The organism is Nocardia sp. NPDC127579, assembly GCF_042672005.1.
In the GTDB taxonomy this organism is placed as follows: domain Bacteria; phylum Actinomycetota; class Actinomycetes; order Mycobacteriales; family Mycobacteriaceae; genus Nocardia.
The window spans coordinates 111,260-341,945 of sequence record NZ_JBHXVZ010000002.1 but is presented as its reverse complement, the minus strand read 5'-3'; the positions used below and the strand labels follow the sequence as shown (position 1 = coordinate 341,945).

At 68.3% G+C, this 230,686-nt stretch carries 209 protein-coding genes, 2 tRNA genes, 2 pseudogenes and 1 riboswitch (2 of these 214 cut by a window edge); of the genes and pseudogenes, 113 read left to right on the top strand and 100 right to left on the bottom strand.

Features of this window, described 5'->3' with window-relative positions:
• Positions 1-1,072, top strand: partial view of a lipase family protein gene (locus ACFVMC_RS09140; protein WP_379208415.1) — the 3' portion only. Its footprint begins 260 nt before the window's first position; the window shows 1,072 of its 1,332 coding nt (coding positions 261-1,332); its start codon lies off the left edge, out of view; its stop codon occupies positions 1,070-1,072.
• 59 nt (positions 1,073-1,131) lie between these two features.
• Here the strand turns inward: ACFVMC_RS09140 and ACFVMC_RS09135 are convergent, their stop codons facing one another.
• The gene (locus ACFVMC_RS09135) at positions 1,132-2,316 is read right to left on the bottom strand and encodes an MFS transporter (RefSeq protein WP_379208413.1); all 1,185 of its coding nucleotides are present in this window, start codon (positions 2,314-2,316) and stop codon (positions 1,132-1,134) included.
• A 109-nt stretch (positions 2,317-2,425) separates the two neighbouring features.
• On the opposite strand from ACFVMC_RS09135, the gene ACFVMC_RS09130 reads away from it, so the two are divergent.
• Positions 2,426-2,884, top strand: coding sequence for a MarR family winged helix-turn-helix transcriptional regulator (locus tag ACFVMC_RS09130; protein ID WP_379208411.1), 459 nt, complete (start codon positions 2,426-2,428; stop codon positions 2,882-2,884).
• Between the two features lie 42 nt (positions 2,885-2,926).
• On the opposite strand, the gene ACFVMC_RS09125 is transcribed toward ACFVMC_RS09130, so the two are convergent.
• The 5 genes from ACFVMC_RS09125 to ACFVMC_RS09105 form a co-directional block, all read right to left on the bottom strand.
• Positions 2,927-4,027 (bottom strand): hypothetical protein, encoded by a 1,101-nt coding sequence (locus tag ACFVMC_RS09125; protein ID WP_379208409.1) that lies wholly within the window; start codon positions 4,025-4,027, stop codon positions 2,927-2,929.
• A 495-nt stretch (positions 4,028-4,522) separates the two neighbouring features.
• Complete coding sequence (locus tag ACFVMC_RS09120; RefSeq protein WP_379208407.1) at positions 4,523-5,293, bottom strand: hypothetical protein; 771 nt, start codon at positions 5,291-5,293, stop codon at positions 4,523-4,525.
• A 16-nt stretch (positions 5,294-5,309) separates the two neighbouring features.
• Positions 5,310-6,041, bottom strand: coding sequence for a hypothetical protein (locus tag ACFVMC_RS09115; RefSeq protein WP_379208405.1), 732 nt, complete (start codon positions 6,039-6,041; stop codon positions 5,310-5,312).
• 351 nt (positions 6,042-6,392) lie between these two features.
• Positions 6,393-7,472, bottom strand: a complete 1,080-nt coding sequence (ychF, locus tag ACFVMC_RS09110; protein WP_379208403.1) for a redox-regulated ATPase YchF — start codon at positions 7,470-7,472, stop codon at positions 6,393-6,395.
• A gap of 21 nt (positions 7,473-7,493) precedes the next feature.
• Positions 7,494-8,414 (bottom strand): zinc-binding alcohol dehydrogenase family protein, encoded by a 921-nt coding sequence (locus ACFVMC_RS09105; protein ID WP_379208401.1) that lies wholly within the window; start codon positions 8,412-8,414, stop codon positions 7,494-7,496.
• 165 nt (positions 8,415-8,579) lie between these two features.
• Between ACFVMC_RS09105 and ACFVMC_RS09100 the strand changes: the two genes are divergently transcribed.
• Together ACFVMC_RS09100 and ACFVMC_RS09095 are read left to right on the top strand one after the other, a co-directional pair.
• Positions 8,580-9,416, top strand: coding sequence for a helix-turn-helix domain-containing protein (locus tag ACFVMC_RS09100; protein ID WP_379208399.1), 837 nt, complete (start codon positions 8,580-8,582; stop codon positions 9,414-9,416).
• 54 nt (positions 9,417-9,470) lie between these two features.
• Positions 9,471-9,884 (top strand): VOC family protein, encoded by a 414-nt coding sequence (locus ACFVMC_RS09095; RefSeq protein WP_379208397.1) that lies wholly within the window; start codon positions 9,471-9,473, stop codon positions 9,882-9,884.
• Here ACFVMC_RS09095 and ACFVMC_RS09090 read toward each other — a convergent pair whose 3' ends face one another.
• The 4 genes from ACFVMC_RS09090 to ACFVMC_RS09075 form a co-directional block, all read right to left on the bottom strand.
• The gene (locus tag ACFVMC_RS09090; RefSeq protein ID WP_379208395.1) at positions 9,885-11,375 is read right to left on the bottom strand and encodes a serine/threonine-protein kinase; all 1,491 of its coding nucleotides are present in this window, start codon (positions 11,373-11,375) and stop codon (positions 9,885-9,887) included.
• Positions 11,376-11,495: 120 nt separating this feature from the next.
• Complete coding sequence (locus tag ACFVMC_RS09085) at positions 11,496-12,332, bottom strand: carbohydrate ABC transporter permease (RefSeq protein ID WP_379208393.1); 837 nt, start codon at positions 12,330-12,332, stop codon at positions 11,496-11,498.
• The gene (locus tag ACFVMC_RS09080) at positions 12,329-13,207 is read right to left on the bottom strand and encodes a carbohydrate ABC transporter permease (protein ID WP_379209474.1); all 879 of its coding nucleotides are present in this window, start codon (positions 13,205-13,207) and stop codon (positions 12,329-12,331) included. Before ACFVMC_RS09080 ends, ACFVMC_RS09085 begins: the two co-directional genes overlap by 4 nt.
• 130 nt (positions 13,208-13,337) lie before the next feature.
• On the bottom strand, positions 13,338-14,627 hold the full coding sequence (locus ACFVMC_RS09075) for an ABC transporter substrate-binding protein (protein ID WP_379209473.1): 1,290 nt from the start codon (positions 14,625-14,627) through the stop codon (positions 13,338-13,340).
• Between the two features lie 382 nt (positions 14,628-15,009).
• On the opposite strand from ACFVMC_RS09075, the gene ACFVMC_RS09070 reads away from it, so the two are divergent.
• The 4 genes from ACFVMC_RS09070 (at position 15,010) to ACFVMC_RS09055 (ending at position 19,702) form a co-directional block, all read left to right on the top strand.
• Positions 15,010-17,289 carry a carbon starvation CstA family protein gene (locus ACFVMC_RS09070; protein WP_379208391.1) on the top strand — a complete coding sequence of 760 codons (2,280 nt, stop codon included), beginning with the start codon at positions 15,010-15,012 and terminating at the stop codon, positions 17,287-17,289.
• Between the two features lie 92 nt (positions 17,290-17,381).
• On the top strand, positions 17,382-17,561 hold the full coding sequence (locus ACFVMC_RS09065) for a YbdD/YjiX family protein (RefSeq protein ID WP_379209472.1): 180 nt from the start codon (positions 17,382-17,384) through the stop codon (positions 17,559-17,561).
• 120 nt (positions 17,562-17,681) lie between these two features.
• Entirely contained in the window at positions 17,682-19,199 is a 1,518-nt protein-coding gene (locus tag ACFVMC_RS09060) for an Ada metal-binding domain-containing protein (protein WP_379208389.1), read from the top strand.
• Positions 19,196-19,702, top strand: a complete 507-nt coding sequence (locus ACFVMC_RS09055; RefSeq protein WP_379208387.1) for a methylated-DNA--[protein]-cysteine S-methyltransferase — start codon at positions 19,196-19,198, stop codon at positions 19,700-19,702. Before ACFVMC_RS09060 ends, ACFVMC_RS09055 begins: the two co-directional genes overlap by 4 nt.
• Positions 19,703-19,749: 47 nt before the next feature.
• Here ACFVMC_RS09055 and ACFVMC_RS09050 read toward each other — a convergent pair whose 3' ends face one another.
• Both ACFVMC_RS09050 and ACFVMC_RS09045 read right to left on the bottom strand, forming a co-directional pair.
• The gene (locus tag ACFVMC_RS09050) at positions 19,750-22,827 is read right to left on the bottom strand and encodes an AAA family ATPase (RefSeq protein WP_379208386.1); all 3,078 of its coding nucleotides are present in this window, start codon (positions 22,825-22,827) and stop codon (positions 19,750-19,752) included.
• Positions 22,824-23,999, bottom strand: a complete 1,176-nt coding sequence (locus tag ACFVMC_RS09045) for an exonuclease SbcCD subunit D (RefSeq protein ID WP_379208384.1) — start codon at positions 23,997-23,999, stop codon at positions 22,824-22,826. Before ACFVMC_RS09045 ends, ACFVMC_RS09050 begins: the two co-directional genes overlap by 4 nt.
• 288 nt (positions 24,000-24,287) lie before the next feature.
• Here ACFVMC_RS09045 and ACFVMC_RS09040 point away from each other — a divergent pair, with 288 nt between their 5' ends.
• Both ACFVMC_RS09040 and ACFVMC_RS09035 read left to right on the top strand, forming a co-directional pair.
• Positions 24,288-25,445, top strand: a complete 1,158-nt coding sequence (locus tag ACFVMC_RS09040) for a DNA recombination protein RmuC (protein ID WP_379208382.1) — start codon at positions 24,288-24,290, stop codon at positions 25,443-25,445.
• 64 nt (positions 25,446-25,509) lie between these two features.
• On the top strand, positions 25,510-26,349 hold the full coding sequence (locus ACFVMC_RS09035; protein WP_379208381.1) for a DUF6542 domain-containing protein: 840 nt from the start codon (positions 25,510-25,512) through the stop codon (positions 26,347-26,349).
• A 1-nt stretch (position 26,350) separates the two neighbouring features.
• Here the strand turns inward: ACFVMC_RS09035 and ACFVMC_RS09030 are convergent, their stop codons facing one another.
• Positions 26,351-27,361: a 4-hydroxy-3-methylbut-2-enyl diphosphate reductase gene (locus ACFVMC_RS09030; RefSeq protein WP_379208379.1), complete on the bottom strand. Its 1,011-nt coding sequence runs from the start codon at positions 27,359-27,361 to the stop codon at positions 26,351-26,353.
• Positions 27,362-27,484: 123 nt separating this feature from the next.
• On the opposite strand from ACFVMC_RS09030, the gene ACFVMC_RS09025 reads away from it, so the two are divergent.
• The 3 genes from ACFVMC_RS09025 (at position 27,485) to ACFVMC_RS09015 (ending at position 30,217) form a co-directional block, all read left to right on the top strand.
• Entirely contained in the window at positions 27,485-28,096 is a 612-nt protein-coding gene (locus ACFVMC_RS09025) for a lipid droplet-associated protein (protein WP_379208377.1), read from the top strand.
• 604 nt (positions 28,097-28,700) lie between these two features.
• Entirely contained in the window at positions 28,701-29,975 is a 1,275-nt protein-coding gene (gene xseA, locus ACFVMC_RS09020; RefSeq protein ID WP_379208375.1) for an exodeoxyribonuclease VII large subunit, read from the top strand.
• Positions 29,972-30,217: an exodeoxyribonuclease VII small subunit gene (locus tag ACFVMC_RS09015; protein WP_379208373.1), complete on the top strand. Its 246-nt coding sequence runs from the start codon at positions 29,972-29,974 to the stop codon at positions 30,215-30,217. The genes xseA and ACFVMC_RS09015 overlap by 4 nt, the downstream gene beginning before the upstream one ends.
• Positions 30,218-30,242: 25 nt before the next feature.
• Here ACFVMC_RS09015 and ACFVMC_RS09010 read toward each other — a convergent pair whose 3' ends face one another.
• On the bottom strand, positions 30,243-30,809 hold the full coding sequence (locus ACFVMC_RS09010; protein ID WP_379208371.1) for a DUF4245 domain-containing protein: 567 nt from the start codon (positions 30,807-30,809) through the stop codon (positions 30,243-30,245).
• 110 nt (positions 30,810-30,919) lie between these two features.
• Between ACFVMC_RS09010 and glpX the strand changes: the two genes are divergently transcribed.
• The 4 genes from glpX to ACFVMC_RS08990 all read left to right on the top strand — a co-directional run bounded on the left by glpX (position 30,920) and on the right by ACFVMC_RS08990 (position 34,970).
• Positions 30,920-31,960 carry a class II fructose-bisphosphatase gene (glpX, locus tag ACFVMC_RS09005; RefSeq protein ID WP_379208369.1) on the top strand — a complete coding sequence of 347 codons (1,041 nt, stop codon included), beginning with the start codon at positions 30,920-30,922 and terminating at the stop codon, positions 31,958-31,960.
• Positions 31,961-32,214: 254 nt separating this feature from the next.
• Positions 32,215-33,192 (top strand): phosphotransferase family protein, encoded by a 978-nt coding sequence (locus ACFVMC_RS09000; RefSeq protein WP_379208367.1) that lies wholly within the window; start codon positions 32,215-32,217, stop codon positions 33,190-33,192.
• Positions 33,193-33,222: 30 nt separating this feature from the next.
• The gene (locus ACFVMC_RS08995; RefSeq protein ID WP_379208365.1) at positions 33,223-33,492 is read left to right on the top strand and encodes a zf-TFIIB domain-containing protein; all 270 of its coding nucleotides are present in this window, start codon (positions 33,223-33,225) and stop codon (positions 33,490-33,492) included.
• Between the two features lie 80 nt (positions 33,493-33,572).
• Positions 33,573-34,970 carry a class II fumarate hydratase gene (locus ACFVMC_RS08990; RefSeq protein ID WP_379208364.1) on the top strand — a complete coding sequence of 466 codons (1,398 nt, stop codon included), beginning with the start codon at positions 33,573-33,575 and terminating at the stop codon, positions 34,968-34,970.
• 254 nt (positions 34,971-35,224) lie between these two features.
• Here the strand turns inward: ACFVMC_RS08990 and ACFVMC_RS08985 are convergent, their stop codons facing one another.
• The gene (locus ACFVMC_RS08985) at positions 35,225-36,094 is read right to left on the bottom strand and encodes an acyl-ACP desaturase (protein ID WP_379208362.1); all 870 of its coding nucleotides are present in this window, start codon (positions 36,092-36,094) and stop codon (positions 35,225-35,227) included.
• 118 nt (positions 36,095-36,212) lie between these two features.
• A complete protein-coding gene (locus ACFVMC_RS08980) occupies positions 36,213-37,487 on the bottom strand; it encodes a PhoH family protein (RefSeq protein ID WP_379209471.1) in 1,275 nt (424 codons plus the stop codon).
• A gap of 407 nt (positions 37,488-37,894) precedes the next feature.
• Between ACFVMC_RS08980 and ACFVMC_RS08975 the strand changes: the two genes are divergently transcribed.
• Positions 37,895-38,167, top strand: coding sequence for a hypothetical protein (locus ACFVMC_RS08975; protein WP_379208360.1), 273 nt, complete (start codon positions 37,895-37,897; stop codon positions 38,165-38,167).
• Between the two features lie 12 nt (positions 38,168-38,179).
• Here ACFVMC_RS08975 and ACFVMC_RS08970 read toward each other — a convergent pair whose 3' ends face one another.
• Positions 38,180-38,932, bottom strand: coding sequence for a TetR/AcrR family transcriptional regulator (locus tag ACFVMC_RS08970; protein ID WP_379208358.1), 753 nt, complete (start codon positions 38,930-38,932; stop codon positions 38,180-38,182).
• Positions 38,933-39,043: 111 nt separating this feature from the next.
• On the opposite strand from ACFVMC_RS08970, the gene ACFVMC_RS08965 reads away from it, so the two are divergent.
• The 3 genes from ACFVMC_RS08965 to ACFVMC_RS08955 all read left to right on the top strand — a co-directional run bounded on the left by ACFVMC_RS08965 (position 39,044) and on the right by ACFVMC_RS08955 (position 42,310).
• Positions 39,044-40,219 (top strand): FAD-dependent monooxygenase, encoded by a 1,176-nt coding sequence (locus ACFVMC_RS08965; RefSeq protein WP_379208356.1) that lies wholly within the window; start codon positions 39,044-39,046, stop codon positions 40,217-40,219.
• Positions 40,220-40,340: 121 nt separating this feature from the next.
• Entirely contained in the window at positions 40,341-41,582 is a 1,242-nt protein-coding gene (locus ACFVMC_RS08960; protein ID WP_379208354.1) for a hypothetical protein, read from the top strand.
• Positions 41,582-42,310 carry an ESX secretion-associated protein EspG gene (locus ACFVMC_RS08955; RefSeq protein ID WP_379208352.1) on the top strand — a complete coding sequence of 243 codons (729 nt, stop codon included), beginning with the start codon at positions 41,582-41,584 and terminating at the stop codon, positions 42,308-42,310. The genes ACFVMC_RS08960 and ACFVMC_RS08955 overlap by 1 nt, the downstream gene beginning before the upstream one ends.
• A gap of 56 nt (positions 42,311-42,366) precedes the next feature.
• Here the strand turns inward: ACFVMC_RS08955 and glyA are convergent, their stop codons facing one another.
• Positions 42,367-43,662, bottom strand: a complete 1,296-nt coding sequence (gene glyA, locus ACFVMC_RS08950; protein WP_379208350.1) for a serine hydroxymethyltransferase — start codon at positions 43,660-43,662, stop codon at positions 42,367-42,369.
• 383 nt (positions 43,663-44,045) lie between these two features.
• The gene (locus ACFVMC_RS08945) at positions 44,046-45,242 is read right to left on the bottom strand and encodes a DUF885 domain-containing protein (protein WP_379208348.1); all 1,197 of its coding nucleotides are present in this window, start codon (positions 45,240-45,242) and stop codon (positions 44,046-44,048) included.
• Between the two features lie 180 nt (positions 45,243-45,422).
• Between ACFVMC_RS08945 and coaA the strand changes: the two genes are divergently transcribed.
• On the top strand, positions 45,423-46,355 hold the full coding sequence (gene coaA / locus ACFVMC_RS08940) for a type I pantothenate kinase (RefSeq protein ID WP_379208346.1): 933 nt from the start codon (positions 45,423-45,425) through the stop codon (positions 46,353-46,355).
• A gap of 12 nt (positions 46,356-46,367) precedes the next feature.
• Here the strand turns inward: coaA and ACFVMC_RS08935 are convergent, their stop codons facing one another.
• Positions 46,368-47,156, bottom strand: coding sequence for an isoprenyl transferase (locus ACFVMC_RS08935; RefSeq protein ID WP_379208345.1), 789 nt, complete (start codon positions 47,154-47,156; stop codon positions 46,368-46,370).
• A gap of 104 nt (positions 47,157-47,260) precedes the next feature.
• Between ACFVMC_RS08935 and ACFVMC_RS08930 the strand changes: the two genes are divergently transcribed.
• Complete coding sequence (locus ACFVMC_RS08930) at positions 47,261-47,932, top strand: hemolysin III family protein (protein WP_379208343.1); 672 nt, start codon at positions 47,261-47,263, stop codon at positions 47,930-47,932.
• A 78-nt stretch (positions 47,933-48,010) separates the two neighbouring features.
• The gene (locus ACFVMC_RS08925; RefSeq protein ID WP_379208341.1) at positions 48,011-49,591 is read left to right on the top strand and encodes an adenylate/guanylate cyclase domain-containing protein; all 1,581 of its coding nucleotides are present in this window, start codon (positions 48,011-48,013) and stop codon (positions 49,589-49,591) included.
• Here the strand turns inward: ACFVMC_RS08925 and ACFVMC_RS08920 are convergent.
• Together ACFVMC_RS08920 and ACFVMC_RS08915 are read right to left on the bottom strand one after the other, a co-directional pair.
• On the bottom strand, positions 49,588-50,079 hold the full coding sequence (locus tag ACFVMC_RS08920) for an NUDIX hydrolase (RefSeq protein WP_379208340.1): 492 nt from the start codon (positions 50,077-50,079) through the stop codon (positions 49,588-49,590). The two genes, ACFVMC_RS08925 and ACFVMC_RS08920, sit on opposite strands and share 4 nt — an antisense overlap.
• Before the next feature lie 709 nt (positions 50,080-50,788).
• The gene (locus tag ACFVMC_RS08915) at positions 50,789-52,825 is read right to left on the bottom strand and encodes a thioredoxin domain-containing protein (protein WP_379208339.1); all 2,037 of its coding nucleotides are present in this window, start codon (positions 52,823-52,825) and stop codon (positions 50,789-50,791) included.
• Positions 52,826-52,970: 145 nt separating this feature from the next.
• On the opposite strand from ACFVMC_RS08915, the gene ACFVMC_RS08910 reads away from it, so the two are divergent.
• From ACFVMC_RS08910 to ACFVMC_RS08895, 4 genes are all read left to right on the top strand, one after another.
• The gene (locus ACFVMC_RS08910) at positions 52,971-53,849 is read left to right on the top strand and encodes an alpha/beta fold hydrolase (protein ID WP_379208338.1); all 879 of its coding nucleotides are present in this window, start codon (positions 52,971-52,973) and stop codon (positions 53,847-53,849) included.
• A gap of 38 nt (positions 53,850-53,887) precedes the next feature.
• Entirely contained in the window at positions 53,888-57,019 is a 3,132-nt protein-coding gene (locus ACFVMC_RS08905; RefSeq protein ID WP_379208337.1) for a BTAD domain-containing putative transcriptional regulator, read from the top strand.
• A gap of 99 nt (positions 57,020-57,118) precedes the next feature.
• Positions 57,119-58,744, top strand: coding sequence for a tannase/feruloyl esterase family alpha/beta hydrolase (locus ACFVMC_RS08900; RefSeq protein ID WP_379208336.1), 1,626 nt, complete (start codon positions 57,119-57,121; stop codon positions 58,742-58,744).
• Between the two features lie 214 nt (positions 58,745-58,958).
• Complete coding sequence (locus tag ACFVMC_RS08895) at positions 58,959-59,723, top strand: CPBP family intramembrane glutamic endopeptidase (RefSeq protein ID WP_379208335.1); 765 nt, start codon at positions 58,959-58,961, stop codon at positions 59,721-59,723.
• Positions 59,724-59,756: 33 nt separating this feature from the next.
• Here ACFVMC_RS08895 and ACFVMC_RS08890 read toward each other — a convergent pair.
• The 3 genes and pseudogenes from ACFVMC_RS08890 to ACFVMC_RS08880 all read right to left on the bottom strand — a co-directional run.
• Positions 59,757-60,509 (bottom strand): annotated as a pseudogene (locus ACFVMC_RS08890) (alpha/beta fold hydrolase); the annotation flags it as partial.
• A gap of 89 nt (positions 60,510-60,598) precedes the next feature.
• Positions 60,599-61,783: an NAD(P)/FAD-dependent oxidoreductase gene (locus ACFVMC_RS08885; protein ID WP_379208334.1), complete on the bottom strand. Its 1,185-nt coding sequence runs from the start codon at positions 61,781-61,783 to the stop codon at positions 60,599-60,601.
• Positions 61,784-61,871: 88 nt separating this feature from the next.
• A complete protein-coding gene (locus tag ACFVMC_RS08880; RefSeq protein WP_379208333.1) occupies positions 61,872-64,994 on the bottom strand; it encodes a BTAD domain-containing putative transcriptional regulator in 3,123 nt (1,040 codons plus the stop codon).
• Positions 64,995-65,141: 147 nt separating this feature from the next.
• Here ACFVMC_RS08880 and ACFVMC_RS08875 point away from each other — a divergent pair, with 147 nt between their 5' ends.
• From ACFVMC_RS08875 to ACFVMC_RS08860, 4 genes are all read left to right on the top strand, one after another.
• A complete protein-coding gene (locus ACFVMC_RS08875; protein ID WP_379208332.1) occupies positions 65,142-65,618 on the top strand; it encodes a DUF1772 domain-containing protein in 477 nt (158 codons plus the stop codon).
• A gap of 25 nt (positions 65,619-65,643) precedes the next feature.
• Positions 65,644-66,042, top strand: a complete 399-nt coding sequence (locus tag ACFVMC_RS08870; RefSeq protein ID WP_379208330.1) for a PPOX class F420-dependent oxidoreductase — start codon at positions 65,644-65,646, stop codon at positions 66,040-66,042.
• Between the two features lie 137 nt (positions 66,043-66,179).
• On the top strand, positions 66,180-67,382 hold the full coding sequence (locus ACFVMC_RS08865) for a family 2 encapsulin nanocompartment cargo protein terpene cyclase (RefSeq protein ID WP_379208328.1): 1,203 nt from the start codon (positions 66,180-66,182) through the stop codon (positions 67,380-67,382).
• 105 nt (positions 67,383-67,487) lie between these two features.
• A complete protein-coding gene (locus tag ACFVMC_RS08860; protein ID WP_379208326.1) occupies positions 67,488-68,408 on the top strand; it encodes an esterase/lipase family protein in 921 nt (306 codons plus the stop codon).
• A 12-nt stretch (positions 68,409-68,420) separates the two neighbouring features.
• Here the strand turns inward: ACFVMC_RS08860 and ACFVMC_RS08855 are convergent, their stop codons facing one another.
• Positions 68,421-68,690: a hypothetical protein gene (locus ACFVMC_RS08855; RefSeq protein WP_379208325.1), complete on the bottom strand. Its 270-nt coding sequence runs from the start codon at positions 68,688-68,690 to the stop codon at positions 68,421-68,423.
• Between the two features lie 100 nt (positions 68,691-68,790).
• Between ACFVMC_RS08855 and ACFVMC_RS08850 the strand changes: the two genes are divergently transcribed.
• The 7 genes from ACFVMC_RS08850 to ACFVMC_RS08820 all read left to right on the top strand — a co-directional run bounded on the left by ACFVMC_RS08850 (position 68,791) and on the right by ACFVMC_RS08820 (position 77,205).
• Positions 68,791-70,161 carry a DoxX family protein gene (locus ACFVMC_RS08850; RefSeq protein WP_379208323.1) on the top strand — a complete coding sequence of 457 codons (1,371 nt, stop codon included), beginning with the start codon at positions 68,791-68,793 and terminating at the stop codon, positions 70,159-70,161.
• 104 nt (positions 70,162-70,265) lie between these two features.
• Positions 70,266-70,916 carry an ABC transporter permease gene (locus ACFVMC_RS08845; protein ID WP_379209469.1) on the top strand — a complete coding sequence of 217 codons (651 nt, stop codon included), beginning with the start codon at positions 70,266-70,268 and terminating at the stop codon, positions 70,914-70,916.
• The gene (locus ACFVMC_RS08840; protein ID WP_379208321.1) at positions 70,909-72,075 is read left to right on the top strand and encodes an ABC transporter ATP-binding protein; all 1,167 of its coding nucleotides are present in this window, start codon (positions 70,909-70,911) and stop codon (positions 72,073-72,075) included. Before ACFVMC_RS08845 ends, ACFVMC_RS08840 begins: the two co-directional genes overlap by 8 nt.
• A complete protein-coding gene (locus ACFVMC_RS08835; protein WP_379208320.1) occupies positions 72,072-72,821 on the top strand; it encodes an ABC transporter permease in 750 nt (249 codons plus the stop codon). The genes ACFVMC_RS08840 and ACFVMC_RS08835 overlap by 4 nt, the downstream gene beginning before the upstream one ends.
• On the top strand, positions 72,818-73,804 hold the full coding sequence (locus ACFVMC_RS08830) for a glycine betaine ABC transporter substrate-binding protein (RefSeq protein WP_379208318.1): 987 nt from the start codon (positions 72,818-72,820) through the stop codon (positions 73,802-73,804). The genes ACFVMC_RS08835 and ACFVMC_RS08830 overlap by 4 nt, the downstream gene beginning before the upstream one ends.
• Before the next feature lie 136 nt (positions 73,805-73,940).
• Positions 73,941-75,572 carry a pyridoxal-dependent decarboxylase gene (locus ACFVMC_RS08825; RefSeq protein ID WP_379208317.1) on the top strand — a complete coding sequence of 544 codons (1,632 nt, stop codon included), beginning with the start codon at positions 73,941-73,943 and terminating at the stop codon, positions 75,570-75,572.
• Positions 75,559-77,205, top strand: coding sequence for an MBL fold metallo-hydrolase (locus ACFVMC_RS08820; protein WP_379208315.1), 1,647 nt, complete (start codon positions 75,559-75,561; stop codon positions 77,203-77,205). The genes ACFVMC_RS08825 and ACFVMC_RS08820 overlap by 14 nt, the downstream gene beginning before the upstream one ends.
• A 162-nt stretch (positions 77,206-77,367) precedes the next feature.
• Here ACFVMC_RS08820 and ACFVMC_RS08815 read toward each other — a convergent pair whose 3' ends face one another.
• Together ACFVMC_RS08815 and ACFVMC_RS08810 are read right to left on the bottom strand one after the other, a co-directional pair.
• Positions 77,368-78,543 (bottom strand): NADH:flavin oxidoreductase, encoded by a 1,176-nt coding sequence (locus tag ACFVMC_RS08815; protein ID WP_379208313.1) that lies wholly within the window; start codon positions 78,541-78,543, stop codon positions 77,368-77,370.
• Positions 78,540-79,115, bottom strand: a complete 576-nt coding sequence (locus tag ACFVMC_RS08810; protein ID WP_379208311.1) for a TetR family transcriptional regulator — start codon at positions 79,113-79,115, stop codon at positions 78,540-78,542. The genes ACFVMC_RS08815 and ACFVMC_RS08810 overlap by 4 nt, the downstream gene beginning before the upstream one ends.
• A gap of 99 nt (positions 79,116-79,214) precedes the next feature.
• Here ACFVMC_RS08810 and ACFVMC_RS08805 point away from each other — a divergent pair, with 99 nt between their 5' ends.
• A complete protein-coding gene (locus ACFVMC_RS08805) occupies positions 79,215-79,562 on the top strand; it encodes a DUF6766 family protein (RefSeq protein WP_379208310.1) in 348 nt (115 codons plus the stop codon).
• A 209-nt stretch (positions 79,563-79,771) separates the two neighbouring features.
• Here ACFVMC_RS08805 and ACFVMC_RS08800 read toward each other — a convergent pair whose 3' ends face one another.
• Positions 79,772-80,479: a HemK2/MTQ2 family protein methyltransferase gene (locus ACFVMC_RS08800; RefSeq protein ID WP_379208308.1), complete on the bottom strand. Its 708-nt coding sequence runs from the start codon at positions 80,477-80,479 to the stop codon at positions 79,772-79,774.
• A 107-nt stretch (positions 80,480-80,586) separates the two neighbouring features.
• Between ACFVMC_RS08800 and ACFVMC_RS08795 the strand changes: the two genes are divergently transcribed.
• Positions 80,587-80,802 carry a CDGSH iron-sulfur domain-containing protein gene (locus ACFVMC_RS08795; RefSeq protein WP_379208307.1) on the top strand — a complete coding sequence of 72 codons (216 nt, stop codon included), beginning with the start codon at positions 80,587-80,589 and terminating at the stop codon, positions 80,800-80,802.
• Here ACFVMC_RS08795 and ACFVMC_RS08790 read toward each other — a convergent pair.
• The 9 genes from ACFVMC_RS08790 to ACFVMC_RS08750 form a co-directional block, all read right to left on the bottom strand.
• Positions 80,793-81,776 (bottom strand): iron-containing redox enzyme family protein, encoded by a 984-nt coding sequence (locus ACFVMC_RS08790; protein WP_379208305.1) that lies wholly within the window; start codon positions 81,774-81,776, stop codon positions 80,793-80,795. The two genes, ACFVMC_RS08795 and ACFVMC_RS08790, sit on opposite strands and share 10 nt — an antisense overlap.
• A gap of 37 nt (positions 81,777-81,813) precedes the next feature.
• On the bottom strand, positions 81,814-82,425 hold the full coding sequence (locus ACFVMC_RS08785; RefSeq protein ID WP_379208303.1) for a flavodoxin family protein: 612 nt from the start codon (positions 82,423-82,425) through the stop codon (positions 81,814-81,816).
• 10 nt (positions 82,426-82,435) lie between these two features.
• Entirely contained in the window at positions 82,436-84,226 is a 1,791-nt protein-coding gene (locus ACFVMC_RS08780; RefSeq protein WP_379208302.1) for a thiamine pyrophosphate-requiring protein, read from the bottom strand.
• 13 nt (positions 84,227-84,239) lie between these two features.
• Entirely contained in the window at positions 84,240-85,079 is an 840-nt protein-coding gene (locus tag ACFVMC_RS08775) for a glucose 1-dehydrogenase (RefSeq protein ID WP_379208300.1), read from the bottom strand.
• Between the two features lie 316 nt (positions 85,080-85,395).
• Positions 85,396-86,427, bottom strand: coding sequence for a hypothetical protein (locus ACFVMC_RS08770; protein ID WP_379208298.1), 1,032 nt, complete (start codon positions 86,425-86,427; stop codon positions 85,396-85,398).
• A gap of 45 nt (positions 86,428-86,472) precedes the next feature.
• Positions 86,473-86,976, bottom strand: a complete 504-nt coding sequence (locus tag ACFVMC_RS08765) for a hypothetical protein (RefSeq protein ID WP_379208297.1) — start codon at positions 86,974-86,976, stop codon at positions 86,473-86,475.
• A 181-nt stretch (positions 86,977-87,157) separates the two neighbouring features.
• Positions 87,158-87,583, bottom strand: coding sequence for a hypothetical protein (locus ACFVMC_RS08760; protein ID WP_379208295.1), 426 nt, complete (start codon positions 87,581-87,583; stop codon positions 87,158-87,160).
• A complete protein-coding gene (locus ACFVMC_RS08755) occupies positions 87,580-88,047 on the bottom strand; it encodes a hypothetical protein (RefSeq protein WP_379208294.1) in 468 nt (155 codons plus the stop codon). The genes ACFVMC_RS08760 and ACFVMC_RS08755 overlap by 4 nt, the downstream gene beginning before the upstream one ends.
• Positions 88,044-88,493: a hypothetical protein gene (locus ACFVMC_RS08750; protein ID WP_379208292.1), complete on the bottom strand. Its 450-nt coding sequence runs from the start codon at positions 88,491-88,493 to the stop codon at positions 88,044-88,046. Before ACFVMC_RS08750 ends, ACFVMC_RS08755 begins: the two co-directional genes overlap by 4 nt.
• Before the next feature lie 204 nt (positions 88,494-88,697).
• Between ACFVMC_RS08750 and ACFVMC_RS08745 the strand changes: the two genes are divergently transcribed.
• On the top strand, positions 88,698-89,984 hold the full coding sequence (locus ACFVMC_RS08745) for a hypothetical protein (protein WP_379208291.1): 1,287 nt from the start codon (positions 88,698-88,700) through the stop codon (positions 89,982-89,984).
• A complete protein-coding gene (locus ACFVMC_RS08740) occupies positions 89,981-90,574 on the top strand; it encodes a GNAT family N-acetyltransferase (RefSeq protein ID WP_379208289.1) in 594 nt (197 codons plus the stop codon). The genes ACFVMC_RS08745 and ACFVMC_RS08740 overlap by 4 nt, the downstream gene beginning before the upstream one ends.
• Before the next feature lie 87 nt (positions 90,575-90,661).
• Here ACFVMC_RS08740 and ACFVMC_RS08735 read toward each other — a convergent pair whose 3' ends face one another.
• From ACFVMC_RS08735 to sigJ, 3 genes are all read right to left on the bottom strand, one after another.
• Positions 90,662-91,600, bottom strand: coding sequence for a sigma-70 family RNA polymerase sigma factor (locus ACFVMC_RS08735; protein WP_379208288.1), 939 nt, complete (start codon positions 91,598-91,600; stop codon positions 90,662-90,664).
• Positions 91,601-91,610: 10 nt separating this feature from the next.
• On the bottom strand, positions 91,611-92,795 hold the full coding sequence (locus ACFVMC_RS08730; RefSeq protein WP_379208286.1) for an NAD(P)/FAD-dependent oxidoreductase: 1,185 nt from the start codon (positions 92,793-92,795) through the stop codon (positions 91,611-91,613).
• A 141-nt stretch (positions 92,796-92,936) separates the two neighbouring features.
• Positions 92,937-93,827, bottom strand: coding sequence for an RNA polymerase sigma factor SigJ (gene sigJ / locus ACFVMC_RS08725; RefSeq protein WP_379208285.1), 891 nt, complete (start codon positions 93,825-93,827; stop codon positions 92,937-92,939).
• A gap of 126 nt (positions 93,828-93,953) precedes the next feature.
• On the opposite strand from sigJ, the gene ACFVMC_RS08720 reads away from it, so the two are divergent.
• From ACFVMC_RS08720 to ACFVMC_RS08710, 3 genes are all read left to right on the top strand, one after another.
• Positions 93,954-94,532 (top strand): NADPH-dependent FMN reductase, encoded by a 579-nt coding sequence (locus ACFVMC_RS08720; RefSeq protein ID WP_379208284.1) that lies wholly within the window; start codon positions 93,954-93,956, stop codon positions 94,530-94,532.
• 9 nt (positions 94,533-94,541) lie between these two features.
• Positions 94,542-94,964 (top strand): YybH family protein, encoded by a 423-nt coding sequence (locus ACFVMC_RS08715; protein ID WP_379208282.1) that lies wholly within the window; start codon positions 94,542-94,544, stop codon positions 94,962-94,964.
• A gap of 111 nt (positions 94,965-95,075) precedes the next feature.
• Entirely contained in the window at positions 95,076-95,840 is a 765-nt protein-coding gene (locus ACFVMC_RS08710) for an alpha/beta hydrolase (protein ID WP_379208280.1), read from the top strand.
• A 4-nt stretch (positions 95,841-95,844) separates the two neighbouring features.
• Here the strand turns inward: ACFVMC_RS08710 and ACFVMC_RS08705 are convergent, their stop codons facing one another.
• The 3 genes from ACFVMC_RS08705 to ACFVMC_RS08695 are packed head-to-tail and all read right to left on the bottom strand — an operon-like array spanning position 95,845 to position 98,585.
• Complete coding sequence (locus tag ACFVMC_RS08705; protein WP_379208278.1) at positions 95,845-96,450, bottom strand: response regulator; 606 nt, start codon at positions 96,448-96,450, stop codon at positions 95,845-95,847.
• Complete coding sequence (locus ACFVMC_RS08700; RefSeq protein ID WP_379208276.1) at positions 96,447-97,556, bottom strand: sensor histidine kinase; 1,110 nt, start codon at positions 97,554-97,556, stop codon at positions 96,447-96,449. The genes ACFVMC_RS08705 and ACFVMC_RS08700 overlap by 4 nt, the downstream gene beginning before the upstream one ends.
• A gap of 6 nt (positions 97,557-97,562) precedes the next feature.
• Positions 97,563-98,585, bottom strand: coding sequence for a hypothetical protein (locus ACFVMC_RS08695; protein ID WP_379208275.1), 1,023 nt, complete (start codon positions 98,583-98,585; stop codon positions 97,563-97,565).
• A 176-nt stretch (positions 98,586-98,761) separates the two neighbouring features.
• Here ACFVMC_RS08695 and ACFVMC_RS08690 point away from each other — a divergent pair, with 176 nt between their 5' ends.
• The 8 genes from ACFVMC_RS08690 (at position 98,762) to ACFVMC_RS08655 (ending at position 109,873) form a co-directional block, all read left to right on the top strand.
• Positions 98,762-99,949 carry an MFS transporter gene (locus ACFVMC_RS08690; protein WP_379208273.1) on the top strand — a complete coding sequence of 396 codons (1,188 nt, stop codon included), beginning with the start codon at positions 98,762-98,764 and terminating at the stop codon, positions 99,947-99,949.
• Between the two features lie 5 nt (positions 99,950-99,954).
• Positions 99,955-101,190, top strand: coding sequence for an aminotransferase class I/II-fold pyridoxal phosphate-dependent enzyme (locus ACFVMC_RS08685; protein WP_379208271.1), 1,236 nt, complete (start codon positions 99,955-99,957; stop codon positions 101,188-101,190).
• A complete protein-coding gene (locus ACFVMC_RS08680) occupies positions 101,187-102,752 on the top strand; it encodes an acyl-CoA carboxylase subunit beta (protein ID WP_379208269.1) in 1,566 nt (521 codons plus the stop codon). Before ACFVMC_RS08685 ends, ACFVMC_RS08680 begins: the two co-directional genes overlap by 4 nt.
• Entirely contained in the window at positions 102,749-104,683 is a 1,935-nt protein-coding gene (locus tag ACFVMC_RS08675) for a biotin carboxylase N-terminal domain-containing protein (protein WP_379208267.1), read from the top strand. Before ACFVMC_RS08680 ends, ACFVMC_RS08675 begins: the two co-directional genes overlap by 4 nt.
• A 29-nt stretch (positions 104,684-104,712) precedes the next feature.
• Positions 104,713-106,314 (top strand): ABC transporter substrate-binding protein, encoded by a 1,602-nt coding sequence (locus tag ACFVMC_RS08670; RefSeq protein WP_379208265.1) that lies wholly within the window; start codon positions 104,713-104,715, stop codon positions 106,312-106,314.
• A 33-nt stretch (positions 106,315-106,347) separates the two neighbouring features.
• A complete protein-coding gene (locus ACFVMC_RS08665) occupies positions 106,348-107,337 on the top strand; it encodes an ABC transporter permease (protein ID WP_379208263.1) in 990 nt (329 codons plus the stop codon).
• An 89-nt stretch (positions 107,338-107,426) separates the two neighbouring features.
• Positions 107,427-108,203, top strand: coding sequence for an ABC transporter permease (locus ACFVMC_RS08660; RefSeq protein WP_379208262.1), 777 nt, complete (start codon positions 107,427-107,429; stop codon positions 108,201-108,203).
• Complete coding sequence (locus ACFVMC_RS08655) at positions 108,200-109,873, top strand: ATP-binding cassette domain-containing protein (protein ID WP_379208260.1); 1,674 nt, start codon at positions 108,200-108,202, stop codon at positions 109,871-109,873. Before ACFVMC_RS08660 ends, ACFVMC_RS08655 begins: the two co-directional genes overlap by 4 nt.
• 65 nt (positions 109,874-109,938) lie before the next feature.
• On the opposite strand, the gene ACFVMC_RS08650 is transcribed toward ACFVMC_RS08655, so the two are convergent.
• From ACFVMC_RS08650 to mca, 4 genes are all read right to left on the bottom strand, one after another.
• On the bottom strand, positions 109,939-110,523 hold the full coding sequence (locus ACFVMC_RS08650; protein ID WP_379208258.1) for a TIGR03086 family metal-binding protein: 585 nt from the start codon (positions 110,521-110,523) through the stop codon (positions 109,939-109,941).
• 113 nt (positions 110,524-110,636) lie between these two features.
• On the bottom strand, positions 110,637-111,947 hold the full coding sequence (locus tag ACFVMC_RS08645; RefSeq protein ID WP_379208256.1) for an FAD-binding oxidoreductase: 1,311 nt from the start codon (positions 111,945-111,947) through the stop codon (positions 110,637-110,639).
• 98 nt (positions 111,948-112,045) lie between these two features.
• A complete protein-coding gene (locus ACFVMC_RS08640; protein ID WP_379208254.1) occupies positions 112,046-112,315 on the bottom strand; it encodes a hypothetical protein in 270 nt (89 codons plus the stop codon).
• On the bottom strand, positions 112,315-113,208 hold the full coding sequence (mca, locus tag ACFVMC_RS08635; protein WP_379208253.1) for a mycothiol conjugate amidase Mca: 894 nt from the start codon (positions 113,206-113,208) through the stop codon (positions 112,315-112,317). The genes ACFVMC_RS08640 and mca overlap by 1 nt, the downstream gene beginning before the upstream one ends.
• 103 nt (positions 113,209-113,311) lie before the next feature.
• Between mca and ACFVMC_RS08630 the strand changes: the two genes are divergently transcribed.
• Together ACFVMC_RS08630 and greA are read left to right on the top strand one after the other, a co-directional pair.
• Positions 113,312-113,749 (top strand): DUF4307 domain-containing protein, encoded by a 438-nt coding sequence (locus ACFVMC_RS08630; protein WP_379208251.1) that lies wholly within the window; start codon positions 113,312-113,314, stop codon positions 113,747-113,749.
• Between the two features lie 315 nt (positions 113,750-114,064).
• Positions 114,065-114,559: a transcription elongation factor GreA gene (greA, locus tag ACFVMC_RS08625; RefSeq protein ID WP_379208249.1), complete on the top strand. Its 495-nt coding sequence runs from the start codon at positions 114,065-114,067 to the stop codon at positions 114,557-114,559.
• A 126-nt stretch (positions 114,560-114,685) separates the two neighbouring features.
• Here the strand turns inward: greA and ACFVMC_RS08620 are convergent, their stop codons facing one another.
• Positions 114,686-115,837, bottom strand: coding sequence for a cystathionine gamma-synthase (locus ACFVMC_RS08620; protein ID WP_379208247.1), 1,152 nt, complete (start codon positions 115,835-115,837; stop codon positions 114,686-114,688).
• 47 nt (positions 115,838-115,884) lie between these two features.
• On the opposite strand from ACFVMC_RS08620, the gene ACFVMC_RS08615 reads away from it, so the two are divergent.
• On the top strand, positions 115,885-117,090 hold the full coding sequence (locus ACFVMC_RS08615) for an acyl-CoA dehydrogenase family protein (protein WP_379208245.1): 1,206 nt from the start codon (positions 115,885-115,887) through the stop codon (positions 117,088-117,090).
• 78 nt (positions 117,091-117,168) lie between these two features.
• A complete protein-coding gene (locus ACFVMC_RS08610; protein WP_379208244.1) occupies positions 117,169-117,555 on the top strand; it encodes a DUF6401 family natural product biosynthesis protein in 387 nt (128 codons plus the stop codon).
• 59 nt (positions 117,556-117,614) lie between these two features.
• Here ACFVMC_RS08610 and ACFVMC_RS08605 read toward each other — a convergent pair whose 3' ends face one another.
• On the bottom strand, positions 117,615-118,424 hold the full coding sequence (locus ACFVMC_RS08605) for a hypothetical protein (RefSeq protein WP_379208242.1): 810 nt from the start codon (positions 118,422-118,424) through the stop codon (positions 117,615-117,617).
• Between the two features lie 180 nt (positions 118,425-118,604).
• Entirely contained in the window at positions 118,605-119,996 is a 1,392-nt protein-coding gene (locus ACFVMC_RS08600) for a cystathionine beta-synthase (RefSeq protein WP_379208240.1), read from the bottom strand.
• 105 nt (positions 119,997-120,101) lie between these two features.
• Between ACFVMC_RS08600 and ACFVMC_RS08595 the strand changes: the two genes are divergently transcribed.
• Positions 120,102-120,602: a hypothetical protein gene (locus ACFVMC_RS08595; RefSeq protein ID WP_379208238.1), complete on the top strand. Its 501-nt coding sequence runs from the start codon at positions 120,102-120,104 to the stop codon at positions 120,600-120,602.
• An 82-nt stretch (positions 120,603-120,684) separates the two neighbouring features.
• A complete protein-coding gene (locus ACFVMC_RS08590; RefSeq protein WP_379208237.1) occupies positions 120,685-121,902 on the top strand; it encodes an acetyl-CoA C-acetyltransferase in 1,218 nt (405 codons plus the stop codon).
• Between the two features lie 61 nt (positions 121,903-121,963).
• Here the strand turns inward: ACFVMC_RS08590 and ACFVMC_RS08585 are convergent, their stop codons facing one another.
• Positions 121,964-122,833 carry a Bax inhibitor-1/YccA family protein gene (locus ACFVMC_RS08585; protein WP_379208235.1) on the bottom strand — a complete coding sequence of 290 codons (870 nt, stop codon included), beginning with the start codon at positions 122,831-122,833 and terminating at the stop codon, positions 121,964-121,966.
• A 135-nt stretch (positions 122,834-122,968) separates the two neighbouring features.
• Positions 122,969-124,120 (bottom strand): class I SAM-dependent methyltransferase, encoded by a 1,152-nt coding sequence (locus ACFVMC_RS08580; protein WP_379208233.1) that lies wholly within the window; start codon positions 124,118-124,120, stop codon positions 122,969-122,971.
• A gap of 203 nt (positions 124,121-124,323) precedes the next feature.
• Between ACFVMC_RS08580 and ACFVMC_RS08575 the strand changes: the two genes are divergently transcribed.
• From ACFVMC_RS08575 to ACFVMC_RS08565, 3 genes are read left to right on the top strand one after another with little or no spacing between them, the layout of a single operon-like run.
• Entirely contained in the window at positions 124,324-124,893 is a 570-nt protein-coding gene (locus ACFVMC_RS08575) for a hypothetical protein (RefSeq protein ID WP_379208231.1), read from the top strand.
• Between the two features lie 41 nt (positions 124,894-124,934).
• Positions 124,935-125,378 carry a DUF6153 family protein gene (locus tag ACFVMC_RS08570; protein ID WP_379208230.1) on the top strand — a complete coding sequence of 148 codons (444 nt, stop codon included), beginning with the start codon at positions 124,935-124,937 and terminating at the stop codon, positions 125,376-125,378.
• Between the two features lie 52 nt (positions 125,379-125,430).
• On the top strand, positions 125,431-126,060 hold the full coding sequence (locus ACFVMC_RS08565) for a DUF305 domain-containing protein (protein ID WP_379208228.1): 630 nt from the start codon (positions 125,431-125,433) through the stop codon (positions 126,058-126,060).
• A gap of 120 nt (positions 126,061-126,180) precedes the next feature.
• Here the strand turns inward: ACFVMC_RS08565 and ACFVMC_RS08560 are convergent, their stop codons facing one another.
• Positions 126,181-126,771 (bottom strand): rRNA adenine N-6-methyltransferase family protein, encoded by a 591-nt coding sequence (locus ACFVMC_RS08560; protein WP_379208226.1) that lies wholly within the window; start codon positions 126,769-126,771, stop codon positions 126,181-126,183.
• A 498-nt stretch (positions 126,772-127,269) separates the two neighbouring features.
• Between ACFVMC_RS08560 and ACFVMC_RS08555 the strand changes: the two genes are divergently transcribed.
• Positions 127,270-127,815 carry a hypothetical protein gene (locus ACFVMC_RS08555; RefSeq protein ID WP_379208224.1) on the top strand — a complete coding sequence of 182 codons (546 nt, stop codon included), beginning with the start codon at positions 127,270-127,272 and terminating at the stop codon, positions 127,813-127,815.
• Positions 127,816-127,824: 9 nt separating this feature from the next.
• Here ACFVMC_RS08555 and ACFVMC_RS08550 read toward each other — a convergent pair whose 3' ends face one another.
• Positions 127,825-128,652, bottom strand: coding sequence for a metallophosphoesterase (locus tag ACFVMC_RS08550; RefSeq protein ID WP_379208222.1), 828 nt, complete (start codon positions 128,650-128,652; stop codon positions 127,825-127,827).
• 192 nt (positions 128,653-128,844) lie between these two features.
• Positions 128,845-128,960: riboswitch (TPP riboswitch) on the top strand.
• Here ACFVMC_RS08550 and ACFVMC_RS08545 point away from each other — a divergent pair.
• The 3 genes from ACFVMC_RS08545 (at position 128,956) to ACFVMC_RS08535 (ending at position 132,576) form a co-directional block, all read left to right on the top strand.
• On the top strand, positions 128,956-130,308 hold the full coding sequence (locus ACFVMC_RS08545) for a purine-cytosine permease family protein (protein ID WP_379208220.1): 1,353 nt from the start codon (positions 128,956-128,958) through the stop codon (positions 130,306-130,308). (Overlaps the previous riboswitch by 5 nt.)
• A 100-nt stretch (positions 130,309-130,408) precedes the next feature.
• A complete protein-coding gene (locus tag ACFVMC_RS08540) occupies positions 130,409-130,708 on the top strand; it encodes a hypothetical protein (RefSeq protein WP_379208218.1) in 300 nt (99 codons plus the stop codon).
• On the top strand, positions 130,708-132,576 hold the full coding sequence (locus ACFVMC_RS08535) for an alpha/beta hydrolase (protein ID WP_379208217.1): 1,869 nt from the start codon (positions 130,708-130,710) through the stop codon (positions 132,574-132,576). Before ACFVMC_RS08540 ends, ACFVMC_RS08535 begins: the two co-directional genes overlap by 1 nt.
• A gap of 14 nt (positions 132,577-132,590) precedes the next feature.
• Here ACFVMC_RS08535 and ACFVMC_RS08530 read toward each other — a convergent pair whose 3' ends face one another.
• Positions 132,591-134,189, bottom strand: coding sequence for an ABC transporter substrate-binding protein (locus tag ACFVMC_RS08530; protein ID WP_379208215.1), 1,599 nt, complete (start codon positions 134,187-134,189; stop codon positions 132,591-132,593).
• A 465-nt stretch (positions 134,190-134,654) separates the two neighbouring features.
• Between ACFVMC_RS08530 and ACFVMC_RS08525 the strand changes: the two genes are divergently transcribed.
• Together ACFVMC_RS08525 and ACFVMC_RS08520 are read left to right on the top strand one after the other, a co-directional pair.
• Positions 134,655-136,355, top strand: coding sequence for a hydrogenase maturation protein (locus tag ACFVMC_RS08525; protein ID WP_379208213.1), 1,701 nt, complete (start codon positions 134,655-134,657; stop codon positions 136,353-136,355).
• Positions 136,356-136,370: 15 nt separating this feature from the next.
• Positions 136,371-137,258 (top strand): MHYT domain-containing protein, encoded by an 888-nt coding sequence (locus ACFVMC_RS08520; RefSeq protein ID WP_379208212.1) that lies wholly within the window; start codon positions 136,371-136,373, stop codon positions 137,256-137,258.
• Between the two features lie 111 nt (positions 137,259-137,369).
• Here the strand turns inward: ACFVMC_RS08520 and ACFVMC_RS08515 are convergent, their stop codons facing one another.
• The 3 genes from ACFVMC_RS08515 to ACFVMC_RS08505 all read right to left on the bottom strand — a co-directional run bounded on the left by ACFVMC_RS08515 (position 137,370) and on the right by ACFVMC_RS08505 (position 138,781).
• Complete coding sequence (locus ACFVMC_RS08515; protein WP_379208211.1) at positions 137,370-137,813, bottom strand: hypothetical protein; 444 nt, start codon at positions 137,811-137,813, stop codon at positions 137,370-137,372.
• Positions 137,764-138,048 (bottom strand): hypothetical protein, encoded by a 285-nt coding sequence (locus ACFVMC_RS08510; RefSeq protein WP_379208209.1) that lies wholly within the window; start codon positions 138,046-138,048, stop codon positions 137,764-137,766. The genes ACFVMC_RS08515 and ACFVMC_RS08510 overlap by 50 nt, the downstream gene beginning before the upstream one ends.
• Positions 138,049-138,217: 169 nt before the next feature.
• The gene (locus ACFVMC_RS08505) at positions 138,218-138,781 is read right to left on the bottom strand and encodes a TetR/AcrR family transcriptional regulator (protein ID WP_379208208.1); all 564 of its coding nucleotides are present in this window, start codon (positions 138,779-138,781) and stop codon (positions 138,218-138,220) included.
• A gap of 297 nt (positions 138,782-139,078) precedes the next feature.
• Between ACFVMC_RS08505 and ACFVMC_RS08500 the strand changes: the two genes are divergently transcribed.
• Together ACFVMC_RS08500 and ACFVMC_RS08495 are read left to right on the top strand one after the other, a co-directional pair.
• Positions 139,079-140,344 (top strand): cytochrome P450, encoded by a 1,266-nt coding sequence (locus ACFVMC_RS08500; RefSeq protein ID WP_379208206.1) that lies wholly within the window; start codon positions 139,079-139,081, stop codon positions 140,342-140,344.
• A 146-nt stretch (positions 140,345-140,490) separates the two neighbouring features.
• Positions 140,491-141,741 carry an alpha/beta hydrolase family protein gene (locus ACFVMC_RS08495; RefSeq protein ID WP_379208204.1) on the top strand — a complete coding sequence of 417 codons (1,251 nt, stop codon included), beginning with the start codon at positions 140,491-140,493 and terminating at the stop codon, positions 141,739-141,741.
• Between the two features lie 59 nt (positions 141,742-141,800).
• On the opposite strand, the gene ACFVMC_RS08490 is transcribed toward ACFVMC_RS08495, so the two are convergent.
• Complete coding sequence (locus tag ACFVMC_RS08490; protein ID WP_379208203.1) at positions 141,801-142,415, bottom strand: hypothetical protein; 615 nt, start codon at positions 142,413-142,415, stop codon at positions 141,801-141,803.
• A gap of 159 nt (positions 142,416-142,574) precedes the next feature.
• On the opposite strand from ACFVMC_RS08490, the gene ACFVMC_RS08485 reads away from it, so the two are divergent.
• A complete protein-coding gene (locus tag ACFVMC_RS08485; RefSeq protein ID WP_379208201.1) occupies positions 142,575-143,477 on the top strand; it encodes an RNA polymerase sigma-70 factor in 903 nt (300 codons plus the stop codon).
• Positions 143,478-143,549: 72 nt separating this feature from the next.
• Positions 143,550-143,996: an SRPBCC family protein gene (locus ACFVMC_RS08480; RefSeq protein WP_379208199.1), complete on the top strand. Its 447-nt coding sequence runs from the start codon at positions 143,550-143,552 to the stop codon at positions 143,994-143,996.
• Positions 143,997-144,002: 6 nt separating this feature from the next.
• Here the strand turns inward: ACFVMC_RS08480 and ACFVMC_RS08475 are convergent, their stop codons facing one another.
• The 9 genes from ACFVMC_RS08475 to ACFVMC_RS08435 form a co-directional block, all read right to left on the bottom strand.
• On the bottom strand, positions 144,003-145,553 hold the full coding sequence (locus tag ACFVMC_RS08475; protein WP_379208197.1) for a dolichyl-phosphate-mannose--protein mannosyltransferase: 1,551 nt from the start codon (positions 145,551-145,553) through the stop codon (positions 144,003-144,005).
• Positions 145,554-145,683: 130 nt separating this feature from the next.
• Positions 145,684-145,757: transfer RNA gene (locus ACFVMC_RS08470), tRNA-Leu, on the bottom strand.
• Between the two features lie 401 nt (positions 145,758-146,158).
• Positions 146,159-147,655 (bottom strand): amino acid permease, encoded by a 1,497-nt coding sequence (locus tag ACFVMC_RS08465; protein WP_379208195.1) that lies wholly within the window; start codon positions 147,653-147,655, stop codon positions 146,159-146,161.
• Between the two features lie 49 nt (positions 147,656-147,704).
• Positions 147,705-149,171 carry a peptide MFS transporter gene (locus ACFVMC_RS08460; protein ID WP_379208193.1) on the bottom strand — a complete coding sequence of 489 codons (1,467 nt, stop codon included), beginning with the start codon at positions 149,169-149,171 and terminating at the stop codon, positions 147,705-147,707.
• Positions 149,172-149,439: 268 nt separating this feature from the next.
• Positions 149,440-150,384, bottom strand: coding sequence for an exopolyphosphatase (locus ACFVMC_RS08455; RefSeq protein WP_379208192.1), 945 nt, complete (start codon positions 150,382-150,384; stop codon positions 149,440-149,442).
• Positions 150,385-150,389: 5 nt separating this feature from the next.
• Positions 150,390-150,899 carry a DUF501 domain-containing protein gene (locus ACFVMC_RS08450; protein ID WP_379208190.1) on the bottom strand — a complete coding sequence of 170 codons (510 nt, stop codon included), beginning with the start codon at positions 150,897-150,899 and terminating at the stop codon, positions 150,390-150,392.
• 46 nt (positions 150,900-150,945) lie between these two features.
• Entirely contained in the window at positions 150,946-151,545 is a 600-nt protein-coding gene (locus ACFVMC_RS08445) for a septum formation initiator family protein (RefSeq protein WP_379208188.1), read from the bottom strand.
• An 85-nt stretch (positions 151,546-151,630) separates the two neighbouring features.
• The gene (eno, locus tag ACFVMC_RS08440) at positions 151,631-152,917 is read right to left on the bottom strand and encodes a phosphopyruvate hydratase (protein ID WP_379208186.1); all 1,287 of its coding nucleotides are present in this window, start codon (positions 152,915-152,917) and stop codon (positions 151,631-151,633) included.
• Between the two features lie 134 nt (positions 152,918-153,051).
• Positions 153,052-153,738, bottom strand: a complete 687-nt coding sequence (locus ACFVMC_RS08435) for a lytic transglycosylase domain-containing protein (protein ID WP_379209467.1) — start codon at positions 153,736-153,738, stop codon at positions 153,052-153,054.
• A 272-nt stretch (positions 153,739-154,010) separates the two neighbouring features.
• On the opposite strand from ACFVMC_RS08435, the gene ACFVMC_RS08430 reads away from it, so the two are divergent.
• From ACFVMC_RS08430 to ACFVMC_RS08420, 3 genes and pseudogenes are all read left to right on the top strand, one after another.
• The gene (locus tag ACFVMC_RS08430) at positions 154,011-155,516 is read left to right on the top strand and encodes an ABC transporter substrate-binding protein (protein ID WP_379208184.1); all 1,506 of its coding nucleotides are present in this window, start codon (positions 154,011-154,013) and stop codon (positions 155,514-155,516) included.
• The gene (locus tag ACFVMC_RS08425) at positions 155,513-156,478 is read left to right on the top strand and encodes an ABC transporter permease (protein WP_379208183.1); all 966 of its coding nucleotides are present in this window, start codon (positions 155,513-155,515) and stop codon (positions 156,476-156,478) included. Before ACFVMC_RS08430 ends, ACFVMC_RS08425 begins: the two co-directional genes overlap by 4 nt.
• A pseudogene (locus tag ACFVMC_RS08420) lies at positions 156,475-157,950 on the top strand (ATP-binding cassette domain-containing protein); the annotation flags it as partial. The gene ACFVMC_RS08425 and the pseudogene ACFVMC_RS08420, both read left to right, overlap by 4 nt.
• Positions 157,951-158,004: 54 nt before the next feature.
• Here ACFVMC_RS08420 and ACFVMC_RS08415 read toward each other — a convergent pair.
• Positions 158,005-158,418: a DUF3224 domain-containing protein gene (locus ACFVMC_RS08415; protein ID WP_379209465.1), complete on the bottom strand. Its 414-nt coding sequence runs from the start codon at positions 158,416-158,418 to the stop codon at positions 158,005-158,007.
• Here ACFVMC_RS08415 and ACFVMC_RS08410 point away from each other — a divergent pair, their 5' ends adjacent.
• The 6 genes from ACFVMC_RS08410 (at position 158,419) to ACFVMC_RS08385 (ending at position 167,306) form a co-directional block, all read left to right on the top strand.
• Positions 158,419-159,183, top strand: coding sequence for an ATP-binding cassette domain-containing protein (locus tag ACFVMC_RS08410; RefSeq protein WP_379209463.1), 765 nt, complete (start codon positions 158,419-158,421; stop codon positions 159,181-159,183). It begins immediately after the preceding gene.
• 236 nt (positions 159,184-159,419) lie between these two features.
• The gene (locus ACFVMC_RS08405; protein ID WP_379208181.1) at positions 159,420-160,529 is read left to right on the top strand and encodes a TauD/TfdA family dioxygenase; all 1,110 of its coding nucleotides are present in this window, start codon (positions 159,420-159,422) and stop codon (positions 160,527-160,529) included.
• The gene (locus ACFVMC_RS08400; RefSeq protein ID WP_379208179.1) at positions 160,501-161,511 is read left to right on the top strand and encodes an ornithine cyclodeaminase family protein; all 1,011 of its coding nucleotides are present in this window, start codon (positions 160,501-160,503) and stop codon (positions 161,509-161,511) included. The genes ACFVMC_RS08405 and ACFVMC_RS08400 overlap by 29 nt, the downstream gene beginning before the upstream one ends.
• On the top strand, positions 161,502-164,825 hold the full coding sequence (locus ACFVMC_RS08395; protein WP_379208178.1) for a hypothetical protein: 3,324 nt from the start codon (positions 161,502-161,504) through the stop codon (positions 164,823-164,825). Before ACFVMC_RS08400 ends, ACFVMC_RS08395 begins: the two co-directional genes overlap by 10 nt.
• Before the next feature lie 35 nt (positions 164,826-164,860).
• Complete coding sequence (locus ACFVMC_RS08390) at positions 164,861-165,883, top strand: PLP-dependent cysteine synthase family protein (RefSeq protein WP_379208176.1); 1,023 nt, start codon at positions 164,861-164,863, stop codon at positions 165,881-165,883.
• 19 nt (positions 165,884-165,902) lie between these two features.
• Positions 165,903-167,306 (top strand): MATE family efflux transporter, encoded by a 1,404-nt coding sequence (locus ACFVMC_RS08385; protein ID WP_379209461.1) that lies wholly within the window; start codon positions 165,903-165,905, stop codon positions 167,304-167,306.
• 1 nt (position 167,307) lies between these two features.
• On the opposite strand, the gene ACFVMC_RS08380 is transcribed toward ACFVMC_RS08385, so the two are convergent.
• The 3 genes from ACFVMC_RS08380 to ACFVMC_RS08370 all read right to left on the bottom strand — a co-directional run bounded on the left by ACFVMC_RS08380 (position 167,308) and on the right by ACFVMC_RS08370 (position 169,143).
• The gene (locus ACFVMC_RS08380) at positions 167,308-167,583 is read right to left on the bottom strand and encodes a hypothetical protein (RefSeq protein ID WP_379208175.1); all 276 of its coding nucleotides are present in this window, start codon (positions 167,581-167,583) and stop codon (positions 167,308-167,310) included.
• A gap of 378 nt (positions 167,584-167,961) precedes the next feature.
• Positions 167,962-168,537: a TerD family protein gene (locus ACFVMC_RS08375; protein WP_379208173.1), complete on the bottom strand. Its 576-nt coding sequence runs from the start codon at positions 168,535-168,537 to the stop codon at positions 167,962-167,964.
• 72 nt (positions 168,538-168,609) lie between these two features.
• On the bottom strand, positions 168,610-169,143 hold the full coding sequence (locus ACFVMC_RS08370) for a hypothetical protein (protein ID WP_379208171.1): 534 nt from the start codon (positions 169,141-169,143) through the stop codon (positions 168,610-168,612).
• Positions 169,144-169,409: 266 nt separating this feature from the next.
• Here ACFVMC_RS08370 and ACFVMC_RS08365 point away from each other — a divergent pair, with 266 nt between their 5' ends.
• Positions 169,410-170,876 (top strand): stealth family protein, encoded by a 1,467-nt coding sequence (locus tag ACFVMC_RS08365; protein WP_379208170.1) that lies wholly within the window; start codon positions 169,410-169,412, stop codon positions 170,874-170,876.
• Here ACFVMC_RS08365 and ACFVMC_RS08360 read toward each other — a convergent pair.
• Positions 170,824-171,777 carry a phosphodiesterase gene (locus tag ACFVMC_RS08360; RefSeq protein WP_379208168.1) on the bottom strand — a complete coding sequence of 318 codons (954 nt, stop codon included), beginning with the start codon at positions 171,775-171,777 and terminating at the stop codon, positions 170,824-170,826. The genes ACFVMC_RS08365 and ACFVMC_RS08360 overlap by 53 nt on opposite strands.
• A 157-nt stretch (positions 171,778-171,934) precedes the next feature.
• Between ACFVMC_RS08360 and ACFVMC_RS08355 the strand changes: the two genes are divergently transcribed.
• Together ACFVMC_RS08355 and ACFVMC_RS08350 are read left to right on the top strand one after the other, a co-directional pair.
• Positions 171,935-172,660 (top strand): hypothetical protein, encoded by a 726-nt coding sequence (locus ACFVMC_RS08355; RefSeq protein ID WP_379208166.1) that lies wholly within the window; start codon positions 171,935-171,937, stop codon positions 172,658-172,660.
• A gap of 9 nt (positions 172,661-172,669) precedes the next feature.
• Positions 172,670-173,476, top strand: a complete 807-nt coding sequence (locus tag ACFVMC_RS08350) for an MOSC domain-containing protein (protein ID WP_379208164.1) — start codon at positions 172,670-172,672, stop codon at positions 173,474-173,476.
• Between the two features lie 122 nt (positions 173,477-173,598).
• Here the strand turns inward: ACFVMC_RS08350 and ACFVMC_RS08345 are convergent, their stop codons facing one another.
• The 4 genes from ACFVMC_RS08345 to ACFVMC_RS08330 all read right to left on the bottom strand — a co-directional run bounded on the left by ACFVMC_RS08345 (position 173,599) and on the right by ACFVMC_RS08330 (position 179,724).
• Positions 173,599-174,321: a MazG family protein gene (locus ACFVMC_RS08345; protein WP_379208163.1), complete on the bottom strand. Its 723-nt coding sequence runs from the start codon at positions 174,319-174,321 to the stop codon at positions 173,599-173,601.
• On the bottom strand, positions 174,318-177,938 hold the full coding sequence (mfd, locus tag ACFVMC_RS08340) for a transcription-repair coupling factor (RefSeq protein WP_379208161.1): 3,621 nt from the start codon (positions 177,936-177,938) through the stop codon (positions 174,318-174,320). Before mfd ends, ACFVMC_RS08345 begins: the two co-directional genes overlap by 4 nt.
• A 273-nt stretch (positions 177,939-178,211) precedes the next feature.
• Positions 178,212-178,859, bottom strand: coding sequence for a TetR family transcriptional regulator (locus ACFVMC_RS08335; RefSeq protein WP_379208159.1), 648 nt, complete (start codon positions 178,857-178,859; stop codon positions 178,212-178,214).
• A 232-nt stretch (positions 178,860-179,091) separates the two neighbouring features.
• Complete coding sequence (locus ACFVMC_RS08330; RefSeq protein ID WP_379208157.1) at positions 179,092-179,724, bottom strand: TetR/AcrR family transcriptional regulator; 633 nt, start codon at positions 179,722-179,724, stop codon at positions 179,092-179,094.
• A gap of 212 nt (positions 179,725-179,936) precedes the next feature.
• Here ACFVMC_RS08330 and ACFVMC_RS08325 point away from each other — a divergent pair.
• The 7 genes from ACFVMC_RS08325 to ACFVMC_RS08295 all read left to right on the top strand — a co-directional run bounded on the left by ACFVMC_RS08325 (position 179,937) and on the right by ACFVMC_RS08295 (position 185,294).
• Positions 179,937-180,007, top strand: a tRNA-Gln gene (locus tag ACFVMC_RS08325).
• 73 nt (positions 180,008-180,080) lie between these two features.
• Positions 180,081-181,550, top strand: coding sequence for a bifunctional UDP-N-acetylglucosamine diphosphorylase/glucosamine-1-phosphate N-acetyltransferase GlmU (gene glmU / locus ACFVMC_RS08320; RefSeq protein ID WP_379208156.1), 1,470 nt, complete (start codon positions 180,081-180,083; stop codon positions 181,548-181,550).
• Positions 181,551-181,571: 21 nt separating this feature from the next.
• Complete coding sequence (locus tag ACFVMC_RS08315) at positions 181,572-182,552, top strand: ribose-phosphate diphosphokinase (RefSeq protein WP_379208154.1); 981 nt, start codon at positions 181,572-181,574, stop codon at positions 182,550-182,552.
• 110 nt (positions 182,553-182,662) lie between these two features.
• Entirely contained in the window at positions 182,663-183,247 is a 585-nt protein-coding gene (locus ACFVMC_RS08310; RefSeq protein ID WP_379208152.1) for a hypothetical protein, read from the top strand.
• Positions 183,248-183,318: 71 nt separating this feature from the next.
• A complete protein-coding gene (locus ACFVMC_RS08305; protein ID WP_379208150.1) occupies positions 183,319-183,579 on the top strand; it encodes a hypothetical protein in 261 nt (86 codons plus the stop codon).
• Positions 183,580-183,687: 108 nt separating this feature from the next.
• On the top strand, positions 183,688-184,614 hold the full coding sequence (locus ACFVMC_RS08300; RefSeq protein ID WP_379208148.1) for a hypothetical protein: 927 nt from the start codon (positions 183,688-183,690) through the stop codon (positions 184,612-184,614).
• Positions 184,615-184,661: 47 nt separating this feature from the next.
• A complete protein-coding gene (locus tag ACFVMC_RS08295; RefSeq protein WP_379208147.1) occupies positions 184,662-185,294 on the top strand; it encodes a Uma2 family endonuclease in 633 nt (210 codons plus the stop codon).
• Between the two features lie 11 nt (positions 185,295-185,305).
• On the opposite strand, the gene ACFVMC_RS08290 is transcribed toward ACFVMC_RS08295, so the two are convergent.
• Together ACFVMC_RS08290 and ACFVMC_RS08285 are read right to left on the bottom strand one after the other, a co-directional pair.
• Complete coding sequence (locus tag ACFVMC_RS08290; RefSeq protein ID WP_379208145.1) at positions 185,306-186,952, bottom strand: fatty acyl-AMP ligase; 1,647 nt, start codon at positions 186,950-186,952, stop codon at positions 185,306-185,308.
• A gap of 106 nt (positions 186,953-187,058) precedes the next feature.
• On the bottom strand, positions 187,059-187,718 hold the full coding sequence (locus ACFVMC_RS08285; RefSeq protein ID WP_379208143.1) for a lysophospholipid acyltransferase family protein: 660 nt from the start codon (positions 187,716-187,718) through the stop codon (positions 187,059-187,061).
• Between the two features lie 104 nt (positions 187,719-187,822).
• Between ACFVMC_RS08285 and ACFVMC_RS08280 the strand changes: the two genes are divergently transcribed.
• On the top strand, positions 187,823-188,392 hold the full coding sequence (locus ACFVMC_RS08280) for a TetR/AcrR family transcriptional regulator (RefSeq protein ID WP_379208142.1): 570 nt from the start codon (positions 187,823-187,825) through the stop codon (positions 188,390-188,392).
• Here ACFVMC_RS08280 and ACFVMC_RS08275 read toward each other — a convergent pair whose 3' ends face one another.
• Both ACFVMC_RS08275 and ACFVMC_RS08270 read right to left on the bottom strand, forming a co-directional pair.
• Positions 188,393-189,310, bottom strand: coding sequence for a ribonuclease Z (locus tag ACFVMC_RS08275; RefSeq protein WP_379208140.1), 918 nt, complete (start codon positions 189,308-189,310; stop codon positions 188,393-188,395). It abuts the gene before it with no gap.
• A 5-nt stretch (positions 189,311-189,315) separates the two neighbouring features.
• Positions 189,316-190,494: an aminotransferase class V-fold PLP-dependent enzyme gene (locus ACFVMC_RS08270; protein WP_379208138.1), complete on the bottom strand. Its 1,179-nt coding sequence runs from the start codon at positions 190,492-190,494 to the stop codon at positions 189,316-189,318.
• Positions 190,495-190,691: 197 nt separating this feature from the next.
• On the opposite strand from ACFVMC_RS08270, the gene ACFVMC_RS08265 reads away from it, so the two are divergent.
• The 4 genes from ACFVMC_RS08265 to egtD all read left to right on the top strand — a co-directional run bounded on the left by ACFVMC_RS08265 (position 190,692) and on the right by egtD (position 195,934).
• The gene (locus ACFVMC_RS08265; RefSeq protein WP_379208136.1) at positions 190,692-192,353 is read left to right on the top strand and encodes a glutamate-cysteine ligase family protein; all 1,662 of its coding nucleotides are present in this window, start codon (positions 190,692-190,694) and stop codon (positions 192,351-192,353) included.
• 322 nt (positions 192,354-192,675) lie between these two features.
• Positions 192,676-194,004, top strand: a complete 1,329-nt coding sequence (gene egtB, locus ACFVMC_RS08260) for an ergothioneine biosynthesis protein EgtB (protein WP_379209459.1) — start codon at positions 192,676-192,678, stop codon at positions 194,002-194,004.
• 114 nt (positions 194,005-194,118) lie between these two features.
• Positions 194,119-194,937: an ergothioneine biosynthesis protein EgtC gene (gene egtC, locus ACFVMC_RS08255; RefSeq protein WP_379208134.1), complete on the top strand. Its 819-nt coding sequence runs from the start codon at positions 194,119-194,121 to the stop codon at positions 194,935-194,937.
• Positions 194,938-194,962: 25 nt separating this feature from the next.
• Positions 194,963-195,934, top strand: coding sequence for an L-histidine N(alpha)-methyltransferase (gene egtD / locus ACFVMC_RS08250; RefSeq protein WP_379208132.1), 972 nt, complete (start codon positions 194,963-194,965; stop codon positions 195,932-195,934).
• A 6-nt stretch (positions 195,935-195,940) separates the two neighbouring features.
• On the opposite strand, the gene pth is transcribed toward egtD, so the two are convergent.
• A complete protein-coding gene (gene pth, locus ACFVMC_RS08245; protein WP_379208130.1) occupies positions 195,941-196,516 on the bottom strand; it encodes an aminoacyl-tRNA hydrolase in 576 nt (191 codons plus the stop codon).
• A gap of 17 nt (positions 196,517-196,533) precedes the next feature.
• On the bottom strand, positions 196,534-197,145 hold the full coding sequence (locus ACFVMC_RS08240) for a 50S ribosomal protein L25/general stress protein Ctc (protein WP_379208128.1): 612 nt from the start codon (positions 197,143-197,145) through the stop codon (positions 196,534-196,536).
• 329 nt (positions 197,146-197,474) lie between these two features.
• Here ACFVMC_RS08240 and ACFVMC_RS08235 point away from each other — a divergent pair, with 329 nt between their 5' ends.
• Positions 197,475-199,115 carry a peptide chain release factor 3 gene (locus tag ACFVMC_RS08235; protein WP_379208126.1) on the top strand — a complete coding sequence of 547 codons (1,641 nt, stop codon included), beginning with the start codon at positions 197,475-197,477 and terminating at the stop codon, positions 199,113-199,115.
• On the opposite strand, the gene ACFVMC_RS08230 is transcribed toward ACFVMC_RS08235, so the two are convergent.
• Together ACFVMC_RS08230 and ACFVMC_RS08225 are read right to left on the bottom strand one after the other, a co-directional pair.
• On the bottom strand, positions 199,112-199,654 hold the full coding sequence (locus tag ACFVMC_RS08230; protein ID WP_379208124.1) for a nuclear transport factor 2 family protein: 543 nt from the start codon (positions 199,652-199,654) through the stop codon (positions 199,112-199,114). The two genes, ACFVMC_RS08235 and ACFVMC_RS08230, sit on opposite strands and share 4 nt — an antisense overlap.
• Positions 199,655-199,724: 70 nt before the next feature.
• Positions 199,725-200,672 (bottom strand): Abi-alpha family protein, encoded by a 948-nt coding sequence (locus tag ACFVMC_RS08225; protein WP_379208122.1) that lies wholly within the window; start codon positions 200,670-200,672, stop codon positions 199,725-199,727.
• 304 nt (positions 200,673-200,976) lie between these two features.
• Here ACFVMC_RS08225 and ACFVMC_RS08220 point away from each other — a divergent pair, with 304 nt between their 5' ends.
• From ACFVMC_RS08220 to ACFVMC_RS08200, 5 genes are all read left to right on the top strand, one after another.
• Complete coding sequence (locus ACFVMC_RS08220) at positions 200,977-202,299, top strand: hypothetical protein (RefSeq protein ID WP_379208120.1); 1,323 nt, start codon at positions 200,977-200,979, stop codon at positions 202,297-202,299.
• A complete protein-coding gene (locus ACFVMC_RS08215; protein WP_379208118.1) occupies positions 202,290-203,144 on the top strand; it encodes an Abi-alpha family protein in 855 nt (284 codons plus the stop codon). The genes ACFVMC_RS08220 and ACFVMC_RS08215 overlap by 10 nt, the downstream gene beginning before the upstream one ends.
• A gap of 111 nt (positions 203,145-203,255) precedes the next feature.
• Positions 203,256-204,869, top strand: coding sequence for a DUF4331 domain-containing protein (locus ACFVMC_RS08210; RefSeq protein WP_379208117.1), 1,614 nt, complete (start codon positions 203,256-203,258; stop codon positions 204,867-204,869).
• Between the two features lie 74 nt (positions 204,870-204,943).
• Positions 204,944-206,251, top strand: coding sequence for a tetratricopeptide repeat protein (locus ACFVMC_RS08205; RefSeq protein ID WP_379208115.1), 1,308 nt, complete (start codon positions 204,944-204,946; stop codon positions 206,249-206,251).
• Between the two features lie 74 nt (positions 206,252-206,325).
• Entirely contained in the window at positions 206,326-207,864 is a 1,539-nt protein-coding gene (locus ACFVMC_RS08200) for an HD domain-containing phosphohydrolase (RefSeq protein WP_379208113.1), read from the top strand.
• A gap of 133 nt (positions 207,865-207,997) precedes the next feature.
• Here ACFVMC_RS08200 and ACFVMC_RS08195 read toward each other — a convergent pair whose 3' ends face one another.
• From ACFVMC_RS08195 to ACFVMC_RS08185, 3 genes are all read right to left on the bottom strand, one after another.
• Positions 207,998-209,785, bottom strand: a complete 1,788-nt coding sequence (locus tag ACFVMC_RS08195) for an ABC-F family ATP-binding cassette domain-containing protein (RefSeq protein WP_379208111.1) — start codon at positions 209,783-209,785, stop codon at positions 207,998-208,000.
• 94 nt (positions 209,786-209,879) lie between these two features.
• Positions 209,880-210,815: a 4-(cytidine 5'-diphospho)-2-C-methyl-D-erythritol kinase gene (locus ACFVMC_RS08190; RefSeq protein WP_379208110.1), complete on the bottom strand. Its 936-nt coding sequence runs from the start codon at positions 210,813-210,815 to the stop codon at positions 209,880-209,882.
• A gap of 76 nt (positions 210,816-210,891) precedes the next feature.
• Complete coding sequence (locus ACFVMC_RS08185; protein WP_379208108.1) at positions 210,892-211,644, bottom strand: SDR family oxidoreductase; 753 nt, start codon at positions 211,642-211,644, stop codon at positions 210,892-210,894.
• 79 nt (positions 211,645-211,723) lie between these two features.
• Here ACFVMC_RS08185 and ACFVMC_RS08180 point away from each other — a divergent pair, with 79 nt between their 5' ends.
• Together ACFVMC_RS08180 and ACFVMC_RS08175 are read left to right on the top strand one after the other, a co-directional pair.
• A complete protein-coding gene (locus ACFVMC_RS08180; RefSeq protein WP_379208106.1) occupies positions 211,724-212,332 on the top strand; it encodes a TetR/AcrR family transcriptional regulator in 609 nt (202 codons plus the stop codon).
• A gap of 76 nt (positions 212,333-212,408) precedes the next feature.
• Positions 212,409-212,615: a heavy-metal-associated domain-containing protein gene (locus ACFVMC_RS08175; RefSeq protein WP_379208104.1), complete on the top strand. Its 207-nt coding sequence runs from the start codon at positions 212,409-212,411 to the stop codon at positions 212,613-212,615.
• A 25-nt stretch (positions 212,616-212,640) separates the two neighbouring features.
• Here ACFVMC_RS08175 and rsmA read toward each other — a convergent pair whose 3' ends face one another.
• The 4 genes from rsmA to ACFVMC_RS08155 form a co-directional block, all read right to left on the bottom strand.
• Entirely contained in the window at positions 212,641-213,522 is an 882-nt protein-coding gene (gene rsmA / locus ACFVMC_RS08170; RefSeq protein WP_379208103.1) for a 16S rRNA (adenine(1518)-N(6)/adenine(1519)-N(6))-dimethyltransferase RsmA, read from the bottom strand.
• Between the two features lie 77 nt (positions 213,523-213,599).
• Positions 213,600-214,754 (bottom strand): alpha/beta fold hydrolase, encoded by a 1,155-nt coding sequence (locus ACFVMC_RS08165; protein WP_379208101.1) that lies wholly within the window; start codon positions 214,752-214,754, stop codon positions 213,600-213,602.
• 111 nt (positions 214,755-214,865) lie between these two features.
• Positions 214,866-215,990: a transglycosylase family protein gene (locus ACFVMC_RS08160; RefSeq protein WP_379208099.1), complete on the bottom strand. Its 1,125-nt coding sequence runs from the start codon at positions 215,988-215,990 to the stop codon at positions 214,866-214,868.
• 188 nt (positions 215,991-216,178) lie between these two features.
• Positions 216,179-217,006: a TatD family hydrolase gene (locus ACFVMC_RS08155; protein ID WP_379208097.1), complete on the bottom strand. Its 828-nt coding sequence runs from the start codon at positions 217,004-217,006 to the stop codon at positions 216,179-216,181.
• Between the two features lie 148 nt (positions 217,007-217,154).
• Between ACFVMC_RS08155 and metG the strand changes: the two genes are divergently transcribed.
• Positions 217,155-218,714 (top strand): methionine--tRNA ligase, encoded by a 1,560-nt coding sequence (metG, locus tag ACFVMC_RS08150; RefSeq protein ID WP_379208096.1) that lies wholly within the window; start codon positions 217,155-217,157, stop codon positions 218,712-218,714.
• Positions 218,715-218,722: 8 nt separating this feature from the next.
• Positions 218,723-218,911, top strand: a complete 189-nt coding sequence (locus ACFVMC_RS08145; protein ID WP_379208094.1) for a hypothetical protein — start codon at positions 218,723-218,725, stop codon at positions 218,909-218,911.
• A gap of 28 nt (positions 218,912-218,939) precedes the next feature.
• Here the strand turns inward: ACFVMC_RS08145 and ACFVMC_RS08140 are convergent, their stop codons facing one another.
• Positions 218,940-219,692, bottom strand: coding sequence for an isocitrate lyase/phosphoenolpyruvate mutase family protein (locus ACFVMC_RS08140; RefSeq protein WP_379208092.1), 753 nt, complete (start codon positions 219,690-219,692; stop codon positions 218,940-218,942).
• Positions 219,693-219,796: 104 nt separating this feature from the next.
• Entirely contained in the window at positions 219,797-220,657 is an 861-nt protein-coding gene (rsmI, locus tag ACFVMC_RS08135; protein ID WP_379208091.1) for a 16S rRNA (cytidine(1402)-2'-O)-methyltransferase, read from the bottom strand.
• Positions 220,658-220,720: 63 nt separating this feature from the next.
• On the opposite strand from rsmI, the gene ACFVMC_RS08130 reads away from it, so the two are divergent.
• Positions 220,721-222,370, top strand: coding sequence for a dolichyl-phosphate-mannose--protein mannosyltransferase (locus tag ACFVMC_RS08130; RefSeq protein WP_379208089.1), 1,650 nt, complete (start codon positions 220,721-220,723; stop codon positions 222,368-222,370).
• On the opposite strand, the gene ACFVMC_RS08125 is transcribed toward ACFVMC_RS08130, so the two are convergent.
• Both ACFVMC_RS08125 and arcA read right to left on the bottom strand, forming a co-directional pair.
• The gene (locus tag ACFVMC_RS08125) at positions 222,367-222,726 is read right to left on the bottom strand and encodes a GntR family transcriptional regulator (protein ID WP_379209457.1); all 360 of its coding nucleotides are present in this window, start codon (positions 222,724-222,726) and stop codon (positions 222,367-222,369) included. The two genes, ACFVMC_RS08130 and ACFVMC_RS08125, sit on opposite strands and share 4 nt — an antisense overlap.
• Before the next feature lie 7 nt (positions 222,727-222,733).
• On the bottom strand, positions 222,734-223,969 hold the full coding sequence (arcA, locus tag ACFVMC_RS08120; protein WP_379208087.1) for an arginine deiminase: 1,236 nt from the start codon (positions 223,967-223,969) through the stop codon (positions 222,734-222,736).
• Positions 223,970-224,104: 135 nt separating this feature from the next.
• Here arcA and soxR point away from each other — a divergent pair, with 135 nt between their 5' ends.
• Positions 224,105-224,602: a redox-sensitive transcriptional activator SoxR gene (soxR, locus tag ACFVMC_RS08115; protein ID WP_379208085.1), complete on the top strand. Its 498-nt coding sequence runs from the start codon at positions 224,105-224,107 to the stop codon at positions 224,600-224,602.
• 1 nt (position 224,603) lies between these two features.
• Here soxR and ACFVMC_RS08110 read toward each other — a convergent pair whose 3' ends face one another.
• Entirely contained in the window at positions 224,604-225,731 is a 1,128-nt protein-coding gene (locus ACFVMC_RS08110; RefSeq protein WP_379209455.1) for a glycosyltransferase, read from the bottom strand.
• Between the two features lie 177 nt (positions 225,732-225,908).
• On the opposite strand from ACFVMC_RS08110, the gene ACFVMC_RS08105 reads away from it, so the two are divergent.
• Positions 225,909-226,496: a hypothetical protein gene (locus ACFVMC_RS08105; RefSeq protein ID WP_379208084.1), complete on the top strand. Its 588-nt coding sequence runs from the start codon at positions 225,909-225,911 to the stop codon at positions 226,494-226,496.
• On the opposite strand, the gene ACFVMC_RS08100 is transcribed toward ACFVMC_RS08105, so the two are convergent.
• Positions 226,479-227,999 (bottom strand): FAD-dependent monooxygenase, encoded by a 1,521-nt coding sequence (locus ACFVMC_RS08100; protein WP_379208082.1) that lies wholly within the window; start codon positions 227,997-227,999, stop codon positions 226,479-226,481. The two genes, ACFVMC_RS08105 and ACFVMC_RS08100, sit on opposite strands and share 18 nt — an antisense overlap.
• A 132-nt stretch (positions 228,000-228,131) precedes the next feature.
• A complete protein-coding gene (locus ACFVMC_RS08095; RefSeq protein WP_379208080.1) occupies positions 228,132-229,700 on the bottom strand; it encodes an alkaline phosphatase D family protein in 1,569 nt (522 codons plus the stop codon).
• A 94-nt stretch (positions 229,701-229,794) separates the two neighbouring features.
• On the opposite strand from ACFVMC_RS08095, the gene ACFVMC_RS08090 reads away from it, so the two are divergent.
• The 3 genes from ACFVMC_RS08090 to ACFVMC_RS08080 all read left to right on the top strand — a co-directional run.
• On the top strand, positions 229,795-230,106 hold the full coding sequence (locus tag ACFVMC_RS08090) for a pyrimidine/purine nucleoside phosphorylase (RefSeq protein WP_379208078.1): 312 nt from the start codon (positions 229,795-229,797) through the stop codon (positions 230,104-230,106).
• Positions 230,107-230,160: 54 nt separating this feature from the next.
• Complete coding sequence (locus ACFVMC_RS08085) at positions 230,161-230,310, top strand: hypothetical protein (protein ID WP_379208077.1); 150 nt, start codon at positions 230,161-230,163, stop codon at positions 230,308-230,310.
• 266 nt (positions 230,311-230,576) lie between these two features.
• A protein-coding gene (locus tag ACFVMC_RS08080) for a GyrI-like domain-containing protein (RefSeq protein ID WP_379208075.1) crosses the window boundary here: on the top strand, positions 230,577-230,686 show its 5' end (the start). The gene runs 334 nt beyond the window's last position; the window shows 110 of its 444 coding nt (coding positions 1-110); it begins with the start codon at positions 230,577-230,579; the stop codon falls past the right edge of the window.

Genomic DNA, 230,686 nt, shown 5'->3' with positions numbered 1-230,686 from the left:
CCGGCTGCTCGGAATTCCGTTCCCGGTATACACCAAGCAATTGCTGTTCCGCTCCAACGACGTCCACGACAATCCGATCGTCACCGCGACGACGGTGATCGTGCCCGGGATCCCGTGGCAGGGCAGCCCGCGCCCGGTGGTGTCGTTCCAGGAAGCGATCGACTCCACCAATTCGGCCTGCAATCCCTCCTACACCTTGCAGACCGGCACCATGAAAGAAGCCGCGCTGGCGGTGTATTGGCTGATGCAGGGTTTCGCCATCAACGTCCCGGACTTCGACGGCAAATTCAATACCTTCAACACCTACGCCGAGGGCAAAATGGTGCTGGACAGCCTGCGCGCCATGAAAAGCGATGCGGGCCTCGGCCTCACCGACTCCGGCATCGCCCTCTACGGCTATTCCGGCGGTGGTTCGGGTTCGCTGCGGGCCGCCGAATTGCGGCAGAGCTACGCCCCCGATGTCCGGCTGCTCGGCACCAGCATCGGCGGGACGCCCGGAAACCTGGTCGAACAGGCGCGATTCGCCACCGAACAGCAGCCCGGGCTCACCGGCATCAGCAACTTCACCATGTGGCTGGGCTTCGCGTCGCTGTCTCGTGAATATCCCGAGGCGTTCGACGCCCAGGAACTGCTGACCCCCGAGGGCCGGCAGATCCTCGCCGATTTCCAGAGCCGCTGCTATGCCACCATCGCCGCCACCGGCATGTATCGCCCGATCAGCGATTATTTCCAACCCGGCAAATCCCTGGAGGGCACACCGGAGGTCATGCGCGCGCTCGAGGACAACAGCCTCGGCAAACACATCCCCGATACCCCGGTGCTGTGGTGGCACGGCGTCTGGGACGAGCTCATTCCGCCCAGCCGGGTCGTGCTGCCCACCGCGCAGAGCTACTGGGATCGCGGCGCCGACCTGCGTTTCTACACCGTCCCCGTCCCCGAGCACGTGGTCAACGCCGTCACCGGCTGGCCCCCGGCGGTCGCCTGGACCAGCGCGCTGCTGCGCGGGCTGGCGCCCGGGCCGAAGTTCATGGCCGCCTTCGCCCCGCTGCCCGAAGGTTTCCCCGGCAGCTGAGGGGCACAGGCGAGGCGGACCAGGACCTGGTTCAGCGCCGACTCCGCGTGCCGCCGCGCTCACCCCACACCGACGAATTCTTCGGTCCGTTCCGGAGCCGGGGCCCCGCGCTCCAGCCGCCCGGAGACCATGGCCAGACCGAGGGCGGTCACCACCAGTCCGACGCCGACCCAGTTGGGTGCGGTGTAGCCGAATCCGGCGGCGATGACGGCGCCACCGAGCCATGCGGCGATGGCATTGCCGAGGTTGAACGCGCCGATGTTCACCGCGGAGGCCAGGGTGGGCGCGGCGGTGGCGTGGTCCAGGACGCGCTTCTGCAACGGCGGGACGGTGGCGAATCCGAGCGCACCGATGAGCACGACGGTGATCGCGGCCGCGACCTTGTTGTGCGCGGTCACCGTGAACAGCGCGAGCACCAGGGCTAGTCCACCGAGGGTGGTGTAGAGCATCGGCATGAGGTGACGGTCGGCGAACTTGCCGCCGATCAGATTGCCGAGGAAGAAACCGAACCCGAACAGGACGAGCAGCCAGGTGACCGAACTCTCCGCGAACCCGGCGACCTCGGTCATCATCGGCGCGAGATAGGTGATCGCGGCGAACACGCCACCGAATCCGAGCACGGTCATGGCCATCGCCAGCAGCACCTGCGGGTTACGCAGGACGGCCAGTTCACTGCGCAACCGGGCATCGCGGGGCGCCGGCTGTTCCGGGACCAGCGCGGCGATGCCGATCAGCCCGATCATCCCGATCAGCGCGACGAACAGGAAGGTCAGCCGCCACCCGAAGGCCTGTCCGAGCAGCGTGCCCAGCGGTACGCCGACCATGGTGGCGACGGTGAGCCCGGTGAACATGATCGCGATCGCTCCGGCCCGCCGATCGGCGCTCACCAGCGAGCCCGCGACCACGGCACCGATGCCGAAGAACGCGCCGTGCGCCAGCGAGGCCACGACACGGCCGGTCAGCATGAGTTCGAACGTCGGCGCGAGCGCGGAGACCACATTGCCCGCGACCAGTAGCACCAGCATGCCGAGCAACATGCGTTTGCGGGATATCCGGGTGCCGAGCCCGGTCATCAGCGGTGCACCGGCGACCACGCCGAGCGCGTACCCGGTGACCAGCAGTCCGGCGGTCGGAATGGACACCGCGTAGGTGTCGGCGATGTCGGGCAGCAGCCCGACGACCACGAACTCGGTGGTCCCGATCCCGAACGCCCCGAGAGTCAGGGCTAGCAGGGCGAGTGGCATGTGCGCAGCCTCCGGTCTATTGCGCGTGACTTTTACAAGCGCCAACAATAATTGCAGACACATTTAATTGCAAACGCGGGCTATTGCAGACGTCGTCTATCCTGGAGGCATGACCGCAGATACCGCGCTGACCGGCCTGGCCGATGGCTGGTACGCCCTGTCCCTGCTGCACGACCGGATCGAGGCGCAGATCGAACGCGCCCTGCAATCCGGCCACCAGCTGAGCGTGCGCGAATACTCACTCCTGGTCGTACTCAGCCGCCAGCACGACGGCCCCGGCGGGCACCTGCGGATGAATCAGGTCGCCGAGGCCGTCGTCCTCAGCCAGAGCGCCGCCACCCGGCTCGTCACCCGGCTCGAAGACCGCGGCCTGCTCCAGCGCTATCTCTGCCCCGACGACCGCCGCGGCATCTACACCGACGTCACCCCGTCCGGCATGGACCTGCTCGAACAGGCCCGCCCCACCCACGACACCGCGCTGTCCACCGCCCTCGGCCAGGCCGCCGCCGATCCCGAACTCGCGCCGCTGGTCACCGCCGTCGAAGCGCTCAACCGCCCGCGAAGCTGACGTTTCGCCGACGGCCACTTCGCCCCGGTGGATCGGGCCTGATCAGATCAGCTCCATCGTCGGCCCGCGGTGCAGGACGCGATAGATCCGATTGCGGATCGCGTTGGCCTCCGACGCGGACAGGGTGCGATCGATCGGCCGAAGGATCAGGCGGACAAGCAGATTCGCCTGGCCCGGGTGGATGCCGAGACGATCACGCGCGGCCGGCGGCAGCTCCGCGTAGTCCGTGCGGGCGCGAACCTCGACCGATTCGATCACGTCGAGCACATCCGGGAGACTCGCACGGACCCGGTCGCCCAGCGTTTCCTCGTCCTCGTCCTGATCGACCACGATGGAGATGTCGCGGCGCGCCGCCGGCAGCGGCGACACCTGTTGCCACGGGTCCAGAGTGAGCATCTGCGCGGCGTGCGCCCGCAAGTACCGGATATCGGGAATCGCCTTGCGCAACATGAGCGCTCGATCGAGTCCCAGGCCGAGCGCCAGACCGGACCACTGCCGCGGATCCAGACCGGAACCGCGCAGCACCTCCGGGTGGATCCGGCCGCATTCGGCGAGTTCGAGCCATTCGCCGGCCCAGCGCACATCGATCTGACGGCCGCCGACCGTGTACGGATGCACCGCGTCGGTGGCCCGCCAGGGTGCACCGGGCAGCACCGTGCCGACGACCCGGGCGATCAGATCGAGCAGGTCGTCATCGGAGGTGTGCGGGGAGCTGCGCAGGCGCCACAGATCGACCTGATGGGGTTCGCCGACATGCTGCCGATCCACTGCGTCGCGCCGGTAGACCAGACCCGGCACCACCAGCAGCTCATCGACATCCGAACGCCCGCAGTAGGTTTCGAGTATCGCGGGGATCTCCGCGCTGGTGTGGCTGCGCAGCATCACCGTCGGGCTGAGATAGCGGGTGTAGCGCTCGGCGCGGGTCACGTCACCGCGCGCGTAGCCGAGCCGATCGTAGTTGTCGCGCACCGCGACGATCGGCGGGTTACGCACATAGCGCGGGCTCGTGCCCCACGCCCGCGACAGCGCGTCGACCAGCGCGGCGAGCAGCGCCTGAATCGCGTGCGGACCGTGCGCGGGATCGGTCAGATCACGCACCTCGAGCGCGCGACGCAACTGTTCGACAGTCAAATAGTTGTGCATGGGAAGTCTCCTCGACGAAGGGCAGGGACGGCTGGACCCCCCGACCGTGCCTGCGGAGACTCGACGAGCTACTGGCGCGCGCGAGCAACCCCGCGGCCGATTCCCGGCCGGGGGTGCGTAAATCGCTGCTGGCGCATACGAAAATCATAGATTGCCGGTCGCCCAGCCATCTACTTCGAGGGATCCACGAGTCCGACGGAGTGTGGGAGAGCTACTGGGGGTCATGGCTTCCTGCGGCGCGCCCGGTTGACCCGCACCGCGTCCTGGATCAGCGCTCGGAAAGCCTCGGGGTCGAGTTCGTCGTCCACGGACAGATCGATCGACCGCCCCACTGGAGTGTGGAAACGTCGGGTTCCGCCTGCTTGATCAGCAACCGAATCTCATCGACCCGATCGATGTGCCAATCCGATGCCATGGCCTCGATATTAGAGGCCGATACCTGATCAGACGTCGAAGCGGAACATGACGACGTCGCGCAACCGACCAACGTGTGCTTCAGTTGAGCGTGACGAGGTTACGAACCAAAGCACCGAAACGTGCGGGGCTCGAGACGAATAGCTTTCGATCGACAGTTCCACGTTCTACGCGGGAAACCAGTTGGGCTAATGCTGCGGCAGCGTCACGTCGCGTGCCGGTCAGCGCAGCCTCTCGGAGCCGCCATGCCTTGATGCTGGCACCGTGGTGATGAGCTATTTCGAAGAGCGAGGAAAGATCGGCGACGTCCTTTCCCGCACATCGGCTTTTCCAGGCCAGGGCCTTCAAGATAACGGCCGCCTCGACGTCCGGGATCAGCACCGTGAAGCGGATTCGATCGCCATTGCGCAGAAGCACCTCAGCAGTGACCGCGAGCGGCGGTGACTGGATCGCCATACTCAATCCGGGTGCCGTGTCGAAACCACGGCCCTCTATCACGCTGGTCTTCCCTGTGTCGCCGAACGGCACCAACAAGTCCACAGCCATACGCCCCTCGGTGCTGTTCTTGCCGTACCGATTTCCCTTCTCGGCCGCATAGCCGAGCTCTTGAAGTCGCCGATGCAGGCTCTGGCCGGCGGCGACCGGGCGGCTGACGCCCGCGTCGGCGTCGGCGGTCCCGCGGATCTGTAACGACGGTGTCGGATAGGCGTGTATCAGCAGCTGCACCATGTGGCCACCAATGACACGGTATCCACCATCCTCATCGATATTGATACCGGCGGCTGCGTGCGCTAGATCCGCGAGGGCAAGAAATCCGAGGTCGGAAGCGTTCGACGTGGATATGATCTGCACCTGGACGGATCTCGGGTCAGCCACTGAATCCTCCGCCCGCTATCCGTGCCTTCAGACGTCCGGCTGCCTCATCGGCGGCAGGCCCTGTGCTTGTGTTTATCAGATCCCAGAGCGCGATTGCGGGATCGGCGATCCGATGCCGACGGCCCGCATTCATATGGGCCGCGACTTGGATAATTGTCGGGTCGTTCGGGACCACCACCTGCATGGTGGCGTCGAGACGATCGGAAGGAGTCAGCCCGACGGGGGTGAAATCAACCAACTCTGGAATGTAAAGCAGCGCAGTAGAGGGAACTTGCCACGGCGCATATTCGTCCGCCGCGAGATCTCCGGACGTCACCGACGGCAGCTCTAATTCTTCCAGCAGCTCACGCGCGGTCACAGCCTGCCTCGAAACATCGTCGAGCCCGTACCAGTAGGTCACCGTTCCCTTCGGGCCCGGATATTCGCTCAACCATGCTTCCAGCGCCTCGACAGACGCAGTCCAGCCATCTGGACCACGACTGACGTGCGGAATCAGCCGCAGCGCTTGCGATACCGCTTGTTGACTGATGCCCGTCAAGTCGGCCAGCATCGGCTGAGTCAACGGCCTTCCTGCCACGGCAAGGACTCGCTGGACGGCCCATCGACCCCATGCCGCACGACCGGTATTGTCGGATCCACCGTGTGTACCTGCTTCCGCCAGCACCTCACCATTGATCACCACGAAGTGCGGGTCGTCGGTGACCAAGTCGAATGCTCCCGACATGGCAGCCCTCGAAACTGCCGCGCCAGCGCTTGGCGCAACGTGCAAGGTTCGACCTGTCGAGTTCGATGAGCCGCTGTGCAGCAGGCTCATAGTCAGTCGTCGTGGCCATACTCGCAACGCCAACTCGACAAGGATTTCACTTCGCGGATCCCTGATAGCCAGGCTGCCTGGCGTACCGCCTACTACCTGAACACCGGCACGGCGAAGCAGACCCACTAGGTCTCGCTGTGGACTCATGTCACACCCCGTGCGGCCTACTCCAATGGATAAAACTTGTCAAACAAGCTTACAGCAACAAATTCAACGAAGCTTGTTTGACAAGTCAAAAGAAGTGCGCTATATGGCGGTATCTTACACGTTGAAGCGGAACTCGACGACGTCGCCGTCGACCATGACGTAGTCCTTGCCTTCCATTCGGACCTTTCCGGCGGACTTGGCGGCGGACATGGAGCCGGCGGTGATGAGGTCGTCGAAAGCGACGATTTCGGCTTTGATGAAGCCGCGTTCGAAGTCGGTGTGGATGACGCCGGCAGCTTTGGGGGCGGTGTCGCCCTGGTGGATGGTCCAGGCGCGGGCCTCTTTGGGGCCTGCCGTGAGGTAGGTCTGCAGGCCGAGGGTGTGGAAGCCGGCGCGGGCCAGGGCGTGCAGGCCGGGTTCGGTCTGGCCGATGGATTCCAGGAGTTCCAGGGCGGATTCGTCGTCGAGTTCGAGCAGTTCGGCTTCGACCTTGGCGTCGAGGAAGACGGCGTCGGCGGGGGCGACGGCGGCCTTCAACTCGGCGACCTTCGCGGCGTCGGTGAGCACCGATTCGTCGGCGTTGAAGACGTAGAGGAACGGCTTGGTGGTGAGCAGCGAGAGCTCTTTGAGCAACTCGGTGTCGACCTTGGAACCGGCCGCGAACAACGTGGTGCCCTCGTTGAGCACCTCCTGCGCCAGCTTGGCGGCGTCGGCGATCGGCTTGCGATCCTTCTTGATCTTGGCTTCCTTCTCGAAGCGCGGAACCGCCTTCTCCAAGGTCTGCAGGTCGGCGAGGATCAGCTCGGTCTCGATGACCTCGATGTCGGCCATCGGATCGACCTTGCCGTCGACGTGGATCACATCGTCGTCGGCGAACACCCGCACCACCTGGCAGATGGCGTCGGCCTCACGGATATTCGCGAGGAACTTGTTGCCGAGCCCGGCGCCTTCGGAGGCGCCCTTCACGATGCCCGCGATATCGACGAAGGACACCACGGCCGGGACGGTGCGCTCGGAGCCGAAGACCTCGGCGAGCCGGTCCAGCCGCGGATCGGGCAGCGGCACCACCCCGACGTTCGGCTCGATGGTCGCGAACGGGTAGTTCGCGGCCAGCACGTCGTTCTTGGTCAGCGCGTTGAAGAGCGTCGACTTTCCGACGTTGGGCAGGCCGACGATTCCGAGGGTGAGACTCACGAGTAGGAGAGTCTACCCACCTCAGGGAATGAGAACGACTTTGCCCAGGTTGGCGCGGGCTTCGACGAGCGCGTGGGCCGCGGCGGCGTCGGTGAGCGCGAACTCGGTGTGCACGGGCCGCACCTGGCCGGAGGCGAAATACTGCCAGAGTTCGTCGCGCCAGTGGCGATAGATCTCGGGCGTGGTTTCGGCGACGCGGCGGATCTGGAATCCGATGACCGCCTTGGCTTCCGCCAGCAGATCGTAGGCCTGGATGGTGCCGCCACCGGAGCTGTAGGCGACCAGGCGACCGCCCGGAGCCACCGCGGCGAGCGCCGGACCGAGCAGTTCGCCGCCGACGGCGTCGACCGCGTAGTCGGCGGGTGCGCCCCAGGCCGCGGCGTCGTAGGTGACGACCTCGTCGGCGCCGAGTTCGCGCACGAAATCGGCTTTGGCGAGATCGGAGACCGCGCCGACCACGTGCGACGCACCCCGTACCCGCGCCAGCTGCACCGCCAGGTGCCCGACCCCGCTGGCCGCCGCGGTGATCAGCGCGGTCTCGCCGGCTTCGGGCCGCGCGGCATCGATCGCGCCGAGAGCTACCAGTCCGCTACGCACCAGTGCGACGGCGTCGACAGCGGAGGCCCCATCCGGAATCGGGGAGGCCATGCGCGCGGCGACGATGGCATAGTCGGCATAACCGTGCCCGAAGCACAGACCGACGACCCGATAGCCGGGCGTATAGCCCGTCACGCCGTCACCGACCGCGACGACCTCACCCGCGATCTCTCCGCCGAGCGGGATCGGATCGGCTGACTCGCGCACCTTCCGGACGACGGGCAGGGTCACGCCGATGGCCTGCACTTTGACCAGCAGCTCGCCGGGCCCGGGTGTCGGCACCTCGGCCGAGAACAGCTCGAGCACGTCCGGACCACCGCTGCGCTCGTACCCGACCCGCCGCATCACACCTCCACATAACCGTCAGAACGCGTAACGGTAACTGGGCAGCAACTGGATCCGGCACACCGTGACCCGGACATGTGCGACATCTCACCGCCGCGTCGACGGCGGTGTGCGGCGGTCGGCGGCGGGGTTGCGCGCACGGCACGGCGGCGTAGCGTGACCGTCATGGAGCCGACCACGGAGGTGGTGACGGCACGGCCCGCCCCCGCGCTGGCCGGGTTCATCGACCACTATCTGGGTTACCGGATGACCGGGTACGCGCCCGGCGTCCATCGGGGCCTGCCCTCGCGTCATCTGACCTTCATCGTCGCCATCGGGCCGACCATCGACGTTGTCGCCCAGACCGATCCGGGCCAGCGTCCACAGGACTACCGCTGCGTCGTCAGCGGTTTGCAGGCGAGCGCGGCGACCATCGCGCACCGCGGGGACCAGGAGGGGGTGGCGATCGCGCTGACCCCGCTCGGTGCCCGCACGCTGTTCGGGCTGCCCGCGGGTGAGCTGTGGAATCTGTCCCTGGAGTTCGCGGATGTGGCCGGTCCGATCGGCGACGAACTGTGGGAACGTCTCCAAGGCCCGGCGCCCTGGCCGCGCCGCTTCGCGGTGTGCGACCAGATGCTCACGGCGCTCGCCCGCCCCGGCCGCCTCGTCACCCCCGAATTGACCTGGGCCTGGCGCAAGGTCGTGGATTCCGGCGGCACCGTCGGCATCGGCGCGCTGGCCGCCGACATCGGCTGGTCCCGGCAGCATCTCGCGCGCCGCTTCGGCACCGAGTTCGGGTTGAGCCCGAAGCTCGCGGCGCGCGTCACCCGGTTCGAACGGGCCCGGCGGATGATCGCGCACACCCCGTCGTTCGTCACGATCGCCCAGGTCGCGGCGACCTGTGGCTACTACGACCAGGCGCATCTCGATCGCGATTTCGCCGAGCTGGCCGGATGCAGTCCGACGACCTGGCTGGCCGAGGAGGTGCCCACCCGTGACCCGAATACCGCCCTTATCGAATGACGCCGGTTCCAATCGTCCAAGCCGAAGAAGGTCGCTCCGGACGACCCTGGATCCATGACTGATCCAGCATCGACCGACATCGCCTGCATCTGGCCCTGCCTCGCGCTGACCGACGCGCGCGGCACCACCGCGTTTCTGGTGAAAGCGTTCGGTTTCGTGGAGACCGCGATGTATGCCCGCGCGGACGACCCGGCCGTCGTCGAACACGGCGAACTGCGGTGGCCGCTCGGCGGGGGCATCATGATCGGCTCCACCGGACGCGACGATTCCCCGTTCGGCACGCGGCCGCCGGGCACCTACAACCTCTACGTCGTCTGTGCGGACCCCGACGAATTGTTCGAACGCGCCACCGCCGCGGGCGCGGAGGTCGTGCGCGGCCTGAAAGACGAGGATTACGGCTCGCGTGGTTTCACGGTCAGCGATCCGGAGGGCAATCTCTGGAGTTTCGGCACCTACCGCGGCGCATAGCTAGTCCAGGGTGGTCGACTTCCACCAGCCGACCACGTCCTGCCGCTCGCTGGAGCTTCTGGGGCGCGAGTACATCAGGAACGGCGCTCGATCCGAAGTGTCCAGGAAGACCGTCACGATAGCCTCGCCCCAGTACGATTTGACCCGGTAGTTGGTGTAGGACCGGCCGTTGTTGTCCGCGGTGAACTTGTTCTTCGGGTCGAGCAGGGCCACCACCGCCTGCACGTCGGCGGCGGATTTGTAGGCGTAGATCCGGAAGGTCGGGTCCTTGTAGTCACCGCCGGACTCGCATTCCCAACCCGCTGTCCAGCGACCGAAATCCAGGCCGTCGTCCTCACGGTCGACGCCCTTGCCGTCCTTGCTGCTCTTACAACTGGCGCCGCGATAGCCCTCTTTGCGCGCCGTATCGACCGGCACCATCTTGGGGAAGGCTGTCCAGATGGCGGCGTGATCGCCGGACGAGACCTGCGTCGACGATTCCGAATTGCCGTACGCGGCGAAGAGCGCGGCGGCCAGGCCGAGGACGACGACCAGCGCACCCGCGCCGAGCGCGGCCAGCAGCCGGGTGCGCCGACGAGGCGCCGGCACCGGATGCGCCTGCGTGGTCGGGTCCACCGGCCGCAGCGGCCGGGTCGCATCGGCGATCACGGTCGGCTCGGTCGAGACGCCGAGCGCGCGCCGGACCGCGGTCGCGAATTCGGTGCAACTGGTGAACCGCTGTTCCGGCCGCTTGGCCAGCGCCCGAGCCAGGACCGCGTCGAGCGCCGGAGGGAGGTCGGGCCGCATCGCACTCAACACCGGGATTGCGTCGTAGAGGTGCCCCTGCATCACCACCGCCGGATGCTCCGCGGTGTAGGGCGGGGTGCCGGTGAGCAACCGGAACAGCGTGCAGGCCAGGGAATACTGATCGACCCGCGCGTCGAGTTCGGTTCCGGAGAGCTGTTCGGGTGCGGCGTAGGCGAGGGTGGCGGTGAAGCTGCCGGTGCGGGTCAGGTGACCGCCGTCGTCGCGCAGGCGCGCGATGCCGAAGTCGCCCAGCAGAACTCGCTCGGGGCGGCCGTCGGCGGGGTGCTCCAGCAGGATGTTGGCGGGCTTCACGTCGCGGTGCAGCACCCCCTTGCTGTGCGCGTGGTCCAGGGCCTCGGCGACCTGGCCGATGATGTGCACGGCGCGTTCCGCGGGCATCGGCGCCGGGATGGCCGACGCGTCCGCGCCCTCGACGTACTGCATGGCGATCCATAGCTGTTCGCCGACCGCGCCTCGGTCGTACACCGAGACGATGTTCGGATGTTCCAGCCGCGCGGCCAGTTCCGCTTCGCGCTCGAACCGGCCGCGGCTCTCCGCGTCGGAGAACAGTTCGGGGTTCAGCACTTTCAGGACGGTCCGCCGGGGCAGCCGGGGATGGCGCGCCAGATAGACGGTCCCCATTCCGCCGCGACCCAACTCTCGTTCGATCACATAGTCGGCGAACACCTCACCGTTGCGTAACATCTCGAGCTCCAACCCGTGGACAGCAAGCTTCCCCTCGACCCGCCGGGCCGGCATCGACAGCCATCGTCACCTATCGGGGCATGCTCTGCCAACTCGGTATTCGCCCTGAGTTCCAGGGGCTCAGCGACCGCCCATCCCGGACATCGCGATGCCGCGGACGAACGCGCGCTGCGCGATCGCGTAGAGCACGAGCAGCGGCAGCATGATGACGATTGCGGTGGCCATGAGCAGGGGCCACTGGGTGTGGTACTGCCCCTGCAGGCGTACCAGCCCGAGGGTGGCGGTGGCGATCTCGTTGCGCTGGATCATGATCAGCGGCCAGAGGAAATCGTTCCAGACCGTGATCCAGGTCAGCACCGCCAGCACCATCAGGGCGGGGCGGGTGTGCGGCAGCAGGACCCGCCAGTACACCTGCCAGGTACTGCATCCGTCGAGGATGGCGGCTTCCTCCAATTCCGCTGGGAGCGTGCGGAAGAACTGGCGCATGAGATACGTGCCGAAGGCGCTGCCGAACAAGCCGGGGACGATCATCGACCACGGGGTGTCCACCCAGCCCAGCGCACGCATGAGCAGGAACTGCGGTATCACCGTGACGGTCAGCGGCACCATGAGTGTGGCGAGGTAGGCCACGAACAGCACCTCCCGGCCCCGGAAACGCAAGCGCGCGAACGCGTATCCGGCCAGCGAGCAGAAGAACACCTGCCCGGCGGTTACGCACAGCGCGTACACCGTGGTGTTGAGCAGCATTCGGCCCAGCGGCAGCAACTCGAAGACCTCGCCGTAGTTGGCCCACCGCGGGCGCTCGGGCAGCAGTGCGGCGTCGGCGATCTCACCGTCACGTTTCAGCGAACCGGACAGCGCCCACAGGATCGGCAGCAAAGCGCACCAGGCGATCGCGGTGAGCGCGAGGTAGGCGAGCACACCGCCGCACAGCCGCCGCAGGATCCTGGCGTTCACAGCTCGACCTCCGAACGGCGCGCGAAGCGCAGCTGCAGCAGGGTCGCGATCAGCAGGATCGCGAAGATCACCCAGGCCAGCGCCGCCGCGTATCCCACCTCGTAGAACCCGAAGGCGTGCTGGAACAACATGATTCCGAGCAGGTAGGTGCCGGTCTCCGGTCCGCCGCCGCTGCCGGTCAGGGCGTACGCCTGATCGAAGGCCTGCACCGAGTTGATCACCGTGATGACGAAGACGAACGACAGCGGCCCCCGGATCAGCGGCACCGTCACCGACCGGAAGCGGCGCAGCGCACCCGCACCGTCGATCTCGGCCGCCTCGTACAGCTGCTCCGGCACTCCTTGCAACGCGGCCAGCAGAATGACCGTCGCGAAAGGGACGCTCTTCCAGACGGTCACGATGCTCAGCGCCACCAGCGCCCAGTTCGGATCGGTCAGCCACGGCACCGGATCGACGCCGATCCCGCCGAGCAGCAGGTTCAGCAGACCGTCATCGGTGGTGAACATGAACCGCCACACCACCGCCATGGCGACCGTGGAGGCGACCAGCGGCAGGAACGCGATAGTGCGAAACAGGGCTATCCCCCGCAGTTTTCGATTCAACACCGCCGCCACCGCCAGGCCGATCGCGACGGTCGGTACCAGGGTCAGCACGGTGAACAGCGCCGTATTGCGCAGGGCGATCAAGAACAGCGGATCCGAACCGAACAGACGCCGGTAGTTCGCGACGCCGACGAAGCGTGGCGGACCGAACAGATCCCAGGAATGAAAGCTCAGATACAGCGAGAACCCGAGCGGGAACACCAGAAAGACCAGCACCGCGGCGAGATTCGGCGCGATGAACACCCATCCGGCCCGCTCGCGCCGCTGCGCCAGGCGATCACGCGTCGCGCGAGCTCGGGATTCGGCAGGGCGTCCGGTGTGCGCGGGCCGGTGCTCGATGCGGCCGGGCGCCCACTGTTCGGCGGACGACTTCGCGCCGGCCGCCGGATCCTGCCGCCTCAGTTCAAGCATGCGACTCCAGAAGCGCGTCGATATCGGAAGTGACAGTGCCGCCCAGTGATTCGGCGGTGGCCGCGCCGCGCAGCACCCGATTGCCGCTGCGTTCCAGCAGCGCCGACACCTTCCCCCAGGTCGGTGTCACCGGCAGCGGACGGGAGGCCGCGGGCCCGCCGGTCATCACCTCGAGGTTGCCGATCGCCCGGTGCGCGGCGGCGAATCCGGGTGCGACCATCACCGATTCCAGTACCGGGACGAACAGCCCGGAGGCGGCGACGATCGCCTGCCCGACCGGCCCCGTCGCGAATTTCACGAACTCCCAGGCCTGGTCGATCCGCGGACTGTCGGCGGCGATCGAGAGTCCGGTGCACCCGACATCGGTGATCGCGCCCGGCCCACCCGCCGGCCCGCGCGGCAGCACCGTCAGATCGATATCGAGATCGTCGTGCCCGGCGAACTCCGAATACAGCCAGTGCCCGCCCAGCGCCAGGGCGGCCCGGCCCCGGCGGAACAGATCCGGTGCCGAAACTGACTGCTGGTCAGCAACTTTCGGTGCAACGCGGTGTCGAACCGCCAGATCCGCGTAGAACTGGAATCCGGCCGCGAACCGCGGATCACCGAGATTCGTCCGGGTCGGGTTCACGGCGGGAGTGAACCACTCGGCGCCGTTGTTCATCCCGAAGCAGGCGGCCGAGAAGTACGGCACCCAGGCATCGGCGAAACCCCATTGCCGAGTGCGGTCACCGGTTCGTCGCGTGAGTTCCTTTGTTGCGGAAAGGAATTCGTCGAAGCTCCAGGCATCGCCCCAGCGCGCGGGCGGCACGATCCCCGCCTCGGCACACAGCCGCCGGTTGTAATAGAGGAACACGCCGGACCACTGCTCCGGCAGGGCATATTGACCACCGCCGTAGCTGAAGGTGTCGTACAGCGTCGGGAAGCTGTCCCGGCGCAGCTGGGCGGCATAGCCGGGTTCGCGATCGAGCAGGGTCCGCAGGTCCAGCAGGACGCCCCGGTCGGCCAGCCCGGCGTACAGCAACTCCCAGGCCATCATCACGTCCGGGCATTTGCCGCCCGCGCAGTAGGTGAGCATCTGCTGGAGCGGATCCGGGCCGGACATAATGGTGCGGACCTTGATCTCGGGGTGCCGCGCGCGGAACTCCTCGATGATCCGCAGCCGCACCCGGGCCTCCTCCGGCCGGGCCTGGAAGAAGAAGGTCAGCGCGTCGTCGTCGGCGCCACACCCGCCCACCGCCCACGGCGCGGCCAGGGCGGCCCCGAGCAGCGTTCGCCGCCGCAGCGCGGTCACGAGGCGAGCGTCATCGTCAGGATCTACCGTTCTTCGAGCGTCGAAGTGGACTGTCATTGACGGGCAGCAGCATACTTACGGCAAAAGACGCGGCGACCGCCGGGCGCGGGACGGCGACCGCTCGTCGCATCAGATCGACCGTTCATCCGATCCGAATGTTCAGAGCTGCTTAAGCCTCTCCGAAGCCGCTGGCGTGAGGTGAGGCGGCGTGGCAGCATACGCACGGCTAGAACGCAGGTGACGGCGGACACACTCGACCGAAACCGGACACGAGCGGCCGACGGCGCAATTCCACTCGGCGCGGGTGCTCGATCGGTTACGGTTTTTTCTGGTTTCTGCTGGATCCTGCGCTTTTTCAGGAGATGAGGGCTCGATGGCGACAATCGAATATCTGCGGACAGACCCAGATCTACCCCCGGTCGGCGTAGTCGACAAGCGGCCGATCACAGCGAAGATGAAGGCGATCTTCGCCGCGATCGCGCTACTCGGCGCCGGTGCCTGGGCGTATATCGCCGTCGCACGCGGTGAGTCGGTCAATTCGGTGTGGATCGTCGTCGCGGCGGTGTGTACCTACGTCACCGCGTACCGCTTCTACGCCAAGTTCATCGAGTGGAAGATCACCAAGCCCCGCGACGACCTGGCTACCCCTGCCGAGATCCTGGAGAACGGCAAGGACTACATGCCGATGGACCGGCGGGTCCTCTACGGCCACCACTTCGCCGCCATCGCCGGCGCCGGACCGCTGGTCGGTCCCGTGCTCGCCGCGCAGATGGGCTATCTGCCGGGCACCATCTGGATCGTCGTCGGCGTGGTCTTCGCGGGCGCGGTGCAGGACTACCTGGTGCTGTGGGCCTCCACCAAGCGGCGCGGGCGCAGCCTCGGGCAGATGGCCCGCGACGAACTCGGCGCGATCGGCGGCGTGGCCGCCATCGTCGGCATCCTCGTGATCATGATGATCCTGCTGGCGGTGCTGGCCCTGGTCGTCGTGAACGCCTTGGCCGAGAGCCCGTGGGGCGTCTTCTCCATCGGCATGACCATCCCGATCGCGCTGTTCATGGGCGTCTACCTGCGGTTCCTGCGGCCGGGCGCGGTCGGCGAGGTCTCCGCGATCGGCATCGTGCTGCTGCTGCTGGCCATCGTCTCCGGCGGCTGGGTCTCCGAAACCGCCTGGGGCGAGGACTGGTTCACCCTGTCCAAGGTCACCATCGCCTGGCTGCTGATCGCCTACGGCTTCTTCGCCTCGGTGCTGCCGGTGTGGCTGCTGCTCGCCCCGCGCGACTACCTGTCGACCTTCATGAAGATCGGCACCATCGGCCTGCTGGCCATCGGCATCCTGATCACCATGCCGGTGCTGAAGGCCCCCGCGGTGTCGGAGTTCGCCTTCGACAAGACCGGTCCGGCCTTCGCAGGCAGCCTGTTCCCGTTCCTGTTCATCACCATCGCCTGCGGCGCGCTGTCCGGTTTCCACGCTCTGGTGTCCTCGGGCACCACGCCGAAGCTGCTGGCCAAGGAATCGCATGCGCGGATGATCGGCTACGGCGGCATGCTGATGGAGTCGTTCGTCGCGGTCATGGCGATCATCACGGCCACGATCATCGACCAGCACCTGTACTTCGGTATGAACGCGGCGGCCGGTCTCACCGGCGGCACGCCGGAAAAGGCCGCGGCCTACACCAATTCGCTCGGTCTGTCCGGTCCGCCCGCCACCCCCGAGACCTTCAGCAACGCCGCCTCGGAACTCGGCGAGAAGTCGATCGTCTCGCGCACCGGTGGCGCGCCCACGCTGGCCGTCGGCATCTCCGAGGTGTTCAGCAAGTTCCTCGGCGGCTCCGGCATGAAGTCGTTCTGGTACCACTTCGCGATCATGTTCGAGGCGCTGTTCATCCTCACCACGATCGACGCGGGCACCCGTGTCGCGCGCTTCATGGTGTCCGACGCGCTCGGTAACTTCAGCGGCCCGCTGCGCAAGTTCAAGGATCCGTCGTGGCGGGTCGGCGCCTGGGTGTGCTCGCTGCTCGTGGTGATCGGCTGGGGTTCCATTCTGCTGATGGGCGTCAACGATCCGCTCGGCGGCATCAACGCGCTGTACCCACTGTTCGGCATCGCCAACCAGCTGCTGGCGGCGATCGCGCTGACCGTCGTGATGACCATCATCGTGAAGAAGGGCTACGCGAAATGGGCCTGGATTCCAGGCATTCCGCTGGTCTGGGATCTGCTCGTCACGATGACCGCGTCCTGGCAGAAGATCTTCTCCGCCGACCCGAAGGTCGGCTACTGGAAGCAGAACAGCCTCTGTGAGCAGGCCCAGGCCGCCGGGAAGCTGTGCTTGACGGCCAAGACCCCGGAGCAGGTCGACATCGTCGTCCGCAACACCTTCATCCAGGGCACGCTGTCCATCGTGTTCGCGGCCATGGTGCTGATCGTCGCCGTCGTCGGCGTGCTGGTCTGCTACCGGGCCTGGCGCAAGGGCGGCTCGGAAACCACCGAGACGCCGGACGTGCCGTCCAAGATCTTCGAGCCGACCGGGTTCTTCCCGACGGCCGAGGAGAAGGAAGTGCAGAAGCAGTGGGACGAGCTGGTCGCCGCGGGAAAGATTGCCCCGCGCGGTTCCGCGCACGGAGCCGAGAGCCCGGACGTCAGTCTGAGCAAGTGACGAAACCCGCTGTGCCGCAGGGCGGTCGGTCCACCGGACCGGCCGCGCTGCACTCACCCACCCCGCCGGCTGCCAGCCCCGGACGGCGTCTGCTGAACGGGCTGCGCAGCCTGCTGCGGTGGTACAACGCGATCATCGGCGGGCAGGACTACCAGCGCTACGTCGCGCATCTGCGACGCGAACACCCCGGCTGTCCCGTCCCGACCGAGCGGCAGTACTGGCGCGATCGGTACGACGAAGCCGAGAAGAAGCCGCAGAACCGCTGCTGCTGAAGCACACCACAGCGCCCCGGTCACCGTGTAGGTGATCGGGGCGCAGGTGTATTCGGTGCCCGAGGCCCTCGCGCCGCCGTGTCTGATTTCCGCTAGCACGGGCCGCGGAGAGCTGACATTGTGGAATGCGTGACGATCACGGCGTTGGATTTCGAACGGTGCTATCGAGCGGTCTCGACCCGGGACTCCCGCTTCGACGGGCAGTTCTTCACGGCGGTGCGCACCACCGGCATCTACTGCCGGCCATCGTGCCCGGCGATCACCCCCAAACCCGCCAACGTCAGCTTCCTGCCCACCGCGGCGGCCGCCCAGCAGGCCGGGTATCGGGCCTGCCGTCGCTGCCTGCCCGACGCCGCGCCCGGATCACCGCTCTGGAACACACGAGCCGACCTGGCCGCGCGCGCCATGCGGCTGATCGGCGACGGCGTGATCGAGCGTGGCGGCGTACCCGCGCTGGCGGCCACCCTGGGCTACTCGCAGCGACAGCTGACCCGGGTGCTGACCACCGAACTCGGCGCCGGGCCGCTGGCACTGGCCCGAGCCCATCGCGCGCACACGGCGCGGCTGCTGATCCAGACCACCGAGATGCCGATGTCGGACATCGCGTTCGCGGCCGGATTCGCCAGTATCCGGCAGTTCAACGACACGGTCCGCGAGGTGTTCGCGGTCAGCCCGACCGTCATGCGCACCGAGGCGCGCCAGCGAGCCCGGCGGGACGCGGCGCCCACCACCAACGGCGCGCTCACCCTGCGGCTCCCCTTCCGGGAGCCGCTCGATCGGGCCTGGCTGGAATGGTTCCTCGCGGCGCACGTGACGCCCGGTATGGAGCTGTGGGAAGACCGGGTCTACACCCGTGCCCTGCGTACACCGCACGGGCACGCCATCGCGCGGCTCAGCATCCAGAGCGACCATGTACGAGCCGAATTGGCGCTGCACGACATGCGCGATCTCGCCCCCACCGTGGGGCGACTACGGCACCTGCTGGACCTGGACGCCGATCCGATCGGGATCGACGAGGTGCTCGGGGTGCGGGCGGGTGACGGTGGGGAGCGGGAGCCGCGTCGGCCGACGTTCACACCCGGTATCCGGGTGCCCGGTTGCCTGGACGGACCGGAACTGTTGCTGCGCACCATGATCGGGCAGCAGATCTCGGTGTCGGCGGCGGCCACGCACACCGCGCGGCTGGTGGAGACGCTCGGCGAGCCGATCGCCGGGCCGCTGCCGTCCGCACACTCCCCCGCGCGGCTGTTCCCCACCCCGACGGTGATCGCCGAACACGGCGCCGAGGTATTGACCGGCCCCGCCAGACGAATCCGGGCCATTGTCGGCGCGGCCGCCGCACTGACCTCGGGAGAACTGGAGCTACACCAGGGCCGTACCGCCGCCGAACTGCGCCGCGACCTCTTGACCCTCGACGGCGTCGGCCCCTGGACCGCCGACTACGTGACCATGCGCCTGCTCGCCGACCCCGACATCCTGCTCGACACCGACCTGGTGGTGCGGCAGGGGGCGACGCTGCTCGGCCTCGACCTCACCGACACCGCGGGCTACGGCCCGTGGCGTTCCTACCTCAGCATGCACCTGTGGAAAGCGGCGCTCGCCGAGCGAACCCCGCGCTCCCCCAAGCAGAACGGATGACTCGCATGACCACCGCCGACTTCACCACCGTCGACACCCCCATCGGCCCCTTCACCGCCATCGCCGATGCCGACGGCGCCGTCCTCGCCTCCGGCTGGACCGCCGACGCCGAGGGACTGCGCCTGCTCATCCACACCGGTCTGCGACCGGTGGCCGTGCGCGAACGCGATTCGCTCGGCGCGGTGAGCGAGGCCGTAATCGCTTACCACGCAGGCGATCTCACCGCCATCGACGCGATCCCGGTCCGCCAGCGCTCCGGCGAATTCCTCACCCACGCCTGGGAGGTCCTCCGCAAGATCCCTGCGGGCGAGCCGGTTACCTACACCGAATACGCCGCCCTCTCGGGCCGCCCCGCCGCCACCCGGGCCGCTGCCAACGCCTGCGCCCGTAACGCCGCCGCCCTCTTCGTCCCCTGCCACCGCGTCCTGCGCATCGGCGGCGCGCTCGGCGGCTTCCGCTGGGGACTGGAGGCCAAGCGCTGGCTGCTCGACCACGAAGCCTGAACCCTGCGGGCCCGGCTCAGCATTCACCTAGCGCTCGGGTCGCCAGGTCAGGCAACGACGGTTTGCAGGTGGGAGCCGGTGGGAGTGCGTCGCACGTGGAGGCGGCTGGGGATGCGCTGACGCATTTCGTCGACGTGGCTGACCACGCCGACGACGCGGCCGTTGGAGCGGAGTTCGTCGAGGACGCCCATCACGGCGTCCAGGGTGTCGGCATCCAGGCCGCCGAAACCCTCGTCGATGAACAGGGTGTCCAGGACGATTCCGCCGGATTCGGCGGCCACCGTGTCGGCCAGGCCGAGCGCCAAAGACAGTGACGCCATGAAGGTTTCGCCACCCGAGAGGGTTTTCGCAGGGCGGATCGCACCCGTGTAGTCGTCGCGGATATCGAGTCCGAGACCGCCGCGCCGACCACGCGGGCCCGCCTTGTCGGTGTGCACGAATTCGTAACGCCCACCGGACATGCGACGCAGCCGCACCGAACCGGCCAGCGCCACCTCCTCCAACCGGGCCGCGAGCACATAGGAGCGCAGCGACATCCGCCGATTGTTCTCCCCGCGCCCCGCGACCACCTCGGCCAGCCGCGCCAGCTCCTCGTGCGCCTGCTGCCGGGGCGCGATCCGATCGACCTCCGTCCACAACTGAGCACCCAGCTCCTCGAGCGACTGCACCCGCCGCCCGGCCTCCGCGTGCGCCGCCGCCGCCGCATTCGACTCACGCTGCGCCTGCGCCACCGCCGACTCCACCTCCCCCAGGTCGCGGATCTCCGCCACCGCGGCCCCCTGTACCTCGGGTTCGGCCAGTACCGCCTCCGCATGCGCCCGCACCCGATCGGCCGCCACCAACTCGGCATCGATCTCGTTCTGCCACTGCACAGTTCGCGACGCCGCCTTCACCACCGTGGCGTACGCGGTCAGCAGCGCGACATCATCTCGAGGCGCACCAGCAGTCGTCCCCAGCGCCGCGGCGCCGTCCGGGTCGAGGGTGAAACCCGCGGCGTGGGCGAGGGATTCGACACGGGTGGCGATGGTGGTGACGGCTTGGCGGGCGGTGGCGGCGTGGGTGCGGGCTTCGCGGAAGGCGGTAGCGAGCGTGATGAGGGTGTCGATGCGGGTGCGGCGGCGATCGATGGTTTCGTCGGAGCCGGCGGCGGCGCGCAGGCGGGCGGTGAGTTCGGTAAGTCGCGCGGTGGCGGTGGCGATGTGGCTGGTGATGGCGCCGCGGCGGGTTTCGGCGGCCCGGAGCTGGTCGTGCAGGCTGGATTCCTCCGCCCGGACCTGGGTCAATTCGGCAGTGGACCGGTCGGCGAGCGTCGCGGATTCGGCGGCGTCCTCGTAGCGGGCGGTGGCCGAGCGCAGCGCCGCGGCGAGTTCGACGCGGTCGGTGTCGCCGCCCCGGGCGATCAGGCCCTCGATCGCACGTTCCAGCTCGGTGATTCGCGCCAGGACACGATCACGCGCCTCCTCGGCGGTGCGGGCCGTCGCGGCGGCTGCCTCCTCGGCCTCCTTGGAGACCGCGTCCGAGGTCGGCTGAGCGGGTTCGGGGTGCTCGGCCGAACCGCACACGGTGCACGGCAGCCCCTCGCTCAACTGTCCCGCCAGTTCGGCGGCCATGCCGAGCAACCGCCGCTCCCGCAACTCCAGCACACGCTCCCTGGCATCATTGTGCGCGGCCCGGGCCGTTTCGAACTCGATCCGAGCGCGATCCAGATGCTGGCGCCGCCCGGCCAATTCGACGGCGGCCGTAGCCGCGGATTGGAGCCGCTCGCAGTCGGCGGTGAGCGCGGGCAACAGCGCCACCGCCTCGGTGGCTTCCCGCACCCGCTGCTCCAGACCGGCGATCGCCGCGGGCAGTTCGTCCCGCCGCCGGATGAGCGCGCCGATCCGGTCGACGAGTTTCGCGTCTTCGGCACGCAACCCCGCCGTTTCGGCGTTCAGCTCCCCGGCGACAGCGGCGTCGGCGTCGATCTCCTCGAGCGCACCGAGCTGACCGCTCCACCGCCGCACCGCCGCATCGATATCCGCGTCGGGACGTATCTCGGTGTCGGCGAGTAGGTCGGCCGCGCCGACCTCGGCGGCGGCGGGTTCGGTCAGGGCGGACACGAATGCGGTGGCCGCGGAACGCAATTCGGTGTCACAGCGGCGGCCGGCCATGACCGCCTCGCGGGCCTCGGCGATCGCGTCGGCGACCGGTTGGGCGCGGCGTGCGGCCTCCAGTTCGGCCTGGGAGGTCGCGCGCTGTTGCGCCTGTGCCCGGTAGTCGTCGAGTTGACGGCGCGCGGCGGTCATGCGGCGGCGCAGCTCGTGCAGCCGCCGCTGTTCTTCCGCGAGTTTGCCGACCCGTGTCGATTCCTGACGACAGCGTTCGGTTGCCCCGGTCGCGGCGGCCAGGTCGGCGCGGGCGGTGGCGAGCAGATCCTGCGACCAGCCCACCGATTCCAGCAGGCCGACCGACTCGGTGACGCTCAATCCCGCCGCACCGCGAATCTGGGCGATCAACCGCTCGATCCCTTCGCGGCGCTGGTCCAGATCGGCGGCCGAGGCGCGCCGCTTATCCAGGAGCCAGTGCTCGGCGGAGCCGAAACGTTCTGTGTCGAAGAGCTTTTCGAGCAGCTTCTCGCGATCTTCGTTGTCGGCGCGCAGGAATCGCGCGAAGTCGCCCTGCGGCAGCAGCACCACCTGGAAGAACTGATCCGCGCTCATGCCGAGCAACCGAACGATCTCGTCACCGATATCGACGATCCGGGAGAGGTTCTCGCCCTGCCCGTCCAACCAGGCCAGTGTGGCCTTGGCCGGTTCGGTCCGCATACCGGTACCGCGCAGCTTGGGCCGCTCGAATTCGGGGGTTCGGGTGAGCCGCACCCGCCGACCGCCGAGCGTGGCCTCGAGCACCACGTGCGGCGGGGTCTGGTCCGGCGCGTGATCGGAATGCAGGCGTTTGCTCTCCCCGCGCGCGCCGGGCACCCGCCCGTACAGCGCGAACGCGATCGCGTCCAGCACGGTGGTCTTACCCGCGCCGGTCTGCCCGTGCAGCAGGAACAGGCCGTCCGCACCCAGCGCGTCGAAATCCACCACGGTGGCCGCGGCGAACGGGCCGAAGGCTGTCATCTCCAGCCGGTGCAGCCTCATGCGGACAGTTCCCCGAGCAGGGTCGGCTGCGCCGCCCGCTCCGGTTCGGCCACCGCGGCCGCCAGCGCTCGCTCCAACCAGGTCATCTCGCCGTCCGACGGCGCACCGCGGACATCGGTCAGGAAGCTGTGCGCTACATCGGTATCGCGGCGGCCGTGCACCCGCTCACGGTAGCGCAGCTCCGGATTACCTTCCGGCCGTGACCATTCCACGTGCACGGCGTGCGGAAAACGTGTACGCAATGTGCGCAGCGCGTCCACCGGGCGGGCGTGATCGGTCAGCGTGGCCGACACGTAGTGCTCGACCGCATCGGAATACGTGGCGTCGGACAGTAATTCGTCCAGGGTGCCGGTGAGCCGGCTGAGCCCGCGCACCACGGGTAGATCGCGGCGCTGTACCGCGCACAGCCCCGCGTCGTCCAGGTCGACGAGCCACACCGCCTTGCGGTGCGAGTTCTCCGCGAACGAGTAGGGCAGCGGCGAGCCGGAATACCGGACCGACTCCGACAGCGTCTGCGGCGAGTGCAGGTGCCCGAGCGCCACGTAGTCGATGCCGTCGAAGGCGGACATCGGCACGGTCTCCACTCCGCCGACCGAGATGGACCGCTCCGACCCGGTGGCCTCTCCGCCGACGACGAAGGCATGCGCGAGCACCACCGTGCGGATACCGCCGCGCTCGGCGATATCGGCCCGGATCCGGCCCATGGCGGCGTCCAGGATCTCGGCGTGCGAACGCGCCTGCGGCACTCCGAGTTCGGCGCGGGTGATCTCGGGTTCGAGATAGGGGATGCCGTAGCAGGCGAGGTCGCCGTGCGCGTCGGCGAGCATGATCGGCCGATCGACCGCGGCGACGGTGGTGCGCAGATGGAGTCCACCGGCCGCGGCGAAACTGGCGCCCGCGCCGAGCCGGGCCGGGGAATCGTGATTGCCGGAGGTCGCGATGATCTGCGCGCCCGCGGCCCGGATCGCCTCGAAGCCGCGGATGCAGACCGCGATCGCGTCGGCGCTGGGGATGGAGCGGTCGTAGACATCCCCCGGCACGACCACGACGTCCACCGATTCGGCGGCGACCAACTCGGCAATGGCATTCAGCGAACGTGCTTGATCGGCAAGCAGATCGACACCGTGGAAGGTGCGCCCGATATGCCAGTCCGAGGTGTGCAGCAGCCGCATGGCGAAAAACGTAGGCGCACCCACCGACACAATTCAATTGCCGGAGCCCTGATGTCGGATTTGCCGGAGTTTCGATTCGGCGTGTTCCCGGTCGACACGCAGTTCGGGCGTGCCGAAACTCACGACCGCGACGCATATGCCATCAGCGCCCATCCGGGCATTTGCTGCGACACGCCGATCCGTTCACAGTCATTGACATCGAAGCGGTTCAGTCGGTTTGCCGACACCCGCGCTGTGAAGTTGCCAGGGGCCGGAACTTGTCGGTGGCGTGCGGCACTATCTGCTCCCATGACCGCATCGATGCTGATCGCACTGTTGCTGGTATTCACCGCCGGAGCCGGCCTCGGCTGGCTCGGCCACACCGCCCATGCCGGGCAGCGGGCGGCCGCCGCCGAAGCCCGGCTGGCCGCCGCGACCGACAACGAGCGGCTGCTGCGCCAATCCCTGACCGCCGCGAACGAGGATGCGGCGCGCCGCCATTCACACGCGATCGGCGCGCTGGTGGAGCCGCTGCGGGAGGCGGTCGGAGCCCTGGAACAACACATACAGCAGGTCGAGCACAGCCGCATCAACGCCTATTCCGGCCTGCGCGAACAGGTCGCGGGCATGCAGCGCACCTCGCATCAGCTCACCAGCCAGACCGGCCAGCTGGTGGCCGCGCTGCGGGCGCCGCAGGTGCGGGGCCGCTGGGGTGAGATCCAGTTGGAACGCGTGGTCGAACTGGCCGGAATGACCCGGCACTGCGATTTCGACACCCAGGTGAGCCGAGCCGCGCGCGGTGACGGCAGCGCCGACCGCACCGGTACGGTCCGGCCGGATCTGGTGGTGCGGCTCGCGGGCGGGCGGCACATCGTGGTCGACGCCAAGGTGCCGTTCACCGCCTATCTGGACGCCAGCGCGGTCGACGATCCGGACGAGCGCGCCGAGCACCTGCTCCGGCACGCCAAACACCTGCGCGCCCATGTCGATCAACTGGCCGACAAGGCCTACTGGGCGGCCTTCGATCCGTCCCCGGAATTCGTGGTGCTGTTCGTGCCCGGCGATCCGTTCCTCGATGCCGCGCTCACCACCGATTCGAGCCTGTTGGAATACGCGTTCGGCCGCAACGTCATTCTGGCAACCCCGACGACGCTGATCGCGCTGCTGCGCACGGTGGCGTTCAGCTGGCGGCAGGAGGCACTGTCTCGGGATATGGCAAAGATCCAGCAATTGGGCCGGGAGCTCTACTCCCGGCTCGGCATGACCGGCAGGCACCTGGACCGGCTCGGCGCCCAGCTCGGCAAAGCCGTCGACGCGTTCAACTACACGGTGGCATCGGTCGAATCACGCGTGATGGTGACGGCCCGCAAGCTGCACGAGATGGAGATCGCCGAGCAGGAGGTTCCGGCCATCGCACGAGTGGAGGCCTGGCCCCGGGCCGTGGGCTTCGCCGACGCTGACGGTTAGCTCGCTACCGCGGTCGCGTCGTGCCATAACACCGTACGGCGCGACGGCGGTTAGGGTTCATGGTGTGGCTGCTTCCCAACGTGTGCGATCCCGGGTGCCCGCGCCGCAACGGTCGATCCTGCCTTCGGTGCCGGGGATCCCGGTCGGCGCGGCCGTCCTGATCGCGGTTGCCTGCACGTTCCTCGGATTCCTGATCGATGCCAACGGCGATCAGACCGAGCTGACCGGGTCCTTCGCCGCGCTCTATGTGCTGGGCTGCGTGGTCGCGGTGCTCGTCGTTCGCTACCGCGGCCTGTTCGGCACCATGGTGCTGCCGCCGCTGCTGATGTTCTTCGCGGTGCCGCTGGCGTATCAGCAGCTGTCCGGCGGTTCCTCGGCAGGCAAAAAGGATCTGCTGCTGAATCTGGCGATACCGCTGGTGTATCGCTTCCCGACCATGCTACTGGCCACGGCCCTGGTGCTGATCATCGGCGGCCTCCGGATCTACCTGTACCGGCGCGAACAGTCCGCCGAGGACGCGGCCGAAGCCCGCCGCGGTTCGAGCTGGGGCCGCAGCGCCACGACCGGGCGGTCACGGTCGAGCCGCGCCGCCGCGGGCGATCGCGCCGAGCGCCGGACGCGGCGCAACCGACCAGAACCCGACGGCGATCTGGACGACGAGGATCTGCTGCACCAGAAAACCGACAAGTACCCGCCGCCGCGGCTGGGCAAGCGCGGCGCCACACCGGTCGCCGACAGCCCGCCACGAACCGGCAAGTCCGGCCGATCCCGGGAGGGACGCTCGAGCCGGGGCGGCCGCTCGGCCACCCCGCGCAGCGACAATCCGCCGCTGCCCCGCCCGAATGTGCGCTACCGGGAACGGGATCCGGGCAACCCCGAACGCCGCAAACCGGAGAACCTGTAGCTCAGGCGCGGGCAGCGCGCAGCTCGCGCGGCAGCGCGAAGACCAAGGTCTCGTTCGCCGTCGTCACCGGCTGCACCTCGCCGAAACCGTGCCCGGCCAGCATCTCCAGCACGCCCTGCACCAGAATCTCCGGTACCGACGCACCCGAGGTGATGCCGATCGTGCGGACATCGGCCAGCCAGGCCGGATCCACCTCCTTGGCGTAATCCACCAGGTAGGCGGCATTCGCACCGGCATTGAGCGCGACCTCGACCAGCCGCACCGAATTCGAGGAGTTGCGCGAGCCGACCACGATCACCAGATCGCATTCGGGCGCCATGGCTTTCACCGCGACCTGACGATTCTGCGTCGCGTAGCAGATGTCGTCGCTCGGCGGATCCTGCAATCCGGGGAAACGTTCACGCAGCCGCTGCACCGTCTCCATGGTCTCGTCGACGCTGAGCGTGGTCTGCGACAGCCAGATCACCTTCGACTCGTCACGCACGGTGACCTTGTCCACCGCATCCGGGCCGTCCACCAGCTGGACGTGATCGGGGGCCTCACCGGCAGTGCCCTCGACCTCCTCGTGGCCCTCGTGCCCGATCAGCAGAATGTCGAAATCGTCGCGGGCGAAACGCTTGGCTTCCTGATGCACCTTGGTGACCAGCGGACAGGTGGCGTCGATGGTGTGCAGCTTCCGCTCCGCGGCCGTCTCGTGCACCATCGGCGAGACGCCATGTGCGGAGAACACCACCACCTGGCCCTCGGGCACCTCGTCGGTCTCGTCGACGAAGATCACTCCGCGATCGCGCAGCGTCTCCACCACGTGCCGGTTGTGCACGATCTCCTTGCGCACATAGATGGGGGCGCCGTGCTTCTCCAGCGCCTTCTCCACCGTCTCCACGGCGCGGTCCACACCCGCGCAGTAGCCGCGCGGCTCCGCGAGTAGGACGCGTTTCCCGCCATCGGCATCGGTTGATCCGGCACCCGCCGAGCGGGCGATTCCGACGTTCAAAGGTATGGCCGAGGACATGACTCCTAGCTTACTGGCGCACACCGACCGGGACCCGGCCGGATGAGCGGGCGTGACGAGCGGCACGATGTGTCTGTGACAGTAAGTCTTTGCATAGCCGAGCGGATCGGGCAGGCTAGGACCATGTTCCGACCTCCGTTCCTGGCCCGGGTCGCCGCCGGCGCCGCCGTATACGCCCTCGAAGAGACCCGCCGGTTACCCACGGCGGCAATGAATTTCCCGATCACCGCGATCAGTCAGCTGCTGCAGACCACGATGCACGTCCAGCAGTTCGTGACCAGCCTCGCGCTCAAGGGTGACGCCGTGTTCGACCGGCTCGGCAACACCCCGGTCGAACAACCCGAATGGGCCACCTTCGACGAGGATCTGCCCGCCGAGCAACCCGCCGGCTTCGCCGCCAGCCGTTTCGACCTCTACACCGACGGCGAAGCGCCCGGCGCGAGCAACGGCCACGCCGCCGCCGTGACGACCATCACCGTGCCGGAAACCAGCCGGCCCGAGCCCGAACCGGAACCCGTCGCCGCGGCCGAACCGGAACCCGAGGAGATCGCCGAGCCCGAGGTCGCCACCCGCTACGACTACGCGAATATGACCCTCGCCCAGCTGCGCGCCCGCCTGCGCATGCTGACCCTCGACGACCTCGCCGCCCTGCTGACCTACGAACAGCAGACCCGCGCCCGCGCCCCGTTCGTCACCATGCTCACCAACCGCATCGCGACCGTCCGAGCGCAGTAATTTGGCGGCGCGGGCGCCGCGGGTTTGCGGCCCCGTATGTCTCGCATCCGAGCAGCCGAGACTCGCGCTGCGCGCATGCGCTTCGGCTGCTCGGATGCGAGACGGCCGCAAACGGTCGGTCGTAAGACTCCCTCCGGACGGGGCCGGGACGGTTGCGAGCCCCGGGCAGAGCCAGTCGGTCGCAAGACTCCCCCCGGCAGGGCGAGTCGGTCACAAGACACCCTCCGGACGGATCCGGGTGGGCTGTAAGACTTCCTCCGGACAAAGCCGGATCGGTCGCAAGACTCCCTCCGGACAAAGCCGGATCGGCCGCAAGACTCCCTCCGGACGGAGCTGGGCCGATCGGAAGACTTCACACAGACAGAGCGCGTCGGTCGTAAGGCTTTCCACGGACAGAGCGCGTCGGTCGTAAGGCTTTCCACGGACAGAGCGCGTCGGTCGGACGGCTCCCTCCGAACAGGGCTGGGTCTCGGTAGGACTCCCTGGGACAGGGCCGGGCCGATCGGAAGACTTCCTCGGGGCGGGCGCGTCGGGCAGGCGCTAAAGAGGCGTCGCGCCTGCCCGGCGCGCGAGTTGGTCGGGGGCGCCGCGTATATCTAGCTGTATGACTTCCGCCGATCCGCCCGCGAATTCCGCTGAGGCGCCGTGGCCGGTGCGCTCGGTGTCGATGAAGGTGTCGCAGTGGATCGATCGGCTGGGCAGCATCTGGGTCGAGGGGCAGATCACCCAGATCAATCTGCGGCCCGGCACCCGCACCGCGTTCCTGGTGCTGCGCGACCCGTCGGTCGACATGTCCCTGTCGGTGACCTGCGATCCCGAACTCATCCGGAAATCGCCTGTGCCGCTACAGGAGGGCACGCGGGTCGTGGTCTACGGCAAGCTTTCCTTCTTCACCGGCCGGGGCACCATCTCGTTGCGGGTACTCGAGATTCGCCCGGTCGGAGTCGGTGAACTGCTGGCCCGGATCGAACGGTTGAAGGCCCTGCTGTCGGCGGAGGGCCTGTTCGATCCGCGCCTCAAACGTCCGCTGCCCTTTCTGCCCAAGACCGTCGGCCTGATCACCGGCCGGGCCAGCGCGGCCGAGCGAGATGTGCTGACGGTCGCGCAAAATCGGTGGCCCGCAGTACATTTCGATATCCGCAATACGGCGACCCAAGGTCCGCTCGCGGTGCCGCAGATACTCACCGCCCTGGCCGAACTCGATCGCGACCCGGCGGTCGAGGTGATCGTGCTGGCCCGCGGCGGCGGCAGTGTCGAGGATCTGCTCGCCTACTCCGACGAGGCGCTGTGCCGCGCCATCGTCGCCGCCACCACCCCGATCGTCAGCGCCATCGGGCACGAACCGGACAACCCGCTCAGCGATTACGTCGCCGACGTGCGCGCCGCGACGCCGACCGACGCCGCCAAGCGCGTGGTGCCCGACGCGGCGGCCGAGACCGCGGGCGTGCGCGAGCTGCGCGCCCGCTCGGCCGCGGCGTTGCGCGGCTGGGTGGAGCGCGAGGCCCGCGCACTGGCGCAGCTGCGCACCCGCCCGGTGCTGGCCGCGCCGCTGCGTGAAATCGACCGGCGCACAGAGGAAGTCGAACGGCTGCGGGTCTCCGCGCGGCGCAGCGCGGAACAGTTGCTCCGCACCGAGTCCACCGCCGCCCGGCACCTGCGCGAGAAACTCACCGCGGTGGGCCCGGCCGCGACCCTGTCGCGTGGCTACGCTGTCGTCCAGCGGGTGACCGGCTCCGAACGCCATGTCGTCCGCAGCATCGAGGACGCGCCCGCGGGCAGTCAGCTGCGTGTCCGGGTCGCCGACGGCGCCGTGACCGCGGCCGCGCTCGGCGCCCAGGCGCTGGGCGCCCGCACGACCGATACGAGGGAGAGGGAATGACCGTGGCCGACAGCGGCACCGACGCCAATGCCGAGATCGCGAGCTTCGGCTACGAGCGCGCCCGCGACGAACTGGTCAATGTCGTGAAGATGCTGGAACAGGGCGGCCTGGACCTCGACGAGTCACTGACCCTGTGGGAGCGCGGCGAAGCGCTGGCGAATCGCTGCGAAGAACACCTGGCAGGCGCCCGCCGCCGCGTCGAAAACGCGATCTCCCGTTCGGAAGCCGCCGAAGAGGCCTGATCGCCCCGGTGCCCGATCGACACCGTCAGCGGGTAAGCGGCTGGGCCGCGCCGACGGCTTCGGCGAGCGTCTTGAACGCGCCTTCGTTGCCCGCGCCCTTGATCAGGATCCGGACCCCGTCGAGGTCGGCGATCCAGGCGGTTTCCTCGGTGGGCTCGGCGTAGACGGTCCAGCTCTGCCGGCCGATCTGCTGGGTGCCGCTGGCGTAGCGGGAGCCGAGCACGAAGCGGGCCAGGGCCTCCTCGGAGGCGTCGGTCTGGGTCAGCTGCATGTAGGTGCCCTGATGGGTGATATAGCCCACGGTGCTGACCGCGCCCCCGCCCGCGCCCGCGATGGCGGCGCGGCTGCCCGAGTTCGGGGTCCAGTCGGCGGGTACGGCCGGCTTGCGGATCGGGAACTGGAGGGTCTTCGCGTCGGCGGCGAGGGCCGCGTCGATGTCGAAATGCGGGATGGCGCCCTGCGTCGGGCCGTTGGCCGCGAAACTGCACTGGCTGGCCAGTCCGGCAAAAACCACGGCGATCAGCACCAACGGGATCAGGGAGAGGAACAGATCCTTGTAGTTGAGCAGAATGCGTGGCTTTTGGTAGGACACGTCCCCAGTATCCACGCCGGTACGCCCACTGCCGAGCAGGGGTGGCACGAGGCCCGCCCACGTAATGAGACAATCGTCCGGTACGCACTACCCGAGGGAGGCACCCCGCCATGACGGCATCTTCGCCCACCAGCCGCCGCGAGGCACCGGACCGCAACCTTGCGCTCGAACTGGTCCGAGTGACCGAGGCGGGGGCGATGGCCGCGGGCCGCTGGGTCGGCCGCGGCGACAAGGAGGGTGGCGACGGCGCCGCCGTGGACGCGATGCGCCAGCTGGTCGCGACCGTCTCCATGCGCGGCATCGTGGTGATCGGTGAGGGCGAGAAGGACGAAGCGCCCATGCTCTACAACGGCGAGCTGGTCGGCGACGGCACCGGGCCGGAGCTGGACTTCGCGGTCGACCCGATCGACGGCACCACCCTGATGTCCAAGGGTTCGCCGGGCGCCATCGCCGTGCTGGCGGTCGCCGAGCGCGGCGCCATGTTCGACCCGTCGGCCGTGTTCTACATGGAGAAGATCGCGGTCGGCCCGGACGCCGCCGAGGTGATCGATCTGTCGGCCCCGATCGCGGAGAACCTGCGCCGCGTGGCCAAGGCCAAGGGCTCCTCGGTGTCCGATCTCACGGTGTGTGTGCTGGATCGGCCGCGGCACGAGCGCCACATCCGCGAGGTCCGCGAGGCAGGCGCGCGCATCCGCCTCATCTCCGACGGTGACGTGGCCGGCGCCATCGCCACCGCCCGCCCCGATTCCGGTGTCGACATGCTGATCGGTATCGGCGGCACGCCCGAGGGCATCATCGCCGCGGCCGCCATGCGCTGCATGGGCGGCGCGCTGCAGGCCCGCCTCGCGCCCAAGGACGACGCCGAGCGCGAGAAGGCCCTGGCGGCCGGCCACGACCTGGACCGCATTCTGTCCACCGAGGATCTGGTGTCGGGCGAGAACGTCTTCTTCTGCGCCACCGGTGTCACCGACGGTGACCTGCTGCGCGGTGTCCGCTACTTCGGCGGCGGCGCGTCCACCCAGTCCATCGTCATGCGCTCCAAGTCGGGCACGGTCCGCATGATCGACTCGTACCACCGCCTGACCAAGCTGCGTGAGTACAGCTCGGTCGATTTCGACGGCGACGAGGACGCGGCTCCGCCGATGCCCTGACCGACTGCGAACAGAGGCGCGCAGGCAACCGGCCTGCGCGCCTTTTCGTTGCCCGCACCGGGCCAACCTGAACCGCGCAGCGCGCGATGGTGCGGGCCACCGATTTCGGACGTCGGCATTCGACCTGGCGCGGGTAGCTGGATCGGGGATGCGCTCCAAGCTCCGGTAGGGCCGGCAACCCGCCGTTGAGCGATACTCGGCGTGTGGAGTCGATGGGGTTACGGTACGGCGATTCCGCGTTGGTTGCGGAGTTGGTGGCAGCGGCAGGCGGGGCCGGCGCGCCGCAACTGCTGGCGGACCGCGCGGACGCGACGGTGGTCCGGGTCGGAAACCGTGTGGCCAAGGCGCATTCGCCCGAGACCGTCGAGGCCGCACTACTGGTCCGGCTGCGCTTCACCTGTCATCCGTGGCTGCGTCCGATTCTCGCGGAACCACATACCGGAGCAACCGTGCGCCGTCACCGCGATCGCTTGATCACCGTGTGGCCGTTCGGTGACACGGTCGACCCGGATGACCCGAACGCGGCACCCTGGGCGGAAGCCGCCACCTTGCTCGCACGCCTGCACGCGCTGCCGATCCCGCCCCCGCACCGATTCAATTGTGCTGTGCGGCAGCTGGATCCGTTGCCATCCGCCGGCGGTCCGGCCCGAGTGCGGCGCGCGATGCACCGACTCGTGGCCGCGGGCGACAGCGTGGACGGCGCGGCCGCCGCCGCCGTGCGGCACGCGCACGCCGGACTCTGCGCGGAGCTACCGGAGATCGCCACGGCGCCTTCCGAACTCGCCTCGCGCCGGTCGGCAGCGACAGCTTCGGGAGAAGTCGCGGCACCGTCCGCCCGACGTCGATTGGTGCACGGCGATTTCCATCTCGGTCAGCTCATCCGTCTGCCGGATCGAACCGGAAACCCCTGGCGTCTGGTCGACATCGATGATGTCGGCGTCGGAGATCCGGCCTGGGATCTGTCCCGTCCAGCCGCCTTCTACGCGGCCGGGATACTGGAACCCATTGCGTGGGAACGTTTTCTGAACGCCTACCGGATTGCGGACGGCCCGGCGGTGCCCGCCGCCGGTGACCCGTGGCCCGCCTTGGATCTGCCCGCTCGGGCCGTGGTGATCCAGGCCGCCGCCTTGGCGATCGTCGCGGCCGGCGCGGCCGGTCGCCCGCTCGACGACATCGACAAAGCCTTGGTGGACACCTGTTCTCGGATCTCCGCGTGGCCGATGACATCGTGATCCGCGCATGCTTCCGGTACCGTCGCCGGTATGCAGTGTCCGAAATGCCATGGTCTGATGCAGACCTACAATCGCAGCGGTGTTCATATCGAACAGTGCGGTAACTGCCGGGGGATCTTCCTGGACTACGGCGAGCTGGAGAACCTGACCCGGCTCGAATCCGGTTACGCGGCCCCGCCGCCCCCGCCGCCGCACGGCGGCGCTCCGGGCTGGGGCGCGCCCGCGCCGCACCACGGTGGGTACGGCCACGGCCATCACGGCCGCCACAAGGCCTTCGGGAAGATGCTCTTCTCCTCCTGAGGTTATTCCCCGCGCCGGATGTGCGAATGACCTCAGGCGTGGCAGCCCACAGGGCCTCGCTCGCGGCCTATGGTCGAGCCATGACCGAGGAAAAGTTTCGCATCGAGCACGACACGATGGGGGAAGTCCAGGTCCCCGTGCACGCCCTGTGGCGGGCGCAGACCCAGCGGGCCGTGGACAACTTCCCGATCAGCGGCCGCGGGTTGGAGCGTGCGCAGATCCGGGCGCTCGGGCTGCTGAAGGCCGCGTGTGCCACGGTGAACCGGGATCTGGGCCTGCTCGACCCGGCCAAGGCCGCCGCGATCGTGGCGGCCGCCGAGCAGATCGCGGCCGGCGCGCACGACGACCAGTTCCCGATCGATGTGTTCCAGACCGGTTCCGGCACCAGCTCGAACATGAACGCGAACGAGGTGATCGCCTCCCTCGCCGAAGCGGCCGGGGTGCGGGTGCATCCGAACGACGACGTGAATATGTCGCAGTCGTCGAACGACACCTTCCCCACCGCGACGCATCTGGCGGCGACGGAGGCGGTGATCACCGATCTCGTTCCGGCGCTGGAGCATCTGCGGTTGGCGCTGCTGGACAAGTCCGAGCTGTGGCGCACCGTGGTGAAGTCGGGTCGCACGCATCTGATGGACGCGGTGCCGGTCACGCTCGGTCAGGAGTTCGGCGGCTATACCCGTCAGGTCGCGGCCGGGATGGAGCGGCTGATGGCCACCCTGCCCCGGCTGGGCGAGCTGCCGATCGGCGGCACGGCGGTCGGGACCGGTTTGAACGCGCCCGCCGGTTTCGGCGCGAAAGTGGTCGCGGAGCTGGTGCGTTCGACCGGCATCGACGCGTTGACCGAGGCGCAGGATCATTTCGAGGCACAGGCCGCCCGCGATGGCCTGGTGGAGTTGTCCGGTGCGCTGCGCACCATCGCGGTCAGTCTCACCAAGATCGCCAACGATATCCGCTGGATGGGTTCCGGCCCGCTCACCGGCCTGGGCGAATTGCAGCTGCCGGATCTGCAGCCGGGCAGTTCGATCATGCCGGGCAAGGTGAATCCGGTATTGCCCGAGGCGGTGACGCAGGTGGCCGCGCAGGTGATCGGCAATGACGCGGCGGTGGCGTTCTCCGGCGCGAGCGGCGCGTTCGAGCTGAATGTCTATATTCCGGTGATGGCGCGCAATGTGCTGGAGTCGATCCGGCTACTGGCCAATGTGTCACGGCTGTTCGCCGACAAGTGTGTGCGCGGGCTGGTCGCGAACGAGGAGCGGCTGCGCACGCTGGCCGAGTCGTCGCCGTCCATCGTCACTCCCCTGAACTCGGCGATCGGGTACGAGGAGGCGGCGGCGGTGGCCAAACAGGCACTGAAGGAGCAGAAGACGATCCGGCAGACGGTGATCGATCGCGGCCTGATCGGCGAGAAGCTCAGCGAACAAGAGCTGGATCGCCGCCTGGACGTATTGTCCATGGCGCGGGTCGACGATAAATAATCAATTCACACAATCGAATTCCCCCGGCGGCTACTGCCGTCGGGGGAATTCGAATGCCCGATACTCAGACACCGAACAGATCTCGCGCCCAACCAAAAACGTCGACACCATGATCGAGGAACCAGCTAACAATATCGAGCACCATGGTCTTCACCTTTCTTGGGGTCCGCTGCGGTTTGCAACGTTATTGAGCTAATCGGCAGCAACTCCGGCTGCGTTTCACCCAATCCACAAAAAAGTCGAAAATAGCCTTTCTAGGCGGCCGCTTCGGCGCGCAGGGATTCCAGCTCGGCCCGCGCCTGCTCGCCCGCTTCGCCCAGATCGGTCCGCTCGAAGACATTCCACCGCCGCAGCAGCGGCCCGAACACCAGCTCGGGCTGCCGGGCCGGATCGTAGATACCGGCCTCGGCCAGCAGCTCGTCACTGGTCCGGCCGTCCGGCAGGGTCACCCTGGGCACCTCGAACGCCGCCACCCGGTCGGCGATGGCGCGCATCGCCTGATCGGGCGCGTGCGCGAACGCGGCGTCCACCAGGTGCGCGAAGAATTCCGCCTGCAATTCGTCATCGATCGCGATCCGCTCGGCCATCGCGGTAACCATCGGATTCTCCTGAAGCGCCGCGATATTGCGATGCCGCACGGCCGACGCCGCTTCCTCGAATGCGCAAGTAGCCAGCACATCGAGCAAATGCAATGCGGGACGCCGGAATCCATTCGTCATATGCGCCATACGCTGACGTTCCAGATCGACCGGATCCACTGCCCGAGTCACCATCAGGTAATTACGCAGCATGATTTCATGCCGGTTCTCCTCGGCGGTCCACCGGCCGACCCACCGCCACCACGCACCGGTGCGCAGGTACTTACCGATCTCGCGGTGATACGAGGGCAGATTGTCGGCGATGAGCACGCTCACCGTCAGGGCCAGCTTGGCGATCTCACTGAGCTCGGATTGCTCCGGCTCCCAATCGCTTCCGCCCAGAAAGCCGAAGTTGCGGCCATCGTCGAACGGCACGTAGTCGTGCGGCTGCCAGCCATCGGCACGTTCGATATGCCGGTGAAGCTCGAGTTCCACCTCGCCAGCCAGGGCTTCGAGCAACTCGCGGTCGGTCAAGTGATTCTGCACCAGCACAACCTAGCCGCTGAACGCCGCCGGTGGGCGGGGACCTCCGAAGACCGTGCCGCCGAACGGCAACGATCCGGCGAATCCGCGCTGGACCCGCCGGATCGTGCCGGATTACGAGCTACGCGCTCGGACCGTATTCCTCCAGCATCTCGGTGACGAGCGCCGCGATCGGCGAGCGCTCACTGCGGGTCAGGGTGACGTGCGCGAACAGCGGATGCCCCTTGAGCTTCTCGATCACCGCCGCGACGCCGTCGTGCCGGCCCACCCGCAGATTGTCGCGCTGGGCCACATCGTGGGTGAGCACCACCCGCGACCCCGTTCCCAGCCGGCTCAGCACCGTGAGCAGCACATTGCGCTCCAGGGACTGCGCCTCGTCCACGATCACGAAGGAGTCGTGCAGCGAGCGACCGCGGATGTGGGTGAGCGGCAAGACCTCCAGCATGTCGCGGGAGAGCACCTCCTCGAGCACCTCACGGCTGGCCAGTCCGTCGAGCGTGTCGAAAACCGCCTGCGCCCAGGGCCCCATCTTCTCGCTCTCGGATCCGGGCAGGTAGCCCAGATCCTGGCCGCCGACCGCATACAGCGGACGGAAGACCACCACCTTGCGCTGGGTGCGGCGCTCCAGCACCGCCTCCAGGCCCGCCGTCAGCGCCAGCGCCGACTTACCGGTACCGGCCCGGCCGCCCAGCGAGACGATGCCGACGCTCTCGTCCAGCAGCAGATCCAGGGCGATCCGCTGTTCGGCGGAGCGGCCGTGCAAGCCGAACGCCTCCCGATCGCGGACCAGCTGCACGCGCTTGTCCGGGGTGACCCGGCCCAGCGCGCTCGAGCTCGTCCCGAGCAGCCGGATGCCGGTGTGGCAGGGCAGCTCCCGGGCCTCGTCCAGATCGAGCACGGCCTCGGCGTAGAGCTGGTCGACCTGCTCCTTGGCCACGTCGATCTCGACCATGCCGGACCAGCCGGAGGTCACCACATCCTGGGCGTGGTATTCGTCGGCGTGCAAGCCCACCGCGCTGGCTTTGACGCGCAACGGAATGTCCTTGGACACCAGCACCACCGTGCGGCCCTCGGAGGCGAGATTGAGCGCGCAGGCCAGGATGCGGGAATCATTGGTGTCGGTGCGGAATCCGACGGGCAGTACCGCGGGGTCGGTGTGGTTGAGTTCCACCTGCAGCGTTCCGCCCTCGGTGCCGATCGGCACCTGCTGATCCAGCCGGCCGTGGCGCAGCCGCAGATCATCCAGGTTGCGCAGGGCTTCCCGCGCGAACCAGCCCAGTTCGTGGTGGTGGCGTTTGCCTTCGAGTTCGCTGATCACAACCAGCGGGAGCACCACGTCGTTGTCGCCGAACCTGGTGAACGCCCAGGGATCCGACAGCAGGACCGAGGTGTCGATGACAAAGGTTTTCTGGGAGAGCGAAGCCCCCTTGGTGTCTGAAGGGACAGCGGCGGCATTCCCGGATGAATTCGGCCCGGAGGGATTCGACGCCGAGGGAGCGGAAACGGAGCGTGCAGCAGTCACGGTGGGCTCCTTTGTGTCCGTGCGGCACCCGCGCGCGGACGATCTCGCTGGACCGGCCGGTCCTGATGGCGTTCGACTTTCGTCAACTGCCACGAGGGCCGGGCGCCGGCCCTCTCGCACTGAATTGCTCAGTCACGGTCAGGACCTCCCGTACGAACCACACCGACGCGGCCCGCACCATCGACGCTACCGCCGACCACCCGGTCTGCGCTCGGGGAAGTGAAGGCGTGTCCGTGAATCTTTCGTTAACCGAGACCGGATCCCGGGCTAGAGTCGCTGGTATGGCCGGTAACGAGGAATTCGAGAACCTGTCGTCGAAGGAGCTGCACGACGCGGCGGTCAAGCTCGCGGTGCGCCACGGAGATGTGAAATTCCTGTGGCAGCTGCTCACCCGGATTCCGGCCGCCGCGGCCGAGGCGGGCGAGCAGGGCGAGGCCGAGGTCGATGTCAACAACACCGCCGCGCTGCTGCACGACTACGTGCACGCGGGCGAGGGCGATCTGGCCGAGCAGCTGCGGCCGTTCTATCTCGAGTACCTGTCCCGGCACTCCTGAATCCGGGCCCGGCTATTCGCCGGTGATCGCGTCGCCGCGCTCGGCGACGAGCACGGCGACGCCGTCCAGAATCCGCTCGATGCCGAATTCCAATGCGTCACCGCGGTTGTCGGTGAACGGTGAGCCGTCGCCGGTCGCGGCGGCCTCCTCGGCGAAGGCCGCCCGCACCGCCGGATAGCCATCGCCAGCGGCCGTCATCATCAGGGTGAACTGTTCGGCGACCTGCGCCGCCAGCTCGCCGCCGGTGCCGGTCTGCTGGGCCAGGCCGCGCGCGTGGCCGTTGAGCAGGACGACGGTGTCGAGTCGTTCCGGTCCGGTCAGCCCGGTGCCGTCCAGTGCGACCAGCGCGACCTCCAGCCAGCCCAGCTCGTTCGGCCCCATCGGCCGCACCCCGGCGACGAGTTCCAGCGTCCACGGGTGTGCGCGGTAGCGCTGATAGATGGTCATGGCCCAGTGCCGCAGGGCGTTTCGCCAGGCCGGAGCCGAACCCGGCTGCGACCCGCGCGGTTCCGGCGGCGCGCCGATGGCGGTGTCGAGCATGAGCGCGGTCAGCTGTTCCTTGCCGGGCACGTACCGGTACAGCGACATCTTCGTGTAGCCGAGCCGTTCGGCCAGCCGCTGCATGGACAGGTTGGCGAGTCCTTCGGCGTCGGCCAGGGCGATCGCCTCGGCGACGATGCCGGTCAATGTGAGCGCCGGTTTGGGTCCGCGCCTGGGCCGCTGCGGCATCCCCCACAGCAGTTCGACGGTGGTCGGTGCGGGCATGTGCCGATCCTTTCGGTAACCGTCTTGACGGACAACTGTGTCTACCATACTCTAATTCGTGTCCATCGGAAACAGATTCCATCGGACACTATTCTTGTGCGAGGAGAAACCATGCGTAACCAGTCCGTTCTCATCTCCGGCGCCTCCATCGCGGGGCCCGCCCTGGCCTACTGGCTCACCCACTACGGCTTCGACGTCACCGTCGTCGAACGCGCGCCGGAGCTGCGGCCAGGCGGCCAGGCGGTCGACTTCAAAGGCGCCACGCACCGCACCGTGCTCGAGCGCATGGGCATCTGGGAAGCGATCCAGGAACGTCGCACCGGCACTACCGACACCGTGTTCGTCGACACCGACGGCAAGCGCATCGGATTCATCTCCGGCGACTTCACCGGCGGCGACGTGGAGATCCTGCGCGGCGACCTGGCCCGGATCCTCTACGACCGCACCAGCACCACCTGCGACTACCGCTTCGGCGACGCCATCGCCGCGCTCACCGAGACCACGGACGGCGTGCAGGTGGAATTCGAGCACGGCGCACCCCGCACCTTCGACCTGGTCATCGGCGCCGACGGAATCCATTCGCGGGTACGGCGACTGGCGTTCGGACCGGAAGCCGACTACGTCCGGCACCTGGGCCACTACTACTGCGTGGCGGGCGCGAGCCCGTGGCAGGATGGGCCGCGCGAACGCCGCACCTCGCATGGATTCAACGCACCGGGGCGGCTCGCGATCAGCGGCGGCGCCAAAGCACAGCAGATGTACATGTTCTCCGCGCCGGAACTCGACTACGACCGTGGCGATCTCGACGCGCAGCGCCGCATCGTCGCCGAGCGGTTCGCCGGACTGGGCTGGGAAGTACCGCGCATGCTGGCCGAGCTGCCCGGATTCGAGGACTTCTACCTCGATTCGCTGAGTCAGGTGCGGATGCGCGGCTACACCAAGGGGCGGGTCGCGCTGGTCGGCGACTCGGCCTACGGCAACACCCTGGGCGGTTTCGGCACCGGACTGGCTGTGGTCGGCGCGTATGTTCTGGCCGGCGAGCTGGCCCTGGCCGACAGCGACCATGCCGTGGCCTACGCGCGATACGACGAGATCATGCGCCGCTACGCCAAGATCGCGGGCAACGCCAACGCGGGGAAATTACTCGCCCCGCGCACCGCTCGCGGCATCCGGATGCGCAACTGGTTCGTCAGCGGCCGGCTGTTCGCGCTCATGGCCAAGATCGGCGACAACGCCGCCAACGACATCGATCTGCGCGACTATCCGGAGCTAACCCGGACCCGATGATCGGAACGCAGCTCTGGTCCGGGGCGATCGGCTGTGTTTCGATGGAACCGACAGGGGGTGGCGTGCGTCTATATGGTCGAACGGCTCACATCCGCCACCGGGCACCACCAGGGAGCGATCCATGAGACCTACCGACGGCAGGGCGATCACCAATCCCGAGAACGCGCAGAACTTTTCGCACGCCGAGATCAAACAGGCCGCCGATCGGATGAATCCGGGCGGGCTCGAAGCCGCGTTCACGGCCTGGGCGGCCATCGCCGCCGCGGTGACCACGGCGGGCGACGCGTTCGAGACCGCCTTACAACAGGCCATCGACCAGCGGTGGGAAGGCGCGGCGGCGACTGCCGCGGTGCGCGGTATCCGCGAATTCACCACGCGGGTAGGTGAACTCGGGGAAGCGCTGGCCCAGCAGTCCGGCCCGCTGTCCGCGGCGGCCGGTGCGGCGACGAAGTTCCAGGCGGCGATCCCCGCGGTGACCGATTCGTCGTCGAGCTCCACCGAGCCCGCGGCCCGCAACTCCCAGGAGGAGCAGGCCCGCGACGATATGTACACCTACTACATCCAGCCCTACGGGGCGACAGCGCCGCAGATCCCGACGCTTCCAGCGCCGATCGATCCGGCTGCGAACACCGGACCGGTACCGGATTCACCTGTGGTGCAACCGAATACGGACAACCTCATCTCCAACGGAGCGAAACCGTCCGACACCGACCCCGCCGAATCCGGGAAACCCGCCGAGGACGCACAGCCCAGCGACCAGGGGCAACCGGAGGAGCCGGCCCCGGCGGCAGCGGCCGCTCCGACGCCTCCCACAGCGCCCACGGCTCCCACCGGGGAGAGCCCGAACCCGACCGACGGCGAACCGGAAAGCACCACACCGCAATCCCTTTCGCAGAATCCGGTCGGCACCATTCCGGCGTCGGTCTACGCGCCGACCACCGTCATCGCGCCGCAGTCCAGCCCGATCCCGGCTCCGGCGGTGATCCCGGATCCCTCCGCCCCGGGCCCTTCGGCTCCTGGCCCGTCGGCACCGGGCACGTCGGCACCCCAACCCGGCGGCAGCTCGAATCCACCGGTCTCGAACAACCCCGGCCCACCGCCGAACGGAGCGAATCCGCCGCGCCAGGGCACACCCGTGCCGCTGCAACCGGTGCCCCAGAACGCCCCGGCCACAGCGGCTCCCGTGGCCGCCAAGGTCGCGGCGCCCGGCGCCGCGGGCTTCGCGGGCGTGGTCGCACGGGCCCGGGTCCGGCGCGAGGAAGACGGCGAGCACCGCGCCAAGAGCAAGCGTTCCCAGGAACACACCAAAAAGCTGATCGGCGACACCGAGAAGCCCGTCCCGCCCGTACACGGGACCGACTGATGGCGCCGATCCCGCAGTGGACGCTCACCGCCGAACAGTTCGCCGCCGCCTGGTTCGGCACCGGCCTGGACCGGCTGCCCTTCCCGTTCCGGTTCACCAGCCGCTTCCCGGGTATGCACGAATACCAGGAATACCAGCGGCGTTTCCGGCGCGAACTGGACGCGGACGAGCACCTGCACCTCAAACGTGCACTGCGCGTCCTCGGCCGCCCCGATTGGCGCATCGAACTGTTCGGGCTCGACCATCGACACGGCGCCGCCGTGGAGATGCGTGCCATCGGCTGCGCCAGCCGCAGCGGGACCGGCGTCATCGCCATGCAGAACCCGGCGCCCGACGGCGGCAAGGTCCGGTTACGCCGCTGCCGAAGTGACCATCTGGCGACCGAGCTGATCCGGCTGCTGCCCGATCCCCCGGCGGGCACCGCACCCGAGAAGAGTTATCTGCTGGGCGATCTCACGCCCGATCCGGACGGGCCGGTCGACACCCGCGAGAGCTATCGCCGGTTCTGGCGGCAGCGCTGCACGACCCGGGGCACGGTGGTCGTGCTGCTCGGTCCGCGCAATGCCGAACCGTTGCGCACCGGAAAACTGCGCTGGATCGATACCGCCGAGGGGCGCTACGGCGAGACACCGGCCAACGGCGCGCTGATGATCCGCCCGTCCACCAGCGCCGGGATCACCCGCTATCTGGACGAGGCCATCATTCGCGCCCGCGCGCACATGGAGTGAAAACGACGGCGTCCCCGCCCTTTTCAGGTGCCGGGGACGCCGAGATACCGGGCAACTCAGCCGAGCAGGCGCCAGTCCTCCAGGCCCTGGTAGAGCGGAACGCTCTGGGCCAGCTTGGTGACTCGGCCGCGCAGGGTCTCGAGATCCGAGCCGCCCGCCAGCGCGGTGGCGATGATATCGGCGACCTCGGTGAACTCGGTATCACCGAAACCACGGGTGGCCAGCGCGGCGGTGCCGATCCGCAGACCGGAGGTGACCATCGGAGGCCGCGGGTCGAACGGAACGGCGTTGCGGTTCACCGTGATTCCGACCTCGTGCAGCAGATCCTCGCCCTGCTGGCCGTCGAGCTGCGAATTGCGCAGGTCGACCAGGACCAGGTGGACGTCGGTGCCGCCGGTGAGCACGGTGATGCCCTTGTCCTTGACGTCGGCGCCGGTCAGCCGCTCGGCCAGGATCTTGGCGCCGGACAGCGTGCGCTGCTGGCGGTCCTGGAACTCCGCGCCCGCGGCGATCTTGAACGCGACGGCCTTGGCGGCGATGGCGTGCATGAGCGGGCCGCCCTGCTGGCCCGGGAACACCGCGCTGTTCAGCTTCTTCGCGAATTCCTGCTTGGCCAGGATCAGGCCGGAGCGCGGGCCGCCCAGCGTCTTGTGCACGGTGGAGGAGACCACGTCGGCGTAGGGCACCGGCGACGGGTGCAGACCCGCGGCGACCAGACCGGCGAAGTGCGCCATGTCCACCCACAGGTAGGCGCCGACCTCGTCGGCGATCTCGCGGAACGCGGCGAAATCCTGGTGCCGCGGGTAGGCCGACCAGCCGGCCACGATCACCTTCGGACGCGACTCGCGAGCGATCTTGCGCACCTCGTCCATGTCGACGCGGTGGTCTTCCTTGCTCACCCCGTAGGAGTGCACCTCGTACAGCTTGCCGGAGAAGTTCAGGCGCATGCCGTGGGTCAGGTGCCCGCCGTGCGCGAGATCCAGGCCGAGCAGCCGCTCGCCGGGGCTCATCAGCGCCATCAGCACCGCGGCGTTGGCCTGCGCGCCCGAGTGCGGCTGAACATTGGCGAACTCGGCCCCGAAGAGTTCCTTGGCCCGGTCGCGGGCCAAGGTCTCGACGACATCGACGTGCTCGCAGCCGCCGTAGTAGCGGCGGCCCGGGTAGCCCTCGGCGTACTTGTTGGTGAGCACACTGCCCTGCGCCTGCAGCACCGCGCGCGGCACGAAGTTCTCCGAGGCGATCATCTCGAGCGTGTCGCGCTCGCGGGCGAGCTCGCCCGCCATGGCGGCGGCGAGCTCCGGATCGAGCTCACCGAGAGACTGGGTATTGACAGAGGCGGTCGACTGCGTCACGCCGCCGAGTGTATTGGCCTGGTCCGCATCGACTGGAACGGGGTTCTGTTGCATGGCGACCTCCAAGGTGGCCCGGCACCCAGGCGCGCGGTGCGGGCGATGGGGCTTCCCGGTGGTTACTTCCACCTCGAGTGCGCCAGTCGCGGTCCGTTCAGCCTATCCGGAGACCCCTGCCCCGCGTTTTGGGGGCGGTGCGGCGCGTAACGAACCGAGGTGTGACGAGCGGTGCACCGGGTAGCTAGTTGTCCTGTTCCACGACGAAGGAAGAACCATGTTGCACCTGGTCTCCGTGCCCACCAACCCGATCGACGGCCTGCTCCGGGTGATCTCGCAGCTGCTGTGCTCGATCTCCTCCGGCGGGAACTGCGCCGTCATCATGTGATTCACATGCGCCGGATCGCACCCGGTGTCAGCGGCTCATCCAGCAGACGCCGGAAGCGATCCGCGCGATCCTCGGCGTCGGGCGCCTGATCCAGCCAGCCGCCGAGCAGTTTGTAGCCCTCCACGTAGGTGCTGATGTAGGCCCGCCACAGCGGCGAGGACAGGAAGCGCAGCGACTGCCGCGCGCGTTCCGGTGTCGTCAGCGACCAGCGCTGCAAGAACTCCGCCACCTCGGTGTCGTCCCGGCGCCGATCGTGCAGCAGCAGGGCCGCGTCCTGGCGCACGCCCAGCAGCTTGCCCGACGCGACGGACAGGCGTTCGGCGCGGTCACCGTCGAAGCGCAGACCCAGATCGGCGTAGATCTCCTGCGCCCACTTGCCCCAGCCCGGTCCGACGATCGAGCGCAGGGCCAGGTCGGCCAGGCCCTCGGCCATCAGGCACTGCGGGGTGTTGACCAGGAACAGCGTCTGCTCGGCCTGGCCCGCCGCCACCAGTCCGGCCTCCTTGCGGCAGTGCTCGGTGTGATGACCCGGGTACGCCTCGTGCGCGATCAGCGCCGGCAGGTGCGCCATGTGCTGCTCGAGATCGGAGTTGATCGCGACCCGCGAATGGTAGTTGCCCAGGTAGTAGTTGAATCCGGACCACGGCTTGTCGCCGACCACCTCGTAGGTGACGTGCTCGTGGTCGGGCAGCGGGTAGCGATCGCGGACCAGTTCGCGCAGTGCCGAGGAGAACGCGTCCACGCAGACCTGGAGGCGGGCGGGCGGGATCGCGTCGGCACGGCGATGGTGCAGCATTCGCTCGGCCAACGGGCCGTCGCCGGGCAGCACCTCGTCCATCAGGCGGTGCGCTTCGCGGTAGTCGTCGGTGTCGCCCGGGGCGATCTCCACGTCGAAGTAGTCGCGGACCTCGTCGACGAAGCCGATGTCGTCGCCGGCGAACTTGCGACCCGAGGTCTCCAGCGCGCGCAGGTGCACATCCAGGAATTCGGTGCGTTCGGGTGCCAGGCCCGCGTCGGGCAGTTCGGCGCGCAGCGCGGCCGCGCGCCGGGCCAGCGCACGTGGTTCCGGCGCGGGGGCGTTCTGGACTTCGCGGCGCAGTTCCGGGTCACCGGTGTAGGCGTCGACGAAGCCGTCCTCGAGCCGATCGAAGGCCAGGCCGAGCCGCAGATATTCGGTGACAAGGGGATGCGCGTCCATGGCCGTCCACCCTAATGGCTGACGGCCGCGACCACCCGATGTTACCGGCCAGTAGCCACACCCCCCGTTTCACACTCTCGTGCGGCAGAGCACAATTCGTCCATGCGGCGACAGCTAGACCGGACCTCACAGAAGTGTCCCGACGCCAGTGCGTGTTACTCGACCGAGGGCGTCGAGTAAATGGCGAGGATGAGTGAGCCGAGCCCCTACGTGGAATTCGATCGCAAGCAGTGGCGAACACTGCGCAAATCGACTCCGCTGGTGCTCACCGAGGAAGAACTGATCGGGCTGCGCGGCCTGGGCGAACAAATCGACCTCGAGGAGGTCGCGGAGGTCTACCTCCCCCTCGCTCGACTCATCCACCTCCAGGTGGCCGCCCGCCAGCGCCTGTTCGCCGCGACCGCCACCTTTCTCGGCGAAAAACACCCCGATCAGCAGGTTCCATTCGTCATCGGCGTCGCGGGCAGCGTCGCCGTCGGCAAGTCGACCACCGCGCGCGTCCTGCAAGCGCTACTGGCCCGCTGGGAGCACCACCCGCGGGTCGACCTGGTCACCACCGACGGATTCCTCTATCCCACCGAGGAATTGACCCGCCGCGGCATCATGCATCGCAAAGGTTTCCCGGAAAGCTACGACCGCCGCAAACTGCTGCGTTTCGTCACCGAGGTGAAATCCGGTGCGGCCGAGGTGTGCGCGCCCATGTATTCGCACATCTCCTACAACATCGTGCCCGACAAATTCCATTGTGTGCACCAGCCCGACATCCTCATCGTCGAGGGCCTCAATGTGCTGCAAACCGGTCCGCGCCTGATGGTTTCGGATCTGTTCGACTTCTCCATCTACGTCGACGCACGTATCGAGGACATCGAGAATTGGTATGTCCAAAGGTTTCTCGCACTGCGCGAAACCGGATTCGCCGATCCCAAGGCACACTTCCACCACTACGCGAATTTCACCGACGAGCAGGCCACCGCCGCCGCCAAGGAGATCTGGAACTCCACCAACCGCCCCAACCTGGTCGAGAACATCCTGCCCACCCGCCCCCGGGCCACTCTGGTCCTGCGCAAGGACGCCGACCACACCATCAACCGCATCCGCCTGCGGAAGCTCTGAGCCGGCCGTGGCTCAGGTGCCGAAGCGGCGGTGTCGCGCCGCGAAATCGCGCAGCGCGCGCAGGAAGTCGACCCGGCGGAACTCCGGCCAGTAGGCCTCGGTGAACCAGATCTCGGAGTACGCGCTCTGCCAGAGCAGGAACCCGGACAATCTCTGCTCACCCGAGGTCCGGATGACCAGATCCGGATCCGGCTGCCCGGAGGTGTAGAGGTGCTGGCCGATGGCGTTCACCGTGATCGACTGGACCAGATCCTCGCCGTGCTCCCCCGCCGCGATCTCCTGGCGCACCAGCTTGCGCACCGCGTCGGTGATCTCCTGCCGGCCGCCGTATCCGACGGCCACATTGACATGCACCCCGTCGCGCCCGTCGGTGCGTTCGGCCGCCGTGCGCAGCCGCTTGGCGATCAGCTCCGGGAATCCCTCGAGGCTGCCGACGATGCGGACGCTCCAATTCTGTTCCGGCGCAGACAGTTCCTCGACGACGTCGGTGATCACCTCGAACAGCGTTTCCAGCTCCTCGGGGTCGCGTTGCAGATTCTCGGTGGAGAGCAGGTAGACGGTCACCATCTCGATGCCGACCTCGGCGCACCAGCCGACCAGTTCGGCGATCTTGAGTGCGCCGACCCGATGGCCGTGGCTCACATCGGTGAAACCGTTCTCCCGGGCCCAGCGGCGGTTACCGTCGCACATGACCGCGACATGGCGGGGATGTTGTTTACCGGCCAGCTGCTTGGACAGCCGCGCCTCGTAGATGCGGTAGGGCAGGCCACGCACCCGACTGGGAAACTCCACGGCGACCAACCCTACGCCTCACCGGCGCGATCCCGGCAACGACGGCGGGCACTGGCACCACCACCAAACCTACGGTACCGTAGGTTACTCACCAGTCCCTTAGGAGATCGCTCGTGACCGAAGTAGGGAGCGCCGTCGGCGCGGCGCTGGTCAAACCGCGCATGCGGGGCTGGATCCACACCTGGGCGGCCGGTATCGCCGCCATTGCCTGCGCCGTGCTCGTCGCCGACGCCGCGACCGTGTCCGCCACCGCGGCCTGGTCCACCCTGATCTACGGGCTCACCGTCTGCCTGCTGTTCGGAGTCAGCGCGGTATACCACCGGGTGACCTGGCCGACCGTACGCAAGCGCATCCAGATGAAACGCGCCGATCACTCGATGATCTTCCTGTTCATCGCCGGTAGTTACACCCCGTTCGCGCTGCTCGGCCTGCCCGGGCGCACCGGACGGATCCTGCTCACCGTGGTGTGGGCGGGCGCGCTGGCCGGCGTCGCGCTCAAACTCCTGTGGCCGACCGCGCCGCGCTGGGTCGGCGTCCCGCTGTATCTGCTGCTCGGCTGGGCCATCGTGCCGGTCGCCGGGCAACTGCACACCGAGATCGGCATCGCGCCGCTCATCCTGCTGCTCATCGGCGGCCTCATCTACAGCGGCGGCGCCATCCTCTACGCCACCAAATGGCCCAACCCGTGGCCGGCCGTCTTCGGTCATCACGAGTTCTTCCACGCCGCGACCGTGCTCGCCGCACTCACCCACTACATCGCCATCTGGATGGTCGTTCTGCGCTGAAGTTCGGTGTCCGCACACCTGTCCGCGCCGCGGCCCAATAAAGTCGGACCGGAACTCCGACTACCGGACGGCACAGGAATGGCAGAGCAGGACGTGGATCGCGCGGACAACGGCACCGATGCCGTGCACCTGACCGCGCCCCAGAATCGCCTGCGCCGGGTGATCGCCGGGCTGGTCCTCTGGGCGCTGCGGGCCCGCTGGGGGCTGGCCGCGGTGGTGATCACCGCCAACCTCAGCGGTCTCGCGGTCATCGTCACCGAGCTCTGGCTGAGCAACTTCTTCGACAAACTCGGCGACGACTGGCTGCACACGCTGACCATCGTCGGCATCTATCCGACCATCGGATTCCTGGTCGGCGTCGGCCTGGCCATCCGGGACCGGAACGTCTACTTCGGCTGGCTCGACCAGAGCCGCCAGCCCACCCCAGAGGAGGCGCGGCGGCTGCTACGGCTGCCGTTGGCGATCACGCTGCGCGCCCTGGCCATCTGGATACCCGGTGTGATCGTGGCCGCGGCGGTATTCACCCACGTCACCCCGCACGACGACCGCGGCGTCACCGCGGCGCTGTTCACCATCGGCGCCCTCGAATCCGCGGGCATCACCTTCCTCGTCGTCGACCGGCTGATCCGCCCCACCATTCCCGTCATCGCGCGGGTACTCGGGGCCACCATGCACTGGAGTTCCTCGGTGCTGGTGCGGGTGGTGCTGAGCTGGGCGGTGGCGGGCGCACTGCCGATGATGATGCTCATCGTCGTGCTGGCCGACCCGGCCTCGGCCGCGCCGGACCGGATCCGCACCGCCATCTACCTCTCCGCCGTCGGCCTGGCCGTCGGGGCGCTCGCGACCGCGCTGCTGGCGCTGGCCGTCGCGTCACCGATCCACATCCTGCGGCAGGCGCTGGACCGGATCACCCAGGGCGAACTGAACATCCGGGTACCGATCGGCAGCACCAGCGAGATCGGGCGGCTGGAACATTCGGTCAACGAACTGGCCGCGAATCTGCGGGAACGGCAGCGGATGCGGGATCTGTTCGGGCGGCACGTCGGGCCCGAGGTGGCCGCGCGGGCGCTGGCCGAGCAGAACGTGGACCTCAAGGGCGATGTGCGGGAGGTGAGCGCGCTGTTCGTCGATGTGACCGGGTCCGTCGCCCTGGCCACCGGGCTGACACCGCAGGAATTCGTGGCCAAGCTGAACCGGCTGCTCACCATTGTCGTCTCGGCCACCGAGGACAACAACGGGCTGGTCAACAAGTTCGAAGGCGATGCCGCGCTGTGCATCTTCGGTGCGCCGATCGCGCTGGGCGACAACGCGACACCCGCGTTGCGGGCAGCTCGCCGGATCCGGGACGAGGTGCTCGCCAGCGGTGAACTCGATATCGGGATCGGGGTGGCGCGCGGGCAGGTCTTCGCCGGCGACGTCGGCGCCGACACCCGCCTGGAGTACACCGTGATCGGCGACGCCGTGAACGAGGCGGCCCGCCTGACCACCGAAGCCAAATTCGCGCCGCGGCGAATCCTGGTGAGCAGCAGCGTCATCGAGGCGGCGGCTGCGCACGAACGAGCGAAATGGCAGCACTACCAACGGATTCACCTACGTGGCCGCGCCGAACCCACCTCGTCGTGGACCGATGTCGACCACGCCGACCAGGTCGCCGGCTAGCGCCAGGGCAGCAGCACCGGCTCCGCCGGGATGTCGTCAGCGAGCAGCCGCTCCAGCAGACCGGCCAATCCCAGCGGAAACACCCGATCCGTAGTCGTTTTCAGCTCGGCCAGCGACCACCAGCGCCAGCCCGACAACGCATTCCGTTCGATCTCCTGATGCCCGGAGACGTCCACCTCGAATGCCTCGACTCGCACGAAGAAGAACGAGTCCGTCGCATCGAACACTGTCCCGTCCTGCGCGGTCCACTGCCCCGCACTTACCGCCACCACCGGACTCAACTGATCCACCGCGACCCGGCACCCGGTCTCCTCGAACAACTCCCGCACCGCGGCCGCGTCCACCTCTTCCCCGGGATCCACCCCGCCACCGGGCGTGAGCCACGACATTTCCGCCTCGAACGGCTCCGGCGGCATGAACCGGAACAACAGCACCCGCCCCCGCGAATCGACCACCACAACCCGCCCCGTAGCCCGCGCCACACCCATCCCCCGATCCTAATTCGCCTACCGCCCCGCGGAAATCACAGCAACTCCGCACCCCGACCGGCGACTTCACCCACCCGATCGCGCAGGTGGTCTCGCCGAAGCCAGTGTGACCACACGAGAACAGCTGCGGATCCATCCCCAGGCGAGATAGCGCAGAGCAACCCGCACCGGGAACAGCGCGACTTCACATCGCTTTCAGGCACCCCACACGCCCGATCGCGCAAGCGACGTCACGAATCCCTTTGTGAGGTCCCGGATGCCAGTGTGACGGCACGACAACAGCTGCGGATCCAGCTCAAGGCAATGCAGAGCAGAACGGCCCACACCGGCAACCGCGCGACATCACATCGCATTCGACCACCCCACACACACGATCGCGCATGCCATATCGCGAATACCGTTGTCAGGTAGCGAAAGCCAGCGTGAACACACGAGAACAGCTGCGGATCCATCCTCAGGCAAGGGAGAGCAGAGCAACCCGCACCGGGAACAGCGCGACTTCACATCGCTTTCGTGTACACCGCACACCCGGTCGTGCGGGCGATGTCGCGAATGTCTATGTGAGGTCGCGGATGCCGCTGTGGCGACAGTTCGGATCGTGACTTGCCGAAGGGAGGTATATCGACGGCATCGGCGCGATCACCGGCGCGGGACGAGGTTGATGTGGGGCTGGGTGGCTGTGGGGGCAGAGGTGGGGCGGGTGGAAGGGTCAGGGGTGGCGGAGGGAGGAGTGGAGGGCGGCGGGGGTGGTTACCGGGAGGTCGCAGACTTGGCCTCGGCAGACGTAGGCGGCAGGGTGGTTGTCGATGGTGGGGCGGGCGGTGAGCAGGGGGACGGAGTCGGGGGTGGCGGCAATGATGATGGTGCCACTGGGGGCCTCGCGGTGGGCGGCGGCAATGAGTTCGGCTGTGGTGTTGAGGTTTTCGGGTGGGACGGCGATGGCGATCTGGAGCGGGCCGTGCAGGGCGGCCTCGGCGACGGCGAGCCACTGCCCGGCCGAACGGGGGGCGCGGGCGAGGATGACGGCCGCGCGGGTGAGGGTTTGGTCGGCGTGGGTGCGGTAGTCGGTGGCCTGGTCGGGGGCGCTGAGCGCCGAGGCGGTGAGCAGGGCTTCGGCCAGTGCCGAGGCGCCGGCGGGGGTCGCGCCGTCGATCGGGTCTCGGGGGCGGGTGACGAGCACTTCGGCATCGTCGGCGGTGTCGAACCAGCTGCCGGGGCTGTCCGGGTCGGCGAAATGCTGGATCGCCTTGTCCAGCAAAGCTTGTGCTTGTTCGAGCCAGTCGAGTTCGCCGGTGGCCTGGTGCAGGGCGAGCAGGCCGGTGGCCAGCCAGGCGTAGTCCTCGAGAACACCGGGCGCGGCTCCGACGACGCCGCCGAGCGAGGCGCGGCGCACCCGGCCGTCGACCACGTGCTCGGCGAGCAGGAAACGGGCGCACTCGGCGGCGGAATCGATCCAATCCTGTTGCTGGAGAATCGTTCCCGCTTCGACCAGGGCGGTGATAGCCATCCCGTTCCAGGCGGTGACGACCTTGTCGTCCCGGGCCGGTTGCGGGCGCAGGTCGCGGGCCCGCACCAGCGCGGCGCGGACTCGCTCGAAACGTTGCGGATCGTCGGGGTCGGTGTAGCGGGTGAGCACCGAGGTGCCCTGCTCGAAGTTGCCTGCCGTGCCGACACCGAAAAGCTCTGCGGCCCAAGCACCGTCGATGGCGCCGAGGGTTCCGGCGAGTTCGGCGGGCGTCCACACGTAGGTAGCGCCCTCGACCCCGGGACCGTCGGGTTCGAGGTGAGTGTCGGCGTCCAGCGCGGAGGCGAATCCACCGCGCTCGGTACCGAGATCGTCGCGCAGGAACCCCACGATCTCCCGAGTCACCCGTTCCGCCAACGCATCCGAGTGCCGAGCCAGGTGCGCGTAGCCGCGCAGCAGTTGCGCGTTGTCGTACAGCATCTTCTCGAAATGCGGCACCACCCAGGCGGAGTCGACCGAGTACCGCGCGAACCCGCCACGCAACTGGTCGTAGATCCCGCCGCGCGCCATCGCCGTCGCGGCCCGCAGCAGCGCCGCCCGCACCTCCGGGCTCCCGGTACGTTCCCAGCTCCGCACCAGCCCGACCAGCAGCGCCGACGGCGGAAACTTCGGCGCCCCACCGAATCCACCGTGCTCGCGATCCTCGTCCCGCAGCACCGCGGCCACCGCGTGATCGAGCAGCGCGGCGTCCACCGCCAGATCAGCTGCCGGCAGTCCCGCCGCCTGCTCCCGCAGGGCCGCCGCCACCTGCCCCGAAGCCTTGTCGACCTCGTCCCGCCGATTCCGCCACGTCTCCGCGACCGCCTCCAGCACCTGCGTGAACGACGGCATCCCACCCCGCGCCACCTTCGGGTAATACGTCCCGCAGTAGAACGGCTCCCCTTCCGGCGTCAGGAAGCAGGTCATCGGCCACCCGCCCTGCCCGGTCATGGCCACGGTCGCGTTCATATACACAGCGTCCAGATCGGGCCGCTCCTCCCGATCCACCTTGATACACACGTAGTTCTCGTTCATCACCGCGGCCGTAGCCGCGTCCTCGAACGACTCGTGCGCCATCACATGACACCAGTGGCAACTCGCGTATCCGATGGACAGCAGGATCGGCGCGTCTCGATCCCGCGCGGCCGCGAGCGCGTCCGCGTCCCATTCTCGCCAATGCACCGGATTATCCGCATGCTGTCGCAGGTATGGCGAGGTCGCAGTACCGAGACGGTTCACCATTCCAGCCTAGGCCAGTACCGCCGGGCGGCGGTGGCGGCACCCGAACCGCCGGCCGAGGCCCCCGTCGGATGTCATCGAGGTGTCATCGGTATGTCAAGGCCGGACGTGAATGTGGTTACCGTACCTACGAAAGGGGTTGGCAGCCATGCGGAATTTGCCGGGACGGCACATCGCGGTGAACGGTCACGAGCTCTATGTGGAGGAATCGGGCCGCGGTAACCGATACGTCGTTTTCGAGGGCGGGTTGTGGAGTTCGCGGACCTGTTGGGATCGGGTAGTGCCACTGCTGCTCGGCGATGACACCCGGCTGATCACTTACGACCGGATCGGGTTGGGGCGCAGCGCGCCGTTGGATCGGCCACTGACCGTCGAGCAGCATGCCGCGGACCTGGTCGCGCTCGTCGAACAGCTGGTGCCGGATCGACTGGTGCTGGTGGCGCACAGCTACGGCGGGGTGATAGCCCGGATGGCCGCACCGGCGCTGCGAAAGCGGTTGGACGGGATGCTGTTGCTCGATCCGTTCCCGGAGCGGGCGCGAGCCTACGACGATATGGATGCCATGCTGCGGATGGCGGATCGGCCACTGGTCTTCGCACAGTGGCTGACCCGGGTGCGCCCGTTGCGGCCGGCGATCGCCGCGCCCATGAAATGCCTTCCGCCGGACACATTCCGGACCATTGTCGAGGAGGACGCCACGCCGGGCGGGGTCCGGCAGGCGCGGCGGGAATGGGCCGCACTCGCGGCGGTTGTCCCAGATCTGCGGAACACGCCGCCGGAGCCGCCACGTTGCCCGGTCACGCTGCTGTCGGCCGATCGGGTCACCAAGTCGACCGCTCCCCACCATGCGGATATTCAGGGTGCGCAGCGCGCCTATATCGACGAACTGCCCAACGGGCAGTTCGAAACGGTCGACTGCACGCATCACGTGGAAGCGCTGGCGCCCGAGACAGTGGCCGATCGGGTGCGGATATTGCTGGCAGGATCACGCGTCGCGTCCGAACCCCCGGTGCGCCCCGTGCGGTGACACCGGGTCGCCGGCCCGGACCTGCGACACTGGTCGATGTGCGGATCGGTTTGCTGGGGTCGTTGCGAATCACCACCCGGGATGAGGAGCCGCTCGAAATCAGCGGGTCCCGTTTGCGCTCGTTGACGGCGCGGCTGGCTCTCGACGCCGGCCGTACGGTCGGAGTCGACACACTCATCGACGACATCTGGGGCGAACAGGCGCCCGACGGTGCGCCGAACGCCCTGTCCCGCCTCGTCTCCCGCTTGCGGCGCGCGCTTCCCGAAGGGAGCACTCTCCTGCGATCCGATCGCGGTGGGTACCGGCTCCTTGTCGCCGAAACCGACGTCGATGCACTGTGTTTCGAGCGTCTGGTCACCTCCGGACGCAGCGAGCTCGCCGCAGGGCGGCCCGATGCGGCGGCGCGGATCCTCGGTGACGCCCAGCGGCTGTGGCGCGGTGCGGTGCTCGGCGGACTCGGCGATCCGCCTTTCGCCGCCCTGGTCGCGATCCGGCTGACGGAGCTCAGGGTGCAGGCCGCCGAACACCGCATCACCGCCGAACTCGCCCTGGGACGGCATTCGGACGTCTCCGCCGAGGTGGAGCGGCTGGCTGCGGAACATCCACTGCGAGAACGGCTGCAGGGCCAGCTCATGCGGGTGCGGTACGCCACCGGGAGGCAGGCGGACGCTCTGACGGCCTTCGAGCGGGTGCGGACGGCACTGAGGGTGGAGCTGGGCGCGGATCCGTCCGCCGAGTTGACCGCGCTGCACGGGGCAATCCTGCGGCAGGAGCCGGATCTCATTCCCGTTGCCGGCACCGCGTCGCCCCGGAAGCAAAGGGTTCGCAACGCTGTTTCTCCGACAGATCTGGTGGGTCGCGACGGCGATCTGCGAGCACTGCGCGCAATGCTCGACACCCATCGTCTCGTCACGATTACCGGCCCCGGCGGGGTGGGCAAGACTCGAATCGCACTGGCACTCACGGACGATCGCGTCGATACCCACCTCATCGAGCTCGCGCCGCTGGACAGTCCGGACGATCTGTACCGGCAGATCCTGCTGGCATCGGAGGGGCACGGTCCAGGTTCACCCGTCGAAATCCCGTCCGCCGCTCCTGGTCTCGGCACGCTCACCGAGGTGCTGCGACAGCGGAGGGTGCTGCTGGTGCTCGACAATTGCGAGCATCTCATCGATGCGGCCGCCGAGCTCACCGCGCATCTCCTCGCGACCTGTCCCGAATTGCGATTCATCGCCATAAGCCGCGAGCCCCTCGGCATTGCGGGAGAGGCGCGGTACCCACTGCCTCCGCTCGGTCTGCCACCCGCCGATGTCCCCCTCTCGGCGGCACCGCAATATCCGGCGGTCCGGCTCCTAACGGAGCGGGCCGCGGCCGTGCGGCCCGGCTTCGCCGTCACCGATACCAATGTCGAAGCGGTGACCGACATCTGCCGGCGACTCGATGGCCTGCCTCTGGCCTTGGAGCTCGCGGCCGCGCAGTTCCGACTGCTGACACCGGAACAGATCGCCGCCCGGCTCGATGACCGATTCCAGATGCTCACCGCAGCCTTCCGCGACACGCCCGCCCGCCACAGCACATTGCGTGCGGTGGTGGAATCGAGCTGGGAGACCCTCACTGAGCCGGAATGCAGACTGGCGCGGCGATTTTCGATATTCCGCGGTACCGTCACATTGCCCGCCGTCGAGGAGATCTGCGCGGATCACGGAGGCGAGCATCGACTACCCCCCACCGCGATCCTCGATGCCCTCCGCGGCTTGGTCGACAAGTCCGTGATCGCTGTGGTGCCGCCCGATCCCCCGGCCACCGAAATGGGCTACCGCATGCTCGACACACTGCGAATCTACGGTGCACGACGGCTGCACGAGAGCGGGGAAGCCACGTCGGTCCGGGCAGCGCACGCTCGATACTGGCTCGCGGTCGCCGAGGGCGAGGAGCCGCGCCTGCGAACCGGTGACCAGCTTCGGGCACTCCGGACGCTACGCGCCGCGCATCCCGATCTCCTTGCTGCCCTTCGAAATTCACTCGCAGACGAGAACGCGGCCGTCGCGACGAGACTCTGTGCGGCCCTCATGTGGTATTGGATCCTGCAGGGCGCGGGCTATGATTTCGCTCCCGTCGAGGCGGTACTGGATCTGGACGACGAGCACCGTCCCGCCGAGCGCGCCATCGTCGCGGCGGCACACACACTGGTAGTCGTAGGCTTCGGGCGCGCGGAACCCGGTGCCGCACAACGAAGTGTGGCTGTCGCCCGCGCACACCCCGGCGCCACCGGCCATCCCCTGCTGGCGCTGTTGCCGGTCATTGTCGCGCAGGCCGACGCCGATATCGACCGCGCCCGCGGCGAACTCACCCACCTGTTCGACACCGCCGACCGCTGGACCCGGGCCGTTGCCCGGCTCTTCCATGGATTCATCGATGAGCTGGCGAGCGATCTGCCCGCCGCTGGCCGCCATTTCCGCCATGCCCGAAACGATTTCCAGGCAGTAGGTGACCGCTGGGGCCTGTGGTCGGCCACCCAGGGTGTGGCCAAGGCGCACGCCGCCGCGGGCGAACCGGCCGCTGCCGCCACCTGTTACCGGGAGGCTCTGGGCTATCTCACCGAGCTCGGTGCCACCAGGGACATTCCGGCGCTGACGGCGCAGATCGGGCATCAACTCCTACACTCCGGCGACCATTGTGGCGCCCACGCCGAACTCACCCACGCGCTCGACCTGGCTCGCGGCCACGGCCCCTCGGAGGCGCTCGTCTGGGCGGCCTTCGGACTCGGGCTCCTCGCGGCCGAGGCCGGCGATATCGTGCAGGCTCGCCGCTGGTACGACCAGGCACTGGCCGCTGGATGGCGAGAAAGGTCCGGCGACTGCGAGTCTGCCGCCCAGGCTCGAGCCGCGGTATCCGCGCTCGTGCACGCCACCCTCGCGGATCTGGCCGTGCGCCACGAGGAGGACTCGGCGGCGCGGAATCACCTGCGGTCCGCGGTCGACCTCGCCATCCGGTCGATGCATCCGGCGACGATCGCCACGGTGGCCGCGAGATTGGCCGAGGTCATTCGCGCCAGGGGCGCGGCGGCGGTGGCGGCCGAGCTCACGGACTTCGCCGACGCCTACCGACGCGGACGCACCATGCCCCACGACGCGGCGTTCACCATCCTGCGCAGGGCTGCCGAGGGCTGATGATCCGAACCAGCGGCACGCGATCCCGGCATCGGTCACGTGCCGCCGTGTCAGCGCGGTGTGGCCCGGATGTCATGCCGAACACCGAGCGTGTGCCCCATGCGATTCACCACCTTCCCCGTCCTCGCGGTCCTCGCGGCGACCACCGCACTGGTTCCCGCGTGCACGAATCCGACCGGCTCGGCGAGTACGGCACGCTGCGAGGAACTGATCGGCGAGTACGGCGTTCCGGATGCCGCCACCCGGGTCACCCAGGCGACAACGGTCGCGGCGAGCGGCGGCAAACCCGAGCGATGCGACATCCGTGGCACCGTCGCGCCCGCCGTGCGGTTCCGCCTCGAACTGCCCACCACCACCTTCAACGGCCGCTATCTGCAGTATGGATGCTTCGGATTCTGCGGTCGACTGGAGGAACCGGCCGCACCCGACTGCGGCCCAGCACGCACCGGCGATTTCGCCGTCGCCACCACCGATGACGGCCATATTCTCGAAAGCGCCGCAACCCAGGGCATTTTCGGCCGAGACGATCAGGCGGCCCGCGACGACTGGTTCTTCCGCGCCCCACACGTCGTGGCGAAGGCGTCCAAGCATCTCATCGACGTGTTCTACGGATCACCTCCCACCCGCGCGTACTTCAGCGGCTGCTCCAATGGCGGCCGCGAGGGACTGCTACTGGCTCAGCGATATCCACAAGACTTCGACGGAATCATCGTGGGAGACCCGGTCAACTACCTCGGCCCGCTCGGCGGTGTATCCGAAACCTGGCGCGCCCGAACGAATCTCCGCGTGGACGGTTCCCCCGTTCTCACCGATGAGAAGCTCCCGGCGTTGCATCGAGCCGTACTAGCGATCTGTGACGCCCTCGACGGCCTCGCCGATGAACAGATCGACGAGCCACGCGCCTGCCACTTCGACCCCGCCACCCTGACCTGCCCACCTGGCACTGACGATTCGGGTTGTCTGACACCGGAACAAGTCATCGCGACCCGCGCCTTGTACGCGGGTCCCACCGATGCCGAAGGCCGCCGTCTGTATGTCGGCGGCCAGCCCTACGGCAGCGAGCTCGCCTGGGCCGGATTCATCACCCCCAAACCGGGATTCGGCGTCTCGCTGTCGGCGAGCGTCGCCGACAACTACCTCCGCTACGTCGGCTATCCGATCGGTACCCAGCACTCCTCGGTCAGCGAATTCACGTTCACCGAAGAGGAGTTGCGCCGGCTCACCACAGAAGGCGCCAAAGGCAATGCCATGAGCCTCGACCTCACCGAATTCCGCTACGCGGGTGGCAAACTCATTCTCTGGCACGGCTGGGCGGACCAGGATCTGCCGCCCACCGCAACCATCGACTACTACCATCGCATGGCGCAGCGCATGGGCGGCGTACACGAAACACGGTCCTGGGCAAGACTGTTCATGGTCCCCTCCATGTATCACTGCACGGGCGGATACCGTCTCACCGAATTCGATCCCTTCGCCGCTCTGGTCGAATGGGTCGAGGACGACACGGCGCCCGACCACATTATCGCGACCGGGCGCGATGAGACCGGCGCGATCACCCGCGCCCGTCCCGTATTCCCGCATCCTCTGATCGCGGCATACGATGGCGATGGCAGCATCGACGACGCCGGGAACTTCGCCCCGGCCCAGCCCTCGGCCCCACTGCCCGACACTATCGACTGGCTGGGCACCTACCTCCACGACATCCCCGGCCCAACCGCACCATAGTCCGATGTGGTGCCGTAGACGGGTCGCGATGATGCCGTCGAGGTAGGGCGTTGTGACACAGCCCAATCGGTTCCTGTCCGAACTTCGGAGGACGTCCCCGTGCGCCGAATGCGGTATCAGATCGATGTCAGGCCGGTGTCAGCTGACCTCGGGACCGTATGTACAGCCGGACCAATCCGGCCCCATTTCCGGTCGGATTCCAAGGAGAGACCACATGGCACGCGTATCCGTCGATCGGCTGCTGGCCGACCGTCACTCCCTGCCGCTGTCGATCGCATTGCATCTTGTTCCCGGCGTCCTGATCGTCGCCGTCTACTTGCTCGTCGGCGACCCCTTCATCGACGCCATCGGTTATCCGAGCCTCCTGGGCTGGGCGATCGCCCTGTGTGCGGTGCTGATACCGATCCTGTGCGCGCTGCTGTGGCTGGGGCGAAAACGAAACGGCCGCTTCGCATTACATGGCGTACTTCGCTACATCGACAGACCTGTTCCGCGTGGGAAGCTGGTGGCGATGATCATCCCGCTCATGGTGTGGATGACGGTGTTGAGCCTCGCGACGGCGCCGGTGAACAGATTCTTCCTCGGCTTTTTCGCCTGGGTTCCGTATTCGGACGTCGGCGGCAGCGCCACCAAGTTTCTCGACGGCTACTCGTACTCGACCATGCTCACCACGATGCTGATCTGCCTGCCTTTGACCGGCATCGCACTTCCGCTTATCGAGGAGCTGTACTTCCGCGGTTTCCTGCTACCTCGCATCGCTCACCTGCGCGGCTGGGCCCCGGTGGTCAGCGCGGTCTTGTTCTCGCTGTACCACTTCTGGTCACCGTGGGTGTTCGTGTCGCGGGTGATCTTCATGCTCCCGGGTTTCTGGCTCGCCTGGCGGCACCGCGACATTCGGATATCGATCGGGATGCACGTCGGAGTGACCTCGGCCATGGCGGCTTTCGCCGTCGTCGCCGTCGCGTTGCACCTCCTCTGAGCACCGGATGAACGCCTCGATCGCCGCCGCCACCTGAGGAGCGTGGGTCAATGCCAGGGAATGGTCCGCGCCCTCGACGATCACTTCGCGGCGGCGCGGCAGCCATTCCGAAATGAGTTGCCGCACTTGGGCGAACCACGGGCCGCTCGCCGTGCCGCCGATGTAGAGCACCGGCTGGGTTATTCGGGTGGCGTCGGCGGCGCTGAACGTCCAGGTCAGCAAGGCCGGTAGATCGACACCGAAGAACGTGCCCGCATCCTGTTCCAGCCGTGCGACCGAACCCGGTAGCAGCTGTTCCATCTCCGCGCGCCACGTCGGCCCGACGAGGATCGCCATGAACCGCTCCATGGCTACCGACGGGCCGTGCCGCCGGTAGGTGTCGACGAGTTCTCCGCACACCCCGCGGAATTCGGACGCGCAGGGCGCGTGCACCGGAGGCGGCTCGATCAACGACAGGCTACGCACGCGCGCCGGCGCGGTGACCGCCAACTGCATGGCGACCGCGCCACTGTAGGACAGCCCGACGATGTGCGCGCTCCGCACACCGAGGACCGCCAGCAACCGCTGACAATCGAGAGCGTCCCGCGCGATCGACCCGGGCCCGTCGGCGGAACTGCTACCCGCATACCCCCGCCGGTGATACAGGATCGTCCGAAATCCGGCCAGCCGCTCGGCCATCGGCCGGCACTCGTCGGCCGTGGCCGCGGTTTGAATCAGCACGACCGGCTCGCCGCTGCCGCGCACCTCGACCTCGAGGTCCGCGCCCGCGATCGCCACTCGATCCATGTCGACACCTCGTCGTCTCGACCCCGTCTCACCGTCGAGTCTATTCCGGGGGTTGGTTCCAGCTGTCGATCCACCGGGCTTTCGATGCCCTACGCGACCGTGGCTGCGTCCGCACGCTGGGCCAGCAACTCGGGCCGGTGCTTACCGTCCTTGAACCAGCGGTGCGAGCCGGGCTTGCGCGCCTCGGTGGCCAGGTGTTTGATGCCCGCTTCGCACGCGAATTCCTTGAGCTTCTTGCCGACCGCCCCGCCGAAGTACAGCCGCCTGGGGGTCTCGTTCTTGTGGCCGAGCTGGTAGATCCCGGCGTCGCGGCCGAAGCTGACGCACATGGCCGGGAACGACATGTCGATCGGCGCGGGCTCTTCCCCGGCGATCCGGTGCAGCAGGGTGTCGGCGGCGTGCGCGCCCAGGCAGTACGCGGTGTACGCGCTCATCCGGAAGGGCAGATCCGAGGGCGCCGAGGAATCACCGGCCGCGACGATGCGGTCGTCGTCGATGCTGGTCAGTGTTTCGTCGGTGCGCAGCCGGCCGATGGCATCGGTGCTCAGGCCGCTGCGGACGGCCAGGTCGGGCACGCTGAAGCCTGCCGACCAGATCGTGACCGCGCTCGGCAGCGTCCGGCCGTCGGCCAGTTCGACCGCGTCGGCGGTCACGGCGGTGACGGCCGCGTCGGCGCCTTCGATGACTGTCGCGCCGAGCGCGGCGAGGTACCGGTGGGCGGTGCGCCGCGCCTTGGGGTGCAGGTACGGCACGAGCGCGCCACCGCAGATCAAGGTGACCCGGCGTCCCTGTTCGGCCAGTTCCGCGGCGGTCTCGACGCCGGCCGGGCCGCCGCCGATCACCGTCACCGGCGCCGCGAGCGGTGTATCGAGCAGGACCGACCGGACCCGCTGGGCCGCCTCCAAAGTCGCTACCGGATAGGCGAATTCGGTTGCCCCCGGCACCGTCGAAACGGCACTGCCACTGCCGACCGCGTACACCAGGTAGTCGTAGCCGATGGCGCTGCCGTCGGCCAACAGCACCTGGCGCGCGGCGGCGTCGATCCGGGTGACGCTGCCGACTACCGACCGAATCTCCTCGGCCAGGACGTCCTGGTAGTCGACGACTCCCTCGTGGGTGCCGCCCGCCACCTGGTGCATGCGCAATCGCGGCACGAAGACCTGGCGCGGATTGATCATCGTCACCGCCACGTCGGCACGCTGGGTCAGGCGATTGGCCGCCATGACACCGGCGTAGCCGCCACCGATCACGACGATCTCGTTCTTGGCGTTCATGTCCGTCTCCTTCGCTCGGGGTTCGGACACCAGACACCGCGTCGCTCCGAGTTGTGACAGCGGGTGTCGCAGGTCACAGGTGATGGTGTCAGCCGACGCAGAGCCGCGCCAGGCGGTCGGCGGCCTCGGGCGGCGCCAGATCGGCGCCCGCGCGGTACGCGGCGTCGTAGTCGGCACGACCGAGCCGCTGGACGAGTTCTTCTGTCAGACAACGCAATTCGGTGTCGCCGTGGTCGTGGGTGCCACGAATGGCCTGGCTGAGGCCGAGGGCGGTGGCAGCACCCGCCGGGTCGTCCTCGAGGTGCAGCAGTCGCGACAGGAGATAGGCGGCCGTGGGGGTGTCGAGGTGCGCCTGGACAGCCTGGAGTGCGCGGGGCAGCAGTGCGCGGGCACGGGGCGCGTCACCGGCGGTGAGCAAGGTGGCCACGCGCGCGGGCAGGAAACGGTCGGTGGCCCGGCCGGGCAGCTTGCGGGCCAGGGTGTCGATGCGATCCAGTTCGCGTTCGGCGTGTTCGACGTCGCCGGAGCGGCGGTGCAGTTCGGCCAGGGCGCTGAGCACCTCGATCCGCAGGATCGGCTGGCCGCTCCGCCGCGCTGCGGTCTCGGCGGACTCGATGTCGTGGCGGGCGCCGGCCAGGTCGCCGGCGCGCATGCGTTCGGTGGCGAGCCCGAGCCGGGCGCTGATCTCGTCCTGCGACCCGAGATCGGCGGCGATCGCGACGCTGCGGCGGTAGGCGGCGATCGCCTGGTCGTGGTCGCCGTCGACGGCATGGGCCTGCGCCAGGCCGTACAGCGCTTTCGCCGCCCACCACCGATCACCCAGTTCCTCGAACAGGTGCAGCGCGCTGGTCAGCGCGGTGACATAATTCGCCCGGTCACCGCGGGCGCGGTGCCAGATGGCGTCGATCATGAAGGTGCAGGCGATCGCCCAGCGATCGTGTTCACCACGCACCCGGGCGATCTCGGTCTCGGCCAGCTCGTCCAGGCCGTGCATCGGGGCCATCACCAGCACGATCGTCAGCAGCATCGGATACCGCCGCAGCGCCTGTGTGCGCTGACAGTCCTCGAGCAGGACGCGCAACCGGTCGGCATCGAGCGGACCGCCGCTGACCTGATGGATCGCGGTGAACGCGGCGCGAGCCGACGCCGGGAGCGCGTCGCCCAACTCGGCCACCTTCGCGAGGTAGCCGTCGGCCCGCGCGTCGTAACGCACCATGACCCAATACCAGTACAGCGGTCCGAGAATCCGGGCGGCGCTCGGGGCGTCACCGCACTCGACGGCGGAGTGCAGTGCGAACACCAGGTTGTCGTACTCGGAGTGGAACAGCCGCAATGCCCGGTCCTGCTGATCCGAACGCAACAGCGGCTCGTGCTCCTGCGCCAAGTCGGCGAAATACCGGGTCGACCGGTCGAGCGTCGCCTCGAATTCCCCGGCCAGCCGCAGCTTTTCCGATGCGTGGGCCCGGATGGTCTCCAGCATCCGGTAGCCGTCGCCGGCCTGCACCACGATGGACTTGTCGACCAGAGAGTCCAGCAGATAGACGATTTCGTCCGCGGGCAGCTCGGTGTCCGCGCAGACCGCTTCGATCACCGCCGCGCCGGCGCGCGCCGGAAATATGGACAGGCGACGAGCGAGCGTCCGTTCCGGCTCCCCCAGGAGCTCCCAGCTCCATTCGATGACGGCGTGCAGGGTTTGCTGCCGTCGCTCGGCGGTCCGGTTCCCGGTGCTGAGCAATCGGAAGCGGTCATCGAGCCGTTCGGCGATCTGGTCGACCCCCATGCTCCGCAGGCGCGCCGCGGCGAGTTCGAGTGCGAGCGGCAGTCCGTCCAGGCGCCGGACGATGTCCAGGATCGGCGGTGTAGTCGTCGCGTCCAGGACGAGGCCGGGCCGCACGGCGGCGGCTCGGTCGAGGAACAACTGGACGGCGCCCGAGTCGGCGGCCCGATCGGCATCCGCGGGCAGGTCGAGCGGGCCGAGGCGGCACAGTGTTTCACCCATGACCTCGAGCGGTTCCCGGCTGGTGGCCAGGATGGTGAGGTAGGGCTGGCGCTCGAGCAGGTGCCCGGCGAACTCCGCGACCGGTCCGGAGATCTGCTCGCAATTGTCCAGTACCAGTACACCTTCGTCACCGGCGAGCAGCGAGACCACCCGCTCCAGCGGCGACCCGACCGGCTGGGCCTCGGCGACTGCGACCGCGCCCAGCACCGCCTCGATCAGTCCGTCCGGGGTGTGCACGGCGGCCAGCGAGACCAGCCAGACTCGGCCGCGCTGATGGGCGCGGTGCCGGCTCACCGCGCCGATGGCGAGCCGAGTCTTGCCCACTCCGCCGGGTCCCACGATGGTGACCAGCCGGGCGCCTTCCAGCAGCCCGGCCAGCGATTTCAGCTCGTCGGTCCGGCCGACGAAGCTGGTGAGCTGGGCGGGTAGTCGACCGGGCAGCACCGCCGAGGGGACCGGCGCGGGTTCGGGACTCGCCAATTCGCCGCGCAGCACGGCCAGGTAGGTATTGCGCAGCTCTTCGCAGGGGTCGACACCCAGTTCCTCGGCGAGCGTGCCACGGACCGCTTCGAAGACGGCCAGCGCGTCGGCTTGGCGGCCCGCCGCGTGCAACGCCCGCATCCGCAGTCCGGCCAGCCGTTCCCGCAGCGGATGGACGGCCGCGACTGCCTCCGCGTCGGCGAGGATCGCGCCGTGGCGTCCGAGCTGGAGCTCGGCCTCGAAGCGGTCTTCGGTTGCGCCGACCCGCAATTCGTCGAGCCGCGCCCCGGCGGTGCCGGCGAACGGAATCTCGCGCACGTCGGCCAGTGCCTCGCCGCGCCACAGCGACAGCGCCTGGTTCAGCAGCGCGGAGGCCGACGCGAAGGCCCCCGCGGCCAATTCCCGACCGCCTTGTTTCGCGAGTTGCTCGAACTGGGTCGCGTCGACCTGCTCGACGCTCAGGCGCAGCCGATAGCCGCCCGGCACCGTTTCCACGACCGCGGCCCCCGCCAGGGCTTTGCGAAGGCGGTGCACCTGTGCGTGCAGCGCGTTGACGGTGCCGCCGGTCGATTGGTCGCCCCACAGACTGTCCAGCAGCGAATCCACCGACACCACTTCGCTTCCGGCCAGTGCCAGCCGGGCCAGCAGCGCGCGCACCCGGGTGCCCGCGAGCTCGATCGGCGCGCCATCGTCGGCGTACGCCAGGACCGGTCCCAGCACCTCAATCCGCATGCCCGCCAGGTTATCCAAGCCGCTCGCCCTGGGCGAAAGCGCTCGACGCACCCCGTTGATCTAGCAGCGCTAGACAATCTAGCTGTAGCCTGTTACCGTTGCTCCAGTTCCTAGCGCTGCTAGAACTCAAGCGGAAGGAAGCTCGAAATGCTCATCGTCACCGGCCAGATCATCGCCATCGCAGCCGTTCTCGCCAACGCCATCGTCTACGGCACCGACGTCTGCGCGGCCGTGATCACGCGGTCGGTGAATCGCAAGCTCGATGACGCGACCATGACCGTGAGCGCGGGGTGGGGCCACTACTACGGCGACAAGCGCATGCCGTTCGCCGGCATCGGCGGTGTGATCACCGCGGTACTCACCCTGCTGATCGCACTGTGGGCCGGGCAGATCGGCGCCGCGATCGCCGCCGGCATCACGGTGACGGCACTGCTGAGCTGGCTCGGCGTCTATGTCCGCGTCGCCAAGCCGATCAACACCCAGCAGACGGCCGCCGCGCACAGCGGCGTCATTCCGCCCGATGCCCGTGCGCTGCAAGACAAGTGGGACAGCATGCTGAAGTACCGAATCTCCCTGCAAGCCATCGCCGTCGCCGGACTGTGCGCCGCGCTGGTCCTGCTCTGATATCGAATACACCAGGAGTAACGACATGACCTACACCAGCAATGAACAGCGCTTCCTCGCCGAGGCCGGGCTCGGCCGCCTCGCCACGGTGTCACCGGACGGCGTGGTGCAGAACAATCCGACCGGCTACCGGGTGAACGCCGACGGCACCATCGATATCGGCGGCATGCGGATGCGCGGCACCCGCAAGTTCCGCAATATCGAGGCGGGCAGCCGGGTGTCCTTCGTCATCGACGAGCAGGTTTCGCTGGACCCGTACGTGATTCGCGGCATCGAGGTGCGCGGTCGGGCCGAGGCGCTCGACGACGCGGAACCGCCCTACCCGCATCAGGAGCGCGCGATCATCCGCATCCACCCGGACCGGATCATCTCCTGGGGCATCGACGGTGATTCCTTCGACTTCACCAGCCGCGGCACCCGGTAACCGCGACCGGTCCGAACCGGGCGTGTCGGATCCGCCGGATTGCGCAATCGCCTGCGGCACCGCGCGAGACGGCCGATAGTCGAGGTATCGCGTTCTGTGTTGTCCCTGCCCCATGACTCCGTGACGGGAGAAATGCTGTGACAAGTCTCGACAACAACCGACACACCTACCTGCTGGATGGGCCGCGCGGCCTGGGCACCGAGCTGGCCACCAAGTTCTCCACGGCACACCGGGACGAGCCCGAACCGGCGTCGGCCCCCAGGTCGGCGACCGGCTTGCGGCAGCCCGGCGATTCGGATAACTCCTTGGGCGAGAGCGCGTTTCGCATGCCCTTCCGGCATCCGGCAGCCGAGCTCGAGCCCTATCGGGAACTGGAGTGGGGTGATGGCTCCGCGCCCCCGCTGTACTGCCCGCCGGTCACCCGGGTCGATGACGACCTCGCCGATCGGATCGATGACCGGCTCGCGACCTGGGCGCAGTCGATCGGATTCACCGACGAGGAATTGGAGAAGCTGCGCCGGACCGGCTACGGGCGGCTGGTCATGTTGACCCACACCGATTCCGATGATCCGGACCGTCTGCTGGTCCCGGCCCAGATGAATACCGCCTGGTGGATGGCCGACGACTACTATGCCGACGATTCGGCGCTCGGCGCGGATCCGACCCGGCTGCCGCAGCGACTCACCTTGGCGATGGCGGCGCTGGATCCGCTGCCCGACGCGGGCGAGTTCACCACACCGCTGGATGAGGTGCTGCGAGAAGACAAGGTGCTGCGCGCATTCGGTTCGGCGATCCAGAATCTGCGCGCGCACGCCACCCCCGCCCAGGTGCAGCGCGCCTGCTACTCGACATTCACCATGTTCGTCTCGTGGACCGCCTACGCCGCGTGGCGGCACACCGGCGAATCACCCACCGCCTGGGAGTATCTCGCCGCCCGCCAGCACGACACCTTCTATACCTCGATGACGCTGATCGACCCGGTCGCCGGATACGAGGTGCCGGCCAACCTCTTCTACGACGACCACGTCCGGCAGGCCGCGTTCCGCGCGGGGACCGCCGCCGTCCTGGTCAACGATCTGTTCTCGGTCAAGAAAGATGCCGCCGACGAGGTACCGGTGAGCAATATGGTGTTGCAGATCGCGGCCGATCGCGGCTGTTCGCTGGCCGAGGCGACCGAGGTCACCGTCGACCTGCACAACGATATGGTGCGGCAGTTCGAAGCCGACCATCGCGCGCTGCGCACCGTCCCCTCCCCCGAACTCCAACTGTTCCTGCGTGGGGTTCGCGACTGGATGGGCGGCTCCTTCGAATGGCACAACACGAATCCGCGCTACCGCTAGACGGCGTCGGGCTACGCCAAAACGGCTCCCTGCGACCAGAACCCGCGCTAGAGTCCCTCCCCGAAAGACAGAACTGAAACACGTTCTACCGGGGAGGAACTCGACATGCCACAATGGCGAATCGGAACAGTGCTGTGCGCGGCCGCATTGGCGATCGGCCTGGGCCCCGGGCCCGCGCACGCGGAACTACCGGTGGAATACAGCCCGCTCAGCGGAATCCGCGCCGAACTTGCCGATCCCGGCGGCTCGCTGCCGGGCAGCAACAACTGGGACTGCGAACCCAGTGCGGCGCACCCGAATCCGGTGGTGCTGGTACACGGCGGCGCGGGCGCGGGCGCGCAAACCAACTGGGGCACATACACTCCGCTCCTGGTCAACGAGGGCTACTGCGTCTTCGCCCTGACCTACGGCGCCCTCGACGTGCCCTGGCCGGCCTCGGCGCTCGGCGGGATGACCGGCACGCCCGAGCAGAACGCCCGCACCATCGGCGATTTCATCGAGCGGGTGCTGGGCGCGACCGGCGCCGAGCGGGTCGACATCCTCGGCCACTCCCTGGGCACCCTGCTGCCGAACTACTACGCGAAACGATTCGGCGGCGCGTCCCGCATCGACCGGTACGTGTCCCTGGCTCCGGTGTGGCAGGGCACTTTCGGCGATCAACTCGCCACCGCTCGCGAGTACGCCGCCCGGCTCGGCGCGAGCTCCGCCCTGGAAGCGGCGCTCAACGCCCAGCCCACCGGGAAGGAAGCGCAGACCGGCTCGCCGCTCATGATCGACCTGCATTCCGACGGGATGTACGTCCCCGGGATCACCTACACGAATATCGTCACCACCCACGATCAGGTCGTTCTGCCGTACACATCCGGACTGCTGCCCGGCGACGGGGTGACGAATATCGTTCTGCAAGAAGGATGTTCCCGGAATACGGTCGATCACCTGGGCATCGTCGCCGATCCACGCGCGGGCGCCCACGTACTCAACGCACTCGACCCGCAGCACCCGAGACCGGTGCCCTGCACCGGGTAGGGCGACTTCGACTCAGTGGCCGTGCCGGTGGCGGTGGCGATACCGGTGCCGATGCCGGTCGCCACTGTCGGTCTTGTCCGAACACGACAAAGCTCCCACATCGTTCGCGCCGCTCTTACACGGGTCGTCAGCGTCGGTATTCTCGCCGTGCGCCAGGACCGCGCCGGTCGTCCGTGCCGGGACGGGCGATATCTCGGCCACCGAGAGAACGGTCGCGGCGACCAGTGCGGCTGCGCCGATCAGCGCGGCCAGCCCGGCCCGGGATCTCGTACTTCGGAACATGCGGTCTCCTCGGATGACGGCTTCCACATCTGCGTCCAGCTACCGTACAGCAAACAACAACGGTCACCGTGCGACGAGAAACTCTCGAGGTGAAGCGACGATGCTACGTACGAGCAGCCCGATCCAGACCCTCCCCGACCTGACCGGCGACCACCCGCCGAGCGGCCCGGACGACCCGGATCCGGCGCCACCGGCACCATGGAATCCGTTCACCCGCATCGCATTCCGGTTCTGCTTTCTATATTTCGGGCTGTACTGCCTCCTGTACCCGCAGTTGCTCACGGACCTCACCGGCTGGCTCGGTTCGCTCGTCTCGCCGCTCGACGATCCCTCGACCTGGCAACTGCGAATGCTGCAACCGGCACTGGAGTGGGTGGGGCGGCATGTGTTCGGCGCGACCGAGGTCCCCCTGGCGACAACCGGCGGCCGCGACCAGCTCATCTACTGGGTCCTGCTGTTCTGCCTGCTGCTGATCGGCCTCGTGGGCACTGCGGTCTGGACGCTGCTGGACCGGCGAGCCGAGTACCGGCGCCTGGCCGGTTGGTTCTTCCTCTTCATCCGCCTGTGCGTAGCGGGTGCGATGATGAATTACGGTCTCGCGAAACTGATTCCGACCCAGATGCCCGCACCGCCGCTGCACACGCTGCTCACACCGTACGGTGACTTCACTCCACTGGATGTGCTGTGGAATCAGGTCGGCGTGTCGATGCCCTACCAGGTGCTGCTCGGCACGGCCGAGGTGCTGGGCGGTGTCCTGCTGCTCGTGCCGCGGACCAGGGTCGCGGGCGCACTCCTGGTCATGGTCGACATGGCCATGGTGTTCGTCCTGGATCTGTGCTTCGACGTGCACGTGCGGACGTTGTCCGGGCACCTGCTGCTCATGTCGCTGGTACTGCTGGCGCCGGAGGCGCGCCGACTTGCCGACGTGCTGCTGCTCGACCGGCCCGCTGGCGTGTCCACCGCACCGTATCCCTTCCACACCAGGCGATCCCGGCGGATCGGCGCCACCGCGCAGGTGCTGCTCGGCATCTGGATCACTACCGCTTTCCTGCCCGCGAGCCTCGACTACTGGCGCGAGCAACATCCGCCGAAGTCGCCGGTACACGGCATCTGGACCGTCACGGAGTTCACCCGGAACGGGGTCGGCATCCCACCGTTGACCACCGATCGAAACCGCTGGCGCAGGCTGGTTTTCGATGAGCCGGGCTGGGCCACCTATCAGCGGATGGATGACAGCTTGATCGAGGTGCGGGCCACGATCTCGCAGAGCCGCATCGAGCTGTTCGCACTGGGCGGCACCGACTCGAGCCCGCTGGCGAGCTTCACCTACCACCGGACGGTAGCGGATCTGCTGCGCCTGGAAGGCACGTTGCAAGGCCATCCGGTGACGTTGACGTTGGAGCGCATCGACGAAAATCGATATCCGCTGCGCGACAGCACATTCGAATGGATCGAGCCGCCCGGCTCGTGAGCCGCGCCGGCACCCTCGGTGGCAGCATCTCCCGATTACCCAGCGCCGTAACCCCATCGGCGATAGGCTCGCCGACGAAGCGGACCCGAGGGGAGGGCAAGGCTCTGGACGCGCTGTGGACCTATGTCACCGATCATCGCCAGCAGTTACTGACCGATTCCTATCTGCATGTGTCGGCGGTGGTGCAGGCGGTGCTGATCGCCGCGGCGGTGTCGATCGTGCTCGGGGTCGCGGTCTACCGCAGCCCCCTCGGCTCGGCGGCGGCCACCGCCGCCGCGAGCATCATCCTGACCATTCCCTCGTTCGCGCTGCTGGGCATACTGATTCCGATACTCGGACTGGGCGTCGCGCCTACCATCACCGCGCTGGTGCTCTACGCGCTGCTACCGATTCTGCGCAATACGATCGTCGGATTGTCCTCGGTCGATCCCGCGGTCACCGATGCCGCGCGCGGTGTCGGCATGAACCGGCTCCGCGTCCTCGCCGTCATCGAACTGCCGCTGGCCTGGCCGGCCATTCTGGCCGGTATGCGGATCAGCACCCAGCTGATCATGGGCATCCTCGCCATCGCGGCCTATGCGAAGGGCCCGGGCCTTGGCAATCTCATCTTCTCCGGGCTGTCGCGGCTCGGCACACCGACCGCGGTGCCGCAGGCGCTGACCGGCACCGTGCTGATCGTCGCGCTGGCCCTGCTGCTCGACGCCCTGCTCGTCCTCGCCGGACGACTGACCACCTCCGGGGGAATTCGTGAGTGACACCGTGCAACCGGCAGTGTCCGGCGTCGAGATCGTGCTCGATTCGGTCACCAAAAACTATCCCGGGCAACGAGATCCGGCGGTCGAGAACGTCTCGATGACGATTCCCGCCGGGGAGACGGTAGTCCTCGTGGGCCCCTCGGGCTGCGGCAAGACGACGACCATGCGCATGATCAACCGGCTGATCGAACCCAGCTCGGGCACGATCACCATCGGCGGGGAGAACGCGGCGACGGTGAATCCGGATCGGCTGCGGCGCGGCATCGGGTATTCGATTCAACAGGCCGGGCTGTTCCCGCACCTCACGGTCGCCAAGAACGTGGCCACCGTGCCGGGGCTGATCGGCTGGGACCGCACCCGGATCGGCGAGCGCGTCGACGAGATGCTGGATCTGGTCGGGCTGGATCCGGGTGCCTTCCGCGACCGCTATCCGCGGCAACTGTCCGGTGGTCAGCAGCAGCGCGTCGGCGTGGCGCGGGCGCTGGCCGCCGACCCGCCGGTGCTGCTGATGGACGAGCCGTTCGGTGCGGTCGACCCGATCACGCGCGGACTGCTGCAGGACGAATTGCTGCGGCTCCAAGCGGAATTGCGCAAGACGATCGTGTTCGTCACCCACGACTTCAACGAGGCGGTCAAGCTCGGTGACCGAATCGCGGTGCTGGGCGATCGGTCTCGCATCCTGCAGTACGACACCCCGGCCGCGATCCTGGCCGAGCCCGCCGATGCGACGGTCGCCGGGTTCGTCGGCGCCGACGCGGCGCTCAAGCAGCTCACACTCACCCGGGTCGAGGATGTCGAGCTCGGCGACTGTCCCACGGCGCTGGACACCGATCCGCCCGAGACGCTGCGCGCCGCGATCGCCGCGAGCGACCAGGACTTCGGCCTCGTGCTCGACGCGCAGCGCCGGCCGATCCGCTGGGTCACACAGCCTCAGCTCGCGCTGGCGAAATCCTTGCGGGACGTGGGAACAGCAGTGGGCGAAGGTATTTCGCCGCGATCCACGCTCCAGGAGGCCTTGGAGGCCCTGCTCGCCGACAGCACCGCCAACGCGGTCGTCACCGGTCGGCGCGGCGTATACGCGGGACTGATCACCATCGACACCCTGGTCGCGCACCTGTCGGCCATCCGCTCCGCGCACGCGGGGAACGGCTCGGCATGACCGCGCAGACCGAACGCCGCGCCGAACGCATCCGGCTCTTCGCGCAGCCCGCCCTCGCCGTGCTCGCCATCGTGGCCGTGCTGGTGTGGGCGTTCGCCCGCGATCTCACCGACACCCAGCGGGCCAGTCTGACGGCGGACAATATCGCCACGGTCACCTGGGAGCATCTGCGGATCACCGTGACGGTGGTCGCCATCGTCATCATGCTCGCGGTACCGCTGGGGACCGCGCTCACCCGGCCCGGACTGCGCAGGCTGGCACCGCTGTTCGTCGGGATCGCCAATATCGGGGCGGCCGCGCCCGCCATCGGCCTGATCGTGCTGTTCTATCTGATCACCCGGACCACCGGCTTCTGGATCGGCGTCGCGCCGATCGTGCTGCTGTCGCTACTTCCCGTGCTGCGCAACACCATTCTCGGATTCCAGCAGGTCGATCCCACCCTGGTCGACGCGGGCCGAGGCCAGGGCATGTCGGCGGTGACCGTGCTGCGCCGGGTCGAATTCCCGCTCGCCGTGCCCTACATTCTCGCGGGACTGCGGACCTCGCTGGTGCTCGCGGTGGGCAGCGCGACCCTGTCGTTTCTGGTGAGCGCGGGCGGGCTCGGCATTCTGATCGACACCGGCTACAAGCTGCGCGACAACGTCACGCTGTGGGTCGGCGCGGTGCTGGCCGTCGCGCTGGCGCTGCTGGTCGACTGGCTGGGCGCTTTGGCCGAACGCTATCTCGGACCGAAGGGGCTGCGATGAGAGGCCGAATCCGCCGGGGCGCTGTGGCATCGGCGCTGGCGCTGATCACCCTGGTCGCCACGGCCTGCGGGCTGGAGGCGGGTCGCTCGGTTCCGCTGGCGGTGCGTCCGGGCAGTATCCAGCCGATCCCCGAACTCGAGGGTGTGCGAATCACCGTGGGGTCCAAGGATTTCACCGAGCAGGAGATCCTCGGCCTGATCATCGCGTTCGCGCTGGACGCGGCCGGGGCCGAAGTGCGGGATCTGACCGATATCGTCGGATCCAACAGCCTGCGTGACGCGCAGGTGCGCGGCCAGGTCGACATCGCCTACGACTACACCGGCACCGGCTGGATCAACTACCTGGGCAACGAATCACCCATCCCGGGATCGCAGGCCCAGTTCGAGGCGGTCCGGGACGCGGATCGCACTGCGCACGGAATGCGCTGGGCGGCAATGGCTCCCATGAACAACACCTACGCCATCGCGACCAGCGCCCGCACGGCCGAGGAAACCGGGGTCAAAACTCTCTCCCAGTACGCGAACCTGGTCAACACCGACCCCGCCGCCGCGGCCACCTGCGTGGGTACCGAATTCAGTGTGCGCCAGGACGGATTCCCCGGTGTGATCCGCAAATACGGCATCGACGCCGCCAAGGTCCAGAAGCAGGTGGTCGACGACGCCATCGTCTACCAGTCCACCGCCGACGCCCGCCAGTGCCGCTTCGGTTCGGTCGCCGCCACCGACGGCCGCATCCCCGCCCTCGACCTGCGCCTGCTCGAGGACGACCTCAGCTTCTTCCCGCAGTACAACGCCGCCCTGGTCATGCGCGAGGACTTCGCCGCCGCCCACCCCCGGGTACTCGACGTGCTCACCCCGATCTCGCGCCTGCTGACCAACGAGTCGATCACCGAACTCAACCGCAAGGCCGACGTCGACGGCGTCGAACCCGCCATCGTCGCCCGCGACTGGATGGCCGCCCAGGGCCTCATCACCATCCCCTGACACCGCCCGGTTGCGAGCGCCGAGCCGATCCCTGCTCGCGGCTCCGGCGGGGATGCTTGCTTCGTCGCGCCTACCACGCTAAGAGTTAGCCGGTCATCGGCTGGTGTGGCAGGACGGATCGCATGGAGGACGATCGGTGAGCTTCGCGGGTGCGGATCGGTCGGCGGTTTTCGCTCGCTGGTGGGGGCGAGACCGGTTGGCGGCGTTGCTGAATACCGGATTGGCGGAGCTGGCACCGGTCCTCGACGGGCACGGGCCGGGCCGGGTACCCGGGCCGCTCGGCGCGGTCGCCCGGTCCGATTTGCTGCGCCGGTTCGCGCGCCTGCCGCAGGAGCCGGACCCGGACCCGGACCGGCTGTTACGCGAGCTGACGAGCGGGTTGTTCGCCGGTGCGGTGAACTGGCGCAGCCCGCACGCGCAGCACAATGTCGGATCGGCGGTGAGCGTCGTGCCGGCCGCGGTCTCGGCGTTGTCGGCGGCGGTGAACATCAATCTGATCAATGACGATCAGGGCGGGAACGCGGTGATCACCGAGCCCGCGGTGGGACGAATTCTCGCCGAACTCGCCCGGGTCGACGCCGAGCGGCTGCGCGTGGTGTTCACCTTCGGCGGCACCGGGACCGTGCTGTACGGGATGAAGGCGGGCCTGCGCAAAGCCGCCCCCGAATCGGCCCGGACCGGAACCCCGGCCGACGCGGTGGTCGTGGTCGTGGCCAATGCGCACTTCAGCGTCGCGCGGGCGGCGGACTGGCTGGGCATCGGCGCGGATCGGGTCCGCGTGGTGCCGGACGGTCCCGGCTGCGTCGCGGCGACCGAAACGGCGCTGCGCGCGGTACTGGACGACGGTGGCCGGATCGCGGCGATCGTGGTCAACGGCGGCACCACGCTGGACCATGCCGTCGACGATATCGAGGGCTGCGCCGCGCTGCGTGATCGCCTGGTCACCGAGTACGCGCTGGGGTACCGGCCACATCTGCACGTCGACGCGGTCATCGGCTGGGTGTGGCTGTTCGTCGGCACACCCGGCGGCGCGGCCCGCGCCGCCGCCGCGGATCCGGCGATCACCGCGCGACTGACCGAGCAGTACCGCCGGATCGCCGCTGTGCGGCATGCAGATTCGTGGGGCGTGGATTTCCACAAGGGCCCGGGCTGCGTATCCCTGGACTCCAGCTGTGTGGTCTTCAACGACGCCGCGGATCTCGAACGGCTCGGCGGTGATCTGGAAGTGTCAGTGGTCGGACCGGAGCGGGACCGGGTAACCAATCTCGGTTATACCCTCGAGACCGCGCGGGAGGCGGGCAAGGCGATTGCCGCGCTGGCAGCGCTGCACACCCTCGGCTCCGCCGGATTCGTCGACGTGCTCACGGTGCTGGTCGCGGCCGCGGCGCGACTGCGGCAGTCGTTCGGCGCGAGCTCCGACTGGCTGGTTCTCAACCCCGACGCACTCGGCTATCAGACCTCGCTGCGCCCGTTACCTCCTGGAACCCCACGCGAGCTCAATCCGTTGCAAGACACCGACTCTGAGCGCGTTCGGCGTGGAAACGACTACGTGACAGCATTTTTCGACTGGGACAACCAGACGCGAATGCAAGCCGGATTGCCGGGCGTCGTCTATTCCTATTGCGCGAACTATCGGACCGGAGCCTGCGGCGCGCCCGTCTCGGCGCTGAAGTTCTACCCGGTCAGCCCCTTGATCAGCGCCGCGGAAGTGACCGGGGCGGCCGAACTACTGGTGAAACGGAAGGCGGAATTCGATGCGCTGCGATGACATGCTCGCCACGGACCTGGCGGCCATGGACCGCGCGCTCCAGGAATTCCGCAATGCCTGCTACGACCAGGTCAGCCGGGGTGCGTTCGAGGCCGGATTACTCGGCGCCCCCGAACCGTTCACCGCCGAGGAATTCCTCGCGACCCACGCCCTGCACGAGCGTGCCGAGGCGGCCGAACTGTTCCTGGCCGCCATGCTGCACTGGAACGCACTGCGCCTCGACGACCGGGGCCGGTACGTATCCGCCGACCGCACACCGGCATTCGAACCCGACCGGGCCCTGTTGCGCGCCGCCATCGGCTGCGATGAGCTCGTCCGCTATCCGGATTTCGACAACTTCGCCGGACTGGCCCGGGAACTGTTGCACGGCGACGGCGCGACCGGCGCCGGATTCAGCGAAGCCAACCTGCCGCTGTGGGAACTGGCGCTGCAAGCGCCCTACTACCGATACTCGCGCCTGCGTGCCGCACGGCGGCTCGCACGCAGCGGACCGCACCTGCTCGACCTGGCCTGCGGGCTCGGCCACGGTCTGCTCGAACTCGCCGACGCGCTCGCCGCCGATCCGCAGACCCGGCTGGTCGGGGTGGACGTCAGCCCGGATTTCGCCCGGCTCGCCGCGAACCGGACCGCTGATCAACCGCATATCAGCATCCTGTGCGCCGATCTGGATCGACCGCTGCTCGGTTTGCCCGCCGCCGGATTCGACGGTGCGATGATCGTCGGCGGCTACCACTTCCTCACCGAGCCCGATCAGTTGTGGCGGACAGCGGCACGGCTGATCAAACCGGGCGGCACGCTCGTGCTCGCCCACGTGCTGTCCGAAACCGGCAGCCCCGACCAGGATCTGATGCACCTGCGCTTCGCCCTGCGGCGGCCGCCCGGACATCCCGCCACCCGCGCCGGCATCCTCGCGGCGGCTCAACGCCATCATTTCCGACTACAGGACGAGTTCAGCCTCGGCTGCTATCGGACGCTGGAATTCATCCACATTCGCGACCGGCCGAACGACCCTCGGGCGAAACGATTTTCGCACCCGCGGGCCGAGGTGGAGATCGTTCCGGTCGGGCCGCTGCGCACCAATGCCTGCCTGCTGCGTTGCCGCGGCACCGGAGCCCAGCTGCTGATCGACGCCGCCGCCGAGCCCGACCGGCTCCGCGCGGCGCTCGGCGGCCGTCTCGACATCCTGGTCACCACGCACAGCGATTGGGACCATATCGGGGCGGCGTCCGAACTCGTCACCGCGACCGGCTGCCACCACCTGGCCCACCCCGGCGACCTGCCCGATCTCGAGGTCGGCACCCGACCGGTCGAGCACGGAGACATCGTCTCCTTCGGCGCCTGCCGACTCGAGGTGATCCACGTCGGCGGGCACACCCCCGGCTCCATCGTGCTGGCGCTCGAGGCCGCCGCGGATCGTCCCGCGATCCTGTTCACCGGCGACGCGCTGTTTCCCGGCGGCGTCGGCACCACCTGGGGCGATACTGCCAACTTCCACACCTTGCTCGACGCCGTCGAGCAGCGCCTGTTCGCCCGCTTCCCCGACCCGACCGTCATCGTCCCCGGCCACGGACCGACCACAACCCTCGGCCGGCAACGCCCGCACCTGACCGAATGGCGGCGACGCGGGTGGTAAGCGCCGAGGACTGGACCGGGCCGAGCCGCCCGCCTACCGCGAGGCGTCGTCGAGGTCCAACCGAATCCTGTATCAGCGCATAGGATTTCGGGACCATGGTGACCCGCTCGGCCTGCCGGGCGGTCCGAGGATCTTCCCGATGTGGCGGACGCCGTGATCGTTTCAGGTGGTGGGCGTCGCGAGGCGGTAGACGCAGCGGGTGCCGGTGTAGATGGTGGGCATGCATTCGTTGCAGTGGACGCAGGCCGAGCGGGTGGCGGAGTCGGATTCGATGCGGCGCAGCAGGTTCGGTTCGCGCAGGAGGGCGCGGCCCATGGCTACGAAGTCGAAACCTTCGGCCAGGGCTCGGTTCATGGTGTCCAGGTTGGTGATTCCGCCGAGCAGGATCAGGGGCATGGTCAGCTCGCGGCGGAACTGCTGGGCGCGTTCCAGCAGATAAGCCTCCTGATAGGGATATTCCTTCAGGAACAGGCGGCCCATCAGGCGGAAGCCCAGGCGTGCGGGGGTGGGCAGGACTTTGGCGAACTCGCGGCGCGGTGCGGCGCCGTGGAACAGCAGCATCGGGTTCAGCAGGGAGCTGCCCGCGGTCAGTTCCAGCGCATCCAGCGCGCCGTCGGACTCCAGCCAGGCGGCCACGCGCAATGATTCCGGAACGGTCAGCCCGCCGCGAATGCCGTCCTCCATATTGAGTTTCGCGATTACGGCCAGCCGATCGCCCACGGCCTCGCGCACGGCGAGTGCGATCTCGCGGGCCAGTCGAGCGCGGTTCTCCGGCGAGCCGCCGTAGCGGTCCTTGCGCCGGTTGAGCAGCGGGCTCAGAAAAGAACTCGTCAGATAGTTGTGGCCGAAATGGATTTCGACCGCGTCGAATCCCGACTGCTCGGCCAATCGGGCTGCATTCGCGTGCGCGGCAATCACTTCCGCGATCTCGTCGATCCTCGGCACCCGCATGGGTCGCATGCCGAGCGGACTGAACATCCGGCTCGGGGCCAGCGCCGGCAGGCGATTGGAGGCCGCGTTGGCCACCGGACCCGCGTGTCCGAGCTGTGCGCTGGCCGCCGCGCCCTCCGCGTGCACGGCATCGGTGAGCTCACGCAGCCCGGGAACGGCTTCGGGCCGCATCCAGATCTGATGCCGGTCGGTGCGGCCGCCCGGCGCGACCGCGCAGTAGGCCACCGTGGTCATGCCGACGCCGCCCGCCGCCACCTCGCGGTGGAAGGCGATCAGGTCGTCGGTGACCAGGGCATCGGGGGTGCGGCCCTCGAAGGTCGCCGCCTTGATCACCCGATTGCGCAAGGTGATCGGGCCCAGTCGCGCGGGTGCGAAGATCTCGGTCATCGTGCGCCTCCCGACGGTGCGGTCAGTCCGGCGATCACGAAGTCCCGCAGCGCCGCCACCGCGGCCGGGGACGGTTCGGCATCCGCGCCACCGAATCGGATGATGATCAGGTCGAAGGCCAGCATCCAGCGACGGCGGCTTTCGTCGTCGCCGATCCCGGGCAGCAGCCCGGACCAGGACCCGAGCCGGAACCACGGCTGCTGCCAGCCGGTCATGTGCCGGCCCAGCACGAAATGCGCCAGCAGTCGCAGATGCAGACGCCCGAGCGGGTCGGCGGCCAGGTCCGCGAACGGCGCGAGCACGGCGTCGACGATCTCGGGTACCGAACCGCCGGCGGCGGTCACCGTCGAGAGCCGCTCGGCCCACAGCGGGCCGAGCCGGGCTTCGAGCAGCGCGGATACCAGCGCGTCCTTCGAGCCGAAGTGATAGTGCACCGCAGCGGGATTCGCACCGGCGGCCGCGCAGATCGCGCGCACCGATACGTCCTCGTATCGCTCGGTCAGCAACAGGCGCTCCGCCGCGGCCAGCAGCCGCTGCCGGGTCTCCGCGGGCGCGGTCGTTCGCTCAGCCATGCCGCTCAGTGAACCATGCGTCAATCATTGTTTCAATCATTGATTGAAAGCTGCCGCCGCGTGCTGATTTGCCAGAGAGACGCTGGGTATTCGCTGGCTATGACTCACTTCAGGCGATGGGGCGCGGTGTACCTGCTGATTCTCTTGTTCGCAGGGTCGTGGGCGGCGCAGTTCGTGACCCAGCTCGTCGAGTATCGGAACGCACAGCGCGATCACGGGCTGCCGTTCGAATGGTCGGGGTACTGGCCGGACTTCCTGGCCAGCACGTTCGAGAACTGGCAGAGCGAATGGTTACAGCTGGTGTTCCAGGCGATCCTGCTGCTGGGGGCCAAGCATTGGATCTTCCGTGTGGAGGCGGAGAACGTCGAACGGATCGAAGCGAAGGTCGACGATCTGCGGGATTACCTGGTCCCGCCGGAGCAACGGCACCAGGTCCCGAACGAGTAGGTGCGGTCGCTCACTCGGCGAAGCCGGTGCGCCAGTAGGGCTTCGGCCTGTTCGGCGCCCGCCGCTACTGCCCGTCGTTTCCGGGAGATTCGGGGCTGTCGGGACGCTGCCCGGTCACACGGCGGTAGAGGATCACCGCGCCGACGAGGATCACGATCCCGATGATCACGATCAGTTCCATAGTGGGCGCATACCCAGCAATCCCGTATTCAATCGGTGGCGCGATTCGCACGGATCACGATCAGGTCCTCGTGGCGTTCACCGGGGCGGATCCGGCCGGTGTGCTCCAGCCAGCCTGCGTGCCGCCGCAAAACCGGCCCGAACGGCACGCGCGCGCACGCCACCACCCGCGCCTCGAATCCGTGCTGGGCCAGCAGATCCAGCGTGGCCGCCGAACCGGCGAGCGCGGACTGTACGAGGAGCCCGACACCGCCCGGGGCCAGCAGTCGCGGCAGTGCCGCACACAGTTCGTCCAGTACGACACGGCCGTCCGGGCCGCCGTTCCACGTCCGGCAGGCCCGCGACGACCGCTCGGTCGCCGGGCAGGGCACATAGGGCGGATTCGCCAGCACCAGGTCGAAGCGGCGGCCACGCAGGGCGGACGCGAAATCACCGTGCACGAACTCGATCGGGATCCGGCGCAGCCGGCTGTTCAGCCAGGCCGAGGCCAGCGCGGCGCGCGAGACGTCGACGGCGGTCACCGCGGCCGCGCCGATCCGGGCCGCCGCGATGGCGACCGCGCCGGTGCCGGTGCCGATGTCGAGCACCTCGGGCCGCGGCGCGAGGTCCGTTCGGGCAAGTGCGTGCGCCAAGAGCCAGGTGTCGTGCTGGGGGCGGTACACGCCGGGACACCGCAGCAGATAGTGGGCAGCCGGGCCACGCTCCCGGGTGACGGCGGGCGGGTGAGAGATGATCATGTCTGCTCCTCGCAGCCGGTCATCGGTCGGTGCTGCCGACATTCCCGCTGTCTCATGATCGAAACCGGCAACGTTTGGGCACACTCGATCGCGGTATCCCGCAATCGATGACCCACGAATCCCCGCCTCGTCGCGATCGACGCCGGATCACCCTGGTGCCCGGCGGTCCCGCGCTGGTCGAAGGGCCGGTCGAGATCGTCGGCGAAGACGGAACCGTCGTCACCTCGGATCGTTTCCTGGTGGCGCTGTGCCGTTGTCGCCGCAGCCGGAACTTTCCGTTCTGCGACACCAGCCATCGACGTCGTGCCCGTCCTCAGGAGTGAGCGCGCAGCGCGGAGTGTCCCGCACGCCAGCAGCCGAGTACATGCTCGGCGAAACGCTCCTCGAGCAGGTTCGTCGCCTGGATGCCGAACACCACCGACTCGGTCAGATCGGGTTGGCGCGCAAGCAGATCGCCGATGACATCGCGCCGCATCACCTGTTCGTGGACGGCGTCGGCCTCGATGTGCTCGGTATAGAACAGCACGCACGCCGGGTCGGCGTCGAAGCGGCGCAATGCCTCGACCATATGCCGCGCACCAGGTGGAGACGTGATCTCGACGGTGGCGAAGTGGCCGACCAACGCCCCGCGCAGCGCACGATGCAACCCGAACAGTGACATCATGTTCACCACGGCCAGCATCGGCGCGGGCGCGCGATCGAGATAGTGCAGATACGCCGGGTCCATCCCGGCCCCGGCCAGCAGGTCCGCGAACAGTCGCGCGTGCACCCGCTCGCCACGCCCACCGCCGAACTCGTCGAATTCCACGGCGACCAGCGATGCCTTGGCCTGGCCGCGCAGGCGGGGAATCACCCAGGCGTACGGGTCGGCCTCCTTGTGGTGGTAGATCGAGCGCAACGCGAAATACTCACGCAGCTGCGACCATTCACCGTCCCGGGCCAGGTAGGCCGCGACGCCGGCCGGCTCGGGCGGCTCGACCAGCAACTGTCCCAGCTCGGTCTCGATATCGATGCCGCCCGCCGCTTCGGCGCGCAACGCGTCGAGAAATATGCGCTCCAGATCGGCCCGGACCCGCAGCAGTTCCGGGTCCCACTCCCAGGCGTCGTCGACCGTGTCGAAGCCCTGATAGTGCAGTTCGTAGCAGGTGTGCAGCGCCAGATGCAGATCCTCGCCATAGGGGTCGGCGGCGGCGGAAGGCGGGACCGTCACGGAAGCACCGGCCAGCAACCGCACGATCGCCTCGGACAGCTCGCCGCGCGGCGCGGGTAGTGCTCGTGGCTCGATGATCGTGGTCATATCCCGCTGATACCCGATACCGCCCGGAATATCTCCGCTACGGATAGGCCGGATACGGTTCGGCCAGCACTCGGCGCGCCATATGCGCCGCGTTGCGCGCCAGCGCCGCGGTGGTGCGCGCGACCGCCTCCGGCACGGCATCCAGATCCTGGTAGTCGACGCTGCCCATGGCCTCGCCGTTCCAATAGGTGCAGCCCTGGGCCGCGATGGTGAAACCGATATCGTTCAAGCCCTGGAACACGTCCGCGACCACCTTGTGCGCGCCGTCCTCATTGCCGACCACCGCGACGACACCGACCTTGCCGACCATACTCGGCCGATTCCGATCGTCGGTCTCGGACAGTTCGGCGTCGAGCCGTTCGAGCACGCGCTGCGTCAGCGAGGACGGATGCCCCAGCCAGATCGGGGTGGCGAGCACGAGGATGTCGGCGGCCAGGATGCGTTCCCGCAGCAGCGGCCACTGATCACCGTCGCCCTCGTCGGTGCTCACCCCGGGCCTGATGTCGTAGTCCGCCACGCGGATCAGGTCACCCTTGACGTCGTGGCCGGCGAGTTCGGCCAGCACCTGGCGGGCGATGGTCTCGCTGCTGGATGCCGCGGGTGACGGCTTCAGCGTGCACACCAGTGCGATCGCGGTCGGAACGGTCATCGCGTCCTCCTCATCGGGTCGGCAGGAATTCCTGGGCTTTGGTCTTGGCGCCCTGCGCGAGCAGATGCCAGGCGCCGGGATCACCGCGCAGCACCGCCGCCGCAGTGTCCTTCATCTGTTCCCAGGAGGTATGCGGCGGGATCGGCGGCACCTCGGGATCGCAGCGGACATCGATCAGGACCGGCCGGTCGGCGCGCAGCGCGCGATCCCATGCGGCCCCGAGCCGGTCCGGGTCGTCGACGGTGATCGCCTCCAGCCCGGCGCTACGCGCGACCTCGGCGTAGGAGATGTCCGGAAGTGTCTGTGACTCCTCGAATTTCGGGGCGCCGCCCATGGCTCGCAGCTCCCAGGTCACCTGGTTCAGGTCATTGTTGTGGAACACACAGACCACCAGGCGCGGATCGGTCCAGCGTGGGTAGTAGCGCGCGACGGTCAGCAGTTCGGCGAGACCGTTCATCTGCATCGCGCCGTCGCCGACCAGCGCGACCGCGGGCCGGTCCGGATGGGCGAACTTGGCGCCGATGGCGTACGGCACCGCGCAGCCCATGGTCGCCAAGGTGCCCGACAGGGAACCGCGCATGCGATCGTGGAAGCGCAGGCAGCGGGCGTACCAGTTGGTCGAGGAGCCGGAATCGGCGGTAACCATGGCATCGCCGGGGATTCGCTGCGACAGTTCCCACACCACCCGCATCGGGTTGACGGGGTCGGCGGCCAGCATCGCCTGTCGTTCGACGGTGTCCCACCAGCGTGCGTTGCCCGCCTCGATCGTCTCCCGCCAGGACCGATCCGTCTTGGGTTCGATGAGCGGAAGCAGTTCGGCCAGTGTCGAATTCGCGTCACCGACCAGCGGGACCTCGATCGGGTACCGCATGCCGATCATGGCGCCGTCGATATCGATCTGCACCGCGCGCGCCTGATCGAACTCGGGCAGGAACTGGGAGTAGGGAAAGTTCGATCCGATGATCAGCAGGGTGTCGCAGTCGCGCATCAGCTCATAGCTGGGGCGGCTGCCGAGCAGGCCGATCGGACCGGTGACGAAGGGCAGATCGTCGGCCAGCACATCCTTGCCGAGCAGCGCTTTCGCGACACCCGCTCCGGTCGCCTCGGCCAACTCGACGACTCGCTCGCGCGCCGAGCGCGCACCCTGCCCGATCAGTATCGCTACCCGCTGTCCGGCGTTGAGCACCTCGGCCGCACGCCGAATTTCGCTGTGCGGCGGTATTACTCGTGGTCCCTCGGTCCGTACGGGCGGACTTGAGGGCACCTCTTTGAAGGCGTGGCCCGGCGGCCGATAGGGCTCCTCCTGGAGATCCGCGGGAATGATGACGGCGGTGGGAGCCCGCCGCGCCCGAGCGGTGCGGAAGGCGCGGTCGAGTGCGTTGGGCAGCTGCTGGGAGACATCGACCTGCACCAGATAGTCCGACGCCACGTCCTTGAACAGCGTCGGCAGATCCACTTCCTGCTGGTAACTGCCTCCGACGGCGCTGCGCGCGGTCTGCCCGACCAGCGCCACCACCGGAACATGGTCGAGTTTCGCGTCGTAGAGGCCGTTGAGCAGATGAATCGCGCCCGGCCCGGAGGTGGCCACGCAGGCGCCGACCTCGCCGCTGAACTTGGCGTAGCCGGTCGCCTGGAACGCGGCCATCTCCTCGTGTCTGGCCTGGATGAACGCGGGTGAGTCCGCGGCGCGCCCGAACGCGGCGATCAATCCGTTGATCCCGTCGCCCGGGTATCCGAAGACCTGTCCTACGCCCCATTCGCGAAGCCGCCGCAGGACATGATCGGCCACCTGTTCGGTCATGGTCGCTCCTCGGTCACAGAATCGGACGGCCGCCGGTGACAGCGAGGCGGGCGCCGGAGATGTAGCTGCCGTCGTCGGAGGCGAGCAGCACGTAGGCCGCCGCGAGCTCGGCCGGTTGTCCCGCGCGGCCGAGCGGGACGTCGTCACCGAAGTGCGTGACCTTCTCCACTGGCATCGTCGACGGAATGAGCGGAGTCCAGATCGGTCCCGGCGCGACGCTGTTCACGCGGATTCCGCGCTCGCCAAGCAGCTGTGCCAGGCTCGCCGAGAGGTTCGCGATCGCCGCCTTGGTGGCCGCGTAGGGCGCGAGGGTCGGCGAGGGCATATCGGAATTGACCGACGAGCTGCCGATGATCGACGAACCCGGGGCCATATGCGGCAGGGCTGCCTTGACCAGGCTGAAGTACGCGCTGACGTTGATCTTGAAGGTGCGGTCGAACTCGTCCTCGCTGATCTCTTCCAGCGTCTCGTGTGTCATCTGGTAGGCCGCGTTGCTGACCAGCACGTCGATCCGGTCGAACTCTCGGACGGCCCGCTCCACCACTGCCCGGCAGTGCCGGGCGTCGGCGAGGTCGCCTGCCATCAGCACGGCGCGGCGACCGGCCTGTTCCACCAGCGCCGCGACCTCCTTGGCATCCTCGTCCTCGTCGAGATAGGAGATCAGTACGTCGGCGCCCTCGCGTGCGAACGCGATCGCCACGGCCCGGCCGATCCCGCTGTCAGCGCCGGTGATCACCGTCGCCTTGCCCGCGAGTTTGCCCGAGCCCTGATAGCTGTGCTCGCCACAGTCCGGTACCGGAGTCATCTGCGATTGGATACCGGGGGTCGGTTGCTGCTGTTCGGGAAATCCCATGAGCCGGGTCCTCCTTCGCATCGGTTTCCCCCTGGCGCGCTCGCTGCCGAGGCCGCTGCCCTTACCGGTGGAGGCGAATCCGTCGTCGTTGCCGGATCGGCCTGCTCGCGAACGCGCGGTGCAGTGCACAGTGACGACATACCCAGGTCCCTCGGCGGCACACCCGCGAATCCACCGGCGGCCTCACCAGGCGTCGATGAGCGGGACAGGTGGCCGCTGCCGCCGCCAGCGCTCGGCGAACCGGGTAATGCTGCGCGGCGCGCTGACGCTGCGCAGGACCGCGTCGTCGGTCATTCTGATCTGACGACTGGTGACCTTACGAAAGCTCGCGGCCGAGCCCGCGCTGCCGGTCGCGCTCGTCGCGGTCCCGGCCCTCGCGGACGGCGCGGGTGTGTGCCTCCTGGTCGCGCTGAGCATCGTGACTGTTGGGGTCGTGCGGGGGCGCTGCGAAATCCACACCCGGCATCGGCGCAGGTCGCTCCTGCGCCTGCGGAGCCCCACGCTGCGCCCACTGCCTGCGCTGCTCGTCGGCCCACTGCCGGGCAAGCTCCTGCGCCGGAACCGCGCTTTGCGCGCACACCTGCTGCTTGGGCTCGGGCTGCTCATGAGCAGGCGAATTCTGGTTGCCGAGAGCGCGATCCAACTGGCCCCGCATTTCATGCACGGCCTGCAAAGCGGCTTCATGCCGGACACGCGCGACCTCGGCAGGAGAGGGTGCCCCTCGGGCGCGCTGCTCACCGTGGGCTTCCCGCTCTGCTCGCTCTCGCTCCTTGGCCCGGTCCCTGCGCTCGCGATTCAGCCGCAACCTGTCCAGAAAGCGAGCCAAAGCCTCCTTCTGTTCCTTCTCCTTGGTGCGTGCGAGTTCATGAGCGCGCTGGAAGGCCGCATTACGCTCGGCACGGCCGACTCTGACGAGCTCGACCATTCCGCGCGATTCCTTGTTCGCCCGTTCGAGTGCATCGGCGACGCTTTTCGGTATCTTTCCTGACATCTCCCACTTCGATTCGATACCGAAGTTCTTCGCCAGCTCAACGTCTTTACGGATCTGGTCGAAGAGTTCCCGGGACGGTTTGATGCGTTTGGCTACCTTGTTTTCGACCGATTTATCTATTCGACCGTGTCTGAATCTCGCATTGTCGAGCTTCCGCATTTCTCCATTGGGAAGTCGTACCGTCACCTCCTTCTTCCATCCGTCTGCTTCGGTGCGACCCATGATCTCGGCGCGTCCATCGCGGAACGCATTGCCGATATCGAACGGTTGCCGTCCGCCTCGGCCGCCGGAATAGCCTTCTGTATTGTCGTCGTAGGATGGCATGGCTTGCCCCCAAAGCAATTCGGTGAGATTCATTGACCCTGCGACGATCGCGTGCGCGAAGCTCGAAGGGCTTGTCTACTAGCGCAGCGGCGGCCGACCGGCCGCAACCCACTTCTCGTGATCCTCGACGGCGAACTCGAATATCGTGGACCATACGGTTCCGGTGCGCCGGGAGCTGGCTACGACAAGCCATTGCAGTGGGTCGCGATAGACGTTCGCGAAGTCTTGCCGTACTACCGGCCCGAGTGTTTCGTTGTTGTCCCAGTTCGGAATGTTCATCCAGGAGCCGCCGAAGTTGCGGCGGAATGTCTCGCCGAGGAACCGGATGAACTGATCGGTGACATCGGGGGCGGGAAGCGGCGCATCCTCGTCCGGCATCAACTCCAGTGCCACCGCTTCCGCCTGGATCAAACCGTCAGCGCTGTAAGGGTTCTCGGGCATATCGGGGATCGTGTCGGTCAGGAACTTCCGAAGCTGCACATCCATGCGCTCAGGTTCGAGCCATTCGAGGAATTCCGGTACGTGCTGGTCGGCTTCCTGCCGCGCCAACTCCGCTTGCGTCATCTTCCGAATCTCACCCATGCCATTGCCTCCCGTTCTGCCGCTTCCGGTTTCGATTCGTTCGCGAAGGCCGTTCACGCTCTTGTGTTTCGGTATCCGCTGCGGCGGATACAGGATCAGAAGGTACACCAACACCCAGACACAGAGCGTGCCCGCGAACGTAGGCGATGGGTTCACAGTCGACCACCGCTCGTCTGCCTGCCTATGTGTCTTTCGTGTGGTTCGAGATGCTCTGGCCTGCTGAGCGGTTGACTTTCCATTGCCTGATGACAGCGTCTACTTTTCGCTGCTCCGACGAACGGTTGCTCACAATCGACGAGTCGTCTTCCGGCTCCGTCGAATTCATGGCACGGACATACTCGGCCTGGAATTCGCCCGGCACCAATTCGGCAACGAGATGGCCGAGGCTCGGAACGTAGATCGCCTGAGCATCGAGGTCGGCGCGGAGCTTCCGCAGTTGTCTCCCGGCTTCGCCGACTGGAGTACGGCCAGGCTCGTGGATAATGAACCCGCAGAAGTCGAACCCTTGCACACGCGCGAGTTCACGTATCGCTTCCTGGTCGGCTTCGAGGTGGACACCAGAGATCGCGGTGTTCAGGAAACCGATCGCGTTGGGCTGCAACGTCATAACCTCGGCACCCCCAGCTCGCACTCAGTGATCGCGGCAAGGACGGTCGCTGTATCGGGGCGAAATCGGTTGCGTGGCGGGTGTATCCATTTCCGGATCTGCGTATCTCGCGCACCGACGTTCAGCGACGGGAGCGCGAGCACGCCTCCGAGGGGAATCAATGCCGAACCGGTACGCCGTAACGCGCGCCGGTAGAAGATGCTCGCCTCCGCATCCGGGGACCTCCGCGTGAGGAATGTGTATCGCTGCGAGCGGTGCCACATCACCGGGCCGAGCTCGCCCCGCGCCTTCAATACCTCGCGGATCTCCTCGCCGAGGTCTCGCGGTGTAGTGACCCCTCGTATCGACTGGTCGACCGTGATGACGAAGCGGCCGGCTGCGTCGATGTCGACCGGTAGATCGCAGATCACTCGAAGGCGGCGGATGTCTTGGTCCTCCTCGCAGAGAACGTCACCGGTGATCATCGGGCACGCTCCTGCTCGGCGCACGTGCGTAGTGCGGCCATGACCGACCAGCTCGACGGCCGGTAGGTGTCCCGCACGGGCACCTCCCACCCACAACTCGAGTCGCCGGGCGTCGGCAGCGTCAAGACCCGCCCCGGGGCCACCAGAACCGAGTCCGTCAGCCGGAGCAGCGCGTTGATTTCGAAGCTGTCATCGGCTTCGTGATGACGACCGGCGAGGACGGCGACGCGACGACCCGGCTGCCAGAACATCGGTGCTCCGATTCCGTACCGGCCCAGAACTTCTCGGGTCTGGTCGGCCCAGCGCTCCGGCATGATGAAGGCTCGGAGCTCGCCGCCGATGATCACGGTGAGTCGTCGCTGCCCGGAGATGACGACTGGCAGTCCGCACGCGCGCAGGCGCCGGTACTCGGCTACGAATTCGGCAGTTGTGACGAGCGTGGACAATCGTGGCCCCCTGGTCGCGAGTCGGTTTGCGAGTGCGCCTGGTGCCCCCGACATAACTCCCTCCGACCTGTCAGGAGAAGGAAAGGTTTCGGTCCAGGCGCATCTTCGATGATTGCCAACCGAGAGGTTCGTTCCCAGAGTCGAACTCGCACACTTTCGATACGCTTCTGACACGGTGCGTTGCGGACACGGACAGGGGCGGCCATGATCGTCACCAGGTGGACGGGTGCCAAGGTGTTGGCCCTGCGCGAGGTTGCTTTGCGGATGAGGCGGGAGCCTTTTGCGCAGAAGATCGGGGTTTTTGAATCAACCGTTCGAAAGTGGGAACGCGCAACCGAGCAGCGCCCGGTCATGGCCGAATCCGCGGAGGCACTGGACACTGTTCTGGCGCAGCTGACGGACGACCAGCAAGCACGATTCCGGGCTGCCCTGGATGAGATCGGCACACCATCGGTGCCAACAGTCGCGCCGGTCGAGGTGGCGGAAGGAGACGAGGTGAAGCGGCGACAATTCGGATTTGCGGTGGGTGCCGCCCTCCTCGCATCCAGCTCGAGTATCAGCCGCGTCGGCCTTCAAGACGCACGGCGGCTGGCCGAGCGCGTTTCCAGCCTTGAACGCAGTGAGCAGGCCATCGGCGGCGCGGCTCTCGTCCACGAGGGGATAAGCCTGCTCGAGTTCGCGAAGGCGCAGATCGACACGGCGACGTTCGATGATCGCGCAGGCCGTGAGTACCTTTCCGCAGCTGGGAATTTGGCGACCATCGTGGGCTGGTTGGCCCATGATGCCGAACAACCTGATCTCGCCCGCTGGTGCTACAACGAGGCGTTCTCTATGGCCGATCAAGCGGGCGACCCCGAACTGACGGTGCACACCTGTCTCAATCTCGCGCACCTCACGATCCACCTCAGCCGAACTGGCGAACCCAAAGCCAACCCTCATCGTGCACTCAATCTCGTCTCCCGCGCCCGTGATCTCACCAGCGGGCGACCGCCCGGCCGCATCCATGCCTTAATCGCCACCCGTGAAGCGCAGGCGCAGGCGGTGATCGGCGATGGAGCGGCATTCGCCCGCGCAATCGCGACAGCGTGGCGTGAGCTGGATTTCGCACTGGAACACGAGCCGACAGGCGAATGCCCACCATGGATGCACTTCGTCAGTGCCACCGAGGTTCGTTGCCAGGAGGCCCGGGGATTCGGCGATCTCGGACAGTTCAAGAAGTCCGCAGACTTGTCCGCTGGGCTCGCGGTGGAGCACGCGGGGGCTCGTAATGCCGCCAATTATCGGGCTGGCTGGTGTGCGGCCCTCGCTCGTGTCGGCGACCTCAACGGCGCTGTCGCTGTCGGCCTACTGGTGCTCGATGATCTCGAAGGGGCAGTGTCCTCTACTCGCACACTGCGGCTGCTCCAACCAGTTCGAGACGCGGCAGTCGACCATCCGGAGAACTTCTCCGCGCGCTTCGACAAGCTGCTGAAAAGGACAGTCCAGGTATGAATTCAGATGACCTTCCGGGCCGCCCAGCAATCGAATTTCACCACTACACAGCCGCGCAGGCACGAGAGCAGCGCCGCACCGTCGAAGACATCTATCGAGCCTCCTACATCGATGCAATCGAATCAGGTGACGAGTTCGAAACCCCTGACGCATTCATGCACCGGTTCGACGCGTACACAGATCCCGACCGCGGCGACGGCTTCGAATTGGTTGTGGCTGTCATCGACGGAAAGCCCTGCGGTCAGACCTGGGGGTGGCCGCTACAGAAGAGCACAGCCTGGTGGGGAGGACTCTCGCTCGATGACGGCGACCCAGCCGAGTTCACCGAAGAGGACGGTGCGCGCACATTCGCGCTGAGCGAGATCATGGTTCGGTCGGCAGACACCGGTAAGGGCGTTGCACGCGCGCTGCACTCTGAACTGCTCGACGGCCGCCCTGAGCAACGCGCGACACTGCTTGTCCGCCCCACCAACACGCGGGCCTACCAGACCTATTTGCGATGGGGATGGCACCGGTCCGGAAGCCTGCTGCCCAGCTGGCCAGATGCGCCGACCTTCGATGTCTTGATCAGGGAACTGCGACACCGGTGAACGACGATCCCCCGGCGGCCCATTCCGTGGTCGCTGCATGGCGCGCTCGCTGCCGAGGCCGCTCGCCCCGCGAATCCACCGGCGGCTTCACCAGGCGTCGATGAGCGGGACAGGTGGCCGCTGCCGCCGCCAGCGATCGGCGAACCGGGTAATGCGGCGCGGCGCGCTGACGCTGCGCAGGACCGCGATCCGACCGTCGCGGACCTCCAGGACCGCGACACCGAGGACCCGGTCCTCGAGCGTCAACACGATCGCGGGACAGCCGTTGACCAGCGCCGAATGCACCGACGGGGAGCCGCCGACACGCTTGCGTTTGGCAGCCGTGGGCGTGAACCCGGCGCGCATGGCGATAGCGAGCTGGCGCGGGTTCCCGTACCGGATCAGCTTCGTGGCGGTGCCGAGCGCACCATCGGACACGCCGGTCGCGTCGTCGGTCAGCAGGGCGATCAGGCGCTCGGTGCGGCCGGAGGCGGCGGCGTCGAGGAATGCAGCCACGATGCGCCGGGCGGCGGCCGCATCGATGTCGACACTGGTGCGGGCGGCCGAGATTCGACGCCGGGCGCGGTGGGCGTGCTGCTGGCTACCGGACTCGGTGATGTCGAGGATCTCGGCGATCTCGGCGTGCGAGTACGAAAAGGCTTCGCGCAGTACGTAAACGGCGCGTTCGACCGGCGTCAGCCGTTCCATCAGGGTCAGCACCGCCAGCGTCACCGACTCGCGCTGCTCGACGGTGTCGGCGGGGCCGAGCATCGGATCGCCGTCCAGTAGCGGCTCGGGCATCCAGGCGCCGACCGCGCGCTCACGCCGCACCGCCGCCGAGCGGAGCCGGTCGATCGCCAGATTGGTGACGGTCTTGGTCAGCCATGCCTCGGGCACCTCGACGTAGTCGCGGTCGGCGGACTGCCAGCGCAGGAACGCGTCCTGCACCGTGTCCTCGGCATCGGCGGCCGAGCCGAGCAGCCGGTAGGCGAGCGAGGCCAGCCGGTCGCGGCTGGCCTCGAAACGCGCTACGGCGACAGTGTCCATGAGCACGACTTTATCCAGCGATCACATCGTGTGCGCGCACACCGACAGCCGCCCGGTAGTGTCGCCGCGGCTTACCGAAGGTGGGATGGCTCAGGCTCCACACCGACAGATCCAGGATCGTGGACTTGAACCGTGCGGCCGGCCGGCCCCGCAGCACCCACGACTTCGCCCGGGCCGCGCCGTCGACCGCCTGGAAGATGGCGTCCCGGCGACCGAGGCTGATGTGGTTTCCGAAATATCCCAGCGACGTGCGCCCGACCTCGCGCCCGGTCAGGTCGCCGATGATCGCGGCGGTCGCCTGCATGGCCGTGAATCCCGCCGACGCGCACGACATCGGCAGCGGCAGGCCGCTCTCGGCGAGGGTGAAGACGCTGTCACCGGCGACGTAGACGTCGGGGTGCGAGATCGATCGCATCTCACGGTCGACGGTGATCTGGCCGCTGGGTTCCACCGCGAGACCGCTGGCGGCGGCGATCGGATGGACGGCGAAGCCCGCGGCCCACACCGTGGCGTCGGCCGGGTGGAAGGTTCCGTCCGCGACGAAAACGCCTGTGCCCTCGACATGTTCGACGGTCGCGCCTTCGTGGATCGTGATACCGAACCGTTCGAACGCGGCCAGCAGGTGCCCGCGCGCCTTCGCGCCCAGCCAGCCGCCGACCTCGCCGCTGGTGATCAGGTCGACCCGCAATCCCGGGTGTGCTTCGGCGATCTCGGTGGCGGCCTCGATCGCGGTCAGGTTACCGCCGACCACCACGATCTTCCCGTTTCCGTTCAGGGCGTTCAATTTCGCGCGCAGCCGTAGCGCCGCGGGACGCGCGGCCACATGGTACGTATGCTCCGCGACGCCCGGAATGTCATGGGCGGCAACGGTACTGCCGAGGGAGTAGAGCAGGGTATCGTAGCCGAGCCGGTCCGTGGCGGACCCATCGGTGATCGTGACGGTGCGGTCCTCGACGTCGACGGCGGTCACCCGCGCCTCCCGCAACCGAATTCCGGTGCCCGCGAATATCTTCGCGAGCGGTACCCGGCGCAGGTCCTGCCCCGCGGCGAGCTGATGCAGCCGCAGTCGCTCCACGAAATCCGGTTCGGCATTGACGACGGTGATCTCGAAGTCCTCGGCGTGCAGTTGCCGGGCCAGGAATCCGGCGGAGAACGTCCCGGCGTAGCCGGCTCCGAGGATGACGATGCGATGCATGGTTGGCTCCTGTCTGGTTCGCGTACCCCTTGAACGAGACAGCCCACGATTTCCTGACAGATCCACTGCCGTGACCCGCGTCACGCACCGTCGAGCACGTGCTCGACCTGGGCGAAGTAGTCGAGTAGCGACCGAGGTGAGTCACTGCGCGGCACCGGCCCAGTGCCGCAGCTTCTCGGGGTTGCGGATCACCCAGATCCGGGTGATCCGCCCCTCGGCGATATCGAACGCGTAGACCGACACAATGGTGTCGCCGAGCTGCGCGACCAGTCCGGGCTGACCGTTCACGGTGCGCTCCAGCAACGTCACCCTGGGGCCGCGGGCGGCGATCTCACCCCAGGCGTGCGCGATACTCGCGGCGCCGGTGATCGGCTCCCGGAAGGCCGGGACCAGGCCGCCGCTGTCCGCGGTCGCGATCGCCGTCGGATCGAGCAGGCCGACCAGCGCTTCGATATCGCTTGCCTCCCAAGCCTTTTTGAAATCACGGACCACCTCGCCGCGCTCGGCGCCGGTCGGGCAGGGCGCGGAATCGATGCGGCGGCGCGCGCTGGAGGCGAGCTGGCGGCAGGCCGCCGGGGTACGGCCGACGATCTCGGCCACCTCCGCGAACGGATAGCGGAAGACATCGTGCAGCACGAACGCCACCCGCTCGGCCGGAGTCATAGCATCGAGCACGACCAGGAAGGCCATGCCGATCGACTCGTCCAAGGTGACCCGATCGGCGGGATCGACCGGGGCGCCGGACAATTCGGCGTGCGCGGGCACCGGCTCCGGAATCCATTCGCCCACATACTGTTCCCGCCGGGCTCGGGCCGAACCCAGCAGATCCAGGCAGATGCGCCCGGCGACACGATTCAGCCAGGCGCCGGGCCGCTCGATCTCGCGGCGTTGCCGCTCCGAGAGCGCGTACCACCGGGCGTAGGTCTCCTGCACCACGTCCTCGGCTTCGGCCAGCGAGCCGAGCAGCCGGTAGGCGAGATTGATCAGCTGGCGGCGTTCGCTGATCACCGCGCCGAGTCGCGGGTCGGTCATATCGGCTCCTGTCGTTGCTCCTGTCGAGTCCGACGAAACAGCGACCCGAATCGTCTGGCCTGACATTCCGCGCGGCCGCGTCGTCGGAAGGTGGTCAACGATTTCAGCAGAGCAGGAGTTCGCCCCATGATCAAGATCGGCATCATTCTCGGCAGCACCCGGCCCCAGCGCAACGGCCCGCAGGTCGCCCAGTGGGTGCTCGAGCAGGCATCGGGTCGCGACGACGCCGAATTCGAGCTGATCGACCTGCGCGATCATCCACTTCCGCACCTCGACGAGGCGGTGGCGCCCATGCACGGCCCGTCGGTCAACGCGCACACCCGGGAGTGGGCGGCCCGGATCGCCCCGTTCGACGGCTTCGTCTTCGTGACGCCGGAATACAACGGAGGGCCGCCCGGGGTCCTGAAGAACGCCATCGATCACCTCTTCACCGAATGGTCCGACAAGGCGGTCGGATTCGTCTCCTACGGGGCGGGCGGCGGCAGCCGCGCCGTGGCCCACCTGCGCACCGTGTGCAGCACTCTCGGGATGGCCGACGTGAGCTACCAGGTCGCGATCTCGGTGCTGACCGATTTCGAGAACTACACCACCTTCACGCCCGGCGCGCATCACGCCGCCGCCTTGCAGACCACGCTCGACCAGGTCGTTGCCTGGAGCGGTGCCCTCGCGCCGCTGCGCACCCGAACCGCACTCGTAGAAGCCTGAGGACACAGCATGAACGACATCGCCATTCGCACAGTGATCGACGACCTGGTCGCGGGCCTGCGCGCCAAGGACCTCGCGGCGGTCGAGCGGGCCTACAGCCCGGACGTGATCTCCTTCGACGTGGAGCCGCCGTTGCAGCACGTCGGGATCGCGGCGAAGCTGGAGAACTGGAAGCGGGCGTTCGCCTTCTTCGAGACCATCGACTACGAGGTGCGCAATCTGGCGCTCACCGTGGGCGCGGATATCGCCTTCGGCCACGGCTTCGGGCGCCTGAGCGGCACACTCGCCGACGGCACACCGACCACGGGCATGTGGGTGCGGGTCACCTACGGCCTGCGGCTGACCGACGACACGTGGCGCATCGTCCACGACCAGGTCTCGGTCCCCCTCGATATGGCCACCGGACGACCGGTCACCGATCTCGAACCCTGAACGCGGGCATGACATTTGCCATCGTCGAGCCGAGACATCGGCATCTGGAGGCAGGTCTGCCCGGCTGCGAGGGTCGATGGAGTAATCGACCGGCTCGACGAAAGGGATGCTGTGCGGACGTGGAATGTGGTGGCGGTGCTGGCGGTAAGCACCGCGCTGACTGCCGGTTGTAGCGAGGATCCGGCCCCGGCGGAGCCGACGATCGTGCTGGTGCACGGGTCGTTCTCCGACAGTTCCAGCTGGGACGCGGTGGCCGGGCAGCTGCGCGAGCGTGGATATCCCGTTGTGCAGGTGGACAATCCGCTGCGCGGCCTCCGGTCCGACGCCGACGCGGTGACGGCCGCGATCGCTGATGTCCGTGGCCCGGTGGTGCTGGTCGGGCATTCCTACGGCGGGGCCGTGATCAGCAATATGCGGCGGGCGGACGTGTCGGCCGTGGTTTTCGTGGCGGGCTTCGCACCGGCCGAAGGTGAAGCAGTACAGCAGCTCTCGGATCCGGCGAAGTATCCGGGCAGCCGGCTGGGCCCCGCGTTGCGGATCCGGCCCACCGAGACGGGCGCGGAAGCGACCCTGGCCGCCGAACAGTACGGCGAGGTGTTCGCCCAGGATGTGAGCGCCGAGATCGCGTCGAAACTGGCGGCGCGACAGCGTTCCACGGCGGCCGCGGCGCAGGCCGAGCCCAGCGGCGAGCCGCTGTGGACCTCGGTGCCGTCGTGGTATGTGCTGTCCACCGAGGACCGGGCGCTGCCGCCCGCGTCACAGCGATTTCAGGCCGAACGCGCGAAAGCACAGGTCCGGGAGGTGAATTCGTCGCACGCGGTGCAGGTGTCGCATCCCGACGAGGTGACCGCCGTGATCGTCGCCGCGGCGGACTGAGCGGTCACAGCCAGCCCGCGGTGCGGGCGATCCGCAGCGCGTCGATCCGGTTCCGCCCGCCGACCTTGGTGATGGCATTGGACAGGTAGTTGCGGACCGTCGCGGGCGAGAGGAACAGCGTCGCCGCGATCTCGGCGGTGCTGATCCCGGTTTCGGCCGCGCGCAGGACATCGGCCTCGCGCGGTGTCAGGGGACTGGCCCCGGTTTCCAGGGCCGCGGCGACCAGATCGGGATCGATGACCCGCTCCCCGGCGACCACCCGCCGGACGGCGGCGGCGAGCGTCTGCGCGGGTGCGTCCTTCACGACGAACCCGCGCACCTGCGCCCGCAGGGCCCGTAGCAGGTAGCCGGGTCGGCTCAGACCGGTCAGGATCAGCACCTGGCATTCGGGCAGGCGCTCACGGACGAGTTCGGCGACAGCGAGCCCGTCCAGGCCGGGCATATCGATATCCAGTAGCGCCACATCGGGCCGAGTGCGCAGGATCTCGTCGATGACGAGGTCACCGCGGTCGAGTTCGGCGACGATGTCCAGGTCGGGTTCCCGGGACAGCAGTGCGACCAGCGCGCCGCGGATCAGGTGCATGTCCTCTGCGATCAGAAGCCTAATCAAGTTGTCCCCCAAGGTATTTCCACTCGCAGGTGAAACCGTCCCGCAGTGCCGAGCCGCGCCGACACGGTACCGGACACCCCGCGTGCCCGCTGCTCTAGCCCGGTCAGCCCGTTGCCGGCGGCGGACTCGCGGCGCGCTCCGTCGTTGACGATCTCCAGATAGCACACACCGCCACCACGACCGGCGACGATGGAGCAGACGCGAGCATCGCTGTGGCGCAGCACATTCGTGGCGCCCTCGCGGATCACCGACGCGAACACATTGTCCACGTCCGGATCCAGCGTCGGCAGGTCGACGGCACAACGGACCTCGATCCCGGCGGCATCCAAGAGCGCTGCGGCACTGTCCAATTCCGTCCGCAGCGAGAGGGTGTGCTCTCCCTTGGTGATCGCTCCCATCGCCCGCAGCGTCGCGCGAGCCAGCTCGCCGAGAGCGTCGATCTCCGCGCGGGCCGCACCCGGATCGTCCGGCAGCAGCGCGGCAGCCAGATCGCCCTTGAGGGAAACGGCCGAAAGGCTCTGCCCCAGCAGATCATGCAGATCGCGGGAGACCCGCAACCGTTCACGTGCGGCGGCCCGCGTCGCGAGGTCGGCACGGGCGCGGTCGAGTCGGCGCACCGCGCGGACCAGGTGGACCACGCCGACGAGACAACCCGCGAGCACCGGGAACACGACGACGACCTCGACGGCGTCCACCACGCGCGCGTCGAGCAGGGCACCGAGCGCGGTAGCGGCGACCGGCGTCAGAACGAGCACGCCGCGCACCGTGCCCCGGAACAGCAGGGCCGCCGAGGCGACGAAGAACACCTGACTGATTCCCCACGCCGCCGGAGCCCAGAGCATCGGCAGGAAGACGAGCGCGGCCAACAGCGCGAACGACGCCCGGTGATCGTGTCGCTCGCGCTGCGCACCGAACACGTGCCACAGATGGACCGCCACCACTGCGGCCGCGAGTACCCACCAGACCGGCGCGGCACCGACCGGCGCGGTCGTCGCGAGGGTCGCTCGCGTCGGCGCCAGGACACCGGTCGCACAACTCGCGCCGATGAGCAGCAGGCGCGCGCCACTCACGGTGGCGAGCCAGGGACCACGCAGCTGCTCGGTCATCTCGAATCACTTGCCCGGCACGTCGGTGACGCACGACAGGGCCCATCGCCCGTCGGCCTGCCGCAGCGTGATCCGCACCGGACCGCTCGGGCTCTGGCGGAGCAGCCGGGCCAGTAGCAGGCGCAGTTCGGTGCGCAGTGGCTCCTGTTCGGCTTCGGGCGGGCCGGAGAGCGGCAGGTCAAGGCGGGCATCGATGTGCGCGGCGGCCAACAGGGCTGCGGTGGACTCGATTTCGCGCAGCAGGTCGGGTTGCTGGAAGCCGCGGATCAGCTGCCGCGCCTGTGCCAGCCCACCGCGCGAGACGGTAACGAGAGCGACGAGCTCGGTGTGGGCCGCGTCCCGGTCACCGCGCACGAGCAAATCGGCGGCCCGGTCCGAGGATTCGGCGATGGACCGCAATGCCGTACGCACGGTCTCGGTCGCTGCTCGATCGATCCGCAGACGTTCCTGGACAATGGCCTGCTCGGTGAGCTCCGCCGCCGCACCGCGTAACCGGCGCAGCGCGAGGACCATCCACACCAGCGCGTAGATCGCGATCACACGCATCGTGGCCGTCACCGCCAACCAGATCGCCTCCTCCCGCGACGCGCCGAGCAGCACCGCCGCGGGCCCCAGCGCGGCGAGCAGGCCCAGCACGAGCGGCATCGCGACCGCCGGAGGCAGGGTGAGCAGTACGACCACCGCGACCACATGCGCGCTGTCCAGCCAGGCCGCGCCCAGCAGCGGGGCCGCGCCCAGCACCAGCACCGCCAACAGCGCGGTGCTGAGCCGAGCCGCGGACGGGGCCCGATCGCGTACCGCGAACACCAAGTGCCGCACGTAGATCGGCAGGCACACAGCGAGCAGGACAGCGGTCTGCGCCACCTGTCCGCCGGGCGTACGGCCGACCGCGAGCAGCGGCAGCAAGCCGAGTGCCAACCCTGCCGACACCGTCCCCGCCGCGGCGACCGCCACATCGCGCGGCATCCACCCGGCACCGATCCGCCCCGCCCCGACCGCGGGCGCGTACTCCACCATGACCGCTGCCACCCCACGACTATTCAGCGCATCCGAACCACCCACCAGTGACATCAGTGGACAGTCACCGATGATATTCGTCATCGGCGTGCGAGGAATCACGCCGATTCAAACCCTGGGGTCGCCCCGCCCCACCGCGTAGATCTGTACGTCGGATCCGAATTCGGCTGTGGTGTAGGGGATGTGAAGTGGCTGTGCGGCAGGCGAGCGGCGTGACAGTGCCGGTGGCGAGTCGGCGGATCATCGGGATCGCCTGCGGTGCGGTCATTGTCGCCCAGATGGCGACCACCATCTACCTACCGGGTATGCCCGCGCTCGGCGCGGAGATCGGTGCGAGCGAAGGCACCCTGCAATTATCGGTGGCCCTGTTCGTGGTGTTCGCCGCGCTGCCGGTGGTGGCGTGGGGGCGGGCCGCCGAACGGTTCGGCCGGGTACCCGCGTTCACCGCGGCGGGACTGTGCTTCGTGCTGGCCAGCGCGGGGCTGGCGCTGATCACGAACGCACCGGAGCTGCTGACGCTGCGGGTGATCCAGGCGATCGGCGCGGGCGGTATCGCGGTGGTGGGCCGGGTGATGGTCAAGGACCTGTTCAGCGGCGCCGAACTGGCGCGGCAGCTGGCGCTGCTGTCGATGGCGTTCGTGGTGGCGCTCGGCGGCGGACAGGTACTCGGCGGCATTCTCACCTCCACACTCGGCTGGCGCGCGGGCTTCGCCGTGCTGGCCGCGCTGGCCGTGGCGCCGATCGGGCTGGCGCTGCGCCTGCGACTTCCGCGACCGGAACCCGCGCCTACCGGTTCGGCCCGCCGCCTGTTCGGCGATCGGATCTTCCTCGCGGCCGCGGTCGCGGGCGGGCTGGGATTCGCCGTCATCGTGGTGATCCAACAGCGCTCGGCGTTCGTGTTCGCCGACGGATTCGACTTGCCACCATGGGTTTTCGGTCTGTTCGGCGTCCTGTACGGCGCGGCCTATCTGGGCGGGGCGACCTACGTCCGACGCCGGGTGAGCGGCGTCGGAGCCCGCGCCATGATGCGCCAGGGCGCCTGGATCATGCTCGCCGGATGCGTGCTCATCACCGCCGTGTGGACGTTCGAACCGCCGCGCGCGATCGCGCTGCCGATCTTCCTGGCCGGGTATGTCACCACGACATTCGGCCAGGCCACCCTGTTCCCGAACAGTGCCGCGCACGCGGTCAGCCACCTGGCCGCCGGTGGCGCGCTGGCGGTTTCGTGGTGCGCGCTCATCCAGCAGGGTCTCGCGGGCCTCGCCTCGCTGACGGGCCCCGCGCTCACCGGGCTGCTGGCCTGGTCCATCGCCATCTCTGTGCTCGCCGCCGTGAACGTAGTCGTCGTCACGGCGCTTTCGCCGACGAAGGGTTAACCGGAATGGTCACACACCAATTCGCCAATATTCGCAGGCAACTGCAATTGAGCACTGCGTTCTGGGACGACAGCACCGCACACGGGCTGGTCGATATCGTCGCCGCGGACATGCGCGACGGCACCGTGCACGACCGCGACGGCCGGACGATCGTCAACTTCTCCTCGTACTCCTATCTCGGCCTGGACAGCGATCCGCGCATCATCGCGGGCGCGCATCGCGGCCTCGACGAGACGGCGACGATCAACTCCTCCATCTCCCGCATGCGGATTCGGCTGAACCTGCTGGAGGAGGCCGAGCAGCGACTGTCGAATACCTTCGGCGCGCAGGCGGTCACGGTGTCCTCGTGCGCGGCCGCGGCCTGGGCGACCCTGCCGCTGCTCGCTTCCGGCGAGCTCACCGGCGGGCAGCCGCCGCTGGTGGTCTTCGACAAGAACGCGCACTTCTGCCTGAACGCGATGAAGCCGCTGGTCGCCGACGAGACCGAGCTGACCACGATCGACCACAACGACATCGAGGCCCTGGAAGATCTGTGCCGCAAGCATGCTCAGGTCGCCTACATCGCCGACGGCGTCTACAGCACCGGCGGCGGCGCACCGCTGGCCGAACTGCACCGGCTACAGGACGAGTACGGCCTTTTCCTGTATTTCGATGAGGCGCATGGCATTTCGACGCTCGGCCGCAACGGCCGCGGATACGTGCTCGGCGCTTACGAGGGCTGGCGCGAGCGCACCCTCGTGATCGCCTCGCTGAACAAGGGTTTCGGGGCCAGCGGCGGCGTCATCTTCTTCGGGCCACCCGGCGACGATTCCCGTAAACCCACCCTGTTGCGCACCAGCGGCCCGCTCATGTGGTCGCAGCGGATCAATACCGCCGGCCTGGGCGCCATCGTCGCGGCCTGCGACCTGCACGACGACGGCACGGTCGACCGGTTGCAGGTCGAATTGCGGGAACGGGTCCGGCTTTTCGACTCCCTCGTCGACACCGAGCTCGCCGGTGACGGGCTCCCGATCCGGTTCGTCGGCATCGGCCGCGAGGACACCACCGTCGCCGTGGCGCGGGACATGCTGGAGGCGGGCTTCTACACCTCACCGATCTTCTTCCCGATCATCCGGCGCGGCAGCGCGGGCCTGCGGCTGATGCTGCGCGCGGACCTGGAACCCGCCACCATCCACCGCTTCGCGGACACGCTGCACGCGAGCCTGGCCGCGCATCAGGATCGGCAGGAGCAGCCCGCATGACCCGCACCCTGGAGCACCCCACCGGATTCGAAGCGCAACGCCGGCTGCTACGCGAGCACACGGCCGAGATCGTGCAGCCGCGGCGGCGGCCCGGCGATCCGAAATTGCCGGTGCGCGAACGCGTCGACCGGGTCCTCGATCCGGGTACGCCATTCCTGGAGATCGGCCGGCTGGCCGCGCACGGCGTGTACGACACCGATCTGCCCGCGGCGGCGCTGATCGTCGGCATCGGCACCATTCACGGGCGACCGTGCATGATCTTCGCCAACGATCCGCACGTCAAAGGCGGCACCTATTATCCGCTGACGATCAAGAAGCAGTTGCGCGGACAGAAACTGGCCCGCGAATATCGGCTGCCCTGTGTGTATCTCGCCGATTCCGGCGGTATCTTCCTGCCGCTACAGGAGGAGATCTTCCCGGACGAGGAACACCTCGGAAAGATGTTCCGCAATATCGCGGAGATGTCGGCGCTGGGCCTGCCGCAGATTTCGGCCGTGCTGGGTATCTGCACCGCGGGCGGCGCCTACATTCCCGCGATGAGCGACGAGACCGTGATGGTCCGCGGTCTCAGCACCGTCTTCCTGGGCGGACCGCAATTGGTGGAGGCCGCCACCGGTATCACGGTGGACGCCCAGACCCTCGGCGGCGCCGACCTGCACGTCCGGGAAACCGCCGTGGCCGATCACCTCGCGGCCAACGAGGAGGAGGCGCTGGCGATGATCCGCGACATCATCGCGCGGACACCCGGCGACGGGGTCCGGCCGCCGGCATTCCAGGCCCTCGAACCCGCGCGGGACCCGGCCGACCTGCCGGATCTGATTCCGGCCACCACCAAGAAGGAAATGGATGTCCGCGCGGTTCTGCGCTGTGTGGTGGATGCCGCCTCGTGGGTGGAATACCGCCGCGACTACGGGCAGACCATTGTCTGCGCGACCGCGCGCATCGCCGGTTACGAGGTCGGCATCATCGCCAATCAGGGCGTGATCTTCCCGGACAGCGCGCTCAAGGCCACGAACTTCATCCAGATCTGCAATCAGCGCCGGATCCCCTTGCTGTTCGTGCACAACGTGAGTGGCTTCATGGTCGGCGAGCAATACGAGCGCGCGGGTATCGCCAAGCACGGCGCGAAAATGGTGAACGCCGTCTCCTGCGCCACTGTCCCGAAGATCTCGCTGGTGATCGGCGGCAGTTTCGGCGCGGCCAATTTCGCCATGTCGGGCCGGTCCATGGGCGGGCAATTCATGGCCATGTGGCCCAATGCCCGCTCCACCGGCGTCGGCGGCGAGCAGGCGGCCGCGGTCATGGCGATTTTGAAGCGGGACCGGCTGCGCCGGGAGGGCAAGGAATTGAGCGCCGCCGAGGAAGCCGCGATCAAACAGCCGATCATCGACAGCTTCGAACAGCAGTCGCTGCCCGCCTATATCGCCGCGCGCATGTGGATCGACGCCATCGTCGAACCGGAGGACACCCGCGCCTGGCTGGCGCAGTGCCTGTCGCTGGCGCACGAGCGCTGGGATCGACCGGCCCCGGCCGCCGCCACCTTCGGGGTGTTGCGGCTGTGATCTCGACCCTGCTGATCGCCAATCGCGGCGAGATCGCCGCCCGCATCGCGCGCACCTGCGACCGGCTCGGCATCGCCTATGTCACGGTGAGCGTCGACGAGGACCGCGCGCTGACCTACCACGCGGGCGCGGCCGCCACCGTGCGGCTGCCCGCGGGCGGCCACCTCGATGCCGCCGCCTTGATCCGCGCCGCTGTCGAAACCGGCTGTGATGCAGTGCATCCCGGCTACGGTTTCCTATCCGAGCACGCCGGATTCGCTCGCGCGGTGCGCGCCGCCGGACTGGTTTTCGTCGGTCCCGCCTCGGGCACGATCGAGACCATGGCCGATAAGGCCGCGGCCCGCCGCGTCATGGCCGAGGCCGGGGTGCCGGTGCTGCCCGGCACCCCGACGGCCACCGACGACCTGGACGCGCTGGTCGACGCGGCCGGAGATATCGGCTATCCGCTGATCGTCAAACCAGCGGGCGGCGGTGGCGGCAAAGGCATGTCGGTGTTGCACTCCGGCGACGGGCTCCGCGCGGCGCTCGCCTCGGCGACCCGCACCGCCACGGCGGCCTTCGCGGACGGACGGCTGCACCTGGAGCGCTACGCCGAATCGGCCAGGCACATCGAAGTTCAGGTCTTCGGCGACGAATCCGGTTCTGTCGTCCACCTTTTCGATCGCGACTGCTCATTGCAACGCAGGCATCAGAAGGTGATCGAGGAAGCACCGGCACCCCGAATCCCCGCCGCCACCCGAGAATCCATGTTCGACGCGGCCGTGCGCGGTGCCCGGGCGCTGCGCTACACGGGCGCGGGCACCTTCGAATTCCTGCTCGTGGGATCGGAATTCTTCTTCATCGAGATGAATACCCGCCTCCAGGTGGAACATACGGTGACCGAGGCGATCACCGGCCTGGACCTGGTGGAGTGGCAGTTGCGGGTGGCCGCAGGCGAACCACTGCCCGCCACCCAGGCGCAGATCGGCTACAGCGGGGCCGCGGTGCAGGTCCGGATGTACGCCGAGGACCCGTTCCGCTCCTTCCTGCCCTGCCCCGGTCCGCTCCAGGTCACCCGGTGGCCGCAAGTTCGCATCGACCGCGCCTTCGCCGAAAGACTCGATGTCACCGGCGGATTCGACCCGATGATCGCCAAACTCGTCGCCTCCGGCGGCGACCGGACGCAGGCGCTGGCCGCGGCCCGCCAGGCCTGCGCGGACCTGCGCTGGCACGGCATCTCGACCAACCTCGGCTTCGTCGGCCAGGTGCTGGCCGACCCGCTGGTCGCCGCGGCCGAACACGACACCGGCTACCTGGACCGGCTGGACCCGGTCGCGGAATTCGGCGACCCGGACCGGCTCGGCGCCCTCGCCGTGGCCGTCGCCCTGAGCGCACCCGACCGCAGTACACCGTGGTCGACGGGCGCACCCCCCGGCGATCGGACCTGGCTCGATCCCGCCGACCACGATCTCGGCACGATCGACCTGACCGTGGACGGCCATCCGTTCACGGTGCGCGTCAGCGGATACGACGGTGACGCCGTCCTGGTGCGCACCGATACCGGCCCGCGCGTCACCGGTCTGCGCACCGAGGGCGACACCGTCGCGCTCGACGGCGTCACCTGCACCCTCACACGCCGGGGCGAGGATTGGGTCAGCCAGGTGGCCGGGGTCACCCGAATCGTGCGCCATGCCGAATACCGCTCGCTCACAACGGCTTCCGCCGGACCCGAGATCCGCTCCCCGATGCCGGGCACCCTGGTGCGGCTGCACGTCGAATCCGGAGCGGAGGTCGAGCGGGGCCAACTCCTCGGCGTCGTCGAGGCCATGAAGATGGAGCACGAGCTCACCGCGACACATCCCGGCATCGTCACCGTGGCCGCGCACGAAGGCGCGGTCGTCACCACCGATCAAGCACTATTTCTCATCGAGGACAGGAGTACCGCGCCGTGAAGCGGACTTGGCGACTAGCGACAGCTCTGATGGCGACAGCCTTGGCGCTCACCGCCTGCGGCGGAACCGATTCCGGGACCGGCGAATCCGGGCCACCGCGCAGCGGCGGCGCGCTGACCTGGGGCGTGGAAACCGAACCCACCACACTCAATCCGCACCTCAATGGCCAGAGCAACACGCACCTGATGCTGCGCAACGTCTTCGAGAGCCTGTTGGCGCGCACACCGGAGGGCGCGTATGTCCCATGGCTGGCCGGCGGGCACGAGATCTCGCCGGACGGGCTCACCTACACCTTCACGCTCCGCGAGGGTGTGAAATTCACCGACGGCAGCCCGCTCACCGCCGCCGCGGTGGCCCGCAACTTCACCATGATGCAGGACGTCTCGTACTCCGGCGGCTGGTCGGCCGGGCCGCTGTCGCATCTGGCCGGGGTGACCCCGCGCGACGAGCGCACCCTGGTGTTCAGCCTGAAGGACCCCTACGCGCCGTTCCTGGACTTCGCCGCCGGCTTCCCCGTCATCTCCCCCACCGCATGGGACAAGCCGCAGCTCAAAGCCGGTGGCCCCGAGATCGCGGGCACCGGCCCGTTCATCCTCGATCGCTACGTCAAAGGTCAGGAGCTGCACTTCCGGAAGAACCCGGACTACAACTGGGCGCCACAGAACGCCGCGCACCAGGGCCCGGCCTACCTGGACGAGGTGACCTACCGGTTCCTGCCCGAATCCTCGGTGCGCACCGGCGCGCTCACCTCCGGCCAGGTCGACCTGATCGAAGGCGTATCCGGTAACGACGCGTCGCTGTTCGACGGCAACCCCGAGTTCACCTATCAGCGCGCGCTCAACAACGGCAGCCCGTACACGCTGTACTGGAATGCCCGCTTCGGGCCCGCCGCCGACGAGAAAGTGCGCAAGGCGCTGAACAACTCCGTCGACGTGGGCGCGGTCCTGCAATCCATCTATCGTGGCCAGCGCACCCGCGGCTGGGGCATCGCCTCCAGCGTCGACACCCTGTTCTACGACAAGAGCATCGAGGGGGCATACGGCGCGGACAAGGCCGCGGCCAACCGGCTGCTCGACGAAGCCGGCTGGACGGCAAGGGATTCCGAGGGCTTCCGGACCAAGGACGGTCAGCGGCTGACCATCGAGCTGGTGCAGGCCCAGTCCACCGTGCGCGACCAGCGCGAGGTGCTGCTGCAAGCGGTCCAGGCCCAGGCCAAGCAGAACGCGGGCATCGACCTGAAACTGTCCTACGTCGACCTGGGCACCTACGCCGAACACCGCAAGAACAACACCTTCGGCGCGATCGCCAACTCCGACACCCTCACCGGCGGCATCGATATCGAGAACCACTGGTACCCGCCGACCGCGCTGGGCACACTGAATTACAGCCGCGCCACCGATCCGGAGCTGTCGGGCTGGCTGCGCGCCGCGGCCGCCACCACCGACACCGCCGAGCGTGCGCGGCAATACGGATTGCTCCAGCGATTCGCGCTGGTGGACAAGGCGTACGGGCTGCCGCTCTACATTCCGGAGAACCAGATCGCGGCGGCGGCCCATGTGCACGGCGCGGGCTTCCGGCCCTACAAGGCGATGCCGGAGAACGCCTACGACATCTGGGTCAGCCGTGGCTAAGGCGAACGGAGACGGCTCCTCGGGGTGTTGTCCATGACGGCCGAGCTCGCGACCTCACCAGGCACCGTCGAGATCGGGCGGAGCCACCGCCGCGTACTCGCCAAACAGGTTGTGCTGCGCCTGTGCTCCGGCCTCGGGGTGCTGTGGGGCGCGGTCACGCTGTCCTTCCTCGGCGTACGGCTCGCACCGGGCGACACGGTGGACGTGCTGCTCGGCGAGCAGCCGCGTACCCCCGAGGTGGCGGCCGCGATCCGGGCCGAGTGGGGGTTGGACAGCCCGGCGGTCGTGCAGTACGGCCGCTACCTGTGGAACGTGGCGCACGGCGATTTCGGGCGCTCCTATGTGCTGCAACGGCCGGTGTCGGAGGTACTCGGCGCCCAGGCCGCGCCGACCCTGGCGCTCACGGGCGGCGCGCTGCTGGTCGCGCTGGTGTTCGCGGTGGTCGTCGCCACCACCACCGCGCGCCGCCCCCGCGCCCGTGCCCTCGCGAATGCCGTCGAGCTGACCCTGGTCTCGACGCCCGCGTTCTGGCTCGGCATCGTGCTGCTGTCGGTATTCAGCTTCGGCCTGAAGCTGTTCCCGGTGGCGGCGAACAAGGGCCTGTCCGCGCTGGTACTGCCCGCGCTTGCGCTCGGGCTCTCGCTCGGCGCGGTCGTCTCCCAGGTACTGCGCGACGGGCTGGAACGGGCGCTGGAGGAACCGTTCGCGGTGACGGTGCGCTCGTGGTCGATCCGCGACAGCGAACTGCGGGTCCGTCACGGCCTGCGCCACGCCGCCCTGCCCGCTGTCACACTGACCGGATGGCTGGTCGGCGGGCTGCTGGGCGGCGCCGTGATCATCGAGGAGGTCTTCGGCCGACCCGGACTCGGGCGCGTCACCGTGGAAGCGGTACTGGCCCAGGATCTTCCGGTGGTGCTGGCCGTGGCCATCCTGTCCGCGTTCGTCTACGTCGTGATCAGCACGGTGGTCGATCTGCTCTATCCCCTGCTCGATCCACGACTGCGCCGCGGAGGTGAGCAATGACAACTCTCGAGAAACCGCGGCTGGCTGTCAGCGGAATCGCCACGCGGGTAAGTAGTTTCAGATTTGCGCCGGGAATTGCGTTGGCGGCCATGACAATCGGGCTGGTGGCTGTCGCCGTGCTCGCGCCCACGGTACTGGCCGGCGCCGACCCGCTGGCCGCCGACCCACTCGCCGCCCAGCTCCCGCCGAGCGCGCAGCACTGGTTCGGCACCGATCATCTCGGCCGCGACGTCTTCACGCGCGTCGTGCACGGCGCGCGCTACTCACTGCTCATCGGCGTGACCGCCGTCGCCATCGCGGTCGTGGCCGGGACCCTGCTCGGGCTGCTGGCCGGGCTGGCGCGCGGCGCGCTCGACGAACTGATCACCCGATTCCTCGATGTGGTCTCCGCCTTCCCGGATCTGCTGCTGGCCCTGGTGCTGATCTCGTTCACCGGCCCCGGCACCACCAACCTGATCTTCGCACTCGGTATCGCCTCCATCCCGCGCTTCGCCCGGGTGGTGCGTGCGCAGACCCTGGTCGTACAGGAAACGGGATATGTCGAGCAGGCAAGGACTTTCGGGCTCAGCCGGACCACCCTGGTGCGGCGGCACGTACTCCCGCACGCGGTGGCCCAGGTGCCGATCCTGGCCACCATCGGCCTCGGCACCGCCATACTCGGCGCGGCCGGCCTCAGCTTCCTCGGCATGGGACCGCAACCGCCGGAACCGGAATGGGGCGCCATGCTCGCCGAAGGCCGCAACTATCTGCGCAATGCCTGGTGGATCGGGGTGCTGCCCGGTCTGGCCGTCACCGCGACGGTGATCGCCGTCAGCTCCCTCGGGCGGCACTGGCAACGACGCTACGACGGAAGGGCGCGAACATGAGTCTGGTCGCTGTCGAGAACCTGCGCATCGGCTTTCCGGGCGGCGAGGTGGTCGAGGGCATCGATCTGCGGATCGACGCGGGCGAAGTCGTCGCGCTGGTCGGTGAATCCGGGTCGGGGAAGTCGGTGACCGCGCGGGCACTGATCGGGCTGGCCGGACCGGGCGCGTCGGTGCGCGCCGATCGGCTGGAGCTGAACGGACAGGACGCCCGCCGCTACCGCGACCGCGACTGGCGCCGAATCCGCGGCAGCACTATCGGTTTCGTGCTCCAGGACGCACTGGTCTCGCTCGATCCGCTGTGCACGATCGGCGCACAATTGGCCGAAGCGCAGCGCGCACAGCGCACGCAGGGCGGGCAGACCACGCGCGACGTGCTCGCGCCGACACATCCGGCCGGACCCGTTGACCTCGCTACCGGCCGGTTTCGCGGCGGCCGGGCCCGCACCGCGCACAGCCTGCGCCTGCTCACCGAGGTCGGCGTCCCCGAACCCGAACTGCGACTGCGGCAGTACCCGCACGAACTGTCCGGCGGGCTGCGTCAGCGGGCGCTGATCGCCACCGCCCTCGCGGGTGACCCACCGCTGATCATCGCCGACGAACCGACCACCGCCCTCGATGTCACCGTGCAGCGCCAGATCCTGGACCTGCTCCGGCAGCGCAAGGCCGCGGGCAACGCACTGCTGCTGATCAGCCACGACCTCGCGGTGGTCGCGGAGCTGGCCGACCGGGTCCTGGTCATGCGCGACGGTGTGATCGTCGAGGCCGGGACCACCCGGGAGGTACTGACCCGGCCCGCGCACGACTACACGAAACGACTGCTCGCGGCCGTGCCTTCCGCGGCCACCCGGGGCAGGGCCCTGTCGAGCACCGATCGCCCGCCGCTGCCGGCACGCGCGGTCGACGAGACCCGAATCGTGTTGTCGGCCCGCGGACTACACAAGACCTACGGCTCGCGCACCGTGGTCGACAATGTCGACTTCGACCTCTTCGCGGGCGAAACCCTGGGCATCGTCGGCGAATCCGGCTCGGGCAAGACCACGACCGCGCGCATGGCCCTGAGCCTGATCGAACCCACCTCGGGCCGCGTCCTGGTCGACGGTGAACCGTGGAGCGAGCTGCCCGAACGGGAACTGCGCACCCGCCGCGGCACCGCACAGCTGATCGCGCAGGATCCGCTCAGCTCGTTCGATCCGCGCTACACCGTGGAGCGCATCATCGGCGAGAGCCTGGACACCATCGGGCTGCGCGGACGCGCCCGAGCGGAACGGGTTCGCGAGATCCTGGACGCGGTGCACCTGAGCCGCGGCCTGCTGGACCGGCACCCGCGCACCCTGTCCGGCGGGCAACGCCAGCGCGTCGCCATCGCCCGCGCCCTCGCACCCAAGCCGGCACTGCTGGTCGCCGACGAACCGGTCTCGGCCCTCGATGTCTCGGTGCAGGCCCAGATCCTCGACCTGCTCGCCGAACTACGAGCCGAATTCGGCACCGCCCTGCTGCTCATCTCGCACGACCTCGGCGTAGTGCACCACCTCGCGGACCGCGTCGTCGTCATGCAGGGCGGCCGCGTTGTCGAATCCGGCGCGGTCGACAGCGTCCTGCGCGCCCCGGACCACGAATACACGCGCCGCCTGCTCGACTCGGTCCCCCGGCTACCGACCCCGACCGGCTGATCGCCGCCGAGCGGCAACGGGTCGCCTGCTCGCGCTCAGTCGAAAACACAGGCAGCCCGGTACGACTAGCAGTCGCGGCCGGTGTATCCGAGCAGTTTGCGGTGCGCGGGTGCGTCGTCGGCGATCTCGACCTCGGGCCCGAACAGGCCCGGGCGGCGGAAGGCATCGATGCCGCCCTGGGACCGCATGAGATGCAGTGTCTGCGCACACAATTCGTCGTCGGCGAGATCCGCGCGGCCGACGGCTATCGCGAGATCCAGTCCGTGCACCACGATTTCGCTCAAGTGCATGACCGCCACCGCCGCGCCGGGCAGCACGCCGATCGGGCTGTCCAGCTTGGCGGTCAGCGCGTCGGGGCGATGCCATGCGGCACGGTCGATTTCGGCGGCCGCGGCGTAGGCGCCCTGCGGATCCGAGCCCAGCCAATCGTCCTCGCGCTCGGCGCCGGAACCCATACCGCTGAGCGCGGCGGCGACCCGGTGCATGCCCGCCACGGTGTGGTTGAGCACCGCGCGCACATCCCACTCCGGGCACGGCGTGGCCTGCGTCAGCTGCGTGTGGGCCACGGCCTCGATGATCTTTCCGGTGGCATCCAACGCGCGATCGATCCGACCGATCACTCCGACGGGACGGGTAGGCGCAGTTTCCATGGGCTTCCTTCGCTCGAGCGGATGCAGCATTGATAGCACGATCGGCTGACAAGTGACGGCAACCGCAGCAACGGATTACCCCGCCTCGCCCGCGACGAAAACCCCGGGGCGACTCAGCGATTCACCGGAAAGTTGGCGCGCAGCACCGACTGTGGATCCTGTGCCTTCTTCACCGCCCGCAACCGGGTCAGCGCGGCGGCGTCGAACGCGTCCGCGACGGTGTTCGAACCGCTGAGGAAGGTGACCGGCAGACCGCCGGTGGCCTGCGAACCGAGGGCCTCGAGGATCGCGTCCTGCCGGGCCCGCACCGAATCGATCAGGTGGGGTAGGCCGAGGCCGAGCAGGTACAGCAGATAGGGCGCGGTCGCCGCGCCGCGCGCGCCGCCACCGTCGCGGGTCCGGGCCAGCGCCCCACCGAGATGACGGATCTGAATCGCCATCAGCGGCGCCACCGGCTCGGCCAGCACGGACTCCAGACCCGCCGCGTCCAGCCCGGTGAGCAGCGCCGCCCGCGATACCGCCGGGCTGGGATCCGTGGGTTCGGCGGTGATCGCGCCGATCTCGGCGACCGACAGCTCACCGCGGGTATCCGCGATCGCGCCGTCGATGGTGTCCAGCACCGCCAACATCTCCCGGCCGGCCTCGATCGCGCCGACCCAGGCCGCGTCCAGCCCGACCATGGCGGGCGCGCCCGGCAGCTGAACCCGGTTGAACCACAACGACAATTCGTCCGGCGCGGCCGCGGTCAGCCGCTGGAACAGCGCGAACACCTCGGCCGTCCGGTCGGCCGGCCACATCACCCGGCCACCGTAGACCCGCGCCAGCGGGAACAGGTCGAACTCCAGCCCGGTGACCACCGCGAAATCGCCGCCACCACCACGCAGCGCCCAGAAAAGATCCGGATCCGAGCCGGCGTCCACCCGGCGACGCGCGCCGGTGGCATCCACGATCTCGAAGGCGCGCACCGCGTCCGAGGCCCAGCCGTACTTGCGGCCGAACCAGGCGAAGCCACCGCCCACGGTGTAGCCGGTCACGCCGACCACCGGGTTGCTGCCGGCGAGACCGGTCAAACCGTGCGCCACGGCCGCGGCCTGCACCGCACCCCACTGCGCGCCCGCGCCCACGGTCGCGATCCGCCGGTCGGCGTCGATCTCGACCGCGTTCAACCGGCCGGTGCGCAGCAGGATCGCCGCGTCCAGCCCGCCCGTGGCGCCATGTCCGGTCGGTTGCGTCGCCACCTGGATCCCGGTGCGCGCGGCGAAGGACACCACCGCCGCCACGTCATCGGCGTCGGCCGCCTCGACCACGGCCGCCACCGGCTGCGCGACCGCGATATTCCAGGGCTGGGCCGCGGCGTCGAAGCCCGCGTCGCCCGGAACCAGTACCGCTCCGCGCGCCGTCGCCCGCAACTCGTCGAATGTCATTCCCTCGTCCCAACTTTCCGATCGCAGCGAGACCGATCGGCCGCTGTCACAGAGATGACGAACCCTAGCGACGGAACGTGACATCCGCCCGAGCCGGGTCAGGTCTTGGCGTGACCGTCGGCGTCGGAATCGTTGTCGGTGGTGCGGGTGATTCCCGGTTCGGTGCCCTCGTCGGCTTCCTGATCCGGTTCCGGATGCTCCGGTTCGAAAGTCTCGGGCAGGTTCTTCAGATGCCGGTTCATCGAACGAACCAGCAACACCGTCCCGGCGAGCAGGATCAACACGATGACCAAGCCGAACGGTGAGGCCTTGCCGAATTCCGGGCCGGTCGGGGTGCCTGGGGTCTGCGCGAGCACTGCGAGCAACATCAGAGCTGAACCCCGGCCGGTTCCTCGACGCCCGCGAACAGGTCGTTCTCCGGAAGCGCGGTGCGCACCCGGGTCTGGGCCAGCTCGAATTCCTCGGTGGGCCACAGCCGCTGCTGCATCTCCAGCGGAATCGCGAAGAAGGCGCCGTTCGGGTCGATCTGGGTGGCATGCGCGCGCAACGCGTCATCGCGCTGCGGGAAGTACTTGCCGCATTCGACCTGGGTGGTCACCCGCGACATCACATCGCCACGCTCGACCGCGTACTGCCGGATCCGGTCCAGCCACTCCTGGAGCGGGAACGGCTCACCGTTGCGCTCGTACTCGGCGGCGAAGAGCTCCAGCCGCTTCATCGAGAATCCGTGGTCGTAATACAGCTTGGACGGCGTCCACGGCTCACCCGCGTCCGGGAACCGCTCCGGATCACCCGCCGCCTCGAACGCCGCCACCGACACCTGGTGGCACCGGATGTGGTCGGGATGCGGGTAACCGCCGGTCTCGTCGTAGGTGGTCATCACGTGCGGCTTGAACTCGCGCACGACCCGCACCAGCGCCTCGGTCGCCTCCTCGAGCGGCACCAGCGCGAAGCAGCCCTCGGGCAGCGGCGGCAGCGGGTCACCCTCGGGCAGCCCGGAGTCGACGAATCCCAGCCAGGTCTGGCGCACACCCAGCGCGCGGGCAGCGGCGGCCATCTCCTCGCGGCGGACCTCGTCGATCCGGTCCAGCACGCCGGGGGTATCCATGGCTGGATTGAGAATGCTGCCGCGTTCGCCGCCGGTCAGCGTGACGATCAGGACGTCGTGTCCTTCATCGGCGTAACGCGCGGTCGTCGCGGCGCCCTTGCTGGACTCGTCGTCCGGGTGGGCGTGCACCGCCATGAGGCGAAGGCCACTCACGATTTCGTTCACCATCGCTCTCGGTCGCGGGTGTCGGATGGTCGTTCCCTATAGTTCCATCCGACCCACATTTGTTCCGACCTACCCCCCGGAGTGATCAGCCATGACCGAGCCGGAGTCCACCGCGGCCGCGCGACACGCCGATCGGTATGGCGAAGTTCCGCGCGTGCGGCGGCCTTGGATCGCGGTGGCGCTGAGCGCCGCGGTCGTCGTGGCCGGCGTCGGCGTGGCGGCACTGGGCTACCAGAAGTACGGGCCCAAGGACATCGAGGCCGAGGGCCTGGGCTACCAGCAGATCGACGACTCCACCATGACGGTCCGGTTCAAGGTGACCCGCAAGGACCCCGGACAGCCGGTGGTCTGTTTCGTGCGGGTGATGTCGAGCGACAGCGCCGAGATCGGCCGCCGCGAGGTGCTGATCCCGCCGCAGGAGGCCGGAACGGTCGAGCTGACCACAACGGTGCGTTCGTCCTCCCGGCCATCGGCCGGCAACGTTTACGGATGCACCGATCAGGTACCCCCCTACCTGAGAACCGAGTGAGCCCACCGCGTCCCCGACCGCCGCCCCTCACGGAATCGCTCCGCGATGCGGCATTTTCAGACCTTTCCGGCGAATCCCGAGCAGCCTCGGACACAAAACAAGTTCCGACCTGCATGTTTATGAGTCATGCTAAAATGGCGTGATACACGGTTCCGGACCTCGGAGCCGTGTTTGCTGCATTGGCGGCCAGCGCATCGGTTCCGGGTTCTCGGGTTGCCCGGAGTCGGGCATCCCATCTGGTCGTCGGCTGGGGTGTGCCCGCCTAACCGCGTGCGCGCGGCAGTTCCAGAAAACAACTACTAGGGAGTGATCGAGATGACCGAGACGCAAGTGACCTGGCTGACCCCGGAGTCGCACGACAGGCTCAAAAGCGAACTCGATGCGCTCATCGCAAATCGTCCCGTCATCGCTGCCGAGATCAACGAACGCCGTGAAGAGGGCGACCTCAAGGAGAACGGTGGCTACCACGCCGCGCGCGAAGAGCAGGGCCAGCAGGAGGCGCGAATCCGCCAGCTGCAGGAACTGCTGAACAACGCCAAGGTCGGCGTCGCGCCCACCAAGTCCGGCGTCGCGCTCCCCGGCTCGGTCGTCAAGGTCTACTACGACGGCGACGAGACCGACACCGAGACCTTCCTGATCGCCACCCGCGAAGAGGGCCTGGGCGATACCAAGCTCGAGACCTACTCGCCCGCGTCGCCGCTCGGTGGCGCGCTCATCGACGCCAAGGTCGGCGAGACCCGCGAGTACACGCTGCCCAACGGCAACACCATGAAGGTCACCCTGGTCAGCGCGGAGCCCTACCACAGCTGATCGCGGGCGCGCGCCCGTCGCGCGAACGAATCCCCTGCCGGACCGACCACGTCCGGGAAACCCGTAGCAGACGCGAGCGGCCGCACTCGATCTCGAGTGCGGCCGCTTCGTCATATCCGTGATCCCCTATCCCGCCAGGGCCTGCTCGACATCGGCGAGCAGATCCGCCCCGTCCTCGATGCCGACCGACAGCCGCACCAGATCCGCGGGCACCTCCAGCTCCGAGCCCTCGGTGGAAGCGTGTGTCATGGCGCCCGGGTGCTCGATCAGCGATTCCACACCGCCCAGCGATTCGGCCAGGGTGAAGATCTTGGTGCGCGAGCAGAACTCGTGCGCCGCGGCCTTGCCGCCGTGCAACCGCACCGAGATCATGCCGCCGAAGCGGCGCATCTGCTTGTCGGCGACCACATGGCCGGGATGTTCGGGCAGGCCCGGGTAGATGACCTGGGCGATGGCCGGATGCTTGACCAGGAACTCGGCCAGTAGCTCGGCGTTGTCGCAGTGCCGTTCCATCCGCAGCGCGAGGGTCTTGGCGCCGCGCATGGTGAGGTAGGCGTCGAACGGGCCGGGTACCGCGCCCGCACCGTTCTGCAGGAACGCGAACGCCGCGTCCAGCTCCGGATCATCGGTGACCAGCACGCCGCCGACCACATCGGAGTGACCACCGAGGTACTTGGTGGTCGAGTGGGTGACGATGTCCGCGCCGTGCAGCAGCGGCTGTTGCAGGTAGGGGGTGGCGAAGGTGTTGTCCACCACCAGTTTCGCGCCGGCTTCGTGGGCGATCTCGGCCAGCGCCGGTATGTCGCCGATGTTCAGCAGCGGGTTGGTGGGCGTCTCGATCCAGACCAGCTTGGTGTTCGGGCGGATCGCGGCGCGCACGGCGTCGGGGTCGGAGACCGCCGCCGGGGAGTGCGTGATGCCCCACTGGGTGAACACCTTGTCGATCAGCCGGAAGGTGCCGCCGTAGGCGTCGTCCGGGATGACGATGTGGTCGCCGGGGCGCAGGGTGGCGCGCAGGGCGCAGTCGGTGGCGGCCATGCCGGAGGCGAAGGCGCGGCCGAAGCGGCCCGACTCCAGCGCGGCCAGATTGGCCTCCAGCGCCTGCCGGGTCGGGTTGCCGGTGCGGGCGTACTCGAAGCCGCCGCGCAGGCCGCCGACGCCGTCCTGGGCGAAGGTGGAGCTGGCGTAGATCGGAACGTTCACCGCGCCGGTCTGCGGATCCGGATCGAATCCCGCGTGTATGGCCCGTGTCGAGAATCCCAACCCTTCAGCGCTCATAGAGCGACAGCCTAAATGGGTCCGATTCCGGAGGTAACGTGAGCCCCATGCTCAGCGTTGATGAACTGTTCGCCACCGACTCCCTGCTCAGTGCCGAGGAACGCGAGATCCGCGACACCGTCCGCGACTTCGCGAATCATCGGCTGCGACCGCATACGGCGGAATGGTTCGAGGCGGGTACTTTCCCGGCGCGGGAGCTGGCCCCGGAGCTCGGCAAGCTCGGCCTGCTGGGCATGCACCTGGAGGGCTACGGCTGCGCGGGCATGTCGGCGACCACCTACGGTCTGGCCTGTCAGGAGCTGGAAGCCGTGGATTCCGGTGTGCGCAGCATGGTTTCGGTGCAGGGCTCGCTCGCCATGACCGCGATCCACAAGTTCGGTTCCGAGGAGCAGAAGCAGCGCTGGCTGCCCGGCATGGCCGAGGGCCGGATCATCGGCTGCTTCGGCCTGACCGAACCCGATTTCGGCTCCAACCCCGGCGGCATGCGCACCCGCGCGGTCCGGGACGGCGCGGACTGGGTGCTCAACGGGTCCAAGATGTGGATCACCAACGGCTCGGTCGCCGACGTCGCCGTAATCTGGGCGCGCTGTTCACCCACCCCGCCGACTTCGTCGTCTGCCACCCCCGGTCCGGACAACAAGATCCGCGGCTTCATCGTGCCAACCGATACCCCCGGCTTCGTCGCCCGCGAAATGCACCACAAACTGTCGCTGCGGGCCTCGATCACAGCCGAACTCGACTTCGACGACGTGCGCCTGCCCGCGGAGGCGGTGCTGCCGGACTCGCGCGGCCTGGCCGCACCGCTGGCCTGTCTGAGCGAGGCCCGCTTCGGCATCATCTTCGGCGCGCTCGGCGCCGCCCGCGACTGCCTGGCCGCGACCATCGACTACGCCCGCACCCGCGAGGTCTTCGACAAGCCGCTGGCCGCCTATCAGCTGACCCAGGCCAAGCTGGCCGACATGGCCCTGGAGTACGGCAAGGGACAGCTGCTCGCGCTGCATCTGGGCCGCCTGAAGGACCGGCACGAGCTGCTGTCGGACCAGATCAGCGCGGGCAAACTGAACAGCACGCGGGAAGCGATCCGGATCGCCCGGGAGTGCCGCACGATCCTCGGCGCAAACGGCATCACGCTGGACTACCCGGTACTGCGGCACGCGAACAATCTGGAGTCCGTGCTGACCTACGAGGGCACCGCGGAAGTCCATCAACTGGTCCTCGGAAAGGCGCTGACGGACGCGAATGCATTTCGCTGACAATGGCTTTCGGCGCGCCGGATAAATGGGTCGAAGATCACATTTTGATAAACGCTGCATGATTGCTACAGTCGGCAAATGTTCTTGCTGGGACCCGCGTTGCTCGAAGTGTCGGCGCGCAGAATTCTGAATCGCCTGCACGAATCGCACGGGGAACCGGCGCTCGCCGCGGCCGCGGAGAATCCGGCCCTGTCGGCGGTGCTGGATCAGCACGGCGCGGCCCTGCGCGACATTCTCGAACACGGCGTCGAGGACGCCGCCGAGGTGCCGCCGCTACTGCTGCTCGCCGGCTACGTCCGCGGCCTGCTCGACCAGGCCCGCGAGCACCAGCCCGCGACCGCACAGCAGCTGGCCGAGATGATCGCCACCCCGATGACGGGCCTGCCGCCCGCCGACTGGACCAGGGCGGACTGGATGCAGCTGCGGCTGGCCGCCGTGTGCGTGCAGGCGCAGACCATCGGCTGAACCGAAACGAAAACGTCCGCCGCGAGCCTGGCTCACGGCGGACGTTTCGCGTTCGGGGGTCAGCTCATCCCGCGGGTGTCGCCGCCGGACGCGCTGGTGTAGCGGACGGTGCTCGCCGACTGTTCGTGGCGGGCCTGTTCGCGGGCGATGTCCTCACGACCACGCTGGTAGGCCTGGGCCTGGCCGCGCAGCGTCGGCATCTCGCTCTCCACCCGGTTCAACCAGCCGTCCCAGCGCGACTGCATCGGGCGGATCAGGCCGCCGCCGACACCCACGATCATGATGCCCGCCACGGTGGCCAGCACGGCCCACAGCACCGGCGCGGTGACCGCGGTGGCCACACCGATCTGGTTCAGCGCGGCGATGATGCCGAGCGCCCAGATGAACACCGACGCCAGCCGGGCCACGGCCGGGCCGTAGGACAGGCTGCCCAGGGCCGCGGTGACCAGTTCGTGCACCACCCGCGCGATGGCCGCGGCGACGACCACGATGACGATCGCGACGGCCAGCCGGGGCAACCAGCTGACGATGCCGTTGAGCATGGTGCTGACCGGGTTCGGACCGAACACACCGAAGCCGAGCTGCAGCGTGATCAGCAGGACCGCGTAGTAGGCCAGCTTCGCCAGCAGCTGCGACCCGGTGAAGTTGCTGCGCTTCAGCATGTTTCCGAGCCCACCGCGGTCGACCAGCTTCTCGAAGCCGACCCGGTCCAGGATCCGGCGCACGATCGAAGCGACCGCCTTGGCCACGATCCAGCCGATGAGCAGGATCGCAAGGAAACCGACGAACTTGGGCACGAAGGTGGCAATCGCACTCCACGCGTCGGTCAAACCCTGCCCGAATTCGATAGCTGAATTGGAGGTTTGCATGAGCGCTTCCCTTCACTGCTGTTCGATGACGCCCGGACGGTTGCCGAGGCGACCTTCTCAGCGTTTGTACCCCGCTACGAAGGGGCGAATCAGTCGTTTGCTGAGAATTTGCAGTGTGCGAGGGAATGGTTATTCGGTCGCGATGGATCAGCGACCGAATCGCCGCGTGCAATCAGGGGTTCAGTGCCCTATGCTCCCGGTGCTCAAGAACCCGAGCAGATCGTGCCGGGTAATCACGCCGACCGGCTTGCCGTCCTCCACCACCATCAGCGCGTCGGTATCCGACAGCGCCTTGGTCGCCGCCGAGATCGGCTCGCCGGAACCGATCAGCGGGAACGACGGGCTCATGTGCATGGCCACCGAATCCGTCAGGTGCGCACGGCCTTCGAAGACCGCGGAGAGCAGATCGCGTTCGGTCACACTGCCCGCGACCTCACCGGCCATCACCGGCGGCTCGGCACCGACCACCGGCATCTGCGAGACGCCGTACTCGCGCAGGATCTCGATGGCGTCGCGCAAGGTCTCCGAGGGATGGGTGTGCACCAGATCCGGCAGCGCACCGGACTTGCCGCGCAGCACGTCACCGACCAGCGGCTCGGCCACACTGCCGTCGAGCCGGGTGCGCAGGAAACCGTAGGAGCTCATCCACTGGTCGTTGAAGATCTTGGACAGATAGCCGCGGCCGCCGTCCGGCAGCAGCACGACCACCACATTGTTCGGATCGCGCCGCGCCACCTCGATCGCCGCGACCACCGCCATACCGCAGGAACCGCCGACCAGCAGCCCCTCCTCGCGAGCCAGGCGGCGGGTCATGTCGAAGGAATCCGCGTCGGAGACCGCGATGATCTCGTCCGGAACGGCCGGGTCGTAGGCCGAGGGCCAGAAATCCTCGCCGACGCCCTCCACCAGATACGGGCGACCGGTGCCGCCGGAGTAGACCGACCCCTCGGGGTCGGCGCCGATGATCTGCACCTTGCCGCCGGAGACCTCCTTGAGGTAGCGGCCGGTGCCGGTGATGGTGCCGCCGGTACCGACACCCGCGACGAAGTGGGTGACCTTGCCTTCGGTATCGCGCCAGATCTCCGGGCCGGTGGTCTCGTAGTGGCTGTCCGGGCCGCCGGGGTTGGAGTACTGGTCCGGCTTCCAGGCACCCTCGATCTCACGCACCAGCCGGTCGGAGACGTTGTAGTAGCTGTCCGGATCCTCCGGGGCGACCGCGGTCGGGCAGACCACGACCTCCGCGCCGTAGGCGCGCAGCACATTGCGCTTGTCCTCGGACACCTTGTCGGGGCAGACGAACACGCACTTGTAGCCGCGCTGCTGGGCCACCAGCGCCAGGCCGACGCCGGTATTACCGGAGGTCGGCTCGACGATGGTGCCGCCCGGCTTCAGCAGTCCGGCCGCCTCGGCGGCGTCGATCATCTTCACCGCGATGCGGTCTTTGGAACTGCCGCCCGGGTTCAGGTATTCGATCTTGGCGGCCAGCAGGCCGGCTTCTCGTTCCACCACAGAGTTCAACCGAACCAGGGGCGTATTGCCGATGAGGTCCACGACATGGTTCGCGATGCGCATGCACCCATCGTTGCAGAAGCGCGATCGCCGCCGCACGCGACCGGTACCGGCGAGGCGGCCCGCAGCCAGGGCAAAAGTGGGTGTGGGGCGCTTAGTATTCCCGGAATGACAGCATCGCAAGGCGATTCGATGAGGGGTGGCGGTCGGGCGACGGGTGGGCGGCGGCTCAACCCCGCTGGTGCCGCCCTGCTCGCGATCGCGGCGCTCGCCCTGACCCCGGCGGCCGCCGATGCCGCCACCACACAGTTTCCGCAGGTGCCCTCGATGGCGCACGGCGGACTCTGCTGGACCAACATCCGCACCTGGGCCGACACCAGCCCGCAGTGGCCGGGCCGGGCCGTGCTCAACATGCGCGCCGACCCGGTCGCGGGCATCGGGCCCGGCGCGTACCCGCTCGCGCCGCTGTGCGAGGTGTACACCACCGTCGCCTGGCGCAATCTGACCACCGGGGCCACCGGAACCTACGCCAACCCGATCGTCGTCGGCATCTACGGCAGCATTCTGTACTCGCTGTTCCAGGACACCGGGCCGGGACGGGTCGAGGTCGTCGTCACCACCAACGCCGCGAGTATTCCCGCACGCGCGAGCTTCGACGTACCTGCCTGAGCCGGACAAGTCGGAGTTCGGTACACATAGATGCGCCAGTACAAAACTGAGCTCGCCACGCCGCAGTACCGAAGGAGCCCTCATGCCTGAGGCAGTTATCGTTTCGACCGCCCGCTCGCCCATCGGCCGCGCCGCCAAGGGCTCGCTGGTCGATATGCGTCCCGACGACCTCACCGTGCAGATCGTGCGCGCCGCGCTGGAGAAGGTGCCCGCGCTCGACCCCACCCAGATCGACGACCTGATCCTCGGCTGCGGCTCGCCGGGCGGTGAGCAGGGCTTCAACATCGCCCGCAACGTCGCGGTCATGCTCGGCTACGACACCCTGCCCGGCACCACGGTGCACCGCTACTGCGCCTCCTCGCTCCAGTCCACCCGGATGGCGTTCCACGCGATCAAGGCGGGCGAAGGCGACGTGTTCATCTCCGCCGGCGTCGAGACCGTCTCGCGCTACAAGAACGGCTCCGCCGACAGCTGGCCCAACACCAAGAACCCGCTGTTCGCCGAGGCCGAGGCGCGTACCGCCAAGTCCGCGGAGGGCGGCGTGTCCTGGCACGACCCGCGTCAGGACGGCCTGCTGCCCGACGCCTACATCGCCATGGGCCAGACCGCCGAGAACGTCGCCAGCCTGACCGGCATCACCCGCGAGGACCAGGACCGCTGGGGCGTGCGCTCGCAGAACCGCGCGGAGGAGGCCATCAAGAACGGCTTCTTCGAGCGGGAGATCACCCCGGTCACCCTGCCCGACGGCACCGTGGTGTCCACCGACGACGGCCCGCGCGCCGGTGTCACCTACGAGAAGGTCAGCCAGCTCAAGCCGGTCTTCCGCCCCGACGGCACCATCACGGCCGGTAACTGCTGCCCGCTCAACGACGGCGCGGCCGCGCTGGTCATCATGAGCGACACCAAGGCCAAGGAGCTTGGCCTGACCCCGCTGGCGCGGATCGTGTCCACCGGCGTCTCCGGCCTGTCCCCCGAGATCATGGGCCTGGGCCCGGTCGAGGCCGTCAAGCGCGCGCTGGCGCTGGCCGGCAAGGGCGTCGACGACATCGACCTGTTCGAGATCAACGAGGCCTTCGCGGTGCAGGTGCTCGGCTCGGCCCGCGAGCTGAAGATCGACGAGGACAAGCTGAACGTGTCCGGCGGCGCGATCGCGCTCGGCCACCCGTTCGGTATGACCGGCGCCCGCATCACCACCACCCTGATCAACAACCTCCAGACCTACGACAAGCAGTTCGGTGTGGAGACCATGTGCGTCGGCGGCGGCCAGGGCATGGCCCTGGTCATCGAGCGCCTCGCCTGATCCCCGGAATAGCCGAAAGGGGCGGTCACCGTACGGTGACCGCCCCTTTCGCTGGTGACTGCTAGTCGTTGTTGAAGTAGCTCAGCAGCCGCAGGATCTCCAGGTACAGCCAGACCAGGGTGACAGTCAGGCCGAACGCGACGCTCCAGGCGGCCTTCTCCGGCGCCTGGGCGCGGATCAGCTCGTCGGCGGCGTCGAAGTCCAGCAGGAAGCTGAACGCGGCGATGGCGATGCAGACCAGGCTGAAGATGATGGCGACCGTACCGCCGTCACGCAGGCCGAAACCGCCGTCGGTGAAGAAGCTGGCGACCAGGTTGCCCAGCATGAGCACCACGACGCCGATGGTGGCGCCGATGATCATGCGGGTGAACCGCGGGGTGACGCGGATGGCGCCGGTCTTGTAGACGACCAGCATGCCCGCGAAGACACCGAAGGTGCCCAGCACTGCCTGGGCGATCATGCCGGTGCCGCCGACGCTGACGATCTCGGCGAACACGAACGAGATCGCGCCGAGGAACAGGCCCTCGAACGCCGCGTAGGGCAGCACGATCGCCGGGTTGTCGGTCTTGTTGCCGAAGATCGCGACCAGCGACAGCACCAGGCCGCCGATCAGGCCGACCAGCATCAACGGGAAGGCCAGGGCGTTGTTGGTGCTGCTGGCCGACAGGATGTAGGAGACCAGCGCCGTCACCGAGAGCACGCCGAGGGTCATCGCCGTCTTGGTGACGATGTCGTCGATGGTGATCGAGCGGGTGGTCTGCGCGGGCGGCTGGTACGGCTGGTACTGACCGGGCTGCCCGTACTGACCCGGCTGACCGTACTGGTTCGGCGGGTACTGGGTGCCGGCCATGCCCTGGCCGAAGTTGGCGTAGCCGCCACCGCCCTGCTGCACGGGAAGCCGTTTGAAAACCGGGTTTGACGTGGTACGCAAAGCGTCCCTTCTTTCGGTCGTTGCTGCTGCTGGGCTCCGAGCGGGTGCTCATCGGCCAACTGCCTGATTCAACGTGTATGTCCCCGGGCAAGTTCCCCGAGGGGCTTGCCCGATTTGGACATATCGGACTGAACTCTACCGCTGCCGGGCGTCGTGCAGGCCACGGACCGATCGAGTCACCGTGAACTTGCGGTTGCGGGCGACCACCTCGGTGCGGCCCACCATCTTCTCGACGACGCCGCGATAGTTCAGATGCGAGTTGTAGACCGTCCACAGCTCGCCTCCGGGACGCAGCACCCGCCCGGTCTCGACGAACATCTTGATCGCCGAGCCGGTGTGCACCGCGGCGCCGATATGGAACGGCGGATTGCACAGCACCAGATCGGCGCTGTTGTCGGCGGCCGTGGACATGGCGTCGTCGCGCACCACCGTGACGCGGTCGCCGACCTCGTTGGCCGCCACCGTGGCCCGCGCCGAGGCCACCGCGGCCGCGGACTGATCGGTGCCCACCACGCGGATCCCCGGGCGGGCCTTGGCCAGTGTGACGGCGATGAGCCCGGTGCCGCAGCCGAGGTCGATGGCGTCGCGGGCGTCCGGTTTCATCAGCCGAACGTGCTCTAGTAGGAAGCGGGTTCCGATGTCCAGGCGCGCGCCGGAGAAGGCGGCGCCGTGCGCGACCACATCCAGGGCGAGCTCTTCGATGCGCTCGCGTACCGGGAACGGCGGCGGGCCCACGGGTTTCGGGCCGGACACCAGCAGCGTGCGGGACTTCTGCCGGCCGCGGCTGGCTCGTACCTCCGAGAAGTATTCGCCCAGCACGTCGTTCATCGACTTGGTCAGGTATTTGTCGCGCCCGCCCGCGATCACGACCACGTCGGGATCGGCGTAGCGCGCGATGGCGTCGGCCACCTCGGCGAGCCCCGCCAGTGCCCGCGGCAGACGAAGCAGGACGACTCGGGCGTCGGCCAGCAACTTCTCGGTGAGACCGTGCGCGACAAGGCGATCGGTGAATCCGAGCGTTCTGGCGTTGTTGGCGAGGGCTTGTTCGCCGGTGTACAGATCCTGGTGCACGCGCACCTCGCGCAGGTCATGCGCGGCGATGGCACCGAGGGTCAGTGCGCCGTAGCTGTCACCGATGACAGCAACCTTTCCGCTACCAGCGGTGGCCAGCTGCTCATCGGCGACATCGAGAATCAGCCGATCCGCGGCATCGACGGCATAGAGGTTCAGCGCCTCCACATCCGGATACCGCCGCAGTCGGCTTAGGACATCCTCGACTTCTCCCACACGTCAAGTGTGCTAGATCGTTGCCCGAATGTCTCATTCACCCCGGCCAATCGACCCCATGTAATTTTCCCGGAAATCCGCGAGACCCGTAATTCCATGTGGCACAGTGCAATACGACATCAGGCCGGGCGGACGAAAGGACCTGCGCGACACGAGGATTGCTGGTCCCCGACCAGACCGGTCAGCTGAGTAACATCTGCCCCATGCGTAACACGATGGCGTTGCTGGTCGTGGTCTGCGCGGCCCTGCTGACGGGCTGCGGCGATCGCGGCACCGACGGCGCACCCACGCCCGCTACCACCGGCACGTTCACCGACGCGCCCGCACAGATCCCCCAGGATGCGCTGCCCAAGCAGCAGGCGCCCGCCCCCGATGCGGGCGTCACCGTGACCGGCCTGCGAATCGGCCGCCAACCCGGCTTCGACCGCGTCGTCTACGACCTCGGCGGCACCGGCATGCCCGGCTGGAGCGTGCAGTACACCGATCGTGCCGTCCAGGACGGCAGCGGCTCGCCCATCGACGTGGCCGGGCAATCGGTGCTGGAGGTACGAATCACCGGATCGGCGTATCCGTTCGACAGCGGCGTCGAGCCGTACGCCGGACCCGATCCGGCGGCCGACCCGAACGCGCCCGGCATCGCCGGGGTGTACCGCACGGCCGTCTACGAGGGCATCACCCAGTCGTTCATCGGGGTGAACGCCGACCGGCCGGCCTTCACCGTGAGCGCCCTGAGCAATCCCCCGCGCCTGGTGATCGACATCGCGACGCCCTAGGATGAATACGGCACGGGGGTATTTGCGAGCCGCCGGAGCCGATGGCTACACTCGGCGCCGTGGTCGACCAGCATCCACTGTTCCGAGCGTCCGGGGTCACCCGGATGCTGGCGGTGCTGGCCCTGCTCGCGGGCATCGTGGCAATGCACGCCGGAGTGTTCTCGATGAGCCCGGCCCACGCCGCGGCGAGCCATTCGACGCACCACGCGACGCCGGATCACACCATGGACACCGCCCCCGTCCAGCCGGACGCGACCCCCGGTTGCGGCGGCGCCGACTGCGATCTCGGACACGCCGGTCTGCACGGCTGCGTTTTCATCCTGACGGCGTTCGGCCTGACCCTGCTGCTCGTCCTGCTCTACTACGTCCCCGCCGGCCCGAGCAGCGGACTGCGGCCACCATCCCGGCACTGGCGCGCCGAGCGGGAACGCCCGCCGCCGTGGACCGTCCTATCCCTGGCCGAATTGTCGATTCTGCGGATCTGATGGGCGTTTTCGCCCTGCTCTCATCCCTTTCCGACACTCCAGGAGTACACCCATGTCTATTCGCCGTACCCGAATCATCCTCGCCGTCGCCGCCCTCGGCCTGATCGCCGCGGGATGCAGCGACAACGACGATTCGAACTCCATGCCCGGCATGCAGCACAGCTCGTCGTCCGCGGCGCCCGCCACATCCGCGCCGGGCGCGCGCACCGATTTCAACGACGCCGATATCGCGTTCCTGCAAGGGATGTACCCGCATCACGCGCAGGCCGTGGAGATGGCGAAGCTGGTCCCCGGCCGCAGCCAGAACCCGCAGCTGCTCGCCCTCGCGACCAGCGTCGAACAGGCCCAGTCCCCCGAAATGCAGCAGATCAGCAGCCTGCTGCAGAGTTTCGGCAAGCCGGTGCCCAGCACCACCGGCGACCATTCCGGCCACGGCGGCTCCATGCCCGGCATGATGTCCACCGAGCAGATGGACGCCCTGCGCGCCGCCTCCGGTACCGCCTTCGACCGCATGTGGATGGAAATGATGATCCAGCACCACCAGGGCGCGATCACCATGTCCGACACCGAGATCGCGGGCGGCGTCAACCCCGACTCGCTGGCCCTGGCCCGCGCGGTGATCGCGGCGCAGAAAGCCGAGATCGACACCATGAATGGGATGCTGGCCGGACTGCCCGGCTGATCCGAAGACGACACGGGTCCGCGGCCCTGAAAGTCGCGGACCCACGAGTCAGGCCATGCGGAATCGCAAATGGCCTGATGGCACGCCGCCCCGGTCCGGCGGGGCGGCGGTCCACCCGGGCTATTCGATCAGCCGCTCGTGCAACCGCACCCACTGGTCCGGATGGACGTCGCCGGAGAAGCTCGAACGCACCAGATCGGTGTAGGAATCCCGTTGCCGTACCAGCGATTCGCGTCGGCGGCGGATGCTCAGAATGGCGGCGTCAGCCGAGGCCGCCGGCCGGAAACTGTGCCGGTCCACCGATCCGTGCGACTGCCAATCGAACCACGGCCAGCTCAGCACGGTCACCAGATCCCAGCGTCCGTCAGCCCCGGTGCGCTGCCGCGCGTCCGCCTCGGGAACCAGCAGGGTCGCGGAGGTGAGTTCGGGTGCGGCCAGGCACCAGTCGACGATCCGCGCCGCCGCCGGAACGTTCCCGACCACCGCGAACGGACCACGCGCCGGCTTGGTCTTGGTGAGATCGGCTCGCACCACCCGTATTCCGCTGTCTCCACGGGCGCGGGCCGCTAGTTTCGCGGCCAGCAGCGGGTCCGGTTCATACGCGGTGACCTGCGCCCCGCATCGAGCCAGCGCCCACGTGAGCACGCCCTCTCCCGCCCCCGGCTCGAGCACAGATCCGGCCGGATCAGCGACCGCCAACAATGCTTCCACGGCCGCCGGGCTCACCAGATGATTCGGAGACGGCGTTCGCCTGCCTTGATCCCGGTACGTGCGGCCACCGCCGCCGTTCTTCACCTTGCCCTGGGTATGCGAGTAATTCCGATATGCAAAATCTTGCGCCATAGCGCCTGCCCTTCGGGTCTTCGAATCGATTGGATCTCGAAGGGCCCTGGGCGCGCTCGCGGACGCCGAAGTAATTCTCTCCGCGTCGGCTAGCGGGCCAGAGCCCAGGCACTGCGCAGACGAATGAAGTACGGAGCGGCGTGGCAAGACATGGTGGCTACCGTAGGGATCCCGCCAACGGCCCACAACCGAATTATGTGGCCGGCCGGTCCGCGCGGAAGCGAGTTCGCCTGCTGCGCCGCCGATCGCCGCAGCGGTTACTGCCCCAGGCGACAGGATCAGCCTGGAACCAGTAACGTCGAAACGTCCGGATTCGCACCGCGCAGCGCGATCGGACTTCCGAGGAATACAGAGAGGCGTACCACGATGCGACGACTAGAGCGGGCTGGGCTGATCGCCGCGGCTGCCGCTACCGCCACCGGCATCATCTTCCTCGGGGCCTGCTCCAAGCAGGTCAGTGGTACAGCGGAGGCCAATCAGACCGAACTGGCCGCTTACACCTCGTCGGTGACCGCGTCCTCGATCTCGTCCTCGATCGCGGCGTCGTCGTCGCGGGCGGCCGCGGTGGAGTCGTCGATCGAATCCGCCTGCGAGACCTTCGCGGAGGTGACCTCCAAGTCGATCACGGCGTTCAACGCCTATATCGACGCGGACGAATCCGGCGCGCCCGATGCCGACACCAAGGCCACCGAGGCGGTGAACACACTGCGCGGCGGCGCCACCGAACTGACCGGGAAGCTGGTCTCGGAACTGCCGTCGCGGATCGCCGATCCGCTGCGGGTCTACCGCGACGACGCCAATACGGTCGCCGACAATGTGGATCGCCGGGTCGGCGTCGACACACTCAATGCCTCGGTGGACAAGTTCAACGCGAGCAAGAACACCGCCCGCGACGCTTGCCTGGCCGGATAACCGAGGGCCTCAGGCGATTTCGCGGTCCGCGCCGACCTCGGGGAGGTACGGCAGCGGCAGCACCAGCCAGGAGTCGGTGCTCGCGTAGTCCTGGGGATGCGAGGCTTCCGGGTCGGCGCCCAGCCCTTCCACGCGGGTCGCGCCGACCTGGTCGGTGTAGCGGAAATGCAGGTGCCCGTGCAGCAGGAGCCGGGGCCGCAGGGTATCGGTGATTCGCTGGATCCGATCCTGGTTCGGCAGGCATTCGGGCAGGTCCTTGCGGTTCCACTCCGGTGCGGCGGCGCGCGGTTTGTCGTGGGTGAGCAGCACATCCACCGAGCTGGAATCCGCGGCGAGCAGCTCGTCGCATTCCGCGTCGGTCATCTGTTCCTCCGGGAACCACAGCGTGCCCTCGGTCTGCCGCTCCCGCCGCGAGCCGAACTGACTGCGCCGCTCTGCTTTTCGCGCGCGCAGCGCTTCGGCGGCCAGCCGCCACGCCTTGTCCACCGAGTACGCCCCGCCGAACGCGGCGAACCGGGTGCCTTCCCAGACCCAGCGGTGGCCGCGCGGCGCGTACCGAATGTGGTTGCGGCACACCAGGAAACCTTCGTCATCCAGGTCGGTGCCGTAACGTTCGCGCAGCAGCGAGGACTTGTCGTGGTTGCCGTCCAGGAAGTACACGCGGACCCGGTGCTTGCGGGCCACCCGGTCGACGACGTCGAAGTAGCGCCGCCCGTCGGCGGTGTGCTCCCAGGCACCGAAATCCCCGAGGACGAACATCTTCGCGCACTCCTGCCGCTGCGCGACCCGCAGCAGGTCGACGGCGTGCGTGGTGTTGCCGTGTAGATCCCCGGTCATCAGGACACTCCCCATCCGACAATGATCGCAGGCGCGCGAGCGCACGGCATCCCGATTTCCGGTAGGAACCACCAGCTCGGCGGCGCCGGCACGCGGACCGCTTCGGTGGACCGCACAACCACCGTGCACGGCGGTGAGCTGGGACAACGAGACATCCCACGATTCGGCCGGACGCGTGTACTATTCGCCCGAACCACCCACTGCGGGAGCTCGGGCACGGCCGGGCTGAGAGGGCGGGCCCTACGCTCCGCCGACCGCGCGAACCTGTTCGGGTAATGCCGACGTAGGGAAAGTGCTCGACGAATGTCTGCTCCGTCCAAGGCGCACGAGGCGCCGCTCACCCTTGATCAGCCCGCACCCAAGGTGCTCTCGTTCTGGGATCAGAGCGCGTTCTGGGCCAACCTCGGGGTCAGCCTGTTCGCCTTCTCCGGCGCGTACACTGTGCTGGCCCCGAACACCGAGGGCGCGCTACAGCTGTCCATCGCGGCCGGCATCCTGGCCATGATCATCGGCACCCTGGTCGGCGGGCTGATGCTCGGCCTGGCCGCCGTGCCGGGCGCGCGCACCGGCAAACCCGCGATGGTCCTGTTGCGCGGACTGTTCGGCGCGAAGCTCAGCTACCTGCCGACCGTGCTGAACATCGCGCAGCTGATCGGCTGGGGCACCTTCGAACTCATCGTCATCGGCAGCGCCGCGGAGGAATTGTTCGGCGGCGGGCCACGCTGGCTGTACGTGGTCGCCGCGGGCCTGATCACCACGGCTCTGACGATCTGGCCGCTGGGATCGGTGCGCATGCTGCGCCGGTTCGTCACCGTCGGCGTCGTGATCGCGCTGGCCTGGTTCTACATCCAGTTCTTCCGGGCGGGCATCCCCGATCTGACCAGCAATCCCGGCCCGAAGGGCTCCGGCCCGTTCGGCGTCGACTGGAATCTCTTCTGGATCGCCACCGACGCGGCGCTGGCGGTGTCGATCTCCTGGATGCCGGTGGCCGCGGACTACACCCGGCATTCCAAGAGCAGCCGCGCGGCATTCGGCGCGGCCAGCGGCTCCTACGCGCTGACCCAGATCGTCGCCTACATCCTCGGGCTGCTCGCGTTGGCGCTGGCCACCGGCGACAGCGGCGTCTACGGGCCGTTCCTGCACGTCACGCTGGGCGGGTTCTTCTTCTTCATCCTGGTGTTCCGGGAGGCGGACCAGTCCTTCGCCAATGTCTACTCCACGGCGGTCTCGATCCAGAATCTGTGGCCGCGGATCGATCGGCGGGTGCTGTCGATCGGTCTCGGCGCGCTGATCACAGCGCTGGCGCTGTGGCTGCGAATGGACGACTACTTCGGGTTCCTGGGCCTGATCGGCTCGGTGTTCGTGCCACTGCTGGGCGTGCTGGTCGCCGATTTCTTCCTGCGTGCCAAGGGTTCGTGGAACACCGACGCGGATGCGCCGTCGCGCTGGGGCATGGTGTTCGCGTGGCTGGTCGGCCTGTCGGTGTATCAGCTGATCAACCCCGGTGACGCGGGTGCGTGGACCCGGTTCTGGGTCCGGACGCAGGAGGCGCTGGACTTCACCAAGCAGGCGTGGATGAGCGCGTCGCTGCTGTCGTTCCTGGTCGCGGGGCTGGTGGCCTGGCTGGTCGGCGCGCTGCTCGACCGCCGCCGGTAAACCCTCTTCCGCGGGTTTCGTCGGCGGAATACGGAACCGATCGCCGCTCGGCTGCGTCGAATCCTGAGTAAGCGCAGTTGGGGACGATGCAGGGAGCGATGTGGGCGACGAGGCTCAGTTCGGGGTGCGACCCGAGCAGTTGACGAACATCTCCGCGACATGGCGGCGCGAGGCCGCGGATCTGTCCGGGCTGAGCTGGTCGGCGTTGTCGGCGGCGACCGGTGACGGCAGCGCGGTGCTGGCGGCGGTGCGCGACAGCGCGGATCCGGCGCAGCAGGCGGCGGCGTCGATCGCGAACCGGTTCGATGCCATGGCCGATCTGGTGGACCGCTTCGCGGGCAATCTCGCCGAGCGCGATGCCGATACCGCCGCGGCATTCGAGAAGTTGACCGCGCGCTGATGCGGCCGACGATCTCGCAGCTTGCGGCCTGGGATCTCGCCGGCCTGCGCGCGGCCGCACAGGTGGCCGATGACAACGCGGTGGCGATCTACGACTCGCTCACCGATTCGTCCCGCGCGATGGACGCCGCACAGGACTGGCGCGGGCGGACCCGGGACGCGGCGTGGCGGCGCACCAACGAGGAGATCGATCACGGACACGAGGTGCGCGCGCTGCTGGTGCGCTTCGCCGACGAGGCACAGGACGCGCACCGCGAATTCGAGGCGGCCCGAAAGTATGTGCTGGCTCAGCGAGCCGCCGCGCAGGCCGCGGGCTGCGCGGTCGACGACGCGGGATATGTCACCCATCCGGATGGCGCGAACTCCGAAGCCGGTGTCCACCAATTGAATATCCTCGCCGGCATGGATGAGATCGAACGTATCGACACCACCTACGGCGAGCAGCTGGCGGCTATCCGGTCCGATTTGACCGCGATTCGAGATGGCCTGCGCGACATCGTGTTCCAGGGCGTCCCGCGCGATCCGGACGATGTCGTCACCCAGTTGGCGGGTATGACCGCCGAAGAACGCGCGGCCGCCGTGGCCCAGCTCGGCGCGGATGATGTGCGCGCGCTGGTGATCGCGAATCCGGATCTGATGGGAAATCTCAACGGTATTCCGTTCCCGGTGCGAATCGCGGCCAACGAGATCAATATTCGCAATGCCATCCAGCAGGAGAAGCACAAGCCGAACCCGGATCAGAACCGGGTCGAGCGGCTGGAGGGGCTGCTGGAACCGATCGACGATCCGTCCAAAACCGATCGGGTGCAAAAGCATTCGGAGTCGGACCGGACTCCGGAGACCGAGCTGGTGCGCAGCGCCGGTCTCGACGCGGCCGACGACGCGAAGGTCGATCGCAGGTTCATCATGTTCCGGGCCGACGAGGGCAGCGGTCACATGATCGAGGTGTTCGGTGAATTCGGCACCGGCACAACCGGTGTCGGTGTCTATGTGCCGGGCACCAGCACCAGCCTGGACGGCGCCGGGACCAATCAGGCGGCCGCGTGGAACCTGGCCGACCAGACCAAGGGCCCTATCTTCCTGTACATGGAGGGCGATTTCCCGCAGGATCTGGGCCCGTCGGGTGCGATGAACCCGGCCTACGCCGCCGAGATGGCGCCCAAGCTGGTGGAATTCGGCAAGGAGGTGGACCGCGAGGTCGCGCAGCGGGCGCCGGGCACACCGGTCACCTATGTCGGCCACTCCTACGGCGGTTCCGTCGTCGCCACCGCGGAGCAGCATGGCCTGCGGGCCGACCGCATCCTGCACGCGTCCTCGGCGGGCACCGGCGTGCAGGACAAGGGCTGGAACAACCCCAACCCGAATGTGCAGCGCTACTCCATGACCGCACCGGGCGACCTGATCGGGGCCGCGCAGTCCGCACCGCGCGACTCCGGACTGCCCTCCTGGCTGGATATTCCCGGCCTGCCGGAGCGCAACCCGCACGGCCAGAACCCGGACGGCACCGACCCCGACGAGATGCCCGGCGTCACCCGCCTGGACACCGGCTATTACGCCGACTACAACGGCGACGGCAAGCAGGAACCCGTTTTCGGCACCGATGGCCACGGAAAGTATTGGAACGACCCGAATTCCACCGCGTTCCGCAATATCGCGGGGGTGATCAGTGGCGGCGAGGTCCACGCCTACGTCGAGCGCGGTATCGAAACCGATTGGGTGGATATCGATCTCGGCGACGACGGCGATCTCAAGGACGAGGTCGCCGATCTCCTCGCCGCCCAGGCCGCCCAGCGTCTGGGCAAGCAGCCCTACGCGGACCCCCAGGTCACCGACAATCCCGGATTGGGGCCGACGATCAAGGTGACCTGAGGGCGCCGGGCGAGCTACTTCTCGATGTTCTCGAAGTCGAACAACCCGTTCCAGGCCAGTTCGGCCTTCTTGACCTTGTCCGAGCGTCCGGCGTTGGCCACGTAGTCCAGGATCGGGATGTCGACCATGTCGCGCAGCATCAGGGTCTGGGCCTGCGCGATGATCTTGTAGGACTCCTCCAGGGTGGCCGCCGCCAGTGCGGCGTCGAACAGCTTGTCCAGCTCCGGGTTCTTGTAGTCGACGTTGTTGGTGCCGGAGTAGCTGTAGTAGTTGGCGCTCAGGAACTGCATCATCGTCGGGTAGTCACCCTGCCAGCCGTAACGGAACGCCTTGCCGATGGTGCGCCCGGTGATGAGGCCGCGAATGTCCTTGAAGGTCGGGTACGGTACGCCGACCGCCTCGATGCCGAGCGTGTTCTTGATGCTGTTGGCGACCGCTTCGATCCATTCCTGATGGCCGCCGTCGGAGTTGTAGGCGATCTCGTAGCTGCCCGACCAGGGTGCGATGGCCTCGGCCTGGGCCCACAGCTTCTTGGCCTCCTCCGGGTTGTACTTCAGGACTTCCGAGCCGGGCAGGTTGCCGTTGAACCCGGGCAGGGTGCTCGCGGTGAAATCCTTGGCCGGGATGCGGCTGCCGTGGAAGATCTTGTCGCAGATCTGTTCCCGGTTGATCGCCATCGACAGCGCCTTGCGGCGCAGCACGCCTTCCTCGCCGGAGAAGTGCGCCACATTGGACTGCACGCCGATGTGCTGGTTCTGCGCGGTCGGCTTGGTGATCGCGCGATCACCGAGGTCGGACTTGTAGGTTGCCAGCGCGCTGTTCGGGACGGTGTCGAGAGTGTCGAGGTTCCCGGCTTGCAGGTCGGCGTAGGCGGTTTCGAAGGTCTGGTAGTGCACGAACCGCAGGCCCTTGTTCTTGGCCGGGCGCCCGCCGGGATAGTCCGGATTGGGCTCCAGATCGATCTTGACGTTGTGTTCCCAGGTCTTGAACTTGTACGGGCCGTTGCCGATCGGGGCCTCGCCGAAGGCCTTCATATCCTTGAACGCCGCGTCGGGCAGCGGATAGAACGGCGAGTAGCCCAGGCCGATCTCGAAATCGATGGAGGGGAACTGCAATTCGACGGTGAAGGTGCGGTCGTCGACGACCTTCAGCCCCGCCATGGTCTGCGCCTTCGGCGGATCGGCCGAGACCTCGTCGAACCCCAGGATCGGGGTGAAGACATAGCTCTGCAACTGGGCGTTGGTCCCGAGTGCGGTGTAGTTCCAGGCGTCGACGAAGTTCTTGGCCTTGACCACGGTGCCGTCGGTGAACTTCCAGTCCGGCTTGATCGTGATCTTGTAGTTCTTGCGATCGGTGGTCTCGATCTTCTCGGCCATCTCGTTGTGCGGCTGACCATCGGCGTCGTAGTACTTCAGCCCCGCGAACAACCGGTCGACCACCCGGCCGCCCATGTTCTCGTTGGTATTTCCCGGCACCAGCGGGTTCTGCGGTTCGCCACCGTTGGTCGTGACGATATCGGCGTCCGCGCCGTCGTCGGTACCGCATGCGGACAGGCCCAGGCTTGTGGCCAGTAGCACCGCCCCGATCAACGCGCCAGCTCTTGTGAATCTCACTGCGTTCTCCTGACATCGAGCAGAACCAGGGCCGACCCTCATCCGTCTGCCCCGGAAGATATTCGGACAGTAGCGATTCCGAGGTCGGCCTGTACCCGGTTCGCTAGAGGTGCTCGAACGAGCCCTGGCGTACTGTCAGCAAGCCCGTGTACTCACGGGTAACCGGACCGGCGCGGGCCATCGATGGGCAACCGCGATATCGCCGTTTTCGGGGCACTACAGGTACCCAATCGGGCCGAACTCTAATCAACTTGTTCTAAAAGACACATTAGCCAGTCGCTATCACTGTGCGTCACAGCACTCGAAAACCCTTATCGACCAGCGGTTTCAATGACCCGCCCGCTAAACATGCTCCTCGCACTGGGGATTGGACCGAGGTGCATAACGTCTTGGTTACGGTTAACTTCTCCTGATGCCGAACCGGACATCCGGGACGCCATCACCTCGTCGCACGACATCCGCCTGATGGAGTACACCTTGCGCATCCTGCTGGTCGCCAGCGCGTTCAACAGCCTCACCCAGCGCGTCCACGCCGAATTACGCGACCGCGGGCACCATATCGGGGTCGAGCTGGCGTTAGGCGACGATCAGCTGCGCGCGGGTGTGGCGCGGTTCCGCCCGGACCTGATCCTCGCGCCGATGCTGACCAAGGCCATCCCCGACGACATCTGGACCCAGCACACCGTGCTGATCGTGCACCCCGGGCCGAAAGGCGACCGTGGGCCGTCCTCGCTGGACTGGGCGATCAGCACCGGCGCGCGGGACTGGGGCGTGACCGTGCTGCAGGCGGTCGCCGAGATGGACGCCGGGCCGATCTGGGCCTCGGTACCGTTCCCGGTCGCGGCGGTGGGCAAGAGCGGGCTGTATCGCAACGAGGTCGCCGACGCCGCGCTGGCTGCGGTCCTGCTGGCGGTCGAGCGCTTCGAAAGCGGCCGATACCGCCCGGAACCCTTGGACTACAGCCGATCCGACGTGCGCGGCGAACTACGCCCGTACCACTCCCAGCCCTACCGGCGGATCAACTGGGCCACCGACGACACCACTACCGTGCTGCGCAAGCTGCGCGCCGCCGACTCCCAGCCCGGCGTACTGGACGACATGTACGGCCGCGAGTTCTTCGTACACGGCGGCCACAACGAAGACCAGCTGCGCGGCAAGCCCGGCAGCATCATCGCGACCCGCGACGGCGCCATCTGCCGGGCCACCGTGGACGGCGCGGTCTGGCTGCCGCAGCTGCGGGCTCGTCGCGAGCAGGGCGGCCCGCCCACGTTCAAGCAGTCCGCCACCGACGTACTCGGCAGCCTGCTGCCCGCGGTGCCCGAGGTGCCGGTGTCCCCCGCCGAGGCCGCTGCCCGCGACACCTGGTCGGAAATCCGCTACCGCGAACAGGATTCGGTCGGCTACCTGGAATTCGAGTTCGCGGGCGGGGCCATGAGCACCGGCCAGTGCCGCCGCCTGCTCTACGCCTACGAGCAGGCCCGCACCCGGCCGATCGGCGTGCTCGTCCTCGGGCCGCGCCGCGACTTCTTCTCCAATGGCATCCACCTCAATGTGATCGAGGGCGCGGCGGATCCGGGTGAGGAGTCCTGGCGCAATATCAACGCGATGGACGACCTGGTCGAGGCCATCCTCACCACCACCGACAAGCTGGTCATCTCGGCGCTGCCGGGCAATGCCGCGGCCGGCGGGATCATGCTCGCGCTCGCCGCCGACGAGGTGTGGTGCCGCGAATCGGCCGTGGTGAACCCGCATTACAAACTGATGGGCCTCTACGGTTCGGAGTACTGGACCTACACGCTGCCACGCCGGGTGGGCGCGGCGACGGCCGAACGCCTGACCCAGAATCCACTCCCGGTCGGCGCACGGGCCGCCCGCGCCCTCGGCCTGGTGGACCAGGTCATCCCCGGCAGCCCGGCGTCCTTCTGGGCCTGGGTGCGCACCGAGGCGGCGGCCCTGGCCGATTCGCCGGAGCTGGCCACGCGGCTGGTGGAGAAGAAGCGGCGACTGGCCGCCGACGAGGCGGTGAAGCCGCTCGCGGCCTACCGCGCGGAGGAACTCGAGCGGATGCGCGAGAACTTCGCCCCCGGATCGCCGTATCACCAGCTGCGGCGCAACTTCGTCCACAAGGTCTGCGCGACCGCGACACCGGCGCATCTGCTCGGCTGAACCTACGGAGCACCAATGGAATTCGATCACTTCAGCTACGGGTGGATCACTCCCATCGTGGCCTTCTGCATCTCGCTGCTCGGATCGCTGCTCGGCCTGCGCTGCACCTCACACGCCCGGCTGGCCGAATGGCCGGCCGGCTGGCTGATCGCGGCCGCCGTGTCGCTGGGCGGCGCGGGTATCTGGGTCATGCACTTCACGGCCATGCTCGGCTTCTCCATCCCGGGCGCCACCATTCGCTACGACATCCCGATGACGCTGCTCAGCGCGGCCATCGCGGTCGTGGTGGTGTGGATCGGGCTGTCCATCGTGGTGCGCGGCGGGCGAGAGCTGGTATCGCTGCCGATCGGCGGCGCGGTCACCGGTCTCGGCGTGGCGGCCATGCACTACCTGGGCATGTTCGCCATGAAAACCGGTATGGACATGCAGTATTCGCTCGGCACGGTGGCCCTGTCCATCGTGATCGCCGTGGTCGCGGCGACCGCCGCACTGTGGTTCATGCTGCATGTGCGCGGTCTGTTCGCCACCGTCGGCGCGTCCACCATCATGGGCTTGGCGGTGTGCGGAATGCACTACACCGGAATGTATTCCATGCACGCGCCGCACAGCACCCACCACGCGGCGGTCTCACCGGACAGCGGCGTGGAGCCCACCCAGCTGCTCACCCCGCTCATCGTCACCGTCACGCTGGTGCTGATGATGCTGGTCATCCTGGTCGGATTCGCCGAGATCGACGAGCGCAGCACCCGCGACGAGCGCCTGGACCGCGAACCGCGGGACCCGGCCATGCACTGGCCGACCACCGACGAGGTGCGCGGCCGCCGCACCGCCGACCAGCCCCGCAGCAGCGTCAACGCCGACTGGTCCCTGCGCGACAACGACCGAGAACTCAGCCGGCACTGAACCGAGAGGTCAGCGGACGCACGCGATTCCGGTCGGACTCGATCAAGCCTGCCCGACCGGCCGCCACGCGCCGTCGAGCGGGCGCGGCTTTGCGTCCCGTGCGACGACGGGTCAGCGGAATTCCGGGAAACCGGTGGACTGCAACAGTTGTGCGCGGCCGAGGTAATCGACGGGCAGGTACTTCTCGGGGCCGGTGGTCCATGGTTGACCGGATTGCGGGTCGTATTCGCGCGGCATGGGGATCCCGGCGGGTGCGTAGGCGTCGAACCCGCGCACGGTGGTGCTGTAGGTGGCGCGCCACAGGTGGTCTTCGAACGCTACGACACCCGCTCGGTTGCCGACGCCCGGGCCACGCAGCGCCGCCACTTGCTCGGCAACGCCGAGGGTGGACAGATATTCCAGCGTTCCATCCGGGTTGCGGCGCGGGTCGATCGAGACGACGTCCGCCAACCCATACTTCGTGATCAGCACCTCGGCGATCTCGGTCTGCGCGTACACCGGGATGTCATGGCCACCGCGCGTCCGCACGACCGCCTGCGCCAGCGCCTCGTTCACCGGCCCAGGCGCTACCGACGGTCCGCGCGGGATCGACACCCGCCGGGATCCGATTCCCGAAGGCGTAGGCGATGATCAGATCGAAGCTCTCCGGCGCGGCCGTCGGCACTTCCCACAGCCCCGCCGGCAGCTGAACCCGGTCGACAGGCGCGGGCGCGGCCTGCACCGCCGCATGAACGGGCAGCGGCGCGACAAGCGCGATCGAGACAGCGGCACAGCACCGGATGAAGCTCATGACCGCGACGTTAGCCGATATCGGCGAACAGCAGGCAAACACAGCGCATGGGCCGACTTCACCCCCCGCCCGACCTCCCGGCGGGCCCAGGCGATCGGCGGGTGCGTCGTCCGTCAACCGCCGCGCCGGACCTCCAGCAGCCGTGCACTACCGCCGAGAACGGCGTCCGTCAACTGCCGCATGTGGCGTCCGGGGTGCGGAATAGCGGGCCGACGAAGCGTTCGACCAGGCGGCGTTCGGTGGCGGCGTCGGGGCCGGGCCAGGCGAGCAGCGAGAGCACTACTCGGATGATCCATTGGGCGGCTTCGTCGTCGGGGGCGATGCGGGTCAATTCGGTTGCTACACGGTGTAATTCGGGGGCGGTGGTGAGCATGTCGTCGGTTGGGGCGGTGCGGTGCAGCCACTGTGCGAGTGCCGGGTCGGCGCGAATCGCCGCGACCGAGGCCAGGATCGCCTCGACCGCACGCCGCGCCCCGCGGTACGGCTCGACGGCGACGGCCACACGGTCCGCGACGGTCCCCGCGGCCCGGGTCAACACTCGACGCACCAGCACGGACTTACCGCCGGCATGCCGATACAACGTGGCTCGGGAGCAGCCGGCCCGATCCGCGATCTCCCCGACCCCCACCCGGTCGATACCCCGCTCGAGAAACAGCTCCGCGGCGGCAGTCTCGATCCGCGCCACCGCCACCGCACCCCGCTCGCCAGCCAGCCAATCCACCCGCTCCGACATCCCGCGCCTCCTTACCCCGACCACCACTATCTCGAGTTGAGACAGATTTCCATATCCCTCTCACTCGCACCACCCCCGAATGCACCCATCGGATCCGAAGGCGAGCACAGCACCTCCATCCACCCCTCCACGGCATGCCGTGTCCGGCGACGACAGGCCACATATCGGCGCTATCCGATTTCCATCAGGCCCAATTCGACTCACGTCGAGGTCGGCGGAACTGTATTGCGGGCGGGGTGTCTCACGGTGAGAGGGGGATTGACATGGGTTTCGGGGAGGCGGACGGTGGGCGGCCGAATGAGTTCTGTGAACCTGGAGGGACGTATGGGTGATCTGTTCGAGGTCGGGCAGCTCGATGATCCGTATCCACTGTTGGGTCGGCTGCGTGCCGAGCAGCCGGTGTATGCGGTGCCAGGGACCGACTTTCATCTGGTTACGTCGTGGCGGCTGGTCAGCGAGGCGGCGGCGCGGACGGCCGACTTCTCCTCGCATCTGACCGGCGTACTGGTCCAGCAGCCGGACGGGCCACCGATCACCTTCGACCTCGATGGCGGCGGCCAGGCCGTCCACGTGCTGGCCACCGCCGACGACCCGGTGCACACCGCACACCGCAAGCTCGTTATGCCGGTGCTCACCAAGCGGATTCGCACACTCGAACCGAGCGTGCGCCGCCTGGCCGATGAGCTCTGGGCGACGGGACTGCGCGGGGATCGCATCGACTGGGCGACCGGCATGGCCGATCGGTTGCCACTCGCCCTGATCGCCGAACTCATCGGCCTGCCGAGCGAGGATGTGCCGCAACTATTGATCTGGGCGTACGACAGCACCGAAATGCTCGGCGGCGTAGTCACCTCGGAGCGGCTACCGGAGCTGGTCACCTCGGCCACGTCGCTGGCCGCCTACCTGCACGATGCGCTCCGGGCCGCACGGGACCCGGCAACACTGCCACATGGCAGCCTGCGCGCCGCGACCGGCCCGACAACACTGCTGCACGTGCTCGCGTCGGCCTGCCGCACCGGCGAACTCACCGAGGAGGTCGCGGTCCTGATCCTGGTGCAGCTGGTAGGTGCGGGCGGCGAATCCACCGCCGGACTGATCGCGTCGGCGGCGCGCGTGCTGGCCACGAACCCCGTACTACAACAACGTCTTCGGGCCGATCCCGAGCTGCTGCCCGCACTCCTGGACGAAGCGCTGCGCTGGGAATCGCCGTTCCGGGCGCATCATCGCCATGTCGTCGCCGACACCGTGCTCGGCGATACGGCCCTTGCGGCCGACAGCCACCTCCTGCTGCTCTGGGGCGCGGCCAATCGCGATCCGGCCGCATTCCCCGAACCCGACAGCTTCGATATCGACCGGCCGAATGTGCGCCGGCATCTCGCGTTCGGCAAGGGCGCGCACTTCTGTATCGGTTCGGCATTGGCCCGGCTGGAGGCGTCCGCGGCGATCAGTACGTTGCTTCGGGAGACCAGGGAGTTCGGCATCGATCCGGACGATCCGCCGCAGTGGGTGCCGAGTATCTTCGTGCGACGGTATCAGAGGTTGCAGCTGATGCTCGAGCAGTAGCGTTTCGTGCGGATTTCGGAGCGCCCCGCGGGCGGGCTGTTTCACAGTGCAGGTGGATCAGCTCGGTCGCAGAACGTACGCCTGCGTGTGCTGCTGCGCCGTGCAGCACACCGACCCGCGAAACACCGGTACGCGCAACTTCCGACATGACGACCACACAGTATGTTCAGCGAATGCGCCTGCTGCTCTGGACGAAGTTCACCGCCCTCGCCGCCGGTATCAGCGCGGCTGTCGTGCTGACCACCGCCCCGTCCACCGCCGACCCGGCGATATCGGGGCTCGAGTTCTACACGCCATCGGCCGATCTCGTTCCCGGCCCGCACGGTTCGGTGATCCGGTCGCGTCCGCTCGACAGCGCGCCCGCGCTCGCCGGCGCGCGTAACCAGCTGGTGCTGTACCGCTCCATCGACATGCAGGGCAACCCGGTCGCGGTCTCGGGCACGGTCGCGGTCCCGCAGGGCACCCCGCCGCCCGGCGGCTGGCCACTCATCTCGTGGGCGCACGGAACGACCGGCGTCGCCGACGTGTGCGCACCCTCGCGGGATACCGACTCGACCTACCCGGCCCACGATTACACCACCCTGACCCGGCAGTACCTGGAACGCTGGATCGCCGCAGGCTATGCCGTCGCACAGACCGACTACCAGGGCCTCGGCACACCAGGCCCGCACGGCTATCTGATCGGCGCGGCCGAGCAGCGCGCCGTCGCCGATATCGCGCTGGCGGCCCGGGACATCGATCCCGCGATCGGCACCCGCTGGGTCGCGATCGGCCACTCGCAGGGCGGCCAGGCCGCGGTCTTCACCGACGCGCTCGCCGCCGAGTGGGCGCCGCAGCTCGATCTGCTCGGCGCGGTCGCCCTGGCTCCGGCCTCGAATTCCGGTCCGGCGATCGAAAGCGCTCATCTGGTTTCACAGCTCGGCGCCGCTGCGCTGGCCGCACCTGTCCTGCGTTCGGCCGCGGCGTTCGTGCCGCTGATCGTCCGAGGCGCGCAGACCGTCGCCACGATCGATACCGCCCAGTTGCTGACCCCCGCGGCCGATGACCTGATGCCCCTGGCGGATCAGGGTTGCATCGGCCAGCTCCGCCGCCCCGACCAGTGGGGCGGCCTCCCAGAAGGCCAGGCGATCTCCCCCACCGCCGACACCTCCGGACTGCGCCGGGTGCTCGACAGCAACGACCCCAGCGCCCTGCGCCTCACCCACCCCCTGCTGGTGGCCCAGGGCCGCGCCGACACCGTGGTCGCGCCGCAACTCACCGACGTGATGGTCGCCCGGCTCACCGCGACCGGCAATCCTGTCGACTACCGCAACTACCCCGACCGCGACCACCGCGCCATCCTCGAAGCCTCCTTCGCGGACACCCTCGGCTGGGTCGACGCGCGCTTCGGCCGCTGAAACGCCTTGCGGGGCGGATGCGTTCGCCGCATCCGCCCCGCAAGGACCGTATTACCGGATCAGGGCTGGCCGGTGACGACCGCGATGACCGCGTCCAGGAACTCCTGGCCACCCATGATGTAACCGCCGATCACCATGCCCGCGGGAATGGTGATGAAGAACAGGAACGGCAGGAACGCGCCGATCACGCCACCGATGATCACGCCCGGCAGGTTCTTGTTGACCTGGAACATCAGGCGATCCCAGGACGTCCCGTCGACGTCACGGAGCTCGCCGACCTCCTTCAGGTCCTCCGGCGCCATCGACGCCTGGAGGGTGAGGTCGCGGCCGTTCTCGCTGATCTGCTGGGCCACCTGGATCGGCTTGCCCGCCAGCTCCGAGCGCAGCGGCACCTGGTCCACGACCGCGCCGTCGTCGGTCTTCAGCAGGACGGCGGCGCCGTCCGCGGCGACCTCGAAGCGGCCCTTGTCGACCTGCATGGTGATGGTCTTCTCGGCCGGCGCGACCGAGGTCTTGTAGTTGATGCCCTGAACCAGCCCGGAAGTCGCATTCCCCTGCGCCACCACCGCGGGCGGCGCTGCCGCGACCGCCGGCTCGCCGTGCGCGGTGGCCGCGGTAATCCCCACCGCGGTGATCGCCATGCACGCGGCAGCGCTGATCTTCCCAAACTTCATGACTTGATCTCCCCTTTACTGGCCGCCTCCGATAGGCGACGGCAGAAACCATAAGCACAGCGGAAATATGCTGTCGCACACGGGTCTTCGTCGTAAAACACTCGTAATATTTGCTACCCGTTAGCGATTCGGACTTGCTGTGCGCGATAGGTTTAGCGGATGGATGACATGGGGCGGGGTCCGTTCGACGAGCTGCGGCCATTACTGTTCACGATCGCCTACCAGATTCTCGGTAGCGCAGCCGATGCCGAGGATGTGGTGCAGGACAGCTATTTTCGCTGGCGCGAGACCGATCCGAGGACGGTCGAGCATCCGCGCGCCTATCTGACGCAGACCGTCACGCGGCAGTCGCTGAACCGTTTGCGGTCGTTGCGCCGACGCCGCGAGGAGTATGTCGGTAACTGGTTACCGGAGCCGATCCGCACCGAGCACGACGCCAGTCATGATGTGCTGCTCGCCGAATCGGTATCGATGGCCATGCTGCTGGTGCTGGAAACCCTCGGCCCGGCCGAGCGCGCCGTCTTCGTCCTGTCGGAGGTGTTCGGCCACAGCCTGGTCGAGATCGCCGAGCTGATCGACAAGACCCCCGCCACGGTCCGCCAGATCGCGCACCGCGCCCGGGCCCACGTGCAGGCCCGCCGCAAGCGCTTCGAACCCGACAGCGAGACCAGCCGGGCGGTGATCGCCCAGTTCATGCGGGCCAGCCGCACCGGCGACGTGCAGGCGCTGATGGAGGTGCTCGCCCCCGATGTCGTGCAACTCACCGACGGCGGCGGAGTGGTCACCGCGGCCCGCCACCCGATCGCCGGCGCCGACGCGGTCGCGCGGTACCTCATCGGCTTGGCCCGCGGCCCCATGTCTGCGATGAGCTACGAGTTCTGCACGTTCAACGCGCTGCCCGCGATCGTCTGCCGGTCCGAGGCGGACGGCACGATCGACACCATCCAGCTCATCGAAATCGACGCGGGCCGCATCACCGGGCTGTACGCGGTACGCAATCCCGAGAAGCTGCACACCACCCAGGTGGTGCGAATCCTGCACCGTGACCGAGGACACAGCTGAACAGTGTCACCCTCCGGAAACGGGCGGTGTCCAAGAGAGCATCAGGATCCCCGCGACACGCAGGAGAAGACCATGCAGACCATCACCGTCGAACGTGTCATCGCGGCCCCGCTCGAGGAAGTCTTCGAATGGTGCTCGGTGACAACGAACTACGAGCGCAGCCGGTGGGTGCTGCGCTGCACCCTGGACCGGCCCGGCGCGGGCGCGCCGTACGGGGTCGGTGCGATCCGCCTGCACACCTGGCTGATCGGGCGCTTCGACGAACGCGTCACCCGCTACGACGCGCCCCACTCGTTCGATTACGTCGTCGACCGCAGCTTCCCGCCGGCCCGCCACGAGGGCGGCTCGATGACCTTCACCGAGGTGCCCGGCGGCACCAAGGTCGTCTGGACCACGCGAGCCGAGGTGGCGATCCCGTTCGGCGCGGATCTGGTCACCCGGATGTTCTCCCGACCGGTGGTCGCGCGAGTCTTCCGCAGCATCCTGGCCGCCTGCGAGCGCGAGCTGACCGGACAGTGAGCGCCGCTATCGCCAACTGGGCAGCCACAATTGGTGCTGCCAGGTCTGCATCGAAATGGGGAACGCGGTGAGGATCGGAAAGATCCAGATGAAATTCGCGATGACCAATCCCAGATACAGGCAGACCACCAGCAGTTGCAGCCGACGACGTTCGTAGGAATCCGTTGCCCGGCCGACGATATCGCCGAGCGCGAGCGCGATCAGCATCACCAGGAACGGCGCCATCACGGTGGCGTAGAAGAAATACATCTGGCGATCGATCGAGGCGAACCACGGCAGCCATGCGGCCAGATAGGCGAGCAGCACCGCCGAGTATCGCCAATCGCGCCGGGCAATGGATCGCCATGCCGCCCAGGCGAGCACGGGGAACGCCAGCCACCAGATGGCCGGCGTTCCCAGCAGCATGACGGCTTTCACGCACGGGGAGAATCCGCAGCCGGTCGCGGTATCGGGGTCCGGATAGTGATACAGCATGGGGCGCAACCCCATCGGCCACGTCCACGGCTTCGACTCCCAGGGATGTTGATTTCCCGCCGAATTCGTCAGCCCGGTATGGAAATCCAGGATCTTGGCACTGTTGAACCAGAGCGACCGGAGCGCGTCGGGCACGAAGGAGAAGAATCCCCCGGTGCCGACGCCATTGCCGACGGCATAGCGGTTGATGCTGGTCTCCCCGGCGAACCAGCCCGCGAACGAGGCGAGATAGACACCCATCGGAATGGCGACCAGCGCGTACAGCGCGGGTAGCAGGTCGCGCACGGCGGTGCCGCTCCACGGTCGCCGCACGCCGTAGGCGCGACGTGCGGTCACGTCGAACATCAGGGACAGGAACAGGAACGCGACCACGAAATAGATTCCGGACCATTTCGTTCCGCAGGCGAGGCCGAGCAGTACACCCGCCCCGAACCGCCACCATCGGACACCTAGTCGCGGGCCGAACGGCGTCGTCGAGGTGCGGCCGCCGAGGTCGGCGAGTGCCATTCGGGCGCGCACCTCGTCCCGGTCGACCACCAGGCAGCCGAAGGCCGCCGTGACGAACAGGGCGATGAAGATGTCCAGCATGCCGATTCGGGACTGGACGAAGGTCACCCCGTCGGCGATGAGCAGAATGCCCGCGATGGCTCCGGTCATGGTCGAACGGCTCAATCTTCGGACGATCCGAACGACGAGCAGCACCAGGACCGTGCCCGCGACCGCCGCCGAGAATCGCCAGCCCCATGCGTTGAATCCGAAGATCGCCTCGCCGAGCGCGATTGCCATCTTCCCGACCGGCGGATGGACGATCACCGAATACCCGGGATTGTCGTCGATCCACAGACCGTTGGTCAGCATTTCCCAGCCCTGGGTGGCATAGTATTTCTCGTCGAATACCGGACTACCACCATCGGTGGGGTATTGCAGATTGGCGAACCGCGTTATCGCGGCGATCAGCGTGATCACCGCGGTGACAATCCATCCGCGCCGCCGGTCGTCCGGACCGAAATCGGCCGTGGGCCGCAGCGGGCGCGGACTGGAAAGCACAGCGCGCACCGGCCGTAGTTCGGTCAGCAGAGTCATGCGCACGATCCTAGATGCGGCCCACCCCGGCCCTAGCCGACGGCGGCTGCCGCCGCACCCCGGCCCGGCCGGCTGCCGCGCACGACGCGCCCTCCAGCGGCAAGAACCAGGCCGCGCCGCGGCGCCACGGTGCCCCCACTGGGACTCGAACCCAGACTTGGCGGATTTTAAGTCCGCTGCCTCTGCCAATTGGGCTATAGGGGCGTGGGCGTTCAGACTACCGACTCGTACGGCTGTACCGGAATTCTGGGATTCGCGGGGATGGATGTTTCCTGGCTGCGAGCGAGCAAACGCCACGGACGGACGGGTCTGAGCGCCATAGCTTTCAGCTATGGTTTGATGTTGCGGCGATCATCGGGTTACTTCGAGGTGGACGGAAAGGTACTGATCGGCGGGGTGGCGGGCCGGATCGCGGCGGCGGCGGGGACTGCCGGGATCGCGTCCGCCACACCGTATTCGGCAATAACGATGGTTCACAACCGGTTCCAGCATGGGGCTGCCGACCGGGTGGTTCGGCACCGCACGGCCACTCTAACAAGGTTTCAGCAATCTGGTCGCAAACGAAGGAGCCCACGAAGAACACGTGGGCTCCTTCGGGTTTCGAACTACTTCTGCTCGGCCTTGCCCAAGAGCGCGTGCCGGCGTCCATAGGCGAAGTAGACGACGATGCCGATCGCCATCCAGATGACGAACCGCAGCCAGGTCTCCACCGAGAGATTGAGCATCAGCCACAGGCATGCGAGCACCGCCAGCACCGGAATCACCGGCACCCACGGGACCCGGAAGCCGCGCGGCAGTTCGGGGCGCGTCCGGCGCAGGATCAGCACGCCGATCGACACCAGCACGAAGGCGAACAGCGTGCCGATATTGACCATCTCCTCCAGCGTGCCGAAGTCGACGAAACCGGCCAGCACGGCGCAGACCACACCGACGATGACGGTCAGCCGGACCGGCGTGCCCTTGGTGCCGGTGTGCGCGAGCTTGCGCGGCAGCAAGCCATCGCGGGACATGGCGAACAGCACACGGGTCTGGCCCAGGTACATCACCATCACAACGGTGGTGAGACCGGCCAGCGCGCCGATCGAGATCAGGTTCTTCGCCCAGTCGGCGCCGTGGATCGCGAACGCGGTCGCCAGCGTCGCGTTGTCACCCTGTAGATCGGTGTAGGGCACCATGCCGGTGAGCACCAGCGAGACCGCGACATAGAGCACGGTGACGATGGCAAGCGAGCCGAGAATGCCGCGCGGCAGCGCCTTCTGCGGGTTCTTGGTCTCCTCGGCGGCCGTAGCGACGACATCGAAGCCGATGAACGCGAAGAACACCAGGCTCGCCGCCGACAGCAGGCCGAACCAGCCGAAGTTACTGCTGCCTGCACCGGTGAGCAGCGAGAACAGCGACTGGTGGATGCCGCTGCCGCCGTCACCCGCCGGCTCCGACGGCGGAATGTAGGGCGAGAGATTGTCCTTGTTGAAGTAGGTCAGGCCGACCACGATCACCAGCGCGATCACCGCCAGCTTGATCGCCACCGCCACGGCCGACACGCGCGAGGACACCTTGGTACCCACGGCCAGCAGCACGCCGAGGACGGCGATGAGCAACACCGCGCCCCAGTCGAAGCTGATCGACCCGAAGTGCACGGTCGTCTCGCTCGAGATCACCGTGGCCAGATACTGCGACCAGCCCTTGGCGACCACGGAGGCCGCGAGCGCGAACTCCAGGATCAGGTCCCAGCCGATGATCCAGGCGGCGAGCTCACCGAAGGTGGCGTAGGAGAAGGTGTAGGCGCTGCCCGCGACCGGCACCGTGGAGGCGAACTCCGCGTAGCACAGCGCGGTCAGACCGCAGGCGATGGCGGCGAGCACGAAGGCCAGCGACACCGACGGCCCCGCCACATTGCCCGCGGTCCGCGCGGTCAGGGTGAAGATGCCGGCGCCGATGACGACCGCGACGCCGAAGATGGTGAGATCCCAGGCGGTCAGGTCTTTTCGCAGTTTCGAGTCGGGTTCGTCGGTGTCCCGGATGGACTGCTCGACCGATTTGGTCCGGAACAGACCGGTGCGGCGGGGCGCCGGAGATCTGTCCGGTGATTCCTGGATCGCCACTGTTTTCTCCTTCAACAAGGGGTTGAGCTACAGCGCACTGGCCCGGCGGCTAGTGAACGCCTTCCATTCGCCGACTGATCCATGGCACCAGACCGAGGACCACCACACCCGCTGCGATCGCAGCGACACCGATCAGCCCGAAGTACGCGACCTCGTGCTCATCGGAGTAATAACGGGCCAGCACACCGGCCATGGAAGTTCCGATTCCGACGGAGAAGAAGTACAGGGCCATCATCTGCGCACGGAAGGCTTTGGGGGCGAGCTGCGTGGTGACCGCGAGGCCGATCGGCGAGAGCAGCAGTTCGGAGACCGCGAACCCGCCCATGATCAGCAGCACCAGCACCGCGGGCACCGATTTGCCGGTGAAGCCGGCCAGCGGGACGAACAGCAGGAACGCCGCGCCCATCCCGATCACGCCGAAGGCGAATTTGCGCGGGGTGCTCGGCGCCCGCCCGCCCAGTTTGGTCCACATCACCGCGAACAGCGGGGACAGCGCGATGATCCACACCGGTTCCACCGACCCGATCCAGTTCGAGGGGGCTTCCCAGCCGAAGATGCTCCAGTTCATCCGCTCGTCGGAGTAGACCGCGAGCACGGTGAAGATCTGCTGGAAGAGCGACCAGAACACGGCATTGGCGATGAACAGCGGGATGAACGCGCGCACCCGGGTGCGCTCGACCGCGTCCACCTGCTTGCTGGTCAGCATGACCACGAAGTAGGCCAGCGAGGCGAGGACGATCACGCCGGTGGTGACATCGGCCAGGTTCTCCAGCGTGACCAGCTTCATCGCCCACGCGGCCGCGACGACCACGATGACGAGCGCCAGCGCCCCGACCACTTTCGGAAGGGCGGTGCGCGGCAGCGGATTGGGCACCTCGCGCCCGGCGGTGCCGAGATTGCGCCGGAAGACGGCGTATTGGGTAAGGCCGAGCGCCATACCCACCGCGGCCGCGCCGAAGCCCCAGTGGAAACCGACATTGGACTGGAGCAGACCGGTGAGCAGCGGGCCGGTGAAAGCGCCGACATTGATGCCGAGATAGAAGAGCGTGAAACCGCCGTCGACCCGGGCATCGCCTTTGGGGTAGAGCGTGCCCAGCAGCGAGGACGCATTGGCCTTGAGCGCGCCGGAGCCGAGCGCGATCAGCGGCAGGGCGATGCCGACGCCGGCCAGCCCCGGAATGACGGCCAGCGCGAGGTGACCGCACATGACGATGACGCCGCCGTAGAAGACCGTGCGTTCCATGCCGAGGACCCGGTCGGCGATCCAGCCACCGAGCACCGTGGAGAGATACACCAGGCCGCCGTAGGCGCCGACGATGCCCACGCCGGTGGCCTTGTCCAGGCCGAGGCCGCCTTCGGTCGCGGAGTAGTACAGGTAGTACCCGAGGATGGTGAGCATTCCGTAGAAGGAGAAACGCTCCCACATCTCGACGCCGAAGAGGTTGGTCAGCCCGATCGGATGGCCGAACAGGGTGCGATCCTCAGCGACCCGATCGGGTACCACACTTTGGGACATACCCGAGAGATTGGCATAAATCGCAACTGTGCAGCAAATCACGATCGGCGCGCCGCTGGTCTGAATGCGCGAGGAGGTACGTCCGACTGGATGCACCGAGCTCGGTTGCGTTCGTCCAAATCGGGCAGTTTGCGCTGGTTGAGCGGCTATCGATGAGCATTCAGGCGCGGCGCGCCATTCATTTCGACCTCACCTTCGGAACCGTAGGTATGCCAGAAATTAGCTACAAATCCCATAGATAGCCACCCGCTACAACTGAAGATTTCCGCTAGCTGATCGACAACGCGATGCCGTCGAGAATGTCGTGCTCGCTCACGACGAGCTCGGTGATGCCCGCCCGGCTCGCCAGTTCCTCGGCGAGCACCTCGGTGATCACCGCGCCACCGCCGATGACATCGACCCGGCCGGGATGCATCGGACCGAGCGCGGCGCGCTGATCGTGATCCATGCCGATCAGCCGATCACACACCGCACGCACCTCGTCCAGCTTCAGACGGGTCAGGTGCACCTGCTCGGAGTCGTACTCCGGCAGATCGAGCGCGATAGCGGCAATGGTGGTGACGGTGCCCGCGACACCGACCCAGGTGCGCGCGCCGCCCACCGGCACCCGCGCGAACGCCTCGTCCAACCGCTGCGCCGCGAACTCGCGGGCGGCCGCGACCTGATCGGCCGTGGGCGGATTGCCCGGCAGACAGCGTTCGGTGACCCGGACACACCCGATATCGGCCGAGAATGCGGCCTGCACGCCGGAGCTGTCACCGTAGACCAACTCCGTGGAACCGCCACCCAGATCGACGACGACGAAAGGCCCCTCGGCACTGGACAATTCACCGATGGCGCCGGTGAACGACAGCCGCGCCTCCTCGTCGCCGGTGATCACCTCGGCTTCCGCACCGGGCACCACGGTACCCAGCTCGGCCCGGGCCATGGCGAAGAAATCCTCCCGATTGGACGCGTCGCGGGTAGCCGAGGTGGCGACCATGCGGACGCGGCTCACCTGCGCCGCACGCATCGACCGGGCGTAATCGGCCAGGGCGACGCGGGTGCGTTCGATGGCGTCGGGATGCAGCGAGCCGGTCGCGTCGACGCCCTGACCGAGCCGCACGATCCGCATCTCGCGGTGCACATCGGCCAGCTTGCCGTCCGGGAGGACGTCGGCGATCAGCAGCCGAATCGAATTGGTACCGCAATCAACCGCCGCCACCCGCGTCATAATCTCTATCCCGCCTCGTATTTCGGCCAGTCCGCCGGAATGGCGGTGCCACGCAATCCATTATCGGCCGCCAGTGCGACCGCCTCGTCACCGAACGGATTCACTCCCGGGCCCTTCGCCAGGGCGTGCGCGATCAGCACGTGCAGGCACTTCACCCGCTCGGGCATGCCGCCGCCGGTGAAATCGGTACCGAGCGACTCGATCTCGTCGCGCTCGGCCAGATAGCTCTCGTGCGCGCGACGATAGGCGGCGGCCAGCTCCGGGTCCTGGGCCAGCCGCTCGGTCATCTCGCGCATGACACCGGCGGATTCCTGCCGGCTCGCCTCCGCGGTCAGGCGGGGATCGGTCAGGTAGTACAGCGTCGGAAACGGGGTGCCGTCCGGCAGCCGGGGCGCGGTTTTCACCACCGCGGGCAGCCCGTCCGGGGTCCGGTACGCGACGGCCAGCACGCCGCGTGGTTCACGGCCGAGCTGGCCCGCGATGATCTCCAGATCGCGTTCGGTCGGTGCGGTCACGGCTTCGCCTCGCCGGTGCTCGGCTGCGTCCGCTCGCTTCGCTCCCTCACTTGTGTCCTTCCGGAATAGGCGCAGAGTTCGGCTGCTGGGGTGGCTGGGGCTGGGAGATCGTCTCCCACAGTTCGGTGTACCAGGGGTCCGGGGTCTTGGACTTGGTCGGCGCCGGCGGCGGCGCGGGCGCCTCGATACCGGGCACCTGCACGATGTAGGGCGTCTCCCCCGGCATCACCAAGCGCAACCGGTTGCGCGCCTCGGAGATGATGTAGCGCTGATCCTGTTGCTGGGCACGGCGATCGCGCAGCCGCGCCAGATCGTCCTCCAGTTCCCGGCGCTGCTGCGCCAGCTCCGCGGCCTCGGCGCGCTGCGAGAAGTAGGTGCGCATCGGGACCGCGAGGGTCAGCGCGAGCGCGCACACCACCACGGCCAAGATGACCGCCTTGCCGGTCGGCAGGCCGAGGATGGTGCGGTCGTGCCGTTCGGCGCGCGCCGAACGCTTGCGCGCCTCGGTCTTACGTACCTTCGGCGTCGAATCCGCCCCTCGCCGAGTGCGTTTGACGGCCGCGGGGCGCGCGGCCCGGGCCGCGCGCGCCGTGCGGCGGTCCCCACGTCCGGCTGGACTGGTACCGCGCGCACGTCGCTCCGCCATGATGCTCCTCTGTCAGCTGCGGTCTGAACTCAGCGGCCGGAGGCGGTAGCGACCACGCAGGCCGTAGTGAAGACCGCCCATATCGTCAGCCTTCGAACGCGAAGCGCGGGAAGGCGACATCGCCGGCGTACCGGGCCGAATCGCCCAGCGCGTCCTCGATGCGGAGCAGCTGGTTGTACTTGGCTACGCGCTCGGAACGGGCCGGGGCGCCGGTCTTGATCTGGCCGGAACCAACGGCGACCGCGAGATCGGCGATGGTGGTGTCCTCGGTCTCACCGGAGCGGTGCGACATCATCGTCTTGTAGCCGTTGCGGTGCGCCAGCTCGACGGCGTCCAAGGTCTCGGTGAGCGTGCCGATCTGGTTGACCTTCACCAGCAGCGCGTTGGCCGCGCCCTTGGCGATGCCCTCCTCCAGGCGCTCCGGGTTGGTGACGAACAGATCGTCGCCGACCAGCTGCACCTTGTCGCCGATGGCGTCGGTGAGCGCGACCCAGCCGTCCCAGTCGTCCTCGGACAGCGGATCCTCGATGGACACGATCGGGTAGGAGGTGAGCAGTTCGGCGTAGAACTGGTTCATCTCCTCGGCGCTGCGCACGCTGCCTTCGAACTTGTAACCGCTACCGGCGGTGTAGAACTCGGTCGCGGCCACATCCAGCGCGAGCGCCACATCGGTGCCGAGCTTGTAGCCCGCCTTCTCGATCGCGACGGCGATCAGATCCAGCGCGGCGCGGGTGCCCGCGACATCCGGCGCGAAACCGCCCTCGTCACCCAGGCCGGTGGACAGGCCCTGCGCCTTGAGCACCGACTTCAGCGAGTGATAGATCTCCGCGCCCCAGCGCAGCGACTCCTTGAAGGTCGGGGCGCCGATCGGGGCGATCATGAATTCCTGCACGTCCACACCGGTGTCGGCGTGCGCGCCACCGTTGAGGATATTCATCATCGGGACCGGGAGCACGTGGGCGTTCGGGCCACCGAGATAGCGGAACAGCTCCAGGCCCGAGGATTCGGCGGCCGCGCGGGCCACCGCCAGCGAGGCGCCGAGCAGCGCGTTGGCGCCGAGGCGGGACTTGTCCGGGGTGCCGTCCAGATCCAGCAGGACCTGGTCGACGGTGCGCTGCTCGACCGCGTCCAGGCCGATGATGGCCGGGGCGATCTCGTCGAGCACGCCCTCCACGGCCTTCTGCACGCCCTTGCCCTGGTAGCGGTCGCCGCCGTCGCGCAGCTCGACCGCTTCGTGCTCACCGGTGGAGGCGCCGGACGGAACCGCCGCGCGGGTCAGGGTGCCGTCGTCGAGCGCGATTTCCACCTCGACAGTGGGGTTTCCGCGCGAATCCAGGATCTCGCGAGCTCCGACCTGTTCGATGATTGCCACGAAAACGACACTCCTTCGGCTGCTGGCACGGCAGGTGACGGATGGGGCCGTGCGGTGCCGAGCCTAGCGCAGTGCTCAGCGGCCGGACCTTGGCACACTCTCAAAAAGTCGCCCGAACTGTTCGACGGCCCGGCTCACACCTGTCGGCCCACGCTGTACGCGGCGGCCCGATCGCGCACGGTGCGCAGGTACCGGTTGGACTGGTTGTAGGTGAGCAGGGCGCGCTGCCAACCGTGTTCGGACTTCAGATCACCGCCGCTGGCACATAGATAGCGGGCCGCGGTCAGTGCCGCGTCGTCGATGCTCTGCGGATCGATGAAGCCGTCGCCGTTGGCGTCCACGCCCCAGCGCTGCCAGGTCTCCGGGATGAATTGCAGCGGGCCGACCGCGCGGTCGTACACCTGGTCACCGTCGAGCCGGCCGCCGTCGGTGTCCTTGATCTCGGCGACACCCGGGCCGCCGTCGAGCGGGATGCCGATGATCGGCGGGCGCACCGCGCCGTCGGCGCCCGGCTCGGAGCTGCCGTGCATGCCGTGTTTGCTCTCCACGCTCGCGATACCGGCGATGGTCGTCCAGGCGATACCGCAGTCGGGCCGGGAGCGGGCCAGCACCGCCGCCGCGTAACCGTAGGCCTCCAGCGCGATCTTCGGAATGCCGAGGGCGTGCTGCCCCTCGGCCCAGTCGGTCAGCTGTGCGGCGCTGCGGCCGGGCGCGTCGAGATCGATCGGGGGCACCGGCAGGCCGGGGCCCGGCGGTATCCCCTCGGGAATCGGTGTCAATGTGCCTACACCCCCACACCCGGCGAGGATCAAGGTCACCATCGCAGCGGCCACAACGCCGGTCTTTTTCCAGAGCACCCTTCCATCATCCAGGTATTTCGGTGTGCTCCCCCGGATTGCGATCGACAACGCAAACCGGCGCGTCGCCGCAGGTCGGCGGCGTGACCGAAATGCGCTCGGGTGACCAGGGTTCGACCGTGCCGAACGTGAACAGGGTTGGGCGCGAGCGATATCCAGCTAACCCGCAGCCGAATTAGGCTAGCCTGGCCTAGCTGAGGCGCATCGGCCTCGCGGCGCTCGAGGAAGGCAGCGGGATGGATTGGAACCGGCGACAGCTACTGCGGGGCGGCGTGGGAGCCGGGGCCCTGCTACTGCTGGCCGCGTGCTCGGATCGTTCCGGCGGGCCCGCGTCCGGCGGCACGCTGCGAGTCGGGGCCGTCGGCACGGCGGCGCGGATCGAGCGGGACCCGCACGCCAATCTCAGCAACGACAGCGACTTCCTCATCACCGCACTGGTGTACGACGCCCTCACCGTGCCCGGGGCGAATCCGAATGTGGCCCCGCGCCTGGCGACCACATGGGAATCCGACGCCGAACGCAAGCGGTGGACCTTCACGCTCGCCGCGGGCGCCACCTTCCACGACGGGACGCCGGTCACCGCCGAGGACGTGGTGTGGTCGCTACGACGGCTGCGCCGGGTCGGCGGCGCGTCGAAAATGCCGGTCGCGGAGGCCGATATCACCGCCGACGGGCCGAATCGCGTGGTGCTCACCGTGCCCGAACCGAATACCCAACTGCCCCTGCTGGTCCGGTTGATGACGTTCACGGTGAAGAAGGACACCACCGATTTCACCCAGGCGATCGGCACCGGGCCGTTCCGGCTGGAGTCGTTCCAGGGCGGCAACGCACGACTGGTGCGCAACGACCGCTGGCACGGGCCCGCGCCGCTGCTGGACGCCATCGAGGTCACCATGTTCGAAAGCGCGACGGCACTGGGCAACGCGGTGCTCGGCGGGCAGATCGACCTGGCCTCCAATGTGGGCGCGATCGCCGGGCGCACCGCCGAGGGGCGTGGTGATCTGCGGGTGGTGCGGCGCGGCAACGACACCATGCTCGGCGTGGCGATGCGGACCGCGGACGGGCCGTTCGCCGATCCCCGGGTGCGGGCCGCGATCCGGCTCGGCGTGGACCGCGCCGCCCTGGTGAATCAGGTGCATTCGGGGTACGGGACGGTCGCCGACGACATCCTCGGCACCGCCGACCCCGCCTACGACAGGTCGATCCCGCAGCGCGGGCGCGACCTGGAGCGCGCGAAAACCCTGCTGCGCGAATCGAATTTCGATACCGGCGCGACCTATCCGCTGGCCACCAAGGCCGAAGCGCCGGGTGAGGTGGAATCGGCGCGGGTACTCGCCACCCAGCTCGCCGAGATCGGGCTGCGGATCGAGGTCCAGGTGCAGGAATCCACTGTCTTCTACGACCGGACCTGGTTGAACGCGCCGCTCTACACGGTGTCCTGGGGGACCAACGATTCCGTGCTGTTCTATGCCGACAAGCTGCTCTCCGGCCGGTCCAACCGCAATGAGACAGCGTTCCGGGACGCGGAATTCGACGCGGCGACCGCGACGGCTCTCGCGGCGCGCGACGACGCCGAGTACGCCCGCGCGATCCAGACGATCCAGCGGATCCAATACGAGCGCGGCGGCTACCTGGTGTGGGGCATGGCCGACGGTATAGATATCGCCGCCGCCAAGGTCAAAGGTCTCCCGGAGCTGGGCGGTTTCGCGCGCGTGCAGCTGGAACGGGCCTGGCTGGAATGATGGTGGCCGCCGATACGAAACGGCGCGGCAGCCGGGCCGGGCGACTGCTCGCCCGGCTGCTGCTCCGGCGGCTCGGTCTCCTGATCGCCCTGCTGGCCACCGTATTCGTCGCGGTGGACCTGCTGCCGGGCAGCACCGCGCGCGCTGTCCTCGGCCGCGAGGCCACTCCCGCCCAGATCGCCGCCAAGGAACGCGAACTCGGTCTGGATCGGCCACTGCCCACGCGCTTCCTCGACTGGGTCACCGACGTACTCACCGGCGATTTCGGCCGCACCGCCCGGGGGCGCCCGATCAACGACCTGCTCGCCGACAAGTTCCCGCCCACCCTGTTGCTGGGTGGACTGGCACTGCTGTGCACGGTCGTGCTGTCGCTGCTGCTGGGCGCGTGGTGGGTGCGAGGCGGCTGGACCGGACGGGTGCTGCAACCCGGTACGACGGTGGCGGCGGCCCTGCCGGAGTTCGTCTTGGCGACCCTGCTGATCATGGTGTTCGCACTGGCCACCGGCTGGCTGCCCGCGGTGACGATCACCGATCGCTCCGGCTTCCCGGTAAGCGCGGACATGCTGGTGCTCCCGGTCCTCGCGCTGGCCATACCGCAGATCGGCTGGAACGCTCGCGTGGTGCGAGCGGCACTGACCGACGCCGCGCAGGCTCCGCACGTAGACAATGCTGTGCTGGAAGGACTTCCGAGCCGAGTCGTGCTGGTACGGCACGTCATGCCGTTCGCCGCGCCTACCATCGTGGCCAGTTTCGCGACCACCGTCGGAATGCTGCTCGGCGGGTCACTGGTCGTCGAAACGATCTTCAACTATCCGGGACTCGGGGCCGTGCTCGCCGGTTCGGTCGCCGACCGCGACACGTCGGTGGTCGCGGCGGTGGTAGCCCTTTCCGGGGCTGTCATCATGCTGATGCTCGCGCTCGCCGACGGTATCCGAGCCTGGTCCCTGCGAGGTCGCGGATGAGGTTGCCGCACTGGGAAGTTCGCTTGTCTGCGGGCTGGGCGCTGCTTCCGGCGCTGCTGGTGCTCGTCGCCGCGGCACTGGGCCCGTCGTTCGCGCCGCGCCCGGCGGAGGCTGCGGTCGGCATTCCGTTCGCGCGACCGAGCGCGCAGGCCTGGCTCGGTACCGACCGGCTCGGCCGCGACGTCTTCAGTCATCTGCTGTACGGCGGATGGGGGCTGCTGCTGATGGCCGCCGGGATCGCGGTGCTGATCACCGGGGTCGCCTGCGTACTGGGCGCGGTGGCCGCGTTGCGCCCACGAGTCGGCGCGATCATCGAGAGCGCCACCGATTTCGCCATGTTGATGCCCGCGGTCCTCGGCATCCTGCTGGTCCTGACCTCCTGGCCGGACGCGGGCGCGCTCGGCCTGATCGTCATCGCCCTGCTGTTCGGGGCACCGTACTGCGCACGGGTTTTCACCGCGGCCGCCGCGGGCATCGCCGCCAGCGGCTACGTCGAGGCCGCCGAGGCCGGCGGGGAGCGGCTGCCGCACTTGGTCTTCCGCGAGGTCGTACCCAATCTGCGCGAGGTCCTGGCCACCCAGCTCGGCCTGCGCTTCGTGGTCGGCGTCTACCTTGTCAGCACCGCCTCCTTCCTCCAGCTTCCCACCACCCTCGGCGCGGCCAACTGGGCAGTCATGGTGCGCGAGAACACCTCCGGGCTCCTGCTCAACCCCTGGTCCGTCCTCGCTCCGAGTGCCGCCATCGCCATCGTCGCGGTCAGCGTCAACCTGGCCGTCGCGGGCTTCAGCCGGGCACCCGCCACCGCCCCGGTCCAGAGCCCCGGCCGAAAACCCGCGGGGACGCGGGACCGCGCCGATGCGGCGCAGCGGTGTGGCACCGCGCGCCCGGGCACCGAAACGGTCGCGGTAGACGGGTTGACAGTCTGGGGACAGGCGGGGCAAAAGCTGGTCGGGCCCATGGATTTTCGGCTCGAAGCCGGTACCGTGACGGCCTTGACCGGACCGTCCGGAGCCGGGAAGACGACACTGATGCGGGCGCTACTGGGCCAGGTACCGGCGGGGGCGGCGGCGGGCTCCGTACGCGTTCGCGGCGCGGACGTGTTCGCGATGAATGAGGTTGAGCTACAACGCTTTCGGCGCGAGCGGATCGCCTTTGTCGCGCAGGATCCGGGATCGGCGCTGAATCCGCTCATGCGGGTGCGGACATTGTTGACCGAGGGGGCGCGGGACGCGACCGAGGTGGATCTGATCGAGACACTGAACCTCGTCGGGCTTTCCGCCGAGCATCTGCGGCGACATCCGGGTGAGCTGTCCGGTGGGCAGCAGCGCCGTGTCGCGCTGGCCCGCGCACTGCTGCGGCGCACCGACGTGCTGGTGCTGGACGAACCGCTGGCCGGTCTGCACGGCGCGCTGCGCACCGAAATCGCCCAGTTGCTGCGGCGGATCGCCATCGAGCGCGGTGTCGCGGTGCTGCTGTCCGGCCACGACACCGCCACCATTCACGCCGTGGCCGACACCGTTCTCGAATTAGGCCTCGGGGAGCTCGTAGTCGAACCAGATGTGGTGCCCGCCCTCGGCGTCGACGCTGAGCCCACCGGTGCCGGTGATACCGGCGAGCTCACCGGTGCCGCTGTTCGGAACGATGAGAAAGAACTCGTGCGAGCGATCGGTGCCGCTGGTGGTCGCCGAGTGGACGAAGTTGAAGGCGCCGGCGCGGTCGCCGAGGACGCCTTCGAAGGACTCCATCGCGAAATAGGTGCCCGCGCCGCTGGTCATGTCGAAGGCGGAGGTGAACAGGGTGGCCGAGCTGCCACCGAGTTCCCCGGCGAACTCCTTGCGCATGGTCACCACACCGACCGGCAGGGCGGTCGCGATCGGCGGGTCGGGAACCACGTCGGTGGGATCGAAGGCGGTGACGGCGAAGGTACCGATGACTTTCATGTGGCCGAGCGTAACGGCGAGCACCGACAGGACATCGCGCTCCGCGCGCGGGGTCTCGCCGCGGCCGCGGGCGGGCAGCCGGTCCTGTCCGGGGTCGACCTCGAGCTACCGGCCGGTGCAGCGCTGGCAATCGTCGGCGCGTCGGGGGCCGGGAAGACCACGCTGGCCCGGGTGATCGCCGGACTGCACCGGGACTCGACCGGCGCACTCGAGCTGCGTGGCGCCGCGGTGCCGGTCGGCCGCGGCCGGCGAATCCGGCAGCGCGGGAACGGCATCCAGTTGGTCACCCAGAATCCGCTGTCGGCGCTGAACCCGCGCCGCACCGTCGCGCAGACCCTCGCACGGCCACTGCGCCGCATTGGGCGAGTACCCGAACACTGTCTGCGACAACGAATCACAGCGCTGCTCGCGACGGTCGACCTGTCGCCGGACACAGCCGATCGTTACCCTCACCAACTATCCGGCGGTCAGCGGCAGCGCGTCGCCCTGGCTCGCGCGCTGGCGGCCGACCCGGCCGTGCTGGTGTGCGACGAGATCACCTCCGCGCTCGATCACCGCACCGCGGCGTCGATGATGACGCTGCTGGACCGGGTCCGCGCCGAACGCGGCGCGGCGCTGCTGGTGATCACCCACGATATGCGGCTCGCCACCGCGCACTGCGCGGAGATCATCGTGCTCGACGATGGACGGGTCGTCGAATCCGGTACCGCCACTGCGGTTCTCGCCACACCCGAGCACGAGGCGACTCGCGAACTGCTGGGTTGACCGACCCGCCCGGCAGGGCGTGTCGCCGCCCGGAAATCCCTGGTCAGGACGGCGCCACACCCGATACGGGGTGCCGGATTGCACCGATCACCGCCCGAGTCTTACCCTTTCATGCATCTTCGCTATTTTCACCGACTCGCTTAGGTAAGCCTTGCTTAAGGCCGCGCGAGGTACTAGCTTCGCAGTGCGATACGTCTTCACCCGCTTTTCGACTGACGCGAAGAAGGGACCTTCTGGTGAAAAGCGTTCTCTCCGAACGTAAGACGCTTCACCCGCTGGACATCGAACGACGCGAGCTCCCCCCGGAAGCCGGGCACGCGGTGCGTGCTCTCGCGCGCGAGATCTGCACCACACTGGCCGCGCAATCCGGCGGCGTCGGCCGCGCCCTGACCAACCCGGCGCTGGCCGCGCACATCGACGCCCGCGCCGCCGAACTGCCCGACACCGTGCACACGGCCATGCGCGCACCCGCCACCAGCGCCGGCGCCACCATCGTGAGCAGCCTGCCGCTCACCGACGACGAACTCGGACCCACCCCGCGCAGCTGGCGCGACGCCGTGCGCTGGAGCGAACTCGACATCGTCATGCTGCTGCTCGCGCGCTGCGCCGGCGAGCCGTTCGGCTGGCAGGGACAGCAGGACGGCCGCCTGGTCAACAACATCCTGCCGACCCCCGGCCACGAGGACGAACAGTCCGGCGCGAGCAGCAAGACGCTGCTGTGCCCGCACACCGAGGACGCGTTCCATCCGCTGCGCGCCAACCTGCTGATGCTGGGCTGCCTGCGCAATCCCGACCTGGTCGGCACCACCATCTCCTCGGTACGGCGGGTCGAACTCAGCACCGCCGAGCACCGGCTGCTGGAAACCCCCACGCTGCCGATCCTGCCGGATGTCTCCTACGGCACCGGCCACGAACAGCACGTGCCGCCGCCGCTGCCCACTGTATGGAACGAAACCCCGGGGGCCACAACCGATCTCACACTGCGCTACGACCCCGCCTACACGCCGCTCGACGATGCGGGCACCGAGTTCCGGCAGGCATACGCGCGGCTGACCGCCGAACTCGAGCGTGTCTGCGTCACCGCCGCGCTGCACCCCGGCGAACTGCTGCTCGTGGACAACGACGTCGCCGTGCACGGCCGGGTACCGTTCACCGCGCGCTACGACGGCACCGATCGCTGGCTCAAGCGCGTCAATATCCGCCTGCCCGAACGCCGCCGCCGTCCCGCCGAAGCCGACGAGAATGGGTACGGACAGCGGATTGTCGCCCCATTCGCTGTGCGAGCGGACGTGGTGGCGGGATCGGATATGTACCGAGATGATCGAGGATCCGTTGAGCAGTCGTGATCGAGCCACGCCGCTGCGCGTGCTGAGCCGCACCGATCTGGCCGACGTGCCCATCACGCCCGGCGCGGTGGTGCGTGCCGTCGAAGACGCGTATCTGGCCTTCGCCGAAGGACTTTCGGACAATCCACGCAAACTCAGCGTGGCGAATCCGGACGGCTGGTCGGTCGCCTACGCCATGCTCGGCCGCGACGGACGCCGCCGGGTGGTCGCCATGAAGACCTCCTACAAATTCGACCCGGGCCACGACCGCAGCACCAAGCGGTACTACACCACCATCACGCTCTACGACGACACCACCGGTGCGCCGATCGCCATGATGGACTGCGCGCGGGTCGGCGCGCTGCGCACACCCGCGGTGTCGGCGCTGCTGGTGCGCGAGACCATGCGGCGCGGCGCGGAGAGTGTGCTGCTCATCGGCACCGGCACCCAGGGGCGCAACGCACTCCCACACCTGCTGGCCGCGAACCCCGGGCTGCGCAAGCTGATGGTGTACGGCACGCACCCGGACGGCCTGGCGTCGGTGCACCGGGAGCTGGCCGAGCATCATCCGCACGCGCTGCTGGAGACGGTCACCGATCCGCGCGCGGCCGCCGCACACGCCGACGTGGTGCTGGCCACGGCCGGGCCCAGTACCGAGGTCGCGCTCGAATCCGCCGATCTGGCACCCGGTTCCACCGTGGTACTCGTCGGGTACGGCCTGGCGCCGTCAAGCCTGGTAGACGCCGATCGGGTGGTAGCCACCAGCGCCGAGCAGATGCAGCTCACCGGCACCGACATGGCGGGCCCGGACGGGCGGCTGCGCGCCGTGGACGCGGAACTGCCGCAGATATTGTCCCGCCGTGCCGTGGCGCGCCGCAGCGACGAAGAGAAGATCTTCGTCTACAACTCTGGACTCGTGCTCACCGATATCGCTGTCGCGCACGCCCTCGCCGAGCGTGCGATCGCCGAAGGACGCGGCACGGAGGTGCCCCTGTGGGATTAGACACCACGACCGACCTCGCCGCCGGCCTCTTCGACACCGACGACCCGGCCCTCTTCGACCTGAACCCGGCACCCGCGCCCACCCGACCCCAGCGCGCCCGCCGCAAACCCGCCACCCCCGAACCCCTCATCCCGCCCGTGGACGACCCGTTGAACGAATTCCGCCCACCCACCGCCACACTGAACGACACCCCGCACACCGTCAGCCCCGACGAGCCCCTGCTCGCCCTGATCCCGAGCTCCACACCCCCCACCGACGATCACCGTCGCGCCTCGGTGGCGAGCGACGCCACGACGCCGACCGACCCCATCACGGACGGCCACCCGGGCGGCGCGGACCTGGCCGACTCCACCGAGCCGATCGAAAGCCCACCGGTACCGGATCACGCCGTCGAAGCCTCCATGACTGTCGCGGTGTCCGACGAATCAGCAGTGGACCAGACCGAGGACTCGGACCCACGACTCGATGGTTCGGCAGCGCCTGCCGAAGAATTGGGCGCAGTCCCGACAACGGACGTACCGATCGGCGATTCGGCTCCCTCGACCTGCCTGGCCACGCCCGACAGCGACGATTCCCACGTCCAGGACTCGACCGACCTCGCGGATTCAGGCAAACACCGCTCCGACCACTCGGACGAGCACTCGCCTACGACGACCGGATCCGACGAGCCTCGCCTGGACGACGACAACCCGCGCGACACGAACTCGACCAACTCATTCGGCCCCGACGACAATCGACACATCCGGTCAGCGGATCGCTACGCGGAACTGCACGACGGTTCACCGACCGGCGCGGACGGCGATGCGACAGAAGACGTTGTCGCCCTTGTCGACACATCCGAGATAACAGGCGATGACGAATCGCCTAACGGACATCCGCCGAATCTCGCCGGGGGCGAAATGGAGTCGGCCGAGGCGGAACCCGACGGCCGCACAGTCGACAGCGAGTTCGGCACAGTCGGCGCGACGATCGGACGGGCAAGCGATAGCGACGAGGCCACCGTGCGGCGGCTCGACGAAGACACATGGATGGATGGCGATATCGACGCCACAGGACAGCGATGTGCCACCGTCACCTGGCACGAAAACGCACAGTCGGCAACCAGTTTCGATGCCGCCGACAACTCGATGATGGACGACTCGCTCGAAGTGCGACACCTGAGGTCCGCGGATGCCGAGCCCCTCGAGGGAATCGAAGCAGCCGTTCCGTCGTCGACCGACCGGCCGACCCTGCCCCCGCCGCACGACGAACCGATCACCGGAAACCAACCGCTCGACGAGCACACCACCGTCGGCGACCTCGCCGACGCGGACGTCCCCGATGCGCCACACGCCAACCTCCCCCACGTGGACCACATTTCGACGGACCACGCCGATCCGGCCGAGAGCGATACCTACTCGGCCGAGCTTTCCGACCACCTCGCCACCGATGCGGGCCAACTGGATGACCTCCCTGCCGACGCTGCCGAAACCTCGGACGTCGTCGACTTCACAGACGAGCCGGGCGGCGAGCCCGCCACCGAGCCTGGACCGGTGGTCGCCCCCGTCGATGCAGACACAGCCGCTGAAGCCCTCGGCAACCGAGATGCGCCGCACGCCGAGCGCAGTATTCCGGCCGACCAGGTCGACGCAGACCAGTCGACCAGCGTCGACCTGGAGGTGGTCGCCGATAGTCTCGGCGACACCGACCTGATGGGCGACAATCTCCCCGAGAGGGACTCGGCCACGGCCGATGGCCAGGCCGACACAGCGTCGACTACCGACAGCCACACTGACATCGAGCCGACCACCAACGGCCACGCCGACACGGATTCGACCACCGACAGTCACGGTGATGTGGACGAGGGTGCAGGCGTGGATGAACCGGGCGGGCTGTCGGGTGGTGTGCTTGCGGATTCGGCTGGGGTGGAGCCGATTTCGATGTGGGCTTCGGCGGAGCCGCCCTCGCGACGGGCGCGCTGGGGGCGGGCCCGCACAGCGCGGGTCGGGGCGGTGGCGTTGCCCGCGCATCGGGACGAGTGGGAACGGCGGGTGCTGGACGACGCGAACCTGTTGGACGACATCGGGTTCGCGGTCGGTGGTCCGTTTCATCTGATGTACCCGGAGCGGGTGACGCGGAATATTCACGCATTCCGGAATGTGTTCGCCGAGACCGGCGTGGATGGGGTCATCTACTACGGCAAGAAGGCGAACAAGGCGGCGTGTGTGGCACGAGCCTGCGCGGAAAACGGTATCGGCGTGGATGTTTCGAGCATCGGTGAGCTGACCGCCGCGCTGGCGCAGGGCGTGCGCGGCGGCGAACTGATGGTGACGGGCCCGGCCAAATCGGATGAGCTGCTGTGGCTCGCGGTGCGGCACGGCGCGCTGATCGCCCTCGACGCCCTCGACGAACTGCACCGCCTGGAACGCATCGCGTCCACCGCGATACCGGCGCGGGTCCTGCTGCGGGTACAGCCCGCCGACTCGCACAGCCGATTCGGCCTGTCCGACACCGAGATCGGGGCGGCCATGGCGGCGATCGGCGCCGCCGGCCCGGTCGGGCCGGCGCCGATTCATCTGGAGGGCTTCAGTTTTCACCTCGCCGGCTATTCGGCCGTGGATCGCGCCGAACAGGCGGCGGCCCTGATCGATCACAGCCTGGCCGCCCGCGCACTCGGCCACCCGATCACCACCCTCTCGATCGGCGGCGGCTTCGGCGTCGACTACATCCCCGCGGCGGCGTGGGCGGAATTCACGGCGGGCGTCACCCCGGATTGGTTCCACGCCGGCAAGTCTTTCGACTCCTACTATCCGTACCACTTCCCGGCCCCCGGCCCCGCGATGCTGTCGGCCATCCTGGCGCACGGCGACCTGACCGAACGCCTGCGCGACCACGACTTGCGGCTGGCGATCGAACCCGGCCGGGCACTGCTGGACGGCGCGGGCAGCACGGTCTTCCGGGTGCGCGGCAGCAAGCTCCGGGACGCGGATGGTCAGCCCTATCAGGTGTTGACGGTGGACGGCACCAGTCTGAGCCTGTCCGAGCAGTGGTTCGACAGCGAATACCTGCCCGATCCGGTGCTGTGGCCGGCCCGCCCGGGCGAGCCGGCGGCGGCGTGTGTCGGCGCGGCGACCTGCCTGGAATCCGACATGCTCAGCTGGCGGCGTATCCCCCTGCCCCGCGCCGCCACGGTGGGCGATCTCCTGATCTACCCGAATACCGCCGGCTATCAAATGGATTCGAACGAGTCCGCCTTCCACGACCTGCCGATCCCACCGAAGGTCGTCCTGCACGACGCGCCCGGCGACCGCTTCCGCTGGTCGCTGGACGCCTGAGCAGCACCCCGTAACCCCCTGATGAGGAGACACCCATGCTCGTCACGCGTGTGACGGATCTGATCGGACGCACACCGCTGTTCGAATTGGCCACCACCGGCACCGGCACCCGGCTGCTATTGAAGCTCGAGCAGTTCAACCCGACCGGCACGGCGAAGATCCGGATGGCGCGCGCCATGGTGGACGACGCCGAGCGGCGCGGTTTGCTGCATGCTGGCGGGCATATCATCGAGTCGACGTCCGGGAACACCGGACTCGGTCTCGCGGTAGTTGCTGCCGAACGTGGGTATCGCTTCACCGCGGTGGTCGATCATCACGCGTGTAAGGACAAGCTGCGGGCGATGCGAGCGATGGGTGCGGAACTGGTGTTCGTCGCCGATGACGGCGACGACAACCTGGCGACTTCGGCCCGGGAGGACCTGGCCGAGTCGATGGCGGCCGGGCTGCCCGACGCGTATTTCACCGAACAGCACAACAACGATGCCAACGCGGTCGGTTACTACCCCGTGGCCGAGGAATTGCTGGCCGAGCTGGACCGGGTCGATATTCTGCTGTCCGCGGTGGGAACCGGCGGTTCGCTGTTCGGTACCGCCACCCGGTTGCGACAGCTCGGCTGCACACCGCGGGTGATCGGGGTGGAGCCGGTCGGGTCGATCGCGTTCGGCGGGCCGGGCGGCCCGTACTGGCAGTCGGGCACCGGCACGCCGCCGGGCGCGACCATCGGCACGGCGGTCGACTATTCGCTGCTCGACGAGGGGGTGAAGGTCTCCGATGTGGCGGCCTTCGCCACCGCTCGCGCGGTGGCGGCCGAGCTGGGGCTGATGATCGGCGGTTCGGCGGGCGGTTCGGTGCACGCCGCGCTCACCCGGCTCGAGGAGTTCCCGCCCGGATCCACCGTGGTGACGATCGTCTGCGATGGCGGCGAGAAGTACCTGGACACGGTGTTCGACGACGACTGGATGAGCGAGCGCGACCTGCTCGACACGGCCGCCGAACACGAGGTGGCGGACATGCTGAACCGCTACTCGCCCGCCGCGCAGTTGGCGCGGGCCCGATGAGCGGGGCGGAGGGGACGTGCTGAGCCTGTCGCGATATCGGGCCGACTCGAAGCGCCTGACCGCGCTGGCGACGCCGATCGCGTTGACCCAGCTCGCCCAGATCGCGGTGTCCACCACGAATATCGCGCTGATGGGCACGCTCGGCGTCCGTCAGGTCGCCGCGGGTGGTCTGGCACTGGTGCTGTTCAACCAGATTCGCACCATGTGTGTCGGACTCATCACCGGGACGGGCAATCGGATCGCGGTCGAGGTGAGCCGCGCGGGCAAGCACGGCGGGACCCCGGATCGCGCGATCCGGGAGGTGGTGCGGTCGAGTTTCCTGATCGCGACCATCGCGGGCGGGCTCGGCGGCCTGCTGCTGATCGGGCTGGGGTGGTCGCTGCACTGGCTGGGCCAGGACGCGGGTGTGCTGGCCGACGCGCGTCCGCTGATGGTCGCGCTCGCGCCGGGCCTGCTGCCGTGCCTGTGGTTCCAGGTGCTGCGGCAGTACACGGTGGGCATGCAGCGGCCGCAGGCCCTGCTGCTGGTGACGCTGGGCTCGGTCGCGTTGAATCTGGTGCTGGCACTGGCCTTTATCCACGGCTGGGCGGGTCTGCCCGCGCTGGGTCTCACCGGTGTCGGTGTCGCCACCTCGCTGGTCTTCCTGATCACCTTCGGGGTGTTCTGGGCGATGGTCCGCTACGACGCCACGCTGGGCGCGACGCTGGCGGTGCGGCCGTGGCCGGTGCGGTGGCCGACCGTGCGCGACGAGTTGAAGCTGGGCACGCCGATCGCGCTGACCTACGGGTCCGAGGCGGGCATGTTCTCGGTGCTGGCGCTGGTGATGGGCAGTATCGGCCCGGCCGCGCTGGCCGCGCACAATGTCGTGTATCAGATCATCTACATCGTGTTCCAGGTCGCGATCGGCCTGTCACATGGCGCTTCGATCCTGGTCAGCCATGCCGTGGCGCGCGATGAGTACCCGCACGCGAAGGCGATCGCCTGGCTGGCGCTGCGGCATGCGGCGGTGGTCGCGGCGCTCACCGGCGTGGCCTACGTGGCCGTTCCGGCGCTGGTCCTGCGCCCGTTCCTGGAACCGGGCGATACCCACACGCTGGAGATCGCCCGTGGCCTGCTGCTGATCGGCATCGTGCTGCAGTTCTTCGACGCGGCCCAGAACATCGGCACCGGCCTGCTGCGCGGGCTCGGGGCCACCAAAGCCGGATTCCGGCTCTCCCTGATCGGCTATTGGCTGGTCGGCCTGCCCAGTGCCCTGCTCTTCGCCTTCCCGCTGGGCTTGGGCGCGGCGGGTGTCTGGTGGGGCCTTACCGCGGGCCTGGCCACCACCGCGGTCCTCATGCTGCGCCGCTACTTCCAGCTCCTCGACGCACGCGAAAGCGACCACCGCCCGCTCCGCACCCGAACCCTGTCCGGCACCCACTGAATCAGGCCAGATAGCGCGCGGCGAACCGGGACAGTTCGTCGCGCTGCTCGCTCGGGTCCGCCGCGGTCGCGCTGACGACGACGCGCATGACACCTTGCGCGGCAAAGGCTTCCAGCCGCGCTTCGGTCAGATCGATCCCGCTCCACCGGGTGTACTCCAGTGTGCCGGGATCGCGTCCGGCCGATCGAGCCGTGGTGCGCGCCAACTCCCACTGTTCGGCGCGCTGCTGTGGCAGCAGGGCACCGCCGGCGAAGTATCCGTCGCCGCGCAACCCCACCCGTCGGGCCGCCGCCGCACTGGATCCGCCGGTCGGTCGCGGCGGCGACGAAGGCCAGCGTGTCGAGTGGGTCGAGGAACGGCAGCGTCGCCGGTACGTCGATACCGTGCATCTGCGCTCCCGGATGCAGCGCCAGATGTTCGGGCAGATAGATCCCTTCGAAGCCGCAGGACTCGGCATGTCGCGCGTAGTCGACGATCCGATCCGGGTCGACCCCGAAGTGCGTGGGACTGTAACTGACCGAAAACCGCATGCCGAGCTTCTCTCGTTGTCCACAATCGCCCCCAGGGCGCAACTCACGGACGGCACGAGGAATTCCCGTCGCGGGCGAATTCGGCCGTGTGGTGCGGATTCTCGGCCGCCCGCCGGGGACGAGGACTAGACGTTGACGCCGTAGTCGCGGGCGATGCCGCCGAGACCGGAGGCGTAACCCTGGCCGATGGCGCGGAACTTCCACTCGCCACCGTGCCGGTAGAGCTCCCCGAAGACCATGGCGGTTTCGGTGGACGCGTCCTCGGACAGGTCGTAGCGGGCGAGTTCGGCGCCGTTGCTGCGGTCGACGACACGGATGAAGGCGTTGCGGATCTGGCCGAACGACTGGCCGCGGCTGTCGGCGTCGTGGATCGAGACCGGGAAGAAGATATTGGTGATCGTCGGCGGGACCGCGGCGAGGTTGACGTTGATCACCTCGTCGTCGCCCTCCCCCTCACCGGTCAGGTTGTCACCGGTGTGCTCGATGCTGCCGTCGGGCGATTTCAGGTTGTTGTAGAAGATGAAATGCTGATCGGACAGCACCTTCAGATTCGGTCCGGTCGCGAGCGCGCTCGCATCGAGGTCGTAATCGGCCCCGGTGGTGGTGCGCACATCCCAGCCGAGTCCCACCGCGACATTGGTGAGGTTCGGCGCCTGCTTCGACAGTGAAACATTGCCGCCTTTGGCGAGTGTGACGGACATGATCCCCTTCCATTCGGCGCACCTGCGCCGCCTTCCATCCTGATTATTACCGTCGACCCGGAGTTTGTCGGCTCAGTTTCGAGTCTCGGCCCATTGTCGCAAAGTCGCCACCCGACCCTGTAGCGCATCCAATTCGGTCGAGTCCAGGACGGTGCGCTGAATGCCTTGGGCAACAGTGAAAGCCGATTGGCGGTGGTCGTCGATCACCTCGACGTCCAGCCGCACCGCCACGTAATCCGTTGCGCCGGGCATCTCTTCGGCGATGACGGTGGCTTTGCCGCGCGCACACAGCGCCACGTCACCGCCGCCCAGGATGAGCAGCGCGATGTCGGGCTGCTTGCGCAACCGGGCCAGCGAGCCGCGGTCGAACTTGAGACTCAGCAGAATCTGCCGATCGCCGGCGCGCACCGGCCAGGAGACCGGGATCGCGTGCGGCGCCGGGTCGGTGGTGACGAGGACCGCGATGGTGTCATGCGGCCAATGCGGTAAGGCGTCGAGTTCGGGATGTTCCATGGCGGACCCATCGGTCGAGTGGGCTTGACGTTGCGCGGGAGTCGCTCCTGCTGCCATATTGGTCACCTCGCGAATCGTGGCTTGGGGTCGCACTGCAGCCAGTCTAAAGCGCTGTGGCCCTTACTCGCTGGTGTGCGTGATCTTTCGGCGATGTGCCCTGACCAGGCAAGCCTTGCCTCATTCGCGCCCGGCCCGGCCTGTCCCGGACAGCACGCCGTCTGCGATTGACGGACCGGCGCGGTCGATGCATCATTCCAATCAACCCTGCATTCACCAGGAATTCTCCTTTCCGTCGGCCAATGGCTGTCCGGCCCTGCCCGTGATGTCCCTTGCGCCAGTGAACGGAGCGAACAACACCGATGATGGATATGGGAGCCGTGAACCCGGGCCTGCTGCCCGGAACCGCCCAGCCGGCCGGGAATCTGACGGCCGCGCAGGTGACGATCGACGATCTGGCCTATCTGCGCTCGGAACTCACGGCGGCGGAGGTGCCGTTCCTGCTGCTCCGCGACACCGGACACCGGCTCGGCCTGGCCGCCGACGCCGCCCATCGGGCCATGGTGCGCCGGGTAACGGCCGCAGCGTCGGCTACCGGATTCTCCTGTATCGAAACAGCGCCCAACGTGTTCCGGATCGGCCGCGACCACGACCCGGCCCACCACATCGATGTGGAGCTGTGGGAGTACCACGGCGACACCGTCTCCTGCCCCCGCCCGAATGCCTTGACCCGCAGCGTCTTCGACCTCGCGGACGTGGACTACACGCAGGTGCGGCTGTTCGACCGGGTGTGGCCAACGCTGGCGGGCATGTTCGCGCCGCAGCCCGGCGATGTCGGCTTCGACATCGACATCGTGTTCTCCTGGGTGGACGGCGCCGACCCGGAATTCCGGGCGCGCCGCGCGGGCATGCTGGCGCAGGTGGTGGTCGGCGAAGGAGACGACGCCGACGCCCGGATCCGCCAGATCGACGAACTGAAGTACGCCCTGCGCGCGGTGCACAAGAACGCGCCCTGGCTGCGCCGCATCTTCATCGCCACGGATTCCGCTGTCCCGAAATGGCTTTCCGAACATCCCCGGGTGACCGTTGTGCGGGCTGTCGACCACTTCAGCGATACCAGCGGGCTGCCGATCTTCAATTCCCATGCGGTGGAATGCCAGCTGCACCATATCGACGGATTGTCCGAGCACTTCCTGTATTCCAACGACGACATGTTCTTCGCGCGCCCGGTCCGCCCGTCGATGTTCTTCTCCCCGGCCGGGATCAGCCGATTCATCGAGGCGGGCACCCGCATCGGGCCGGGCCGAAATCACGAGCGCCGCAGCGGTTTCGAGAATGCGGCCCGGGTGAACCGGGCATTGCTGGCCGACCGGTTCGGCTATCTCATCACCCGGCATCTGGAGCACACGCCGGTCCCCTTGCGCCGCAGCGTGCTGCACGAGATGGAGGAGGTGTTCGAGGCCGATTTCGCGCGGACCCGTACCAGCCGGTTCCGCGCCGCCACCGACATCTCCGTCACCAACTCGCTGTATCACTACTACGCGCTGCTCACCGGGCGCGCGGTGCCGCAGGAACTGGCGCGCATGCGCTATGTCGACACCACTGGCCGCGCCGGGCTGGACCTGCTCGACGGCCTGGCCCGCGACCGGGATGTCGACTTCTTCTGCCTCAATGACGGCAGCTTCCCCGAGGTATCCGAAGCCGAACGGACACAGCGGGTTTCGGGCTTCCTGGCCCGGTACTTCCCGGACCCGGCGCCCTGGGAGCGCGGCGAGTTCAGTGCACCGGCTCGTCATCCGCTTCCGGACTCGGCTGCGGGCGCCGCATGAACAACGGGATCTTGGCCGCGGGCGGGATGACGATGCCCGCCTCGGCCAGCCGCTTCTGCGCCTGCTCCGGGGTGGCCGGGGCACCGACGGTCGGGCCCTTGGTGATCGGCACCACCGAGTGCACCACGGTTTCCGGATAGATGTGCACCAGATTGAACGCCTGCGCGCCGTCCCGGCCGCGCTGGCCGCCGTCGGCGACGCCGAGGTCCTGGGTGTAGCAGGTGGCCGACGCGACCGACACCGGAATGCCCGCGAAGGTCGCCGAGGTGGAGAAGTGCAGGTGCCCCGCCAGAATCGCGCGCACATCGGTGCCGTCGAGCACATCGGCCAGCCGGCGCTGATCCCGTAGCTCCACCGTCACCGCGAGATCCATGACACACGGCACCGGCGGATGATGCATGGCCAGGATGGTGCCGAACGGCGCGGGCGTGGCCAGGATCGAACGCAGCCAGGCCAGCTGCTCGTCGGAGATCTCGCCGTGGTGATATCCCGGCACCGAGGTGTCCAGGGCGATGACGCGCAGGCCGTCGATCATGTGCACGCGATCCAGCGGCGCGGTCGAGGGACGCTCGCGCAGCAGCGTGCCGCGCAGGATCGCGCGGTCGTCGTGATTGCCCTGTACCCACACGATCGGGGCGCCGAGATCGCGCGCGAACGGTTCCACGATCGCGCGCAGCTTGTCGTAGGCGCCGGGCTCACCCTTGTCGGTGAGATCGCCGGTGAACACGATGGCGGTGGGGCGGATCCGGGTGGCCGCCGCCTGCTCGAGCACCTCGCGTAGCCGCCGCTCGGCGTCCACGGCACCGTACAGTTCGCCGTCACCGGCGATCAGGTGGGTGTCGCTGATGTGGAACAACACATGGTTCGGTCGCGGGTGCTCCGCGACTCTGCTGATGCGCACCGGACCGAGGTCCCTCCCAGCGGGTTCGCCCGCTATCGGCTTCGGGTTCCACCGCCACAGTAGCGAAGGCCCGTGTATCGATTTCCCGCCACGCGGTGACGACACACTGTCGAGAAGATGAGATTTCGGTGTCGGATGGACGCGCTACAAAGGATCCATGTACGAGACATCGCCGGATGCGGCCACCCCGTTTACGCCACAGGGTGACTGGTACGCGGTGCAGACCACCGATCAGGCGGCGGTGCTGGACGCCTTCGGGCTCGATCACCCACGCAGGGTGGCTCTGAACGACGCCCTCCGGCCCTGGGACATCGCCTACAGCGACGAGCTACTCGATGCCTCCGGCGTCCTGGTGACCCCGGCGCTGGACGGGTGGACGCTCGTCTTCGGCTATCCGGACACCGAGAATTTCCATGCCGACCGGCAGCGGTGGTGTACCGCGTTGAGCCGCAGCTTCGGTGCGACGCACTGGTATTCCCTCGTGGAGAACGGCGGCTGCGGCGACAGTGACGGCTGGTGTCTCGCCGAGCGCGGTGCGCTGCGACGCTATGTCTGCCGCGGGGGCTACGGCGCGGATGTCCTGGTCGGCGGCGCGCATCCTGCCGAAACCGGCCTGCTGCTCGACGATGTCGGAGACTGGCTGACCGCGAACGGATTCCCGGACGACTTATGGACGAACTACCAGTACGAGGGTTACCGCGCGGGCTTGCCGGTCGAAACCCGATGGCAGCGCCTGCAACAGCACACCGGTATCCCGGACCTCGCCGACTCGCTGACCATCGCGGCCCGTACTTCGCTCAGCCCGGCACGATTGAGCGCCGCGACCCGGGTCAGCGGCCACGCGGTGCTCGCGACACCGCCGCGTACGCTCGTCCCCGATTAGGCTGGTCCGGTGGCTACCGTCTCCGAACTCTGGCTCTACCCGATCAAAGGCTGCGCGGGCAGCCCGCTGACCCGGGCGCAGATCCTGCCGACCGGCGTCGTCCACGACCGCACTTTCATGTTCGTCCGCCCCGACGGCCTGTTCCGCAGTCAGCGCGGCACCCCGCGCCTGTCGGTGATCCGGCCCGAATTGGCAAGCGACGGAGCGAAACTCACGCTGTCCGCGCCGGGCAGCGACACGCACACCGTGGACGTGCGCCCCGACGGCCCGCGGCTGACAGTCAACGTGCACAACATCTGGACCGGCGCGGCAATCGACCAGGGCGACGAGGTCGCCGCCTGGGCAGGCGACCTGCTCGAGGAGCCCGTCCGCCTGGTCCGCGTTCCGCCCGAACACCACCGAGCGGTCGACGAGTGGCACGGTGACATCACCTTCACCGACTCCACCCCGCTGCACCTGACCTCGACATCCTCCCTGGACGACCTGAACGCCCGCATCCAGGCCAAGGGCGCCGTCGGCGTCCCGATGGAGCGCTTCCGCCCCAATATCGTCACCACCGGCTGGCCCACCCCCTACGCCGAAGACGACCTGCGTGACTTCACCCTCGGCACCAGCCACCTACGCTGGGTCAAACCCGACGTCCGCTGCCCGGTCACCATGGTCGACCAGCCCACCGGCACCCGCTCGGGCCCGGAGCCCCTCCGTACCCTCGCCGACTACCGTCGCGATCCCGCGGGCGGCGTCACCTTCGGCATCAAAGTGGCGGTGCAGACCTCCGGCATCATCGCACTCGGCGATGAGATCGCCGTGCATTGACTCGATCGATCGGATACGGCCGCGTGCAAGTAGCGACCGGTTGATGGCCTCGGCACCCGGATTTCCGCGAGCCGGAATCCGACACCGCGGAACCGGCCCGAACGGAGCGGCACCGAGGCTGCTCAGCGAGGCCAGAATTCGTGCCAGTCGGTCTCCGTGAGCGGGGCACGCTCGGCACGAGCAGATTCGGCGGCGTCTTCGGCGGCACGGATCTGCATCGCGAACGCGAGTGTCGCTTTCCGCAGGCGTTCTTCGGCACTGTCGGGGCCGCCGAGGTGGACCACGCGCAGCTCGTCCGGGACCAGCTCCGGCGGAAGTCCGGCCTTGGCGCTGCGCGCGACGACCTTCTCGGCCAGGGCCAGCGCAGGCTGGGCCATGGCGATACCGTCCAGGCAGGACCGCCGCGCCTTCTCCGTCGATTTGCGCTCCTCCCATGCCTTTTCCTGGGCGGCGATCTTCTCCGCCGGCGACGCGTGCGGGTCGATCATGGGGCCGGTGAGCTGCGGGCTACGGTTCACCAGCTTGGCGACCAGCACCGCGGCTACGTCGTCGACGGTGAATTCACCTGCGGCCTGGGCGATCCGGGAGTGGAACAGTACCTGGAGCAGCAGGTCGCCGAGTTCCTCCTTGATGGTCTCGGCGTCGTCGTGCTGGATCGCGTCGAGCAGCTCGTAGGTCTCCTCGAGCAGGTAGGGCCGCAGCGAATCGTGGGTCTGGGTGACCTCCCAGCCGCCGAAGTTCCACAGCCGATCCATCACCTCCACCGCACCCGCCAGCCCGCGGGCCACCACGGCCGTATCCGTGCCCGCCGCCGTGGTGCGAGCAGCTCGCGCATCGGGGCTCATCGCAGCGCCGTGGCTTCGGTCTCGACCGTGAGATCGACCGCGCCCTGGGCCTTTCCGTCCAGTGCCAGCAGCAGATCCGCGATGTACTGGAGCAGCCGCACATCACGCACCCGCTCCGCGCCGACACTGTCCTGCACCCGCGGCAGCGGCAGCTGCACCACGCCGCTGACCGCCTTGTAGCTCGCGCTCGGATACAGCCGCTTCAACCGAAGCTGCTTGGAATCGGGCAGATTCAGCATCGGCGAGATCTTCACCGTGGTTCCGGTGACCGCGATCTCGGTGAGACCGTACTCGCGCGCCAGCAGCCGCAGTTTCGCGACCGACACCAGTCGGCCGACCTCGACCGGCAGCGGGCCGTAGCGGTCGACCAGCTCCTCCACCACCGCGGCCAGTGCCGAATCATCTTGAGCCGCAGCCAGTTTGCGGTAGGCCTCCAACCGCAGGCGATCGCTGGCGATGTAGTCCGGCGGGATGTGCGCGTCGACCGGCAGGTCGATCCGGACCTCCTTGACCTCCTCGGCGGTGCTGATCGGCTTGCCGTCGGCGGCGGCGCGATAGGCCTCGACCGCCTCGCCCACCAGGCGCACATACAGATCGAAACCGACACCCGCCACATGGCCGGACTGCTCGGCGCCGAGCACATTGCCCGCGCCGCGGATCTCGAGATCCTTCATGGCCACGGCCATACCCGCGCCCAGATCGGAGTTCTGCGAAATGGTGGCGAGCCGGTCGTAGGCGGTTTCGGTGAGCGGCTTCTCCGGCGGATACAGGAAATAGGCGTAGCCGCGCTCCCGGCTGCGGCCGACCCGCCCGCGCAACTGATGCAGCTGGGACAGGCCCAGCGCGTCGGCGCGCTCCACGATCAGGGTATTGGCATTGGAGATGTCCAGGCCGGTCTCGATGATGGTGGTGCACACCAGCACGTCGAACTCGCGCTCCCAGAAGCCCTGCACGGTCTGCTCGAGCATGTCCTCGTTCATCTGGCCGTGCGCCACCACCACCCGCGCCTCGGGCACCAGATCGCGAATGCGCTTGGCCGCCTTGTCGATCGAGGAGACCCGGTTGTGTACGTAGAACACCTGGCCGTCACGCAGCAACTCGCGACGGATGGCCGCGGTGACCTGCTTGTCGTTGTAGGCGCCGACATAGGTGAGCACCGGATGCCGTTCCTCGGGCGGGGTGAGGATGGTCGACATCTCCCGGATGCCGGCCAGGCTCATCTCCAGGGTGCGCGGAATCGGCGTGGCGGACATGGTCAGCACGTCGACATGGGTCCGCAGCGCCTTGATGTGCTCCTTGTGCTCGACACCGAAGCGCTGCTCCTCGTCGACGATGACCAGGCCGAGATCCTTCCAGCGCACACCGGTCTGCAGCAGCCGGTGCGTGCCGACCACGATGTCGACCGACCCGTCGGCCATACCCTCCATCACCGCGCGGGCGTCGGCCGGATCGGTGAACCGCGACAGGCCCTTGACCGTGACCGGGAAGCCGGCGACCCGATCGGCGAAGGTCTGCAGGTGCTGCTGGGCCAGCAGCGTGGTCGGCACCAGCACCACGACCTGCTTGCCGTCCTGCACCGCCTTGAACGCGGCGCGCACCGCGATCTCGGTTTTGCCGTAGCCGACATCACCGCACACCACGCGGTCCATCGGGACCGCCTTCTCCATATCGGATTTCACCTCGGCGATGGCGGTCATCTGATCGACCGTCTCGGTGAACGCGAACGCGTCCTCCATCTCCTGCTGCCAAGGGGTGTCCGGGCCGAACGCGTGCCCCGGCGCGGCCTGGCGCGCCGCGTACAGCTGCACCAGCTCGCCCGCGATCTCGCGAACGGCCTTGCGCGCCTTGCGTTTCGTATTCGCCCAGTCCGAACCGCCGAGCTTGGACAGGCTGGGCAGCTCGCCGCCGACATAGCGGGAGAGCTGGTCCAGCGATTCCATCGGCACGAAGAGCCGATCGCCCGGCTGGCCGCGCTTGCCGGGCGCGTATTCGATCACCAGGTATTCGCGACGGGCCCCGCCGACGGTCCGCTCGATCATCTCCACGAAGCGGCCGATGCCGTGCTGGTCGTGCACCACCATGTCGCCCGCGTTCAGGGCGAGCGGATCGACCTGATTGCGGCGCTTGGCAGGCAGCCGCTTGCCCTCGGCGGGCGCGGTGACCCGATTGCCGGTGAGATCGGACTCGGCGACGACCACCAGACCGGCATCACCGAAGATCAGGCCGTCGTGCAGCGAACCGCACAGCACACCGACCACACCGGCGGCCGGTTCCGCGCCCGGCGCCAGCGCCGCGGCGGGCACCTCGGCGTCGGCCAGTCGTTCCAGAATGCGTTGCGCCGTACCGTGACCCGCGACCACCACCACGGCACGACCGCCAGTGGCGACATGTGCGCGCAGCGACGCGAAGATGGTGGCGACCAGCTCGTCGGATCCGCGTGCGGAGGTGCCGCCGGTGACCGGCAGCACCACCTCGGCGGGATCGCCGGAGGCCAGCGGGCTCAGCGTCCACCAGGGCAGCTCGTGCCGATCGGCGCTCTCGTGGATCTCGGTCAGCGATCGGTAGCCGGAGGCGGCGAGGTCGAGCCCGTGCCCGCCCAGCGGCGCGGCGCCGCCGAAGGAGGCCGCGGTCCAGGAGGCCTCGAGGAATTCCTCGCCGGTGCGGACCAGGTCGGCGGCGCGGGTACGGACCTTCTCCGGATCGCACAGCAGCAGCTGTGTGTCCGCGGGCAGCAGCTCGGTGAGCAGGCGCAGTTCGCCGGGTTGCAGCACCGGCAGCAGCGCCTCCATACCCTCGACCGGGATGCCCTCGGCCAGCTTGTCCAGCATCTCCACCAGGGCGGCATCCGCCGCGTTGGCCTGGGCGACGGCGGCGGCCCGCTCGCGCACCGACTCGGTCAGCAGCAGTTCGCGGCACGGGGTGGCGACCACGGCGGGCACGTCGATCTCCGACAGCGAGCGCTGATCGGCGACCGAGAACGCGCGCACCTCGGTGATCTCGTCACCCCAGAACTCCACGCGCACCGGATGATCCGCGGTCGGCGGGAACACGTCGAGGATGCCGCCGCGCACCGCGAACTCGCCGCGCTTGCCCACCATGTCGACCCGGGTGTAGGCGAATTCGACCAGGCGCGTGAGCAATTCGTCGAAATCGAACTCGGCGCCGACCCGCAGCACGACGGGTTCGATATCGCCGAGCCCGGCGGCCATCGGCTGCATGAGCGAACGCACGGTGGTCACGATGACCCGCAGCGACTCCGGGAACATCGGGTCTTCGGGATGGGCGAGCCGGCGCATCACCTCGAGCCGGCGGCCCACGGTGTCGGCGCCCGGTGACAGGCGCTCGTGTGGCAGCGTCTCCCAGGAGGGGAACTGCGCGACGCTCGCGCCCAGGATCTCCGCGAGTTCGACGGTCAGATCATCGGCCTCGCGGCCGGTGGCCGTGACCACCACCAGCGGTCGTTTCGCCGCGATGGTGGCCGCCACGAACGGCCGCACCGCGCTCGGCGCGACCAGCTCCACCGACGACTTCCCGACCAGTTCGGCAACGGTGCGCAGGGCGGCGTCGGCCCCGGCCACCGCGGCCAGTCCGGCGAGGGGTGGACGGTGCGTGGACATACAACTCCTGAGCTCAGCGGGCTCCCCCGCCTCCCCGCGACTTTCGGCCAGACCTAGGGCCCGCGATGGTTGCATTGGCGGCCAGCGGTTTGATTTGTGGTTGAGTGAGCCCGTCCCGACGAGTTACCCAAGTTCTTGCGAAATCTCTCGACCACAGAACATATCAAGGCACGCAGACAGCACTTTCCTCGGCTCGTCGGTGGTGCGGGGTCCCGGGCAGTGCTAGGCAGTTCTCTTCCTCGCCCGGCGTTACCTACTGCTCGACCCCGGCGCTCACGGCACGTATCGGCGCAGCCGGCGCGCCGCGAATTCCCGGAAGTACGAGAGCTTTTCGCCGGGCACCAGGGACGGCAGCAGGAAATACCAGGCCCGTTCCATGCGCGCGGCCATCTGATCGATCGACTCGGTGCCGACGGCCACGATGTGCACGCCCGCGGTGACCTCCTGGAGCAGCATGCCCACCACCTCGGGCTCGAGAGCCGGTTCCAGGTCGCCCTGCGCGATCGCCCGCTCGGCGAGCAACCGGTAGGTGTCGCCCCAGTTCTTGGCGATATTGTCACCGGTCGCGCCGCGGTAGTCACCGATCTGGTGGGTCAGCTTCAGCATCGCGCCGACCATCGGATCGTTCATCGATAGATCGGCCACCACGTAGGTGATGCCGATGCACGCCTCCAACGCGGGCACGCGCGGATCGAAGAAACCCTGGCACGAGGAGACCAGTCGCTCGTTGCCCTGATCGACCACCGCGCGCGCCAGCTCTTCCTTCGAGCCGAAGTGAAAGTACAAGGCGCCCTTGGTCACATTGGACTGCGCGATGATCTCGCTGAGGCTCGCGTTGGCGTAGCCCAAGCGCAGAAAGACATCGGCAGCGCCCGCAAGGACCGAGTCGCGGGTGATCTCCGCGCGCGCTTGCCTAGCCATCAGATCCGCCTGTCATCCCTAAAACCAGCCATCCTGAAGTAGACCGACATCCCGAATTAGACCGACATACCGCTCGAACAGCACCCAGAGGATGGGTGAACCGTACCACCAGGTGGGCGCGCGCCCGCGAATTCGAGCATTCCCCAGGGGCCACAGCGCAATTCGCTGGTTACGCTCACCCGCCGCCCCCCGTCACCCCTGATCGAGTCGCCGTGCGACACCGCACCGCTGGTCAATCCCCCTCGCGGCGCGCCCAATGCACCCCGACGGTTCCCTGCGAGCTGAGCCGCGGCGCGGCCTCCAGATGACTCAACCCGTTCCAGCACAGATTCACCAGGTGCGCTGCGACAACCTCTTTCGACGGTTCCCGCACATCCAGCCACCAGGTGGCGGCGGTGGAAACCATGCCCACCAGCGCCTGCGCGTACAGCGTGGCCAGACTCGTGTCGAACTGCCTGCGCTCGAAATCCCCGGCCAGGATATGGGATACCTGGTTCACCGCCTCGTTCAACAGGCTGGAGTAGCGGCCGTCGCCGGTCGCGGCGGGCTGATCGCGCACCAGGATCCGGAAGCCGTCGGTGCGCTCCTCGATGTAGGTCAGCAGCGCGAGCGCAACCCGCTCCAACCGCACCCGGGACCGATGATGGGTGAGCGAGGAGGTGATCATGTCGAGCAGCATCGACATCTCGCGGTCGACGACCACCGCGTACAACCCCTCCTTGCCCCCGAAGTGTTCGTACACAACGGGTTTGGAGACCTGTGCGCGCTGGGCGATCTCCTCGATCGAGGTGGCCTCGTAGCCGCGTTCGGCGAACAGCGCCCGCCCGATCTCGATCAACTGCTGCCGTCTCTGGGTACCTGTCATGCGCGGGCGGGCTACCCGCTGCGGCTCACCCGAAGTCACCTGGTGCCTCCTCGGCTACGACCAGCACTACTGCCGACAACTGTTCCAGACAGCCCGCGGCACGGCCCAACGGAGGCCCCGCAAGATTCGCGAGGAGGCCGACTAGTATGCGAGGATCTTTCCCGTGCCGCTGGCACAGCGGCGGGTTCTGTGTCGATCCGCCGGTGTGGCAATCCGCCGTAGTGTAATGGCAGCACCTCTGATTTTGGTTCAGATAGTTCAGGTTCGAGTCCTGGCGGCGGAGCACATCGGCGGCACAACGATGGCCTATCGCCGCCACGCACGCACGTACGATGACAGGCAGCCGAGGGAGATTCATGCCACAGCAGACCGCCGTCGTCGTTCTCGCAGCCGGAGCCGGGACGCGAATGCGGTCGAAGACCCCTAAGGTGCTGCATTCGCTGGCCGGCCGGAGCATGCTCGCGCACGCGCTGCATGCGGCGAACGAGATCGACCCCGCCTTCCTCATCACCGTGGTGGGCCACGACCGCGAACAGGTCGGCGCCGCGGTGGCCGCGGAAGCCGAGAGCATGGGCCGGGAGATCGTTCCCGCTCTGCAGGAACAACAGTTGGGCACCGGACACGCCGTGCAGTGCGCGCTCACCGCGCTGCCCGCCGACTTCGACGGCGACCTGCTGGTCACCTCCGCCGATGTCCCGCTGCTGGACGGGCACACCCTGTCCGCGCTGCTCGACGAGCACCGCAGCTATCCCGAACGGTCCGCGGTCACCGTGCTGACCTTCGTCCCGGACGATCCGAACGGCTACGGCCGCATCATCCGCGACGCCGAGGGCCATGTCGCCGAGATCGTCGAACACGCCGACGCCACCCCCGAACAGGCGGCCGTCACCGAGGTCAACTCGGGCGTGTACGTCTTCGACGCGACCGTGCTGCGCACCATGGTGCGACGGCTGTCCACCGCCAACGCCCAGCACGAGCTGTATCTGACCGACGTGCTGAAGCTGGCCCGCGAGGCCGGGCACCCCGTGCACGGCGCCCGCCTGGTCGACGCCGCCAAGGTCACCGGCGTCAACGATCGGGTGCAACTGTCCCAGGCGGCGCGAACCCTGAACCGCTACCTCCTCGAGCGCCACATGCGCGCCGGGGTCACCATCATCGATCCGGCCTCCACCTGGGTGGACGCCAGCGTGCGGATCGGCCGCGACGTGGTGCTCGAGCCCGGTGTGCAGCTGCGCGGCAACACCGTCATCGGCGAGGACGCCCGAGTCGGCCCGGATTCCACACTCACCGACGTGCTGGTCGGCGACGGCGCGAGCGTGGTGCGCACGCACGGCGAGCAGGCCACGATCGGCCCCGGCGCCACCATCGGGCCGTTCACCTATCTCCGGCCGGGCACCGTGGTCGGCGATTCCGGCAAACTCGGCGCATTCGTCGAGACCAAGAACGCCAGCATCGGCGCGCACTCCAAGGTGCCGCACCTGACCTACGTCGGCGACGCCACCATCGGCGAGTACAGCAACATCGGCGCTTCGAGCGTTTTCGTCAACTACGACGGGGTGAAAAAGCACCACACCGTGGTCGGTTCGCACGTACGTACGGGTAGCGACACGATGTTCATCGCGCCGGTGACGGTGGGTGACGGGGCCTATACGGGGGCGGGTACTGTACTGCGCAGAAGCGTTCCACCGGGCGCTCTGGCGATTTCCGGTGGTCCGCAGAAGAATATCGAGGGCTGGGTGCAGCGACACCGTCCCGGGACGGCCGCGGCGCGTGCGGCGGAGGCGGCCAATGGCGCTTCCGCCGGAGATGTCGAGTCAGGCAAATGAGCAAAAGGATGGCAAACAGCAGTGACCGCGTCATGGATCGACAACCAGAAGAACCTGATGCTCTTCTCGGGACGCGCTCATCCTGAGCTGGCCGAGCAGGTCGCCAAGGAGCTCGACGTCCACGTCACTCCGCAGACCGCCCGCGATTTCGCCAACGGCGAGATCTTCGTCCGCTTCGAGGAATCCGTGCGCGGTTCGGATGCCTTTGTGTTGCAGAGCTTTCCGGCGCCGCTGAACCAGTGGCTGATGGAACAGCTGATCATGATCGACGCGCTCAAGCGCGGATCGGCCAAGCGCATCACCGCCGTTCTGCCGTTCTACCCCTACGCCCGCCAGGACAAGAAGCACCGCGGCCGCGAGCCCATCTCCGCCCGCCTGGTCGCCGACCTGCTCAAGACCGCCGGCGCCGACCGCATCATCACCGTCGACCTGCACACCGACCAGATCCAGGGCTTCTTCGACGGCCCCGTCGATCACATGCACGCGCAGGTCCAGCTGGTCGAATACATCCGCAACAACTACCCGCTGGAAAACGTCACCGTCGTCTCTCCCGACGCGGGCCGGGTGAAGGTCGCCGAGAAGTGGGCCAACAACCTCGCCGACGCCCCGATGGCATTCATCCACAAAACGCGCGACCCGCTGGTCCCGAACCAGGTCGTGGCCAACCGTGTCGTCGGTGACGTCGAGGGCCGCACCTGCATCCTGATCGACGACATGATCGACACCGGTGGCACCATCGCCGGCGCGGTCAAGGTGCTCGAGGAGGCGGGCGCGCTGGACGTCGTCATCGCTGCCACCCACGGCGTGCTCAGCGCACCGGCCGCCGAACGGCTGTCCAGCTGCGGCGCCAAGGAGGTCGTGGTCACCAATACCCTGCCGATCACCGAGGACAAGAAGTTCCCGCAGTTGACCGTGCTGTCCATCGCGCCGCTGCTGGCCCGCACGATCCGCGAGGTCTTCGAGAACGGTTCGGTGACGGGGCTTTTCAACGGCAACGCCTGACCTGATCACGCACGGTGGCCCGGACCTCAGGTCCGGGCCACCGGCGTTTGCCCCGCGTGTCTTCGGCATGTGACTATGGTGGGCACTCGAATCAGGGAGGGGACCCGACCATGAGCAATCCGCAGGAACCGGTCGATCTGTGGAAGGCGCGGCAGCCGCAGGACGCGCCCCAGGCGGATCCGACGCAGGTGTGGCAGCCGAGCCAGGCCGATCCCACCCAGGTGTGGCAGCCCGGTCAGGCCGACGCCACTCCCCCGCCCGCTCCGGCCTGGCCCGCCGCGGAACAGCCACCGGTCCAGTCGCCGTCATACCCGGGCTTCCCGCCGCCCGCCCCGCCACCCGCGTATCAGCAGCCCTACGGCCAGCCGCAGTATCAGCATCCTGGCTACCCGCAGCAGTACGGTTTCGGCACGCCCGGCCATGTGCCGCCCTACGCCCAGCCGAATCAGACACCGGCCTGGTCGATCGCCAGTTTCGCCTGCCTCGCGGTATCGGCGGCCTCGGTCCTGTTCTTCTGCGGTTTTCCGATGATCGTGTCCGGCCCGGTCGGCGTCGTCCTCGGCATGATCGGCCATTCCAAGGGGGAACCGCTCGGCAAATGGGGGGCGATCGCCAACGGAGTCTCGGTGGCCATCGCGCTTCTCCTGCTCGTCCTCGGCATCGCCGCATTCAGCGCGGGGGTGTCGAGCACCTAGCCGCTCGAAACGCACGGCTCGCACCGCTAGGCTCGAGTTAGGGACTGCAACCCACCGAGAAGGACGGGCGCATGAATCGCGAACGGCTCGATCAAGACATGGGTGACGACGACCAGCTCGATGAGATCCGCGCCTACCAGCGCAATATCGAGGACCCGCCGGAACATCTGCGCATCCGGAACCGGGAGAACGAGGACGACGGCCGGCTCGGCATCGACGCGGAACTCCGCCAGGAATGGAACCGGGGCGACGGCCACGTCGACGCCCGGCTCGAGGACGAGCGACCCGCCGAGGTGGCGGCGGTGGAGATCGTGCGCGACACGGATCTGTAAGGATCGACATTCCGGCGGACGCACGCCCGTCAGCCCGGCGAACACCGGGAGAATCTGTTCTGAAGTGGTACTCGGCAGCTGACCCGTATGTGAACGAGGAGAGCGCTAATGACCGATCCGCAGAACCCGGATGTACCCGATCGTGACGAATCGCCGGAACGTCTGACCGGCAGCGCCCCGCAGTCCGGCCAGGATGCCGAGCCCTCCCTATCGAAGCCGAATCCGGCCGAGGAGACCACGATTCTGCGCCCGCAGGGGGTGTCGCCCGCCGAGGAGACGACGATCCTGCCTGCCGGAACGGAGTGGGCGGCGCCCGCCTCCGCCTACGAGCCGGACTCGACGGCCTACGAGTCACGCGAGCAGCCGACCTACACCAGCGGCAGCGGATATCCGCAGGCGTCGCAGCCCGAGGGGTATCCGCCGTATCCGGCGCAACCCTGGCAGCAGGGGCAGACGGGTCAGCAGTATCAACAGGACCAGCCCCGCCAGGGGCAGCCGTATCCGGGGCAACCCCAAACGGGTGGACACCCGTATCCGGGGCAGCAGTACACCGGTAGTCCGTCGTATCCGGGGCAACAGTACGGTGGCGACCAGCCCTATCCGGGCCAGCCATATGGCGGCGACCAGCCCTACCAGGGCCAGCCGTACGGCGGCGGTCAGTCCTACCAGGGCCAGCCCTACAGCGGCGGTCAGTCCTACCAGGGCCAGCAGCATTACCCCGGTCAGCAGGGCCAACCCTACGGCGGCTATCCCCCGGCCGGGCAATACCCGCAGGGCGCCTACGGCGCCGCACCGCGCCAGTCGAGCATGCAACTCTTCTCGATCCTCGGTTTCATCTGCGCCCCGCTCGCGGTGTTCCTCTGCCCGATCCTGTTCGGCCCCGCGGGGATCGCCCTGGGCCTGGTCGGCCGCAGCAAAGGCGAATCGCTGGGCAAGTGGGCAGCCATCGCGGCAGGCATCGCCCTGGTCCTCGGCCTGTTCTTCTCCTACTTCGTCTGGCTCGGCTATTACGACGACAGCGGCACCACCTACTGAGCCTCGACGCACCTCGCCGGGTGTACACCACCCGATAGGGTGGCCTCATGACGGAGTCCACCGACTGGACCTGGCTGCGTTCAGTGCCGAAGATCGACATGGCGACCTACTTGGCGATGCCGGTCGAGGTGTCGCGAGTAATCGAGGTCAAAGATGGTTTTCCGGTAGTCTGCGAGTCACCTTCGCCGAACCACGCCGCGATCACCTCGACCCTCGAGCAAGCCCTGCGCGCGGCGGTTCGCAAACGTCAGCCCCACGAGCCATGCCTGAAGGTCAGCCGCGATGTGGACATGCTGGTCTCGGAAGTCCCGTTCAACTTCCGCACGCCCGATGTCATCGTCTACCGGTGTATCGCGGAACCACGTGGCAAATGGCAGACCAAACCCACCTCGGCCGACGCGGTCCTGGTCATCGAGGTCGTATCGCCGAGCACCGTGACCACCGATTGCGTCGACAAGCGCGCGGAGTACGCCCATTTGGGCATCGAGCAGTACTGGATTGTTCGGATGGACAACAACAACGGGCCCGTGAAATCGATCGAGATCCTGCGCCTCAACAGCGACGGCGAGTACGTCAACGAAAGCCGATTCCGGTCGCATGACAGTGTGACCGCCGTGACCGTCTCGGACCCGCTCGATGCCGTGGTCACCTGGCAGGAACTGGACGCGGACCTGGATTAGGCCGACGCCCCTCAGTGCAGGTGGACGGCGGTGGCGGCGCGGCGGAGCTTGCCCGAGGAGGTCTTCGGTAGCGCGCCCGGACCGAGTACGGCGACCGTGCGCGGGCGCACGCCGACCTCCGAGACGACCTCGTGCACGATCTCGCGCTCGATCCGCTTCACGTCGTCGGAGTTCTGATAATCGTTGGATTCGACTACGACAGCGAAACTTTCCCGCTTCTGACCCGCGTCCAAGCGGACCGCGACCGCGTTGCCGGGCCGCACGCCGGGCACCCGGGTGGCCGCGCGTTCGATATCGGTCGGGTAGATATTGCGGCCTGCCATGATGATGACGTCCTTGATCCGGCCGCACACCACCATCAGGCCCTCCTCGGTGAAGTAGCCGATATCGCCGGTGTCGAGCCAGCCGTCGGGGTCGCGCGCGGGACGGAAGCCGTCGACGGTCACATAGCCCGAAGTCACTGCCGGTCCACGCAATTCGATGACGCCGACCGATCGGGTGGGCAGCGGTTGCCGTTCGGAGTCGACGATGCGCCCCTCCAGTTCGTCGACCAGATAGCCCAGGGTGGGCAACCTGCGCACGGCGCCGTGGTGGGCGTGCTCGTCGGGCACCGGTACCGCCTTGCCCAGCGCCTCGAGCAGATCGGCGTCGATGACATCGAGCACCTGTCCTCGGCCCGGATCCGGAATCGACACGGCCAGTGTGGTTTCCGCCATGCCGTAGACGGGGGTGAGCGCCATCGGGTTGAGCCCGAAACGTTTTCCGGACGCGGCGAGCGCGTCCATGGTGTCCGGATCCACGGGTTCCGCACCGTTCCACATGTAGCGGACACTGCTCAGGTCGAAGGCGCCGTCGGCGGCTTGGCGCAATCGGCGCGCCAGTAGCGAGTAGGCGAAATTCGGAGCCGCGGTGACTGTTCCGCGGTACTTGTGGATCAATTCCGCCCACAGCAGCGGGCGCGTTAGGAAGTCGATGGGGGTCACACAGACCACTTCGGCGCCGAATTGCATGGGGACACTGAGGAATCCCACCATCCCCATATCGTGGAACAGCGGCAGCCAGCTCACCATCACGTCCTGGTCGAGCTGGAACTTGACCCGGTTGAACATGTCGTAGGCGTTGACGAAGAAGTTGCCGTGGGTGATCCGCACCGCCTTCGGCACGCCGGTCGATCCGGAGGTCAACTGCTGCAACGCGATATCGGATTCGACGGTCGGCAGCGGGTCGGTGTCCGCGCCGTCGGGCAGTTGGTCGATGCGCACCACCGTGATTCCCCGCTCCCGCAGGATCGACTCGGCCGCCTCGAAGGGCGCGCCGAGCACCACGGCCCGAGCCTCGATCATGCGCAGCACGGTCTCGGTGTCGTGCGCCCACACCACCAGATCGGTGCGCGGCGTCGGCTGATGCAGCATGGTGATCGACGCGCCGCGCATCCAGATGGCCTGGCAGACGGGAGCGATATCGACCGGGAGACCGGCCAGCACGCCGACCGCGTCGCCGTGGCCGATGCCGGCCGCCGCCAGCCCGCCGGCCATGCGCCGGGCCAGCCGATGGATCTCACCCCAGGTGCGGCGTAGCGGCGCGCCCGGTTCGCCGGTGACCAGCCCGCGCTGGGACACGCGCGCGGTCGCGTACATCTCGTCGGTGAACCTGCTCAACGTCCGACTCCTCATCGCCGTGCCGTTTCCACTCCACTATCCCGCGCGGGGGAGGCGACGTTAACCGGTTCGCGGGAGCTATCTCATTCCCCGGACCGAGCCCAGGTCAGCGGCTCGCGAAGGTGGCGGCGTACTGGTCGACGTACGGGCGGCCGGATCGGGTGGCGAGTTCGCGCATGAGCTGGTCGGTGGCGGTGCGGGCGGTGGTCTGCTGGTCGGCGTCGAAGTAGTAGCGGGGTGCGCCGATGCCGATGCGAATCCGGGCGGGACGCAACATCCGGCTGCCGCGCGGGTTCATCCGGTCCGTGCCGGACAGGACGACGGGCACGACCGGCGCGCCGGTGGCCATGGCGACACGGAGCGCGCCGGTGCGGCCGCGATAGATCCGGCCGTCCGGGGAGCGGGTGCCCTCCGGATGGATGGCCCAGATGCCGCCCGCCTCGAGGATGGCGGTGGCCGCGGCCAGGGCGTCGGCGGCCGCGGTGCCGCCGGTGCGGTCGACCGGGACCTGACCGGCGACGGTGTAGAACCAGCGCTGGATCCGGCCTTTGAGCCCGGTCCCGGTGAAGTACTCCTGCTTGGCCAGGAAGGTGACGCGACGCGGGAGGATCAGGGCCAGATACAGCGAGTCGATCACCGCGAGGTGGTTGGCCGCGATGATCACCGGCCCGTCCGTCGGAACATGGTGCAGGCCTTCCACCTTCGGCCGGCCCAGCAGCCGCAGCAGCGGTCCGAGCAGGACGTGTTTGAACAGCCAGTACCACATGGATTTCCTCCCGAACAGGTTGGTAGACACTGTCTACACGACCATCGTAGACACTGTCTACACCCGCCGCACGAGTGATTCCACCCAGGAGCCACAATGAGACCGTGGCCGAAACCGGAACCCTGCGTGACCGATTGATCAGCGTGGGCGTGGAATTGCTCGAAGACCTGGGCGCGGGTCAGCTCGGCCTGCGGGCCATCGCCCGGGCCGCAGGCGTCTCCCACGGCGCGCCGCGCCGCCACTTCCCCACCCATCAGGCACTGCTCGGCGCCATCGCCGCTCGCGGATTCGCCGACCTGACCACACGGTTCGCGGCCATCGACGCCAACGCCGCGCCCCGAGACCGCCTGCGCGCCATGGCCGTCGACTACGTCGAGTTCGCCGCCGCCCGCCCGGAGATGTTCAGCCTGATGTTCCGGCACGATCTGCTCGAAGGCTCCGGCGAGAACCTGCGCGCCACCACACTGCCGATCTTCCAGCAGTTCACCGCACTGGTCGGCGAGGTCACCGGCACCCCCGATCCCGCCGCACGCGCCCTGGCCCTCTGGACCAACCTGCACGGCATCGCCACCGTGCGCGCCAACCACAGCCTCGCCCTGATCGCCCCCACCGCCGATCCCGCGGCCCTCGTCGCCGCGGTCCTACAGCTGCATCTGCACCACCCGGACGACTGATCAACGACGCGGCGGCAACGGAATTCGAGTCAGGTCACGCGCGACGACGATCTCCCCGGCGAAATACTTCTCCGCCTCCGCCAGATGTGGATCCAGCGACTGGTAGCGCTGCGAGAAATGCGTGAGCACCAGCTTGCGGACACCGCAATCGGCCGCGACCTGCGCCGCCTGCGCGGCGGTCAGATGCCCGTACTCCTCGGCGAGATGCGCATCCGCGTCGAGGAATGTCGCCTCGATGACGAGCATGTCCGCGTCCGCGGCGAGTTCGTACACACCATCGCAGAGCCGCGTGTCCATCACGAACGCGAAGCTCTGCCCGGGACGCTCGACGCTGACCTCGGCCATGGTGATCGTGCGACCCTCGACCTCGATCGCGCCCCGCTCCTGCAATCGCCCGATCGCGGGACCGCGCACACCGAGTTCACGCAGCCGGGCCGGCAGGATCCGCCGGCCGTTCGGCTCGGTGAGCCGATAACCGAAGGTGTCGACCGGATGCGAGAGCGCCACCGCGACCAGGTCGAACGGCGCGTCCTCCGCGATCAGCGGACCGGCTGCGGTGATCGGATGCGGGCACAGCTCGACGTTGTGCCGAAAAGCCGTGGCATTGCACAACCGATCGAAGAACACCTCGCCCGAGGCCGGATAGTAGGCGTGCACCGGATGCGGCACCCGGTCCAGATTGATCCGCTGCACGATGCCGGGCAGGCCGAGGCTGTGATCGCCGTGGAAATGGGTGATGGCGATCCGGGTGAGATCGGTGACCGACACCCCCGCGTAGGACATCTGTCGCTGCGTGCCCTCGCCCGGGTCGAACAGCACCCCCTCCGCGCCCCAGCGCAGCAGATAACCATTGTGATTGCGGACCTTGGTGGGTACCTGGCTCGCGGTGCCGAGAACCACGAGTTCGCGCTGCGACATCGTGCCTACAGCTCGGCGACGGCCGCGACGAAACGGTCCAGTTCGTCGAAGCTCACGAAACAGTGCGGTGACGCGCGCACCACCGCATCCAAGCCGCGGGCGGTCATATCCAGCAGGGTGGAACTGGCGTGGCTGGCGGTGACGGTGATGTCGCGCGTAGCGAGCCGATCGCGCACCTCGGTGGCCGCGACGCCGTCGACAGTGAACGAGACGATGCCGCTGTGCCGCAGCCCGAGATCGCGGACCGTCACCCCGGGTAGCTCCGGCAGGGTCTTGCGCAGGTATTCGGCGCGGGCGGCGATGGCCGCGTACACATCCTCCGGGCCGAGCTCGAGCAGGTAGTTCACGGCCGCCCCGAGGCCGAGGCGACCGGCGACATCACACTCCCAGAATTCGAAGCGGCGCGCATCGGGTGCCAGCTGGTAGCTGTCGGGGCTGGTCCACTGTGCGCCGTGCAGGTCGAGCCGCTGCGGTTCCAGGGTGGCGGCCAATTCCGGTCGGACATAGAGGAATCCGGTGCCGCGCGGGCCGCGCAACCATTTGCGGCCGGTGACCGAGAGGGCGTCCACCCCGAGTTCCACAGTGTCCAGCGCGATCTGCCCCGCGGACTGGCAGGCGTCCAGCAGCACCAGCGCACCGACCGAGTGCGCGATCCGGGTCGCCTCGGCGGCCGGGTTGACCAGCCCGCCATTGGTCGGAACATGCAGCACCGACACGAGTTTCACGCGTTCGTCGACCATGGCGGCCAGCGCGTCGAGATCGATCTGGCCGCTCGCATCGCTCGGAATCCGCTCGACCCGGGCGCCGGCGGCCCGGGCGCGCTGCAATGCCGCGATGCCATTGGACGCGTAGTCCGAGCCGGAGATGAGGATGCGGTCACCGGGGCCGAGCGGCACCGAGTAGAAAAAATCGGCCCAGGCGCGAGTGGCGCTGTCGCTCAGTGCGATCGCGCCCGGCTCCGCGTTGATCAACCGCCCGATCGCCGATTTCACCGCGGCGAGGTCATCCAGGCGCTCGTTCGCCGCTCGATAGCCACCGACCTCGGCTTCGCGCCGCAGATGCGTGATGACGGTGTCGAGCACGACCCCCGGCGGCAACGATGAACCGGCACTGTCCAGGAAAACCAGTCCGGAATCGGACCCGCACCCCGGCGTGTCCGCCCGCACACGACTCTGGTCAAGCATGTCCACGACCCTAGCGCCTGGAGCGGGCCCGGTCCGGGCTGAAGTTTGGTTTCTCGTCGGTTTCTTGTCGGTGGTCCTCGCTACGCTGGATTTCGAGTCGATGCTTCGGCGTCGCGGCAGTATCGAGGTAGGCAGCACCCGGCAGCCCGGATCGAGTGGGCTCGCACCAGCAACACGAATCCACCGCGGAGGTTGGTATGGCGGTCACGCTCGCACAGTCGACGGCGCCCGGGCGGGCTACGACCTCGGGGGAGTTGTCCTCGCGGGCCGCGGCCGAGGCCTACGTGGGTGGTGTCTGCTTCAAGCTCGGCCCACCCGCGCTGATCGGCGCCGAACTCGAATGGCTCACCGTGCAGGGTGAGTGTTCGGCCGCCGGGCCCGCCGCCGCACCCCGCCCGCAGCTCGCGGCCATCGCCGCCGCTCTCGGACCGTACGCACCGCGGTCCATCGCCCCCGATTCGCCGGCACATCCATTGCCCGGGGGCAGCCGGGTCACCATCGAACCCGGCGGGCAGATCGAACTCTCCAGCGCCCCGTACGCCACCGCCGCACAACTGTGCGAGCGGCTCGGTGGCGATGCACGTCACCTGCGCGAACTTCTCGGATCCCGGGCCATCCGCACCGTCGCCGGCGCCGCCGACGCCGACCGCCGCGCCAAACGCATGCTGCGACTACCCCGCTATCACGCCATGGAACAGTCGTTCGGCGGCATCGGACCATTCGGCAAGCTCATGATGTGCAATACCGCCGCCACCCAGGTGAGCGTGGACGCGGGGGCCGACCGCGCCGAGGTCGCGGCCCGCTGGACGATGACATACACCGTCGGCCCCGCCCTGTTGGCCGCCTTCGCGTGTTCCCCCGCCCTGCGCGGCGTGCCGGTCGGCGCCTGGGCCTCGCAGCGCATGCGCACCTGGCTGCGACTGGACACCGCGCGCACCCGCCCACCCGCCGAGACCTGGTCCGACCCCATCGAGTCCTACAGCCGCTGGGCACTGGACGTCCCACTGCTGTGCGTGCGTCAACCAGAGCGCATGGGCGCGGCGGACGCGCGCGGCCGCAACGGTGCGGCCGAGCCCCGTCGCGGCGCAGACAGATCCGGCAGCCGCGATTGCGCGGGCGGTTTCGACAGCGCGGACGTTGCCGGAACCCGCCACAGCGGGGGCGATTCAGACAGCGCGAACAGTGCCGAAGCTCGCCACGGCGGAGACGCATCCGACAGCGCGAACAGTGCCGAAGTCCGCAGTCGCGCAGGCGGATTCGGTATCGACAGCGCGGACGGCGCCCACTTCCGCAATGGTGCGGGCGGCCCCAGGAGCGGCAGCGCGGACGGCGGCGGTGGGGGCGAGGCCGGGGTCAGTTGGGCGGCCCCGCCGGGTGCCACGTTCGCCGATTGGTTGTCCGGCGCGCTCGATGACGAGATCGGACGCCGACCCGAACCAGCCGATCTCGACTACCACCTGACTACCCTGTTCCCGCCGGTGCGGGCGGCCGGTCACTTGGAGATCCGCTATCTGGACGCGCAGCCCGAGCACTGTTGGACCACACCGATTCTCGCGGTCGAAGCCCTGATGTCCAGCCCCGCGGTGGTGGCCGAGGCGACCGCTCTGGCCGCGCCGACCGCCGGACGCTGGCTGGAGGCGGCCCGCCACGGTCTGGCCGATCCCGATATCCGAACGGCCGCGGTCGATCTACTCGCGCTCGCCGCCGCACATGCCGAAACCCGCGCCGCGGCCACAGCACTCGATGATGCCGCGCGCCGATGTCGCCGGGGGCAGGCCCCCCGCCCCGACCCGCGATCCGACACCCCACGCGCCGAACCACAATCCACGCCCACGACCTCCCGTGGAGGACGGCCATGAAGCCTTCCTCCGACTGTCCACAGTCATCCACAGCCGCCACGAGCGGACTCCCGAACGCACAGTCGCCAACAGCAGCGCCGGGCAGACCCGCGCACCCCCAGTCACCCACAGCCACTGCGGGCAGACCCGGGAACTCACAGTCACCCACCACCGCGGGCGGACCCGTGAACTCACAGTCACCCACCACCACTGCGGGCGGACCCGTGAACTCACAGTCGCTTACCGCCACCACGGGCGGACCGGGGAACTCATCGCTGTCGCCGAGGGCATATTGCCGGCGCGGATTCATCGATCTTGGAGGTCTTTCGTGACTCTCGACCACCTGCCTGCCACCGACAACAGCCGTACCGATCGGCTGCGGGGGGAGATCGCCGAGGTGCTTACTCGGGCGCGGGCGCGGTCGCACGGGCTGACCGATGTGTTGGACGAGGCCGAACTCGTGGCGCAGCATTCGCGGTTGATGAGCCCGCTGGTATGGGATCTCGCGCATATCGGTAATCAGGAGGAGCTCTGGCTGGTTCGTGATGTCGGGCGGCGCGAGGCGGTGCGGGCGGATATCGACGAGCTGTACGACGCGTTCAAGCACGCGCGAGCCAACCGTCCGGCCTTGCCGCTGCTCGATCCGGTGCAGGCGCGCGCCTATGTCGCCACCGTGCGCGAGAAGGTGTGGGATGTGCTGGAGTCCAGTGCTTTACACGGCTCGGCCCTGGTCGACGACGGTTTCGCGTTCGGCATGATCGCCCAGCACGAACAGCAGCACGACGAAACCATGCTCGCCACCCATCAACTACGCGCCGGAGCGGCGGTGCTCGGCGCACCGCCCGCACCCACGGGCAGCGCCGAGCTGATCGGCCGCGAAATCATCATTCCGGCAGGCGAATTCACCATGGGCACGTCCACCGAACCGTGGGCGCTGGACAATGAGCGCCCGGCGCACCGCAGGCAGCTGCCCGGGTTCGCGATCGACGCCGTCCCCGTGACCAACGAGCAGTACCTGGCGTTCATCGCCGACGGCGGATACGAGCGGCCCGAGCTGTGGTCCGAACGCGGGTGGGCGCACCGGCAGGAGGCGGGTCTGGTCGCACCCCAGTTCTGGGAGCGAGACGCCGACCGGTGGTGCCGCCGCGTTTTCGGCGTGCGCACCCCCCTGCGTCCGAATCAGCCTGTGCTGCACGTGTGCTGGTTCGAGGCCGAGGCGTACGCCACCTGGGCGGGCAAGCGGCTGCCCACCGAAGCCGAATGGGAGAAGGCGGCCCGCTTCGACCCCGCCACCGGCGCTTCCCGCCGCTATCCCTGGGGCGACACCGATCCCGACTCGAGCACCGCCAATCTCGGTCAGCGCCACCTGGAACCGGCGGATGTCGGGGCCTACCCGGCGGGTGCATCCGCGGCGGGCGTGCACCAGCTGATCGGCGACGTTTGGGAGTGGACCGCCTCCGGTTTCGATCCATACCCCGGTTTCCACGCATTCCCTTACCGCGAGTACTCCGAGGTGTTCTACGGCGGCGACTACCGCGTCCTGCGCGGCGGCTCGTTCGGCACCGACCCGGTGGCCTGCCGCGGCACCTTCCGCAACTGGGACCACCCGATCCGCCGCCAGATCTTCGCGGGCTTCCGCCTGGCCCGCGACCTGCGCCCGGAGGAGCTCTGATGCCGCACCGCACCACCGGAGCCACGCACCGCGGGTGTAGTCGAGTCGTAGCGCGAGGAGGTGGTCGCTGATGTGTCAGCACCTGGGGGTCGTAGCGCCAGAAGGTGATCGCTGATGTGTCGGCATCTGGGGTACGTCGGCCCGGAAGTGGCTGTGGGGGAACTGGTTACGCGGGGGCCGCATTCGCTGTACCGGCAGTCCTGGGCGCCGCTGGAGATGCGGGGCGGCGGAACGATCAACGCCGACGGCTTCGGCGTGGCCTGGTGGCGCAGCGAGCAACCGGGCCCTATCCCCCTGGTGAGCCGGTATCGGAATCCGGATCCGATCTGGACCGATCCGGCGGTCGAGGAGGTGCTGGGCCAATTGCGGGCGGGGGCGGCGCTGGCCTCGATTCGATCGGCCAGTCCGGGGATGCCGGTGCAGCGAGCGGCATGTGCGCCGTTCACGAGCGGCCGGTGGGCATTCAGTCACAACGGGCGGGTGCCGGAGTGGCGGCGGGTGGTCACGGCCGTGTCCTCGGACCTGGATACCGCCGCGACCCAGTGGGGTGCGACCCGGCTGTTCGAGACGGCGCGACTGCTGGAGGCGGAAGCCGCGACGGACGCGGCGACCCTGTGGGTACTGCTGACCGACCTGCTGACCGCCACCGGACCCGGACAATTCGCGGAGTCCCCCGGGGCCGCGCTGGCGCTGCTGACCACCACCGTCCTCACCCATGCTCCGGACGCACGGCTGAACTTCCTGCTCGGTGACGGCGAACAACTGTGGGCGACAACGGTTCACCACTCGCTGTCGGCTCTGGTCACCGACGAGGTGGCGATCCTGTCCTCCGAACCCTACGACGACGACCCGCGCTGGCAGCCGATTCCGGACCGCCGCCTGGTCGCGGCGCGGCCCGGCCAACTCACCGTCGAACCGCTCACCGCACCGTGAATACTTCCACGAAAGGCGTCTCACCATGACCGCACCCACGCTGGAGATCCACCTATCCGATGCCGACCTCACCAATGCCCTGCGCCACGACGCCCGCGAGGGCTTGACCGCCACCCCGAAAACGCTGCCGCCCAAGTGGTTCTACGACGCGCGCGGCAGTGAACTGTTCGAGCGGATCACCGAGCTCCCGGAGTACTACCCCACCCGCACCGAACGCGCCCTGCTGGAACGGGTCGTCGGTGAGATCGCCCGGGCCGCCCAGGCCGAGGTGCTGGTCGAGCTCGGTGCGGGCTCCGCCGCCAAGACCCGCCTGCTGCTGACCGCCCTGAGTGCCGGTGGTCCGCTGAAAAGCTATGTGCCACAGGATGTCTCCGCGTCCGCCCTGCGCACCTCGGCCGCCGAGGTCGCCGCGGAGTTCCCCGGCCTCGCGGTGCACGGCGTGGTCAGCGACTTCACCGACACCCTGCACAATCTGCCCGGTGGCGGCCGTCGCATGATCGCCTTCCTCGGCGGCACCATCGGCAATCTGGTCCCGGCCGAGCGGGCGGAGTTCCTGCGCGATATCCACGATGTGCTGGAACCGGGTGAGCACCTGCTGCTGGGCGCGGGCCTGGTCATCGATCCGGCCATCCTGGTGCCCGCCTACGACGACGCCGCCGGCGTCACCGCGGAGTTCAATCGAAATGTGCTGCACGTCTTGAACTCTCGGCTCGGCGCGGATTTCGATCCGGCAAAGTTCAGCCATGTCGCGCATTGGGACGCCGAGCAGGAGTGGATCGAAATGCGTTTGGCGGCAACCGAGGACATGACCGTCACGGTGCGCGATCTCGATCTCACGGTGCGGTTCGCCCGCGGCGAGCAGATGCGCACCGAGATCTCGGCCAAGTTCCGCCGGCCCGGCCTCGAAACCGAGCTCGGCACAGCGGGTTTCGACACCGAACAGGTCTGGACCGACCCGGATGATCGCTTCGCCCTGGTGCTGGCGACCCGCCGCTAGGTCGCTCTAGTGCAGCTGATTCTGTGCGGTTTCCAGCCCCACCCGCAGCAGCAGTTCCACGGCGTCGGCGGCCTGCTCCACGATCACCGGGACCTCTTTGCGTTCGGGCGTGGCGAACTGTTTGAGCACGTAGTCCGCCGGGTCCTGGCGACCCGGCGGGCGGCCGATGCCGATCCGGGTGCGCAGATAGTCCTTGGTGGTCAAAGCGCTGGAGACGGACCGCAATCCGTTGTGTCCACCCTCACCGCCGCCGCGCTTGAGTTTGATCGCGCCGAAGGGCAGATCGAGCTCGTCGTGCACGACGATGACCTCGGTGGGCGGTACGGAGAAGAATTTGGCCAGCGCCGCGACCGGGCGCCCGGAGAGATTCATGAACGAGCGCGGTTTGGCGATGAGCACCTGGCGGCCGTCCAGGCGCGCCTGCAACAGGTCCGCGCCGGATTTCTTGTGCACGGCAAAACGGCCGCCGACGCGCTCGGCGAGCACGTCGGCGACCAGAAAGCCGATGTTGTGCCGGGTGCGCTCGTATTCGGGGCCGGGATTACCCAGGCCGACTACGAGCGCGGGCACGGAGTCGGTCATATATGACCAGAAGATTCTTACTCGGCGCTCTCGGCGGCGGCCTCGGCCTCGCCCTCGGCACCCTCACCCTCGGCGGCCTCGGCAGCCGGGGCGGCGATGACGTTGACGATCAGAGTCTCGGCATCGGCGGCCAGGGTGACACCGGCGGGCAGCTGCACGTCGCCGGCGGTGATCTGGGTGCCGGCCTCGGCGCCCTCGATCGAGACCTCGATGGACTCGGGGAGCTTCAGCGCGTCGGCCTCGATGGCGATGGTGGTGGCGTCCTGGGTGACCAGGGTGCCCGAGGCGGCGTCGCCGACCAGGGCGACGTGCACGTCGGCGGTGACCTTCTCGCCCTTCTTGATGACCAGCAGGTCGGCGTGCTCGATGTAGCGGCGGATCGGGTGGACCACGACCGACTTGGTCAGCGCCAGCTGCTTCTTGCCGTCGATGACCAGGTTCAGCACCGCGTTGGTGCCGTGCTCACGCAGGATGGCGGAGAACGCCTGAGCGTTCAGCGACAGGTGCTGCGGATCGGTCGCGTGGCCGTAGAGGACGGCGGGCACGTTGCCGGCCCGGCGGGTACGGCGGGCGGCGCCCTTGCCGAACTCGGTGCGAACGGCGGCTTCGAGGACGTTGACGTCGGACATGACTGGATGTACTCCTACGGCTCTACGGTGGCTGTCAGCTGTGGGCCAGGGAATCGAACCCTGACAGTGGTCTACTCGTCGGGCGAAAGACAACGAGGACGACGGCCATGGAGCCGCGCCGCGTCGATCACGGTGTCGCAAGCATCGGTAACGTCTGCGGACACCCTCGCCGAGACAACCCGAACACTGTACCGCAGGGTGTCGGCCTGGAATTAATCGGGCGGTCGCCCGCCGTACATTCGCACGGAAACCCCGGGTCGGAGCGGTGCCGCGCCGACCGCATAAGCTGGAACGGTTGTCCGCCGCCGTCCGCGCGAAAGGTTTGTCCCGTGACCTCCCCTGAGGAACTCGCCGCTCCCACGCCGCGCGGGCTGCCCGCCGAGGTCGCCCGGCGCCGCACCTTCGCGGTGATCTCGCACCCGGACGCGGGCAAGTCCACGCTCACCGAGGCGCTGGCACTGCACGCCCGGATGATCTCCGAGGCGGGCGCCATCCACGGCAAGGCCGGTCGTAAGTCGACGGTCTCGGACTGGATGGAGATGGAGAAGGCCCGTGGTATCTCGGTCAGCTCCACGGCGTTGCAGTTCAACTACCGTGCCGCCGGGTCGGATATCGACAATGTGATCAACCTGGTCGACACGCCGGGGCACTCGGATTTCTCCGAGGACACCTATCGCGTGCTCACCGCCGTCGACGCCGCGGTCATGCTGATCGACGCCGCAAAGGGCCTGGAGCCGCAGACCCTGAAGTTGTTCCAGGTGTGCCGCCATCGCGGCATCCCCGTGATCACCGTCATCAACAAGTGGGACCGTCCGGGTCAGGCGCCGCTGGAACTGCTCGACGAGATCAGCGAGCGGATCGGGCTCACCCCCACGCCGCTGTTCCTGCCGGTCGGCATCGCGGGTGATTTCCGCGGCCTGCTGCGCCGTGGCCCCGAGGGCGCGGCCCAGGAGTACATCCATTTCACCCGGACCGCGGGCGGCGCGACCATCGCCCCGGAGGAATCGCTGACCCCCGACGAGGCGCAGGCCCGCGAGGGCGAGGCCTGGACCACGGCCGCCGAGGAGAGCGAACTGCTCTCGGCCACCGGTCAGGATCACGACCAGGAGATGTTCCTGGCCGGACAGACCTCCCCGGTGATCTACGCCTCCGCCATGCTGAATTTCGGTGTGCGCCAACTGCTGGAGACGCTGGTCGCGCTGGCGCCCGCCCCCGGTTCCCGCGCCGATGTGTCCGGCGGCGAGCGCACCACCACCGATCCGTTCAGCGCGGTCATCTTCAAGGTGCAGGCCGGAATGGACACCGCGCACCGGGACCGGCTGGCGTTCATGCGGATCGTGTCGGGCGAATTCGAACGCGGCATGGTGGTCACGCACGCGCAGACCGGCCGCCCGTTCGCGACCAAATACGCGCTGACTGTGTTCGGCCGCGACCGCACCACCGTCGACACCGCCTACCCGGGTGACGTGGTCGGCCTGGTCAACGCCACCGCGCTGGCGCCGGGTCACACGCTGTTCGTGGACCGGAAGGTGGAGTTCCCGCCGATCCCGTCGTTCGCGCCGGAACATTTCGCGGTGCTGCGCGCGCAGTCCGCGGGTAAGTACAAGCAGTTCCGCAAGGCCATCGACCAGCTCGACTCCGAGGGCGTGGTGCAGGTGCTGCGCAATGAGGCGCGCGGCGACGCCTCGCCGGTGCTCGCGGCGGTCGGCCCCATGCAGTTCGAGGTGGTCACCGCCCGCATGCAGGGCGAATACAACGTCGAGACGCATCTGGACTTCCTGCCGTACACGATCGCCCGGCGTACCGACGCCGCATCGGCCGACGAGCTGGGCCGCCAGCGCGGCGTCGAGGTGTTCACCCGCAGCGACGGGGTGCTGCTCGCGCTGTTCAGCGACAAGTGGCGTTTGCAGTACATCGAGAAGGAAATGCCGGGCATGACACTCGAACCGCTGGTGGCGACGGCGGATTAGGGCTGGGGCGGCCCGGGTTCGGTTTCCACGGCGGCAATGCCGTCCTCCCGGGCGATCAGCCCCCAGCGGCTGGAAGTCAAACGCAGACTGGGCAAGTCGCTGAGCGAGAGCACGACCTCGTAGGTCCGCTGATAGCCGGTGTGCGCGATCCGCCACCGGCCGTCGTCGCACCGCACGTAGCGGTCGCTGTAGAACGCCGCGCCGCGCAACAGCATATTGTGCTCGGGAATCAGCACGGTGTCGGCGAGATACCAAGAGCCGGTGGCGGTATCGCCGTCGATATCGATCTCCGGATGGTCGCAGCGATGTTCGGTGATGACGTGCGGGCCGAGAGTGTTGCGCATGAACGCGAGAAACGCGTCGCGCGACTCGAACTGGAGGTATTCGCTGTAGGTGGCGGTCGCCTCGGGAATCATGGTGTCGGCGAACTCGTCCCAGGATTTCGTGTCGAGCGTGCGCAGATATCGGTATTTTAGCCGTGCGATGGCCGAGACATCGTCGGTCCCCCGGTTACCTAGGTGCTGCTCGGCCGATCCCATACTTCAACAATCCCATCCGAAGCCGCGATGCTTCAGGAGATTTGTATCATCTAGCTATCAATCTGGCAGCCTACTGGCCGATCGTGAAGCAGGTGCGGCAGAAATCCTCGCCGAACTCGGTCAGCCGCAGACTCTTGCGCACGATCTTGGGCGCCCGGCCGGCCTGCTTGAGCGCCGCCTCCACCACCGGCTGCACTTCCAGCACCATGTAGCGGCTCAACACCACCGGGTCGTCGGAGGTGAAGGTCAGGCCGAGACGATTCAGGTTGATCAGATAGGAGCGCGACCGATCCGGGTACCGCACACCCGACTGATCCGGCACCGAGGTGAGATCACCGCGCACCAGCTCCGAGCCGATCCCCAGCGGGCGGTTGGTGCGCACATCCACGGCCGGCTGCGGGCCGTTGAGCGCCATGAAGCGCAGGATGCGGGCCTCGTCGGGCGCCAGCTGATCGAGGATGCGGTCGTAGGCGGGGTGCACGTCCTCGGTGAAGTAGACATCGGCCGAACGGGCCAGCAGCGCATCGCCGCGGCGGCGTAGCTCCTCGGTGCTGGCCGAACGTAGTTGCGAGCCGATGGCCAGCGCCTGCTGGCTCGGCCCGTTGTTGTTGCCGGGAGTCGGCACATAGCTGACGATTTCGCGGACCGACCCCTCGGTGACACCGAGCGCGCTGCGGGCGATCGAGCGCAGGGCGTTGCCGGTGCGTTCGGCGATCTCGGCGGAGGACTCACCGTCGAGCGCGGCCTGCGCGATCTCCTTGGTCACCTCGTAGGAGGTGCTGACCGCCCATTGGCTGCCGCGCACCGCGGTACCGGCGGCCAGTCCGGCGGCCCGGAACACACCGCGGATCAGTCTGGCCTCGTTACTGATCTGCCGCTGTTCGACATCCGAGCTGCGCTCCACGGAGCGGGGGCCGGGTCGGGTGATTTCCCGGCCGGCGTCGCGCGGGCCGCCGCGCCCCCCGATCTGCGGGGCGTCGCCCCGGGGACCGCCGGTCGGGGTCCTGTCGTCTGCCACGTCTGCTCCGAATGTTGTGCCGCACCGATGGATGAATCTGCCCACAGATTATTGCTCGTCGCGGCCCCTGGTACGCCGAACCGGCCGCCGCGCGGGTCACATCCGGTCGACCCGCCACCGAAATGTGGTCGCGATCATTCTCGCCGTCGCACCCGTCCGGCGCGACATTCCAAGCGATGATTGTGACTGAGGTCTCCGGCTGTCTGGTACGGCGCTGGTGGCTGGGTCCACGATCGAGCAGGTGTGGTGCTAACTTGAGATGCCGGTGAGGCGGCGGTCACCGGTGTGTCGGCAGGAGGGTGTCGTGTTAGAGAGCGTTTTCGGGGTGCGTCCGACACTTCTCCTGGAACTTCTGACCATCCCGCTTTTCACCGGCGTCATCGGCTACATCACCAACTGGACCGGCATACTCATGCTGTTCAAGCCGATCGGCTTTCACGGCTTCCGCCTGCCCGGCCTGCGCGCGGTATTTCCCTACCTGCCCAAGCGAATTCAGGTATTGCCGCTGCTCAGCTACGACGGCCGCATCGGCTGGCAGGGCATCGTGCCCTCCCGCGCGGACAAAATGGCCAGCATCGCGGTGGACAAAGGGCTGGCCAAACTCGGCAGCGTCGCCGATTTCTATCGCGAGATCGAGCCCGACAAACTCGCCGAGCATCTGACCGCGATCGCCGAGACGCAGATCCAGGACATCGTCGAGGAAATCCTGCGCCGCGAACACCCGCAGCTCTGGTACAACCTGCCGTCCCAGGTGCGCGAGATGGTGCATGCCCGGGTACGCCAGCAACTCCCCGATATTCTGCGCGAACTCACCGAAGAACTCGGCGCGAATATCGACCAGTTGCTCGACGTGAAGCAAATGGTGATCCGCTACTTCCAGGCGCGACCGCACCTGCTCAATACGCTGTTCCAGGTGCTGGGCGCGAAAGAACTGCGGTTCATGCAGAATTTCGGCTTCTACTTCGGCGCGCCGATGGGTCTGATACTGGTCGCGGTGCTGCATCTGACCGGTTGGTCCACGCTGGTGGTACTGCCGATCGGCGGCGTGATCATCGGCTGGGTGGTCAACTGGGTCGGCCTGAACATGATCTTCGCGCCCGCCTACCCGAAATGGTGGTGCCCGTGGCGCCAAGGTCTGCTGATCAAACGGCAGTCCGAAATCACCGACGGCTACGCCGAATTGGTTTCCAGCCAGGTGATGACGGTCGCCAATATCGGTGACGAGCTGCTCAACGGCCCGCGCTCGGACCGCACCATGCAGATGCTCGAGGACACCCTGCGCCCGGCCGCCGACCGCGCGCTCGGCCCGGCCCGGCCCGCCGTCAAGTTCATGCTCGGCAGCCGCGAATACGATTCGCTACAGGACACGATCACCAACGAGGCCAAGGCCATCGCGCCGATCGCCTTCGCCGACCCCGACTTCAATGTGCGCCAGGGTCGCCAGATCAACGACTACATCGCCAAGCAGATGTCGCAGCTTTCGCCGCCGGACTTCGTCGACATGCTCCGCTCGGCCATCAAGCAGGACGAATGGCTCCTTTTTCTGCATGGCGGAGCGCTGGGCCTGTTCGCCGGATACGCTCATATCCTGATCTTCGGAACAGGAGTAGCGACGACATGGCTGTGACGGAATCCGATGGCGGCGACGATCCTTCGGCCCCCTCGGGGGAACTCGCCCGTCGGCCCGTCACTCCCCTGCCGGTTCCGGAATCGTCCGCGCGCGCTCGTCCTTCGGCCCGCAAGACCGTCCGGGCCGGAGTCGATGTAGCACGCGTCGCCCTCACGGCCGCGTCCAAGGTCACCGCCTGGGGCGTGGGCACCGCGGCCGAGGTCGGCAAGACCGTGGTGCGCGGCAGCATGGCCGGCGCCGCACCCGCCGAGGTGCTGGCCGAGGCCGAATCCGAATTCAAGGGCGCGGTGCGGCGCGCGCTCGGCATCTCCGGCACCGCGGCCGACACCGAGGTGCCCGCGCTGCGGGAACAGGGCGCCGCGCTGCTGCGGCTGTCGGCGAGTCCGCAGGCCGAGCAGCCGGAGATCCATCCCGCGTTCGCCCGGATGCTCGCCGACCTGACCCCCGACGAGGCCCGCATCCTGCGCTTCCTGCACACCGACGGACCGCAGCCCGCCATCGACATCCGAGTCGGGCGGCCGCGGGCGCTGGGCACGGAGCGGCGGGTCCGGCTCAACCTGATCGGTGAGCACGCGGGCCTGCGCTTTCCGAACCGCACCCAGCAGTATCTGCCCAACCTGGCCCGGCTCGGCCTGATCGAGTTCTCGTCGGAACCCGTCGGCAATCCGAACCGATACCAGATTCTCGAAGCCGAGCCTGCGGCGCGAAATGTGCTGAAGCGGTCGGGATTCGGCACCAAGGTCGGCTACCGCAGTATCGCGCTCACCGACTTCGGCGCGGATTTCATCCGCACCTGCCTGCCGATCGTCCTCGACGGGGATCGGGCCAGCGGCGCCGACTAGAGGTTTCCGGGGATAGGTCGATCGACCGATGTGCGGGGGCCGGCCCGGGCCGCACCATGGCTGCACTGGCTGTCGCCAGTCGCCCTATCGCCTTTGCCCCGAGGAACTCTCATGCCCCGATCACCCCAGCGTGGCCGTCGGCTCGGTCTCGCCGTCGTAGCCGCCGGTGTCGCCGTGCTCTGCGGTACCGGTGGACTCGTCGCGTCGACCGCCGCGGCCTCCAGTCACCGGGAAGCCCCGCTGATCGCCGCCGACCCGGCCGCCGACAATACCGACGTCTACGCCTTCGTCAGCCCGGACCAGCCCGATACCGTCACCATCGTCGCCAACTGGTTCGGCCTACAGGTGCCCGACGGCGGACCCAACTTCTATCCGTGGGCCACCGACGCCAACCACGACATCAATATCGACAACGACGGCAACGGGAAACCGGATATCAGCTATCGCGTCACCTTCACCACCGACGACCGGCGCGGCAACCGCACCTTTCTCTACAACGACGGGCCGGTAACCGGCCTGAACGACGAAAACCTGCTGTACCGGCAGAATTACACACTCTCGGTGAGTCACGGCGCCGACGACTGGCGGCCGATCGCCAGCGGCGTGGCGGCGCCTTCGTACACCGGCCCGGCCTCCATGCCCGACTACGGTGTCCTGCGCAAGGAGGCGACCAAGACGCTGCCCGGCGGCGGTGCGGTGTACATCGGGGCCGCGGAAGACCCGTTCTTCCTGGACCTGCGGGTCTTCGACCTGCTCTACGGCGGCGATCTGTCCGAGGTCGGCACCGATACGCTCGCCGGTACCAACGTGAATACCGTTGTGCTGCAAGTACCTCGGAAGGATCTCGCGCTGAAGGGCGATCCGGGACGCAACCCGGTGATCGGTGTCTGGAGCGACACCGAACGGCGAACCTTGCAGCTGCGTCCTGGAACCGCCACGCCCATGGGTGATTTCGTGCAGGTCTCGCGGCTGGGAAACCCACTGGTGAACGAAGTGGTGGTGCCGAGCGGACTCAAGGACGCGTTCAACAGCCTCTCGCCCAGCGCCGATGCCGGGATTCCGGCTGTGGTGCAACGAGTTACCGATCCCGAGCTCGCCCGGCTGTTGCAGGCGATCTACCAGGTACCCGCCCCCGCGACACCGCGCAACGACCTGGTGGAGATCTATCTGACCGGCATCGCGAAACGTGCGCCCACCCTGGACAACAGCGCACCGCCGATCCAGGCCGATCTGAACTCGCAGATCCTCAATGCCGACGTGCACCCGTCGAGCTTCCGGCCCTCGGAGATGCTGCGGCTCAATATGTCCGTGCCGGTGACGGCGAAACCCGACCGGCTCGGTGTGCTCGCCGGGGATCTCCAGGGCTTCCCGAACGGGCGGCGGCTGGCCGACGACGTGGTCGACATCTCGATCCAGGCCGTCGCGGGCGCGGCGCAGACCGGGCAGCTGGTCGCGGCGCTGAGCACCGGGGACAAGGTCGACGCCAATGATGCGACGTTCTCCGATGCGTTCCCGTACGTCGCGTTGCCCGCGCCGCGCGGGAAGGCATCCAACTCCGCGCTGCCCGGACTCGTAGCGCCTGCGGCGCAGAATGATTCGCAGGGCTCCGGCTGGATGCCCGTGGCCGCGGGCGGTGCCGCGGCAGGTGTGCTGCTCGTCGCCGGTGGCGGCGGCTGGTTGCTCATGCGCCGCCGGCGGGCCGGTTCGATCGAACCGTCCGCGTGACACGTGGTGGCGGGAACAGTGTCGTTGCCGCCACCGCTGCTTCATTCGACTCCAGCACAATTCGAGGACGCTCCATGTCCGGACCACGACTCCGCAAACCTCCGCTTGTCCTGTTGCTCGCGATCGCGCTGATCGGCTCCGCTGCCGTGGCCGGTTTCGCGCTCACCCGCCCGCTCGACACCGACCCGGTCGCCGTCGCGGCGATCCAGGATCCGCTCGCAGCCGAGATCGATCGCCGGCGCGAACGCTTGAATCGGCTGCCCGACAACGCTATCGGGTGGGCCGAGCTCGGCACCGCCTATGTCGAGCTGGCCCGCATCACCGCCGATCCGACGCACTACGGGCAGGCCCAACGGGCACTGGACCGCTCGATCCAGTTGCGCCCCACCGACAATGCCGAGGCACTGACCGGGTTCGGTGTGCTGTCCAATGCGCTGCACAACTTCGCCGCTGCCCGACGCTACGCCGAGCAGTCGCTGGCTCTGCGGCCCGACGACGCCGCCACCTACGGTGTGCTGGCCGATGCGCAGACCCAGTTGGGCGTGGCCGACGCGGCTACTGCGGCGATCCAGCGAATGCTCGAATTGCGGCCCGGCGTCGCGTCTTTCACCCGTGCTGCCTACGACTTCGAACTCCATGGACAGGTCGATGCCGCACGGCAGGCGCTCGACCTGGCCTTGGCAGCAGCCGCCACCGCCGATCAATCGGCATTCTGCCGCTACCACCTGGGCGAGCTGGCATTCCACTCCGGACAGCTGGACGAAGCCGAAACCCAGTACCGCGCTGGGCTATCAGCCGCGCCCACGCATGCCGCGCTGCAACAGGGCATGGCCAAGGTGGCGGCCGCACGCGGCGATATCGACCAGGCGATCGCGCGGTACACGGAACTGACCACGCGCACGCCGTCGCCGGAGTATCTGATCGAATTCGGCGAACTACTCCAGACGGTGGGCCGGGCAGAAGCGGCAGCGGCGATGTACCAGGCGGTTTCGGAGCGAATCGCCCGGCTCGAGGCGCAAGGCGCCACCGAATACCTGGACGCCGCCCTGCTCGCTGCCGACCACGGCGACCCCGCCGAGGCGGTCCGCCTGGCCGAACTCGAATACAGTCGCCGCCAAAGCGTTCTCACCGCCGACGTGCTGGCCTGGGCCTTGCACAAGGCGGGCCGGCACACCGAGGCACTGACCTACGCCGACCGCGCCGCGACCCTCGGCTGGCGCAACGCCACCCTCGCCTACCGCCGCGGCATGATCCTCGCCGCTCTCGGCCGCCCCGACGAGGCCATCACCGCCCTCGCCGACGCGCTCGGGATCAACCCGTATTTCTCACCACTGCACGTCCCGATCGCCCGGCGAACCCTGTCGGAACTACAGGTTCGCTGACCCCTCGGCAGACTGCTCAGGCGCAGGAATTCCATTGCGATTCAGGATCATCCAGAGCGCGATACCGTGGGAGGGTGACTGGTCCAGCGCCCGCTATTCGGGTGACCGAGGTCCTGGCCGCACTGTCGCTGACCACGGATCTGGCTACCGGGGCGCCGTTCGAGAAGGGGCTGGCGACCTGCCTGGTGGCGACCACGCTGGCCGAACGGGTCGGGCTGGGGGCGGCCGACCGGCAGGTCGTGTTCCAGGCCGCGCTGCTCGGGGCGATCGGCTGCACCAGCCGGGCCTCGGAGAACGCTGCCGCCTTCGCCGACGACATCGCCTTCCAGCGGGCCTATCACGTATTGGATCCCGGGGACGCGCCGATGTTCGCGGCCCAGCTGACGCGCTTCGGCTCCTGGACACCGGAGCGGCAACCGCAGGTGCGGGACCGCTACGCGGCGGTGACGCCCGCGAACGCGGCGGCGGCGGTGCGCTCGGTGTGCGAGGTCAGCCGGGCGCTCGGGCCGCGGCTCGGGCTACCCGATGCGGCCGTGCTCGCCTTGACCGAGGTCAAGGAGCGGTGGGACGGGCGGGGCTCACCCGAACAGCTACGGGGCGAGGAGATCTCCCTGACCGGTCGCATCGTGCATCTGGCCGAGCAAGCCGTCTTGGCAGCGGCCGGACAGGGCCGCCGCGGCGCGGAAGCCGAGCTGAAACGGCGCGCGGGCGGGCACCTGGACCCGGATCTCGTGGCCGCGTTCTCCGCGGACGCGCTCTGGGACTGCCTGGACGTGCCGGACGCGCTCAGCGCCGTATTGCGCGCGGAACCCGGCGTGCCGGTGTACATCCGGCCCGCCGAGCGGTTGCGGCTCTGCCTGGCGTTGGCCGTCGTGGTCGATTTGAAAGGCCGCTGGCTCCTGGGACATTCGGGCCATGTCGCCGATCTCGCCTGCGGGGCAGCCGAACTCAGCGGTTCCACCGGCGTAGAACTCGAAAACCTGCGCGCCGCCGCGCTGCTGCACGACCTGGGTCGCGCCGCCGTCTCCAGCGCCATCTGGGACCGCCCCGGACCACTCGGCCCCGGCGACTGGGAACGCGTTCGCCTGCACACCTATTGGACCGACCGCGTGCTGCGCCGCTGCCCCGGCCTCACCGATCTCGCCGACCTCGCCGCCGGTCACCACGAACGTCTCGACGGCAGCGGGTACCACCGGGGCGTGCGCGGTCACGACCTGCCGCGTCCGGCCCGAATCCTGGCCGCCGCGGATGTTTTCGCCGCTCTGACCGAACCGCGGCCGCACCGTCCGGCCCACGCCGGCGACGCGGCGGCGGCCATCCTCATGTCCGAGGCCACCGCCGGCGCTCTGGACACCGCCGCCTGCGCTGCCGTCATCGAAGCCGCGGGCCTGCGCAAACCCCGCACCGAACTGCCCTGCGGCCTCACCGAACGCGAAGTCGACGTGCTCCGTCTCGCCGCCCGCGGCCTGTCGAACCGCGAGATCGCCGCGGAACTCGTGGTCTCCGAACGCACTGTGGGCCACCACCTGGCCCACATCTACGACAAGACCGGCCGCCGAACCCGCGCGGGCGCAGCGGTTTTCGCGATGGAGCACGGCCTGCTCCCCACCTGATGGACCTGCGGGCCGCCGCTCCCAGACCACCGCGACCCAGGTCGACGACGTAGCGCTCGAGCGACCACCCGCCCACATCTGACGGCGGCACACGCTCGCACCGAATCAACCGGCGGTGCGCATCGGCCCTCGGTCAGGCGTCCTCGGCCAGCTCCATCCAACGTTCCTCCGCCGCTTCCTTTTCCGCCAGCACCTGCTTCAACTCCGCGCCCAGCGACATGAGTTTGTCCGGGTCGGTGGCGGCGTCGGCGAGTGCGGCGTGCAGTTTCGCCTCGCGCTCCGCCAGCTTGTCGATGGTGCGTTCCAGTTTCGCGAGCTCCTTGCGCGCGGCCCGGTAGGCGGCCGAATCCGTCACCGGGGCAGCGGCTTCCGCTGCCGCGCGGACCGGAGCGGGCGAACCCGCGGCGGCGCGCCTACGGAGGTATTCGTCGATCCCGCCGGGCAGGTTGGTGAGTTTTCCATCGCCGAACAGCGCCCATGTGGAGTCGGCGATGCGCTCGATCAGGTAGCGGTCGTGGCTGATCACGACCAGCGTGCCCGCCCAGTTGTCGAGCAGGTCCTCGAGCTGCTGCAAGGTGTCGATATCGAGGTCGTTGGTGGGCTCATCCAGCAACAGCACGTTCGGTTCGGCCATCAGGATGCGGGTCAGCTGGAGGCGGCGACGTTCGCCACCGGAGAGATCGCCGACCGGTGTGCGCTGTCGCGCCGGGGTGAAGCCGAGCCGCTCGGCCAGCTGTCCGGCCGATATCTCCTTGTCGCCCAGCATGATTCGCTGCGCCACCTGCTGCACCGCCTCCAGCACACGCATATCCGTGGGCAAGTCGTCGAGTTCCTGGCGCAGCCAGCCGATCTGGACCGTCTGACCTTGGATCCGCTTGCCGGTGGCCGGTTCCGCCTCGCCCGCCAGCGCGCGCAGCAGCGTGGTCTTACCGGACCCGTTGACCCCGACCAGGCCGACCCGTTCGCCCGGCGCGAGCCGCCAGGTCAGATCGCGCACCAGTTCCCGGCCGTCCGGGGTGGTAAGGGTGGTGTCTTCCAGCTCGATCACCACGCGCCCCAGGCGTTTACGGGCGAACGCGGCCAGTGACACGCTGTCGCGCGGCGGCGGCACGTCGGCGATCAGCGCCTCGGCCGCCTCCACCCGGTAGCGCGGCTTGGAGGTGCGGGCCTTGGCGCCACGGCGCAGCCAGGCCAGTTCCTTGCGGGCCAGGTTCTGCCTGCGCGCCTCGGAAGCGTCTGCCTGCCTGGCCCGTTCGGCCCGCGCGAAGATCCAGTCGCCGTAACCGCCCTCGTAGCTTTCGACCTTGCCGCCCACCACCTCCCAGGTATCGGTGGCGATGGTGTCCAGGAACCAGCGATCGTGGGTGACCACGACCAGTGCGCTGCGACGTTCCAGCAGATGCTGAGCCAGCCACTGCACGCCTTCGACATCGAGATGGTTGGTCGGCTCGTCGAGCACCAGTAGATCCAGCTCGCGGACCAGCGCGGCGGCCAGCGCGACACGGCGGCGCTCGCCGCCGGACAGATTGTCCACCGAGGTGTCCATGCCCAGGCCCTCGATGCCGATGCCCTCGAGCACCGAGCGGATCCGCGGGTTGGCGGCCCATTCGTGCTCGGCGACCGCGCCGGTGAGCGCGTCGTCGGCGAGCCCGGCCAGCACCACGGTACCGACGGTCGACCCGGGCGGCAGCACTCCGCGCTGGGTCACCACGGCCATGCGCAGCCCGCCGACCCGGCTGACCCGGCCGCTGTCCGGCGCCTCCAGCCCCGTGAGCACCTCGAGCAGAGTCGTCTTGCCGCCGCCGTTGAGGCCGACGACGCCGATCCGCTCCCCCGCGTGCACCCCGAGCGAGACATTGTCCAGGAGCGGCTTGATGCCGAAACTCTTGGAGACCTGCTCCAGATTGATCAGGTTGGACATCTAGCTCGTCCGCCTCTCCGCGTATTCAGGGGCCGGGAAATCGGTCGTCCAATCCCATCACAGGGCCGACCTCGGGAAATGGGCGGCAGGGGATTCAGTGTTTGACGTGCGTGTCCGGCGGCAGGACACGGGCGCCGGGGACCGGCCCGCTCGCGGTACGGACACTGCGCGCTACACCGGCGCCGGCCAGTTCGGCGGCCACGGCGACGGCGGCCGATTCACTCTCGCACAGGAAGGCACAGGTGGGCCCGGAGCCCGAGACCAGGCCCGCCAGGGCGCCGGCCGCCACGCCCGCCCGGAGGGTGCGGCGGAGTTCGGGTTTCAGCGAGACCGCGGCGGCCTGGAGATCGTTGCCGAGCAGCGGCGCGAGCTGTTCCGGGGCGCCGGAGGCCAGCGCCTGCATCAGCTGTTCGGGCGGGCCGAGGCGGGGCGGGGTACCGATCTCGCGCAGCCGGTCGAGTTCGGCGAAGACCGCGGGGGTGGACAGGCCGCCTTTCGCGAAGGCCAGGACCCAGTGAAATGTGTTGCGGGACAACACCGGAAGCAGTCGCTCGCCGCGACCGGTGCCGATGGCGGTGCCGCCGTGCAGCGCGAAGGGTACGTCACTGCCCAATTCGGCTGCGATGGTGAACAATTCGTCGCGGCTGAGCCCGATATCCCACAGCTCGTTCAGGCCGACCAGGGCGGCGGCGCCGTCGGCGCTACCCCCGGCCATGCCGCCGGCCACCGGAATCCCTTTGGCGATGGCGATTTCCACCAGCGGCGCCCGCCCGGCGAGGTGCGCCAGCCGGACCGCCGCCTTCCACACCAGATTGGTGCGGTCGGTCGGCACGTCGGCGGCGCCCTCGCCGCTCACCTTCACCGAGAGCGCGACAGCGGGCGAGAGATGCAGATCATCACTGAGCGACAGCGCTTGGAACACCGTGGTCAGATCGTGGTAGCCATCCGCGCGCAGGTCACCGACTCCGAGGTGCAGGTTCACCTTCGAGGGCGCGCGCACGGTGACGGGGCTCGGCACTACTGACAACACGAGGCCCAACTCTAACGGTTACCCCCGACACCGGGCGGCCCCGCGACCAGCCGGGCACCGCGCGGGCATATTTCGGTCACAGCAGGACGCCGCCGGTGGCGTCGATCCACTGCCCCGTCACCCAGCGCGAGTCGTTCGAGGCCAGGAATCCGACGATATCGGCGACATCGTCGGGCCGCGCGACGCGGTTGAGCGGGGACCAGCTCGCCACCGCGGCCTCGGTCTCCGGATTGCGCAGCCAGCCCGCGTTCATATCGGTGTCGATCACGCCCGGCGCGACCGCGTTGACGGTGATGCCGCGCGCACCGACCTGCTTGGCCAGGATCTGGGTGAACGAGTCGATCGCGCCCTTGGTCATGGTGTACGCGATGAGCTCCGGCATTCGCGCGCCCTGGGTGAGGCCGGTGGAGACGTTCACGATGCGCCCACCGTCGCGCAGCCGGTCCAGGCCGAGTTTGGTGACGAAGAACGGCGCCTTGGTGTTGATCGCGAACACCCGGTCGAAGTCGGCCTCGGAGGTGGCCTCGATCGGTTCCCGGACGCCGTCGATGCCCGCGTTGTTGACCAGGATGTCCAGGCCGTCGGCGTGCGCGTCGAAGGCGGACCACAGCGCGGCGGCGTCGCCGGGCACGCCCAGCTCGGCGCGAACGGCGAAGGCGGAGCCGCCCTCGGCCTCGATCGCGGCCACGGTCGCCTTGGCGGCCTCCTCGTTGCCGTTGTAGTGCACGGCCACCCGCGCGCCGTCGCGGCCCAGCCGTTCCGCGATGCCACGCCCGATGCCGCGGCTGCCGCCGGTGACCAGAGCCGTCTTGCCTGTCAGTGCACCCATGACCGGGTTCCTTTCTCTAACGATCACTACAGAATGGGACGTTAGCACATTATCTAGCGAGCGTTATAAAATGTTTGACATGGCCACCACCGCCCGCGGACGCCCGCGCTCCTTCGACCGAGCGGAAGCGCTGGACAAGGCCGTCCGCCTGTTCTGGACCCGGGGCTACGAGGCCACCTCGATCGGCGACCTGACCGCCGAACTCGGCATCGGCGCGCCCAGCCTCTACGCCGCCTTCGGCGACAAGGCCACACTGTTCGCCGAGGTGGTGCGCGCGTTCGGCGCCCGCTACGGCGGCTTCCTGCCGCGCGCACTGGAAGAGGAGCCCACCGCGACCGCCGCGGTGCGACGTATGCTGCGCGAGGCGGCCGCGGAGTACACCCGGCCGGAATGTCCGCACGGCTGCCTGGTGATGAGCGCGGGCGTGAACACCACCAGCGCGGAGGTCGCAGACATGCTGCGAAACATGCGCAATCGGAATATCGAGATGTTCGCCCAGCACATCCAGGCCGATATCGACGCGGGCCTGCTGCCCGCCGACGCGAACGCGCGAGCGCTGGCGCGCTACGTGGGCACCGTCCTACAGGGCATGTCGCAAGCGTCCCGGGACGGGGCAAGCCGGGGCGAGCTGGCCGAGGTCGCCGAATTGGCCATGGCGAACTGGCCCTCGTGGTCCACGACACACTGATTGCGTTACATACCCCCTACGGGTATGTTGGATCGTGCCGGGAGTTGCCCGGCCACATGAGCGAAGGAGTTGGGCGATGGCCGTCAGCACCTACACCGTCAAGGGCATGACCTGCTCGCACTGCGTCGGCGCGGTCTCCTCGGAGATCGGCAAGATCGACGGAGTGACCAGCGTCGATGTCGACCTGGCGAGCGGTCTGGTCAAGGTCGAGAGCGGCGCGGCGCTCTCCGACGCCGAGGTCGCCGCCGCCGTCGACGAGGCGGGCTACGAGCTCGCCTCCTGAGGCGGGCGCGGATTACCTCGGCTGCTCAGGTCTGGGCGGCGAGGCGGACGTAGGCGGCGGTATCGAGCGTCTCGCCGCGGGCGGTCGGGTCGATGCCGGCGGCGAGCAGCCGGCGCTCGGCCTCCGGCGGCGAACCCGCCCAGCCGGCCAGGGCCGCGCGCAGGGTCTTGCGGCGCTGCGCGAAAGCGGCGTCGACGACCTCGAAGACACGGCGGCGGTGCGCGTCGTCGATCGGCCACGGCGGTTCGGCATAGCGCTCGATCCGGACCAGCCCGGATTCGACACGCGGAACCGGCCAGAACACCTGGGTACCAACATGTCCGGCGCGCCGCACCCGCCCGAAGAACCCGGCTTTCACACTGGGCACCCCGTACACACGGCTACCCGGTTCGGCGGCGAGCCGATCGGCGACCTCCGCCTGCACCATCACCAAAGACGTGGTGATACTCGGCAATTCGGCCAGCAGATGCAGCAGCACCGGAACCGCGACGTTGTAGGGCAGATTCGCGACCAGCGCGGTCGGCGCCGCGGGCAGTTCCGCGGCGCTCACCCGCATGGCGTCGGCCCGGACCACCCGGAGCCGATCGGCCAGCTCCGGCGCCCGGTCGGCCACCGTCACCGGAAGATGTTCGGCCAGTACCGGATCGATCTCGACCGCGACCACCGAATCGACCACATCGAGCAACGCGAGTGTCAGCGATCCGAGCCCCGGGCCGACCTCGAGCACGACATCGGCGCGCCCGACCCCGGCCGCCGCCACGATCCGCCGCACCGTGTTGGCGTCGTGCACGAAGTTCTGCCCGAGCTGCTTGGTCGGCCGGACGCCGAATCGCTCGGCCAGCACCCGCACCTCGGCGGGCCCGAGCAGCGCGGCGCTCCCACGAGCGGAAACATCGGATTCGGACACCCGTAGAACCTACCTCCGATACCCCCGCACACCTGTGCCCGGGACCCAGCGGCGGCGAACCGCCGGGTCCCGGGACGTCATGCCTGGGTGGGTGTGGCCTGAATCCGCGCCAGGAACTGGTCGATTCCGGCGTACATCGCCGGGTTCAGCTCACAGTGCTGGCCGGTGCCGGTGATGGTCTCGAAGCCCACCCCGTTGGCGGCCAGCTGGGCGACCAGCGCACCGTGCAGCGGGGACGGCACCACGGTGTCGGTCACATTGATCAGCAGCAGGATCGGAGCGTCGTAACCGCTGGTCGGCACGGTCAGGTAATCGTTCAGGGCAGAGCGGATGCGGTTGTCGGACAACGGTTTGGCCATGAGTTCACCGATGCCCATGCCCTTCACCCGGGCGAAGATGTCACCGATGCACTCGCTGCTCGCCTCGTCCAGCACCGACTTGCCCAGCGGCGTCAGGTAGCTGTCGACATCGACGTCCGGTCGCGCCTCCCGCAACCCGGCGAGAATCGACACATAGAAGGCGAGCACGCCGTCGGTCCCATCGACCTGCGGGATAGCCGGACCGGCGAGCGGCAGCACCTTCTCCACATCCGATTCCGGATCGACCGCGACGGTGCCGCGGAAGTCCAGTTCGGGTGCGTAGGCGGCTTGGAGGTGGGCGGTGCCGAGCGCGGCCTGACCACCCTGGGAGAAGCCGATCACACCCCAGGTGCGCGACAGCTCGGGATAGGTGGCGCGGGCGGCGCGCAACAGGTCGATGGTGGCGGTGGCCTCGGTGCGCTGCTCCAGATACGGGTGCGCACCGGTGTCGAAATTACCCAGGCCCAGATAGTCCGGAGCCACGACGGCGAATCCCTGCCCGACCAGGCGCTGGATGAACGCGTCCTCGCGCGGGCTGCGCGGCGTGGACTGGCCGCCGCAGCCCGGGCCGAGGCCACTGGTGCCGTGGTCGTAGGCGATGATCGGCCAGCCGCCCGGCGGCGGCGTGCCCGCGGGCACGAACACCGCGCCGCTCGCGGGTTGTGCGGTGCCGCGGGATCCGGTCATCCAGTAGTCGAGCACCGCGCCGCTCGTGCCCTGCGGCATACCGCGCCACCCGTCCGGCCGTGCCGTCACCGCGATCACCGCGCCGGGCGTATCCGCGTGCGCGGGGCCCACATTCACCAGCAGTGCGGCGCTGGCGGACAGCGTGGCGATCGCGATCGCGCGCTTCCAACCGGGAACTGTTCGCATCCGAAACCCTTCGTACACCCGACCCATCAGAACAAAATCTGGACGAGCGTACAGTTCGATTTCGGCCATTCCCGCGCTGTTCAGAGAACCCTCAGACTCTTCTCCGAGGTGTCACATACCGAGTCGGCTGGTGCAGGCGGGCCAGGCGCCCCACCCCTGCCGCGCGCGCGTCACTTCCCCGATCGCGATCTGCTCCTCGCGGGTCGCGAGATCGGCGCGCGGCGCGTACTTCAAGCCGCCCTGGCGTTCCCAGGTGCTCTGATCGAACTGCAAGCCACCGTAATAGCCGTTGCCGGTATTGATCGACCAGTTACCCGTCGCCTCGCAGCGGGCCAGCGCGTCCCAGATCGTGCCGTCCTTGACCGGCGGCACCTCGGTGCCCGGTTTGGCGCCCTTGCGCACCGTCTTCGGCTGCGCGGGCACGATGACAGTGGAGGCGACCTGCTTACGGTCCACCTCTTCGCCGTTGACCTTGGTGACCGCGAAGGTGGCCTCGTGCAGGCCGGGCACGCCCTTGTTCTCCACCACGGTGCGGCTCATGTTCATGGTGACGTCGTCGATGACGTTCTCCGGCGGATCCAGCGGCAGCGTCTCGGTGAGGTTCTCGACCCGCTTGCGAGTCACCGTGATTCGCATGCCGTCGGTCAGCACGGTGTCGGCGGGTGGCTCGACCGAGTCCTGCTCGATCAGCGGAATCCCGGCCGTGGCCAGCGCTTCGCCGACGGTGCGTCCGGCGATCCGGACATCGACGAAGGCGCCGATGCCATCCAGCAGGGCCACCGGACGCGGGCTCGCGACCTGGAGGGTCGCCCCCGCCAGCGGCAGCGCCGCGTTGCGCGCGGGCGCCACGAAGCGGTCGTTCGGGATCTTCAACTGCTCGAGTGCCTCACCTGCCGTGAGGCCGGTGGTCCACACCTGCTGCTGCATGCCGTCGATGGTCAGCGTGACCTCGCGGGCCCGGTTCAGCACGATGGTGGCGCCGTCGGCCACGGCGGCGGACAGCCCGGGGCGCACCGCGTCGCGATCGGTGACATCGAATCCGGCCGCGCGCAGTACGCCGGCGACCGTGCGGGACATGGTCGGCTGGGTGGACTGGGCGCCGTCGACGATGACTGTCACATGCTTGCGGTTCATGATCGCCAGCGCGGAGCCGACGATCAACGTCATCAGCAACGCCGCGACCGCTGCGTAGAGCAGCGGGGAGCGTGACTGGTTGATCCGCGTGAATGGGGACATGGTCACAGGACGATAACGAGGGAGGAGGGAGTGGACAACCGCAGGCCGTGCAGCTGCGGCTTTCAATATCACGATCGAATATCGCAGCCCCAGGTAAATCACAAAATGGAGCCAGAATAGTGATCTGGGCCACATTTTGTGGATCGAGCTCCGACGGTGGTAACGCGCGCGCTCGAACCGCCGACGTTTTAGATTCCGTAGATCCGCCGGGCGTTCGCCGTGGTGATCTTCGCCAGCTCCGCCGGATCCTGCTCGCGCAATTCCGCCAGTGCGCGCACGGTGTACGGCAGCACATACGACTCGTTCGGCGCACCGCGGAACGGATGCGGGGTCAGATACGGCGCGTCGGTCTCCACCAGGATCGCCTCGTCCGGCACGACCTTGGCGGCCTCGCGTAGTTCACGCGCGTTCTTGAAACTCACGGTGCCGGAGAAACTCAGCACATACCCCTCGGCCACACACGACAGCGCCATATTCGTGTCCGACGAGAAGCAGTGGAAGATCACCTTTTCCGGCGCACCCTCGTCCAGCAGCACGGTCAGCAGATCGTGATCGGCCTCGCGATTGTGGATCATCAGCGGCTTGCGCAGTCGCTTGGCCAGGTCGATGTGCCAGCGGAAACCCTCGATCTGGGTTTCGATATCCGCGCAACCGTCGAGTTTGCCGGGCCAGTAGTAGTCCAGACCGGTCTCACCGATCGCGACCACCCGCGGATCGGCCGCCAGTCGCTCCAGTTCTGCCTTCGCGGCGTCGTCGAGCGCGTTCGCGCGGGTCGGATGCAGTGCGACGGCCGCGTAGACGCGGGAATCCCAGTGCGCGGCCCGGACCGCCCACTGCGCGGCCGTCAGATCATCGGCGACGGTCACGATGGTGCCGACACCGACCGAGGCGGCCCGGTCGACGAGCACCTTCGTCGACTCCGCATCGGTGGCGCCGCACGCGTCCAGATGCGTGTGCGCGTCGACGAGCGGGGTCAACGGTTCCGGCAAATCCGGCGCGGGCCGTTTCGCGCTCATACCTGCGCCTCGGTTACGGGGATATTCACGTGAGCGACGAATAGCACGGCCATTACAGTAGACACACCATGAGCGAGCGAAGCGAGCGAAGCATCAACACAGCCGCAAAGGCGGTCGTGCCGACAGCGAGCGACAGCGAGGCGTCGGCATGAGCGCCTCTGACCGTCCCGCCTTCTATGTCACCACGGCCATCGCCTACCCGAACGGTGCGCCGCATATCGGGCATGCCTACGAGTACATCTCCACCGATGCCCTCGCCCGATTCAAGCGGCTCGACGGGTACGACGTCTTCTTCATGACCGGCACCGACGAGCACGGTCAGAAGATGCAGCAGGCCGCGGCCACCGAGGGTATGCCCGTCGAAGAACTCGCGGCGCGTAACTCCGACGTGTTCGAAGCCATGGACAAATCGCTCGACATCTCCTTCGACCGGTTCATCCGCACCACCGACGAGGACCATCGCGTCGCGTGCGTGGCGATCTGGGAGCGGATGCTCGCCAACGGCGATATCTACCTGGGCAATTACTCGGGCTGGTATTCGGTGCGCGACGAGGCGTTCTACACCGACGAGGAGACCACGCTGCTCGAGGACGGCAGCCGGATCTCCACCGAGACCAAGACCCCCGTGCAGTGGACCGAGGAGTCCAACTACTTCTTCCGGCTCTCGGCCTACCAGGACAAGCTGCTCGCGCTCTACGAGGAGCATCCCGAGTTCATCGCGCCCGCCACGGCGCGCAACGAGATGACCAGCTACGTCAAAGCCGGTCTGAAGGATCTGTCGATCTCGCGCACCACCTTCGACTGGGGCGTGCCGGTGCCCGGGCAGCCCGATCACGTCATGTACGTGTGGGTGGACGCGCTCACCAACTACCTCACCGGCGTCGGCTTCCCCGACCCGGATTCGGCTGCGTTCCAACGGTTCTGGCCCGCCGACCTGCACATCATCGGCAAGGACATCACCCGCTTCCACACCGTGTACTGGCCCGCGTTCCTGATGTCGGCCGGAATCGAACTGCCGAAACGCGTTTTCGTGCACGGGTTCCTGTACAACAAGGGCGAGAAGATGTCGAAGTCGGTCGGCAATGTCGTCGACCCGCTGGAACTGGTCGCCGAATACGGCCTCGACGCCTTCCGTTTCTTCCTGCTGCGCGAGATCTCCTACGGCCAGGACGGCAGTTACAGCCACGAGGCGATCGTTTCGCGGATCAACGCCGATCTGGCCAACGAGTTCGGCAACCTCGTGCAGCGCAGTCTCACCATGGTCAACAAGAACTGCGACGCGCAGGTGCCGGCGCCGGGCGAGTTCACCGCCGAGGATCGGGCGCTGCTCGATGCGGCCGCAGGTCTGCTGGAGCGGGTGCGCGCCGAATACGACGCCCAGCAGATGCATCTCGCGCTGGACGCGATCTGGAAGGTGCTCGCCGAGACCAACCGGTACTTCTCCGCGCAGGCGCCCTGGGCGCTGCGCAAGTCCGGTACCCCCGAGGACCTGGCCCGCATGGCGACGGTCCTCTACGTCACCCTCGAGGTCGTCCGCATCGTCGCGATCCTGGTGCAGCCGGTGCTCCCCGGCTCCTCCGCCAAGATCCTGGACCTGCTCGCCCAGGAGTCCCGCACCTTCGCCGCGCTCCCTACTCCCCTCACCCCCGGCACCCCGCTCCCCGCACCGGAGCCGGTCTACCCGAGGTACGTGGAACCGAAGGACTGAGTTCCTTCGTGGCGAAACGACGCTATGTCGCCCACGGAGTCCCAGGTGGTTACCGCATCTGGGACAACCGTCGGCAACGCGTCTGGGGCGACCTGTACGAGCTCTGCCCCGATGACCTGCTGCGCGAGTTGAACGGGGCAGGTGACTACGACCGAATCACCGCGCTGCTCAAACGGTATCGAGCACTCCGGCGATAGCCGATTCGGATTCGAGGCGGGTCCGCGGTCACTTCCACTGTGCGAGAAGGCGTTTGGCTTCGTCGGCGAGGGCGGACTGCAGGAAGGGGCCGAAGCTGATGCGGGCTACGCCGAGGTCGGCGTAGTGGGCTTTGACGGGGGTGCCGGGGAGACCGATCGCGTTGACGGGCAAGGGCAGTTCGGTGGTGAGGCGGCGCAGATCGGCGTCGGAGTGGCGGCCGACCGGGTAGAGGACATCCGCGCCGGCTTCCGCGGCGAGTTTCAGGCGGGCGACGGCGCGATCGACGCGGTCGGCCTCGTCACCGTCCTGGCGGAGGAACAGGTCGGTGCGCGCATTGACCACGACGTGCACGCCGGCGGCGTCGGCGTATCGGCGCAATTCGTTCACGAACGAGGCGTGCTCCTGCGCACCGCGCAGCCGCCCGCCCTCGCTGTGCACCGTGTCCTCGATGTTCAGGCCGATCGCGCCCGCCTCGAGCAGCCCCTCGACGAGCTGCGCCGGCTCGAGCCCGTACCCCGCCTCGATATCCAGCGAGATCGGCACATCCACCGCCGCGGTGATCTGCCGGACCCGGATCAGCGATTCCGCGAAGGTCATCCCCTCGGCGTCCTGCCGCCCGATCGACTCCGCCAGCGGATGACTCCCGATCGTCAGCGCCGCGAACCCGGCCTCCACCGCGAGCGCCGCCGACCACGCATCCCACACCGTAGGCAGCACCACCGGATCTCCGGGAGTGTGCAACTCGAGAAACGCCTTCGCCTTGCTTTCCAGAGTGGTCATCCCTCGATCATCCACGGCCCCGCCCGAACTGGCGAGAACCACAGCTCGAATCGCGACGTCACCCGTGCGGTCGCGGTGGTGACCTGGTCGATCCGTATTGTGCTTCAGGGGGTTTCGGTGCGGCGGGCGGCGAGGACCGCGTCGTAGAGTTCGCGGCGCGAGGTGTTGTGGGCGGCCGCTATCCGGGCACAGGCGTCTTTGAGGCGCATGCCGTCGTCGATCAGGGCCTGGACCTGGTCGACGAGGTCCGCGGGGTCGGCGGAGATCGGCTGGGCGCCTTCGAGGACCACGGTGATTTCGCCGCGGGCCCCCTCGACCGCCCAGGCGGCGAGTTCGGCGAGCGTGCCGCGTTTGACTTCCTCGTAGGTCTTGGTGAGTTCGCGGCAGACAGCGGCGCGTCGGTCGGGACCGAGCACCTCGACGGCATCGGCCAGGCAGTCGGCGAGCCGGTGCGGCGCCTCGAAGAACACGCAGGCGCGCGGTTCGGTGGCCAAGGCGCGCAACCACTCTCGGCGCTGGCCGCCCTTGCGGGGCGGGAAACCGTCGAAGCAGAAACGCTCCACGGGCAGACCGGACAGGGCCAGTGCGGTGGTCACCGCGGACGGTCCCGGCAGGCAGGTCACCGGCAGTTCGTCCGCGACACAGGCCGCCACCAGCCGGTATCCGGGATCGCTCACCGACGGCATGCCCGCGTCGGTGACCAGCAGCACCGTGTGCCCCGCCGCGATATCCGCGAGCAGCGCCGGAATCCGCGCGGCCTCCACATGGTCGTAGAAGCTGACCACCCGCCCGGTGATCTCGACGCCGAGCGCCTTGGCCAGCGACCTGGTCCGCCGCGTGTCCTCGGCCGCGACCACATCCGCCGACCCCAGCGCATCCCGCAGCCGCTGCGACGCGTCGCCGATATCGCCCATCGGCGTCGCCGCCAGCACCAACCGCCCGGTACCCGCCGAATCCTGCGCCACCACTCTCCCGTCTGAACCGTCGTCCCCGGCCCGACCGAGCCTAGTGCGCGAACAACGCCCTCGATGACCGACCTTGTCCGCTCGACCGCTTACCATCGGTGCGTGACCCAGGTGACCTCCCGTCCGAGCTTCCCGTTCGGGATCGTGCCGCCCTGGTCGAGTCCCGCGCCGTTGCGGGTGTCCCCGGATTTCGGTCCGACCGACACCGTGCGCGGGTGGTTGGTGACGGCGTTCTTGACGGTGATCGCGGGGATCACGCGGTTCATCATGTTGAACTATCCGACCGAGGGCGGCACGCCGGTTTTCGACGAGAAGCACTACGCGCCGGAGGCCTGGCAGATACTGACCGGGGGCGGGGTGGAGGACAACCCCGGCTACGGGCGGGTGGTGCATCCGCCGGTCGGTAAGCAGATGATCGCGATCGGCGAGTGGCTGTTCGGGTACAACGCGTGGGGATGGCGGTTCACGGCGGCGCTGTCGGGAACGATCCTGGTGTTGTTGATCATCCGGATCGTGCGGCGGCTGTCCCGCTCGACGCTGATCGGCGCGATCGCGGGCATCCTGGCCATCTGCGACGGGCTGCTGTTCGTGTCCTCGCGCATCGGCATGCTCGACATCTTCATGGCCCTGTTCGTGACGGCGGCCTTCGGCTGTCTCGTCGTCGACCGCGACCAGATGCGAGAACGCCTGGCCCTGGCGGACGCGCAGGGCCGGATCGCGGTGACGGACTGGGGTCCGCGACTAGGCGTGCGCTGGTGGCGTTTCGGCGCGGGCGTGCTGCTCGGCCTGGCCTGCGGCACCAAATGGTCCGGCATCTATTTCATCGTGGCGTTCGGTTTGATGAGCGTGTTCTTCGATGTGGCGGCCCGGCGTGCGTACGGGGTGCGGCGGCCGTGGATCGGCACCATCGTCCGCGATGTGGGTCCGGCGCTGTACGCGCTGGTGCTGATCCCGCTCGGCGTGTACCTGGCGACCTACTGGGGCTGGTTCGCCAGCGAGGACGGTATCTACCGCTACGCGGTCGGCAATCAGGTGGGCCGCGGCGGCTTCTGGTCGTTCCTGCCGGACGCGCTGCGCTCACTCTGGTTCTACAGCGGCGAATCGCTGCATTTCCATGAGGGACTGACCAATTCGGCGGGCAACCAGCACCCGTGGGAGTCCAAGCCGTGGACCTGGCCGATGGGCCTGCGCCCCATGCTCTACCACTATGCGGGCAATGTGAGCGGCTGCGGTTCGGCGCCGTGCGTGAAGGCCGTGATGCTGATCGGCACGCCGGCCATCTGGTGGGTCGCGTTCCCGGTACTGGCCTGGATGATCTGGCGCACCATCGTGAAACGGGACTGGCGCTACGCCGCGGTACTGACCGGCTACGGCGCGGCCCTGCTGCCCTGGTTCCTCACCCTGGACCGTCAGATGTACTTCTTCTACGCGGTCGCGCTGGCGCCGTTCCTGATGATGGGTGTGGCGCTGGTGCTCGGCGACATCCTGGGTCCGGCCCGGGAGTTCGTGCTGCGCCGACCGGGCTGGTCGGTGCCGATGGCGCCGGTGGCCACGTATCTGCCGAGTGAACGCCGCAGTCTCGGCCTGCTGACGATCTGCCTGTACCTGGGCTTGGTGATCGCGAACTTCATCTGGCTGTGGCCGATTCTCACGGCACTGCCGATCACCGAGTCGAACTGGCACGACCATCTCTGGCTGCCCAGCTGGCGTTAGCTTTCGAGCGCGGATCTGATGTAGCGCAGCGCGGTTTCGTCGTCGACGCCGAGCCGCCGGATGGCCGCCACGAAATCGGTGGCGGCGCGACCGGCCGCGTCCCGGGTGGGGTCGCCCGAGGAGGCGATGAACGAGCCCTGCCGCCCGCGGGTCTCGAGTACCCCGTCGGCTTCCAGTTCGCGGTAGGCGCGGGCCACGGTGTTCGGCGCCAGCCCCAGCTGCGCGGCCAGCGCCCGCACGGTCGGGATCTTGGTGCCGGCGGTCAGCTCGCCGGAGCGGACCTGGGCCAGTACGCCCAGCCGTAGTTGCTCGTAGGGCGGCACGGACGACTCGTGGTCGATGGTGACAGTGAACATGGCGGGGTCACACAGCATCTCGAGAGAGCGGACAGGACATACAGCGCGGTCCGCCCCGGCCGGAGCCGAGTTCGGATCCGGGGATCGGCAGCACCTCGATTCCGGCGTCGGCGAGCCGCACATTGGTCATTTCGTTGCGTTCGTAGGCGATCACCACGCCCGGCGCGACGGCGAGGGTGTTGTTGCCGTCGTCCCACTGTTCGCGTTCGGCGGTGACGCCGTCGAGCCCGGTATCGATCACCCGGAGCTTGCCGATGCCCATGGCTTCGGCGGCGGCGGGCAGGAACGGGTCGGGGCCGCGCATGCTGACCACGCCGTCGGATTCGCGGTGGATGGTGAACGCCTGCAGGGTGTCGCGCACCGCCGGGTACATGACGACGGCGTCGGTGTCGACCATGGTGCACACGGTGTCCAGGTGCATGGTGGCGCGGTTCTGCGCGATCGGCACGACGAGCACGGTGCGCGCCAGTTCGTCGTCGAACAGGCTGCGCGCCAGCGCTTCCGCGCCGGCCGGTGAGGTGCGCTCGCCGACGCCGACGGCCACCACGCCCGGGGCGAGCAGCAGCACATCGCCGCCCTCGATGGGTGCGGTATGTGATTCGTAGGCCCGGCGCACCCCGAGGAAACGGGGATGGAAGGCGTAGATCAGGTCGGTGAGCGAGGTCTCGCGCATGCGGGCGGGCAGGGCCAGGGAGGTGATGGCCACGCGCGGGCCGACCCAGAACGACGAGTCGCGGGTGAACAGCAGGTTCGGCAGCGGTGTGATGACGAAGTCACCGCCGTGGTGCATGCGGCGGACCAGTGAGGCGGCGTCCGGGCCGAAGGGTAGTTCGTCGAAGGTCATGCCGGCCATCAGCAGATCGGCCAGTTCCCGGGCGGGTACGCCGCGCAGATAGGCCGCGAGTTCGTCGGCCAGCGCGTGCCCGAGCTTGCGGGCATCCACCGCCGAGGAGATGCCCTGGATCCGCGCGGCGCCGCTGACCTCGAGTGTCTCGGCGAGCAGATCCGACAGCAGCAGCACCTCGACGCCGCGATCACGCAACACCCCAGCGAATGTGTCGTGTTCCTGCTGTGCGCGCTCGACCCAGGGGATGCCGTCGAACAGCAGCTGATCGTTGTTGCGTGGGGTCAGGCGGCGCAGTTCGTCGCCGGGGCGGTGCAGCAGCACCGTACGCAGGATGCCGACCTCGGAGGTCACACCGAGACGTGATTCGGCGCCGGGTGGCTGTGCGTCTGCTCTCATGAACCGACCGTAGTTCGCCGGGGGCCGCTGAGCACGGAATTCGCCCGGATGTCGTTCGGTTACCGACGGCTGGTCCGATTCCACCCCCAGCCCACCCTAACCTGAAGTATGGTTTAGGTGAATGGAGGAGCGTGCATGTCGACAGCCGATTGGCGAACGAAGGAGCTGACCCCCGGGCAGCTGTCCGAGCGTAGCGGAGTCGCGGTCTCCGCGTTGCACTTCTACGAACGCGAGGGCCTGATCACCAGCCGACGCACCAGCGGCAATCAACGCCGCTACGCGCGAGAAACCTTGCGGCGCGTAGCTTTCATTCGCATCTCACAGCGAGTCGGCATACCGCTCAGCGAAATTCGCGCGGCCCTGGACAAACTTCCCGAGGGCCGCACGCCCACCCGTCGCGACTGGGAGACGCTGTCCACCACCTGGCGCAGCGATCTCGACGACCGCATCACCCAGCTGATTCGCTTGCGCGACAATCTGACCGGATGCATCGGCTGCGGCTGCCTGTCGCTGGGCAGTTGCAAACTGGTCAACGAACGCGATCAGCTCGGCGCGCAGGGCCCCGGCGCGGTCGTGCTCGACACCCACATCAACTGCCCGCCCGGCACCACCGTCGACTGCCGGCCCGGCTGACTCAGCGGCCGAGCACGGCGAGCATCCCGTCCACCGCACGTGGCCAGGTGAACTCCTCCGCACGGGTGCGCGCGGCGCGGCGGCGATCGCGCGGCGGCAGCGCGAGCACCTCGGTGACGGCGTGCGCGAACGCGGCGGGGTCGTCGGCCGCGACGGCACCGCAGTCGGCGGTGACGATGTCGGCCAGCGCCGAGGACCGGCTGGCCACCACCGGCGTACCCGCCGCCAGCGCCTCCAGCGCGGCCAGCCCGAAGGTCTCATGTGGCCCGGGCGCGAGCGAGATATCCGCGGTGGCAAGCAGTTTCGCGACCATCGCGCGATCGGTGATGAAGCCGGTGAAATGAACGGCGGAACGCCCGCCCGGCAGGTCGGGCACCGCCCGGGCCCGCCGTTCCAGCGCCTCCCGGCGCGGGCCGTCACCGGCCACCACCAGCCGCGCATCGATGCCGCCCCGGCGTAATTCACCGATCGCCTCGATGCTGCGATCCACCCGCTTCTCCACCGACAGCCGGCCGCAGTGCACCAGCAGCGGCTGCCCCGGCACCCCCAGATCCGCACGCAGTCGTCCGTCGCGCCGACGCGGGCTGAACAGCTCGAGGTCGACGCCGAGCGGCACCAGTTCCACATTCGGCGCGTCGATCCGCTGGAACTCCGCCCGCGCGAAATCGGTGGTGCAGACCACGATGTCGTACTCGGCGGCGGTGCGCCGATTCGCCAGATCGGCCAGCCGGCGCGCGGCCGAACCGGGCATGACCTGACCGAGCAGCCGATCCAGCCGCTCGTGCGAGATCATCACCCCCGCCACCTCCCGCCGCCGCGCCCAGCGCCCGAATCCGCGCAGCGTCAACCGATCCGAGACCTCGAGCACGTCGGGGCGCAGCCCCGCCAGCACGTCGGCGACCCGCCGCGGATCGGCCGCCCGATAACCCCCGGTCCAGGGAATCGGCAACGCGGGCAACGTGATCCGCAGCACCCCACTCGGCAGGATCTCCTCCGCACGCCGCGCGCCGGGCACGATCAACGCCACCTCGTGCCCCGCCGCCGCGTACCCCGCCCCGAGATGATGCAGCGCGGTGCGCAGACCGCCCGAGCGCGGACCGTAGAAGTTCGCCAGTTGGACTATGCGCACTCCCCGATCGTTCAACGAGCCGAATGTGGGCGGAGGATCTGCCGCGCAACGGAGGATGAACAGGACGCGAAACATTCTCCGTGCTGAACGCCGGGTGCGGCCTGGCCGTAGCGTTTACGCAGGAAACCAGGGTCTTCCCTGAGGCGCGCGGCAACGAGCCCTGACACGATCGAGAGCGTGAAACTTCCCGGGCTGCTGCTACTTTCCGCTCCACTGTGCCTGGCCGGGTACGGCGTCATCCGATTGGCCGGGCGGGCCGACGGACACTACGGGCCGGGCCCGGATTGGCAGGCGGCGCATCTGTTCGGCCTGCTCGGGATGGTGTTGTTCATCCCGGTAGTGCGAAATCTGGGGCGCGAGCTGCCGCCGGGACCATGGCGCACGGGCACCCTGGCCCTGACGCTGATCGGGCTGGCCGCCACCATCGTGCAGTTCACCGCGGACATCTCGTTCGCGGCGCTGGCCACCACCAAGGCGGATATGTCGCGAATGAGCGGGCAATTCTCCGACATACCCGGCGTGCGCCCGGCCTTCTACACCGTGGGCCCGCAACTGTTCTTCCTCGGCCTGGTGACCCTGACGGTGCTGCTGGCGTTGCGCGGCCTCCTGCCGAAGTGGAGCCCGCCTCTGGTGCTGGCGGGCATCCTCGTCTCCGCGGTGAACCTGGACTTCCTCCCCCTGACCGGTGCGGCCATACTGCTGGCGCTGCTGCCGCTCGCCGAACCGGCCGTGGTGGAACGGGTCGGGTTACGTCCCCGCGGGTGAACCGAACCAGCTGGTCAGCGCGGCGCGCAGGGTGTCGGCGGCGGGTTCGTCGATCGCCGCGGCCCAGGCGATATGCCCGTCGGGCCGGATGAGCAGGGCGTCGGCCGGGTGGTCGGCGGCCTTGCCGGTGTGGATGTCGACCCGGTCCGCCCACGCGGCGGCAACCGCGCGCAACTCCGGCCGATCGGCGAGATCCAGCAGGATCGGCCGACCGCTCGGCAGCAGCGCCGCGACCGTGGTCGCTCCGGTCTCGGTGCGCAGGGCCAGATCCGGCACGAAGACACCGGTCAGCGCATGATTTTCGGCACCGGGCATCGGGTAGCGCACATCCGTGCCCGCGATCATCTCGCCGATGCGCCGCGCGGCCGGGGCGTCGGCGAGCAGTTCCTGCACGACCTCCCGCAGCGCGTCGGCCGCCGAGTCGATGCCGCGCCGCAGCGCCACCTGCGCCCGGGTTTGCAGCCGGGCCCGCGCACCCGCGAAATGCCGCTCGACGTGGTAGCTGTCCAGCAGGTCCGCGGGCGCCCAACCCTGTACGGCGGCGGCCAGTTTCCAGCCCAGGTTGACCGAATCGAGCATGCCGACATTGAGCGCGGTGCCGGTGGCGGGCAGCAGGTGCGCGGCGTCACCGGCCAGCAGGATCCGGCCGTCCCGGTAGCGCTCGGCCTGCCGGTCCTTGAAGGTGAAGCGGGACAGCCGCTTCGGATCCGACATGGGTAGCTCCGCGCCGAGGACACGTTGCACGCTGGCGGACAGCTCGGCCAGAGTCAGCGGATCGTCGTCGTCGTAGTCGGTGCTGTCGTCCTCGACGGTCTGCAGGAACAGCCCGCCGGGATTGGCGGCGAAGGCGAACATGCCGCGGTCGGTCCGGGTGAATCCCGCCGCCACCCGGCCCAGTCCGGGCAGTTCGAGGTCGCCGTTGTCCAGCAGCACCGAGTCGGGCACGCTGACCTGCGCCACCCGGTTCACCTCCGGATAGGTGGTGCCCGGGAAACCGATGCCGGCCAGTTCCCGGACCCGGCTGCGTCCGCCGTCGCAGCCCACCAGGTACCGCGCACGCAGCTGGTAGGGCCCGTCCGGGCCGACGATCCGCGCGGTCACCGCGCCTTCGTCCTGGCTCACCCCCGTCACCTGGTGGCCGCGACGGATCTCGGCACCCAGCTCCCCCGCCCGTTCCGCGAGCAGTCGCTCGATCTCCATCTGCGGCAGCGGCACCGCACGCAGCGGCGGATCGGCCAGCCCGGTGAGATCCAGGTGCACGCCGCCGAACGGGAACCGGGCGGCCAGATGCGGATTGCTGCTGGCCGCTTCGAAACGGTCCAGGATGCCGCGGTAGCGCAGCACGTCCAGGATCCGACCGGCGATGCCGCTGGCCTTGGGCACATCGCGCGGGAGCGCGTGCTTCTCCAGTACCAGCGGGCGCACGCCCGCCAGCCCCAGTTCGGCGGCCAGCGTCAGCCCGGCCGGTCCCGCGCCCACGATGATCACGTCGATGTCGCTCAAGCGATACTCCCACTCTCTTCGAATTGCCCGAGGCGGGCAATTCTGCGGCATGACCCGGGTCTTGCGGCAAGCCCCCGGGTCGGCTATACCTTGAGAAGGGGAAACGATCGCGGCATGGTTCCGCCGCAAACTTCAGGCTTCGGTGGTTCCGGGCACGCCGTTCTCAACGATGTAACTCGTGCGCGTGGTGATGGGCGCGCCCGGCCGGGTGACGTAAGGCACCACCCGGAAATCGGTGCGGCACAACGATTCATCGAGGGTCAGCCGCAGATAGCCGCGCTGGGCGTTGAAGAACTTCAGATCCGGATTGGCCGCCAGCAGGCGACGGCCGTGCTCGGTGAGGTCGGCGCCGTCACCGTTGGTGGTGATCGACGTGCCGGTGAATTCCGCGCCCACCACCGGAGAGTCGGGCCGGTCGTAGTCGCCGCGCAGATCACTCGCGCAGTTCTCGTGCTTGTCGCCGGTCACTACCACCAGATTCCGGACCTGCCGCCGCGCCGCCGTTCCGAGTACGGCATTGCGGTCGGCCACATACCCGTCCCAGGCATCGGTGGACACCCGCACCGCCGGGCCGGGATCGGTATCGACCTCACCCAGCGCGACCTGATTGCCGAGTACCTGCCAGCGTGTCGGTGACGAGCTCAGCCCGTCGATCAGCCAATCCCGCTGTGGTGCACCGAGAATGGTGCGGTCGGCGGCGAACCGCTCCGTGCAGTCGGCGACCGGGCTGTGACTGCACGGCACCGCGCTGCGGTACTGGCGCGTATCCAGCATGGTCACATCGACGAGGTCACCGAACCGGTAGCGCCGATGCAGCCGCATATCCGGGCCGGCGGGCAACTGCGCCAGGCGCAGCGGCTGATGCTCGTAGAGCGCCTGGAAGGCGGCCGCGCGCCGACGCCGGAACAGCGGGCCCAGCCGCCCGATATCGAAGCCGAGTCCGGGATTGTCGCCGGCCCAGTTGTTGTCGATCTCGTGGTCGTCCATGGTGATCAGCCACGGGAACGCGGCATGCGCGGCCTGGAGCGGCTGCTCGGCCTTGGCCTGGGCGTAGCGCAGCCGATAGCCGCGCAGATCGACCGCCTCGCCGCGCGCGAAGCTCTGCGGCGGGGTCCCGTCGCGGCGATGGTTCCAGGCCCGCTCGTAGATGTAGTCGCCCAGGTGCAGCACCAGGTCGAGGTCCTCGCGGCTCAGGTGCTCGTAGGCGGTGTAGTAGCCCGACGCCCAGGACTGACACGAAGCGACCGCGAAACGCAGGCTTGCCGTAGGGGTACCGGCCGCCGGGGCGGTCCGGGTGCGGCCGATCGGCGAGAGCGCGGACCCCGCGCGGAATCGGTAGTAATACCACCGATCCGGTTCCAGCCCACCGACTTCCGGATGCACGCTGTGCCCGAGTTCGCGGGTCGCCACGGCGGCGCCCCGAGCCGCGATCCGGTGGAACCGCTCGTCGTGCGCCACCTCGTACTCCACCGTCACCGGCGAACGCGGCATACCGCCGAGCCCGTCGGGGGCGAGGGGTTCCGGGGCCAGCCGGGTCCACAGCACCACGCCGTCGGGCAGCGGTTCGCCCGAGGCGACGCCGAGGGTGAACGGGTAGGTGCCACGCCAGCGCGGCGCGGGGAACAGCCCGCTACTCGCGGTCGCCGCACCGGCCAGCCCGGCCATACCGAACGCCAGCAGGGCGCGCCGCGACAAGGTCATACGTCAGAATACGGCCGGATGCGGCCGTGCGGCAGGTCACAGCCGGGCCCGTCAGTAAGCTGACGGCTCCACTCCAACCCCGGGAAAAGAGATCATGGCGCAGTTCGAGAACGTCAGCGTGGCCAAGCAGGCCAATGTGTACTTCGACGGGAAGTGCGTCAGCCACTCGCTGACCATGGCCGACGGCACCAGCAAATCGGTCGGCGTGATCCTGCCCGCCACCCTGACCTTCGGCACCGCCGCGCCGGAGACGATGGAGCTGGTCGCGGGCGAGTGCCTGGTCACCCTGGCGGGCGCGAGCGAACCGGTCACCTACCGTGGCGGCGAGTCCTTCTCGGTACCCGCCGACAGCTCCTTCGAGATCGAGGTGCTCGACACCGTCCACTACGTCTGCCACTACGGTTAGGCCGGTTTCACCGAGCGAGCCTGCCATGCAGATCCGACCCGCTGGCGCATGTATGTGGCGTGCACGCGCCTGGAATGTAAGTACGTCGGTCTCGGGGAGCTCGCGCACCGGCTGGGCTATTACTCCGAGGCCGCGTTCGGCCGCGCGCTCGAGCGGGTGATCGGCACCTCGCCGGGTGCGGTCCGGCGGCGGCGGGCGGGTTAGCGCGGCCCATAACTCGCGATTAGCCATGAATTTGCCTGCGGCCCAGCGGCATTCGATGCCGCCGACACCGCCCGAGCGCGGCCGCGACGGTTGCCGGGCCGCCCGCACGGCCATAATCGGACATTCGTCCAGTTCAATGCGGGTGCGCGTCCGGCGCGGCGGCACGACGGCGAGCCCTGCCGGTCGGCCCGGGTTGATAGCATGGCGGTTCCAGCCGGCCGGATGCGGGCAGCGAACCGGAATGCCACCGCGAGAGAGTCCTTTCCATGCAGTTTGAAATCGTCGAGCGGGACGAGACGTGGGTCGCCGGACTGCCGGTCCGCAGCCCCAAGCGCGCGCTCGGAGAACTGCGCGACCACGATCTCGAGGCCGCCTG

Coding starts and splice junctions, on each gene's coding strand:
- ACFVMC_RS09135 (WP_379208413.1), bottom strand. CDS start 2,316: ATGCCACTCGCCCTGCTAGCCCTGACTCTCGGGGCGTTCGGGATCGGG.
- ACFVMC_RS09130 (WP_379208411.1), top strand. CDS start 2,426: ATGACCGCAGATACCGCGCTGACCGGCCTGGCCGATGGCTGGTACGCC.
- ACFVMC_RS09125 (WP_379208409.1), bottom strand. CDS start 4,027: ATGCACAACTATTTGACTGTCGAACAGTTGCGTCGCGCGCTCGAGGTG.
- ACFVMC_RS09115 (WP_379208405.1), bottom strand. CDS start 6,041: ATGTCGGGAGCATTCGACTTGGTCACCGACGACCCGCACTTCGTGGTG.
- ACFVMC_RS09105 (WP_379208401.1), bottom strand. CDS start 8,414: ATGCGGCGGGTCGGGTACGAGCGCAGCGGTGGTCCGGACGTGCTCGAG.
- ACFVMC_RS09100 (WP_379208399.1), top strand. CDS start 8,580: ATGGAGCCGACCACGGAGGTGGTGACGGCACGGCCCGCCCCCGCGCTG.
- ACFVMC_RS09095 (WP_379208397.1), top strand. CDS start 9,471: ATGACTGATCCAGCATCGACCGACATCGCCTGCATCTGGCCCTGCCTC.
- ACFVMC_RS09090 (WP_379208395.1), bottom strand. CDS start 11,375: ATGTTACGCAACGGTGAGGTGTTCGCCGACTATGTGATCGAACGAGAG.
- ACFVMC_RS09070 (WP_379208391.1), top strand. CDS start 15,010: ATGGCGACAATCGAATATCTGCGGACAGACCCAGATCTACCCCCGGTC.
- ACFVMC_RS09055 (WP_379208387.1), top strand. CDS start 19,196: ATGACTCGCATGACCACCGCCGACTTCACCACCGTCGACACCCCCATC.
- ACFVMC_RS09050 (WP_379208386.1), bottom strand. CDS start 22,827: ATGAGGCTGCACCGGCTGGAGATGACAGCCTTCGGCCCGTTCGCCGCG.
- ACFVMC_RS09045 (WP_379208384.1), bottom strand. CDS start 23,999: ATGCGGCTGCTGCACACCTCGGACTGGCATATCGGGCGCACCTTCCAC.
- ACFVMC_RS09040 (WP_379208382.1), top strand. CDS start 24,288: ATGACCGCATCGATGCTGATCGCACTGTTGCTGGTATTCACCGCCGGA.
- ACFVMC_RS09030 (WP_379208379.1), bottom strand. CDS start 27,361: ATGTCCTCGGCCATACCTTTGAACGTCGGAATCGCCCGCTCGGCGGGT.
- ACFVMC_RS09025 (WP_379208377.1), top strand. CDS start 27,485: ATGTTCCGACCTCCGTTCCTGGCCCGGGTCGCCGCCGGCGCCGCCGTA.
- xseA (WP_379208375.1), top strand. CDS start 28,701: ATGACTTCCGCCGATCCGCCCGCGAATTCCGCTGAGGCGCCGTGGCCG.
- ACFVMC_RS09015 (WP_379208373.1), top strand. CDS start 29,972: ATGACCGTGGCCGACAGCGGCACCGACGCCAATGCCGAGATCGCGAGC.
- glpX (WP_379208369.1), top strand. CDS start 30,920: ATGACGGCATCTTCGCCCACCAGCCGCCGCGAGGCACCGGACCGCAAC.
- ACFVMC_RS08995 (WP_379208365.1), top strand. CDS start 33,223: ATGCAGTGTCCGAAATGCCATGGTCTGATGCAGACCTACAATCGCAGC.
- ACFVMC_RS08990 (WP_379208364.1), top strand. CDS start 33,573: ATGACCGAGGAAAAGTTTCGCATCGAGCACGACACGATGGGGGAAGTC.
- ACFVMC_RS08975 (WP_379208360.1), top strand. CDS start 37,895: ATGGCCGGTAACGAGGAATTCGAGAACCTGTCGTCGAAGGAGCTGCAC.
- ACFVMC_RS08970 (WP_379208358.1), bottom strand. CDS start 38,932: ATGCCCGCACCGACCACCGTCGAACTGCTGTGGGGGATGCCGCAGCGG.
- ACFVMC_RS08965 (WP_379208356.1), top strand. CDS start 39,044: ATGCGTAACCAGTCCGTTCTCATCTCCGGCGCCTCCATCGCGGGGCCC.
- ACFVMC_RS08960 (WP_379208354.1), top strand. CDS start 40,341: ATGAGACCTACCGACGGCAGGGCGATCACCAATCCCGAGAACGCGCAG.
- ACFVMC_RS08955 (WP_379208352.1), top strand. CDS start 41,582: ATGGCGCCGATCCCGCAGTGGACGCTCACCGCCGAACAGTTCGCCGCC.
- ACFVMC_RS08945 (WP_379208348.1), bottom strand. CDS start 45,242: ATGGACGCGCATCCCCTTGTCACCGAATATCTGCGGCTCGGCCTGGCC.
- coaA (WP_379208346.1), top strand. CDS start 45,423: ATGGCGAGGATGAGTGAGCCGAGCCCCTACGTGGAATTCGATCGCAAG.
- ACFVMC_RS08925 (WP_379208341.1), top strand. CDS start 48,011: ATGGCAGAGCAGGACGTGGATCGCGCGGACAACGGCACCGATGCCGTG.
- ACFVMC_RS08920 (WP_379208340.1), bottom strand. CDS start 50,079: ATGGGTGTGGCGCGGGCTACGGGGCGGGTTGTGGTGGTCGATTCGCGG.
- ACFVMC_RS08915 (WP_379208339.1), bottom strand. CDS start 52,825: ATGGTGAACCGTCTCGGTACTGCGACCTCGCCATACCTGCGACAGCAT.
- ACFVMC_RS08910 (WP_379208338.1), top strand. CDS start 52,971: ATGCGGAATTTGCCGGGACGGCACATCGCGGTGAACGGTCACGAGCTC.
- ACFVMC_RS08900 (WP_379208336.1), top strand. CDS start 57,119: ATGCGATTCACCACCTTCCCCGTCCTCGCGGTCCTCGCGGCGACCACC.
- ACFVMC_RS08895 (WP_379208335.1), top strand. CDS start 58,959: ATGGCACGCGTATCCGTCGATCGGCTGCTGGCCGACCGTCACTCCCTG.
- ACFVMC_RS08885 (WP_379208334.1), bottom strand. CDS start 61,783: ATGAACGCCAAGAACGAGATCGTCGTGATCGGTGGCGGCTACGCCGGT.
- ACFVMC_RS08880 (WP_379208333.1), bottom strand. CDS start 64,994: ATGCGGATTGAGGTGCTGGGACCGGTCCTGGCGTACGCCGACGATGGC.
- ACFVMC_RS08875 (WP_379208332.1), top strand. CDS start 65,142: ATGCTCATCGTCACCGGCCAGATCATCGCCATCGCAGCCGTTCTCGCC.
- ACFVMC_RS08870 (WP_379208330.1), top strand. CDS start 65,644: ATGACCTACACCAGCAATGAACAGCGCTTCCTCGCCGAGGCCGGGCTC.
- ACFVMC_RS08860 (WP_379208326.1), top strand. CDS start 67,488: ATGCCACAATGGCGAATCGGAACAGTGCTGTGCGCGGCCGCATTGGCG.
- ACFVMC_RS08855 (WP_379208325.1), bottom strand. CDS start 68,690: ATGTTCCGAAGTACGAGATCCCGGGCCGGGCTGGCCGCGCTGATCGGC.
- ACFVMC_RS08850 (WP_379208323.1), top strand. CDS start 68,791: ATGCTACGTACGAGCAGCCCGATCCAGACCCTCCCCGACCTGACCGGC.
- ACFVMC_RS08835 (WP_379208320.1), top strand. CDS start 72,072: ATGACCGCGCAGACCGAACGCCGCGCCGAACGCATCCGGCTCTTCGCG.
- ACFVMC_RS08830 (WP_379208318.1), top strand. CDS start 72,818: ATGAGAGGCCGAATCCGCCGGGGCGCTGTGGCATCGGCGCTGGCGCTG.
- ACFVMC_RS08820 (WP_379208315.1), top strand. CDS start 75,559: ATGCGCTGCGATGACATGCTCGCCACGGACCTGGCGGCCATGGACCGC.
- ACFVMC_RS08815 (WP_379208313.1), bottom strand. CDS start 78,543: ATGACCGAGATCTTCGCACCCGCGCGACTGGGCCCGATCACCTTGCGC.
- ACFVMC_RS08810 (WP_379208311.1), bottom strand. CDS start 79,115: ATGGCTGAGCGAACGACCGCGCCCGCGGAGACCCGGCAGCGGCTGCTG.
- ACFVMC_RS08805 (WP_379208310.1), top strand. CDS start 79,215: ATGACTCACTTCAGGCGATGGGGCGCGGTGTACCTGCTGATTCTCTTG.
- ACFVMC_RS08800 (WP_379208308.1), bottom strand. CDS start 80,479: ATGATCATCTCTCACCCGCCCGCCGTCACCCGGGAGCGTGGCCCGGCT.
- ACFVMC_RS08795 (WP_379208307.1), top strand. CDS start 80,587: ATGACCCACGAATCCCCGCCTCGTCGCGATCGACGCCGGATCACCCTG.
- ACFVMC_RS08790 (WP_379208305.1), bottom strand. CDS start 81,776: ATGACCACGATCATCGAGCCACGAGCACTACCCGCGCCGCGCGGCGAG.
- ACFVMC_RS08785 (WP_379208303.1), bottom strand. CDS start 82,425: ATGACCGTTCCGACCGCGATCGCACTGGTGTGCACGCTGAAGCCGTCA.
- ACFVMC_RS08780 (WP_379208302.1), bottom strand. CDS start 84,226: ATGACCGAACAGGTGGCCGATCATGTCCTGCGGCGGCTTCGCGAATGG.
- ACFVMC_RS08775 (WP_379208300.1), bottom strand. CDS start 85,079: ATGGGATTTCCCGAACAGCAGCAACCGACCCCCGGTATCCAATCGCAG.
- ACFVMC_RS08770 (WP_379208298.1), bottom strand. CDS start 86,427: ATGAATCTCACCGAATTGCTTTGGGGGCAAGCCATGCCATCCTACGAC.
- ACFVMC_RS08765 (WP_379208297.1), bottom strand. CDS start 86,976: ATGGGTGAGATTCGGAAGATGACGCAAGCGGAGTTGGCGCGGCAGGAA.
- ACFVMC_RS08760 (WP_379208295.1), bottom strand. CDS start 87,583: ATGACGTTGCAGCCCAACGCGATCGGTTTCCTGAACACCGCGATCTCT.
- ACFVMC_RS08755 (WP_379208294.1), bottom strand. CDS start 88,047: ATGATCACCGGTGACGTTCTCTGCGAGGAGGACCAAGACATCCGCCGC.
- ACFVMC_RS08745 (WP_379208291.1), top strand. CDS start 88,698: ATGATCGTCACCAGGTGGACGGGTGCCAAGGTGTTGGCCCTGCGCGAG.
- ACFVMC_RS08740 (WP_379208289.1), top strand. CDS start 89,981: ATGAATTCAGATGACCTTCCGGGCCGCCCAGCAATCGAATTTCACCAC.
- ACFVMC_RS08735 (WP_379208288.1), bottom strand. CDS start 91,600: ATGGACACTGTCGCCGTAGCGCGTTTCGAGGCCAGCCGCGACCGGCTG.
- ACFVMC_RS08730 (WP_379208286.1), bottom strand. CDS start 92,795: ATGCATCGCATCGTCATCCTCGGAGCCGGCTACGCCGGGACGTTCTCC.
- sigJ (WP_379208285.1), bottom strand. CDS start 93,827: ATGACCGACCCGCGACTCGGCGCGGTGATCAGCGAACGCCGCCAGCTG.
- ACFVMC_RS08720 (WP_379208284.1), top strand. CDS start 93,954: ATGATCAAGATCGGCATCATTCTCGGCAGCACCCGGCCCCAGCGCAAC.
- ACFVMC_RS08715 (WP_379208282.1), top strand. CDS start 94,542: ATGAACGACATCGCCATTCGCACAGTGATCGACGACCTGGTCGCGGGC.
- ACFVMC_RS08700 (WP_379208276.1), bottom strand. CDS start 97,556: ATGACCGAGCAGCTGCGTGGTCCCTGGCTCGCCACCGTGAGTGGCGCG.
- ACFVMC_RS08685 (WP_379208271.1), top strand. CDS start 99,955: ATGGTCACACACCAATTCGCCAATATTCGCAGGCAACTGCAATTGAGC.
- ACFVMC_RS08680 (WP_379208269.1), top strand. CDS start 101,187: ATGACCCGCACCCTGGAGCACCCCACCGGATTCGAAGCGCAACGCCGG.
- ACFVMC_RS08670 (WP_379208265.1), top strand. CDS start 104,713: ATGGCGACAGCCTTGGCGCTCACCGCCTGCGGCGGAACCGATTCCGGG.
- ACFVMC_RS08665 (WP_379208263.1), top strand. CDS start 106,348: ATGACGGCCGAGCTCGCGACCTCACCAGGCACCGTCGAGATCGGGCGG.
- ACFVMC_RS08660 (WP_379208262.1), top strand. CDS start 107,427: ATGACAATCGGGCTGGTGGCTGTCGCCGTGCTCGCGCCCACGGTACTG.
- ACFVMC_RS08655 (WP_379208260.1), top strand. CDS start 108,200: ATGAGTCTGGTCGCTGTCGAGAACCTGCGCATCGGCTTTCCGGGCGGC.
- ACFVMC_RS08650 (WP_379208258.1), bottom strand. CDS start 110,523: ATGGAAACTGCGCCTACCCGTCCCGTCGGAGTGATCGGTCGGATCGAT.
- ACFVMC_RS08645 (WP_379208256.1), bottom strand. CDS start 111,947: ATGACATTCGACGAGTTGCGGGCGACGGCGCGCGGAGCGGTACTGGTT.
- ACFVMC_RS08640 (WP_379208254.1), bottom strand. CDS start 112,315: ATGTTGCTCGCAGTGCTCGCGCAGACCCCAGGCACCCCGACCGGCCCG.
- ACFVMC_RS08630 (WP_379208251.1), top strand. CDS start 113,312: ATGACCGAGCCGGAGTCCACCGCGGCCGCGCGACACGCCGATCGGTAT.
- greA (WP_379208249.1), top strand. CDS start 114,065: ATGACCGAGACGCAAGTGACCTGGCTGACCCCGGAGTCGCACGACAGG.
- ACFVMC_RS08620 (WP_379208247.1), bottom strand. CDS start 115,837: ATGAGCGCTGAAGGGTTGGGATTCTCGACACGGGCCATACACGCGGGA.
- ACFVMC_RS08615 (WP_379208245.1), top strand. CDS start 115,885: ATGCTCAGCGTTGATGAACTGTTCGCCACCGACTCCCTGCTCAGTGCC.
- ACFVMC_RS08610 (WP_379208244.1), top strand. CDS start 117,169: ATGTTCTTGCTGGGACCCGCGTTGCTCGAAGTGTCGGCGCGCAGAATT.
- ACFVMC_RS08605 (WP_379208242.1), bottom strand. CDS start 118,424: ATGCAAACCTCCAATTCAGCTATCGAATTCGGGCAGGGTTTGACCGAC.
- ACFVMC_RS08600 (WP_379208240.1), bottom strand. CDS start 119,996: ATGCGCATCGCGAACCATGTCGTGGACCTCATCGGCAATACGCCCCTG.
- ACFVMC_RS08595 (WP_379208238.1), top strand. CDS start 120,102: ATGACAGCATCGCAAGGCGATTCGATGAGGGGTGGCGGTCGGGCGACG.
- ACFVMC_RS08590 (WP_379208237.1), top strand. CDS start 120,685: ATGCCTGAGGCAGTTATCGTTTCGACCGCCCGCTCGCCCATCGGCCGC.
- ACFVMC_RS08575 (WP_379208231.1), top strand. CDS start 124,324: ATGCGTAACACGATGGCGTTGCTGGTCGTGGTCTGCGCGGCCCTGCTG.
- ACFVMC_RS08570 (WP_379208230.1), top strand. CDS start 124,935: ATGGCTACACTCGGCGCCGTGGTCGACCAGCATCCACTGTTCCGAGCG.
- ACFVMC_RS08565 (WP_379208228.1), top strand. CDS start 125,431: ATGTCTATTCGCCGTACCCGAATCATCCTCGCCGTCGCCGCCCTCGGC.
- ACFVMC_RS08555 (WP_379208224.1), top strand. CDS start 127,270: ATGCGACGACTAGAGCGGGCTGGGCTGATCGCCGCGGCTGCCGCTACC.
- ACFVMC_RS08550 (WP_379208222.1), bottom strand. CDS start 128,652: ATGACCGGGGATCTACACGGCAACACCACGCACGCCGTCGACCTGCTG.
- ACFVMC_RS08545 (WP_379208220.1), top strand. CDS start 128,956: ATGTCTGCTCCGTCCAAGGCGCACGAGGCGCCGCTCACCCTTGATCAG.
- ACFVMC_RS08535 (WP_379208217.1), top strand. CDS start 130,708: ATGCGGCCGACGATCTCGCAGCTTGCGGCCTGGGATCTCGCCGGCCTG.
- ACFVMC_RS08525 (WP_379208213.1), top strand. CDS start 134,655: ATGGAGTACACCTTGCGCATCCTGCTGGTCGCCAGCGCGTTCAACAGC.
- ACFVMC_RS08520 (WP_379208212.1), top strand. CDS start 136,371: ATGGAATTCGATCACTTCAGCTACGGGTGGATCACTCCCATCGTGGCC.
- ACFVMC_RS08510 (WP_379208209.1), bottom strand. CDS start 138,048: ATGAGCTTCATCCGGTGCTGTGCCGCTGTCTCGATCGCGCTTGTCGCG.
- ACFVMC_RS08505 (WP_379208208.1), bottom strand. CDS start 138,781: ATGTCGGAGCGGGTGGATTGGCTGGCTGGCGAGCGGGGTGCGGTGGCG.
- ACFVMC_RS08500 (WP_379208206.1), top strand. CDS start 139,079: ATGAGTTCTGTGAACCTGGAGGGACGTATGGGTGATCTGTTCGAGGTC.
- ACFVMC_RS08495 (WP_379208204.1), top strand. CDS start 140,491: ATGACGACCACACAGTATGTTCAGCGAATGCGCCTGCTGCTCTGGACG.
- ACFVMC_RS08490 (WP_379208203.1), bottom strand. CDS start 142,415: ATGAAGTTTGGGAAGATCAGCGCTGCCGCGTGCATGGCGATCACCGCG.
- ACFVMC_RS08485 (WP_379208201.1), top strand. CDS start 142,575: ATGGATGACATGGGGCGGGGTCCGTTCGACGAGCTGCGGCCATTACTG.
- ACFVMC_RS08480 (WP_379208199.1), top strand. CDS start 143,550: ATGCAGACCATCACCGTCGAACGTGTCATCGCGGCCCCGCTCGAGGAA.
- ACFVMC_RS08475 (WP_379208197.1), bottom strand. CDS start 145,553: ATGACTCTGCTGACCGAACTACGGCCGGTGCGCGCTGTGCTTTCCAGT.
- ACFVMC_RS08460 (WP_379208193.1), bottom strand. CDS start 149,171: ATGTCCCAAAGTGTGGTACCCGATCGGGTCGCTGAGGATCGCACCCTG.
- ACFVMC_RS08455 (WP_379208192.1), bottom strand. CDS start 150,384: ATGACGCGGGTGGCGGCGGTTGATTGCGGTACCAATTCGATTCGGCTG.
- ACFVMC_RS08445 (WP_379208188.1), bottom strand. CDS start 151,545: ATGGCGGAGCGACGTGCGCGCGGTACCAGTCCAGCCGGACGTGGGGAC.
- ACFVMC_RS08435 (WP_379209467.1), bottom strand. CDS start 153,738: ATGGTGACCTTGATCCTCGCCGGGTGTGGGGGTGTAGGCACATTGACA.
- ACFVMC_RS08430 (WP_379208184.1), top strand. CDS start 154,011: ATGGATTGGAACCGGCGACAGCTACTGCGGGGCGGCGTGGGAGCCGGG.
- ACFVMC_RS08425 (WP_379208183.1), top strand. CDS start 155,513: ATGATGGTGGCCGCCGATACGAAACGGCGCGGCAGCCGGGCCGGGCGA.
- ACFVMC_RS08415 (WP_379209465.1), bottom strand. CDS start 158,418: ATGAAAGTCATCGGTACCTTCGCCGTCACCGCCTTCGATCCCACCGAC.
- ACFVMC_RS08400 (WP_379208179.1), top strand. CDS start 160,501: ATGATCGAGGATCCGTTGAGCAGTCGTGATCGAGCCACGCCGCTGCGC.
- ACFVMC_RS08390 (WP_379208176.1), top strand. CDS start 164,861: ATGCTCGTCACGCGTGTGACGGATCTGATCGGACGCACACCGCTGTTC.
- ACFVMC_RS08375 (WP_379208173.1), bottom strand. CDS start 168,537: ATGTCCGTCACACTCGCCAAAGGCGGCAATGTTTCACTGTCGAAGCAG.
- ACFVMC_RS08365 (WP_379208170.1), top strand. CDS start 169,410: ATGATGGATATGGGAGCCGTGAACCCGGGCCTGCTGCCCGGAACCGCC.
- ACFVMC_RS08355 (WP_379208166.1), top strand. CDS start 171,935: ATGTACGAGACATCGCCGGATGCGGCCACCCCGTTTACGCCACAGGGT.
- ACFVMC_RS08345 (WP_379208163.1), bottom strand. CDS start 174,321: ATGAGCCCCGATGCGCGAGCTGCTCGCACCACGGCGGCGGGCACGGAT.
- mfd (WP_379208161.1), bottom strand. CDS start 177,938: ATGTCCACGCACCGTCCACCCCTCGCCGGACTGGCCGCGGTGGCCGGG.
- ACFVMC_RS08335 (WP_379208159.1), bottom strand. CDS start 178,859: ATGGCTAGGCAAGCGCGCGCGGAGATCACCCGCGACTCGGTCCTTGCG.
- ACFVMC_RS08330 (WP_379208157.1), bottom strand. CDS start 179,724: ATGACAGGTACCCAGAGACGGCAGCAGTTGATCGAGATCGGGCGGGCG.
- glmU (WP_379208156.1), top strand. CDS start 180,081: ATGCCACAGCAGACCGCCGTCGTCGTTCTCGCAGCCGGAGCCGGGACG.
- ACFVMC_RS08310 (WP_379208152.1), top strand. CDS start 182,663: ATGAGCAATCCGCAGGAACCGGTCGATCTGTGGAAGGCGCGGCAGCCG.
- ACFVMC_RS08305 (WP_379208150.1), top strand. CDS start 183,319: ATGAATCGCGAACGGCTCGATCAAGACATGGGTGACGACGACCAGCTC.
- ACFVMC_RS08300 (WP_379208148.1), top strand. CDS start 183,688: ATGACCGATCCGCAGAACCCGGATGTACCCGATCGTGACGAATCGCCG.
- ACFVMC_RS08295 (WP_379208147.1), top strand. CDS start 184,662: ATGACGGAGTCCACCGACTGGACCTGGCTGCGTTCAGTGCCGAAGATC.
- ACFVMC_RS08285 (WP_379208143.1), bottom strand. CDS start 187,718: ATGTGGTACTGGCTGTTCAAACACGTCCTGCTCGGACCGCTGCTGCGG.
- ACFVMC_RS08275 (WP_379208140.1), bottom strand. CDS start 189,310: ATGTCGCAGCGCGAACTCGTGGTTCTCGGCACCGCGAGCCAGGTACCC.
- ACFVMC_RS08270 (WP_379208138.1), bottom strand. CDS start 190,494: ATGCTTGACCAGAGTCGTGTGCGGGCGGACACGCCGGGGTGCGGGTCC.
- ACFVMC_RS08265 (WP_379208136.1), top strand. CDS start 190,692: ATGGCGGTCACGCTCGCACAGTCGACGGCGCCCGGGCGGGCTACGACC.
- egtC (WP_379208134.1), top strand. CDS start 194,119: ATGTGTCGGCATCTGGGGTACGTCGGCCCGGAAGTGGCTGTGGGGGAA.
- egtD (WP_379208132.1), top strand. CDS start 194,963: ATGACCGCACCCACGCTGGAGATCCACCTATCCGATGCCGACCTCACC.
- pth (WP_379208130.1), bottom strand. CDS start 196,516: ATGACCGACTCCGTGCCCGCGCTCGTAGTCGGCCTGGGTAATCCCGGC.
- ACFVMC_RS08240 (WP_379208128.1), bottom strand. CDS start 197,145: ATGTCCGACGTCAACGTCCTCGAAGCCGCCGTTCGCACCGAGTTCGGC.
- ACFVMC_RS08230 (WP_379208124.1), bottom strand. CDS start 199,654: ATGGGATCGGCCGAGCAGCACCTAGGTAACCGGGGGACCGACGATGTC.
- ACFVMC_RS08215 (WP_379208118.1), top strand. CDS start 202,290: ATGGCTGTGACGGAATCCGATGGCGGCGACGATCCTTCGGCCCCCTCG.
- ACFVMC_RS08210 (WP_379208117.1), top strand. CDS start 203,256: ATGCCCCGATCACCCCAGCGTGGCCGTCGGCTCGGTCTCGCCGTCGTA.
- ACFVMC_RS08205 (WP_379208115.1), top strand. CDS start 204,944: ATGTCCGGACCACGACTCCGCAAACCTCCGCTTGTCCTGTTGCTCGCG.
- ACFVMC_RS08195 (WP_379208111.1), bottom strand. CDS start 209,785: ATGTCCAACCTGATCAATCTGGAGCAGGTCTCCAAGAGTTTCGGCATC.
- ACFVMC_RS08185 (WP_379208108.1), bottom strand. CDS start 211,644: ATGGGTGCACTGACAGGCAAGACGGCTCTGGTCACCGGCGGCAGCCGC.
- ACFVMC_RS08180 (WP_379208106.1), top strand. CDS start 211,724: ATGGCCACCACCGCCCGCGGACGCCCGCGCTCCTTCGACCGAGCGGAA.
- ACFVMC_RS08175 (WP_379208104.1), top strand. CDS start 212,409: ATGGCCGTCAGCACCTACACCGTCAAGGGCATGACCTGCTCGCACTGC.
- ACFVMC_RS08165 (WP_379208101.1), bottom strand. CDS start 214,754: ATGCGAACAGTTCCCGGTTGGAAGCGCGCGATCGCGATCGCCACGCTG.
- ACFVMC_RS08160 (WP_379208099.1), bottom strand. CDS start 215,990: ATGTCCCCATTCACGCGGATCAACCAGTCACGCTCCCCGCTGCTCTAC.
- ACFVMC_RS08155 (WP_379208097.1), bottom strand. CDS start 217,006: ATGAGCGCGAAACGGCCCGCGCCGGATTTGCCGGAACCGTTGACCCCG.
- metG (WP_379208096.1), top strand. CDS start 217,155: ATGAGCGCCTCTGACCGTCCCGCCTTCTATGTCACCACGGCCATCGCC.
- ACFVMC_RS08140 (WP_379208092.1), bottom strand. CDS start 219,692: ATGACCACTCTGGAAAGCAAGGCGAAGGCGTTTCTCGAGTTGCACACT.
- ACFVMC_RS08130 (WP_379208089.1), top strand. CDS start 220,721: ATGACCGACCTTGTCCGCTCGACCGCTTACCATCGGTGCGTGACCCAG.
- ACFVMC_RS08125 (WP_379209457.1), bottom strand. CDS start 222,726: ATGTTCACTGTCACCATCGACCACGAGTCGTCCGTGCCGCCCTACGAG.
- arcA (WP_379208087.1), bottom strand. CDS start 223,969: ATGAGAGCAGACGCACAGCCACCCGGCGCCGAATCACGTCTCGGTGTG.
- soxR (WP_379208085.1), top strand. CDS start 224,105: ATGTCGACAGCCGATTGGCGAACGAAGGAGCTGACCCCCGGGCAGCTG.
- ACFVMC_RS08095 (WP_379208080.1), bottom strand. CDS start 229,700: ATGACCTTGTCGCGGCGCGCCCTGCTGGCGTTCGGTATGGCCGGGCTG.
- ACFVMC_RS08090 (WP_379208078.1), top strand. CDS start 229,795: ATGGCGCAGTTCGAGAACGTCAGCGTGGCCAAGCAGGCCAATGTGTAC.